This is a genomic window from Microbacterium oryzae, from assembly GCF_009735645.1.
Taxonomy (GTDB): Bacteria; Actinomycetota; Actinomycetes; order Actinomycetales; family Microbacteriaceae; genus Microbacterium; species Microbacterium oryzae.
In genome coordinates, this window is sequence record NZ_CP032550.1 from 2,543,179 (window position 1) to 2,773,864 (window position 230,686).

Annotated in this window: 195 protein-coding genes, 3 rRNA genes and 1 riboswitch (2 of these 199 running past the window's edge); of the genes, 124 read left to right on the top strand and 74 right to left on the bottom strand. The window is 71.2% G+C overall.

Translation table 11 applies throughout. The features are described 5' to 3' along the window. From D7D94_RS11900 to D7D94_RS11910, 3 genes are all read left to right on the top strand, one after another. Window positions 1-728 carry the 3' portion of a hypothetical protein gene (locus tag D7D94_RS11900; RefSeq protein ID WP_156242803.1) on the top strand. Its footprint begins 94 nt before the window's first position, so only the last 728 of its 822 coding nucleotides appear in the window; its start codon lies beyond the left edge, outside the window; it ends in the stop codon at window positions 726-728. A 206-nt stretch (window positions 729-934) separates the two neighbouring features. Then, complete coding sequence (locus D7D94_RS11905; protein ID WP_156242804.1) at window positions 935-2,320, top strand: glycine--tRNA ligase; 1,386 nt, start codon at window positions 935-937, stop codon at window positions 2,318-2,320. Between the two features lie 149 nt (window positions 2,321-2,469). Continuing rightward, window positions 2,470-3,366 carry an SDR family oxidoreductase gene (locus tag D7D94_RS11910; RefSeq protein ID WP_156242805.1) on the top strand — a complete coding sequence of 299 codons (897 nt, stop codon included), beginning with the start codon at window positions 2,470-2,472 and terminating at the stop codon, window positions 3,364-3,366. 9 nt (window positions 3,367-3,375) lie between these two features. Here the strand turns inward: D7D94_RS11910 and D7D94_RS11915 are convergent, their stop codons facing one another. Genes D7D94_RS11915 through D7D94_RS11925 form a run of 3 tightly spaced genes read right to left on the bottom strand, consistent with a single transcriptional unit; the run spans window position 3,376 to window position 5,731 of the window. Beyond that, window positions 3,376-3,801 (bottom strand): DUF1801 domain-containing protein, encoded by a 426-nt coding sequence (locus D7D94_RS11915; RefSeq protein ID WP_156242806.1) that lies wholly within the window; start codon window positions 3,799-3,801, stop codon window positions 3,376-3,378. Continuing rightward, a complete protein-coding gene (locus D7D94_RS11920) occupies window positions 3,798-4,370 on the bottom strand; it encodes an HhH-GPD-type base excision DNA repair protein (protein ID WP_156242807.1) in 573 nt (190 codons plus the stop codon). Before D7D94_RS11920 ends, D7D94_RS11915 begins: the two co-directional genes overlap by 4 nt. 41 nt (window positions 4,371-4,411) lie before the next feature. Beyond that, the gene (locus tag D7D94_RS11925) at window positions 4,412-5,731 is read right to left on the bottom strand and encodes a glutamyl-tRNA reductase (RefSeq protein ID WP_343032134.1); all 1,320 of its coding nucleotides are present in this window, start codon (window positions 5,729-5,731) and stop codon (window positions 4,412-4,414) included. A gap of 143 nt (window positions 5,732-5,874) precedes the next feature. Here D7D94_RS11925 and hemE point away from each other — a divergent pair, with 143 nt between their 5' ends. The 11 genes from hemE to D7D94_RS11980 all read left to right on the top strand — a co-directional run bounded on the left by hemE (window position 5,875) and on the right by D7D94_RS11980 (window position 15,516). Further along, window positions 5,875-6,909, top strand: coding sequence for a uroporphyrinogen decarboxylase (gene hemE / locus D7D94_RS11930; RefSeq protein WP_156242808.1), 1,035 nt, complete (start codon window positions 5,875-5,877; stop codon window positions 6,907-6,909). 71 nt (window positions 6,910-6,980) lie between these two features. Further along, window positions 6,981-8,585 (top strand): protoporphyrinogen/coproporphyrinogen oxidase, encoded by a 1,605-nt coding sequence (locus D7D94_RS11935; protein ID WP_156242809.1) that lies wholly within the window; start codon window positions 6,981-6,983, stop codon window positions 8,583-8,585. Window positions 8,586-8,691: 106 nt separating this feature from the next. Further along, window positions 8,692-9,018 (top strand): hypothetical protein, encoded by a 327-nt coding sequence (locus D7D94_RS11940; protein ID WP_156242810.1) that lies wholly within the window; start codon window positions 8,692-8,694, stop codon window positions 9,016-9,018. Then, complete coding sequence (locus D7D94_RS11945) at window positions 9,018-9,434, top strand: phage holin family protein (RefSeq protein WP_156242812.1); 417 nt, start codon at window positions 9,018-9,020, stop codon at window positions 9,432-9,434. Before D7D94_RS11940 ends, D7D94_RS11945 begins: the two co-directional genes overlap by 1 nt. Further along, window positions 9,424-9,711, top strand: a complete 288-nt coding sequence (locus D7D94_RS11950) for a hypothetical protein (RefSeq protein ID WP_246171793.1) — start codon at window positions 9,424-9,426, stop codon at window positions 9,709-9,711. Before D7D94_RS11945 ends, D7D94_RS11950 begins: the two co-directional genes overlap by 11 nt. Before the next feature lie 48 nt (window positions 9,712-9,759). Next, window positions 9,760-10,437 carry a hydrogen peroxide-dependent heme synthase gene (gene hemQ / locus D7D94_RS11955; RefSeq protein WP_156242814.1) on the top strand — a complete coding sequence of 226 codons (678 nt, stop codon included), beginning with the start codon at window positions 9,760-9,762 and terminating at the stop codon, window positions 10,435-10,437. Beyond that, window positions 10,434-11,423: a hydroxymethylbilane synthase gene (hemC, locus tag D7D94_RS11960; protein ID WP_156242816.1), complete on the top strand. Its 990-nt coding sequence runs from the start codon at window positions 10,434-10,436 to the stop codon at window positions 11,421-11,423. The genes hemQ and hemC overlap by 4 nt, the downstream gene beginning before the upstream one ends. A gap of 14 nt (window positions 11,424-11,437) precedes the next feature. Next, window positions 11,438-12,280 (top strand): uroporphyrinogen-III synthase, encoded by an 843-nt coding sequence (locus D7D94_RS11965; RefSeq protein ID WP_156242818.1) that lies wholly within the window; start codon window positions 11,438-11,440, stop codon window positions 12,278-12,280. After that, the gene (gene hemB / locus D7D94_RS11970) at window positions 12,277-13,260 is read left to right on the top strand and encodes a porphobilinogen synthase (protein WP_156242820.1); all 984 of its coding nucleotides are present in this window, start codon (window positions 12,277-12,279) and stop codon (window positions 13,258-13,260) included. Before D7D94_RS11965 ends, hemB begins: the two co-directional genes overlap by 4 nt. 60 nt (window positions 13,261-13,320) lie before the next feature. Beyond that, entirely contained in the window at window positions 13,321-14,643 is a 1,323-nt protein-coding gene (hemL, locus tag D7D94_RS11975) for a glutamate-1-semialdehyde 2,1-aminomutase (RefSeq protein ID WP_156242822.1), read from the top strand. A 144-nt stretch (window positions 14,644-14,787) separates the two neighbouring features. Next, the gene (locus D7D94_RS11980) at window positions 14,788-15,516 is read left to right on the top strand and encodes a DUF2786 domain-containing protein (protein WP_156242824.1); all 729 of its coding nucleotides are present in this window, start codon (window positions 14,788-14,790) and stop codon (window positions 15,514-15,516) included. On the opposite strand, the gene cofC is transcribed toward D7D94_RS11980, so the two are convergent. From cofC to cofG, 4 genes are read right to left on the bottom strand one after another with little or no spacing between them, the layout of a single operon-like run. After that, a complete protein-coding gene (cofC, locus tag D7D94_RS11985; RefSeq protein WP_156242826.1) occupies window positions 15,432-16,190 on the bottom strand; it encodes a 2-phospho-L-lactate guanylyltransferase in 759 nt (252 codons plus the stop codon). The two genes, D7D94_RS11980 and cofC, sit on opposite strands and share 85 nt — an antisense overlap. Further along, complete coding sequence (gene fgd, locus D7D94_RS11990; RefSeq protein WP_156242828.1) at window positions 16,187-17,200, bottom strand: glucose-6-phosphate dehydrogenase (coenzyme-F420); 1,014 nt, start codon at window positions 17,198-17,200, stop codon at window positions 16,187-16,189. The genes cofC and fgd overlap by 4 nt, the downstream gene beginning before the upstream one ends. Beyond that, complete coding sequence (locus tag D7D94_RS11995; RefSeq protein ID WP_156242830.1) at window positions 17,197-18,786, bottom strand: flavin-containing monooxygenase; 1,590 nt, start codon at window positions 18,784-18,786, stop codon at window positions 17,197-17,199. Before D7D94_RS11995 ends, fgd begins: the two co-directional genes overlap by 4 nt. Then, entirely contained in the window at window positions 18,783-21,209 is a 2,427-nt protein-coding gene (cofG, locus tag D7D94_RS12000) for a 7,8-didemethyl-8-hydroxy-5-deazariboflavin synthase CofG (protein WP_156242832.1), read from the bottom strand. The genes D7D94_RS11995 and cofG overlap by 4 nt, the downstream gene beginning before the upstream one ends. Between cofG and D7D94_RS12005 the strand changes: the two genes are divergently transcribed. Further along, on the top strand, window positions 21,208-21,651 hold the full coding sequence (locus D7D94_RS12005; protein ID WP_156242834.1) for a hypothetical protein: 444 nt from the start codon (window positions 21,208-21,210) through the stop codon (window positions 21,649-21,651). The two genes, cofG and D7D94_RS12005, sit on opposite strands and share 2 nt — an antisense overlap. Here the strand turns inward: D7D94_RS12005 and D7D94_RS12010 are convergent. The 4 genes from D7D94_RS12010 to D7D94_RS14385 all read right to left on the bottom strand — a co-directional run bounded on the left by D7D94_RS12010 (window position 21,602) and on the right by D7D94_RS14385 (window position 26,764). Continuing rightward, entirely contained in the window at window positions 21,602-22,414 is an 813-nt protein-coding gene (locus tag D7D94_RS12010) for an ABC transporter ATP-binding protein (RefSeq protein WP_156242836.1), read from the bottom strand. The genes D7D94_RS12005 and D7D94_RS12010 overlap by 50 nt on opposite strands. Continuing rightward, the gene (locus D7D94_RS12015) at window positions 22,411-23,520 is read right to left on the bottom strand and encodes a FecCD family ABC transporter permease (protein WP_156242838.1); all 1,110 of its coding nucleotides are present in this window, start codon (window positions 23,518-23,520) and stop codon (window positions 22,411-22,413) included. Before D7D94_RS12015 ends, D7D94_RS12010 begins: the two co-directional genes overlap by 4 nt. Next, window positions 23,517-24,569 (bottom strand): ABC transporter substrate-binding protein, encoded by a 1,053-nt coding sequence (locus tag D7D94_RS12020; RefSeq protein WP_156242840.1) that lies wholly within the window; start codon window positions 24,567-24,569, stop codon window positions 23,517-23,519. The genes D7D94_RS12015 and D7D94_RS12020 overlap by 4 nt, the downstream gene beginning before the upstream one ends. A gap of 98 nt (window positions 24,570-24,667) precedes the next feature. Further along, complete coding sequence (locus D7D94_RS14385) at window positions 24,668-26,764, bottom strand: ATP-binding cassette domain-containing protein (RefSeq protein ID WP_156242842.1); 2,097 nt, start codon at window positions 26,762-26,764, stop codon at window positions 24,668-24,670. Window positions 26,765-26,897: 133 nt separating this feature from the next. On the opposite strand from D7D94_RS14385, the gene D7D94_RS12030 reads away from it, so the two are divergent. Together D7D94_RS12030 and D7D94_RS12035 are read left to right on the top strand one after the other, a co-directional pair. Beyond that, window positions 26,898-28,004, top strand: a complete 1,107-nt coding sequence (locus D7D94_RS12030) for an enoyl-CoA hydratase/isomerase family protein (protein WP_156242844.1) — start codon at window positions 26,898-26,900, stop codon at window positions 28,002-28,004. Continuing rightward, entirely contained in the window at window positions 28,001-28,834 is an 834-nt protein-coding gene (locus D7D94_RS12035; protein WP_156242846.1) for a TIGR03620 family F420-dependent LLM class oxidoreductase, read from the top strand. The genes D7D94_RS12030 and D7D94_RS12035 overlap by 4 nt, the downstream gene beginning before the upstream one ends. A gap of 63 nt (window positions 28,835-28,897) precedes the next feature. Here D7D94_RS12035 and D7D94_RS12040 read toward each other — a convergent pair whose 3' ends face one another. After that, window positions 28,898-31,603 carry a LamG-like jellyroll fold domain-containing protein gene (locus D7D94_RS12040; RefSeq protein ID WP_156242848.1) on the bottom strand — a complete coding sequence of 902 codons (2,706 nt, stop codon included), beginning with the start codon at window positions 31,601-31,603 and terminating at the stop codon, window positions 28,898-28,900. Window positions 31,604-31,880: 277 nt separating this feature from the next. Between D7D94_RS12040 and D7D94_RS12045 the strand changes: the two genes are divergently transcribed. From D7D94_RS12045 to D7D94_RS12115, 15 genes are all read left to right on the top strand, one after another. Next, window positions 31,881-32,903, top strand: a complete 1,023-nt coding sequence (locus D7D94_RS12045; protein ID WP_156242850.1) for a LacI family DNA-binding transcriptional regulator — start codon at window positions 31,881-31,883, stop codon at window positions 32,901-32,903. Beyond that, entirely contained in the window at window positions 32,900-34,426 is a 1,527-nt protein-coding gene (locus D7D94_RS12050) for a sugar ABC transporter ATP-binding protein (RefSeq protein ID WP_156242852.1), read from the top strand. The genes D7D94_RS12045 and D7D94_RS12050 overlap by 4 nt, the downstream gene beginning before the upstream one ends. Window positions 34,427-34,577: 151 nt before the next feature. Then, window positions 34,578-35,567: an ABC transporter substrate-binding protein gene (locus D7D94_RS12055; protein ID WP_156242854.1), complete on the top strand. Its 990-nt coding sequence runs from the start codon at window positions 34,578-34,580 to the stop codon at window positions 35,565-35,567. 100 nt (window positions 35,568-35,667) lie between these two features. Next, window positions 35,668-37,233, top strand: a complete 1,566-nt coding sequence (locus D7D94_RS12060) for a sugar ABC transporter ATP-binding protein (protein ID WP_156242856.1) — start codon at window positions 35,668-35,670, stop codon at window positions 37,231-37,233. Beyond that, a complete protein-coding gene (locus D7D94_RS12065) occupies window positions 37,230-38,300 on the top strand; it encodes an ABC transporter permease (protein ID WP_156242858.1) in 1,071 nt (356 codons plus the stop codon). The genes D7D94_RS12060 and D7D94_RS12065 overlap by 4 nt, the downstream gene beginning before the upstream one ends. Further along, window positions 38,297-39,337, top strand: a complete 1,041-nt coding sequence (locus D7D94_RS12070; protein WP_156242859.1) for an ABC transporter permease — start codon at window positions 38,297-38,299, stop codon at window positions 39,335-39,337. The genes D7D94_RS12065 and D7D94_RS12070 overlap by 4 nt, the downstream gene beginning before the upstream one ends. 151 nt (window positions 39,338-39,488) lie before the next feature. After that, window positions 39,489-42,386 carry an immunoglobulin-like domain-containing protein gene (locus D7D94_RS12075; RefSeq protein ID WP_156242860.1) on the top strand — a complete coding sequence of 966 codons (2,898 nt, stop codon included), beginning with the start codon at window positions 39,489-39,491 and terminating at the stop codon, window positions 42,384-42,386. 22 nt (window positions 42,387-42,408) lie between these two features. Continuing rightward, the gene (locus D7D94_RS12080; protein WP_156242861.1) at window positions 42,409-46,539 is read left to right on the top strand and encodes a beta-L-arabinofuranosidase domain-containing protein; all 4,131 of its coding nucleotides are present in this window, start codon (window positions 42,409-42,411) and stop codon (window positions 46,537-46,539) included. A 14-nt stretch (window positions 46,540-46,553) separates the two neighbouring features. Then, window positions 46,554-50,039 (top strand): family 43 glycosylhydrolase, encoded by a 3,486-nt coding sequence (locus D7D94_RS12085; RefSeq protein WP_156242862.1) that lies wholly within the window; start codon window positions 46,554-46,556, stop codon window positions 50,037-50,039. Between the two features lie 207 nt (window positions 50,040-50,246). Beyond that, window positions 50,247-54,596 (top strand): family 43 glycosylhydrolase, encoded by a 4,350-nt coding sequence (locus D7D94_RS12090; protein WP_156242863.1) that lies wholly within the window; start codon window positions 50,247-50,249, stop codon window positions 54,594-54,596. A gap of 136 nt (window positions 54,597-54,732) precedes the next feature. Beyond that, on the top strand, window positions 54,733-55,356 hold the full coding sequence (locus D7D94_RS12095) for a hypothetical protein (RefSeq protein WP_216648661.1): 624 nt from the start codon (window positions 54,733-54,735) through the stop codon (window positions 55,354-55,356). A gap of 97 nt (window positions 55,357-55,453) precedes the next feature. Continuing rightward, window positions 55,454-56,515, top strand: coding sequence for a WxL protein peptidoglycan domain-containing protein (locus tag D7D94_RS12100; RefSeq protein ID WP_156242864.1), 1,062 nt, complete (start codon window positions 55,454-55,456; stop codon window positions 56,513-56,515). 58 nt (window positions 56,516-56,573) lie between these two features. Continuing rightward, entirely contained in the window at window positions 56,574-58,301 is a 1,728-nt protein-coding gene (locus D7D94_RS12105; RefSeq protein ID WP_156242865.1) for an ABC transporter ATP-binding protein, read from the top strand. After that, window positions 58,298-60,430 carry an ABC transporter ATP-binding protein gene (locus D7D94_RS12110; protein ID WP_156242866.1) on the top strand — a complete coding sequence of 711 codons (2,133 nt, stop codon included), beginning with the start codon at window positions 58,298-58,300 and terminating at the stop codon, window positions 60,428-60,430. Before D7D94_RS12105 ends, D7D94_RS12110 begins: the two co-directional genes overlap by 4 nt. After that, on the top strand, window positions 60,430-61,044 hold the full coding sequence (locus D7D94_RS12115) for a DNA-3-methyladenine glycosylase I (RefSeq protein ID WP_156242867.1): 615 nt from the start codon (window positions 60,430-60,432) through the stop codon (window positions 61,042-61,044). The genes D7D94_RS12110 and D7D94_RS12115 overlap by 1 nt, the downstream gene beginning before the upstream one ends. Here D7D94_RS12115 and D7D94_RS12120 read toward each other — a convergent pair. The 4 genes from D7D94_RS12120 to D7D94_RS12135 are packed head-to-tail and all read right to left on the bottom strand — an operon-like array spanning window position 61,037 to window position 65,184. Continuing rightward, on the bottom strand, window positions 61,037-61,843 hold the full coding sequence (locus D7D94_RS12120) for a carbohydrate ABC transporter permease (protein WP_156242868.1): 807 nt from the start codon (window positions 61,841-61,843) through the stop codon (window positions 61,037-61,039). The two genes, D7D94_RS12115 and D7D94_RS12120, sit on opposite strands and share 8 nt — an antisense overlap. Then, window positions 61,840-62,757 carry a carbohydrate ABC transporter permease gene (locus D7D94_RS12125; RefSeq protein ID WP_156242869.1) on the bottom strand — a complete coding sequence of 306 codons (918 nt, stop codon included), beginning with the start codon at window positions 62,755-62,757 and terminating at the stop codon, window positions 61,840-61,842. The genes D7D94_RS12120 and D7D94_RS12125 overlap by 4 nt, the downstream gene beginning before the upstream one ends. Then, window positions 62,754-64,112 (bottom strand): ABC transporter substrate-binding protein, encoded by a 1,359-nt coding sequence (locus tag D7D94_RS12130; RefSeq protein ID WP_216648662.1) that lies wholly within the window; start codon window positions 64,110-64,112, stop codon window positions 62,754-62,756. Before D7D94_RS12130 ends, D7D94_RS12125 begins: the two co-directional genes overlap by 4 nt. Before the next feature lies 1 nt (window position 64,113). Beyond that, a complete protein-coding gene (locus D7D94_RS12135; RefSeq protein WP_156242870.1) occupies window positions 64,114-65,184 on the bottom strand; it encodes a carbohydrate kinase family protein in 1,071 nt (356 codons plus the stop codon). Window positions 65,185-65,320: 136 nt separating this feature from the next. Between D7D94_RS12135 and D7D94_RS12140 the strand changes: the two genes are divergently transcribed. Both D7D94_RS12140 and D7D94_RS12145 read left to right on the top strand, forming a co-directional pair. Then, window positions 65,321-66,070 (top strand): DeoR/GlpR family DNA-binding transcription regulator, encoded by a 750-nt coding sequence (locus D7D94_RS12140; protein ID WP_156242871.1) that lies wholly within the window; start codon window positions 65,321-65,323, stop codon window positions 66,068-66,070. Beyond that, window positions 66,067-67,398 (top strand): 6-phospho-beta-glucosidase, encoded by a 1,332-nt coding sequence (locus tag D7D94_RS12145; protein ID WP_156242872.1) that lies wholly within the window; start codon window positions 66,067-66,069, stop codon window positions 67,396-67,398. Before D7D94_RS12140 ends, D7D94_RS12145 begins: the two co-directional genes overlap by 4 nt. Here the strand turns inward: D7D94_RS12145 and D7D94_RS14565 are convergent. After that, window positions 67,391-67,555, bottom strand: coding sequence for a RidA family protein (locus D7D94_RS14565; protein WP_425486972.1), 165 nt, complete (start codon window positions 67,553-67,555; stop codon window positions 67,391-67,393). The two genes, D7D94_RS12145 and D7D94_RS14565, sit on opposite strands and share 8 nt — an antisense overlap. Window positions 67,556-67,777: 222 nt before the next feature. Between D7D94_RS14565 and D7D94_RS12155 the strand changes: the two genes are divergently transcribed. Continuing rightward, window positions 67,778-69,430 carry an HNH endonuclease signature motif containing protein gene (locus tag D7D94_RS12155; RefSeq protein WP_173024325.1) on the top strand — a complete coding sequence of 551 codons (1,653 nt, stop codon included), beginning with the start codon at window positions 67,778-67,780 and terminating at the stop codon, window positions 69,428-69,430. 51 nt (window positions 69,431-69,481) lie between these two features. After that, complete coding sequence (locus tag D7D94_RS12160; RefSeq protein WP_156242874.1) at window positions 69,482-70,387, top strand: aminotransferase class IV; 906 nt, start codon at window positions 69,482-69,484, stop codon at window positions 70,385-70,387. On the opposite strand, the gene D7D94_RS12165 is transcribed toward D7D94_RS12160, so the two are convergent. Together D7D94_RS12165 and D7D94_RS12170 are read right to left on the bottom strand one after the other, a co-directional pair. Then, on the bottom strand, window positions 70,372-71,361 hold the full coding sequence (locus D7D94_RS12165) for a nuclease-related domain-containing protein (RefSeq protein WP_246171945.1): 990 nt from the start codon (window positions 71,359-71,361) through the stop codon (window positions 70,372-70,374). The two genes, D7D94_RS12160 and D7D94_RS12165, sit on opposite strands and share 16 nt — an antisense overlap. A 98-nt stretch (window positions 71,362-71,459) precedes the next feature. Continuing rightward, a complete protein-coding gene (locus tag D7D94_RS12170) occupies window positions 71,460-72,347 on the bottom strand; it encodes a LysR family transcriptional regulator (RefSeq protein ID WP_343032135.1) in 888 nt (295 codons plus the stop codon). A gap of 99 nt (window positions 72,348-72,446) precedes the next feature. Here D7D94_RS12170 and D7D94_RS12175 point away from each other — a divergent pair, with 99 nt between their 5' ends. Continuing rightward, entirely contained in the window at window positions 72,447-75,902 is a 3,456-nt protein-coding gene (locus D7D94_RS12175; RefSeq protein ID WP_156242876.1) for a bifunctional proline dehydrogenase/L-glutamate gamma-semialdehyde dehydrogenase, read from the top strand. Between the two features lie 21 nt (window positions 75,903-75,923). On the opposite strand, the gene D7D94_RS12180 is transcribed toward D7D94_RS12175, so the two are convergent. After that, a complete protein-coding gene (locus D7D94_RS12180) occupies window positions 75,924-77,306 on the bottom strand; it encodes a D-alanyl-D-alanine carboxypeptidase family protein (RefSeq protein ID WP_156242877.1) in 1,383 nt (460 codons plus the stop codon). A gap of 66 nt (window positions 77,307-77,372) precedes the next feature. Next, window positions 77,373-77,483: riboswitch (TPP riboswitch) on the top strand. Here D7D94_RS12180 and D7D94_RS14505 point away from each other — a divergent pair. The 5 genes from D7D94_RS14505 (at window position 77,475) to D7D94_RS12200 (ending at window position 82,343) form a co-directional block, all read left to right on the top strand. Then, on the top strand, window positions 77,475-78,119 hold the full coding sequence (locus tag D7D94_RS14505; protein WP_246171795.1) for an ECF transporter S component: 645 nt from the start codon (window positions 77,475-77,477) through the stop codon (window positions 78,117-78,119). (Overlaps the previous riboswitch by 9 nt.) Continuing rightward, window positions 78,116-79,588, top strand: coding sequence for an ABC transporter ATP-binding protein (locus D7D94_RS12185; RefSeq protein WP_246171796.1), 1,473 nt, complete (start codon window positions 78,116-78,118; stop codon window positions 79,586-79,588). The genes D7D94_RS14505 and D7D94_RS12185 overlap by 4 nt, the downstream gene beginning before the upstream one ends. After that, a complete protein-coding gene (locus D7D94_RS12190) occupies window positions 79,585-80,370 on the top strand; it encodes an energy-coupling factor transporter transmembrane component T family protein (protein ID WP_156242879.1) in 786 nt (261 codons plus the stop codon). The genes D7D94_RS12185 and D7D94_RS12190 overlap by 4 nt, the downstream gene beginning before the upstream one ends. 49 nt (window positions 80,371-80,419) lie before the next feature. Continuing rightward, entirely contained in the window at window positions 80,420-81,418 is a 999-nt protein-coding gene (locus D7D94_RS12195; protein WP_156243449.1) for an aldo/keto reductase, read from the top strand. 85 nt (window positions 81,419-81,503) lie between these two features. Next, a complete protein-coding gene (locus D7D94_RS12200) occupies window positions 81,504-82,343 on the top strand; it encodes an SDR family oxidoreductase (RefSeq protein WP_156242880.1) in 840 nt (279 codons plus the stop codon). A 6-nt stretch (window positions 82,344-82,349) separates the two neighbouring features. Here the strand turns inward: D7D94_RS12200 and D7D94_RS12205 are convergent, their stop codons facing one another. Next, window positions 82,350-83,075 (bottom strand): aminoglycoside 3'-phosphotransferase, encoded by a 726-nt coding sequence (locus tag D7D94_RS12205; RefSeq protein ID WP_156242881.1) that lies wholly within the window; start codon window positions 83,073-83,075, stop codon window positions 82,350-82,352. Between the two features lie 60 nt (window positions 83,076-83,135). On the opposite strand from D7D94_RS12205, the gene rlmN reads away from it, so the two are divergent. The 3 genes from rlmN to D7D94_RS12220 all read left to right on the top strand — a co-directional run bounded on the left by rlmN (window position 83,136) and on the right by D7D94_RS12220 (window position 86,518). Beyond that, complete coding sequence (gene rlmN, locus D7D94_RS12210) at window positions 83,136-84,386, top strand: dual-specificity RNA methyltransferase RlmN (protein ID WP_156242882.1); 1,251 nt, start codon at window positions 83,136-83,138, stop codon at window positions 84,384-84,386. 99 nt (window positions 84,387-84,485) lie between these two features. Then, window positions 84,486-85,499 carry an aldo/keto reductase family protein gene (locus tag D7D94_RS12215; RefSeq protein ID WP_156242883.1) on the top strand — a complete coding sequence of 338 codons (1,014 nt, stop codon included), beginning with the start codon at window positions 84,486-84,488 and terminating at the stop codon, window positions 85,497-85,499. A 104-nt stretch (window positions 85,500-85,603) separates the two neighbouring features. Further along, entirely contained in the window at window positions 85,604-86,518 is a 915-nt protein-coding gene (locus D7D94_RS12220) for a cytochrome b/b6 domain-containing protein (RefSeq protein WP_173024326.1), read from the top strand. Window positions 86,519-86,718: 200 nt separating this feature from the next. Here D7D94_RS12220 and D7D94_RS12225 read toward each other — a convergent pair whose 3' ends face one another. From D7D94_RS12225 to D7D94_RS12235, 3 genes are all read right to left on the bottom strand, one after another. Then, the gene (locus D7D94_RS12225) at window positions 86,719-87,999 is read right to left on the bottom strand and encodes an ATP-binding protein (protein ID WP_156242885.1); all 1,281 of its coding nucleotides are present in this window, start codon (window positions 87,997-87,999) and stop codon (window positions 86,719-86,721) included. A gap of 116 nt (window positions 88,000-88,115) precedes the next feature. After that, window positions 88,116-89,216 (bottom strand): NAD(P)-binding domain-containing protein, encoded by a 1,101-nt coding sequence (locus tag D7D94_RS12230; RefSeq protein ID WP_156242886.1) that lies wholly within the window; start codon window positions 89,214-89,216, stop codon window positions 88,116-88,118. A 41-nt stretch (window positions 89,217-89,257) separates the two neighbouring features. Next, window positions 89,258-90,139, bottom strand: a complete 882-nt coding sequence (locus tag D7D94_RS12235) for a PfkB family carbohydrate kinase (protein WP_246171797.1) — start codon at window positions 90,137-90,139, stop codon at window positions 89,258-89,260. A gap of 133 nt (window positions 90,140-90,272) precedes the next feature. On the opposite strand from D7D94_RS12235, the gene D7D94_RS12240 reads away from it, so the two are divergent. The 8 genes from D7D94_RS12240 (at window position 90,273) to D7D94_RS12275 (ending at window position 100,030) form a co-directional block, all read left to right on the top strand. Then, the gene (locus D7D94_RS12240; protein ID WP_156242887.1) at window positions 90,273-91,298 is read left to right on the top strand and encodes a LacI family DNA-binding transcriptional regulator; all 1,026 of its coding nucleotides are present in this window, start codon (window positions 90,273-90,275) and stop codon (window positions 91,296-91,298) included. Between the two features lie 45 nt (window positions 91,299-91,343). After that, window positions 91,344-93,023, top strand: coding sequence for an ABC transporter substrate-binding protein (locus tag D7D94_RS12245; RefSeq protein WP_156242888.1), 1,680 nt, complete (start codon window positions 91,344-91,346; stop codon window positions 93,021-93,023). An 86-nt stretch (window positions 93,024-93,109) separates the two neighbouring features. Then, a complete protein-coding gene (locus D7D94_RS12250) occupies window positions 93,110-94,087 on the top strand; it encodes an ABC transporter permease (RefSeq protein WP_156242889.1) in 978 nt (325 codons plus the stop codon). Window positions 94,088-94,123: 36 nt separating this feature from the next. After that, window positions 94,124-95,059: an ABC transporter permease gene (locus D7D94_RS12255; protein WP_246171946.1), complete on the top strand. Its 936-nt coding sequence runs from the start codon at window positions 94,124-94,126 to the stop codon at window positions 95,057-95,059. Then, window positions 95,056-95,967: an ABC transporter ATP-binding protein gene (locus tag D7D94_RS12260; RefSeq protein WP_156242891.1), complete on the top strand. Its 912-nt coding sequence runs from the start codon at window positions 95,056-95,058 to the stop codon at window positions 95,965-95,967. The genes D7D94_RS12255 and D7D94_RS12260 overlap by 4 nt, the downstream gene beginning before the upstream one ends. Then, the gene (locus D7D94_RS12265) at window positions 95,964-96,902 is read left to right on the top strand and encodes an ABC transporter ATP-binding protein (protein ID WP_156242892.1); all 939 of its coding nucleotides are present in this window, start codon (window positions 95,964-95,966) and stop codon (window positions 96,900-96,902) included. Before D7D94_RS12260 ends, D7D94_RS12265 begins: the two co-directional genes overlap by 4 nt. Then, the gene (locus tag D7D94_RS12270) at window positions 96,895-98,454 is read left to right on the top strand and encodes a glycoside hydrolase family 32 protein (RefSeq protein WP_156242893.1); all 1,560 of its coding nucleotides are present in this window, start codon (window positions 96,895-96,897) and stop codon (window positions 98,452-98,454) included. Before D7D94_RS12265 ends, D7D94_RS12270 begins: the two co-directional genes overlap by 8 nt. Continuing rightward, window positions 98,444-100,030 (top strand): glycoside hydrolase family 32 protein, encoded by a 1,587-nt coding sequence (locus D7D94_RS12275; protein ID WP_156242894.1) that lies wholly within the window; start codon window positions 98,444-98,446, stop codon window positions 100,028-100,030. The genes D7D94_RS12270 and D7D94_RS12275 overlap by 11 nt, the downstream gene beginning before the upstream one ends. Before the next feature lie 82 nt (window positions 100,031-100,112). On the opposite strand, the gene D7D94_RS12280 is transcribed toward D7D94_RS12275, so the two are convergent. The 4 genes from D7D94_RS12280 to D7D94_RS12295 all read right to left on the bottom strand — a co-directional run bounded on the left by D7D94_RS12280 (window position 100,113) and on the right by D7D94_RS12295 (window position 107,329). Continuing rightward, window positions 100,113-103,865, bottom strand: coding sequence for a choice-of-anchor I family protein (locus tag D7D94_RS12280; protein WP_216648663.1), 3,753 nt, complete (start codon window positions 103,863-103,865; stop codon window positions 100,113-100,115). 152 nt (window positions 103,866-104,017) lie between these two features. Then, entirely contained in the window at window positions 104,018-105,931 is a 1,914-nt protein-coding gene (locus D7D94_RS12285; protein WP_156242895.1) for a 5'-nucleotidase C-terminal domain-containing protein, read from the bottom strand. A gap of 120 nt (window positions 105,932-106,051) precedes the next feature. Then, window positions 106,052-106,816, bottom strand: coding sequence for a coenzyme F420-0:L-glutamate ligase (gene cofE / locus D7D94_RS12290; RefSeq protein ID WP_156242896.1), 765 nt, complete (start codon window positions 106,814-106,816; stop codon window positions 106,052-106,054). A gap of 6 nt (window positions 106,817-106,822) precedes the next feature. Next, on the bottom strand, window positions 106,823-107,329 hold the full coding sequence (locus tag D7D94_RS12295) for a GNAT family N-acetyltransferase (RefSeq protein ID WP_156242897.1): 507 nt from the start codon (window positions 107,327-107,329) through the stop codon (window positions 106,823-106,825). A gap of 122 nt (window positions 107,330-107,451) precedes the next feature. Here D7D94_RS12295 and D7D94_RS12300 point away from each other — a divergent pair, with 122 nt between their 5' ends. The 4 genes from D7D94_RS12300 (at window position 107,452) to D7D94_RS12315 (ending at window position 111,945) form a co-directional block, all read left to right on the top strand. Next, window positions 107,452-108,006: a thioesterase family protein gene (locus D7D94_RS12300; protein WP_156242898.1), complete on the top strand. Its 555-nt coding sequence runs from the start codon at window positions 107,452-107,454 to the stop codon at window positions 108,004-108,006. A 264-nt stretch (window positions 108,007-108,270) separates the two neighbouring features. Beyond that, window positions 108,271-109,140, top strand: coding sequence for a dimethylargininase (gene ddaH, locus D7D94_RS12305; RefSeq protein WP_156242899.1), 870 nt, complete (start codon window positions 108,271-108,273; stop codon window positions 109,138-109,140). Further along, window positions 109,137-110,330 (top strand): ornithine--oxo-acid transaminase, encoded by a 1,194-nt coding sequence (gene rocD / locus D7D94_RS12310; RefSeq protein ID WP_156242900.1) that lies wholly within the window; start codon window positions 109,137-109,139, stop codon window positions 110,328-110,330. Before ddaH ends, rocD begins: the two co-directional genes overlap by 4 nt. A gap of 322 nt (window positions 110,331-110,652) precedes the next feature. Then, entirely contained in the window at window positions 110,653-111,945 is a 1,293-nt protein-coding gene (locus D7D94_RS12315) for an MFS transporter (RefSeq protein WP_156242901.1), read from the top strand. 218 nt (window positions 111,946-112,163) lie between these two features. Here the strand turns inward: D7D94_RS12315 and D7D94_RS12320 are convergent, their stop codons facing one another. From D7D94_RS12320 to D7D94_RS12330, 3 genes are read right to left on the bottom strand one after another with little or no spacing between them, the layout of a single operon-like run. Then, entirely contained in the window at window positions 112,164-112,523 is a 360-nt protein-coding gene (locus D7D94_RS12320; protein WP_156242902.1) for an L-rhamnose mutarotase, read from the bottom strand. A gap of 42 nt (window positions 112,524-112,565) precedes the next feature. Next, window positions 112,566-113,927, bottom strand: coding sequence for an MFS transporter (locus D7D94_RS12325; protein ID WP_156243451.1), 1,362 nt, complete (start codon window positions 113,925-113,927; stop codon window positions 112,566-112,568). A gap of 5 nt (window positions 113,928-113,932) precedes the next feature. After that, a complete protein-coding gene (locus D7D94_RS12330) occupies window positions 113,933-114,373 on the bottom strand; it encodes a MarR family winged helix-turn-helix transcriptional regulator (protein ID WP_246171798.1) in 441 nt (146 codons plus the stop codon). A 59-nt stretch (window positions 114,374-114,432) separates the two neighbouring features. Between D7D94_RS12330 and D7D94_RS12335 the strand changes: the two genes are divergently transcribed. The 3 genes from D7D94_RS12335 to D7D94_RS12345 all read left to right on the top strand — a co-directional run bounded on the left by D7D94_RS12335 (window position 114,433) and on the right by D7D94_RS12345 (window position 117,432). Beyond that, window positions 114,433-115,290 (top strand): alpha/beta hydrolase, encoded by an 858-nt coding sequence (locus tag D7D94_RS12335; protein ID WP_156242904.1) that lies wholly within the window; start codon window positions 114,433-114,435, stop codon window positions 115,288-115,290. Between the two features lie 64 nt (window positions 115,291-115,354). Further along, on the top strand, window positions 115,355-116,404 hold the full coding sequence (lplAB, locus tag D7D94_RS12340; protein ID WP_156242905.1) for a lipoate-protein ligase LplAB: 1,050 nt from the start codon (window positions 115,355-115,357) through the stop codon (window positions 116,402-116,404). Further along, window positions 116,401-117,432 (top strand): DNA-methyltransferase, encoded by a 1,032-nt coding sequence (locus D7D94_RS12345; protein ID WP_246171799.1) that lies wholly within the window; start codon window positions 116,401-116,403, stop codon window positions 117,430-117,432. The genes lplAB and D7D94_RS12345 overlap by 4 nt, the downstream gene beginning before the upstream one ends. A 32-nt stretch (window positions 117,433-117,464) precedes the next feature. On the opposite strand, the gene D7D94_RS12350 is transcribed toward D7D94_RS12345, so the two are convergent. Then, complete coding sequence (locus D7D94_RS12350; RefSeq protein WP_156242906.1) at window positions 117,465-118,949, bottom strand: carboxylesterase/lipase family protein; 1,485 nt, start codon at window positions 118,947-118,949, stop codon at window positions 117,465-117,467. Between the two features lie 20 nt (window positions 118,950-118,969). Continuing rightward, a complete protein-coding gene (gene poxB / locus D7D94_RS12355; RefSeq protein ID WP_156242907.1) occupies window positions 118,970-120,694 on the bottom strand; it encodes a ubiquinone-dependent pyruvate dehydrogenase in 1,725 nt (574 codons plus the stop codon). Between the two features lie 145 nt (window positions 120,695-120,839). Between poxB and D7D94_RS12360 the strand changes: the two genes are divergently transcribed. Next, entirely contained in the window at window positions 120,840-122,294 is a 1,455-nt protein-coding gene (locus D7D94_RS12360; protein WP_246171800.1) for an MFS transporter, read from the top strand. Here the strand turns inward: D7D94_RS12360 and D7D94_RS12365 are convergent. The 4 genes from D7D94_RS12365 to D7D94_RS12380 all read right to left on the bottom strand — a co-directional run bounded on the left by D7D94_RS12365 (window position 122,276) and on the right by D7D94_RS12380 (window position 125,987). After that, window positions 122,276-122,716, bottom strand: coding sequence for a MarR family winged helix-turn-helix transcriptional regulator (locus tag D7D94_RS12365; protein ID WP_156242908.1), 441 nt, complete (start codon window positions 122,714-122,716; stop codon window positions 122,276-122,278). The genes D7D94_RS12360 and D7D94_RS12365 overlap by 19 nt on opposite strands. A gap of 179 nt (window positions 122,717-122,895) precedes the next feature. After that, window positions 122,896-124,137, bottom strand: coding sequence for a low temperature requirement protein A (locus tag D7D94_RS12370; RefSeq protein ID WP_156242909.1), 1,242 nt, complete (start codon window positions 124,135-124,137; stop codon window positions 122,896-122,898). A 75-nt stretch (window positions 124,138-124,212) separates the two neighbouring features. Next, on the bottom strand, window positions 124,213-125,178 hold the full coding sequence (locus D7D94_RS12375) for an alpha/beta hydrolase (protein ID WP_156242910.1): 966 nt from the start codon (window positions 125,176-125,178) through the stop codon (window positions 124,213-124,215). A 116-nt stretch (window positions 125,179-125,294) separates the two neighbouring features. Next, complete coding sequence (locus D7D94_RS12380) at window positions 125,295-125,987, bottom strand: SDR family NAD(P)-dependent oxidoreductase (RefSeq protein ID WP_156242911.1); 693 nt, start codon at window positions 125,985-125,987, stop codon at window positions 125,295-125,297. Window positions 125,988-126,128: 141 nt separating this feature from the next. Here D7D94_RS12380 and D7D94_RS12385 point away from each other — a divergent pair, with 141 nt between their 5' ends. Together D7D94_RS12385 and D7D94_RS12390 are read left to right on the top strand one after the other, a co-directional pair. Next, complete coding sequence (locus D7D94_RS12385; protein WP_156242912.1) at window positions 126,129-126,755, top strand: TetR/AcrR family transcriptional regulator; 627 nt, start codon at window positions 126,129-126,131, stop codon at window positions 126,753-126,755. A 99-nt stretch (window positions 126,756-126,854) separates the two neighbouring features. Further along, a complete protein-coding gene (locus D7D94_RS12390; protein WP_156242913.1) occupies window positions 126,855-127,871 on the top strand; it encodes a diacylglycerol/lipid kinase family protein in 1,017 nt (338 codons plus the stop codon). Window positions 127,872-127,906: 35 nt separating this feature from the next. On the opposite strand, the gene D7D94_RS12395 is transcribed toward D7D94_RS12390, so the two are convergent. Then, window positions 127,907-128,749, bottom strand: coding sequence for a PhzF family phenazine biosynthesis protein (locus tag D7D94_RS12395; protein ID WP_156242914.1), 843 nt, complete (start codon window positions 128,747-128,749; stop codon window positions 127,907-127,909). 84 nt (window positions 128,750-128,833) lie between these two features. Here D7D94_RS12395 and D7D94_RS12400 point away from each other — a divergent pair, with 84 nt between their 5' ends. The 5 genes from D7D94_RS12400 to D7D94_RS12415 all read left to right on the top strand — a co-directional run bounded on the left by D7D94_RS12400 (window position 128,834) and on the right by D7D94_RS12415 (window position 135,836). Beyond that, entirely contained in the window at window positions 128,834-131,197 is a 2,364-nt protein-coding gene (locus tag D7D94_RS12400; protein ID WP_173024327.1) for a beta-galactosidase, read from the top strand. Window positions 131,198-131,282: 85 nt separating this feature from the next. Continuing rightward, a complete protein-coding gene (locus D7D94_RS12405) occupies window positions 131,283-131,870 on the top strand; it encodes a TetR/AcrR family transcriptional regulator (protein WP_156242916.1) in 588 nt (195 codons plus the stop codon). Window positions 131,871-131,887: 17 nt separating this feature from the next. After that, entirely contained in the window at window positions 131,888-134,290 is a 2,403-nt protein-coding gene (locus D7D94_RS12410; protein WP_246171947.1) for a YhgE/Pip domain-containing protein, read from the top strand. Between the two features lie 108 nt (window positions 134,291-134,398). Continuing rightward, window positions 134,399-134,566 (top strand): hypothetical protein, encoded by a 168-nt coding sequence (locus D7D94_RS14315; protein WP_173024329.1) that lies wholly within the window; start codon window positions 134,399-134,401, stop codon window positions 134,564-134,566. 73 nt (window positions 134,567-134,639) lie between these two features. After that, entirely contained in the window at window positions 134,640-135,836 is a 1,197-nt protein-coding gene (locus D7D94_RS12415; protein ID WP_173024330.1) for a glycoside hydrolase family 26 protein, read from the top strand. Between the two features lie 13 nt (window positions 135,837-135,849). Here the strand turns inward: D7D94_RS12415 and D7D94_RS12420 are convergent, their stop codons facing one another. Next, window positions 135,850-136,998 carry a YbfB/YjiJ family MFS transporter gene (locus D7D94_RS12420; protein ID WP_156242919.1) on the bottom strand — a complete coding sequence of 383 codons (1,149 nt, stop codon included), beginning with the start codon at window positions 136,996-136,998 and terminating at the stop codon, window positions 135,850-135,852. A 78-nt stretch (window positions 136,999-137,076) separates the two neighbouring features. Here D7D94_RS12420 and D7D94_RS12425 point away from each other — a divergent pair, with 78 nt between their 5' ends. After that, entirely contained in the window at window positions 137,077-137,649 is a 573-nt protein-coding gene (locus D7D94_RS12425; RefSeq protein ID WP_173024331.1) for a TetR/AcrR family transcriptional regulator, read from the top strand. Window positions 137,650-137,662: 13 nt separating this feature from the next. On the opposite strand, the gene D7D94_RS12430 is transcribed toward D7D94_RS12425, so the two are convergent. Next, the gene (locus D7D94_RS12430; protein WP_156242920.1) at window positions 137,663-138,199 is read right to left on the bottom strand and encodes a DUF2231 domain-containing protein; all 537 of its coding nucleotides are present in this window, start codon (window positions 138,197-138,199) and stop codon (window positions 137,663-137,665) included. Window positions 138,200-138,365: 166 nt separating this feature from the next. Here D7D94_RS12430 and D7D94_RS12435 point away from each other — a divergent pair, with 166 nt between their 5' ends. Together D7D94_RS12435 and D7D94_RS12440 are read left to right on the top strand one after the other, a co-directional pair. Then, entirely contained in the window at window positions 138,366-138,605 is a 240-nt protein-coding gene (locus D7D94_RS12435) for a DUF3072 domain-containing protein (protein WP_156242921.1), read from the top strand. A gap of 103 nt (window positions 138,606-138,708) precedes the next feature. Further along, a complete protein-coding gene (locus D7D94_RS12440) occupies window positions 138,709-139,200 on the top strand; it encodes a flavin reductase family protein (protein ID WP_156242922.1) in 492 nt (163 codons plus the stop codon). Here D7D94_RS12440 and D7D94_RS12445 read toward each other — a convergent pair. Beyond that, on the bottom strand, window positions 139,190-140,740 hold the full coding sequence (locus tag D7D94_RS12445) for an SDR family oxidoreductase (protein WP_156242923.1): 1,551 nt from the start codon (window positions 140,738-140,740) through the stop codon (window positions 139,190-139,192). The two genes, D7D94_RS12440 and D7D94_RS12445, sit on opposite strands and share 11 nt — an antisense overlap. 132 nt (window positions 140,741-140,872) lie before the next feature. Between D7D94_RS12445 and D7D94_RS12450 the strand changes: the two genes are divergently transcribed. After that, on the top strand, window positions 140,873-141,985 hold the full coding sequence (locus D7D94_RS12450; RefSeq protein WP_216648664.1) for a pyridoxal-phosphate dependent enzyme: 1,113 nt from the start codon (window positions 140,873-140,875) through the stop codon (window positions 141,983-141,985). Between the two features lie 64 nt (window positions 141,986-142,049). On the opposite strand, the gene D7D94_RS12455 is transcribed toward D7D94_RS12450, so the two are convergent. From D7D94_RS12455 to D7D94_RS12465, 3 genes are read right to left on the bottom strand one after another with little or no spacing between them, the layout of a single operon-like run. Continuing rightward, a complete protein-coding gene (locus tag D7D94_RS12455; RefSeq protein WP_216648665.1) occupies window positions 142,050-143,732 on the bottom strand; it encodes an MDR family MFS transporter in 1,683 nt (560 codons plus the stop codon). Window positions 143,733-143,769: 37 nt separating this feature from the next. After that, window positions 143,770-144,399, bottom strand: coding sequence for a TetR/AcrR family transcriptional regulator (locus tag D7D94_RS12460; protein WP_156242924.1), 630 nt, complete (start codon window positions 144,397-144,399; stop codon window positions 143,770-143,772). Between the two features lie 43 nt (window positions 144,400-144,442). Further along, window positions 144,443-144,805, bottom strand: a complete 363-nt coding sequence (locus D7D94_RS12465) for a winged helix-turn-helix transcriptional regulator (protein ID WP_156242925.1) — start codon at window positions 144,803-144,805, stop codon at window positions 144,443-144,445. A 124-nt stretch (window positions 144,806-144,929) separates the two neighbouring features. On the opposite strand from D7D94_RS12465, the gene D7D94_RS12470 reads away from it, so the two are divergent. Continuing rightward, on the top strand, window positions 144,930-145,571 hold the full coding sequence (locus tag D7D94_RS12470) for an NAD(P)-dependent oxidoreductase (protein WP_156242926.1): 642 nt from the start codon (window positions 144,930-144,932) through the stop codon (window positions 145,569-145,571). Window positions 145,572-145,620: 49 nt separating this feature from the next. Here D7D94_RS12470 and D7D94_RS12475 read toward each other — a convergent pair whose 3' ends face one another. Continuing rightward, a complete protein-coding gene (locus D7D94_RS12475; protein WP_156242927.1) occupies window positions 145,621-146,004 on the bottom strand; it encodes an MmcQ/YjbR family DNA-binding protein in 384 nt (127 codons plus the stop codon). Window positions 146,005-146,882: 878 nt separating this feature from the next. Between D7D94_RS12475 and D7D94_RS12480 the strand changes: the two genes are divergently transcribed. The 3 genes from D7D94_RS12480 (at window position 146,883) to rrf (ending at window position 152,093) form a co-directional block, all read left to right on the top strand. Then, a 16S ribosomal RNA gene (locus tag D7D94_RS12480) occupies window positions 146,883-148,406 on the top strand. Between the two features lie 360 nt (window positions 148,407-148,766). Beyond that, window positions 148,767-151,873, top strand: a 23S ribosomal RNA gene (locus D7D94_RS12485). A gap of 103 nt (window positions 151,874-151,976) precedes the next feature. Next, a 5S ribosomal RNA gene (rrf, locus tag D7D94_RS12490) occupies window positions 151,977-152,093 on the top strand. Together the 16S, 23S and 5S rRNA genes form the textbook arrangement of a ribosomal RNA operon. Window positions 152,094-152,219: 126 nt before the next feature. Here the strand turns inward: rrf and D7D94_RS12495 are convergent. Then, the gene (locus D7D94_RS12495) at window positions 152,220-152,927 is read right to left on the bottom strand and encodes an NRDE family protein (RefSeq protein WP_156242928.1); all 708 of its coding nucleotides are present in this window, start codon (window positions 152,925-152,927) and stop codon (window positions 152,220-152,222) included. A gap of 69 nt (window positions 152,928-152,996) precedes the next feature. Between D7D94_RS12495 and coaBC the strand changes: the two genes are divergently transcribed. Then, on the top strand, window positions 152,997-154,199 hold the full coding sequence (gene coaBC / locus D7D94_RS12500) for a bifunctional phosphopantothenoylcysteine decarboxylase/phosphopantothenate--cysteine ligase CoaBC (RefSeq protein ID WP_156242929.1): 1,203 nt from the start codon (window positions 152,997-152,999) through the stop codon (window positions 154,197-154,199). 21 nt (window positions 154,200-154,220) lie between these two features. On the opposite strand, the gene D7D94_RS12505 is transcribed toward coaBC, so the two are convergent. After that, window positions 154,221-154,517: a DUF503 domain-containing protein gene (locus D7D94_RS12505; RefSeq protein ID WP_156242930.1), complete on the bottom strand. Its 297-nt coding sequence runs from the start codon at window positions 154,515-154,517 to the stop codon at window positions 154,221-154,223. A gap of 38 nt (window positions 154,518-154,555) precedes the next feature. On the opposite strand from D7D94_RS12505, the gene D7D94_RS12510 reads away from it, so the two are divergent. Next, window positions 154,556-155,116: a hypothetical protein gene (locus tag D7D94_RS12510; protein ID WP_156242931.1), complete on the top strand. Its 561-nt coding sequence runs from the start codon at window positions 154,556-154,558 to the stop codon at window positions 155,114-155,116. A gap of 9 nt (window positions 155,117-155,125) precedes the next feature. Here D7D94_RS12510 and D7D94_RS12515 read toward each other — a convergent pair whose 3' ends face one another. Further along, window positions 155,126-155,914, bottom strand: coding sequence for a siderophore-interacting protein (locus D7D94_RS12515; protein ID WP_156242932.1), 789 nt, complete (start codon window positions 155,912-155,914; stop codon window positions 155,126-155,128). A 139-nt stretch (window positions 155,915-156,053) separates the two neighbouring features. Here D7D94_RS12515 and D7D94_RS12520 point away from each other — a divergent pair, with 139 nt between their 5' ends. Genes D7D94_RS12520 through D7D94_RS12535 form a run of 4 tightly spaced genes read left to right on the top strand, consistent with a single transcriptional unit; the run spans window position 156,054 to window position 159,861 of the window. Then, on the top strand, window positions 156,054-157,079 hold the full coding sequence (locus D7D94_RS12520) for a siderophore ABC transporter substrate-binding protein (RefSeq protein ID WP_156242933.1): 1,026 nt from the start codon (window positions 156,054-156,056) through the stop codon (window positions 157,077-157,079). Between the two features lie 19 nt (window positions 157,080-157,098). Beyond that, on the top strand, window positions 157,099-158,118 hold the full coding sequence (locus D7D94_RS12525; RefSeq protein ID WP_156242934.1) for an ABC transporter permease: 1,020 nt from the start codon (window positions 157,099-157,101) through the stop codon (window positions 158,116-158,118). Continuing rightward, window positions 158,108-159,106, top strand: coding sequence for an iron chelate uptake ABC transporter family permease subunit (locus D7D94_RS12530; protein WP_156242935.1), 999 nt, complete (start codon window positions 158,108-158,110; stop codon window positions 159,104-159,106). The genes D7D94_RS12525 and D7D94_RS12530 overlap by 11 nt, the downstream gene beginning before the upstream one ends. After that, the gene (locus D7D94_RS12535; RefSeq protein WP_156242936.1) at window positions 159,103-159,861 is read left to right on the top strand and encodes an iron ABC transporter ATP-binding protein; all 759 of its coding nucleotides are present in this window, start codon (window positions 159,103-159,105) and stop codon (window positions 159,859-159,861) included. Before D7D94_RS12530 ends, D7D94_RS12535 begins: the two co-directional genes overlap by 4 nt. Before the next feature lie 248 nt (window positions 159,862-160,109). Here D7D94_RS12535 and D7D94_RS12540 read toward each other — a convergent pair whose 3' ends face one another. The 3 genes from D7D94_RS12540 to D7D94_RS12550 all read right to left on the bottom strand — a co-directional run bounded on the left by D7D94_RS12540 (window position 160,110) and on the right by D7D94_RS12550 (window position 162,111). Then, entirely contained in the window at window positions 160,110-160,304 is a 195-nt protein-coding gene (locus D7D94_RS12540; protein ID WP_156242937.1) for a hypothetical protein, read from the bottom strand. A gap of 21 nt (window positions 160,305-160,325) precedes the next feature. Beyond that, complete coding sequence (locus D7D94_RS12545) at window positions 160,326-161,309, bottom strand: DNA-3-methyladenine glycosylase family protein (protein ID WP_156242938.1); 984 nt, start codon at window positions 161,307-161,309, stop codon at window positions 160,326-160,328. A gap of 64 nt (window positions 161,310-161,373) precedes the next feature. Continuing rightward, window positions 161,374-162,111 carry a winged helix-turn-helix domain-containing protein gene (locus D7D94_RS12550; RefSeq protein WP_156242939.1) on the bottom strand — a complete coding sequence of 246 codons (738 nt, stop codon included), beginning with the start codon at window positions 162,109-162,111 and terminating at the stop codon, window positions 161,374-161,376. Window positions 162,112-162,573: 462 nt separating this feature from the next. Between D7D94_RS12550 and D7D94_RS12555 the strand changes: the two genes are divergently transcribed. The 6 genes from D7D94_RS12555 to D7D94_RS12580 all read left to right on the top strand — a co-directional run bounded on the left by D7D94_RS12555 (window position 162,574) and on the right by D7D94_RS12580 (window position 169,119). Continuing rightward, a complete protein-coding gene (locus tag D7D94_RS12555; RefSeq protein ID WP_156242940.1) occupies window positions 162,574-162,864 on the top strand; it encodes a GNAT family N-acetyltransferase in 291 nt (96 codons plus the stop codon). A gap of 14 nt (window positions 162,865-162,878) precedes the next feature. Next, complete coding sequence (locus tag D7D94_RS12560) at window positions 162,879-163,316, top strand: pyrimidine dimer DNA glycosylase/endonuclease V (RefSeq protein ID WP_156242941.1); 438 nt, start codon at window positions 162,879-162,881, stop codon at window positions 163,314-163,316. A gap of 39 nt (window positions 163,317-163,355) precedes the next feature. After that, window positions 163,356-164,327 carry an SDR family oxidoreductase gene (locus D7D94_RS12565; RefSeq protein WP_173024332.1) on the top strand — a complete coding sequence of 324 codons (972 nt, stop codon included), beginning with the start codon at window positions 163,356-163,358 and terminating at the stop codon, window positions 164,325-164,327. Between the two features lie 181 nt (window positions 164,328-164,508). Beyond that, window positions 164,509-164,892, top strand: coding sequence for a PNPOx family protein (locus tag D7D94_RS12570; RefSeq protein WP_156242943.1), 384 nt, complete (start codon window positions 164,509-164,511; stop codon window positions 164,890-164,892). 79 nt (window positions 164,893-164,971) lie between these two features. Further along, on the top strand, window positions 164,972-166,129 hold the full coding sequence (locus D7D94_RS12575; protein WP_156242944.1) for an exonuclease SbcCD subunit D: 1,158 nt from the start codon (window positions 164,972-164,974) through the stop codon (window positions 166,127-166,129). Next, complete coding sequence (locus D7D94_RS12580) at window positions 166,126-169,119, top strand: AAA family ATPase (protein WP_156242945.1); 2,994 nt, start codon at window positions 166,126-166,128, stop codon at window positions 169,117-169,119. Before D7D94_RS12575 ends, D7D94_RS12580 begins: the two co-directional genes overlap by 4 nt. Before the next feature lie 43 nt (window positions 169,120-169,162). Here D7D94_RS12580 and D7D94_RS12585 read toward each other — a convergent pair whose 3' ends face one another. Genes D7D94_RS12585 through D7D94_RS12595 form a run of 3 tightly spaced genes read right to left on the bottom strand, consistent with a single transcriptional unit; the run spans window position 169,163 to window position 170,852 of the window. Beyond that, window positions 169,163-169,549 (bottom strand): VOC family protein, encoded by a 387-nt coding sequence (locus tag D7D94_RS12585; protein WP_156242946.1) that lies wholly within the window; start codon window positions 169,547-169,549, stop codon window positions 169,163-169,165. Between the two features lie 8 nt (window positions 169,550-169,557). Next, window positions 169,558-169,863 carry an ArsR/SmtB family transcription factor gene (locus D7D94_RS12590; protein WP_156242947.1) on the bottom strand — a complete coding sequence of 102 codons (306 nt, stop codon included), beginning with the start codon at window positions 169,861-169,863 and terminating at the stop codon, window positions 169,558-169,560. 41 nt (window positions 169,864-169,904) lie between these two features. Continuing rightward, complete coding sequence (locus tag D7D94_RS12595; protein WP_156242948.1) at window positions 169,905-170,852, bottom strand: aldo/keto reductase; 948 nt, start codon at window positions 170,850-170,852, stop codon at window positions 169,905-169,907. 263 nt (window positions 170,853-171,115) lie between these two features. On the opposite strand from D7D94_RS12595, the gene D7D94_RS12600 reads away from it, so the two are divergent. After that, the gene (locus tag D7D94_RS12600; protein WP_156242949.1) at window positions 171,116-173,662 is read left to right on the top strand and encodes an HNH endonuclease signature motif containing protein; all 2,547 of its coding nucleotides are present in this window, start codon (window positions 171,116-171,118) and stop codon (window positions 173,660-173,662) included. 151 nt (window positions 173,663-173,813) lie between these two features. Next, the gene (locus tag D7D94_RS12605; protein ID WP_156242950.1) at window positions 173,814-173,993 is read left to right on the top strand and encodes a hypothetical protein; all 180 of its coding nucleotides are present in this window, start codon (window positions 173,814-173,816) and stop codon (window positions 173,991-173,993) included. Window positions 173,994-174,007: 14 nt separating this feature from the next. Here the strand turns inward: D7D94_RS12605 and D7D94_RS12610 are convergent, their stop codons facing one another. Beyond that, window positions 174,008-175,453, bottom strand: a complete 1,446-nt coding sequence (locus D7D94_RS12610) for a lipase maturation factor family protein (protein ID WP_156242951.1) — start codon at window positions 175,451-175,453, stop codon at window positions 174,008-174,010. Between the two features lie 113 nt (window positions 175,454-175,566). Here D7D94_RS12610 and D7D94_RS12615 point away from each other — a divergent pair, with 113 nt between their 5' ends. Then, window positions 175,567-176,133, top strand: a complete 567-nt coding sequence (locus D7D94_RS12615; RefSeq protein ID WP_156242952.1) for a hypothetical protein — start codon at window positions 175,567-175,569, stop codon at window positions 176,131-176,133. A 17-nt stretch (window positions 176,134-176,150) separates the two neighbouring features. Here the strand turns inward: D7D94_RS12615 and D7D94_RS12620 are convergent, their stop codons facing one another. Continuing rightward, window positions 176,151-178,208, bottom strand: a complete 2,058-nt coding sequence (locus D7D94_RS12620) for an NAD(+) synthase (protein ID WP_156242953.1) — start codon at window positions 178,206-178,208, stop codon at window positions 176,151-176,153. 109 nt (window positions 178,209-178,317) lie between these two features. Then, window positions 178,318-179,139, bottom strand: coding sequence for an SMP-30/gluconolactonase/LRE family protein (locus D7D94_RS12625; RefSeq protein WP_173024333.1), 822 nt, complete (start codon window positions 179,137-179,139; stop codon window positions 178,318-178,320). A gap of 97 nt (window positions 179,140-179,236) precedes the next feature. Between D7D94_RS12625 and D7D94_RS12630 the strand changes: the two genes are divergently transcribed. Both D7D94_RS12630 and D7D94_RS12635 read left to right on the top strand, forming a co-directional pair. Then, window positions 179,237-182,788, top strand: a complete 3,552-nt coding sequence (locus tag D7D94_RS12630) for a TM0106 family RecB-like putative nuclease (RefSeq protein WP_246171801.1) — start codon at window positions 179,237-179,239, stop codon at window positions 182,786-182,788. Next, window positions 182,785-183,573, top strand: a complete 789-nt coding sequence (locus tag D7D94_RS12635; protein WP_156242956.1) for a GNAT family N-acetyltransferase — start codon at window positions 182,785-182,787, stop codon at window positions 183,571-183,573. The genes D7D94_RS12630 and D7D94_RS12635 overlap by 4 nt, the downstream gene beginning before the upstream one ends. A 6-nt stretch (window positions 183,574-183,579) precedes the next feature. On the opposite strand, the gene upp is transcribed toward D7D94_RS12635, so the two are convergent. Next, complete coding sequence (gene upp / locus D7D94_RS12640; RefSeq protein ID WP_156242957.1) at window positions 183,580-184,212, bottom strand: uracil phosphoribosyltransferase; 633 nt, start codon at window positions 184,210-184,212, stop codon at window positions 183,580-183,582. Between the two features lie 94 nt (window positions 184,213-184,306). On the opposite strand from upp, the gene D7D94_RS12645 reads away from it, so the two are divergent. Beyond that, window positions 184,307-184,738, top strand: coding sequence for a nucleoside deaminase (locus D7D94_RS12645; protein WP_156243456.1), 432 nt, complete (start codon window positions 184,307-184,309; stop codon window positions 184,736-184,738). Between the two features lie 26 nt (window positions 184,739-184,764). On the opposite strand, the gene D7D94_RS12650 is transcribed toward D7D94_RS12645, so the two are convergent. Genes D7D94_RS12650 through D7D94_RS12660 form a run of 3 tightly spaced genes read right to left on the bottom strand, consistent with a single transcriptional unit; the run spans window position 184,765 to window position 186,997 of the window. Further along, window positions 184,765-185,055 (bottom strand): DUF4287 domain-containing protein, encoded by a 291-nt coding sequence (locus tag D7D94_RS12650; RefSeq protein ID WP_156242958.1) that lies wholly within the window; start codon window positions 185,053-185,055, stop codon window positions 184,765-184,767. A 23-nt stretch (window positions 185,056-185,078) separates the two neighbouring features. Continuing rightward, window positions 185,079-186,002: an LLM class F420-dependent oxidoreductase gene (locus D7D94_RS12655; protein WP_156242959.1), complete on the bottom strand. Its 924-nt coding sequence runs from the start codon at window positions 186,000-186,002 to the stop codon at window positions 185,079-185,081. 29 nt (window positions 186,003-186,031) lie between these two features. Further along, complete coding sequence (locus D7D94_RS12660) at window positions 186,032-186,997, bottom strand: cation diffusion facilitator family transporter (RefSeq protein ID WP_156242960.1); 966 nt, start codon at window positions 186,995-186,997, stop codon at window positions 186,032-186,034. Window positions 186,998-187,077: 80 nt separating this feature from the next. On the opposite strand from D7D94_RS12660, the gene proC reads away from it, so the two are divergent. Beyond that, window positions 187,078-187,917, top strand: a complete 840-nt coding sequence (gene proC, locus D7D94_RS12665; RefSeq protein ID WP_156242961.1) for a pyrroline-5-carboxylate reductase — start codon at window positions 187,078-187,080, stop codon at window positions 187,915-187,917. 26 nt (window positions 187,918-187,943) lie between these two features. Here the strand turns inward: proC and D7D94_RS12670 are convergent, their stop codons facing one another. Next, complete coding sequence (locus D7D94_RS12670; RefSeq protein ID WP_156242962.1) at window positions 187,944-188,615, bottom strand: potassium channel family protein; 672 nt, start codon at window positions 188,613-188,615, stop codon at window positions 187,944-187,946. Next, window positions 188,608-190,047, bottom strand: coding sequence for a TrkH family potassium uptake protein (locus tag D7D94_RS12675; protein ID WP_156242963.1), 1,440 nt, complete (start codon window positions 190,045-190,047; stop codon window positions 188,608-188,610). Before D7D94_RS12675 ends, D7D94_RS12670 begins: the two co-directional genes overlap by 8 nt. A 68-nt stretch (window positions 190,048-190,115) precedes the next feature. On the opposite strand from D7D94_RS12675, the gene D7D94_RS12680 reads away from it, so the two are divergent. From D7D94_RS12680 to D7D94_RS12705, 6 genes are all read left to right on the top strand, one after another. Beyond that, on the top strand, window positions 190,116-190,532 hold the full coding sequence (locus D7D94_RS12680) for an ArsR/SmtB family transcription factor (RefSeq protein ID WP_156242964.1): 417 nt from the start codon (window positions 190,116-190,118) through the stop codon (window positions 190,530-190,532). A gap of 74 nt (window positions 190,533-190,606) precedes the next feature. Then, window positions 190,607-190,810, top strand: a complete 204-nt coding sequence (locus tag D7D94_RS12685) for a helix-turn-helix domain-containing protein (RefSeq protein WP_156242965.1) — start codon at window positions 190,607-190,609, stop codon at window positions 190,808-190,810. A gap of 137 nt (window positions 190,811-190,947) precedes the next feature. Continuing rightward, window positions 190,948-191,046, top strand: coding sequence for a 30S ribosomal protein bS22 (locus D7D94_RS12690; RefSeq protein WP_003792170.1), 99 nt, complete (start codon window positions 190,948-190,950; stop codon window positions 191,044-191,046). A gap of 71 nt (window positions 191,047-191,117) precedes the next feature. Further along, complete coding sequence (locus D7D94_RS12695; protein WP_156242966.1) at window positions 191,118-191,411, top strand: rhodanese-like domain-containing protein; 294 nt, start codon at window positions 191,118-191,120, stop codon at window positions 191,409-191,411. A 7-nt stretch (window positions 191,412-191,418) separates the two neighbouring features. After that, window positions 191,419-191,679, top strand: a complete 261-nt coding sequence (locus D7D94_RS12700; RefSeq protein WP_156242967.1) for a glutaredoxin family protein — start codon at window positions 191,419-191,421, stop codon at window positions 191,677-191,679. A gap of 16 nt (window positions 191,680-191,695) precedes the next feature. Next, complete coding sequence (locus D7D94_RS12705; protein WP_156242968.1) at window positions 191,696-191,998, top strand: Dabb family protein; 303 nt, start codon at window positions 191,696-191,698, stop codon at window positions 191,996-191,998. A 460-nt stretch (window positions 191,999-192,458) separates the two neighbouring features. Here D7D94_RS12705 and aspS read toward each other — a convergent pair whose 3' ends face one another. Beyond that, on the bottom strand, window positions 192,459-194,231 hold the full coding sequence (gene aspS, locus D7D94_RS12710) for an aspartate--tRNA ligase (RefSeq protein ID WP_156242969.1): 1,773 nt from the start codon (window positions 194,229-194,231) through the stop codon (window positions 192,459-192,461). Window positions 194,232-194,446: 215 nt separating this feature from the next. Between aspS and D7D94_RS12715 the strand changes: the two genes are divergently transcribed. The 7 genes from D7D94_RS12715 (at window position 194,447) to D7D94_RS12745 (ending at window position 201,259) form a co-directional block, all read left to right on the top strand. Beyond that, a complete protein-coding gene (locus D7D94_RS12715) occupies window positions 194,447-195,115 on the top strand; it encodes a DedA family protein (protein WP_156242970.1) in 669 nt (222 codons plus the stop codon). A gap of 20 nt (window positions 195,116-195,135) precedes the next feature. Further along, window positions 195,136-195,765 carry a histidine phosphatase family protein gene (locus D7D94_RS12720; protein WP_156242971.1) on the top strand — a complete coding sequence of 210 codons (630 nt, stop codon included), beginning with the start codon at window positions 195,136-195,138 and terminating at the stop codon, window positions 195,763-195,765. Window positions 195,766-195,837: 72 nt separating this feature from the next. After that, complete coding sequence (locus D7D94_RS12725) at window positions 195,838-196,473, top strand: TlpA family protein disulfide reductase (protein ID WP_246171802.1); 636 nt, start codon at window positions 195,838-195,840, stop codon at window positions 196,471-196,473. A gap of 19 nt (window positions 196,474-196,492) precedes the next feature. After that, the gene (locus D7D94_RS12730; RefSeq protein WP_156242972.1) at window positions 196,493-197,272 is read left to right on the top strand and encodes a cytochrome c biogenesis CcdA family protein; all 780 of its coding nucleotides are present in this window, start codon (window positions 196,493-196,495) and stop codon (window positions 197,270-197,272) included. Continuing rightward, entirely contained in the window at window positions 197,269-198,960 is a 1,692-nt protein-coding gene (gene resB, locus D7D94_RS12735) for a cytochrome c biogenesis protein ResB (protein ID WP_156242973.1), read from the top strand. Before D7D94_RS12730 ends, resB begins: the two co-directional genes overlap by 4 nt. Window positions 198,961-198,989: 29 nt before the next feature. Further along, complete coding sequence (ccsB, locus tag D7D94_RS12740; protein ID WP_156242974.1) at window positions 198,990-200,024, top strand: c-type cytochrome biogenesis protein CcsB; 1,035 nt, start codon at window positions 198,990-198,992, stop codon at window positions 200,022-200,024. Between the two features lie 35 nt (window positions 200,025-200,059). Further along, complete coding sequence (locus D7D94_RS12745; protein ID WP_156242975.1) at window positions 200,060-201,259, top strand: acyltransferase family protein; 1,200 nt, start codon at window positions 200,060-200,062, stop codon at window positions 201,257-201,259. Here D7D94_RS12745 and D7D94_RS12750 read toward each other — a convergent pair. Next, a complete protein-coding gene (locus D7D94_RS12750; protein ID WP_173024334.1) occupies window positions 201,192-202,634 on the bottom strand; it encodes a glycosyltransferase in 1,443 nt (480 codons plus the stop codon). The two genes, D7D94_RS12745 and D7D94_RS12750, sit on opposite strands and share 68 nt — an antisense overlap. A 109-nt stretch (window positions 202,635-202,743) precedes the next feature. Here D7D94_RS12750 and D7D94_RS12755 point away from each other — a divergent pair, with 109 nt between their 5' ends. From D7D94_RS12755 to D7D94_RS12765, 3 genes are read left to right on the top strand one after another with little or no spacing between them, the layout of a single operon-like run. Further along, window positions 202,744-203,523 (top strand): DeoR/GlpR family DNA-binding transcription regulator, encoded by a 780-nt coding sequence (locus D7D94_RS12755; RefSeq protein ID WP_156242977.1) that lies wholly within the window; start codon window positions 202,744-202,746, stop codon window positions 203,521-203,523. Beyond that, window positions 203,520-204,506 (top strand): 1-phosphofructokinase family hexose kinase, encoded by a 987-nt coding sequence (locus D7D94_RS12760; RefSeq protein ID WP_156242978.1) that lies wholly within the window; start codon window positions 203,520-203,522, stop codon window positions 204,504-204,506. Before D7D94_RS12755 ends, D7D94_RS12760 begins: the two co-directional genes overlap by 4 nt. A gap of 46 nt (window positions 204,507-204,552) precedes the next feature. Continuing rightward, a complete protein-coding gene (locus D7D94_RS12765; RefSeq protein ID WP_156242979.1) occupies window positions 204,553-206,592 on the top strand; it encodes a PTS fructose transporter subunit IIABC in 2,040 nt (679 codons plus the stop codon). 67 nt (window positions 206,593-206,659) lie between these two features. Here D7D94_RS12765 and D7D94_RS12770 read toward each other — a convergent pair whose 3' ends face one another. Together D7D94_RS12770 and D7D94_RS12775 are read right to left on the bottom strand one after the other, a co-directional pair. Further along, entirely contained in the window at window positions 206,660-207,466 is an 807-nt protein-coding gene (locus tag D7D94_RS12770) for a TIM barrel protein (RefSeq protein WP_156242980.1), read from the bottom strand. Further along, window positions 207,463-208,524, bottom strand: a complete 1,062-nt coding sequence (locus D7D94_RS12775; protein ID WP_156242981.1) for a Gfo/Idh/MocA family oxidoreductase — start codon at window positions 208,522-208,524, stop codon at window positions 207,463-207,465. Before D7D94_RS12775 ends, D7D94_RS12770 begins: the two co-directional genes overlap by 4 nt. Window positions 208,525-208,667: 143 nt before the next feature. On the opposite strand from D7D94_RS12775, the gene D7D94_RS12780 reads away from it, so the two are divergent. Next, the gene (locus D7D94_RS12780) at window positions 208,668-209,666 is read left to right on the top strand and encodes a LacI family DNA-binding transcriptional regulator (protein WP_156242982.1); all 999 of its coding nucleotides are present in this window, start codon (window positions 208,668-208,670) and stop codon (window positions 209,664-209,666) included. Window positions 209,667-209,815: 149 nt separating this feature from the next. Here D7D94_RS12780 and D7D94_RS12785 read toward each other — a convergent pair whose 3' ends face one another. From D7D94_RS12785 to D7D94_RS12800, 4 genes are all read right to left on the bottom strand, one after another. After that, window positions 209,816-210,625 carry an arginase family protein gene (locus D7D94_RS12785; RefSeq protein WP_156242983.1) on the bottom strand — a complete coding sequence of 270 codons (810 nt, stop codon included), beginning with the start codon at window positions 210,623-210,625 and terminating at the stop codon, window positions 209,816-209,818. Between the two features lie 55 nt (window positions 210,626-210,680). Continuing rightward, window positions 210,681-210,899 carry a DUF1905 domain-containing protein gene (locus D7D94_RS12790; protein ID WP_156242984.1) on the bottom strand — a complete coding sequence of 73 codons (219 nt, stop codon included), beginning with the start codon at window positions 210,897-210,899 and terminating at the stop codon, window positions 210,681-210,683. A 73-nt stretch (window positions 210,900-210,972) separates the two neighbouring features. After that, window positions 210,973-213,549 carry a YhgE/Pip domain-containing protein gene (locus tag D7D94_RS12795; protein ID WP_156242985.1) on the bottom strand — a complete coding sequence of 859 codons (2,577 nt, stop codon included), beginning with the start codon at window positions 213,547-213,549 and terminating at the stop codon, window positions 210,973-210,975. Continuing rightward, window positions 213,546-216,308 carry an MMPL family transporter gene (locus tag D7D94_RS12800; RefSeq protein ID WP_156242986.1) on the bottom strand — a complete coding sequence of 921 codons (2,763 nt, stop codon included), beginning with the start codon at window positions 216,306-216,308 and terminating at the stop codon, window positions 213,546-213,548. Before D7D94_RS12800 ends, D7D94_RS12795 begins: the two co-directional genes overlap by 4 nt. 137 nt (window positions 216,309-216,445) lie before the next feature. On the opposite strand from D7D94_RS12800, the gene D7D94_RS12805 reads away from it, so the two are divergent. Then, window positions 216,446-217,081: a TetR/AcrR family transcriptional regulator gene (locus D7D94_RS12805; RefSeq protein WP_173024335.1), complete on the top strand. Its 636-nt coding sequence runs from the start codon at window positions 216,446-216,448 to the stop codon at window positions 217,079-217,081. Window positions 217,082-217,142: 61 nt separating this feature from the next. Here the strand turns inward: D7D94_RS12805 and D7D94_RS12810 are convergent, their stop codons facing one another. After that, a complete protein-coding gene (locus D7D94_RS12810) occupies window positions 217,143-218,156 on the bottom strand; it encodes an o-succinylbenzoate synthase (protein ID WP_156242987.1) in 1,014 nt (337 codons plus the stop codon). 111 nt (window positions 218,157-218,267) lie between these two features. On the opposite strand from D7D94_RS12810, the gene D7D94_RS12815 reads away from it, so the two are divergent. From D7D94_RS12815 to D7D94_RS12830, 4 genes are all read left to right on the top strand, one after another. Then, window positions 218,268-219,170 carry an LLM class F420-dependent oxidoreductase gene (locus tag D7D94_RS12815; RefSeq protein ID WP_343032136.1) on the top strand — a complete coding sequence of 301 codons (903 nt, stop codon included), beginning with the start codon at window positions 218,268-218,270 and terminating at the stop codon, window positions 219,168-219,170. Then, window positions 219,167-220,075 carry a 1,4-dihydroxy-2-naphthoyl-CoA synthase gene (locus D7D94_RS12820; protein WP_156242988.1) on the top strand — a complete coding sequence of 303 codons (909 nt, stop codon included), beginning with the start codon at window positions 219,167-219,169 and terminating at the stop codon, window positions 220,073-220,075. Before D7D94_RS12815 ends, D7D94_RS12820 begins: the two co-directional genes overlap by 4 nt. 61 nt (window positions 220,076-220,136) lie before the next feature. Then, window positions 220,137-221,261, top strand: a complete 1,125-nt coding sequence (locus D7D94_RS12825) for an AMP-binding protein (protein WP_156242989.1) — start codon at window positions 220,137-220,139, stop codon at window positions 221,259-221,261. Window positions 221,262-221,455: 194 nt separating this feature from the next. Beyond that, the gene (locus D7D94_RS12830) at window positions 221,456-222,409 is read left to right on the top strand and encodes a 1,4-dihydroxy-2-naphthoate polyprenyltransferase (protein ID WP_246171803.1); all 954 of its coding nucleotides are present in this window, start codon (window positions 221,456-221,458) and stop codon (window positions 222,407-222,409) included. 7 nt (window positions 222,410-222,416) lie between these two features. Here the strand turns inward: D7D94_RS12830 and D7D94_RS12835 are convergent, their stop codons facing one another. Next, window positions 222,417-222,698 (bottom strand): DUF4229 domain-containing protein, encoded by a 282-nt coding sequence (locus tag D7D94_RS12835; RefSeq protein WP_156242991.1) that lies wholly within the window; start codon window positions 222,696-222,698, stop codon window positions 222,417-222,419. A gap of 109 nt (window positions 222,699-222,807) precedes the next feature. On the opposite strand from D7D94_RS12835, the gene D7D94_RS12840 reads away from it, so the two are divergent. From D7D94_RS12840 to D7D94_RS12860, 5 genes are all read left to right on the top strand, one after another. Next, window positions 222,808-223,278, top strand: a complete 471-nt coding sequence (locus tag D7D94_RS12840; protein WP_156242992.1) for a PLD nuclease N-terminal domain-containing protein — start codon at window positions 222,808-222,810, stop codon at window positions 223,276-223,278. Window position 223,279: 1 nt separating this feature from the next. Further along, window positions 223,280-224,971, top strand: coding sequence for a 2-succinyl-5-enolpyruvyl-6-hydroxy-3-cyclohexene-1-carboxylic-acid synthase (menD, locus tag D7D94_RS12845; RefSeq protein ID WP_156242993.1), 1,692 nt, complete (start codon window positions 223,280-223,282; stop codon window positions 224,969-224,971). Between the two features lie 93 nt (window positions 224,972-225,064). Beyond that, window positions 225,065-225,934, top strand: a complete 870-nt coding sequence (locus D7D94_RS12850; RefSeq protein ID WP_156242994.1) for a polyphosphate kinase 2 family protein — start codon at window positions 225,065-225,067, stop codon at window positions 225,932-225,934. 109 nt (window positions 225,935-226,043) lie between these two features. Then, complete coding sequence (locus D7D94_RS12855; protein ID WP_156242995.1) at window positions 226,044-227,189, top strand: glycerate kinase; 1,146 nt, start codon at window positions 226,044-226,046, stop codon at window positions 227,187-227,189. A 49-nt stretch (window positions 227,190-227,238) separates the two neighbouring features. Then, window positions 227,239-228,486 (top strand): FAD-binding protein, encoded by a 1,248-nt coding sequence (locus tag D7D94_RS12860; protein WP_156242996.1) that lies wholly within the window; start codon window positions 227,239-227,241, stop codon window positions 228,484-228,486. Window positions 228,487-228,647: 161 nt separating this feature from the next. Here the strand turns inward: D7D94_RS12860 and D7D94_RS12865 are convergent, their stop codons facing one another. Further along, window positions 228,648-229,904 (bottom strand): isochorismate synthase, encoded by a 1,257-nt coding sequence (locus tag D7D94_RS12865; RefSeq protein WP_246171804.1) that lies wholly within the window; start codon window positions 229,902-229,904, stop codon window positions 228,648-228,650. 58 nt (window positions 229,905-229,962) lie between these two features. Between D7D94_RS12865 and D7D94_RS12870 the strand changes: the two genes are divergently transcribed. Both D7D94_RS12870 and D7D94_RS12875 read left to right on the top strand, forming a co-directional pair. Continuing rightward, a complete protein-coding gene (locus D7D94_RS12870) occupies window positions 229,963-230,508 on the top strand; it encodes a DUF402 domain-containing protein (RefSeq protein ID WP_156242997.1) in 546 nt (181 codons plus the stop codon). A gap of 48 nt (window positions 230,509-230,556) precedes the next feature. Further along, window positions 230,557-230,686, top strand: partial view of a class I SAM-dependent methyltransferase gene (locus tag D7D94_RS12875; protein WP_281349292.1) — the 5' portion only. Its footprint extends 632 nt past the window's final position; the window shows 130 of its 762 coding nt (coding positions 1-130); its start codon is at window positions 230,557-230,559; the stop codon falls past the right edge of the window.

Sequence of the window (230,686 nt, forward strand, 5' to 3'; positions counted from 1 at the left end):
CGCTCGTGACGGTCGACGATCTCTGCGCATCGGAGATCGTCGTCGCCTGTGCGCCGGGCAGCGTCACCGTGACTGTCGACGCTTCGGAGGAGGCGTCGAGGGCGCTTGCGCACGAGTTGCGGGAGGCCGCGGAGCGCGAGGAGATGCGCCTCGTGCTCACGCGTGCGGACGACCTTCCCGGCGGCTCGCGTGGGCCCTGGTCGGTGCAGGTGTTCCCCTCAGGCGAGGAGGAGCTCGACGCCGCCCTCGAGGGTCTGCAGCTGGCCGCGGCGCTGCCGGACGTCCGCTCCTTCAGTGTGATCGACGGATGGCGGTATGTGGCCATCGCGGACATCGACCGGTTCGTCGAGGTGTTCGACGAGCTCTCCGCCCGGTCGGCGTTCGCTGCGGGTGCCACCTACCGTCTCGACGCGGGCGAGGACCGGCTGCGCATCGTGCATGTCCCCTCCCGCACGACGGATGAGGCCGTGCACGGCGTCGTCGAGATCTCTCGCCGGCTTCCGTCCGCCGAGGTTCTGCTCGAAGCGCCCACCGCCGGGCCGCAGTGGCCGACCCTGTACGTCTCGCGCCTGAGCGCGGAGGAGGTGGGCCCCCTCGCCGCCGAGCTTCGCGGCCCTGACTGGGCCGACGCCGACGTGGACGGGCTCCCCGTGGAGTTCGTTCTCGGCACAGTCGGCGCGGAGGGCGCGACCTACACCACGGGAACGCTCGGCGACATCCCCGGCTGATCCCCGCCATCCCGCGTCGCCCCCTTGAGCGGGGTCGCCTCGGGAGCCGGACGCATCCACCGGAGGACGGCGGTATCCGCGGTGCAGGCGCGCGAGCCCGGCTCGGCGGCTCCTCGCAGGGCTCCGGACTAGGATCGAACCGGTGCCCGGGATCCTCGCGGACCCGCGTCGCGCCATCCCCACCCCTTCCGACCATTGGAGCCACCGTGGCCGAGCAGTCCCGCCTCGACAAAGTCATCGCCCTCGCCCGTCACCGCGGGTTCGTGTTCCAAGCGGGCGAGATCTACGGCGGTTCGAGGTCCGCGTGGGACTACGGGCCCCTCGGCACCGAGCTCAAGGAGAACATCCGCCGCCAGTGGTGGCAGACGTTCGTGCGCGGACGCGGCGACATGGTCGGCCTCGACTCCTCGATCATCCTGCCGACGAAGGTCTGGGAGGCATCCGGCCACGTCGCGACGTTCACCGACCCGCTCGTCGAGTGCCTGCAGTGCCACAAGCGCCACCGCGAGGACCACCTCCTCGAGGCGTACGAGGCGAAGAAGGGCCGCGCCCCCGAGAACGGGATGGCCGACATCGTCTGCCCCGACTGCGGCACCCGCGGCCAGTGGACCGAGCCCCGTTCGTTCTCCGGCCTCATGAAGACGTACGTCGGCGTGGTCGACGACGAGTCGGGCCTGCACTACCTGCGCCCGGAGACCGCGCAGGGCATCTTCGTGAACTTCGCGAACGTCGTCACCGCCGCGCGCAAGAAGCCGCCGTTCGGCGTCGGCCAGGTCGGCAAGGCGTTCCGCAACGAGATCACCCCCGGCAACTTCATCTTCCGCACGCGGGAGTTCGAGCAGATGGAGATCGAGTTCTTCACCCCACCCGCCGAGGCGGGGGAGTGGTTCGAGCACTGGGTCGACGCGTGCTGGAACTGGTTCATCGACCTCGGCATCGATCCCGCGAACATGCGAAGGTTCGACGTGCCGGATGGCGAGCGCGCGCACTACTCGGATCGCACGATCGACGTGGAGTACGCCTTCGGCTTCGCCGGCAAGGGCTGGGGCGAGCTCATGGGCATCGCGAACCGCACCGACTTCGACCTGTCGAACCACATCGAGCACTCCAAGTCGAACCTGTCGTTCTTCGACCAGGCCTCGGGCGAGAAGTACGTGCCGTACGTCATCGAGCCGTCGTTCGGCCTCACCCGCTCGATGATGGCGTTCCTCGTCGACGCGTACCGCGAGGAGGAGGTGCCGAACGCGAAGGGCGGCACCGACACCCGCACCGTGCTGAAGCTCGACCCGCGCCTCGCGCCTGTGAAGGCCGCCGTCCTCCCGCTCTCCCGCAACGAGCGCCTGTCGCCCCTCGCCCGCGAGGTCGCCGACCAGCTGCGCGCGTCGTGGAACGTGGACTTCGACGACGCCGGCGCCATCGGCCGCCGCTACCGTCGCCAGGACGAGATCGGCACGCCGTTCTGCGTCACGGTCGATTTCGACTCCCTCGACGACCGCGCCGTCACGGTGCGCGACCGCGACACGATGGCGCAGGAGCGCGTGCCGCTCGACGCGCTGCAGAGCTACCTCACGGAGCGCCTCCGCGGCGCCTGAGTCCTCCAAGCGAGCGCCCCGTCCCGGTCCCGGGGCGGGGCGCTTCTGCGCGCGGGGCTACCCGGGGACGCCGCCTGACGCAACCCCGAGACATCCGACCGGTCGCGGGCGCAGAGTGGACGCATCCCACACGAACGGAAGGATGCGACATGGCACGCGATCAGTACACGTTCACCGACCCCACGGCGCTCTACAGCGACATCGAGCCGAAGAAGCAGCACCAGACCGAGCCCGGGCTCGATGCGGACATGACCCCGCAGCCCGACCTCGGCGAGGACACCTACCGCGGCACCGGCCGTCTCGCCGGGCGCAAGGCGCTCATCACGGGCGGCGACTCCGGCATCGGCGCGGCGACCGCCATCGCCTTTGCGCGCGAGGGCGCCGATGTCGCCATCGCCTACCTTCCGCAGGAGGAGGAGGACGCCGCGCGCATCGCCGGCCTCATCCGCGACGCCGGCGTGAAGGTCGCGCAGCTGCCCGGCGACCTGAGCGACCCCGACTACTGCCGTGGACTCGTCGACCAGGTGGTCGCCGAGCTCGGCGGCATCGACATCCTCGTCAACAACGGCGGCAAGCAGATCTTCAACGAGGACATCACCACGCTGCCCGACGAGCAGTGGCAGGAGACGTTCGACGTCAACGTGCGCGCGACGTTCCTCCTCACGAAGGCCGCCGTGCCGCACATGAAGCCCGGCTCGACGATCATCAACACCACGTCGCACCAGGCCTACACGCCGTCGCCCACGCTGCTCGACTACGCGTCGACGAAGTGGGCGATCAACGGCTTCACGAAGGCCGTCGCGCAGCAGCTCGCGCCGAAGGGCATCCGCGTGAACGCCGTCGCGCCCGGCCCGGTCTGGACGGTGCTGCAGGTGACGGATGGCCAGCCGCAGGAGAAGGTCGCGGAGTTCGGCAAGCAGACGCCGCTCGGGCGGATGGGCCAGCCCGCGGAGATGGCGCCGGCCTACGTCTTCCTCGCCTCGGCCGAGTCGAGCTACATCATCGGCGACACCGTCAACGCGAACGGCGGCAGCCCCACCCCGTGACCGCGAGTCTCACGCGGTGGCGGTGAGGGCCATCCCCTCGCCGCCGCCGGAGACCGCCCAGCGGAGGGACCGCTCGAGGACGCCGCGCAGGACCGCGAGGTCGACGCCCTCCAGCGAGCGCAGGTAGAGGCACCCGGCGCCCGTGGTGTGCGGACCGAGCCGGGAGAGCGCGTCCGCGTGCGCCGCGACGCCGTCGAGCAGGTACACGGTGGTCGCGGCCTTCCGGGGCGCGAACGCGAGGAGCGGGGCGTCGCCCTCGGTGCCCGTGGGGTAGCGGTAGTGGCAGGCGCCGAACCCGACGATGGTGCCCCAGAGTCGCGGCTCGCGGCCCGACACCTCGCGCACGAGGTCGACGAGGACCGCGGCGTCCGCGCGTCGACGAACCGGCTGCACGCCGGCGAGGAACGCGTCGACGTCGCCGTCTGTCTGCTTCACGCGCTCGCCTTCGCGGCGGCCTTCACGGCGCGCTTGTGCTCGCGCACCTTCGCCAGCGACTCCGGGCTCGTGATGTCGGCGACCGAGCGGAAGGCGCCCTCCTCGCCGTACGGAGCCGACGCCTCCCGCCATCCGTCGCCGGCGAAGCCGCACTGCTTGCCCAGGAGCGCGAGGAAGATCCGCGCCTTCTGATCGCCGAACCCGGGCAGGGCCTTCAGGCGCTTGAGAACCTCCGCACCCGACGGATGGCCGTGCGTCCAGATCTGCGCGGCGTCGCCATCCCAGTCGTCGACGATGGCCTGGCAGAGCTGCTGCACGCGGCCCGCCATCGAACCGGGGAAGCGGTGCACGGCCGGCGTCTGGCGGAAGGCCTCGACGAAGCCCTCGGGGTCGTGGGAGGCGATCGCGGCCGCGTCGACCGACCCGATGCGCTCGCGGATCTTCTCGGGCCCCGCGAACGCCGTCTCCATCGCGATCTGCTGATCGAGCAGCATGCCGATGAGGAGCGCGAGCGCGTTGTCGCTTAGGAGGGTGTCGGCGGCGTCGTCGCCCGTGATCGTGAGAGCCATGCCTCTATCGTCTCAGGGCGAGCCGGGACATGCCGCAGGGCTCAGGACGCCTGCGCCTCGCCCGTGAACGGGCAGACCGGCGCGGCCGCGACCGGCGCCGCCGAAACGGCCGAAGCCGGACGCGCGTCGATGCCGAAGAGCGTCTCCAGCGCGTCGAACACGTCGTCGGAGCGGCCCTCTGCCGCGAGCTGCGCGGCGCGCGAGGTCGGGGTGTGCAGCAGCACGCCCACGAGGTGGCGCATGGCCTGCTCGACCTGCTCGGCCTCGCCGCGACCGCGCGCGCGGTCGACCTCGGCCTGGGTGAGCTCGAAGACGTGCTTGCGCAGCGCGATGATCGCGGGCTGCGCGCTCTGCTGACGGCCGGCGAGATGGAACTTCGCGGCGGCGTCCTGCACGATCGCGCGGGCGGCGTCGGTGGCCTGCAGCTCCTCGAGCGGAGCGTGCAGGCGGATGGTCTCGAGGTCGAGCAGCGTGATGCCGGGCACGGTCGCGACGTCGGGAGCAACGTTCCGCGGCATGCCGAGGTCGATGATCATCCCGGTGCCGGCGAAGCCCGCGTCGACGAGGAGCGCCGCGTCGATGACCGGCTCCTCGCGCGAGGTGCACGTGATGACGAGGTCGGCGGCGACGGCGGCCTGCGCGAAGTGCTCGGGCGCGACGCTCGAGAGCCCGTGCTTGGCGGCGAAGCGCGCACCGCGGCCGGAGGGGGAGTGGACCGTGATGTCCTCGACGCCGTGGTCGCGGAGGGCGGCGATCGTCGCTGCGGCGTACGAGCCGGTGCCGACGAGCAGCACCTGCTGCGTGGACCAGTCGGCGATGCGGCTGCCGGCGAGGTCGAGGGCGAGGCGCACGAGCGAGCGGCCGGCGCGGCCGAGCGCGGTGCCGTTCTTCACGCCCTTCTGCGTCTCGGTGGCGCGCTGGAAGAGACGCTCCAGCTCGCTCGAGGTGGTGCCGTGCTCGCGGGCCTCGTCGAGGGCGCGGCGCACCTGGCCGCCGATCTCGCCCTCGCCGACGATGACCGACTCGAGCCCGGATGCGACGGAGAAGAGGTGCTCGGCGACCTTCGGGCCGGCAGCGACCTCCACCGCGCCGTCGAGGTCGTCGGCGGTGACGCCGGTGGCGACGCGGATGGCCTCGTGTGCGGCCGCGAGACCCGTCTCGCGAGCGGCGTCCGACGGGACGTCGAGGTCGATGTACGCCTCGAAGCGGTTGCAGGTCGAGAGCACGACCGTGCCCTTGACCTCTTCGCCGTGTGCGGCGATGAGCGGAGCAAGGGCTGTGGTCTGCGTGCTCAGGCGCTCGAGGAGGTCGAACGGCGCGGTCTTGTGACTCGCAGAAAGGCAGAACAGCACATCCGTCATTCTACTCCTTGTAAAAGTCAGTTCTGAATGATTCATGAAAAGAAAGGGTTGCCTAACCGGCGCTTTCCGGGCATCCTGTGCGAACCCGTCGGCCGGCGCCGGCCATCCTGCTCGTTCGCGGCGGCGGATGGGAGGATGAGGGCATGCCTTCCCTCGATGCGCCCCTCCTGCGCGCCCTGCGCGGCGAGCGCCCGGAGACGACCCCCGTCTGGTTCATGCGGCAGGCCGGCCGCTCGCTTCCCGAGTACCGCGAGCTGCGGGTCGGTACGCGCATGCTCGACGCGTGTCTGACGCCCGACCTCGCCGCGGAGATCACGCTGCAGCCCGTCCGCCGTCACGGCGTCGACGCGGGCATCTTCTTCAGCGACATCGTCGTGCCGCTGCGCGTCGCGGGCATCGACGTCGAGATCGTGCCGGGCCGCGGTCCCGTGTTCGCAGACCCCGTGCGCACCCGTGCCGACGTGGACCGCATCACCGCGATCGACCCCGCCGCGGTCGTCGCGGCGGCGGAGCCCGTGCGCGAGGCCGTCCGCGCGGTCGTGGCCGAGCTCGACACCACCGGCACGCCGCTCATCGGCTTCGCCGGCGCCCCGTTCACGCTCGCGGCGTACCTCGTCGAGGGCGGCCCGTCGAAGGAGCACCTGCGCGCCCGCGCCATGATGCACGCCGACCCCGAGGCCTGGCACGCGCTGGCCGGATGGCTCGCGCAGGTCTCGCGCGGATTCCTCCGCACGCAGATCGAGGCGGGCGCCGCCGCCGTGCAGCTCTTCGACTCGTGGGCAGGGTCGCTCGCCCCCGCGGACTTCCGCGCGTTCGTGGCGCCGCACTCGGCGGTCGCCGTCGACGGCCTCGAGGTTCCCGTCATCCACTTCGGCGTCGGCACGGGGCCCGTGCTCGCCGACATGCGGCTCGACGGGCGCGCTGCTGCGGTGGGCGTCGACTGGCGCGTGCCGCTCGACGAGGCCGCCGCGATCGTCGGCGAGGGCACGACGCTGCAGGGCAACATCGATCCCGCGCTTCTCACCGCGCCGTGGGAGGTCCTCGAATCCCACGTGCGCGATGTCGTCGAGCGCGGCCGCTCTGCCCGCGCGCACATCGTGAACCTCGGTCACGGCGTGCCGCCGGAGACCGATCCGACCGTGCTGACCCGCATCGTCGAGCTCGTCCACAGCCTCTGACGCGTTCTCGTCACCGCCCCGCGGGGCGCTCGCGGCCGCCCCGCCGGGCGCTCGCCTGAGAGGATGGGGCGGTGACCGAGAAGCTCGACGAACTGTACGCGCACGCCCACGAGAAGCACGCGGTCGTCGTGGGCGGCGGCATCGCCGGACTCGTCGCGGCCTGGGAGTGCGCGAAGGTCGGCATGCGCGTGACCGTGCTCGAGGCCGGCGAGCGCACCGGCGGCGTGTTGCGCTCGGGCGAGGTCGGCGGCGTGGTGCTCGACCTCGGGGCGGAGAGCTTCGCGACCCGCGGCGGGCACGTGCGCGCGCTCATCGACGAGCTGGGTCTCGGCGACGACGTCGTCACGCCCGGCACCGGGGCCGGCGGCGCGTGGGTCGCGGGCGTGCCGGGAGTCGGCGCAGCGCCCCTCCCGGCCGGTGGCCTCCTCGGGATCCCCGCGAACCCGTTCGCGCCCGACGTGCGCCGCATCCTCGGCTGGGGCGGCGCATGGCGCGCGTACCTCGACCGCGTGAAGCCGGTCCTCACGATCGGCCACGCCGCGAGCCTCGGGCGCCTCGTGCGCACGCGTCTCGGATCCAAGGTGCTCGACCGCCTCGTCGCGCCCGTGACGACGGGGGTCTACTCCGCGCACCCCGACGACATCGACCCGGACGTCGCCGCCCCCGGTCTCAACGCCGCCCTCACGCGCGCGGGCTCGCTCACCGGCGCCGTCGCCGAGCTCGTCGGCGCCCGAAAGAGCGCACCGGGCGGCGCCGTGCTCGGGCTGCGGGGCGGGATGGCGCGCCTCGCCGATGCGCTCGTCGAGCGTCTCGAGGTGCTCGGCGCCGACATCCGCACGCTCAGCCCCGTGGAGCGGCTCGACCGCACGGACGCGGGGTGGACGGTGCACCTCGCGGCGGGCGCTGCGGGCGCTGCGGGCGCGGCCGGTGCTCCGGGCGCTCCCCACCGCCAGACGATGTCGTCTCATCCAGGCGACACGGAATCCCGCGACTTCTCGGGTGCGCTCGATGAGACGACATCATATGGAGCCCAGGATGGCCCCGCCTCGCCCGCGCCCGCCGCCGCGGCCCTCGACGCGCACGTCGTCATCGTCGCGACGGATGAGGCGACCGCGCGCCGACTGCTCGCGCCGCACGCCGAGGGCCTCGCGGCGGAGCCCGCGCGACCCGGCCCCGTCGTCGAGATCGTCACGCTGGTCCTCGACGCCCCCGCCCTCGACGCCAAGCCGCGCGGCACGGGCGTGCTCACGGTCCCCGGGTCGCACCGCGCGAAGGCGCTCACCCACGCCAACGCCAAGTGGCAGTGGGTCGCCGACGCCGCGGGCGACCGGCACGTCGTGCGGGTGTCGTTCGGCACGCAGGACGAGGAGCCCGCCACCGCGCACCTCTCCGATGACGACACGGCCGCGCTCGCCCTCCAGGAGGCCGCGGCGCTCCTCGGCGTCCCGCTCGCGGCGGACCAGCTCCGCGGCGCCCGCCGCGAGCGGTACCTCCAGTCGCAGCCCGCCGCGACCGTGGGCCTGCGCGCGACGACCGATCAGGCGCGCACGGCCATCCGCGCCATCCCCGGCGCCATCGCGGTCGGCGCGTGGCTCGCGGGCACGGGGCTCGCCCAGGTCATCCCCGACGCGATCGCCGAGGCCGAGCGCGTGCGCCGGTCGGCGCTGTTCGACTGAACGCGGCTACACCCCGGGCGACGCGCGCGCAAGGCGGATGCCGAAAACGGCATACATGGTTACTGTGGAGTCCTGAGCAAGCCGGAACGACTGTGAGGAGAACCCGATGCGGGGGAAGCTGGGACTCGTGATCGGCCTCGGTGCGGGCTACGTGCTCGGCACGCGCGCCGGACGTGCGCGCTACGAGCAGATCAAGGACAGGGCGCAGGAGGTGTGGGAGCTTCCCGTCGTGCAGGCGCAGGCGGCGAAGGTCTCCAAGCTCGCGAAGTCGAGCGCGCTCGCGGTTCCGCGTGTGGCCTGGAACGGCGCGATCAAGGTCGTGAAGGCCGCCACCACGTCCGGCACGCCGGGCCAGCGTCTGGACGCCGCGCTCGATGAGACCGGCGACGCTGTCGACGACGTGAAGGGCGCCACGGGGAAGGCCGAGGGCTGATGGCGCAGCTCCCGCCGTCGCCGGTGCGAGATCGCGCCGACGACAGTCTCTTCACGCTCATCGGCGATGTGCCGGAGCTGGTGCGCAACCTCGTCATCGCCGAGGTCGACGCCGCGAAGAAGTGGGCGGCGAAGACCGCGAAGGATGCGGGGTTCGGCACCGGCTGGATGCTCGTCGCGCTGTTCTTCCTGTTCTGGGCCATCCCCGCCTTCCTGTGCTTCGTCATCGCGCTGCTGTCGCTGTGGCTGCCGGTGTGGGCGTCGGCGCTCATCGTCTTCGGCGTCGGCGTGATCCTCGCCGCCGTCTTCGCGCTCCTGGGGCTGCTGCGATTCAAGCGCCTCGCCAAGAGCGAGAACCCCGCCAGCGCGGCCCGCACGGACGTCGCCATCGTCAAGGAGGTCGCGAATGAGTTCTGATCGCATGCACGGCGAGGCGCTCATCTCGAAGACCGTCGTGCCGAGCGGCATCGAGGACCCGGTGGAGCGTGCGCGCGCGGAGCTGCGGGCCGCCCTCAACGCGATCGAGGTCAAGGGCAACCTGCCCCGCCGCGCATCCGACGCCATCCAGCGCGGCGCGGTGAAGGCGCGTGCGTTCGCCGACGGCAACCCCGGCGCGGCCGTCGCGGCGGCCGTGGGCGCCGCAGCGGCCGTCGGCGCCGTCGTCTGGGGCCTCGCGCGGCTCATCGCCCGCTGAACGGGCGGACGTTTTCGCCTTCCGCGCGAGCGGGAGCATGATGGAGTCATGCCTGACGAACTCGAGACGACCGGAGACAGCTACAGCCTCTGGGCGGTGTGGCGACGCAACCCCGACCGCCCGGTGACGGAGACCGATGCGACGGAGCTCGAGGACATCGTCTCCCTCCTCGCCGGGGAGGGCGTGACCGTCCGCGGGTTCTACGACGTCAGCGGCCTGCGCGCCGACGCCGACCTCATGGTGTGGGTGCACGGCGCGGTCCCCCAGGACCTGCAGCGGGCCATCCGCCGCCTGCGTCGCACCGAGCTGCTGAAGAACCTCCTGCCGACCTGGAACGGGATGGCGGTGCACCGCGACGCGGAGTTCAACAAGCGCCACGTGCCCGGCTACATGCGCGGCATTGCCGCGAAGGGCTGGCTGACGGTCTACCCCTTCGTGCGCAGCTACGAGTGGTATCTGCTTCCCGACGAGGAGCGCAGCGCGATGCTCGCCGACCACGGCCGGAAGGGTGCGGCGTTCCGCGGCGTCACCGCGAACACGATGGCGTCCTTCGCGCTCGGCGACTACGAGTGGATGCTCCCGATCGAGTCCGACCAGCTGAACGACCTCGTCGACATGATGCGCGACCTGCGCTACACCGAGGCTCGCCGCCATGTGCGCGAGGAGGTGCCGTTCTTCACCGGTCGACGCATCCCCGCATCCGAGGTGGCCGAGGTGCTGCAGTGACCACCGCCATCCGCCTCGGCACCCGCCGCAGCGCGCTGGCGATGTCGCAGTCGTCGATGGTGGCGCGCGCCCTCGAGGAGAAGGCGGGCCGCCCGGTCGAGCTCGTCGAGATCGTCTCCGAGGGCGACGTGTCGCGCGCCTCGCTGTCGCAGCTCGGCGGCACCGGCGTCTTCGCCACCCGCCTGCGCGAGGCGCTCCTCGCCGGCGAATGCGACCTGCTCGTCCACTCGCTGAAGGACCTCCCCACCGCGGGGGCGCCCGGCCTCCTCGTGGCCGCGACGCCCGTCCGCGCGGATGCGCGCGACGTCGTCCTCACGCGCGACGGCACGCCGCTCGCCGAGCTCCCAGTCGGAGCCCGCGTCGGCACCGGATCGCCGCGTCGCATCGCCCAGGTGCGGCGCGCCAACCCCGGCGTGCAGGTGCACGACCTCCGCGGCAACGTCGACTCGCGTATGCAGCGCGTGCGCGACGGGGAGCTCGACGCGATCGTGCTGGCCGCCGCCGGACTCTCTCGGCTCGGATCGGACATCGACCTCGCGATGGAGTTCCAGGACCTCGGCGGATGGCCGACCGCGGCCGGGCAGGGCGCTCTCGCCGTCGAGACGCGGCTGGACATCGACGACGACCTGCTCCGCGCCATCCGCGCCCTCGACGACCCCGCGACGCGGTTCGCGGTGACGGTCGAGCGCGCGGTGCTGGCCGGCGTCGAGGCGGGCTGCCATGCGCCGGTCGGCATCCACGCCGACTTCGCGGGCGACGAGCTGCGGGTGTCGGCGGTGGTCTACGGGGAGCCCGGCGTCGAGATCACGGCGGAGAGCGCCGAGGTCGTGGCGCAGGAGTATATTCATGCGCAGGGCGGCGGCGACGGTGCAGATGCCGCCCGTCGCGTCGTCCCCCGACGAGCGAGCGAGATCGGCACCGAAGTCGCCGGTCAGCTTCTCGACCGAGGGGCGTCCGACATCGTGACACCCTCGACCACTACATGAAGCCACTGGATCATATGACCGCTAAGCCTCTCGCCGGATGGCGGGTGCTCGTGCCGCGCGGCGGCCCCTGGGGCGACAGCGTCGCCGCTCGGCTCCGCACGGGCGGTGCGACGCCGGTGATCGCGCCCCTGATCAACTTCGCTCCCACCGAGGACAAGGCCGCACTCGAGCAGGCGCTCCGCGACCTCGCCGACGGCCGGTTCCACTGGCTGACGGTCACGAGCGCCACGACCGTCGACGTGCTCTTCTCCTACGGCGCGCGGATCCCCGAGGGGACGAAGGTCGCCGCCGTGGGCGAGACCACCGCGACCGCGCTGCAGGCTGTGGGCTACGGCGTCGACCTCGTGCCCGACACCGACAACTCCGCCGCGGGCCTCGCCCGGCAGCTCCTCGCGCTCGAGTCCGAGCCGCGGCGCATCCTCACGCTGCGCAGCGAGATCGCCAAGCCCGTCCTCACCGACGCGCTCATCGCCGCGGGGCACGACGTGCACAGCGTGGTCGCATACCGCACGGTGGGCGTGCCCGCTCCCGAGCGCGCGCACCGCGACGTCCTGAACGGCCGCATCAACGCCATCCTCGTGACGAGCGGCTCGGTCGCCGAGCAGGTGCGCGAGCAGTTCCCCGTCATCCCCGACGAGACGATCATCGCCGCGATCGGCCCGCGCACCGCGCGGGATGCGAACGCGGCGGGCCTCCCCATCCATCTCGTCGCCCCGCGGCAGAGCGTGGAGTCGCTGATCGACGCGCTCGCCGACATCCCGGTCCCGCCGCCGAGCGCCGAGGCGCGCGCCATCCCGGAGACCACCCCCACCGAGGTCGTGCGCATCCCCCACGCGGCCACCAAGGACGATCGATGAGCTTCCCCACGCACCGCCCGCGGCGACTCCGCACCTCTCCGGCGGTCCGCCGTCTCGTCCGCGAGACGCACCTGGCGCCATCCCAGCTCGTGCTGCCCGCCTTCGTGCGCGAGGGCATCACGGAGCCCGTCGACATCGGATCGATGCCGGGCGTCCGCCAGCACACGCTGGACTCGCTGCGGCGCGCGGCGGTCGAGGCCGCCGAAGCGGGCGTCGGCGGGATCATGCTGTTCGGCATCCCCGAGGTGCGCGACGCGATCGGCTCCGGCGCGGACGACCCCGAGGGCATCCTCAACGTCGCCGCGGCCGCGCTCGCGGCCGAGGTCGGCGACGCGCTCGTCGTGCAGACCGACCTGTGCCTCGATGAGTTCACCGACCACGGCCACTGCGGCGTGCTGCGCGCCGACGGCGGCGTCGACAACGACGCCACCCTCGAGCGGTACGCGGCGATGGGCGTCGCGCAGGCGCGCGCAGGCGCGACCCTGCTGGGGCTGTCGGGCATGATGGATGGCCAGGTGGCGGCCGTCCGCGAGGCTCTCGACACCGAGGGCTTCATCGACACGATCATCATGGCCTACTCCGCGAAGTACGCCGGCGCGTTCTACGGCCCGTTCCGCGAGGCCGTCGACTCTCAGCTGAAGGGCGACCGCCGCACCTACCAGCTCGACCCGGGCAATGCGCGCGAGGGCGTCCGCGAGGCGATCGCGGACGTCGAGGAGGGCGCCGACATCGTCATGGTGAAGCCCGCCATGCCGTACCTCGACGTGCTCGCCGACGTGCGCGCGACCGTCGACGTGCCGGTCTGGGCGTACCAGGTGTCGGGCGAGTACGCGATGATCGAGGCCGCTGCCGGCAACGGCTGGATCGACCGCCGCGGCGCCATCCAGGAGTCGCTGCTGGGCATCCGGCGCGCGGGCGCGGACGCCATCCTCACCTACTGGGCCGTCGAGGCCGCGGGCTGGCTGCGCGAGGCTCACTGACCCGTCGTCGGTCGGTCGCCTCCGGCCCGCCCTGCAGGAGCGGTGCGGGAGAATAGAGGCATGACCGACCGGAACGACGCCCTGTTCGAGCACGCCCGCGCTGTGATCCCCGGCGGGGTGAACTCGCCGGTGCGCGCATACGGCTCGGTCGGCGGCACGCCGCGCTTCCTCGCGTCGGCCCGGGGCGCGTACGTGACGGATGCCGCCGGTCGCGAATACGTCGACCTCGTCGCCTCGTGGGGTCCCGCTCTCCTCGGCCACGCCCATCCGGAGGTCGTCGCCGCCGTGCAGGAGGCCGCCACCCGCGGACTCTCCTTCGGCGCGCCCACCGAGGGCGAGGTGGAGCTCGCCGACCTCATCGTCGAGCGCGTGCAGGCCGGGGGCCTGAAGCCCGTCGAGCAGGTGCGCCTGGTGTCCACCGGCACCGAGGCGACCATGACGGCCATCCGGCTCGCCCGCGGCGCGACCGGCCGCGACCTGCTGGTGAAGTTCGACGGCAACTACCACGGCCACTCCGACGGGCTCCTCGCGTCGGCCGGGTCCGGTGTCGCGACGCTCGCGCTCCCCGGCACGGCGGGCGTTCCCGCGGCGATCGCGGGGCAGACCCTCGTTGCCCCCTACGGCGACCTCGACGCCGTGCGCGAGATCTTCGCCGCGCACGGGCACGAGATCGCCGCGATCATCGTCGAGGCCGCGCCCGCGAACATGGGCGTCGTGCAGCCGCAGCCGGGCTACAACGCGGCGCTCGCGCAGATCGCGCACGACGCGGGTGCGCTGCTCATCCTCGACGAGGTGCTGACCGGGTTCCGCGTGCATCCCGCGGGGCACTGGGGCCTGCAGGTCGAGGCGGGCGAGCTGTTCGAGCCCGACATCATCACGTTCGGCAAGGTCGTCGGCGGCGGCATGCCGCTGGCCGCCCTCGGCGGGAAGCGCCGCGTCATGGACCAGCTCGCACCCGTCGGCCCCGTCTACCAGGCGGGCACCCTGTCCGGGAACCCGCTCTCTGTCGCGGCCGGTCTCGCCACGCTGCGCCTCGCGACCCCCGAGGTCTACGCGACCGTCGACGCCGCCGCGAAGACGGTGGCGGATGGCCTGGGTGCTGCCCTGACGGAAGCGGGCGTCGTGCACGCGATCCCGCGCGCCGGCAGCCTCTTCGGCCTCGCGTTCCTGCCCGAGGAGCCGCGCGACTACGCGACGGCGAAGACGCAGGAGGCGTTCCGCTACACGCCGTTCTTCCACGCCATGCTCGACGCGGGCGTCGCCCTGCCGCCGAGCGTGTACGAGGCGTGGTTCCTCACCGCCGCGCACGACGAGGACGCGCTCGGCCGCATCCTCGAGGCGCTGCCCGGCGCCGCGCGGGCGGCGGCGGCCGCCACCGCATGAGCGGATCCGCCGCCCTCTGAGCGGATCCGTCGCCCTCTGCACAGGGCGACGGATCGCGCGTGTCCTCCCCAGAGGCGTCGAGCGCTGCCCGCGGGCGGGGGTGGTCCCTTCGAGGATGTGAGGCATCCGATCGAGGAGGAGATCATGACGGAAGCGAAGCTGGATCTCATCGCGAAGCTGCTCGCGAAGGCCGAGAGCACGACGCCCGAGGAAGCCGAGGCGCTCACCGAGCACGCCGCGCGGCTGATGGTGAAGTACGGCATCGACCAGGCGCGCATCGACGAGCGGCGTGCGCGCGGCGGGCACCCGCCTGAGGAGATCGTGCAGGAGCGGATGGTCTTCACGGGCGCGTACGCCCGCGACCTCCGTGATCTCGGCGGGGCCGTCGCGCACGCGGTGGGGACCATCCGACCGCTCCAGGCCGAGCTCGCCGGGGTCGGATCGATCCTCATCCTCGTCGGCTACGCCTCCGACGTGCGGCAGGCGCAGGTGCTGATCGGAAGCCTCCGCATCCAGGCGATGGTCGCGATGCGCGCCTGGTGGGACGCCGCTCGGGTCGCGTACGAGTGGCACACGGAGAGCGAGCGGCGTCGTGCGCGCAGCGGGTTCGTCCGCGGCTTCGGCGGAGGCGCGGCCGCAAGGATCGCGGAGAACCGGAACGCCGTCGTCGAGGAGGCCGGCTCGGGCACCGACCTGGTGCTCGCCTCCCGGCGACAGCGCGTGGACGCGTTCGTCGACGGGATGCCCACCAGGCGCGCGCGGCGTCGCAGCGGGGCGGATGCCGGTGCCTACGTCTCGGGACACCGCTCAGGTCGGCAGGCGAACACCGGCGAGGCGGCGATCAGGGAGCGAAGGTCCCTTCCGCAGGGGTGAGCGAGGAGCGCGGCCGTGCGCGGTCCGAGCCCGAGGGCCGCGGCCGCGCGGAGCTGCGCGAGCGTGTCGACGTCGCGCCGCAGCGTCGAGCCCGACCCGACGTCCAGGTCGACGTGCGCGAGGGCGCGGTGCCGTGCGGCCGAGCCCTCGCCGAACGCCGGTTCGAGCGCGACGGCGGGGAGCGCCGTGATGAGCGTCGACCCGGTGCCCTCGGCGTCGGCGACGAGCCCGCGCGGCACGGCCTCGGCGAGGGCGAGCGCCGCGTCGAGATCGGATGGCCGCAGCGCCGGCAGATCGCCCAGCAGCACCGCGCGCGGACGGCGCGGGTCGAGCGTCGCGAGTCCCGCGCGGATGGCCGGCGCGAGACCCCTCGGCGCGCTTTCAGCGACGAAGCGCAGCACCGGAGATTCCGCGAGCCCCGGATCCGCCGGCGCCTTCCGGTCCGGCTCACGCGGGATCTCCGGCGCTCGGGCCTCGAGGTCCGGCCAGGGGCCATCCGCCGTCACCACGACCACCTCGGCGACGCGCGTCGACCGGGCCACCGCCGCGACGGTGTCGCGGGCGATCGCGCGGGCCAGCGCGACGCGGTCGACGCCGGGCACCGCGAGGCGCGACTTCCCGACTGCCGCAGGCTTCACGGGGATGACGACGTGCCATCCCGCCGCCGCCGTCACGCGCCGTATTCGGCGCGCAGCCGCGGCAGGACCTCCGTGCCGTACAGACGCAGGAACGCCTCCTGGTCGTGGCCGGGGTCGTGGAACACGAGGTGGCGGAACCCGAGATCGACGTACCCGCGGATGGCGGCGAGGTGCTCCTCGACGTCGTCCGACACGATGAAGCGCGACGCCGCGCGCTCGATCGGCAGAGCATCGGCGAGGCGCTGCATCTCGCGGGGGTCGTCGACGCCGGTCTTCTCATCGGGGCTCAGCGCGAGCGGCGCCCAGAAGCGCGTGTTCTCGAGGGCCTGCGCGCGGTCGGGGCGGAACGAGACCTTGACCTCCAGGAGGGTGTCGACGTCGTCGCGGGTGCGCCCGGCCTTCGCGAGCCCCTCCTCGAACGCGGGCAGGAGCTTGTCGGCGTAGAGCGCGGGGTCCTTGCCGCTCGTGGTGATGTATCCGTCGGCCATGCGGCCGGCGAGGCGGGTGGCGGCGGGCCCGGAGGCGCCGATGTAGATCGGCACGAGCTGGTCGGAGCGGTCGTAGATGGTCGCGTTCTGCACCGAGTAGTACGTGCCGTCGAAGGTGACGCGCTCGTCGGTCCACAGACGGCGGATGAGGGTGATGGCCTCCTTCATCCGCTGGAAGCGCTCGGGCGGCTCCGGCCATTCGAGCCCGAGCGTCACCTCGTTGAGCGCTTCGCCCGTGCCCACGCCGAGGATCATGCGCCCGGGGTGCATGGCGCCGAGCGTCGCGAACGCCTGCGCGACGACGCCCGGGTGATAGCGGAAGGTGGGCGTCAGCACCGACGTGCCCAGCAGCACGCGCGACGTGCGCTCGGCCGCCGCGCCGAGCCACGGAAGCGCGGCCGGAGCGTGACCGCCGTCGTGCCGCCAGGGCTGCAGGTGGTCGCTGAGGAAGACCGAGTCGAAGCCGACCTCCTCGGCGAGGACCGCGAAGTCCAGCAGCTCGCGCGGGCCGAACTGCTCCGACGATGCCTTGTATCCGAACCGGAACGGGATGGTCATGGCTGGGCTCCTTCGTGCACGAGCGCGGGCAGGGGATCGAGTTCGCGGGCGACGCGGGCGAGGCGCTCGCGGAAGGCCGCGACGGTGCCGGGCCAGAGGAGGGTGAGGCGGCCGCTCCGGGCGTCGACGTACCAGTTGTCGCAGCCGCCGGCGATCCACGGCGTGCGGGCCGAGCGCTCCACGATCTCGCGCGTGTAGGCGGCCTCGGCCTCCGCGGTCACCCGCACGTCGCGCCCGCCGAGGATGCGCGCGGCGGTGAACGCGGCCTGCTCCTCGAGGATGAGGACGGCGGAGCTGTGCCCGAGAGCGGCATTCGGGCCGCCGAGGATGAAGAGATTCGGGAAGCCGTGCACGAGCGTCGACCCGACCGAGGTCATTCCGTCGGCCCAGTGCTCGTCGAGCGTCCGCCCGTGCTCGCCGGTCACGAGCGGCGCATACGGCTGCCGAGTCGAGGCGAAGCCCGTCGCGAGGACCACGACGTCGGCGGCGTGACGCGTTCCGTCGGCCGCGATCAGCTCGTCGCCCTCGACGGCCGCGAGAGCGGATGGCACGAGTCGGACCGCGGGCGAGGCGACGGCCGGGTAGAACGCATCGCTCAGCAGCACGCGCTTGCAGCCGAAGGCGTAGTCGGGGGTGAGTGCGTCGCGCAGCGCGGGATCGGAGACCTGCGTGGCGAGATGCGCGCGCGCCACTGCCTCCGCGGCGGCAGCGGCCGCCGCATCGCCGGACCGGGAGGCGAAGCGCGCCTCGCCCTCGGCGTGCAGCTCGTCGCGGAGGCGTGCCGCCGCCGCCGGGTCGTGCAGCGCGTCGATCTCCTGCGGCGTGTACGCGCGATCGCCCTTGGGCACGATCCAGGCGGGGGTCCGCTGGAACAGCGTGACCTCCGCGCCCGCCTGGACGAGGGCGGGCACGAGCTGGACCGCGCTCGCGCCGGTGCCGACGACGGCGACGCGGCGCCCGGCGACGTCCGCGTCGTGGTTCCACCGTGCCGAGTGGAAGATCGGGCCCGGGAACGCCTCCAGGCCGGGCACCTCGGGGATCCGAGGCTCCGTCAGCCGCCCGCACGCGAGGATCAGGTGCCGCGCGCGAACCACCGCGGGACAGTTCGCAGGAGATCGACTGCCCTCGACGCCGAGAGACCGCTTCCCGGCAGCCCCGGCGCCTGGATCTCCTGCGGTGTGTCCGGCTCGGACTTCGATGATCCAGCCCTCGCCATCCCACCGTGCCCCGGCGAGCGCGGTCTTCAGCCGCAGCTGCCGGTCGAGGCCCTCGTCGCGGACGACGCCCTCGAGGTAGGCGCGGATCTCGGCGCCCGGAGCGAAGACGCGCGACCATGCGGGCGACGGATGGCCGGAGAGCGCGTAGAGGTGGGAGGGCACGTCGCACGCGACGCCGGGATAGGTGTTGTCGCGCCAGGTGCCGCCGACCGACGCGCCGCGTTCCAGCATCACGAAGTCGTCGTCTCCCGCCGCACGCAGGGCGAGCGCGGCCGCGATCCCCGCGAACCCGGCGCCGACGATGACGGTGCCGACCTCGCCCGTGCCGACCTCGCCCGTGCCGGTCGCGCCTCCGCCGGTCGTGGTCATCCGTCGCCCCGCGGGACGTCGCCGTACGTCGTCGTCCGCTGCCGGAAGGGCCGGAAGAGCCGTCGCGCGATGCCGCGCGCGGTCTCCACGGGCAGCTCCAGGCCCGTCTCGACGCCCGCGCGGGGGCCGACCCGGCCATCCCGCAGCGTGCCGCCGAGGTCGTCGCCGCCCGCGCGCAGGAGATCGGCGGAGAGCTCGAGACCGTGCCGCGTCCACGGGATCTGCACGTGCGGGATGGCGCCCGACAGCATGAGGCGCGCGACCGCGACCATCGCGCGGTGCTCGTCCGCCGGGCTGCGGCCCGCGACGAGCGGCACGCCCCAGCCGGGCATCGGAATCGGCACGAACTCCGTGAAGCCGCCCGTCTCGGCCTGGATCGCGAGCAGCCTCCGCAGGTGCGCGACCCGCTCCGCCGCCGTCTCGACGTGCCCGTAGAACAGCACCGACGTCGAGCGGAACCCGGCCCGATGCGCGGCGGTGATCGTCTCGATCCAGCGGTCGACCTCGAGGTCGCCCGGCGCGACCTCTCGGCGCACCCGCTCGCTCAGCACCTTCACGCCCGTGCCCGGCACGGTGTCGACGCCCGCCTCGCGCAGCGCCGCCAGCGCGCCCGCGAGTCCGAGGCCGGTGCGGTCGGCGAGGTCGGCGACGTCCTGCGGACGGAACGCGTGCAGATGGATGGCCGGGGCCGCGCGCTTCACGGCTCGCGCGATGTCGAGGTAGGCGTCGGGCGCCTCGGACGGCGCCACCACGCCCTGCACGCAGATCTCGGTGAGGCCGAGGTCCACGGCATCTCGCGCCATGGCCTCGAGGAGGGCGAGGTCGTACTCGTCGTCCGCGCTCCCGCCCGCGGCTCGAAATCCGGTGCCGGCGATGTTCCGGTTCGCCACGACGCTGACGGTCTCGCCGACGGTGTACCGGCGCACGTCGTCCGCGGTCTGCGCGAGCGCGTCGAGCTCGTCGCCGGTGGCCGCCAGCAGCCGCTCCCACTCGGCGTCGTCGAGCGACGCGGGATCCTGTGCGGCGCGCTCGATGACCGCCGCGATGAGACCGCCGGGTGCCGACAGGGTGACGCCCGGGTCGACGGCGGGAACCGCGGCCGCCCCGGAAGGCGCCCGTCCCTCGGGGCGCAGCACCGCGCCATCCGCCCCGTGCCGCGCGAGCCCGTCGTCGCCGGCGAGGGCCCGCGTCGCATCGCGGATGGCCGGGTCGAGCCACGCGTCGTCGCGCACGTACTCCGGGTGCGCGGTGAGGCGCTCGCGGAGGGTGAAGCCGAGGTCTGCCGTCCGCGCGGCGAGGTCGTCGACGTGCGGCCAGGGGCGCTCGGGGTTCACGTGATCGGCGGTGAGCGGCGAGACGCCGCCCCAGTCGTCGGCGCCCGCGCGCAGCAGCAGCGCGAACTCCTGCGGGTCGGAGAGGTTCGGGGGCACCTGCACGCGCATGCGCGGGCCGAGCACGAGGCGCGTGACGGCGACCGCCGACGCGTGCTCGTGCAGCGCGGCGTCGGGGGCGTCCTGCATCGCGGTCCGCGGCTTGGCGCGGAAGTTCTGGACGATGACCTCCTGGATGTGCCCGTGCCGGTCGTGCGCATCGCGCAGCGCGATCATCGACTCGGCGCGGTCGCGGAGGCTCTCGCCGATCCCCACGAGGATGCCCGACGTGAACGGGATGCGCGCGCGGCCCGCGTTCTCGAGCAGCTCGAGCCGCACCGCCGGGTCCTTGTCGGGCGAGAGGTGGTGCACGCGGCCGGGCTCGGTGAAGAGCGTGCGCGAGGTCGTCTCCAGCATGACGCCCATCGACGGGGCGGATGGTCGCAGCGCGGCGAGCTCGTCCGGTCTCATCACACCGGGGTTGAGATGGGGGAGGAGCCCGGTCTCGTCGACGATGAGCCGCGCCATCGCGCCGACGTACTCGAGAGTGGAGGCGTAGCCGTGGACATCGAGCCATGCGCGGGCCTCGGGCCAGCGGTCCTCCGGCCGGTCGCCGAGCGTGAGGAGCGCCTCCTTGCAGCCGAGCGCCTGCCCCTGCCGTGCGACGGCGAGCACCTGCTCCGGCGACATGTACGCGGGCTTGGCCTTCTTGAGGAGCTGGTTCGGAGTGTCCACGAAGACGCAGTAGTGGCACCGATCGCGGCACAGGGTGGTCAGCGGGATGAACACCTTGCGCGAGTAGGTGATGACGCCGGGGCGCCCGGCGAGGGCGAGCCCCTCGTCCCGCGTGCGGGCGGCGAGATCGAGCACGCGCTCCCGGTCGGGGCCGTCGGCCTCGAGGAGCGCGAGCGCGTCGTCGACGTTCAGCCGCTCGCCAGCCTCGGCGCGCTGCAGGGCGGACTCGACGGCGGTCGCGCTGAGCAGGGTCACCGCCCCAGTCTCGCACCGCGAGGGCCCCCGGGCGCGGCGCGGCGCTGGCAGGATGGTCGTCATGGTGACGCTGCTCCTCGATCACGCGCAGCTCGAGATCGGGCTCTCGCCCCTCGAACGCGCCCTCGCCTTCCGTCGGGAGAGCATCCGCATCGCGCGCGCATCGATCGCGAAGGTCCAGCTGACCGGCGATCCGTGGACCTGGCTCCGCGGCGCGCGCGCTCGCGGGACGCTCGTCCCCGGCACCGTCGCGCTCGGCACGTGGCGCCTGGCCGACGGCGACGACTTCGTCGCGGTCCGCGGGCGGCGCCTGCCGGGCGTCGTCATCGACCTGGATGGCACGGGCGAGTTCCAGCGTCTCGTGCTGTCGACGCGGCACGGCCTCGCGCTCACGCGCGCGCTGCGCCTCGACCTCGATGCGGCCGCCGAAGCGGTGGAGCTCGGGACTCAGTCCCTCAAGACGCCGCAGCCCGCACCGCGGCCGGTGCCCCGCCCCGCGATCTGAGCGCTCCGGGACGGAATGCCACAAGGAGGCCTCCCGCCTCGTCGCACACGACATCGGCGCGCACGCCGTACACCTGGGCGATGAGCTCGGAGGTGAGAACATCGGCCGGGGCGCCGCCCGCGACCACCCGCCCGCGGTCGAGCACGACGAGATGATCGCAGAACATCGCCGCGAGATTGAGATCATGAAGGGCGATGACGGCGGTGACCGGGAGGTCGGCGATCAGGCGCAGGATCTCGAGCTGATGGCGGATGTCGAGGTGGTTCGTGGGCTCGTCGAGGAGGATCTCCCGGGGCTCCTGCGCGAGGGCCCGGGCGATCTGCGCCCTCTGGCGCTCGCCGCCGGAGAGGGTGTGCCAGAGACGGTCCGCCTTGCCCGCGAGCCCCGCGTGCCGCAGCGCGGCTTCCACCGCGCGGTCGTCGGCGGCGCTGTCGAGCCCGAACGGCGAGCGGTAAGGCGTCCGGCCCAGGCGCACCACGTCGCGGACGACAAGGTCGACGTCGGTGTCCGCATGCTGCGTGACGGTCGCGACGGTGCGGGCGAGGTCGCGACGGCGCAGCGTTCTGAGGTCTGCGCCGTCCAGGAGCACGGTGCCGGATTCGGGTCGCGCCACACCCTGCAGGAGGCGCAGGAGCGAGGACTTGCCGGAGCCGTTCGGCCCGAGCAGCCCGACGGTGTCTCCCGGCTGTGGATGGAGGGTGACCTCGTCCACGACGAGCACGCCGCCGCGTCGCCACGAGACCCGATCCGCCTGCAGCGTCATGCGCGACCCCGCTGCCGGACGAGGAGCAGCACGAAGACGGGGACGCCGACGATCGCCGTCGCGACGCCCACGGGGAGGGGCGTGGGCGCGAAGGCGACGCGAGCGGCCGCGTCCACCCACACCATGAACACGGCGCCGAGGACGACCGTGGCCGGCAGCACCCGCGAGTGGCGCTGGCCGACGAGCATGCGGGAGGCGTGCGGCAGCACCAGGCCGACGAACCCGATCGCGCCCGCGACGCTCACGAGCGTCGCGGTGAGGAGCGCGGTGAGGGTGAGCAGCAGGAAGCGGGTGCGCGCGACGTGGATGCCGAGCGACGCGGCCACATCCTCGCCGAAGGCAAACGCGTCGAGCGACCGGGCGGAGCCGAGGCCGAGGGCTGTCCCCGCGACCACGACGGCCGCGCAGAGGGCCACATCGTCCCAGCGCATGCCCTCGAGCGAGCCGAGCAGCCAGAACATCACGCCGCGCGTCTCGTCGGAGTCGGCGAACGCGAAGATCACCAGCGACGTGAGGGCGCTGAAGAGCTGCGTCCCGGCGACGCCGGCGAGGATGATGCCGGAGGTGCCGCCGCTGGTGTACCGAGCCAGCACCACCACGAGGCCGAAGGCGATCAGGGCACCCGCGAACGCACCGCCCGAGAGCCCGAGTGCTCCGCCGGAGACGCCGAGCACGCCGACGAGCACGGCACCGGTGGAGGCGCCCGAGGACACTCCCAGCACATAGGGGTCCGACAGCGGGTTGCGCGTCAGCGACTGCAGGATCGCGCCGCACAGTCCGAGCCCGGCGCCAGATGCGGCGGCGACGAGCGCACGGGGCAGGCGCTCCTCCCACACGATCGCGTCCTCCGACACCCGCACGGGGGTCTGCGCGAGACCGAGGTGGTTGAGCAGGATGTCGCGCACATTCACGAGAGACACATCCGCGGGGCCGAGGGTCACGGCGACTCCGACCGAGAGCAGCAGCGCCAGCGCGCCGGCCGCGATGAGCGCGAGACCCAGCGCGAGACGGGCAGGAGTCGAGCGGCGGCGGGGAGCCGGAGTCTCGACCGGCGTCGTGGTGGCCTCGGAGCGCTCGGTGTGCTCGATCGTCACCGACACCGTCATCCCTCGCCCTCGTCCTGGTGCTCGAGCGCCCAGGTACGGATCTTCTCCAGCGCGTCGACGAAGCGGATGGACGGATTCATCTCTGCCCCGTGCAGTGCGATGAAGTCCGCTCGCTGCACCGCGCTGAGGGTCCGGGTGAGCGGATCGGCCGTGAGGAAGGCGATCTTGTCGTCCAGGCGGTCGCCGGGGAACCGGTCGCGCTGCAGGTCGCCGAGCACGAGGATGCTCGGGTCGGCGTCGACGACGCTCTCCCAGCCCACCGCGGGCCAGTCATCGGCGGTGTCGGCGAACACGTTGGTCATGCCGGTCAGCTCCGCCAGCAGCGACGCGGAGCCGAACCCGCCCGCGGTGTACGGCGTCTTCGTGTCGGCGAACCAGAACACCGCGCTCCGCCCGCCGAGGTCGACGCCCTCCGTCGCGGCAGTCGCGCGCTCCTGGAGGTCGGCGATGAGCGCCGCCCCTCGGTCGGCGACGTCGAAGATGTCGGCGAGCTCCTGGATCTCCTGGTAGAGCGCCTCCACCTGCAGCGGCTCCGTGCGGGTGCCGCCGCCGTTGACGCTGATCCCGTTGTCGCAGTCGGTCGGGGACAGGTACGAGCCGACGCTCGTCTCAGCGAGACGATCGCGCGTCACCACGCCGCCCTCGTTGTAGTGACGACCGAACGACGCGGTCACGAAGTCCGGATCCGCCCCGAGCACGACCTCGTAGGTGGGCGCGTTGTCGGACAGACGCGGCACGCCCTCGTTCTCGTCGGCGAGCGACGGGAGGATCGGATCCGTCCAGGACGCGGTTCCCACGATGCGGCCGGCGAGGCCGAGCGAGAGGAGGATCTCCGTCGAGTTCTGGTCGAGTGACACGACACGCTGCGGCGCGCGCTCGATCTCGACTGTCTGGCCGCAGTTCTCGATGACAAGCGGATACCGCGTGTCACCCTGTCCGACGGCGTCCGCGGAGTCCTCGACCACCTCCGACGCTCCGCAGCCCGTCAGGGCGACGAGGGTCACGAGGGACGCCGAGGCGGCGATCGCGCGCAGGCGAGTGAAGATCACGGGGACTCCTTGTGCTCGAGCCCCGGACGATGACGGGCGCAGCGTAGGTCGGACCAAGTAAGGATAGCCTCATCTTCGTCGCGCCTCCGCAGCGGTCCTCAGACCGGGTGCGAGGAGCCCATCTCGTCGTCCCTCCGGTCCGCGTCGTGCTCGTCGGCCTCGTGAGGCTCACCGCCGCTGAGGATGTCGTCGAACGAGTACCCTTCCTCGTTCTCGCCCTCGACGACCGCGGCGTCCTCGTCCTCGGTGGACTCCTCGACGCCGAAGGTCGGGATGAGGATCGTCCGCGTGGCGAGGTCGTCGACGGTGGGCGCGGTCACCGGGGGGTGGGCGGCATCGTCCGCGAGCGGATCGTGCCCCAGGAAGGCGGCGGCGCCGGCTACCGGCTCAGATCCGCCGGCGAGGAGGTTCGCCAGCCGTGCCGAGCCGGGAAGGCTCAGCGGCGGGAGGTCGACGCGGGTGTCGTCCGCGGTCGGCTCGTCCTCCTGCGGCTCGTCCTCGTCCAGCTCGATGACCTCGTCCGGCTCCTCGAGGACGTCGGGCACGTCGGCGTCGTCCTCCCCGTCGACCGCTGCGGTGGCCTCCACCTCGGACTCGCGCTCGGTCTCGTCGTCGCCGCCGTCATCGACGATCTCGCCCTCGATCTCGTCGGCCGCGGCCTCGTCCTCGTCCTCGTCCAGCTCGACGATCTCATCGGGCTCCTCGAGGACGTCCGGGACGTCGGCGTCGTCGCGCTCGCCGTCGGCGCGGTCGGCCTGCGCGCTCTCGTCCGGCTGACCGTGGTCGTCGTCCGCCGCCGCGTGCTCCGCGCCTTCGGCCGATGCGCTCGGGGACACGCCCTCGGCTGCGGCGGCGTCGTCCTGCGTGAGCTGCGGAGCGACGTCCTCGTCGTCCCAGGCATGGGCGGCACCGGGGTCGCCGTCGAGGGCCGGTGCCTGCAGGAAGGCGTCGGCCTCGGCGACCTCGCGCGCGAACTCCTCGTCGCTCGTCGGCTCGCTGGATGCCGGCCTGCCCCAGGTGGCGGGTGTGGCCTCGGTCATGCCGCCGGCGTCCGCGGTCGCGGGGTCGCCGGCCGAGTCGCGGCCCTCGGCAGGATCCGGCTCGGAGCCCTCGACCTGCTCGGGATCGATCACGACGTCCTCGGACGCCGCGCCGTCGGTCGGCTCGGTCGCCTCGGCAGCCGCGCCGTCCGTCGCCTCGGCACCCGCGCCATCCGTAGCACCGGCACCTGCGCCACCCGCCAGACCGCCACCCGCCAGGCCGCCGCTCGCGGGCGGCAGCGCCGCGGTCATGGGCGCGACGTACTGCCCGCTGACGAGCTGGATGAAGACGTCCTCGAGGCTGGGGCTGCGCTGCTGCAGCGTGGTGAGGGCGATGCCGGCCGATGCGGCGAGTGCGCCGATCTGCGCGGCCGACGCGCCGTGCACGCTGATGCCGGAGCGGAGGAGCTCGAACTCGTAGCCCGCGTCACGGAGCGCGCGGGACAGAGCGGTGCGGTCGGCGGCGTCGACGGTGACGCTGAGGGAGGACGCGTCCTCGAGGTCCTCGATGGCGCCGGCGAAGACGAGCGACCCGTTGGAGATGACGAGGAGGCGGTCGGCGACCTGCTGGATCTCGCTGAGCAGGTGCGAGGACACCAGCACGGTGCGGCCCTCGTCGGCGAGGCGGCGCATGAGCAGGCGCATCCAGCGGATGCCCTCGGGGTCGAGGCCGTTGGCCGGCTCGTCGAGGATGAGCACGCCGGGGTCGCCGATGAGCGCCTCGGCCACCGCGAGCCGCTGGGTCATGCCGAGGGAGTAGCCGGAGATGCGCATGTCGGCGACGTCGGAGAGCCCGACGAGCGAGAGCACCTCCGCCACGCGCGTCGCGGGTACCCCCGTCTGACGCGCGACCGTCGTGAGGTGCTTGGTCGCGGTGCGGCGGGCGCGGAAGCTCGGGGACTCCGGAACCCAGCCGACGTGACGGCGGGGGCTCGTGAGCTGCGCGAAGGTCCGGCCGTCGATCGTCGCGGTGCCCGCGTTCGCGCGGAGCTGGCCGAGGAGGATGCGCAGAGTCGTCGTCTTCCCCGCCCCGTTCGGGCCGAGGAACGCGGTGACGAACCCGGGGTCGACGCGGGCGGTGAAGTCCGACACGGCCGCGATCCCGTCGAAGGTCTTGGTGACGCCCGTGAACTCGAGCACCTTGCCGTCGGTCATCTCGACCCCTTCATCTGCATGCATGTTCCCCCTATCTTGGCCGAATCCCGAGGGAAACCGTGGGACATCCGGGGGAAACCCCCACAGGAGGGGCCTGTCGGGCGTGCCCCGTGCGAGCGGTAACGTGGCTGACGTGATCGACACCGCCGCGCCCACCCGAGTCCGCTCGATGATGCGCGGCGGGGTCGGACGCCTCACGCTCGACCGCCCCGAGAGCATCAACGCGCTGACGCAGGAGATGCTCGAGACGGTCGGCGAGACCCTCGACGGATGGCGCGCGGAGCCGGATGTCTCGATCGTCCTGCTGCAGGGAGCGGGGGAGCGCGGGTTCAGCGCGGGCGGCGACATCCGCGACCTCCACGCGCGCATCACGGCGGGCGGCGAAGCGGCGGCGGACTCCTTCTTCCGCGTCGAGTACCGGGTCGACGCTGCGGTGGCGGAGTACCCCAAGCCGGTCGTCGCGATCGCCGACGGCGTCACCATGGGCGGCGGCATCGGCCTGGCGGGCAACGCGCACGTGCGCATCGTCACGGAGCGCTCACGACTCGCGATGCCGGAGACCCGCATCGGGTTCTCGCCCGACGCGGGCGGCTCGTGGCTGCTCGCGCACGCGCCAGGGCGCCTCGGCGAGTACCTCGCCCTCACGAGCGACACGATGGACGCGGCCGACGCCATCCACTGCCGCTTCGCGGACCACTTCGTGCCGCACGACAGCATCGAGTCGGTCGTCGACGCGCTCGAGATGCGCGCCGATCCGTCGAGCCCCACCGAGCTCGTCATGCTCTTCGACGAGACGCCGCCCGCCGGGCCCATCCAGCGCGCGCAGCCGTGGATCGATCACGCGTTCGCCGCCGACACCGTCCTGGAGATCCGCCACCGGCTCGAGCAGCTCGTCGCCTCCGGCATCGGCGCGGGGGAGGAGCGCACCCCCGCCTCGGCGCTCGCCGCCCTCGACGAGCGCTCGCCCACCGCGCTCGTCGTGAGCCTCGCGGCCATCCGCTCGGCTCGCGCGCTGCCGTCGCTGCGGCACGCGCTCGAGCAGGAGTACCACCTCATGTCGTGGTACCTCCGCACGCAGCCCGACATGGCGGAGGGGATCCGCGCCCAGGTCATCGACAAGGACCGGCAGCCGCGGTGGCAGCCCGCCACCGTGGCCGAGGTTCCGGACGACACCGTGGGGCGGGCCTTCGCGCATCGCGCCGCACGGCCGCTGTTCTCCGAGACGGAAGGACGATCATGACGCAGAAGTCGGATCTCGGCGCCTGGGGCGTCTGGCGGTCGGCGGGTCAGGCGGATGGCGGCTTCGCCCGTCGCGTGGAGGAGCTCGGCTACCGCACGCTGTGGGTGGGCGGCTCGCCCGCCGCCGACCTCGTCATCGTCGAGGAGCTGCTCGACGCCACGGCGGACCTGGTCGTCGCGACCGGCATCGTCAACATCTGGCAGGCCGACGCCCCGAGCGTCGCGCAGGCCTTCCATCGCATCGAGGACTCCCATCCCGGGCGGCTGGTGCTCGGCATCGGGTCGGGCCACCGGGAGGCGACGCCCGAGCGCGTGAAGCCGCTCGCCGCGCTCGGCTCCTACCTCGACGTGCTGGACGCGGAGGGCGTGCGTCAGGACCAGCGCCTGCTCGCCGCACTCGGCGATCGCACCCTCGCGCTCGCCGCGGAGCGCACACTCGGCGCTCACCCGTACCTCACGCTCCCGCCGCACACCGCGCACGCGCGGACGCTCCTCGGCGACGCGCTGCTCGCGCCCGAGGTGACGGTCTCGCTCGGGTCGGATGGCGATGGTGCGCGCGACGTCGCCCGTGCGTTCTGGGGGCGATACTCCCGCCTGTCGAACTACGTCGGCGCGCTGGAGCGCTTCGGCGCGACGGCCGAGGACCTGGCCGACGGCGGGTCGGATGAGCTCCTCGACCGCCTCATCGCCGGTCCCGACGCCGAGCGTGCGACCGCGGCCATCCGCTCGCATCTCGACGCGGGAGCCGACCACGTCGCCGTGCAGGCGCTCGGCGACGATCCGCTCGGGTCGCTCGAGCGCATCGCGGAGGGACTCGGCGTCTCCCGCTGACGCGAGACCGACGCCGGAGCGCCCCGCCCTCTCCGAGGAGGACGGGGCGCTCCGGCGTCGGCGTCAGCGCGTGCCGCAGGCGAGGGCCTCGAACGCGGCGGTCGCGGTCGCGGCGGTGACCTGATCGGTCACCGTGACCGTGCCCGCCGGAACGGAGCCCAGGCGCGCGTTGAACGCGATCGAGACGGTCTTGCCGGCTCCCAGCGCGCCGAGGGTCTTCGCGCCGTACGGCGTCGAGAGGGTGGCGTCGAGCGGCGCCGCGCTCTCGTTCGTCACGCTGACGGCCAGCACGACCCTGCCCGCGACGCATCGCGTCGAGGTCGCCACCGTCGCGCCGGCGGCCGATGGAGTCACGACGACGTCGGCCGTCACCCTGATGGCGGTGGAGCTGTAGAGCTTCCGGTCCGGCGCGTTCCACGCCGTGGAGCCGCCCGCCCCCTGCCACTGGTTGAGGTTCGCCCCGATCGACCGCACGGTGCCGGTGACGCGCTGGGGTCCCTCCGCATCGGCATCGAGCGAGGCGAGATCCCAGTCGACGGGCAGCGTCGCGACGCCTCGGCCGTAGGCCAGGTTCACCCGCGCCTCCGCGGGCAGCGCGCCTCGCACCTCGGCCGCGGCGCTGCCCGACGGCACCTCGACCGCGCCGAGGTGCGTGTCGACGGCCGACACGGCGTCGGCATTCCGCACGACGTCGTACTGCCCCTTCGTGAGCGACACCACGCCGCCGTGCTTCGTGCTCGGCGCCATGAAGAAGTCGGGCGAGGTGAGCTCCGACCAGCCGGCATCGAGGTCCGTCGTCTCCATCGGGCGATAGCCCGTGCTCGGGATGACATCGACGTAGAGGTACCACTCCTCGGCGTCGTGTCGCGGGAAGACGGCGGGCCCTTCGACCCCGCCGGCGTTGCCGCCGGCCCAGCCCGCGCCGATGCGCGTCTGGATCGTCTTCCAGGTCGTCGTGGGCAGCCACCACTCGCGCGCAGTGGTCGACTCCATGTAGATGCCCTTGCCCAGGCCGTTGTCCTTCGTGATCCGGTAGGTGGTCCCCTCGTTCTGGATCAGCGTCGTGTCGATGGCGTCGGCACCGGCGTCGACGAACACGCCGCCGTACGCGTACGACTCCTGCGTGAAGTCCGTCGTGGCGCCCCACAGCACGCGGCTGTAGGTCGCGCCGGTGTGCGCGCTGTCGGAGTAGACGTTCGACGACCAGTAGAGGACGAACGCGCCCTTCCCCTCCCCGTGGAAGTCCGGCACCCACGTCGCCTCCGGAGCCCACGCCATCCCGAGTTCGGCGTGGGTGACGCCGTCGGCCGTGGCGGCCACATCGAACTGGCGCAGATCGCTCCAGGTGACGAGGTCCTTCGACTCCCACACGTTCAGCTTCGTGCTGCCCTGCGACGACCAGTGGCACCAGGACGTGCAGGATCCCGAGCCCTGGTCGCCGCCGAACACGCGCAGGTCCGTCGCGATGATGTAGTACGTCTCGTTCTCGGGGTTGTACGTCAGGTACGGGTCGCGCACGCCGGTGGTGCCCAGGTCGGACGCGAGGATCGGCTTCCCCCCGTTCAGCGGATCCCACTGCTCCGGGTCGTCGCCGCGTGAGACGTCGAGGTAGATCTTCTCGGCGTATCCGGCCGAGTCCTCCACGAAGTGCACCATCACGTACCCGAAGGGCGTGTCGACGCCGGGAGCCGGCTCGATGGTGACGGGCACGCTTCGAGAGACCTCCTGCCCGCGCACGACCGCGGTCGCGGTGAGTTCGGCCGTCATCGCGGGCTCGCCGGTCTCCGGCTGGGCGACGGTGGCGGTGCGGCCGTCCGCGGCCACGGTCACCGCCGGGTCGGACGACGACCATCGGACGATCCCGCCGTAGTCGGGAAGCGTCGTGCTCGCCTCCTCGAACACGACGTCGGCGACCCCGGCCAGGGTCTTCTGCGCGGTCTCCCGGTGCGCGTCGGAGTGGATGGCGCCGTCGGCGTCGGAGACCGCCGCCACCTCCTCGGCAGCGAGCGCGCGGTCGTAGACCCGGAACGTCGACACCTCGCCCTTGTAGAAGGGGTCGGGGTAGGGGGAGCGGCCGATCGCGTTGAGCGACTGATCGGTGAGCGCGGCCGGCGTGAGGTCCGTCGCCGTCTTCCCCACCAGAACGCCGTCGACGTAGAACGACAGGGTGTGCGCGGAGCCGTCGAGCACCGACGTCAGGCTGTACCAGCGGTCGGCCGCGAGAGGGCCCTTCGCGGGCGCATTCGCCTCGCCGCGATTGCCCGAGGTCGTGATCGCCGTGCGCGCGACATCCCGCACGGAGGTGAACCAGTACTGGCTGGTCGCGTCGTCGCCGATGTTCCAGAGGAAGTTGTAGCTGCTCTTCATCGTCGCGTCGAGCTTCGTCTCGATGGTGATCGAGGCGGAGTCCTCTCCGCTGAGCAGGTCGGCGGGCAGACGCACCCAGTCGGCCGTCGTGCTCGACTTGGAGCCGCCCGTGAGCACGAGCGACGACCCCGTCCAGAGCGAGTCCGAGCCGTTGACCACCTCCGCCGCACCGGGCCCGTCCGCGACGAGGTTGGAAACGGCGGTGCCGCTGGTCTGCGAGAAGGCGTACTCCGCCACGAGTCCGTCGCGCGGCGCTTCGCCATCTCCGTCCGCTTCCGATGCGGCGGCGCTCGCCGGCAGGCCTGCGGCGACCAGGGCCGCCCCGGCCAGCACGGCGGCCGACGCGCGGATGCGCTGGAACCGCACGCGAAGCGGATCCCGAAGCGAGGGGTCTGAGGACACGGCAGCTCCTTTGCTGAGACGGCGCGACAGCGCGCACGGTGAGGACAGTCGACCGCGAAGGTCCGGCCGCGGCGAGGCGGGCGTTGTTCCCGGTAACAGTCAGCCGTCATGCTAGCCGTCTCCGCTCCGCAGGACCAGTGCCGCGATTCCCGTCGGAGGACCCGCCGTGTTCCCGCTACCATCGACCTGCTGGCTATGCTGAGGGGGCCGAGCGCGAGGCCGCGCGGCACCCTCGGCCGTCGTCGCGGCCGGCGGCCCCGAAGGCGATGGAGAGCACGTGGCGACCAGCGGTGCCGACAAGCCGAACATCCGGCAGGTCGCCCAGCTCGCCGGCGTCTCGCACATGACGGTCTCGCGGGTTCTCAACGACTACCCGCACATCAAGGAGGCCACGCGCCGCCGGGTGATGGAGGTCATCGAGGAGCTCGACTACCGGCCGAACATGGCGGCGAGAGCGCTGGCCACGCAGAAGAGCCGGCGGATCGGCGTCGTCGTGGAGAGCGCCGTCGAGTTCGGACCGACGAGCACGCTGCGCGCGGTCGAATTCGCCGCCCGCGCATCCGGCTACGCGGTCAGCTCGATCGCGCTGCGCGACGGCGACGAGATCACACCGCAGGAGGCGGTGGACAACCTCACCGCTCAGGGCATCGACGCGCTCTGCGTGGTGGCGCCGCGGTCGTCGTCGGTCGCCGCGCTGCGCAAGATCTCGATCAGCATCCCGGTCCTCGTCGTCAAGCCCGACAAGGATCCGACGTTCCTCACCGTCTCGGTCGATCAGCAGGAGGGGACGAAGCTGGCCGTGGACCACCTGGTGTCGCTCGGGCATCGCGACATCCTCCATCTCGCCGGCCCTCTGGATTGGCTGGACGCCCGTGCCAGGGAACGGGCCTTCCACGCGCGCGCGAAGGCCTGGGGCATCCGGGAGCGGCCGATCGTCGTGGGCGACTGGACCGCCGACTTCGCGTACGACTTCGCCATGGGCATCCGATCGATCCCGGAGTACACCGCCGTCTTCGTCGCGAACGACGAGATGGCGGTCGGGCTCGTCCACGGCCTGCACGACCGGGGGATCTCGGTCCCCGACGACCTGAGCGTCATCGGCTTCGACGACGTGCCGCTGGCCGCCCACGTGCTTCCGCCGCTCACGACCGTGCGGCAGAACTTCCATGCGCTGGGGGTGTCCGCCGTCGACATGCTGCGCGCGGCCATCGAGGAGCGGGAGATCCCCCGGGTCACCCGCATCCCCGCCGAGCTCGTCGTGCGCTCTTCCACGACCGCCCCGCGGGAGACGGGCTCATGACTGCCGGGCGCCCGGTCATCGAGATGACCGGCATCGTGGTGGAGTTCTCCGGCGTGCGGGTGCTCGATGACGTGGACCTCACGCTGCGGGCGGGCGAGGTGCACGCGCTCATGGGGGAGAACGGCGCGGGCAAGTCGACCCTGATCGGCGCGCTCACCGGCACTCTCGCCATCCGCTCGGGCGTGGTTCGCGTCGACGGCGAGGAGCGCACGCCCGTGGGCGTCGCGCGCAGCCGCGCCGAGGGCATCGCGACCGTGTTCCAGGAGACGCGGCTCAGTCCGCAGCTGACCGTGGCCGAGAACGTGATGCTCGGCAACGAGGTCCGCGGCAGGTTCGGCATCGACTGGAGGGCGAATCGCGCCCGAGCCGGTCAGGTGCTCCGGCAGCTGGGCCTCGCCGACCTCGACCCGCGCACGCCGCTGTCCGTCCTGTCTCCCGCGGTCAAGCAGCTCGTCGCCGTGGCTCGAGCCCTCGTGGTGGAGCCGCGCGTGCTCATCCTCGACGAGCCCACCTCGAGCCTCGACGCCGCCGAGGTGCAGACGCTGCTGCGGGTGGTCCGGACCCTCCGCGACCAGGGGGTGGCCATCCTCTTCGTCTCGCACTTCCTCGAGCACGTCTTCGCCATCGCCGACCGCATGACCGTGCTGCGCGGTGGGCGGGTCGTGGGGGAGCACCTCGCCGCCGAGGTCGACCGCGCGGACGTCATCTCCAAGATGATCGGCGAGGACATCGAGGCGCTGCGGGCGCTTCGCTCCGAACGGCTCGCGCATCACTACGAGGCCTCGGGCCAGCAGACGCTGCGCGCGGCATCCCTCGGTCGCCGCGGCGTGCTGGAGCCGACGGATCTGGAGCTGTCGCGGGGAGAGGTCGTCGGCTTCGCGGGGCTGCGCGGATCCGGACGAACGGAGCTCGCCCGGCTGCTGGGCGGGGTGGAGAAGGCCGACACGGGCGAGCTCTGGGTGGATGGCCGGCGCGTGCAGCTGCGCGGGCCGGGTGCGGCCCTGCACCATCGCGTCGCGATGTCGACGGAGAACCTGCGCGAGGACGGCATCATCGACGGCCTGACGGCCCGCGAGAACATCGTGCTCGCGCTCCAGGCCTTGCGCGGATGGTCCCGGCCCCTCTCCCGCGGCGAGCAGGACGCGCTCATCGACACCTACCTCGACGCGCTCCACCTCGATCCCGACGACATCGACCGTCCCGTCGAAGAGCTCTCCGGCGGCACGCAGCAGAAGATCATGCTCGCCCGGCTGCTGGCCACGCGGCCGCACGTGCTCATCCTCGACGAGCCGACCCGCGGCATCGACATCGCCGCCAAGCTCGACATCCAGCGTCGGGTCGCGCAGCTCGCCGGGGATGGGGTGGCGGTGGTCTTCATTTCCTCCCAACTCGAAGAGGTCGTGCGGCTCAGCGATCGCATCGTGGTGCTGAAGGACCGCGAGAAGATCGGCGAACTCAGCAACGGACCCGGCGTCACCGTGGACACCATCGTGGAGATGATCGCGGCCGACCTCGACGAGTGATCACGATCGGGAAACGCTCTTGCGGAGAACAAATTGTTCCCGGTAACATCTCGAGCACGACGCACCATCGCGTCACTGCAATCAGCGATGGGTCCATGACGGATCCACGTTGCCGGGCGACCCTGCGCCCGGTATCTCGAGGAGGAGAACCATGTCTGCAAAGAAGCGCGTCATCCAGCTGCTGGGCCTGGCCAGCGTCGGCGCCCTCTCGCTCGGCCTCGCCGCCTGCTCCGGCGGTGCGGACGCCTCCAGCGGCGAGGACGTCACCACGATCGGCTTCGTCGCGGTCGGCCCCGAGGGCGCCTGGCGTGAAGCCAACGAGAGCAACATCCAGGACACGTTCACCGAGGACGCCGGCTACGAGCTGAAGTACGCGCCGGCGACGAACCTCGACCAGAAGTCGCAGATCGACGCCTTCACGTCGTTCGTCGACGAGGGCGTGGACGTCATCCTCCTGTCGGCGACGGAGGGCTCGGGCTGGGAGGACTCCCTGAAGCGCGCCCAGGAGGCGGAGATCCCCGTCATCCTCATCGACCGCGGCATCGAGCCCGACGACAACAGCCTCTACGTCACGCGGATCGCTCCCGACAACATCGAGGTCTCCACGTCGGTCGCGGAGTGGGCGACGTCGCAGTTCCCGGACGGCGCGAACTACTTCGTACTCGAGGGCCCCGCGGGCGTCTCCGTCGTCAACGAGCGCAACGAGGGCTTCGACGCCGTCGTCGGCGGCGAGTCGGGCTTCACCAAGGTCGGCGCGCAGACGGCGAACTGGTCGACGGAGGAGGCGAAGAGCGTCGTGGAGACGGTGCTCAAGTCCAACGGCAACGACGTGCAGTTCATCTTCGCCCAGAACGACGAGATGGGCCTCGGAGCGGTGCAGGCCGTCGAGGAGGCCGGCCTCACCCCGGGTGAGGATGTCAAGGTCGCGACGATCGACGGCACGAAGGGCGCCCTCGAGGCGCTCGCCGCCGGCGAGCTGAGCTTCGTCGCCGAGTACAACCCGCTGTTCGGCGAGACCGCGCTCGACGTGGTGGAGACCGTCCTCGACGGCGGCGACGTGGAGCCCTACATCGTGGTGCCGAGCGAGACCTTCGACTCGCCCGAGGCGGCCGAGACCGCCCTCCCGGAGCGCAAGTTCTGACCCACTGAGGCCGACGCCTCTCTTCGGTGCGGGGCCCTCGCGGCCCCGCACCCTCGGACCACCCGCGACGGCGCTCGCGGCGACAGATGTGGAGCATGCGATGCCGGATTCGCTTCCGATCGTGGAGATGAAGGACATCTCGATCTCCTTCCCCGGCGTGAAGGCGCTCGACGAGGTGAGCTTCCGGCTCTTCCCCAGCGAGGTGCACACGCTCATGGGAGAGAACGGCGCGGGCAAGTCGACGCTGATCAAGGCGCTCACCGGCGTCTACCGGATCGACGAAGGCGAGATCCGCATCGCGGGCGAGCCTCGCCGCCTCGGCGGCACCGCCGACGCGCAGAGCGCGGGGATCTCGACGGTGTACCAGGAGGTGAACCTCTGCGCGAACCTGACGATCGGCGAGAACGTGATGCTCGGGCACGAGGTCAAGGGGGCGGCGGGCATCAACTGGCGTGCCACGCACCGGGCGGCGAGCGCGGCCCTCGAGAAGCTCGGCCTCGGCCATCTCAATCCCAAGCAGTCGCTGGCCACCCTGCCGCTGGCCATCCAGCAGCTGGTCGCGATCAGCCGGTCGATGGTCGCCCAGTGCAAGGTGCTCATCCTCGACGAGCCCACCTCCAGCCTCGACGCGAACGAGGTCGAGCAGCTGTTCGGCGTCATCCGTCGCCTCCGCGACCAGGGCGTCGCCATCCTCTTCGTCTCGCACTTCCTCGACCAGGTCTACGCGATCAGCGACCGGCTGACGGTGCTGCGCAACGGCCGATTCGAGGGCGAGTACCTCACGCGCGAGATCGAACGCGGCCAGCTCATCTCCAAGATGATCGGCAAGGACATCGCCACGCTGAAGTCGCTCGACGCGAAGGCCGCACGACGCGTGCGCTCCGACGAGTCGGCGCTGTATTCCGCGAAGGGCATCAGCCGCAAGGGCGCGCTCGAGCAGGTCGACCTCGACCTGCACCGCGGCGAGGTCGTCGGCATCGCCGGCCTGCTGGGCTCCGGCCGCACAGAGCTCGCGCGCCTCGTCTACGGCGCCGATCGCGCCGACACGGGCGAGGTCACCCTCCGCGGGAAGAAGGCCGACATCGGCGCTCCCGCCAAGGCGCTCGCCGAGCGGATCGCCTTCTCAAGCGAGAACCGCCGCGACGAGGGGATCATCCGCGACCTCAGCGTCCGCGAGAACCTCATCCTCGCGGTGCAGGCCAAGCGCGGCTGGGCTCGACCGCTGCCGCGACGCGAGCAGGACGAGCTCGTCGAGAAGTACATCTCGGCTCTCGGCGTCCGACCGGCGGACCCCGAGCGGCCCATCCGCCTGCTGTCCGGCGGCAACCAGCAGAAGGTGCTCCTCGGGCGCTGGCTGGCCACGGATCCCGAGATCCTCATCCTCGACGAGCCCACGCGCGGCATCGACGTCGGCGCGAAGGCGGAGATCCAGGAGTACGTCGCCGCGCTCGCCGACCAGGGGCTCTCGGTGGTCTTCATCTCCTCCGAGCTCGACGAGGTGGTGCGTCAGAGCGACCGGATCATCGTCCTGAAGGACCACCGCAAGATCGCGGAGCTCGAGGCCGGGCCCGGAGTCTCGGCCGATTCCATCGTCACCATCATCGCCGAGGACGGCCTCGACGACGAGACCGCGGACGTCGCCGTCCGCGAGGAGGTCGCATCATGAGCGCGAGCACAGCGCGCCCCGGCGAGGCCCTGAAGGGCCTCCTGAAGCACCAGTACGTATGGGGCGTCGTCGCCATCGTGCTGCTGCTCATCGTCAATCTCATCAAGGACCCGGGCTATCTCGCCATCAGCGTCGGCTCATCGGGCAATCTCGTCGGCAACGTCATCGACATCCTCCGCGCGGCCGCCCCGATCATGCTGATCGCGGTGGGCATGTGCCTGGTGGTCGCCACGGGCGGCATCGACCTCTCGGTCGGATCGGTGATGGTGGTCGCCGGCGCGGTGTCCATGGAGCTCCTCAAGGCCATGGACGCGCCGAGCTCGTTCGGCGCCGCGATGGCCGCGCTCGCGCTCGTGGTCGTCGTCAGCGCCGCGCTCGGGGCCGTCAACGGCGTCCTCGTGTCCGTGGTCGGTCTGCAGCCCTTCATCAGCACCCTCGTCATCATGCTCGCCGGACGCGGGCTGGCAAAGGTCATCACGGGCGGGCAGAACACGGCCGCGACGAACGACTCCTTCCGCTGGATCGCCAACGGCTACGTGCTCGGTCTGCCGGTCGTCTTCCTCCTCGCGCTGCTCATCGTCGTCGCGGTGGGACTGCTCGTGCGGCGCAGCGCCCTCGGTCTCATGCTGGAGGCGATCGGGATGGACGCGAAGGCCGCGCGCCTCGCCGGCGTCAACCGCCGCGCGCTGCTGCTCACGGTCTACATCGTCAGCGGCATCCTCGCCGGCATCGCCGGCGTGTTCGCGACAGCCAGCGTGATGACGGTGGACGTCTCCCGCACCGGCTACCAGCTGGAGCTCGACGCCATCCTCGCCGTCGTCATCGGCGGGACCTCGCTCGCCGGCGGCAAGTTCAACGTGACCGGCGCCGTCGTGGGCGCGATCCTCATCGCCACCCTCGACAAGACCGTCGTGTTCCTGGGCGTCTCCTCCTCGGCGACGCCCGCCTTCAAGGCCATCGTCATCGTCGCGCTCTGCCTGCTGCAGTCCGAGCGGGTGCGGCGCATGTTCCGTCAACGTCGGGCGGGCGCTTCCCGCTCCGTCAAGAGAGAGGTCGTCGCGGCATGAGCGCTCTGACCACGTCGCCGGCGACTCCGCCGGCGCAGCATCGAGGCGACTCGCTTCTGAAGCGGCTGTCGCTCCACCTCGACACGCTCCCGACCGCGGCCGCGATCATCATCTTCCTCGGGATGATCATCTACGGCGAGGCCGCATACGGGCAGATCGTGCAGTTCAACACGCTGTCGAACCTCCTCATCAACAACGCGCACCTCATCATCCTCGCGGTGGGCCTGACCTTCGTGATCATCACGGGCGGCATCGATCTGTCGGTCGGCGCCATCATCGCCTTCAGCAGCGTCGCCGGCGTGCTCCTCATCAACGCCGGCTGGAACCCGTGGCTCGCGATGGTGCTCATGGTCCTCATCGGGACGGTCTTCGGCGCCGTGTCGGGAGTGCTCATCCAGTACTTCAACGTGCAGCCCTTCATCGCGACGCTCGCGATGATGTTCCTCGGGCGCGGCCTGGCGTCGATGCTGAGCACGGTTCCCGAGCGGCTCGCCGACGACTCGGCCGTCCGCCTGCTGGGCGTGCAGGTGAAGATCCTCGACGGCCCGAAGGTCAATGACATCGTCATCACACCGGGCGTCCTCATCGCCGTCCTCGTCGTCGCCGCGGCGTTCTTCGTGCTGCACCGCACGCGCACCGGGCGCACCGTGTACGCGATCGGCGGCTCCGAGCAGTCCGCGGCGCTCATGGGCCTCCCCGTGACCGCCACCAAGCTCTGGGTGTACGTGATCAGCGGAACGCTGGCGGGCCTCGCGGCCGTCGTCTACACGGCGCGACTGGGAAGCGCGCAGAACATCACCGGCATCGGCTGGGAGCTGGATGCCATCGCCGCCGCCGTCATCGGCGGCACGCTCCTCACCGGCGGCGCGGGCTTCGTGCTCGGCTCCGTGATCGGCGCGCTCGTCCTGGGACTCATGAACGTCCTCATCACGCGCGACGGCGGCATCCCGCCGGAGGCGACGACCATCATCACGGGAGGAATCCTCCTCGTGTTCGTGCTGCTCCAGCGGGCCGTGCTCGCCCGCCGCCGCGAGTAGCGCCCCCGACTGCGCCGGCGCCTCATCGACCGAACGGGTCTGAGGCGCCGGCGCCACCCGCTCCCGGGCGCGCCCGATCGGCGCGCCATCCGAACGACCGCGACGTCGACGACGACGTCGTTCCCACCTCGAAGACGAGAGGCACGCACCCGTGCGAACACTGCTCCGCCCCACCGCCGTCGGCATCGCCGCGGCCCTCACCATCGGCCTCGCCGCCGCCAGCGCGCCGGCTTCGGCCGCCGACGTGGAGCCCCTGCTCCACTACTCCTTCGACGCCGCGCCCGCAGACGGCGTGACGATCGCGGATGTCAGCGGGCACGGCCACGACGCCACGCTGCGGCAGTCGGGCGCCTCCTTCTCGGATGGCGTCCTCTCCCTTCCCGGCGGATCGGCCTCGAGCGCGGCGGCGTACGTCCAGCTGCCGTCGGCCGCCCTCGCCGGCAAGAAGGACCTCACGGTGTCGGCGTGGGTGCAGACGCGCTCGGGGGCGGGCAACGTGTCCGCGGCCTTCGTCGGGGCACCCGTCGCCTCCGGGGCGTCCTATTCGAGCGCCTACTGGCTGCTGAACCCGTCGAACCTCAGCGGCTATGTGAAGTCCGTGATCACGAACACCGCGAACCCCTCCGCCCCCTGGGGCACTGAGGTCGGCGCCGGCGCGACGGGAACGCCGACATCCGGCGTGCGCACACCGGCGGGGATGGCGCTCTACACGACGGTCATCGACGGCACCAACGGCAAGCTGACCGTCTACGTCAACGGCGCGAAGGTGTCGGAGAACACCATCGCGCGCAACGTCTCCAGCTTCGGCAGCAGCCTGGTGGCCTATCTCGGCCGCTCGACGTACTCGGACGCGTTCTTCGCCGGCGACTACGACGATGTCGCGATCTACGACGCGGCGCTCGACGCGAGTCAGGCAGCGGGCCTCTACAGCGACGGCGCCCTCGACCGCGCGGTGGCCTCGGTCGAGCTCCCGAGCACGGCGGAGCAGGACTTCGCGCTGCCGACCACGGCATACGGCGCCGCCATCGCCTGGAGCTCCGACAGCCCGGCCGTCACGGTCGGCGCGGGAGGCGCTGCGTCGGTCACGCGTCCGGAGCCCGGCTCGGGAGACGCGAGCGTGACGCTGACCGCCGTCTTCACCGCCGGCGGCGCCTCGCGCACCGAGCGGTACGCGCTGACGGTGCCGGAGGACCTCACCGACGCGCAGAAGGCCGACGCCGACCTCGACGCGATCCAGCTGGCGAACCTCGACGACGTCCGCACGAACCTCTCGGTGCCCACGCGGGGTGCGAACGGCGCGTCGATCTCGTGGGCGCTGTCGGACTCCGCTCGCGCGACCCTGCGCGAGGGATCTGCGGCGGACACCGAGACGGTGGTCGTGGAGCGGCCGGCGGCCGGACAGCCGAGCGCGGAGGTCATCGCGACCGCCACCGCCCGGGTGGGCGACGCCGTCCGCACGCGCGCCTTCACGCTGAAGCTGCAGCCGCTCCCGGCGGGCGACGCGGAGGAGGAGGAGGCGTACGTCTGGGCGTTCTTCACGGGCGAGGGCGACGGCGCCGAGCGCGTGAGCCTCGCGGCCTCCCGCGGCAACGACGCCCTCAGCTGGAACACCCTCAACGAGGGGCAGCCGATCTTCACCTCCACGCAGGGCACGCAGGGGCTCCGCGATCCGTTCATCATCCGCTCGGCGGAAGGCGACCGCTTCTACATGCTCGCCACCGACCTGAAGGTCGCGGGCCTCGCGGGCGGCTTCGACACGGCGCAGCGCACGGGCTCGCTCCACATGGAGGTGTGGGAGTCGAACGACCTCGTGCACTGGTCCGAGCAGCGCCACGTGAAGGTGTCCGGCGACAACGCGGGCAACACCTGGGCGCCCGAGGCGTACTGGGATGAGGAGCTCGACACCTACGTCGTCTACTGGGCCTCCAACCTCTACGACACGACCGACCCCGCGAAGCGCACGGCGGTCACATACAACCGCATGATGTACGCCACCACCGACGACTTCGTGACGTTCTCGGAGGCGAAGCCGTGGGTCGACGTCAAGCGCGGCACCGGCCGGGGGACGATCGATGCGAGCATCGCGCGCGTCGGCGACACCTTCTACCGCTTCCTGAAGGACGAGGCCTCCATGACCATCCGTCAGGAGAAGTCGACCGACCTGCTCGCGACGGTGACCGGCGCGCTTCCCGATGCGACCGGCCCCGCCGACGAGTGGACCCTCGTCAAGGACAAGGTGGCGACGGGCCTGCCCAACGGCGAGCCGGGCGGCACCTTCACGCAGGGCGAGGGGCCGAGCATCTTCCCCGCCAACGAAGGGGACGTGAACGAGCACGAGTGGTACCTCTTCATCGATCAGCCCTCGTACCACGCCGGGCCGAACTACTACATCCCGTTCGCGACCGACGACATCGCGGATGGTGACGCCTGGGAGCCGGTCGGGGCCGCGCTGCGCGCGAACCTGCCGCAGAACGCGGACGGCGGCAAGCCGCGGCACGGCACCGTGCTCCCGGTGACCCGCGACGAGTACGAGGCGGTGCTGCGCTCGTTCGCGCCGGACATCGCCGTGGCGAAGGCCGACGCGATCGCCGTCGACACGACCGCCGGCACCGCGCCGGTGCTGCCGGGCGCTCACCTCACCATGGCCGACGGCACGCAGCAGGACGTCGCCGTCGCCTGGAACGAGATCGACGCCGCGTCGTATGCGAAGGCCGGCACGTTCACCGTCTCCGGCGTCGCACAGGACGCATCGCGTGCACCGGTCCAGGCCACCGTCACAGTGACCGCACCGCTCGAGGTCGTGGCCTCCGCGCGGTGCCTCGCCGGGAAGGCGACCATCGCGGTCACCGCGAAGAACGTCGGCGACGACCCGATCGACGTGACGCTGACGACGGCGTACGGCGCGAAGACGATTCCCGGGCTGAAGCCGGGGGCGAGCTCCTCTGCCGCCTTCAGCACCCGCAAGGACAGCATCCCCGCCGGAACCGTCACCGCGACCGCCGACGGCGCCACCATCGGCGCCGCCTACCCCGCGACCGCCTGCCGCTGACCCGGGAAACGGACGAAACGCCATGCGCACGACGACACGTCGGGTGAGGGGCGCGAGCATCGCGGCGGTCGCCGCCGTCGCGATGCTGGCCTCCGGGCTCGCTCCCGCCACCGCCTCCGAGGCCTCGTTCGAGGACGCGAAGGTCCTCGACCTCCGCTTCGACGGATCCCTCGCCGACACCAGCGAGCAGGCCGCCGCCATCGCGATGCAGAAGGGCGCCCCGCGCTTTGCCGCCGGTCTCGACGGCGGCCAGGCCTTCGAGTTCGACGGCGCCAGCGCCATCCGCCTCGGCACCGGAGCGCATCTCCAGCCGCAGGATCTCACCGTGTCGTTCTGGTACAACCCGACGACAGCGATGACGGGCGAGCAGGTGTTCGCCTGGAGCAAGGACGCCTACAACTCCGACGGGTGGTATCTCACCTCGGAGAGCGCAGGCACCCCGCTCGCGCTCTCGATCGGGCCGTCCTCCGGGCAGCCCTACAAGGTCGCCGTCGACGTGCCGCGCGCCGAGTTCTTCCCGACCGGGGAGTGGACGCACGTCGTCGCCACGTACGACCACGAGACCAAGGGCGTCGCGTTCTACCGCAACGGAGAGCGCCAGCCCGCGACAGTGAAGTACGCCGTCGGTCCGACGGCCTCGGGCGTGCTCGAGTCGGAGACGACGACCGTCAAGACGCTCGGGTTCAACGGGCCGCGGTACAACGGCTCGCACCTGAAGGGCCTCCTCGACGACTACGCGCTCTACGACGCGGTGGCGTCGGTCGACGATGTCGTGGCGCTCACCCGCGTGCACGACGCGGACTTCGATGCGAGCGCCGTGGCCCAGGCCGACCTGGAGCGCATCACGCTCCCCGAGAAGGTCTCGACCGACTTCGACCTGCCCGCGGAGGGCCGGTCGGGCACCGCGATCACGTGGACGTCCTCCGATCCGGAGATCGTCGCGATCGAGGCGGGCCACGCCCGCGTCAGCGCGCCCGAGCGGGGGACGTCGCAGGTGACCCTGACGGCGACCGGCGCCTACGGCTCGAGTGCACCCGTCACGCGCGACTTCGCCCTCGCCGTCGAGCCCCTGAACGCGGAGGCTGCGATGCACCTCCTCGAGGCGGGCCTCGAGAACGTGACGGTGGCCGATCCGTACCTGCAGAACGCGAACGAGAAGACCGTCGACTACCTCCTCGAGCTCGACTCCGAGAAGTTCCTCCACTCGTTCTACACGACCTCGGGCCTCACGCCCACGACGGACTACGGGTACGGCGGCTGGGAGCGCGCGAGCGGCACCCGCTTCCAGGGGCACTTCTTCGGCCACTACATCTCCGCGCTCGCGCAGTCGTCGGCGACGGTGACGGATGGCGCCACGCGCGAGCGTCTGCTGCAGGAGCTGACCGAGGCGGTCGACGGGCTGAAGCGCAGCCAGGACGCCTACGCCGCGGCCCACCCCGCCAGCGCCGGCTACGTCGCGCCATTCGCGACGAACGTCCTGCCGAGCGGCGGCGACGGCCTGCTCGTGCCGTTCTACAACCTGCACAAGGTGCTCGCCGGGCTCCTCGACGCCCACCGATACGGGCCGTCCGAGACCTCCGCCGAGGCGCTCGAGGTCGCATCGCGCTTTGGCACGTGGGTGCGGAACTACGCCGCGTCGCTCCCCGACCCCTCCGTCATCCTGCGCACAGAGTACGGCGGGATGAACGAGGCGCTGTACGAGCTGTACGAGATCACGAAGGATCCCGCGCACAAGCGCGCCGCCGAGTACTTCGACGAGGTGTCGCTGTTCCAGCAGCTCGCGGCCGGGCAGGACGTGCTGAACGGCAAGCACGCGAACACCACCATCCCGAAGCTCGTCGGGGCGCTCAAGCGCTACACGGTCTTCACGGAGAACCCCGACCTCTACGCGAAGCTGACGGACGCCGAACGTGCGAGCCTCGACATGTACCGGACGGCGGCCGAGCGCTTCTGGCAGATCGTCGTCGACGACCACACGTACGCCAACGGCGGCAACAGCCAGTCCGAGCACTTCCACGGTGCCGACGAGCTGTATGCGCACGCCAACAACGGGATCACCACCGGCTACGGCGAGAACTCCACCTCCGAGGGCTGCAACGAGTACAACATGCTCAAGCTCAGCGAGGCGCTGTTCGCCGTGACGAAGGACGTGAAGTACGCGGACTTCTACGAGTCCACGTTCATCAACACCATCCTCGCGTCCCAGAACCCCGAGACCGGGATGGTCACGTACTTCCAGCCCCAGACGGCGGGCTACGCCAAGGTCTTCGGAACGAAGTTCGACCAGTTCTGGTGCGACCACGGGACCGGCGTCGAGAGCTTCACCAAGCTCGGCACGGCGTTCTACTTCCGGGACGACGAGTCGGTCTACGTGAACCAGTTCCGGTCGTCCGAGCTCAGGGACGCGGCGCGGAACCTGCGCCTGACGCAGACCGCCGACATCCCACGGGAGGACACCGCGCGATTCACCGTGGCCGCCCTCGACGGGGGCGCTGTCGCGGCCGGGACCGTGCTCCGGCTGCGGGTGCCGAGCTGGGTCGCGGGCACCCCGACGCTCAGCGTGAACGGGCAGGACCTCGATGTCTCCGCGCTCGCCGTCGACGGCTACGTGTCGTTGGAGGTCGCCGCGGGCGACGAGATCGCGTACACCCTGCCCGCCGAGGTGCGCGTCTCCGACGACACCGAGAACCCGAACTGGGTGGCCTTCACCTACGGGCCGGTGCTGCTGGCCGCCGAGCTCAGCCGCGCGAACGTCGAGGCGTCGTACACCGCCGGTGTGCTCGTGCAGATGGGGACGGCGGACACCTCGCTGACGGGGAACGTCGTCGTCGACGACGCCGACGCCTGGAAGGCCGACATCGGCGACAACCTCGTGCGCATCGAAGACGGCGCCAACGCGAACGGGATCGACACCGTGCGGTTCGAGCTGCGGGGCGTCGACGCCGCCGCCGCGGAGTGGACGTTCGAGCCGTACTACAGCCTCTACGGCGCGCGGTACGCGACGTACGTCACGCTCGTCCAGCCCGACTCCGCGGAGGCGCAGGCGCTCATCCTCGAGCAGAAGGAGCAGCTGCGGGTCGCCGAGACCACCATCGACGCGCTGACCTCGTTCGACGACAACAACTCCGAGGCCGACAAGAACTACGCGTTCAACAAGTCCGGCGTGGGCGTGTACCGGGGCGAGGCGTATCGCGACGCGCAACGGGCGACCGACGCGTACTTCCAGTACGACATGATCGTCGATCCGGATCTCGCCGAGAACTACCTGGGCGTGCGGTACTACGGCGGCGACAGCGGGCGCACCTTCGACGTCTACGTCGACGACGTGCTGCTGAAGCACGAGACCGTGACGAATGCGCAGGGTGCGACGAGCTGGTACATCCAGTACGACGAGATCCCGCGGGCGGTGCTGGACGGCATCGCGGCGAGGGATGGCTACAAGCGCGACCAGAACGGGCAGTACGTGCTCGACGAGGACGGGGAGCGCATCCCGGTGGTGACGGTGCGCTTCCAGGGCAACGGCACGAGCTTCGTCGGCGGGGTGTACGGCGTGTACACCTCCTCGTCGGATCGCTACGCGACGGATGCGGCGCTGTCCGCGCTGTCGTTCGACGACGGGACCCTGTCGCCGTCGCTCGATCCCGAGGTCCGCGAGTACACGGTGACGGTGCCGGCGGATGCGCAGACGGCCACCATGCGGATCGCCCCCGCCACGCCGAGCGGCCTCGTGTACGTCGGCGACGTGCTCATCGACGACGGGCAGCCGCGCGTCATCGCGCTCGCCGACGGCGACACCGAGATCCCGGTGCGGGCGGTCGCGCAGGATCATCGGACGTCGCTCGAGTACACGGTGCGCATCGTCCGCGCCGCCGAGGCCCCCGTCGCCCTGACGGCGAGCACCCGCTGCGTGGCCGGCAAGCTGCAGGTCGTCACCAGGGCGACGAACGTGTCCGACGGTGCGGTCCAGGTCGTCGTGACGACCCCGTACGGCTCCAAGACGATCGCGTCGCTGGCGCCGGGAGCGTCCGCCGCCCAGACCTTCGCGACGCGGTCGACCGCCGTCGACGGCGGCACGGCCACGGCGACCGTGCGGTCGGCGGACGGCCGCAGCTCCGATGTGAACGAGCAGTACCCCGCCGCGACCTGCGGCTGACCAAGGAGAGTGCGATGAAGCAGAGATTCCGCCGCAGAGCCGCGACGGCGATCGCCGTCGGGGCGATGATCCTCGGAGCGGGGGCGACCGCAGCGCACGCGGACGCCCCCACCGAGGGACTCGTCGCCCAGTACCTGTTCGACCGGACGACCGGGGCCCAGGTCCCCAACACCGCACCCGACGCCTCACTCGGCGCCGCGACCGTGCGGAACGCGCAGGACGCCGACTGGACGGGCGATGCGCTGACCCTGCGCGGCGGCGCCAAGACCTCGACGGGCAACTGGGTGGAGCTGCCGGACGATCTCCTCGCGGGGGAGACCTCCGGGACCGTCGTCGCCGAGGTGAAGGCCTCGACGGCCATGCTCAGCACGTTCCACTTCCTGTGGAACATCGGCAACGAGTCCTCCGCGACTGAGTACCTCTTCGCCTCGTTGAACTGCGGCTCCGGTCGCTCGCCCCTGGTGGGTCTCAAGACAGGCGGCACCGAGCGGCTGGTGCAGTCCGGCTCCTGCGGGGTGACCGCGAACCAGTGGGTGAACGTCGCCTCGACGGTCGGGGCGGATGGCACGGGCCGGCTCTACATCGATGGTGCGCTGGCAGCGGAGGGCTCCCTCGGCGGCACCTCCGCGGGGGTCGTGGACCAGTCCGTCAACGCGATCGGCCGCGGCCCCTGGCCGGACCCGCTGTTCCAGGGCGCGATCTCGTCGTTCCGCGTGTACGACCGCGCGCTGAGCGCGGGCGAGATCGCGGAGGTCTCCGCCACCGACGGCGCCGTCCACGAGGACGAGCTCCGCGCGCAGGCGCAGCGCGTTCTCGACGGCCTCGCCCTGTCCGACATCGAGACGAGCGGCGACATCGACCTGCCGACCGCCGGCGGGAAGGTCGTCTGGACCTCCAGCGCCCCCGACCTCGTCGCACCGGACGGCGCGGTGAACGCGCCGCTTCAGTGGGAGCCCTCCGCCGAGGCGACGCTCACCGCGACCGCGGCCATCCGCGGAATCAGCGCCAGCGCCTCGATCACAGTGACCGTGCTCCCGTCCGACGAGACGACGCAGGATCGCGCGCAGCGTCTGGCGCAGCGCTTCGTCATCCCCTCGGTCGTCGCATCGGGCGCCGCGCTGCCCGCCGCGCCCGACGGCCTGGACGTCGACGTGGTCTCGGCGACCGACGGGCTGGAGGTCGGCGACACCATCGTGTCGACCGCGGCGGAGCCCGTCGACGGCGAGATCGTCGTCAAGGCGACCGACGCCGCCACCGGCGCCTCGGTCACGCGCACCTTCGCCGTTCGCGTGCTTCCCGCCGACGGGTCCGCTCCGCTCCTCGCCTACGACCGCGAGCCCACGACCGCTGCGGAGGCCAACAACGCCGACGTGGCGCTCAGCATGCACCTCGCCCTCGGGCAGGGCGACGCCTGGACGCCGCTCAACGAGAACTACGGCATCTTCTTCGCGAAGACGGCGCAGACCCCCGCGCCAAGCGGCACGACCGAGAGCATCCTGCGGAGCCTCCGCGATCCCCACCTGTTCCACCTGGAGGACGGCGGCTTCGGCGTCGTCGCGACGCGCACCGCGCGCGGCGGCGGAGCCGACGGCACGCAGACCGGGAAGATCCTGTTCGCCCGCAGCGACGATCTGCTCTCCTACGAGGAGGTCGGGCTCGTCGACCTCGGCGTGACCAGCGGCGTGCGCGAGCCCGCCGCGGTGTGGGACTCCGCCGCGCAGCGCTACGTCGTGACCTGGACGTCCGACGCCGGCGTCGCGATGTACACGACGTTCGGCGATCTCGCAGATGCGACCACGCGCGGACCTGTCGAGCGAGGCGTCGTGACCGCGACCGCGGGCGAGAGCTCGGCGGAGGTCGAGGACTACGCCACGGGCAACGCCATCGCCGTCTCCCGGAACGTGGCGGACGCGCTGCAGGTGCGCTTCGGACGCACGGTCAACACCGGCGTCTCCGCGCTGCCGGACACGGAGATCGGAGCGGGTGACGAGCTCGCACCCGGCTCGCTGCCGCAGCGCGCGGAGCTCTCGTACAGCGACGGCTCGACCGCGACGCGGGCGATCGACTGGGACGCCGACGCGATCGCCGGCGTCGACACCGCGACGCCCGGCACCTACGAGGTCGCCGGCACGATCGCGCAGCCGACGTACCCGACGCCGTTCGCGGACGAGCGGGCGGACCCGTCGGTGTTCCGGTACGACCTCAACGGCGCGCAGAAGTTCCTCATGATCGCCACCGAGGACCTCAACATGAATCCGATCGACCCCGCGAACGGCCCGCACATGCCGTTCCGGATCGCCGACCGCATCGAGGACCTCTCCGACGAGGCGATCGACGCGGGCCGCAACACCGAGGTCGACCTCCTGCGTGCGGGAGATGTCGACGCCGCCGGCAAGGTCATGACCGGATGCTTCTGGGCGCCCGAGTTCCACGTCATCGACGGAACCCTCTCCATCCTGTTCATGCCCTGCTACAACGGCGCGAACGGGCGGCCGGACATGTGGACGGGGCGTGCGTCGATCATCCAGCTGCAGAAGGACGCGCAGGGGAACGACCTCGACCCGGCGGTCGCGGCGAGCTGGAGCAAGGCGGAGCCCGTGCTGCGCGCCGACGGCTCGACCCTCAACCCGATCCAGCAGATCTCGCTCGACATGACGTACTTCGAGGACTCCGGTCAGTCGTACTACGCCTGGCAGATGCTGGGCTCCATCTTCATCGCGGAGATGGACCCCGCCGACCCCACGCGGCTCACGTCGGAGCCGGTGCGCATCCTCGCCCCGGAGTACGCCTGGGACAACACGATCGCGGAAGGGCCCAACGTGCACGCGCACGACGGGAAGCTCTTCCTCATCTACTCGGGCTCGACCGTGGGCGACACCTACACGACCGGACTCGCCACGGCGACGGCCGGCGAGGGCGTCGACCTGACCGACCCGGCGGCGTGGACGAAGCTGAACTACCCCATCCAGAAGTCCGGCGAGTTCAACGGCGCCTGGCAGCTGGGCACCGGGCACGGCATGTGGTCGCACGACGAGGACGACAACCTCCTCTACGTCTTCCACGCGCGCACGGACAACGGCGGCCTCACCGGCCGCGACACGTTCGTGCGTCGCGTCCACTGGGCGGCCGACGGGATGCCCGTCCTCGACCAGGAGGGCGACGAGGAGGTCGCGCCGGCCCACCGCTCCGTCACGGCGACCGTCACGGTGACGGCGGCCGCTCTCGATGTCGCGACGACCGTTGACTTCCGCTGCGTGGCAGGACGAGTCGTGCAGACCGTCACGCTCGCGAACGAGGGCGACGCCGCGGTCTCCGCGACCGTGACGTCGCCGTACGGCACGAAGAGCGTCGCGAAGCTCGCGGCCGGGAAGGCCTCGTCGATGGCCTTCACGACGAGGGCCGCGGCCATCCCGGCGGGCGATGTGAAGGTGCGCCTGACGGATGAGGCGGGCGGAGCATCCGAGCAGGAGGTCGCGTTCGCCGCGGCGAGCTGCCGCTGATCCAGGGGAGGGGCCGGGGCACATGCTCCGGCCCCTCCGCGTGCGCACTCCGGAGGAGATGCGCACTCAGGAGGACACTTCCGGCCGGATCCACCCTGCCGAGCGCGCATCTCCTCCCGGATGGCCGCTCTTGCCGCGGCCCTCCCGTCCCGCTACAGTCTGATACCGGTAACAATTGCGTTGCCACGACCCCTCGAAGGAGAGCGGATGGTCGCCTCACCCCGCGCAGCGCGCCTCGCCCGCCGCGCCCTCGTCGCCACCGCGACGACGCTCGGCATCGTCGCGGCCGGGCTCGCGCCCGCGCATGCAACCTCGACAAACGAGCACCTCGTCGCGCACTATGCGCTCGATGAGACCGGCGGCTCCGTCGCCGCGGACAGCTCCGGGCACGGCCGCGATGCCGCGATCGTCGGCGGCGCGACCCTCGCCGGCAGCGAGGGCATCCGCCTCGACGGCGCGGATGATCACGTGAAGCTGCCCGACGACATCCTGAAGGGCTTGAACTCGATCACGGTCAGCACCGACGTGCTGGTGCGCGCCGAGCAGGGCACCCCCTACTTCATCTACGGGCTCGGCAACCCCGCGAGCTCCAGCTCCGGGACCGGGTACCTCTTCTCCACGGGCAACGCCTACCGCACCGCCATCACGACGGGCAACTGGTCGGGGGAGCAGAACACGACGAGCGGTGCGAACCTCGCGCGCGGCGTGTGGAAGACGATCACGTACACGCTCGACGACGCGTCCGACACCGCCCGTCTCTACCTCGACGGCGTCCAGGTCGCGGTGAAGACGGGCGTCACCGTCACGCCCGCTCAGATCGGCGGCGGCACGACCACGGCGAACTACCTCGGCCGCTCGAACTACTCCTCCGACCGGTACCTCGCGGGCAGCCTCCGCGACTTCCGCATCTACGACACCGCGCTCTCCGCAGCGGATGTGGCGGCACTCGCGCCCGGCGACGAGACCCGGGCCCAGCGCGACGTCGATGCGCTCTCGCTCGGCGACCTCTCGAACGTCACGGCCGACCTGGCCCTGCCCACCGCGGCGCCGAACGGATCCACGATCACCTGGGCCACGAGCGACGCCGCCGTGATCTCGACCTCCGGCACGGTGACGCGTCCGTCGTCGGGCGCGGCGGAGGTCACCCTGACCGCCACGGCGACGAAGGGCGCGGCGTCCGCGTCGCGAACCTTCACCGCCACGGTCCCGGCCACGGGCGAAGCAGACCTCCGCGCGGATCTCGATGCCATCGCCATCCCGAACGCCTCGGACATCCGCGGCAACATCACGCTGCCGACGAAGGGGGCGGTCCATGGCAACGTGATCGCCTGGTCCTCCTCCGCCGAGGACGTGGTGTCGGCGAGCGCCGCCGGCGAGGTCGCCCCGGGCGTCGTCAGGCGCGGCGCCGTGGATCGCGAGGTCGTGCTGACGGCCGCGGTGGGCGGGCTCACGCGCGACGTCACCGTCACCGTGCGCGCGGCGCGCGAGCAGGCCGAGTACGAGGGCTACGCGTTCGCCTATTTCACCGGCGACTCCGTGGCGGGCGAGAGCATCCACTTCGCCGCGAGCGAGGGCAACAACGCCCTCGACTGGAACGAACTCAACAGCGGCCTGCCGGTGCTCAGCTCCCAGTACGGCGAGCAGGGCCTCCGCGACCCCTTCATCATCCGCTCTCCCGAGGGCGACACCTTCTACCTCATCGCCACCGACCTCTCGATCGGGTCCGGCACGTCCTGGGACGCCTCGCAGCGGCAGGGCAGCAAGTACCTCGAGGTGTGGGAGTCCCACGATCTCGTGAACTGGTCCGCGCAGCGGCACGTCCGGGTGTCGCCCGACACCGCAGGCAACACCTGGGCACCCGAGGCGTACTACGACGAGTCGCTCGGTGCGTACGTGGTGTTCTGGGCGTCGAAGCTCTACGCCGAGACGGACCCCGCGCACAGCGGCAGCACCTACAACCGCATGATGTACGCCACCACGCGCGACTTCGTGACGTTCAGCGAGCCGCAGATCTGGCAGGACGGGAAGTCTCGCATCGACTCGACCGTGACCCGCCACGACGGCGTCTACTACCGCTTCACGAAGGACGAGGGGGCCGGCACCACCGGCTGCTCCGACATCATCCAGGAGTCGTCGACCGAGCTGCGCGCGCCGCTGGACGAGTGGGAGCTGATCGACTCCTGCATCGGCCGTGACGCGGGAACGCGCGCGGTCGAGGGGCCCTCGATCTTCCAGGCGAACCCGGGCGACGTGAACGGCGGCGGTACGCACTACCTCTTCGTCGACGAGTACGGCGGGCGCGGGTACATCCCGCTGCGCACCGACGACATCGCGAAGGGCGACTGGTCCGTCGCGCCCGAGTACGACCTGCCCGCGAGCCCTCGGCACGGCACGGTGATCCCCGTGACCGCCGCCGAGCTCGCCGGTCTGTACGCCGGGAAGGAGCCGATCTCGTCCAACGAGGACGGCGAGGTGCTGCGCTACGACTTCTCGGATGGCGCGGGCGCGACCCTGAAGGACGTCTCCGGCAACGGACGGGACGCGACCGTGAACGGCGCGACCTGGGCGGACGGCGCGCTGCGGTTCGACGGCACGGACGACTACGTCGACCTGCCGGACGACGTGCTGGCCGGCCTCGAGGACATTACCGTCGACGCCGATGTCTGGGTCGACCCCGCACAGTCCGGCAACTACTTCATCTGGGGCCTCGGCAACACCGATGCCGCCGGGGCCGGGCGCGGCTACCTCTTCACCACCGGCAACAGCGCGTACCGCACGAGCATCACCACCGGCACCTACTCGTCGGAGCAGACCGTGAGCCAGGGCGCCGCTCTGCCGCGGGGCCGCTGGGCGCACCTCACCTACACGCTGCAGGGCGACACCGCGCGTCTCTACCTCGACGGCGTGCTCGTGGCGACGAAGGAAGGCGTCACGGTCGACCCGGGCGACATCTCCGGGGGCGAGACCTGGGCGAACTACCTCGGCCGCTCGCTCTACGAGCAGGACGGCCGCTTCAAGGGCAGCTTCCGCGAGTTCGCGATCTACGACCGGGCGCTGAGCTCGACCGAGGTGCTCGAGATCGCGGGGGCGCCGGGCGCGATCGGCGCGGTGTCGCTGAAGGACCCGTCCGCGCTCAAGACGGCGCCCATCGTCGACTCGGCAGCGCACACGGTCGTGCTGCCGGTCGTGAAGGGCACAGACCTGACGAAGCTCGCGCCGACCTTCGGCACCGCGGCGGGGGCGACCGCGTCGCCCGCCTCGGGAACGACGGTCGACCTCTCGAAGCCCGTCTCGTACGCCATCACGTCGGGTGGGCAGACGACGACGTGGACCTTCACGGCGCAGGTCATGAACAGCCCGGTGCTGCCGGGGCTGAACGCGGACCCGAACATCGCGGTGTTCGGCGACACGTACTACCTCTACGCCACGACGGATGGCACGGCGGGCTGGGGCGGCAAGGACTTCTACGTCTGGTCGTCGAAGGACCTCGTCGACTGGACCCGCTCCGAGGAGCCCATCCTCACGCTGGACGGCGCGAACGGCGATGTCCCGTGGGCGAGCGGCAACGCGTGGGCGCCGACGATCATCGAGCGCGACGGGAAGTACTACTTCTACTTCTCGGGCCACAACACCGCCCTCAACCGCAAGACGATCGGCGTCGCGGTAGCCGACAGCCCCACGGGGCCCTTCACGGCACAGCCGCAGGCGATGATCCTCAACAACGAGGCGGTCACCTCCGGGCAGGCGATCGACCCGGCGGCGTTCCGCGACCCGATCAGCGGGAAGCACTACCTCACGTGGGGCAACGGCGGTCCGTCGAACGGTCCCGTGATCGCGGAGCTGAACGACGACATGACCTCGATCAAGGCGGGGACGTACCGGCGGATCTCCGGGCTCACCGACTTCCGCGAGGGCATCTTCCTCAACTACCGTGACGGGCTGTACCACCTGACCTACTCGATCGACGACACCGGCTCGGAGAACTACCGCGTCGGCTACGCCACGGCGACGAGCCTCGACGGGCCGTGGACCTCCCGCGGCGTGATCCTCCAGAAGGACCTGTCGCTGGGCATCAAGGCGACGGGGCACAGCTCGATCATCAACGTCCCCGGAACCGACGACTGGTACATCGCGTACCACCGCTTCGCAATCCCGGGCGGCGACGGCACCCACCGCGAGACGACCATCGACAAGCTCGAGATCGGCGAGGACGGACTCTTCCAGCCCGTGAAGCCGACGCTCACGAGCGTCGCTCCGCAGCCGGTTCCGTCGGCAGGGCCCGATGTCACCACCACGGTCGGCTCGCGGTGCGTCGCCGGCAAGGCGGTCCTGACCGTCTCGGTCCGCAACGACAGCGACGGCCCGGTGGCGGCGACGATCGCGACCCCCTACGGCGACAAGTCGATCGCCAGCATCGCGCCGGGCAAGACGGCGGCGAGCGCGTTCTCGGCGCGCATCGCCCAGCTGCCGGCCGGCGAGGTGCAGGTGTCCGCGACGGATGGCCAGCAGGCGTCGTCGAGCGAGGCGGTGGCTTTCAAGGGGGTGAGCTGCGGCTGAGGGAAGTGAGGACGCGGCGCCGCCGACGTCCTCGCCGCGCCGGCACCCGAGCCGGAGCGGCGCCCCGCGCGACGCGGAAGTCGCGCGGTGCCGTCGGGCGATCGTCGCCCGGGGCAGGAACGAGGAGAGATCTCTCATGATGAAGCGAGCTATCACGAAGCGGATGTCCGTGGCTGCGGTCGGCGGCGTCCTGCTGGCGGGCGTTGCCGGCGCGGCCTTCGCCGAGGAGCAGGTCGGCGACGGCAACGACGTCGACGTCTCGGTCACGATCGAGGACGCGAACCCCGGCGTGCTGGCGATGAGCGTGGCCGGCACGTCGTCCGCGCTCGCCGAGGACGGCTCGACCGCCACGGTGCGGCAGTTCACGGGCACGCTGCCCACCGTCACGGTCACCGACACCCGCACGGCGGAGGAGATCCCCGACGGCGCGTACTGGTGGGTGGAAGGCACCGCCTCCGCGTTCACCGGCGACGCCGGACAGGCGCCGATCGGCGCCGAGAACCTCGGCTGGGTGCCTGCGCTCCTCAACGACGACGGTTCGGGCGCGGTGGCCGAGGGCGACAATGTCGCACCGGCGCTGGACGAGACCGAGGCGCCCAACAACGTCGGCCTCGAGGGCCGCGAGCTGCTCGCGATGGCGGTCACCAGCGAGGAGGCCATCGGCTCCTGGCAGGCGAACGCCGGCCTCGTGCTGCAGGTGCCCGTCGACACCGCGCCCGGTTCGTACTCGTCGACGCTCACCCTGTCGCTGTTCGAGTGAGCGCACGGGCGGGCGCGTGCAGCGCCCGCCCTGCGTCATGCTGGGGTGTGCGCCGGATCCGGCGCACACCCCCGCCTGAGCCCCCGGAGAGACGTCCATGGACCTGCCCTTCCGCTCGCGATTCGCCGCGCTGCGCATCGTGACCGCCGCCGCGGTCGCCCTGCTGCTCCCCCTGGCGGCGGCGTCGCCTGCCCTCGGCGCGGAGGGCGACGAGGCGGGCACCATCACCTGGTCCGTCCGGCCCGCCGACGAGAGCGGCGAGGATGGCCGGGCCTGGGTGGAGCAGGAGCTCGACCCGGGGGAGAGCGCGACCGAGCATCTCGCCGTCCACAACCTGAGCGAGCAGGACGTGACGTTCCGCCTCTCCACCGCCGACGGCTACTTCCGGGAGAACGGCCGGTTCAGCATGCGCTCGTCCGACGAGGAGTCCGTGGATGCCGGAACCTGGATCGACGTCGTGGACGAGGTGAGCGTCCCGGCACAGGAGACGGTCATCGTGCCGTTCACGACGGCCGTGCCCGACAACGCCACGCCGGGGGACCACGCGGCGGGGATCGCCGCCTCAGTCCTGTCCGAGCAGGTGAGCGAGGACGGCGCCACGGTCGGCGTGGAGTCGCGGGTGGGCTTCCGTGTGATGACGCGCGTGACCGGCGAGATCGCGCCGGCCGCAGAGGTGCAGAACGTCTCCTCGGACTACCGGATGTCCTGGAATCCGATCTCGCCCGGCGACGCGACGGTGCGCTTCGAGGTCGTCAACACGGGGAACACGCGGCTGCTCGTCACCGGCGCGGTCGACGTGCAGGGCGGCGAGATCGCGTTCCCGGCCGCGGACGAGGCCGATCAGGAGCTGATGCCCGGCGACCGCCGGTCCTTCGCCGTCGCGGCGGAGGACGTCTGGCCCCTCGTCTCCGTGCCCGTCGGTGTGGAGGTGGCGCCCGCGGTCACCGGAGAGGGAGAGGGGACCGCCCTCGACTCGATCACCGCGGAGACGCGCATGTGGGCCATCCCCTGGCCGCAGCTGATCGTCCTGGCCGGCATCGTCCTGCTCGTGGTGTCCGCGACGTGGGGCCGCCGGCGCTCGCGGCGCCGCATGGCGGAGCTGATCGCCCGTGCGCGCGACGAGGGGCGCCGCGAGGCGATCGTCGACGAGACCGTCTGAGACGGATCTCCCACCTGAGGGGGATGAGAATGTCCCCGGTCGGTGGGATCCTGTCGAGGTGCTCCTGAAGCTCCTCATCCGCTATCTGCGGCAGTACCGCTGGCTGCTCGTCGGCGTCCTCGTCTTCCAGCTGGCCTCGGCGCTCGCCGCCCTGTACCTGCCCACGCTCAACGCCGACATCATCGACAACGGCGTCGCGCGCGGCGACACCGGCTACATCGTCCGCACCGGCCTGTTCATGCTGGCGGTGTCGCTGGGCCAGATCCTCGCGTCGATCGTCGCGACGTTCTGCGCCGCGCGCGCGGCCATGAGCGCGGGGCGCGACATCCGCCGCGACGTCTTCGGCAAGGTCAGCGGCTTCAGCGAGCGCGAGGTCTCGCAGTTCGGCGCGGGCTCGCTCATCACCCGCAACACCAACGACGTGCAGCAGATCCAGATGGTGTCGATGATGAGCGCGACGATGCTCGTCCAGGCGCCCATGCTGGCGATCGGCGGCATCATCATGGCGCTGCGGCAGGACGTCGGACTCAGCTGGATCCTCGCGGTCTCGATCCCCGCGCTGCTCCTCATCGCCGGCCTCATCATCGGCCGGATGGTGCCGCTGTTCCGCGCCTACCAGCAGAAGCTCGACGGCGTGAACCGCGTCATGCGCGAGCAGCTGACGGGTGTCCGCGTGGTGCGCGCCTTCGTGCGCGAGGACATCGAGGAGGAGCGGTTCCGCGGGGCCAACACCGACATCATGGTGGTCGGGCGCAAGGTCGGATCGCTGTTCGTGCTCATGTTCCCGCTCGTGATGCTCGTGCTCAACGTCACGATCGTCGCGGTGGTGTGGTTCGGCGGCATCCAGGTCGACGCCGGCGAGACGCAGATCGGCACGCTCTTCGCCTTCATGCAGTACGTCGGTCAGATCCTCGGGGGCGTCATGATGGCGAGCTTCATGACGATCATGATCCCGCGGGCCGCGGTGTCCGCCGACCGCGTCGGCGAGGTGCTGGCGAGCGAGTCCACCCTCGTGCGCCCCGCGAGCCCGCTGACGGAGTTCCCGCGGCGCGGCGCCGTGCGACTGCAGGACGTCGCCTTCACGTACCCCGGCGCCGAAGCGCCCGTGCTCGAGGGCGTGAGCTTCCGGGCGGAGCCGGGCAAGACGCTCGCCGTCATCGGCTCGACGGGATCGGGCAAGACCACGCTCGTCTCGCTCATCCCGCGGCTGTTCGACGTCACCGCCGGCAGCGTCGAGGTGGGCGGCGTCGACGTGCGCTCGGCCGACCTCGAGCGCCTCTGGAAGACCATCGGCCTGGTGCCGCAGCGGCCGTTCCTCTTCAACGGAACGGTGGCGAGCAACCTGCGCTTCGGCCGCGAGGACGCCACAGACGAGGAGCTCTGGCGTGCGCTCGAGATCGCGCAGGCGAAGGACTTCGTCGAGGAGATGCCGGATGGCCTGGAGTCGCGGATCGCGCAGGGCGGCACGAACGTGTCGGGCGGCCAGCGGCAGCGGCTGTCCATCGCACGGGCCATCGTCCACGCCCCCGACATCCTCGTCTTCGACGACTCGTTCTCCGCGCTCGATCTGACGACCGATGCGCGGCTGCGGCAGGCGCTGTGGCGCGAGCTGCCGCACGTGACGAAGATCGTCGTCGCGCAGCGCGTCTCGACGATCACCGACGCCGACCGCATCATCGTGCTCGACGGCGGACGGATGGTGGGGGCAGGCACCCATGAGGAGCTCGTCTCCGAGAACGAGACCTACCGCGAGATCGTCGAGTCGCAGCTGGGAGTGGAAGCGTGAGCGAGAAGACGCAGCTGACCGCCGATGAGCAGGCGGAGCTCGAGCTCGCCGAGCAGGCGCGCCGGAGCTCGGGCGACTGGGACGCCGTGGCGCCGGGCAAGCCCGCGGAGTTCGGCAAGAGCTTCGCGCGCTTCATCGGGCTGCTCCGCCCCTATGCATGGGTGTTCGCCTTCGTGTCGCTGCTGGGCGCGATCGGCGTCGTGCTCGCCGTCATCGCGCCGAAGGTGCTCGGCGAGGCGACGAACATCGTGTTCGAGGGCGTCATCTCGTCGACGCTGACCGGGCAGTTCCCCGCCGGCGCCTCGCAGGCCGAGGTCGTCACGGCGCTGCGGGCGGCGGGGGAGGACGAGCTCGCGAACCTCGTCGGCGCGATGGAGCACTTCCAGCTCGGCGCCGGCATCGACTTCGACGCCCTCCGCGTGGTGATCGCATGGGCGCTGGTGATCTACGTCCTCTCGTCGCTGCTGCAGTGGGTGCAGGGCTACGTCATCAACGTGATCATGGTCCGCACCATGTTCACCCTCCGCGAGGACGTCGAGCGGAAGATCAACCGCCTGCCCCTGGCCTACTTCGATCGCGTGCAGCGCGGCGAGCTCATCTCGCGCGTGACCAACGACATCGACAACATGACGCAGACGCTGCAGCAGGCGCTGTCGGGGGCGATCACCTCGCTCCTCACCGTCGTCGGCGTCCTCGTCATGATGTTCTCGATCTCGTGGCAGCTCGCACTGGTCGCGCTGGTGGCGCTGCCGCTCATCGCGTTCGTCATGCTCGTCATCGGTCCGCGCTCGCAGAAGGCGTTCCAGACGCAGTGGACGAAGGTCGGCCGCCTCAACGCGCGCGTCGAGGAGTCGTTCTCCGGCCACGCCCTCGTGAAGGTCTTCGGTCGCGAGCAGTCGATGAGCGCGGCGTTCCAGGAGGAGAACGAGGAGCTCTACCAGGCCGCCTTCAAGGCGCAGTTCCTCTCCGGCGTGATGATGCCGAGCATGCAGTTCATCGGCTCGCTCACCTACGTCGGCATCGCGGTGCTCGGCGGCCTCATGGTCGCGAGCGGCCAGCTGCGCATCGGCGACGTGCAGGCGTTCGTGCAGTACTCGCAGCAGTTCACCCAGCCGCTCACGGAGCTCGGCGGCATGCTGCCGGTCGTGCAGTCCGGCACGGCCTCGGCCGAGCGCGTGTTCGCGCTGCTGGACGAGGACGAGCAGGAGCCCGACGACGAGCAGGCGCCGGCGGTTCCGGATGGCCGTGGCGTCATCGAGTTCCGCAACGTCTCGTTCTCGTACTCGCCGGACAAGCCGCTCATCCGCGACCTGTCGTTCCGCGTGGAGCCGGGGCAGACCGTCGCCATCGTGGGCCCGACGGGGGCCGGCAAGACCACCCTCGTCAACCTCGTGATGCGCTTCTACGAGCTCGACGGCGGGGCAATCCTCCTCGACGGGCAGGACATCTCGAAGCTCACGCGCGCCGACGTCCGCTCCCGCACCGGCATGGTGCTCCAAGATCCCTGGCTCTTCGCCGGCACCATTCGCGAGAACATCCGGTACGGCCGCGCGTCGGCGAGCGACGAGGAGATCGCCACGGCCGCCCGCGCCACGTACGTCGACCGCTTCGTGCACTCGCTGCCGGACGGCTATGACACGGTCCTCGACGAGGATGCGGCCAATCTGTCGGCGGGGGAGCGGCAGCTCGTCACGATCGCGCGCGCGTTCGTGCGGCGGCCGAGCGTGCTGATCCTCGACGAGGCGACGAGCTCGGTCGACACCCGCACCGAGCTGCTGCTGCAGCAGGCGATGGCCGCGCTGCGGGAGGGGCGCACGTCGTTCGTCATCGCGCACCGGCTCTCCACCATCCGCGACGCCGACCTCATCCTCGTCATGGAGCACGGCGACATCGTCGAGCAGGGCACGCACGATGAGCTCATCCGACGGCAGGGCGCGTACTGGCGGCTGTACCAGTCGCAGTTCGAGCACGCCGCCGTGGACCTCGACGAGGAGGCCGCCGCGCTCGTCGACGCCGAGGACGCGCCCGCGCACGGCGCCGCCCCGGTGCCGGTCACGGCGAGCCCGGCGCCCGTCGTCGCGCCGACCGCGCAGGCCGTCGACGCGGCAGACGAGGCGACCGAGCGCTGATGGCGGAGTCCGAGCCCGTCCCCGATCTCATCGTCGGGGCGGATGGCCTCGCCCGGCCGCGCTGGGCGGCAGCCGACGAGCTGATGCGCGCCTACTACGACACCGAATGGGGGATGCCGATCCGGGACGAGACCGGGCTCTTCGAGCGGCTGAGCCTCGAGGCGTTCCAATCCGGGCTGTCGTGGGCGACCGTGCTGCGGAAGCGCGCGGCCTTCCGCGAGGCCTTCGCCGGGTTCGATCCCGACGCGGTCGCCGCCTTCGGGGACGACGACGCGGAGCGGCTGCTCGGCGACGCGCGCATCATCCGCAACCGGGCGAAGATCCTCGCCACCATCGGCAACGCGCGGGCCACGGTCGCCCTGCGGGAGGAGGGCGGGCTGGCCGACCTCGTCTGGCGGCACCGGCCATCCGAGACCCCCGTCCCGACGACGCACGCCGAGATCCCGACCACGTCGCCGGAGTCGCTCGCGCTGTCGAAGGCGCTGAAGGCGCGCGGATTCCGCTTCGTCGGCCCGACGACGATGTTCGCGCTCATGGAGGCGGTCGGCATCGTCGACACGCACCTCGTCGGCAGCCATCGCCGCGGCACGAGCGGGGTGTGGCGCGCTACTTGACCGCGCCCTCGATCATGCCCTTGATGAAGTGCCGCTGGAGGATGACGTAGAGCACCACCACGGGCAGGGCGACGAGGATGGCTCCCGCCGCGAGGAGCGCGGTGCCCTGCGTGTACTGCCCCTGGAAGAACGCCAGCCCGAGCGGTGCGGTGCGCACGGTGCCGTTGGGCGACATGACGAGCGGGATGAGGAACTCGTTCCACGTCCACATGAAGGTCAGCAGCACGAGGGTGAGGATGGCCGGGCGCCCGATCGGGACGAGGATCTGCCACAGGATGCGCCACGAGCCGGCGCCGTCCAGGCGCGCCGCCTCGATGAGCTCGCGGCTCGCGCCGCGGAAGTAGGTGCGCATCCAGAACGTGCCGAACGCGATGGACATCGCGATCTGCGGCAGCGCGACACCCCAGATCGTGTTCGTGAGGCCGAGCGAGCGCATGTCGAAGAACATCGGCACGATGAACGCCTCCGTCGGCACCATGATGCCGAGCAGGAAGAGGTAGAAGAACGCGGTCGCGCCGCGGAAGGTCATCGCCCCCAGCGCGTAGCCCGCGAGAATAGATGCCGTCACCGCCACCACCACGACGATGGCGGCGACCGAGACCGACGTCGCCATGTACTGCCCGAAGCGGCCCACCTCCCATGCGCGCGCGAAGTTCTCGAAGTGGAGGCCGCCGCCGGAGGAGAAGCGCTCGGGGCCGAGCGCCAGCGTCACGATCACGCCGATCGGGGCGAGGATCACCAGCGCGAAGCCGATGAGGATGACGTAGTTCGCGGCCGTCTCGAAGCGGGACACTGTCATCGGCGCTCTCCGATCACGTTCACGACGGCGTTGATGAGGAACACGATGACGGTGAGGACGATGCCGACCGCGGCCGCGGCGCCGACCTCGCCGATGGTGAAGGCCAGGCGGTACACCTCGTAGCTCGGCACGGTGGTCGAGGTCCCGGGGCCGCCGCTCGTGGTCACGTAGACGAGGTCGAACGTCTTCAGCGCCGCGACGATCGTGAGGGTCAGCGCGACCGTGATCTCGCCGCGGACCGAGGGGAGCGTGATCGCGAGGAACTCGCGGACCGCGCCCGCGCCATCCAGCCGGGCCGCCTCGTACTGCTCGCGGGGGATCCGCGCCATGCCCGCCATGAGCAGCACCGTGACGAGGCCGGTCGACACCCAGGTGCCGATGAGTCCGACCGCGGGCAGCGCCCAGTCGTAGTCGCCGAGCCACGCGCGGGCGAGCGAGTCGAGGCCGATCGCGCGGAGCGCGGTGTTGAGCGGACCCTCCGGCGCGTAGATCTGCCGCCAGGTCACCGCGATCACCACCATCGCGATGACCTGCGGCAGGAAGACGATCGTCCGGAAGAACCCCAGGCCGCGCACGCGTGCACGGGTGAGGAGCGCCGCCAGCACGAGGCCGAGCGCGAGCGGCAGGACGGCGAAGAACACGATGAGGACCAGCGCGTGCGCGAAGGCCTCCCGCAGCTGCGCGCTCTGGAAGACGGCCGCGTAGTTGTCGAGACCGACGAAGGTCGACGCACCCAGGCCATCCCACTCGTACAGCGAGAACTGCGCAGCGCGCCCGAGGGGGACGAGCAGGAACAGGCCGTACAGGAGCAGGGCGGGAGCGAGGTAGGCGTACGGCAGCCAGCGCCGCCGCGTCACGCGGGCGGGGGGACGCCTGGCCCTCCGCCCGGTGACGATCGCGACGGTGTCGGTCATCCGCCGGCGGTGAAGTCGCTGTAGTCGGCTTCGAGCGTCTCGGTGAACTCCGCCGGGGTCACGCGGCCGTCGATCAGGTCCTGCAGGGCCTGCCCGAGGGTGTCGGCGAAGGTCGGCGTCGCGTAGTCGAGGTACGGGAGCACCGCGCCGGACTCGGTGACCTCGCCGAAGGTGGCGAACACGTCGGCCTGCACGCCGGAGTCCGGCGCGTGCTCCGCGGTGTCGTTCACCGGCAGGTTGCCGGTCTCCGCCAGCACGTCCATCGCGTCGTCGCTCGTGAGGAAGTCGATGTACGCGGCGGCGGCGTCGGGATTCTCGGAAGCCGAGGTGATCGCGAAGGGCAGCCCGGTGCCGCCCGTGGTGGCCTTCGTGCCGTCCTCCTTGGCTGGCACGAAGAAGCCGACGTCGTCGCCCATGGCGTCTTCGAGGTCGGCGGCGAGCCACGATCCGCCGATGAGGAAGACGCCGTCTCCCGCCGCGAGCGACTGCCAGGCGGCGTCGTAGTCGGTGCCGTTGACGCCGTCGTTGAAGTAGCCGTCCTCGACCCAGCCCTGCATGTGGGCTGCGGCCTCCTCGTTCTCCGGCGTGGTCCAGCTCGCACCGGGATTGCCGAGGCCGAGGTCGGTGATCTCCTCCGCATCGACGAGTGACCCCTGCAACGGTCCGAAGACGTGCAGCGCCGGCCACTTCTCGATGTTGCCGAGCAGCATCGGCGTCTCGCCGGCGTCCTTCGCCGCCTGCAGCGCCTCCTCGAAAGCGGCCCAGTCCTTCGGCACGTCGAGGCCGAGGCCCTCGAGCTTGCTCTTCGAGTAGAAGACGCCGACGACCTCGCCGACCTGCGGCAGGCCGTACAGGTTGCCCTCGCCGAACTCCGTCGCGTCCTCGCTGTACGTCGAGTACTGCAGGATCGACGGCGAGTACCGGTCGAACCAGCCGTACGCGTCGGCGTAGTCGTCGAGCGGGCGCAGCTGGCCCGCCTCGACGAACGCGCCCATGGTGTTGCGGCCGTTGTTGGCCTGCACCACGTCGGGGGCGTCGTCGTCGGTGATCGCGAGACGCAGCGTCGTCGCGAGGTCATCGAACGCCTGCGAGTTGCGCTCGATGGTGATGTTCGGGTGCTCCTCCATGAACGCGGCGTTCAGCTGCTCGATCTGCTCGTTCTGGCCGCCGCGGACCTCCTGGTCCCAGACGCTGAGGGTGACGTCGCCGAGCTCGTCGACGTCGGTCGAGACCTCGCCCGCGGGCGACTCCTCGGCGGGCGGAGTGGAGCCCGAGCCCGGGGCGCAGGCAGTGAGGCCGAGCGCGAACGCCGCGCCGACGGCGCTCACGGCGACCATGCGGTGATGACGGTGCATGTCATGTTCCTCTCAGGGTGTGCGCTTCAGCTCCGAAGCGCGCGAACGGGAAGCGCCGGTCGGCGCGGTGGGGCAGGGGACGGGGGATGTCGGCGAGCAGGTCGTCGACGAAGCCGTAGCGCGGGTCGGCGTGAGCGGCGCGCCAGTCGGCGATGTCGCCCCAGCAGGGGCTCGCGGTGGCGCCGCCCAGCTGCTCCACCGACAGCGCCGAGCACAGCACCGCGAAGGCGACCGCGTCGGCGAGGGAGAGCTCGCGCAGGACGCCGAAGGCGAGCGCGGCCTGCAGGACGTCTCCGGCCCCGGTCGTGTCGCGTGCGTCGACGACGACGCCGGGGACATCCGCGGTCTCGCCCGTGGCTGCGTCGATCGCGAACGCGCCCGCCGCGCCGCGGGTGACCACGACGAGGGGCACGCGTTCGGCGAGCACGCGTGCCGCCCGCTCCGGGGAGTCCTCCCGCGTGTACGCGGCAGCCTCGCGCTCATTGGGGGTGAAGGCGAAGCAGGCGTCGAGCGGATCGAGCAGGGCGGCGTCCCACGTGCCGGCGGGGTCCCATCCCGCATCGGCGAACACGCGGGCGCCGTCTCGCACCGCGCGCCGCCACCACGCGTCGCCCCCGGCGTCGGTCCGGGCCGCGGCGTCGGCGCGGCGGAGGGCGGGGAGGTCGGCGAGGATGGCGCGCGCACGCGCACCGCTCGCGAGCGGATCGAACGGGGGAGCGAGGTCCTCGCGCGTGACCATCGCGCGATCGCCGTCGTGGGCGATCGACACGGTGAGCGGCGTCGCCCACCCGGGCGCCACCGTGCCGGGGGCGAGATCGATTCCCTCCACGTCGGCGAGGACGCTGCGGCACCACCGACCGTGGACGTCATCGCCGAGGGCCGTGGCGAGAGCGGTGCGGAGGCCGAGGCGAGCGGTCGCCACCGCCAGGTTCGCGATGCCGCCGGGGCTCGTGTCGAGGTGGGAGGCGAAGACCTCGGTGCCCGGAGCGGGGCTCGCATCGAGCCCGCCGAGGACGAGATCGAAGAACGTCGGGCCGGCGAGGAGCACGTCGTGCGTCGGGGTGGTGGCCACGTCGCCGCTCCTTCCTGCCCGGCGGTCGAGCGCCGCCGCAGCGCTTTCCGAGTGCGCCCGCTCCTACTGTCGCGCATGCGCGGTGCTGCGCACAAGTGCTCGTATTCGCGTGATCGTGACTGCTAGCATGGCGCGCATGCTGACGGCGACGAGGCAGGCGAAGATCCTCGAGCGGGTGCGCGCGGGCGGCGAGGTGCGGGTGGAGGACCTGGCGGTCCATTTCGGGGTCTCGCCCTCGACCATCCGACGCGACCTCAACTCCCTGGACGCGGACGGACTCCTGCGCCGCGTGCGCGGGGGAGGCAGCGTCGAAGCCGACCGCGTGCCGTTCCGGGATGTCGCCGCGCACCAGAGCGAGGAGAAGGCCGCGGTCGCGGAGCGAGCGGCCGAGCTCGTCGCGGACGGCGACGTCGTGCTCATCGACATCGGCACGACGACGGCGCTCCTCGCCGAGCGGCTGCGCGGCCGCCGCATCACGGTGATCACCGCGAGTCTCGCCGTGATCGACGCGCTCCGGGATGACGATCTCGTCGAGCTCATCGTCCTGGGCGGCGCGCTGCGGAAGAACTACTACTCCATGGTGGGCGCGCTCACCGAGCAGGCGCTCGCTCAGATCCGCGCGACGATCTGCTTCCTCGGCACGAGCGGCGTGCGCGCCGACGGCTCCATCGCGGACACGACGGGGATGGAGGTGCCGGTGAAGCGCGCCATGATCGCCTCCTCGCAGCGGGTGGTGGTGCTCGCAGACCGGGCGAAGTTCCCCGGCACGGGGCTGCTCGGCGTCTGCGGCCCGGAGGACCTCTCGACCGTGGTGACGAACTCCGGGGCCGATCGCGCGACGTGCGATCGGCTGCAGCAGGCCGACGTGGAGGTGCTCTTCGCATGAAGCTCGTGATCATCGGCGGCGGCGGGTTCCGCATCCCGGGCGTCTACGAGGCCATCGCCGGCGACGACGCCCCCGTGCGCATCGACGACCTGGTGCTGTACGACGTGTCGGCGGAGCGGCTGGAGACCATCCGGCGGGTCGTCGACGCCCTGGCGCCGCGGTTCGCGCACGCGCCGCGGGTGACCGCGAGCACCGACCTCCGCGAGGCCCTGGCCGGTGCGGATTTCGTGTTCAGCGCCGTGCGGATCGGCGGATCCGCCGGACGCGTGACCGACGAGCGCGTCGCGCTCGGGCTCGGCGTGCTCGGTCAGGAGACGATCGGGCCGGGCGGCCTCGCCTACGCCCTGCGGACGCTCCCCTTCATGACCGACCTGGCCCGGACCATCCGCGACGTCGCCCCGGATGCGTGGGTGATCAACTTCACGAACCCCGCGGGGATCGTCACGGAGGCGATGCGCGCGGTGCTCGGCGACCGCGTGGTGGGGATCTGCGACACCCCGATCGGGCTCATCCGTCGCGCGCTGCAGGCGGTCGGGGCGGGCGCGGAGGCGGAGGTCTCCTTCGACTACGTCGGGTTGAACCACCTCGGATGGCTGCGCGGGCTCGTCGTGGACGGCCGCGATGCGCTTCCCGGACTGCTCGCGTCGGACGCCGCCCTCGAGGGGATCGAGGAGGCTCGCCTCATGGGGTTCGACTGGGTGCGCGCGATCGGGGCGCTGCCGAACGAGTACCTCTTCTACTACTACTTCGCCCGCGAGGCGCGTGAGCGCATCCGGTCGGCGGACGAGACCCGGGGCGAGTTCCTGGATCGCCAGCAGTCGGCGTTCTTCCAGGAGCCGGGGGCGGATCCGCTGGCGTCGTGGCTCCGTGTGCGGCACGAGCGCGAGGCCAGCTACATGGCCGAGAGCCGGGAATCGGACGAGGAGCGGCACGCGGCGGACGTCGACGGCGGCGGGTACCAGCGCGTCGCGCTCGACCTCATGGCCGCGCTGTCGACCGGGCGGCCCGCGACGATGATCCTCAACGTCCGCAATGGCGCACTGGTTCCGCAGCTGCCGGAGGACGCGGTCGTCGAGGTCGGCTGCCGAGTCGATGCGGATGGTGTCCATCCGCTGCCGATCGCTCCCCTCTCCTCCGAGATGCTCGGCCTCATCGCGCCCGTCAAGGCCGCCGAGCGTCTGGTGATCGCCGCTGCGCGCGAGGGGTCGCGGTCGCTCGCCTGGCGCGCGTTCGCCGCCCATCCGCTGGTCGACTCGGTGGCGATCGCCGAGCAGCTGCTCGCGCGGTACACGGCGAAGTTCCCGGAGATCGACCGACTGCTCAGCTGACGTCGGGGGCGTCGGGGGAGCCGAACGCGTCGCGCACCACCTCCCAGGCGGCGATGAGATCGACCTGGTCCGACGACGCGACGATGACGCGCGTGCTGAGGACGTCCTCGAGCGTCGCTCCCGCCGGGGAGCGGACGAGGCGAACAGCGGATGGCATGGGTCCGGTCTGACGGACCGGTGCGGCCTCGTGGAGCGCGGATGTCCAGTTTACTCTTTCGCTTATGTCAAGCGCTCAGCAGGCTCGTTGTCCTCGCCGACGAGGCGGTCACAGTGTGTACAGGACGGCGGGCGGCGGCGTGTGTCGACGAGTTATGCACACTGCTTCCTATGTTCGATGATCGGGCGTGGGAATGTCGGTGGTCGCCCGTATCGTGAGGGCATGGTCAAAGACGCCAGCCCGGTCACAGCGACCGACCCCATCGCGGGGGTGAACACCGCCCTCTCGGCGGTCGGGAGCCTGTTCCCGCGCGTGGAGGGCGTCGCGGACGCGGACCTGGTGCGGCTGACCGGTCGAGTGGAGCAGCTCGGGCGCATCGTCGATGCACTCCGCACGCGCGCGGCGGGGGAGGTGTCCCGCCGGTCGAAGCCGAGCCTCGAGCACCCGCTGTCGGAAGGATTCGGATGCCGGACCGGGCGGGAGCTCCTCGAACGCGTCACCGGCGTTCCCGGGCAGTCCCTCGCCGCCCGCGCGCGTGTCGACGAGCGCACTCGGGAGCGGGAGAGCGCGACAGGGCTGCCGCTCCCGGCGGAGTACCCCGTGCTCGGCGCGGCGTTCGCGGCCGGCCTCATCGGGGTGGAGCCCGTCGGGCTGCTGCTGAAGGCCCTCGAGTCCGCCCGGCGGGCGATGCCGGCGGCTCTGCGGGACCGGGTCGAAGCGATGGAGCACCACCTCGTGGGCATCGCCACCGGAACCATCGACTCCGGCCTCGATGACGCCACCCCTCCGAAAGCGCTCGGCGCATTGGGCGATGACACCGGAAGCGTGGTGCCCTGGAGCGTGGTGAAGGCGCACGCGGATGCGTGGGTGGACGTGCTCACCGCCGACGGCATCGATCCCGACGCCGACCACGAGCACACGATGAAGGCTCGGACGCTGACGGTCACCGAACTGCCCAACGGGGCCTTCCGCGTGAACGGGACGCTCGTTCCCGAGACGGGTGCGCTGCTGCAGATGCTGCTGTCCGCGCACACCAATCCCGCGCGCAACGTCGCCTTCGCCCCCGACGCGCGTGACGATGGACCAGGCGCCAGCGACGGCGATGCGACAGACGGGGCCTCGGCGGGCCCCGCCGATGGCGGATTCCTCGACGGGATCCCACCCGAGGACCAGGGCGATGCGGCCTGGGCAGCGAACGAGATCGTCCACGACCCCCGCACGGCCGGGCAGAAGCGCCACGACGCGTTCACTGCGATGATCCAGGCCGCGTCGCGAGCGGCCGAGACGCCCACGCTCGGCGGCGCTGCCCCCACGGTGATGGTTCACGTCGCGCAGCAGGACCTTGCGTCCGCCCCATCCGACGACGGGCCCGTGGGGGACGAGGAGCCATGGCCGCCGGCGCCGCCGAGTCGCTCCGGGCACGGCATCGCGCATCTCGACGGGGCCTCCCGGGCGGTGCCGGTGTCCGTCGCCCGGCGGATCGGGTGCAGCGGCGACATCCTCCGGGCCGTCTTCAGCCCCTCCGGGAGGATCCTGTCCCTCATTAGCGTGCAGCGCATCTTCACCGCCACGCAGCGGAAGGCGATCGTCGCCCGGGACGGTGGGTGCATCATCCCCGGGTGCACGATCCCCGCCGCATGGTGCGAGATCCACCACGTCCAGGACCACGCCCTGGGCGGCGCGACCAGCACCGACAACGGGGTGCTGCTGTGCTGGTGGCATCACCATCACCTCGAGCAGTCCGGCTGGGACATCCAGATGCGAAACGGCGCCCCCTACGTCGCCGCCCCGAACTGGATCGACCGACACCACCGCTACCGGCCCGCCCCCACCTCCACGACGCGGCTGCACGCGAAGATCCGCCAGCGGATATGACCGCGCCCGGAACAGGGGGTGTCCGCGGGGTTCGGGCGCTAGCGTGATCGCATGAGCGACGTCGCGGTCTACTTCGGTCGGGCTGATCAGCTGCTCGACGATTCCTTCGAGGGCGAGCCCGACATCCGGGCCATCGACGCGGAGCATGCGACGGTGTCGGTGTTCGACGCCGGTCTCATGCGCGGCGACGGGGTGTTCGAAGCGACGACCGTCGTGGGCGGCGTCCCCCTCGCCTGGCATCTGCACACGCGGCGGCTGCGGCAGTCGGCGGCCGCGCTGGAGCTCCCGCTGCCGAACCCCCGCGCCCTCCATGCATTCGCGGCCGCGGCCATCCGACACAGCCGAGTGACCGAGGCTCACATCAAGGTGATCGTCACGCGCGGCGGGCCGGATGAGGTTCCCACGGTGTTCGCGGTGGTCGGCGCCGCCTCCGCGCGGAAGAGGCCCGAGGTCGCGATCGCGACGCTCGAGCGGGAGCTCATGCGCGACTCCGCGCAGCGCGCGCCCTGGCTCCTGGTCGGGGCGAAGACGCTGTCCTACGCGCCGAACATGGCCGCGCGGCGCGAGTACGAGCGGCGCGGAGTGCAGAACGCCGTCTTCGTCACGCGCGACGGGTTCCTACTGGAGGGTCCGCAGTCATCGATCGTGCTGCGCGAGGGCGACCGCGTGGTGACGCCGCACCCGCGCATCGGCATCCTGCACGGCACGACCCAGGTCGAGGTGTTCGCCTGGGCGGCACTGAACGGTCTGCAGACCTCGTACGAGGACATCGCCGCCGATCGGCTCCTCCGCGCGGATCAGGTGTGGATGATGGGCGGCTCGTTCGTCCAGTCCGTGACGGCGGTCGACGGCCATCCGATCGCGCACGACCGCGCCCGGACCGACGCGATCAACGCCTTCATGCAGACCGAGCGAGACGCCATCGACGCCTGGACGCGCGATCACGCCCCCGGCTGATCGACCGGGTCGCTCCCGAAGGTCGTCGCGTCGGCACCCAGCGCGGCGAGCGTCCGGAACACCGCGGCGTTGTCGCGCTGCATGTCCTCGCTCGTCGGGCGTCCGGCGAGCACGCTCAGGCACTCCTCGAGCCCTGCCGCGCCTGCGACGACCCACGTCGTCGCACCGCCGGCGGTCTGGTCCTTCTGCTTGAGGTGCGCCTCGGCCGTCTCGTGCGAGTACAGCACGCAGGTGTCGAACCAGATGGGCTCGGAGATCTCCTCCTCCACGAACCGGGACAGCTGCTGCGCGTGGCGCCGCACCTGCACCACGGGCGACCGCTCGCCGACGTGCCGGTGGATCGAGATCGACGACGCTTCGCGATCGCTGCGCAGCTGCAGGGCGAAGCGCTCGCCGAGGCTCGTCTCGTCGATGAGCTTGCCGAAATCGGGGTGCACCTCGGATGGCCGCACCCCGTCGAAGAGGATCCCCTGCCAGCGCTTGTTCTCGATCACCACGCGCGCGCCGTCGAGCAGCAGGACGTGGTCCACCTGCGTGACGAAGCTCGCCGGGGACCCCTCGTCCGGCATGAACACGACGTTGGTGAGGAGGCTCCCGCGCAGGCCGAGCTGCTCGCAGACCCGCAGGATCAGACGGCGCGAGGCCGCCTCCCACTTGAGGCCCGTGGCGAGGGTCTCCCGCGCGCGGCGAGCGACGTCCTGCGAGTTGCGCACGTCGGAGCGCATGCGCTCGACCTCGCGATCGTGCTCGTCGGACAGCGCGACGACCTGACGCTCGTGATTCTGCGCGAGGCTCGCGACCTGCTCCTCATGCGTGCGGTTCTGCTCGCCCACCTCGGTCGCGTGCGTCGCCTCGATCTCGTCGATGCGCTGCGCCGTCCGCTTCCGGTCGCGGCGCATCACGACCAGAAGCACCACCACCGCGATGAGCAGCACCGCCGCCACCGCGCACGCCACCCAGAGCCACTGCGTCATATCCACGCGAGCCACCTCATCACATCAGACGGCCATCCGAGCGGCGGCGTTCCGGAGATCGTGGACTGCGTCCTGAAAGATCTTCGCCGTGCCGCCGATCACGTCTGGGGAAGAGCGGCGAACGCGTCCGCCAGGGCCGCGCGCGCTGCCCGCACGCCGGGCAGCGCGCGGGCGGAGAGACGTGCGGCGGTGAAGACATCGCGCCGCGGCGCGCCGGGCAGATCGATCAGACGCAGCTCCGCCTCCTCGGCCGCCAGAGCGAGGCCGGGGATGAGTCCGACCGCGTGCCCCGCGGCGATGAGGCGCAGGTGGGCGGACAGGTCGGTCGCCTCGTAGCGCACGTCGGGCTCGAAGCCGGCGGCGCGGCACTGCTGCACGGTCCACGCGCGCGCGGCCGTGCCCTCCGGCTCCATCACCCACGCCGCCTCCCGCGCCTCGCCGAGTGCGCGCACCCCGCTCCTCGCGCCCACGGCGAGGCGGATCGGGTCGCGCCCGAGCAGCTCCCGGTCGAGTCCCGCGCGATGCGGGCGCGTATGGCCCGGGTACTGCTCCGCCATGGCCAGGTCGAAGGCGCCCGCCTCCGTCTCGAACAGCCCGTGCTCCGGCGGCGTGACGATCACCTCCACCCGATATCCGGGAAGCGCGTCGAGCATGCGGGGGATGAGCGTGCGCGCGCTGGTCTGCAGCGCCGCGATCCGCAGCGGAGCCGCCGACGGCGCGAGCGTGGCGAGATCGCCGTGCAGGGACTCCTGGGCGGCGAGCATCCCCTGGGCATGACGCGCCACCGCCTCGCCGGCCGAGGTGAGCCGCAGCCCCCGGCCTTCCGGTGCGAGCAGATCGACGCCGACCTCGCGCTCCAGCTGCCGCAGCTGGTGCGAGATCGTCGAGGCGCTGTAGTTCAGCGCGGCGGCGACCGCAGCGATCGTGCCCCGCATGCGCAGCTCGTGCAGGAGCAGCAGACCTCGTCCGTTCCACAACGCGACCATCGTTCGAAGATATCGAAGAGTCAGACGCGAGGAAACGGCCTTTTCCCGTGGAGTCCACGAGCGCACACTGGAGACGACCCTCTCGAGAAAGACCTCGTCATGACCACCGTCGCTCCGTCATCCGCCGCCACCTCGGAACCCCTGCCCGGCATCGACCGGCAGCTCGCCGAGGCGGCCATCGCCCAGGTGCGCACCTGGCTCGCCGCCGCGCGGGACGAGAAGGTCGACGCCTCGGCGAAGAACCTCGCCGGCGTCCTCCGCGACCCGAACGGCCTCGCCTTCACGGTCGGCTTCGTCGACGGCGTCGTCCGCCCCGAGGACACGCGCGTCGCCGCGCGGAACCTCGCGAACCTCGTCCCGCTCATCCCGCGCTTCCTCCCCGCGCCGCTGCGCGGGCTCATCCGCCTGGGCGGTGCGTTCGCGCCGGCGCTGCCGGGCGTCGTCGTGCCCGCGAGCCGCGTGGTGCTGCGCCAGATGGTGCGTCACCTCATCGTCGACGCGCGCGACGAGAAGCTCGGGAAGACCCTCGCCGAACTCCGCGGCGAGGGCGTGCAGCTCAACGTGAACCTGCTCGGCGAAGCCATCCTCGGTCAGCGCGAGGCCGACCGCCGCCTCTCCGGCACCCGCCGTCTCCTCGAGCGCGACGACGTCGACTACGTCTCCATCAAGGTCTCGTCGACGGTCGCGCCGCACAGCCCGTGGGCGTTTGAGGAGGCCGTCACGCACGCGGTCGACGCCCTCGCGCCGCTGTATGAGACGGCGAAGGCCAACGGCACCTTCATCAACCTCGACATGGAGGAGTACAAGGACCTCGACCTCACGCTCGCGGTCTTCATGCGGCTCCTCGAGCGCCCGGAGTTCCTCGGCCTCGAGGCCGGCATCGTTCTCCAGGCATATCTCCCCGATGCCCTCGGCGCGATGATGCGCCTGCAGGAATGGGCGCAGGAGCGCGTCCAGCGCGGCGGGGCCGCCATCAAGGTGCGCGTCGTGAAGGGCGCGAACCTTCCCATGGAGCAGGTCGACGCCGAGACCCATGGCTGGCCGCTCGCGACGTGGCAGAGCAAGCAGCACACCGACGCGTCGTACAAGGCCGTGCTCGACTACGCGCTCCACCCCGAGCGCATCGCGAACGTCCGCCTCGGCATCGCCGGTCACAACCTCTTCGACATCGCCCTCGCCTGGCTGCTCGCCAAGAAGCGCGGCATCGCGGATGGCCGGGGCGTCGAATTCGAGATGCTGCTGGGGATGGCCACGGCGCAGGCCGCCGTCGTCCGCCGCGACGTCGGCTCGCTGCTGCTCTACACGCCCGTCGTGCACCCGCGGGAGTTCGACGTCGCGATCGCCTATCTCATCCGGCGGCTCGAGGAGGGAGCGAGCCACGAGAACTTCATGTCGGCGGTGTTCGACCTCGATGCCGACCCCGCGCTCTTCGATCGCGAGAAGGAGCGCTTCCTCACCTCGATCGACCTCATCCCGCACGACCTGCCGAAGCCGAACCGCGTGCAGGATCGGCGGGAGCCGCAGCCCGAGGGGCCGCGCGACGGCTTCCGCAACACCCCGGACAGCGCCCCGAGCATCGCGGGCAACCGCGAATGGGCCACCGTCATCCGCTCGCGCATGGAGCACTCCACGCTCGGCGAGGAGACGCTCGCACAGCACACCCTCCGCACCCTCGACGAGGTCGACGCGATGGTCGCCGACGCGCTCGCCGCGGGCGAGGGATGGCGCGCGCTCGGCCCCGACGGACGCGCGGCCATCCTGCATCGCGCGGGCGACGTGCTCGAGGCGCACCGCGCCGATCTCCTCGAGGTCATGGGCTCGGAGTGCGGCAAGGTCATCGAACAGGGCGACCCCGAGGTCTCCGAGGCGATCGACTTCGCGCACTACTACGCCGAGAGCGCTCAGCACCTCGCCGACGTCGACGGTGCGACGTTCGACCCGGCCCGCCTCACCGTCGTGACGCCGCCGTGGAACTTCCCGGTGGCCATCCCCGCCGGCTCGACACTCGCCGCGCTCGCCGCAGGGTCACCGGTCATCCTCAAGCCCGCATCGCAGGCGCGGCGCTGCGGCGCCGTGCTCGCCGAGGCGCTGTGGGAGGCGGGCGTCCCGCGCGACGTGCTGCACCTCGCGCGCGTCGAGGAGAACGACCTCGGTCGCCGTCTCGTGTCGCACGAGAGCGTCGAGCGCGTCATCCTCACCGGCGCGTACGAGACCGCGGAGCTCTTCCGCTCGTTCCGCCGCGACCTGCCGCTCCTCGCCGAGACGAGCGGCAAGAACGCGATCATCGTCACGCCGTCGGCGGACCTCGATCTCGCCGCGAAGGACGTCGCCTACTCGGCGTTCGGGCACGCGGGGCAGAAGTGCTCGGCGGCATCCCTCGTCGTGCTCGTCGGATCCGTCGCGCAGAGCGAGCGCTTCCGCCGCCAGCTCATCGACGCCGTCGAGGGCTACGCCGTGGGCATGCCCTGGGAGGCCACCTCGCGCATCGGGCCGCTGATCGGCCCCGCGGAGGGCAAGCTGCAGCGCGCGCTGACGGAGCTCGAACCCGGTCAGCGCTGGGTGCGCCAGCCGCGCAAGCTCGATGACGAGGGGCGCATGTGGACGCCCGGCATCCGCGAGGGCGTGCAGGCCGGGAGCGAGTTCCACCTCACGGAGTACTTCGGCCCCGTGCTCGGCATCATGACCGCCGAGACGCTCGACGAGGCGATCGACATCGTCCGCGCGGTCGACTACGGCCTCACCTCCGGCCTCCACGCCCTCGACGAGGCGGAGATCGCCCGCTGGCTCGAGCGCATCGACGTCGGCAACGCCTACGTCAACCGCGGCACCACCGGCGCCATCGTGCAACGGCAGCCGTTCGGCGGCTGGAAGAAGTCGTCGGTCGGCGCGGGCACCAAGGCCGGCGGCCCGAGCTACCTCTTCGGCCTCGGCCACTGGTCCGATGCCCCGGTGCGCACGCAGGGCGAGACGGATGGCGCCGGGCGCCGCGCGCTGTCGGCCGTCGGCGAGGCGGATGGCCAGGGCTGGCTGGAGTCGGCCCTCGCGACCGACATCGCCGCGTTCGCCGACGAGTTCGGCGTCGCACGCGACGCGCAGGGCCTGCGGCTCGAGCAGAACGTGCTGCGCTACGCGCCCGTTCCCGTGACGGTGCGGTACGAGGACCGTCCGGTCGTCGAGCTCGTGCGCGTCGTCGCGGCCGGCCTCCGCGCCGGTGCCGCGATCGTCGTCAGCACGCCGGTGGCGCTGCCGGCATCGGTCGCCTCCTGGCTCGGCGCGGAGGGGGTCGAGATCGCCTTCGATGACGCGGACGCGTGGGCGAAACGGGCCCGCGACCTCGCGCGCACCGGCGGGCGCGTCCGCCTGGTCGGGGCGCCGCTCGACGAGGTCATCGCCGCGACCGACGGCGCCCCGAACGTCGCGGTCTACGGCGGTCCGGTGACCTCCGCCGGGCGCGTGGAGATGCTGCCGTTCCTGCACGAGCAGGCGGTGTCGGTCACCGCGCACCGCTTCGGCAACGAGCGCCGCTACGAGATCCCCGGCCTCGCCGACGCCTGAGCGAATGCGGCGGGGGCCTGCTCAGTCCAGGCCGAGCAGGGTGAGCGGGTGCGTCAGACGCCACCAGAACGACGGCGCCGGCACGTCGTCGGTGAGGGCGAGGTCGACCGATGTGTCATCGAGCCCGCCCTGAACGGTGAGGGTCCCGACCACGTCGCCGGCCTCGGCACCGACCTCGACGTCGTAGTCGGGGTCGGTGGCGGGCGCCACGCCCTGCCACGAGATCACCTCGGCCTCGTCGGCGGTGACGATCGTGCTCTGCGCGCCCCACGGGGTGCGCACATGCGCGACGGGCACATCGGGGGCGACGGCGGTGGTGAGCTGGATGCCCTCCTCCAGCTGCTCGAGGAGGCTGCGGCTCACGGTCTCGCGGCTCTCCTCGTCGGGCTGGCCGATCACCGCGGAGTACAGGGTGACGGTCGTCTGGCCGATCGTGACGTTCTTCACGGCAAGGAGGTTCCAGTAGGGCGTGCCCGTCGACCAGAGCGAGCCGGTCTTGAGGCCCACCACGCCCTCGTCGTCGATCAGGGGGTTCGAGTTGGGGACGACTCCCGCTCCGGGCAGCGTCACCGACTTCTCCGCGACGATCGATGCGAGCACCGGGTTCTGCATCGCGATGTCGGCGAGCGAGATGAGCGAGCGCGTGTCGGCGACGTTCCCGGGGTCGATGCCGCTGGGATCCGTCACCGTGATGCCGGTGAGGTCGTGCTCGTCGAGCCACACCCGTGCGTCCACGAGCCAGGCCTCCTGTGTGCCCCACATCTCGTCGACGAGCCGGTCGATGTAGTTGTTGGCCGAGCCGAGGAGCACGCCCTGCAGCATCTGCTGCAGGGTCAGCGTGCCGTCGACGGGCACGTCGAGAGAGGACTCCTGCGCGTAGAGGTACGTCCAGTACTCGTCGCTGTCGGCCTGCGTGAACGCGTACGAGGGGCCATCCTCGCCCGGCTCGAGCTGCGCGCGCTCGATGATCATGAGCGCCGTGATCACCTTGGTGATGCTGGCCATCGGCAGCACCTCGTCGTTCGACGAGATCGGACCTCCCGGCCCGCCGACCGCGGCGAGGGCCGCGCTGCCGTCCGCCGGCCAGGTGACCGGGAACTCCTCGCCGATCGGCGTCTCGACGGTGAGGTCGGAGATCGTCGGCGCGGCCTCGGTCAGCGGCCAGAGACCGCAGCCTGCGACGTACGCGAGGGCGAGCGCTCCGGCGGTCGCGGCGGGGCCGAGCCACACGCGGTGATGCCGTCGCGGCGGCAGCAGCGAGGGCTCGACGGGAACGAGGCGGCTCGTGCTGAGCGGGCCGGCGGCCGGCATCGCGGCCACCGTGTCGGGGTCCACCCATCCCAGGGCCGTGAGCAGCGTCGCTTCGGCGGCGGGCTCGCGGGCCGGGGTGTCGTCGGAGGGCACCTGCCTACGCTACCGGTTCGCGCCCGGACGATGCGGCGCCGATGAGCGCATGCGACTAGAATCGGCCGCACATCACACGGGAGTCCGCCGAGCCGGACTGAGAGGACGCGAGCCGCGCGTCGACCGTCGAACCTGATCCGGGTCATGCCGGCGAAGGAAGGAGAACGAATGTCCGCGTCCGTTTCCGGAACCCAGACACCTGCCGCACGGCGCCGCTCCTCGTGGCGCGTCGTCGACATCGTCGTCGCGAGCGTCATCGGCGTCGCGTCCGGCGTCGTGTTCTGGCTGTGGGGCCAGGCCTGGCCCGCCCTCGACAGCCTGCTGTCGTTCACGCCCGGTCTGTCGGGCCTCCTGTCGGGCGGATGGCTGTTCGCCGGCGTCCTGGGAGGTCTCGTCATCCGCAAGCCGGGCGCCGCGCTCTACGCCGAGGTCGTGGCGGCCGTCGTCTCCATGCTCGTCGGCACCCAGTGGGGCTTCACGACCCTCATCTGGGGCATCGTGCAGGGCATCGGCGCCGAGCTCGGCTTCGCGATCCTCGCGTACTCGAGCTGGCGCATCACGGGAGCGCTGCTCTCCGGCGCCCTCGCCGGCGTCGCCGTCGGCATCCTCGACACGAACTTCTCGTCGATCGCGGCTTACGCGTTCGAGGCCCGCACGATCTACTTCGTCGCGGCGGTCGTCTCCGGCATCGTGATCGCCGGTCTGCTGTCGTACCTCATCACGCGCGCGCTCGCGGCGACGGGGGCGCTCGACCGGTTCGCCTCGGGCCGCGAGCTGCGGACGGCAGGGCGCGGGGCGACCGGAGCAGCGTGACGGCCCGCGTCGACGCCCGCGGCTGGGGCTGGCGTCATGCCGGCCGCAGCCGCTGGGCGGTGTCCGGCGTCGACCTCGTCATCCCGCCGGGGGAGCGGGTGCTGCTCCTCGGCGCGAGCGGCTCGGGCAAGTCCACGCTGCTGCGCGGACTCGCCGGGGTGCTCGGCGACGAGGAGGACGGCACCGCCGTCGGCGACCTGCTCGTCGACGGCGTCCGACCGGCGGATGCCCGTGGCCGCGCCGGTCTCGTGCTGCAGGACCCCGACGCCCAGGTGGTGCTCGCCCGCGTCGGCGATGACGTCGCGTTCGCGTGCGAGAACCTCGGCGTCCCGCGCGAGGAGATCTGGCGCCGGGTGCCGCGGGCGCTCGCGTCGGTCGGACTCCACCTGCCGCTCGACCACTCCACCTCGGCCCTCTCCGGCGGGCAGAAGCAGCGCCTCGCACTCGCCGGCGCGCTCGCCATGGCGCCGCAGCTGCTGCTGCTCGACGAGCCGACGGCGAACCTCGACCCCGCCGGCGCCCTCGACGTGCGCGATGCGGTGGTCGCAGCCGCCGCGCAGTCCGGCGCCACCCTCGTCGTCGTCGAGCACCGCGTGGAGCTCTGGGTCGATCACGTCGATCGCGTCATCGTGCTCGCACCCGACGGCGGCCTGCTCGCCGACGGGCGCCCCGCCGATGTCTTCGCCCGGCACGAGCGCGAGCTGACGGCGGCGGGCGTGTGGGTGCCCGGGGTCGTCCCCGACGTGCCGCGCACCGTCCCGCGCGAGGAGGGGACCGTGCTGCTCCACGCCCGCTCCCTCACGGTCGGCCGCCGAGCCTTCGGTGCGCGCGAGCCGCTCGCGGTCGCCGCCGAGATCGACGCGGTCGTCTCCTCCGGCCGCGCTCTCGCCGTCGTCGGGCCGAACGGCGCCGGCAAGTCGACGCTCGCGGCCACGCTCTCCGGTCTGCTGCCCCCCGTCGACGGCACGCTGACCGCCACGGCGGAGCTCGCCGGGTCCGCGCACACCGCCCCGCACCGGTGGTCGTCGCGGCAGCTGCTCACCCGCATCGGGATGCTGTTCCAGTCGCCCGAGCACCAGCTCCTCACCGCGTCCGTGCGCGCGGAGCTCGAGGTCGGCCCCCGGGCGCTCAAGACCGATCCCGCCGCGGTCGCGCGCACGGTCGACGAGCTGCTCGAGCGGCTGCGGCTGACCGCGCTCGCCGACGTCAACCCGTTCACCCTGTCGGGGGGCGAGAAGCGCCGCCTCACGGTGGCCGCCTCGCTGATGACGCGGCCCCGCGTCCTCGTCCTCGATGAGCCCACGTACGGGCAGGACGCGCGCACCTGGCGGGAGCTCGCGGCTCTCCTCGACGACGTCCGCGCCGGCGGGACCGGACTCGTCGTCGTGACCCACGACCATCCGCTCGTCTCGGCTCTCGCCGACGACGTGCTCGCGCTCGGCGCCGTGCCCCTCGCGGGTGCGTCATGAGCCTCGTCGTGCTCGATGTGCGCGAGTCGCCGCTCGGACGCGTGAACGCGCTCGCCAAGCTCGCCGCCGCGCTCGTCCTCGGGATCGCGCTGCTGCTGTCGATCGATCCCGTCTCGGCCGGCGTCTCGCTCGCGCTGACGCTCGTGCTGCTGCCGTTCGCCCGCCTGCCGATGCGCGACCTGTGGCTGCGGCTGTGGCCGATCGCGGCGTCCGCGCTCATCGCGTGTGTCGCGACGTCGCTGTACGGCCGCCAGAGCGGCACGACGTATCTGGAGTGGGGCCTTCTGCGGGTCAGCGACGGGTCGCTCACGCTCGCCCTGGCCATCCTGCTGCGCGTGCTGGCGATCGCCGTGCCCTCCGTCGTGCTCTTCGCGACCACCGACCCGACCGACCTCGCCGACGCGCTCGCGCAGATCCTGCGACTGCCCGCGCGGTTCGTCCTCGGCGCGCTCGCGGGGCTGCGGCTCGTCGGGCTCCTCGTCGAGGACTGGCGTGAGCTCGGCCTCGCGCGACGCGCGCGCGGCGTCGCCGACACCGGGCGGCTGCGGCGCTTCGCGGGGCAGACGTTCGCGCTGTTCGTGCTGGCCATCCGCCGCGGATCCAAGCTGGCGACGGCGATGGAGGCGCGCGGCTTCGGCGCCCCGGGAGTCCGCACGTGGGCGCGCCCGTCGCGCGTGCGCCCGCGGGACGGGCTGCTCGTGCTGCTCTTCGTCGCGATCGCGACGGTCTCGGTCGCCGCGGCCGTCGCGGCGGGAACGTGGACCTTCGTCCTCGCGCTCTGAACCGGTGGCATGATCGACAGCGGCGGCGACCAGTGACGAAAGGCGCATGATGCAGCACAGGACTCTCGGACGGACGGGACGTGAGGTCTCGGTCGTGGGGCTCGGCACGTGGCAGCTCGGCGCCGACTGGGGCGACGTGTCGGAGGCGGACGCGCTCGACGTGCTGTCCGCCGCGGTCGACGGCGGCGTCACGCTCTTCGACACCGCCGACGTGTACGGCGACGGCCGCAGCGAGCAGATCATCGGCCGCTTCCTCGACGAGCGCGGCCTCCGCGGCGAGGTGACCGTGGCGACGAAGATGGGCCGGCGGCTCGCGCAGGAGCCGGAGAACTACTCGGCCGAGAACTTCCGCGCCTGGACCGACCGCTCGCGTCGGAACCTCGGCGTCGACACGCTCGATCTCGTGCAGCTGCACTGCCCGCCGACGGCGGTCTACGCGTCGGATGCCGTGTTCGACGCCCTCGACGCGCTCGTGGAGCGCGGTGCCATCGCGCACTACGGCGTGAGCGTCGAGACGGTCGACGAGGCCCTCACCGCCATCGCGCGACCGAACGTGGCCACCGTGCAGATCATCGTCAACGCCTTCCGGCTGAAGCCGCTCGACGAGGTCCTCCCCGCCGCCCAGGAAGCCGGCGTCGGCGTGATCGCGCGGGTGCCGCTGGCATCGGGACTGCTGTCGGGCCGCTACGACGAGTCGACGACGTTCGCGGCCGACGACCACCGCACGTACAACCGCGCGGGCGAGGCGTTCGACGTCGGCGAGACGTTCTCGGGCGTGGACTTCGCGACCGGCGTCGCGGCTGCGCAGGAGTTCGCCGCGCTCGTCCGCGAGCACGCGCCGGAGGGCGTGACGCCCGCGCAGGCCGCTATCGCGTGGCTCTGGCAGCAGCCCGGGATCAGCACGGTCATCCCCGGCGCGCGGTCGGTCGCGCAGGCGCAGGGCAACGCGGCGGCCGGTGCGGTGCCGCCGCTCGGCGAGGCGTTCGAGTCCGGCGTCCGCCGCATCTACGACGCGCGCCTGCGGGAGGCCATCCACCCCCGCTGGTGAGGCGCCGGACGGCGGCTCGGCGGGCGGGACTGGCAGGATGGCCGGAAGCGCGCCCGACGCGGGGCGCGGTCTCGAAGGAGAGCGGATGATCCACGACGGTTCCCTCGCCGGGCGCACGATCCTCATGTCGGGCGGCAGCCGCGGCATCGGCCTGGCCATCGCCCTGCGGGCGGCGCGCGACGGAGCGAACGTCGCGCTGCTGGCGAAGACCGACCAGCCCCATCCGCGACTGGAGGGCACCGTCCACACCGCGGCCGAGGCCATCCGCGCCGCCGGCGGGCAGGCGCTGCCGATCGTGGGGGACGTGCGCGACGACGAGTCCGTCGCGCGGGCGGTGCTCGAGACGGTCGGGGCTTTCGGCGGCATCGACGCGGTCGTCAACAACGCCAGCGTCATCGACCTGTCGGGGTCGGAGGATCTGCCGGCGAAGAAGTACGACCTCATGCAGGACGTGAACGTCCGCGGCACCTTCATGCTCAGCCGCGCGGCCATCCCCGCGCTGCGCGAGAGCGCGAACCCGCACATCCTGTCGCTGTCCCCGCCGCTCAACACGACGCCGCGGTGGCTCGGCGCCCACCCGGGCTACAGCCTCGCGAAGTTCGGGATGACCATGGCGACGCTGGGGCTCGCGGCGGAGTTCGCCGATGCGGGCATCGCCGCGAACGCGCTGTGGCCGAAGACCCTCATCGCCACGGCCGCGGTGCAGAACGTCATCGGCGGCGACGCGATGATGGCGCGCAGCCGCACACCGGAGATTTACGCGGACGCCGCGCACCTCGTGCTCACCCAGACCGCGCGCGGCTGCTCGGGGCAGACGCTCCTCGTCGAGGACGTCCTCGCCGACGCGGGCGTCCCCGATCTCGCGCGCTACGCCGCGGTCCCCGGGACGCCTGACGCGGATCTCATCCCCGATGTGTTCCTGTAGCGCGCTTCACGTCGCGTTCCACAGGTCGCGGTAGTACGCCATCCGCTCGCGGTCGGGCTCGACGCCGTACGCCGCCACGAGCGCGTCCGCCCAGCCCGGACCGTAGTTCCACTCGGTGCTCATCGCGGCGACCGCGATGTCGGCCCAGCGGTCGGCGACCCCCAGCGCACCGAGGTCGACGTGGCCCGTCCAGCGGCCGTCGTCCGCGAGCAGGGTGTTGGGGCAGCACGGGTCGCCGTGGCACACGACGAGCCGGTCGACGGATGGCCCCTGCCGCAGCGCCTCGGGGACCGCGACGCCCCGACGGCGCGCGTTCGCGACGCGGTCGGGCACCTGCCAGGACCAGGGGCAGGCCTCGACGGGGAGCGCGTCGTGCAGCGCACGGAGCCCCTCGCCGACCGCGCGCACGGCGGTCGCGGCGTCGGCGGTCCACCGCGGCGCAGCGGCGCTCTCTCCCGGAAGCGCGCGCGTCACGAGCCACTCGTGGGTGTCGTCCGACCCCTGCTCGAGCACCTCGGGGACGCGCACCCAGGCAGCGGCCCAGGCGAGGCGCTCGGACTCCGCCGCCATCGACGTCTCGAGATCGAGCGGGCCCCACTTGATGTAGCGCCCGTCGTCCGTGCGGAACGTGAGGCCGCCGAGGCCGTTCCGCCATGCCGGGGTCAGCCGGGCAGCGCCCGCGAGCTCGCGGACGCGCGCGGGCACCGGGACGTCGTCCGCGGGGATGCTCATGCTCCCATCCTGCCCGCCGGCACCAGCACCTTCGCAGGGCCGCCCCGTACCCTGGAGGGCATGAGCGAGCGCCCCGACATCACGACGACACGCCCGAAGAACACCGGCGTGCGCCAGGTGCGCCCGCGCACCGAGGGATGGCAGCAGCAGAAGGACGACACCGGACGCCCGCTGCTGCAGTTCGCGAGCCCGAAGCGCGGCAAGCCGCCCGTGCACCTCGCCGACCTCACTCCCGAGGAGCGCGTGGCGAAGGTGAAGGAGCTGGGGCTCCCCGGCTTCCGCGCCAAGCAGCTCGCCAAGCACTACTTCACGCACCACACGAGCGACCCCGCCGACATGACGGACCTCCCCGCGGAGAGCCGCGAGGAGCTGGTCGCCGGCATGCTCCCGCCGCTCCTCACCGAGGTGCGTCGCCTGCAGACCGACGGCGGCGACACGATCAAGTTCCTGTGGCGTCTGCACGACGGCGCGCTCGTGGAGTCGGTGCTCATGCGCTACCCCGGCCGCATCACGCTCTGCGTCTCGTCGCAGGCCGGCTGCGGCATGAACTGCCCCTTCTGCGCCACCGGCCAGGCGGGCCTCACGCGCAACATGTCGGCGGCGGAGATCGTCGACCAGATCGTGCGCGCCAACCAGGTCATCGCCTCGGGCGAGCTCGGCGGCAAGAAGTCCGACGACCACAGCGCCGAGCGCGTCTCCAACATCGTCTTCATGGGCATGGGCGAGCCGCTGGCCAACTACAGCCGCGTCATGCAGGCCGTCCGCGTCATGGTCGACAAGAAGGACGGCCTCGGCATGAGCGCGCGCGGGATCACGGTGTCGACCGTCGGCCTCGTCCCGGCCATCCGCAAGCTCGCGGCCGAGGAGATCCCCGTCACGTTCGCGCTGTCCCTCCACGCGCCCGACGACGAGCTGCGCGACGAGCTCATCCCGGTGAACTCGCGCTGGAAGGTCGACGAGGCCCTCGACGCCGCCCGCGCATACTTCGACGCGACCGGCCGCCGCGTCTCGATCGAGTACGCGCTCATCCGCGATATGAACGACCACCCGTGGCGCGCGGACCTCCTCGCCGACAAGCTCAACGCGCGCGGCCGCGGCTGGGTGCACGTGAACCCGATCCCGCTGAACCCGACCCCGGGCTCCGTGTGGGACGCGTCGGAGCGCTCGGCGCAGCTGGAGTTCGTCCGCCGCCTCAACGACGCGGGCATCCCGACGACCATCCGCGACACCCGCGGCAAGGAGATCGACGGCGCCTGCGGGCAGCTCGTCGCCACCGAGGACGACGAGGCCGAGGCCGCCGCCACGAGCTGACGCGGGCCGGATGGCCCGGCCGGCTGCCGTGCCTGCCGGTTCAGCAAGCGTTTCCTCGCGACGGGCCGCGGTGTCACCGGCGGCCGCTAGCGTAGGGGGATGGTCAACTATCGCTATCTCGGCAACAGCGGTTTCAAGGTCTCGGAGATCACCTACGGCAACTGGGTGACGCACGCCTCGCAGGTCGAGAACGACGCGGCGATCGCGACGGTGCACGCGGCACTGGACGCGGGCATCACGACGTTCGACACTGCCGACACGTACGCCAACACCGCCGCCGAGGAGGTGCTCGCCGAGGCGCTGAAGGGCCAGCGCCGCGAGAGCCTCGAGATCTTCACGAAGGTCTACTTCCCGATCGGTCCGAAGGGCCCCAACGACACCGGCCTCAGCCGCAAGCACATCTTCGACGGCATCCACGGGTCGCTGCGTCGCCTGAACGTCGACTACGTCGACCTCTACCAGGCGCACCGCTACGACTACGAGACGCCCCTCGAGGAGACGATGCAGGCGTTCGCCGACGTCGTGCGCCAGGGCAAGGCGCTCTACATCGGCGTCTCGGAGTGGACCGCGGAGCAGCTGCGCGAGGGTCACGCTCTCGCCAAGCAGCTCGGCGTCCAGCTCGTCTCGAACCAGCCGCAGTACTCCATGCTGCACCGCGTCATCGAGGGCAAGGTCGTGCCGGCGTCCGAGGAGCTCGGCATCTCGCAGATCGTCTGGTCGCCCATGGCGCAGGGCGTGCTGAGCGGCAAGTACCTGCCCGGGCAGCCCGTGCCCCAGGGCAGCCGCGCGACGGACGAGAAGAGCGGCGCGGAGTTCATCCAGCGCTTCCTCACCGACGACGTCCTCACCGCCGTGCAGAACCTCAAGCCCATCGCCGCCGACCTCGGCCTGTCGATGCCGCAGCTCGCGATCGCGTGGGTGCTGCAGAACAAGAACGTGGCCGCCGCGCTCGTGGGCGCCTCGCGCCCGGAGCAGCTCGCCGACACCGTGAAGGCGTCGGGCGTCGTGCTCGAGGCCGACGTCCTCGCCGCGATCGACCGCGCCCTCGCGGGCGTCGTGAACGACGACGCCGAGGACACGTACGGGGTCTCGCCGAAGTCGCGCCTGGTCTGAGCGCCTCGTGACGGATGGCCCGCGACCGACGGTCGCGGGCCATCCGTCTGCGTTGTGTTTCACCCGGTTTCCGGAAGGGGCGACCCGGTTGGCATGATCGTCTGGTGACGTCCCCTCGCCCCCGCACGCCGTGGCCGCGTGCGCTCGCCCTCCTGCTGGGCGCGGCCGGGCTCCTCATCCTCGCGTTCGTCGGCGTCTGCGCCGTCCGCTGGCTGGCGAGCTTCGGCGTCGTCGCCGACCTCGTCCGCGCGTACCCCGGCGCATCGACGCTTCCCGACTTCGTGACCACGGGCATCCCCGCGTTCGTGTCGTGGACGCATTTCCTCAACGCGTTCTTCCTCGTCCTCGTCGTCCGCTCCGCGCTGCGCGTGCGGAATGAGAAGGTCGCCGGCGGGCTGTGGTCGTCGAAGCGCGTGAAGAAGCGCCGGATGAGCCTGGCGCTCTGGGCCCACATCGCGGTCGATGTGCTGTGGCTCGTGAACGGGCTCGTCTTCGTCGTGCTGCTGTTCGCGTCCGGGCACTGGGCGCGCATCGTGCCGACGAGCTGGGACGTCATCCCGAACGCGCTGTCGGCGCTCGTGCAGTACGCCTCCTTCGACTGGCCGACGCACGACGGGTGGACGAACTACAACGCGCTGCAGCAGCTGAGCTACTTCGCGATCGTGTTCCTCGCGGCTCCCATCGCGGCCATCACGGGGTTCCGGCTCAGCGCGTTCTGGCCGCGGCAGAGCGAGCGGCTGAGCCGTGCGTTCCCCGAGCGCATCGCCAAGGCGCTGCACTGGCCGACGATGCTGTTCTTCGTGGCCTTCGTCATCGTGCACGTCGGCCTCGTGCTCACGACCGGCGCGCGCCGCAACCTCAACACGATCTATGCGGGCGACCACAGCGACGGATGGCTCGGGTTCGGCCTCTTCGCGCTGTCGGTCGTCGTGCTCGTGGCGGCGTGGTTCGCGATCCGCAACGACCGCTGGATCGCGGCCGTCGCGCGCCGCTTCGGCGACGTGCGCCTGCGCAAGTAGTGCGCGGAGCGGCGGCCGCGGCCCGGGGGCGCGCCGGACGGGCCCCCGCGGGACGGGCCCCCGCGGGACTAGCGCCCGGTGCGCTAGGACTAGCGCTCGGAGCACTAGCCCTAGCGTTGGGCGTCGAGGCTAGTGCTCCGAGCGCTGGTCTCGACGACGAACGCTAGTCTCGCGGTCCGCAGAGCCCCAGTGCTCGCCCCCTACAGCCGCGCGAGCGTCTGCACGTCGTCGCCGAACTCCCGCGCGGTCGCCTCGGACACCGTCGCGCGCGTGGCACCCAGCGCAGCCAGGTAGTCCTCGGTGTGCAGCGACGCGTCGGCGGTGTCGCCGTCGCGAAGCGCGCGGGCGAGCGCCTCCTGCGATGCCCGACGTGCGGCGTACTCGATGTCGGCCGGCGTCAGCCCGTCGCTCGCCGCCACCAGCGCGTCGAAGTCGAGCCCCGCGACGACCTGCTCCGGCACGTACCGGTGCCAGATCGCGCAGCGCGCCTCGTCGTCGGGGAGCCCGATCGGGATGACGTAGTCGAAGCGCCCGTGCCGGAGGAACGCCGCGTCCAGCGCCCGCACGAAGTTCGTCGCGCAGATGAGCAGCCGCCCCTCCCGCTCGCGGAACTCCGCCACGAGCTTCAGCAGCTCGTTCGTCACGCCCTGCATCGGCGACGGCGGCTCGCCGCCTCGACGCGCGGCGATCTCCTCCACCTCGTCGATGAACACCACGGCGTGCTCGAGCTCACCGATCACCTCGAACGTCTGCCGCAGCGCGGCCGCGAGTCCACCGGGCTCACCCGACAGGCGCGACGGGAACAGCTCGACGAAGGGCCAGTCGAGCCGCGACGCGACAGCCTTCGCGAACGTCGTCTTGCCCGTGCCGGGTGGCCCGAACAGCATGACCGCGCGCGGCGGCACCACGCCGAAGCGGTCGGCGAGGTCCGGACGCGACAGCGGCACGACGAGCCGCTCCTCGAGGAGGTCCTTCTCCAGCTGCATGCCGCTGACGGCATCCCACAGATGCCGCGGGAGGATGCGTCCGCCGACGTCCTTGAGGAGGTCGAGCTCACGCCGCTGCACCGGCATCTGCCGCTCGAGATACCGCAGCTGGGTGCGCGGCTCGAAGCCGTTGGCGGTGAGCCCGTCGAGGGCCCCGGCCTTGTCGGCGACGAGGATCGACAGCTTCCCCAGGCCGATCGGGGCCATCCGCCGCTCGAGCGCGTCGAGGAGGCTGGCCTCCACACGGTCGTCGCGCTCGTGCGGAGCGACAGCGAAGAACACCACCCACCCCTGTGCGTGGGCGGCGCGGCCCACCGCCGCCCCGACGACGCGGTCGTCACGCACGGCGACGACGGCATGGTCGGCCTGGCAGGAGGCGATCACCTCCGACAGGGCGTAGACGGGCGAGGCGTCGTCCTGGGCGGACTCCTCCCACAGGCGGACGATGCCGTCGAGGTCGTCGTCGTGGAAGTCGCGGATGCGGGTACGGCTCATGATGCCTCCTGGCGGCAGCGGTCGCTCGGGGAAGAGCGGCGGAGAGGTGCCGGCAGGGGTCGTGCCGTTCGGTGCGGTCCCGGGTGCGGGAATCGTTCCGCACAGGATAGCGGATGCTACGCCGCGCGCTCGCCGCGCTCCCGCAGCGTCGATCGGATGGCCTGGGCGACGGCCCGACCGGCCCGGTTCGCGCCGACGGTCGAGGCGGATGGCCCGTACCCGACGAGGAAGAGGCGCGGCTCGTCGAGCGCGCGGCTGCGGGACGCGCGGATGCCGCCCTCCGCGGTGCGCAGACCGAGCGGGGCGAGGTGCCGGAGGGCGGGTCGGAAACCCGTCGCCCAGAGGATGGCGTCGGCCGCGATGAAGGTGCCGTCGGCCATCCGCACGCCCTCCTCCTCGATCGAGGCGAACATCGGGTGCCGCACGAGCACGCCGCGCTCGCGGGCGGCGATCGCCCACGGTGTCCAGTGCATGCCGGTGACGGAGATCACGCTCGCGGGCGGGAGGCCCCGGCGGATGCGCTCCTCGACGCCCGCGACGGCGGCGATGCGGGCGGGCTCGTCGAAGGCCTCGTCCGTCCACTGCGGCTCGCGGCGGGTCATCCACACCGTCTGGGCGACGTGCGAGATCTCCTCGAGCAGCTGCACAGCCGAGATGCCGGCGCCGACGACGATGACCCGCTTCCCGGCGAACTCGTCCGCGGAGACGTAGTCCGCGACGTGCAGCTGCTGACCACGGAATCGCTCCTGACCCGGATAGTGCGGGACGAACGGGCTCGTCCACGTGCCTGTCGCGTTGACGACGAACCGCGCGGACCAGCCGCCGGCGTCGGTCTCGACGAGGAGGCGGCCATCCGGGGCGTCATCCTCACGACGCACTGCGCGCACCCGGACGGGTCGTCGCACACGCAGGTCGAACATCCGCTCGTACTCGGCGAAGTAGGCGGGCAGGATGTCCCGGCTCGCGCTCTCGGGGTCGGCGGGCGGCACCGGATGGCCGGGGAGCTCGTGGATGCCGTTGACCGTGGCCATCCGGAGCGACGCCCAGCGGTGCTGCCACGCGCCGCCCGGTGCGGCATCCCCGTCGAGGACCACGAAGGTCTCGGCCCCGCCGGCGTCGACGGGCGCGAGCCCGATGCGGCGCAGGTGGTACGCCGCCGAGAGTCCGGCCTGCCCCGCTCCGATGACGATGACGTCGACGGGACGCGGAGTGCTCATGCCCGGTGCAACAGGTCGGGGGTGATGGGAATTCCGGAGAATCAGCTCAGCTCGCTCGCCCAGGGCAGATCCGCGCCGGAGCGCGAGACCGTGATCGAGGCAGCCGTCAGGGCGCGATCGAGGACCTGCTCGAGCGCTGTGCCGTCCGGCCCTTCGAGGAGGGACGGGTCTGCGGCGACGGCCGCCACGAGCACGGTCATGAACGTGTCTCCCGCCCCGATCGTGTCGGCGACCGCGACGGGCTTCGACGGCTGGAAGATGCGGTGATCGCGGGTGGCGATGACCGCGCCCCGGCTTCCGCGGGTGACAGCGGCGACGCGCGCACCCGCGTCGAGGACGGTGTCGAGGACCTCGTTCTCCGCTGCTCCGGGGAAGAGCCAGGCGGCGTCCTCATCGCTCATCTTCACCAGGTCCGAAACAGCGATGCGTCGGAGGATGAGCCGCCGTGCTCTGTCCTCGTCATCGATGAGGGAGACGCGGATGTTCGGATCGAAGGTGATCGCGCCTCCGGCCGCTCGGGCGTCGTCGAGCATCCGCCCGACGACGGCGGCGCCGGGTGCGAGCCAGGATCCGAGCGAGCCGGTGTGGACCACCGAGTATCCGTCGACCGGAAGCGGCGCGGGATCCCACTCGATCGCGAAGTCGTAGACCGCGTCGCCATCGGCGGAGATGTCGGCCGTCGCGGTCGATGTCGAGCGCGCGCCGACGCTTCCGGGGCTCAGCCGGGCGCCGGACGCCTCGATGTGCGCGCGAATGGTGCGGCCCGCCTCGTCGTCTCCGAGAGCGGTGTGCAGGACCGGCGCGAGTCCCAGGCGACCGAGACCCAGGGCCACGTTGGCCGGCGACCCACCCGGCGCCGTGCGGAGCACGCCGTTCTCACGCGCCATGTCGAGCAGCGCCTCTCCGATGATGAGCGTCTTCACGTCATGCTCCTTCCGGTGGGCGAGCCGAGTGGCTCGCTGGGTCAGGTCGAACACGTCGAGAATACGCGTTGACGCGGGTTAGTAAACCGAGTAAGTTAGCTGCAGCACCTCACGAGCAGACATAGGAGTCGACATGGCACGCAAGCGCCCCGCCACGATGGCGGACATCGCGCAGGTGGCCGGCGTCAGTCGCACCACCGTGTCCTTCGTGCTCAATGACCGCACCGATGTGATGATCCCCGCCGCGACCCGCGATCGCGTGCAGAAGGTCGCCGCCGGATTGGGATATCGACGCAATGCCGCGGCGCGAGCCCTGGCTACGCAGAGCAGTGGTCTGCTCGGCCTGGTGACTGAGATCGTCACCTCTCCCTTCGCCGCCGATGTCATCCGCGGTGCGCAGCAGCGCGCGTGGGAGCAGGAGCGCTTCCTGCTCATCGCCCCGAGCGAGGACGAGCACGCCATGGACGCCCTGGCGATCGAGAAGCTCCTGGAGCAGCGCGTGGAGGGAATCCTCCTCGCCGCCGCATGGCACCGCGCGATCAGCGTGCCCGACGCCGCGAAGGACGTCCCCTGCGTCCTCGTGAACTGCTACGACGAGAAGGGCGAGTTCCCCGCTGTCGTGCCCGACGAGGTCACAGGCGGTCGACGGGCAGCCGCCGCCCTCATCGACGCCGGACACGAGCGCATCGGACACATCACCCTCACCCCGGGCATCCCCGCGCAGATCGGGCGACTCGAAGGCTTCCGTGCCGAGCTGCAGGAATCGGGTCTCGGACTCGACGACGATCTCGTCTGCCTCGGCGACGCCACCGCGGAGAGCGGATACCTCGCCGGTCGGGAACTCCTCGAGCGCGCCGACCGGCCGACCGCGATCTTCTGCGGCAACGACCGGATCGCGATGGGCCTCTACGACGCGGCCAAGGATCTCGGACTCTCGATCCCCGGAGACCTCTCGGTCGTCGGTTTCGACGACCAGGAGATCCTCGCGGCGTACCTGCGCCCGAAGCTGACCACTGTCGCCCTTCCCTTCGCGGGGATGGGCGCAGCCGGGGTGAGCATGCTCACCTCGCTGACAGCGGGCAGACCGATTCAGGACGCGCGCGTCCTGATCGACTGCCCGCTGCGCACACGCTCGTCCGTTGGGCCGGTAATCCCGTGACGAGCGACCTCCCGCACCAATGAAGCAATCGGAAGGATCACTTCGATGATATCCACACGCATTCGAGGGCGACGCCTGGCCGGCGTCCTCGTGGCCGCGGCAGCGGCGACGACGCTGCTGCTGAGCGGCTGCACGGCGGGCGACGCGGGCGACGCGGGCGGCGACGCCGCCTCCGGCCCGCTGCTCACGATCCCGCGCGAGGACATGGGCACGTTCAGCCAGAACTTCAACCCGTTCTCGCCCAACGCCGCTCCCATGACGCAGCAGGCGATCTACGAGTCGATGATCATCTACAACCCCGCGGACGGCAGCACGACCCCCTGGCTCGCCGAGTCCTGGGAGGCGTCCGATGACGGGCTGAGCCTCACCTTCCACCTGCGCGACGGTGTGAAGTGGTCGGACGGGGAGCCGTTCAGCGCGAAGGACGTGGCGACGACGTTCGGCCTTCAGCAGAAGATCGTCGAGGGCAGCTTCCCGTACGTCTCGAAGGTCGAGGCGGCGGACGACGCGACCGTCGTCTTCACCTTCTCCGAGCCCTTCTCGCCGGGCCTGTTCGAGGTCGGGCAGCAGGTCATCGTGCCCGATCATATCTGGGCGGACCAGGAGAATCCCGACAAGTTCGAAAACGAGACCCCCGTCGGCACGGGCCCGTACACCGAGGTGTCGAAGTTCCAGGCGCAGTCCTTCGAGCTGCTGCCGAATCCGGAGTACTGGCAGCAGGACAAGCAGAATCTCCCGGGTGTGCGAATGCTGGCTTTCGCGGGAAATGACGGCGCGAACCTCGCCGCGATCAACGGCGACGTCGACTGGGCGCCGCAGTTCATGCCCGACATCCAGAAGACGTACGTCGATCGCGACCCGGAGCACCGCCACTACTGGTTCCCGCCCACCGGGGCCATGATCAACTGGCAGCTCAACACCACGAAGCCGATGTTCGAGGATCCGCAGGTGCGCAAGGCGCTGAGCCTCGCGGTCGACCGGGAGCAGGTCGTGAAGGTCGGCATGTCCGGCTACACTGAACCCGCCGACTGCAGCGGCCTGTCGGGCTCGTACAGCACGTGGAAGGACGAGTCGCTCCTCGGCTCGTGCGACTGGATCGGTCACGACCCCGAGAAGGCGGGCGAGATGCTCGACGAAGCCGGCTTCGAGGCGGGCGCGGACGGCAAGCGCACGACCCCGGACGGCGAGCCGTTCGCATTCAAGATCTCGGTCGGGTCCACCTCGACGGACTGGCTCTCCGTGGCGAACATCATCTCGCAGGACCTGGCGGACATCGGAGTGACGGCCACGGTCGATGCACCGGACTGGGCCGCGGTCACGGCCGCGTACGAGCAGGGCACGTTCGACACCGGCATCGTGTGGAGCGACAACGCTCCGACGCCCTACCAGTACTACCGCTCGCTCATGTCGAGCGAGACGCTGAAGCCGGTCGGAGAGCAGACGTTCTCGAACTACCACCGCTTCAGCGACCCCCAGGCGGATGAGCTGCTCGATCGGTTCTCGGCGGCGTCGGACGAGACCGCGCAGCACGAGATCGTCGATCAGCTGCAGGCGCTGTACAGCGAGGTCGCCCCCGTCGTCCCGCTGTTCCCGGGCCCGGAGTGGGGTGCCTACACCGACACCCGCTTCACGGGGTGGCCGACAGAGGACGACCCCTACGCGACGCTCGCGACGCGCTCTCCCACGACCGTCCTCGTGCTGACCTCCCTGCAGCCCGTCGACTGACAGCAGGGCGTTCGCGCCCCCGTCGGGGCTGGGTAGGACAACCCAGCCCCGACGGGGCGTGCCCTCCTGACGCGAAAGGAACCGTCATGAGATTCATCATGCGTCGGCTGGGGTTCTACCTCGTGGCGTTCTGGCTCTCGATCACCCTCAACTTCCTGCTGCCACGGCTCATGCCGGGCGATCCGGTCTCGAGGATGCTGTCCCGGTCACAGGGGCAGCTGGATCCCTCTCAGATCGACTCCCTGCGTCGGCTCCTCGGCGTGGACGAGCGGCCCTGGTGGCAGCAGTACCCCGAGTATCTGTGGCGCGTGCTCACCGGCGACCTCGGCATCTCGATCTCCCGCTTCCCGACGCCGGTCACCGACGTCATCGGCACTCAGCTGCCGTGGACGCTGCTGCTCGGATTCACCTCGTTGATCCTCGCCGTCATCATCGGCAACCTCCTCGGGATCATCGCCGCCTGGCGACGCGGCAGTTTCCTCGACTCGTTCGTGCCGCCGTTCCTGGTTTTCCTCGGATCCTTCCCGTACTTCTGGCTCGCGATGGGGCTCCTCTACGTCTTCGGCATCGCGCTGGGATGGGCACCGCTCAGCCACGCGTTCTCGGTGGGACTCGAGCCCTCGTTCAGCCCGGTGTTCCTCAGCGACGTCGCGGCCCACCTCGTCCTGCCCGCGCTCTCGATCGTCTTCGTCTCCGTCGGCGGATGGATGCTCGCGATGCGCAACACCATGATCGGCACGAACAGCGAGGACTACATCCTCATGGCGGAGGCGAAGGGGCTGCATCCGTCGCGCATCATGTTCGCCTACTCCGCCCGCAACGCGATGCTGCCGGCGGTGACGAACATCGGCATGAGCATCGGCTTCATCGTCGGCGGTGCGCTGCTGACCGAGGTCGTGTTCGCGTATCCGGGTGTCGGCTACCAGCTGATGGCCGCCGTGCAGGGCCTGGACTACCCGCTCATGCAGGGCATGTTCCTCACGATCACGGGGGCCGTGCTCCTCGCCAACTTCCTCATCGACATCATCTACGTCCGCCTCGACCCGCGCGTGCGGGTGTCCTGAGAGGGGAACACCATGGCAACCACGCAGACCGCGCTCATGGCGACCGCGCCGCGCAACCCCCGTGGCCTCGTCCGACTGCTGCGGAACCTGGGCCGCAACGGGAAGGCGGTGGCCGGCCTGGTCATCATCCTGCTGTTCGTCCTCAGCGCGCTCCTCGCGCCGGTGATCTTCCCCGAGGACCCTTCGCGCATCCTCGACGGCGGCGCGACCCCGCCGAACGGCGAGCATCTGCTCGGCACCACCGCGAAGGGGCAGGACGTGCTCGCCCTCACCCTGTGGGGCTCCCGGGCGTCGCTCTTCGTCGGCTTCACCGCGGGGCTGCTCGCGACGCTGGTCGCGGTGCTCATCGGGCTCGCGGGCGCGTACTTCGGAGGCGTCCTCGATGACCTCCTCAGCCTCGCGACCAATGTCTTCCTGCTGATTCCCGGGCTGCCGCTGCTCGTCATCCTGGCCGCGTTCCTGCCGCCCGGGCTCGGCACCGTGATCGTGGTGCTGACGATCACGGGCTGGGCCGGCGGTGCGCGCATCCTGCGCGCGCAGGGCATGTCGATTCGCGGGAAGGACTACGTCGCGGCGTCGATCGTCAGCGGCGAGCGGCCGCTGCGCATCATGCTGCGCGACATCCTGCCGAACATGGCCTCGATCGTCATGACGACTCTGCTCGGCTGCATCATCGGCTCGATCGGCGCTCAAGCGGGCCTGGAATTCCTCGGCCTCGGAGATTCCAACACCATCTCGTGGGGGACCAACCTCTTTTGGGCGACGAGCGACGGTTCGCTCATGCTCGGCCAGTGGTGGATCTTCGTCCCCTCCGGCTTAGCGATCGCGCTCATCGCCTTCGCGCTGTCGCTGTGCAACTACGCCGTGGATGAGATCACGAACCCGCGATTGCGGAAGCCGCGGCGCGCGGCGAGCGCGAGCGCCCCCACGCTCGTGACCATCGGGGACGCCGGAAGGGAGAGCCGCTCATGAGCGCGCTGCTCGAGATCGAAGACCTCGTCGTCGAATACGTCAGCGACGAGCGGGCCGTCCGAGGTGCGGATCGGGTCAGCGTGTCCATCGCACCCGGGGAGATCCTCGGACTCGCGGGGGAATCCGGATGCGGCAAGTCGACGGTCGCCAACGCGGTGATGCGCCTGCTCAAGGATCCCGCGCGGATCAGCGCGGGAGCCATCCGTTTCGACGGCCAGGACGTGCTCCGCATGAGCGCGCAGCAGCTGCGCGAGTGGCGGTGGCGGGAGACGGCGATGGTGTTCCAGTCCGCCATGAACTCGCTCAACCCCGTGATGCGCATTGGCGACCAGATCATCGACATCTTCACCACGCACGAGAGGATGTCGCGTTCGGCGGCGAGGGCCGAGGCCGTGCGTCTCATGGACCTCGTCCGGATCGATCCGGCGCGTCTGAGCGCGTACCCGCACCAGCTGTCCGGCGGTCAGCGCCAGCGCGTCGTCATCGCGATGGCCTGTGCGCTGCGACCGCGGCTGCTGATCCTCGACGAGCCCACGACGGCTCTCGACGTGGTGGTGCAGCAGGAGATCCTTGCGCAGATCAGGGAGCTGCAGCAGGAGCTCGGCTTCTCGGTGCTGTTCATCACGCACGACATGTCACTCATGCTCGAGCTGTCCGACCGCATCGGAGTGATGTACGCCGGTCGGATCGTCGAGCTCGCGCCCGCGTCGGTGCTGAAGAGCGGCGCCCGCCACGCCTACACGCAGGCGCTTCTCGGAGCGTTCCCCTCGATCTCCGGTCCGCGCAAGCACCTCGTCGGACTGGCCGAGGGGTCCCGCTTCACCGACATCGGCGACCTCGTCGAGGTCGCACCCGGCCATTTCGTCGCGCCGAGCGACGTGGAGCTCCGTACCGAGGGGGGACGATGAACGTCACTCAGACCGAGCCTGCGATCCGTATCCGCGGACTGGACAAGACATTCGTGCAGGGCGGCTTCCGCTCGCGTCGCGAGGTCAAGGCGCTGAACTCTGTGGATCTCGAGGTCGGGCGCGGCGAGATCGTGGCGCTCGTCGGAGAATCCGGATCGGGCAAGTCCACCCTCGCCCGATGCATCGCGCGGCTCGAGACGCCGGACGACGGCGTCATGGAGGTGCTCGGCGAGGATGTGCTGCGCACGCAGCGGCGTCGAGCGTCCAAGGCCTACCGCAGCGACGTCCAGATGGTGTTCCAGGATCCGTTCGGCTCCCTGAATCCGACGCAGCGCGTCGAGCACGTGCTCGCGCGCTCGCTGCACCTGCACGGCAAGGCGAGGAAGGACCTGCGCGCGCAGCTGGTCGAGCTCGTCGAATCCGTGGGGCTGCCGGCCGAGGTCCTCAGCTCCTTCCCGCATGAGATGTCGGGAGGTCAGCGTCAGCGCATCGCGATCGCCCGCGTGCTCGCCGTGGAGCCGAAGGTCATCCTCGCCGACGAGCCCACGTCCATGCTCGACGTCTCCGTGCGGATCGGGGTGCTGAACCTGCTGTCGAAGCTCCGTGATGAACGGGGGATCGCCATCCTCTACGTCACGCACGACCTCGCATCCGCGCGATACCTCGCCGACCGGATCCTCGTGATGCACCGAGGGACCCTCGTCGAGGGCGGCGAGTCGCTCGCCCTTCTCGACTCCCCACAGCATCCGTACACGCGGATGCTCGTCGGAGCCGTCCCCGACCCCGAGCGGACGATTCCGTTCGATCCGGAGGAGAGACGCCTGTTCCGCACCGAGATCGAGGCCTGGGCGGACGCCCCGTCCGCTCGCGTGCTCGTCGACCACGAATCCGGACACTGGGTCTGGAAGCCCAAGGAGACCACGCCCCATGCTTGAGGACCACCGCAACCCCGCCAGCGCGTCAGCGGTGCTGGAGGAATCGGACCCGCGCGCAATCGTGCTCGCGGACCGCTACCGGCCCGTCTATCACTTCACGTCGCCCTCGGGATGGCTCAACGATCCCAACGGGGTCAGCCAGTGGAATGGCGAATACCACCTCTTCTACCAGTACAACCCGTACAGTGCCGACCACCGCCTCATCCACTGGGGACACGCGGTCAGCACCGATCTCGTCCGCTGGTCCGACCGCCCGATCGCGCTGACTCCGAGCGAAGGACCGGACGAGGAAGGCTGCTGGTCGGGCGTCCTCGTCGAGGATCGCGGACGCCCCGTGATCGTCTACTCGGGGCACGCGCACGGACGTCAGACCGCCTGCCTCGCGTACGGCGACGCGACGCTCACGACCTGGACGAAGGAGGGCGGCAACCCCGTCATCGAACCGCCGCAGGGCGTGGCCCTCACGGCATTCCGCGACCACTGCGTGTGGCGGGAGAACGGCGTGTGGCGGCAGCTGATCGGCAGCGGCATCCGAGGCGAGGGCGGCACGGCCTTCCTCTACGAATCCGAGGATCTCGTGTCATGGCGGTTGATCGGCCCGCTCGCGATCGGCGAGGCCGCCGCGCTGCCCGACACGGACCCGCTGTGGACGGGGACGATGTGGGAGTGCGTCGACTTCTTCCGGCTCGGCGCGGATGGCACCACGGGCGCGCCGGACAGCGCGAGCGACGACGAGCACGTGCTGCTCTTCTCGGCATGGGACGACGACCGCACGATGCACCCGCTCGCGGCGATCGGCCGCTATGCGGGCGACCGGTTCGCGATCGACCGATATCAGCGACTCGACCTGGGCGGACGCCACGCCTACGCGCCGCAGACGTTCGCAGATGAGTCGGGGCGCCGCGTGCTCTGGAGCTGGATGCAGGAGGCGCGCGGCGGGGCCGCCCAGCGGGCAGCCGGCTGGTCCGGTGCCATGGCGCTCCCGCGCGTCCTCACGATCGACGACATCGGCGTCATCCGCCAGGAGCCCGTGCCGGAGCTCGAGGCAGCCCGAGGTGAGCGCCTGACATGGAGGAGAGAGCAGGGCGCCGTGGCGTCAGCCGGGGACCAGATCGAGTTCGACCTCGATGCGTCGGTGCCGGCGGGATCCGCGGTGACGATCGAGATGCTCTCGACGCCCGACGGCACCGAGAAGACGGTCGCGGTCGTCAGGCGCGAAGCCGACGGCGAGCTCACTCTCACCGTCGATCGCGCCCGTTCGTCGCTCGGCGAGGACCTCGACACGTCGATGCATTCCGGCGCGGTGCCGGCAGAACACGATCACGTGCGGGTGCGCGGGTTCCTCGACCGCTCATCGCTGGAGATCTTCGTAGACGGCATCGCGCTGACCACCCGCGTGTACCCCACCCGCGCAGACGCGGTCGGCATCCGCGTGCAGGCCGGCGGCGGCGCGGCGCTGGCGAGGATCGACGGCTGGCGGGTGCTCGGCCAGGAGCAGGAGGTCCGCTTGTCCGGCGCCGCGGGTTCCGAGGAGGACGGCCATGACCGATGACGCCTCCCGGGGGCCTCGACAGAGTCTCTCGCGCCGCGCGCTCTTCACAGGCGCCGGAGCGGCAGCGCTCGGGGCGGCGGCGGTGACCGTCTCCGACGCACCCGCGACGGCGGCGACAGCGCGCTCGAACCGCTCGCCGAATGCCCGGCAGCGCCAGCGGCCGGCATATCACTTCAGCGTGCCGGACAACTGGAAGAACGACCCGCAGCGACCGATCTTCATCGACGGCGAGTACCTGTACTACTACCTGTACAACGAGGACTATCTGACGGGCGGCAGTGGCACGTCCTGGCGCCTGGCGACGACCCGGGACCACGTGAAGTTCGTCGATCGGGGCGTCGCGATCCCGAAGTTCTCCAACGATAACGGGGACTGCTGGTCCGGCAGCGCGGTGGTCGACGTCGCGAACAGCGCCGGCTTCGGCGAAGGAGCGGTCGTCGCGCTCGTGACACAGGCTCCGAACGGCGTCCAGGGGCAGTACCTGTGGTACTCCGTCGACGGCGGTCGCAGCTTCGCCTCTGCCGGGGACGAGCCGGTCCTCGCGAACCCGGGTCGACACGATTTCCGCGACCCGAAGGTCGTGTGGGATGACGAACGTGCGCGCTGGTTCCTCGCCAACGCCGAGGGCGATCGGCTGGGCTTCTACGCTTCGCCCGACCTGCGCTCCTGGACGCGCGTCGGAGAGTTCCGACGCGATGACCTCGGGTTGCTCGAGTGCCCTGACCTCTTCCGCATGCAGGCCGAGGACGGCAGTCGTCATTGGATCCTCGGCACGAGCGCGAACGGCAAGGGGCGCGGGCTTCCGGCCACGTACGCCTACTGGCTCGGCGACTTCGACGGCGCGACGTTCAGCACCGCGCACGACGAGCCGCGGTGGCTGGACTGGGGCTACGACTTCTACGGAGCCGTCACCTACCCGGATCATGACGAGTCCGGCGCCGAAAACCCGCGTCTGCGGCGTGCGATCGGCTGGGCGAACTTCTGGGACTATCCCCACAACACGCCCAGCCTCGCGACTGATGGCTACAACGGGGACGACATGATCGTGCGCGAGCTGCGGCTGGTTGCGACTGCGGACGGATACGCTCTCGCATCCGCCCCGCCCTCGGCGCTCGCACGATACGCGACGAAGGTCCATGACCTCGGCGACGTGTCGGTCGCCGGCACGAAGGACTTGGACGTGCAGTCCGGATCCTTCGACCTGACCTGCGAGCTCGTGTGGGATCCGACGGATCCGCCGGGGAACGTCGGCATCGAGGTCCTCCGAGCACCGGGTGGAGGCCGCCACGTGGCTGTCGGGACCTATCTCGACGGCCGCTTCGCCTACGTCAACCGTCGACCGACGATCAACCCGACAGGTGGGGAGTCGCAGACGCCGGTGGATCCTTCGACGGGACGGCTCGTGATGCGGGTCCTCGCCGATCGGACGAGCGTCGAGCTGTTCATCGGCGATGGCACGGTGGTGCACTCGCACCGCGTGTTCCCGCTCGAGGTTGACGACCGGATCCGCCTCTACGCGTCCGACGGCGGCGCCGTGTTCCGAGGACTCACGATCCGGGAGCTCGCAGTCCGCTGAGACGGGCACGCGTCTCCCATGGCATGGGGAGGGGCCGCCGCCGCGACTCGTGGTCGCGACGACGGCCCCTCTGGCCGGCGGATTATGCCCGGCGACGTCGCAGCGCGAGGAGCAGGACCCCCGCGCCCATCAGCAGGGCCGCAGCGACAGCGCCGATCAGCGTGAGGTCGCTGCCGGTCGGGGCCAGGTCCTCCTCGGCCTCGCCCTGAGGCGCAGGGTCGGCGTGCGGAGCCGGGTCCGCCTCGGGAGCGGCGTCGGCGGGAGTGTCCTCCGCGGGGGTCTCCTCGGTGGGGACTTCCTCGGCGGGAGTCTCTTCGGCGGGGGTCTCCTCCGCGGGGGTCTCCTCCGCGGGAGTCTCTTCGGCAGGGGTCTCCTCGGTGGGGACTTCTTCCGCGGGGATCTCCTCGGCGGGAGCTTCCTCAACCGGAGCTTCCTCGGCAGGGCTCTCCTCCTCGGGCACCTCTTCGCCCGGGGTCTCCTGGCCCGGGGTCTCTTCGCCCGGGGTCTCCTCGCCGGGAGTCTCCTCGCCCGGCGTCTCCTCGCCGGGGACCTCCTCGCCCGGCTCCTCCGGCGCTGCCGCATAGACAGCTGCGCGGCCGAGGGGAGCGGGGTCGACGACATCCTGCGCATCGAAGTAGTCGACCGTCGCCGAGAGATCGATCAGGCCGCTGTCCGCGGTGCCCGCGCCATCCGCGAAGGTCGCGAACCCGTCGCCACCCGAGGCCAGGAACGAGTTCGTCGTGACGAGGAACTCGTCCTCCGGCGCGATCGCGTCGCCCTCGAACGTCATGGCGACCACGTGCTCGCCCGCCGCCGCGTCCTCGATGTACTCGTAGGCGAAGCCGTCCGAGATCCCGAGGTGCAGCTTCGGGCGCTCCTTGCCCGGCTGCCACTGCTCCTCGAGGATGGCCTCGAGCTGCGCTCCCGTGAGGGTGGTCGTGACGAGGGTGTTGCCGAACGGCTGCACGGCCGCCACCTCCTCGTAGGTCACGGTGCCGTCCTCGCCGAAGAGCAGGTCGTCGCGGAGCCCGCCCGGGTTCATGATCGCGATGTCGACGGCCTGTCCGCCGTAGCTGCCGTACTCAGACGAGGTCGCCCAGCGGTAGATGTCGGCGACGAGGTTGCCCATCGTCGACTCCACGCCGCGGTCGTCTCCCGGAGGGGTGCCCCCGCGCAGGATGTCGCCGCTGATCCGGCCGACGACCTCCTGGCCGAGGACATCCGCCTCCGCGGCCGCCGCGTCCACGATCTCCTGCACCGCGCCATCCGCCGCGAACTGCGGGACGTCGATCTCCTCGCCGTTCTCGTCGACCTCCTGCGTGACGAGATCGACGGTCGACCCCTCGATGGAGAGCAGCTCGCCCGTGGCGTCGTCGACCTGGAGGTCGAGGGCGCCGAGGGTCGTGCCGTACTGGTGCGCGGAGATGACCGGACGGTCGGCGATCTCGCAGTGGTAGAGCTGGTGGGTGTGTCCGGAGACGATCGCGTCGATCTCCGCCGAGGCGCCGCGGATGAGGTCGCCGTAGTCGGACTGCTCGCCGGCCATGGCCGTGCAGTCCTCGCCGGCCGAGCCCGAGTGGGTCAGCAGCACGATGACGTCGGCGGCGTCTTCCGCCGTGAGGCGCTCCGCGACGCGGTTCGCGGCTTCGAGCTGGTCGCCGAACTCGAGATCGGCGATGCCGGCAGGGCTGACGAGGGTCGCCGTATCGGGGGTGATCGTGCCGATGAAGGCCACGCGCACCCCGCCGACCTCGCGCACCGCGTACTCCTGCAGCGCCGGGGTCTTCGTGCCCTTGCGGTACACGTTCGCGCCGAGGGCGTAGTCGGCGCTGCCGTAGCGGGGGATCACGCGGTCGGTGAGGTCGGCGAAGCCCTGGTCGAACTCGTGATTGCCCACCGCGCTCACGCCGAGGCCGCCGGCGACGAGGGCGTCGATGGTCGGCTCGTCGTCCTGGATGAACGAGGTGAACGTCGATGCGCCGATGTTGTCGCCCGCCGACGCGAAGATCGTGCTCGGGTTCTCCGCCCGGTACTGGGCGACGGCTCCGGCCAGCACCGCGGCCCCCGCCTCGTCGCCGTTCGACTCGATGCGACCGTGGAAGTCGTTGATCGTGAGGATCTGCGCCTCGGTCGTGCCGTCGTCGATCGTGTAGAGCGTCGTCGAGCCGGAGACCTCGTTGCCGACCGCCAGCAGGGGCTTGCCCGTGGGGGACTCGCTCGCGGGGATGAAGTCGAGGCCCTCGGGGCCGAGGTCGCCGGCCTGCGACAGGATCTCCGCCTGCCGCTCGGGTGCCGCCTCGATGTCGTCGGCGGCCGAGACGGAGAAGTCCCGGTTGTTCACGTAGGTGACGTACCGCGGCGCGGCGGGGTCGCTGATGTCGTACGCGATCACGCCGCCGAGACGCTCGAAGTCCACGAAGGCGTACGTGCGGCCATCCACCTCGCCGATCGCGAGGTTCTCGGGCTCGACGCCCTTCGCGTCGCTTCGGCTCTCGAGCTCGTTGTCGTCGTGCCCCGCGTTGAAGTGCTCGGGAAGAAGCGCCGCCGTGATCTCCTCGAACTGCGAGCCGGAGTCGAACACCTGCGTGCCGTCGGTCCGGTAGATCGAGAACGAGCGCGCGCCGTACGCGTAGAGCTCGTCGTAGCAGCCCTGCTCCTCGTCGAAGCCCATCTCGGTGCTGACCTCGAGGCGGCCGAGCTCGTCATCGGCCAGCAGCGCGGCGTCGAACGCGGTCTCGCAGACCGGGCCCAGGCCATCCTCTGCCAGGTTCTTCACGCGAGCGGGCTCGACGTACTCGCCCCACTCGCGGGCGTCGCCCTCGTTGGCGGTGACGAGGTACGTCTCGCCGTCCACCTCGTACGACGAGATGCCGTCGGGCATGTACATGCCGTAGAGGTTGTCGTACGTGCGCAGGTCGATGGTCGGCGCGTCCTTCGGATCGCGGTCCGACGGGTCGAGGGCGACCTCACCCCAGTTCTTGAAGCCGAGCGACCAGATGTCGGTGACGGCGGCCGTGGCGAGGTCGATGACCGCGACCGCGTTCGCCTCCTGAAGTGCCGCGTAGGCCGTGCCGCCCGAGACCGTGATGTACTCCGGCTCCAGGTTGCGCGACACCGGCAGGTCGTCGCCGTGCGGGCGGGGGCCGAAGACGCGGACATCGGCGGGCAGCGCGCCGTTCTCGAACGCGTGGAAATCGGCGATGCGCACGTCGGCCTGTGCGGGCGCGGCGACCGTGCCGAGCGCGGGAAGCGTGACGACCCCCACCGAGCCCTCGGGGTCGCGGGAGAAGTCGTCGGCCGGCTCGCCCTCGTTCGCGACGAGCGCGTACGCCCCGTCGGGGGAGACCGTCACCATGTCGGGCAGGGCGCCGACGGTCACCTGACCCAGGACGGCGGGCTCGTCGGCGTCGGCATCGAAGAACAGCAGCGCGCCGGGCGCGGTCTTGTCGGCCGCGACCTCGAGGGCGACGACGCCGAGACCGTCTTCGCGGATGGCCACGGAATTCGCGACGTAGCCGGCGGCTCCGACGGTGAACAGGAGGGCGGGAGCGGCAGGGTCGCTCATGTCGAGGACGCTCACCGAGCCCTCCGAGGCGTTGATGGAGAAGAGCCGGTCGCCGTGCGCCTGCACGATCTCCGACGCGCCCTCGTCGAACACGCCGGTCTCGTAGGTGCCGGTGGGCGTGAGGGAGAAGGGGGCGTCGGAGGCGGCGCCGACGATGGGGTCGGGCACCAGAGCGGCGCTGGCGGCGCCGACCGGCACGATGGCGAGCGCGCAGGCGGTCGCCGTGGCGGCGGCCGCGCCCACGGCGCGTCTGAAGAGGGGAGAAGGCATCGCTGTCCTCGTGATCGCAGGAATCGAACGCCGGGTCGGGGCCCGGCGCGCTCACCCTGTCGAGGCCAGGTGTCACCCCGGTGAACGCCAGGCGAACAGCACAGCGCCCCGCGACCGGGACGGTCGCGGGGCGCTGTGCTCGTGCGTTCGGGTTACGCGTGCGTGCGCCGGCGCAGCGCGACGAGCAGCGCGCCGCCGAGGACGAGCACGCCGGCGCCGCCCGCGAGCAGGCCGGTCATGTCGCCGTCGGTGGGGATCAGCTCCCGGTCGGGCTCGCGCGTGGGCGGCGTCGACGGCTGCGGCTGGGCGGTCGGCTCAGCCGTCGGCTGGGCGGTCGGCTCGACCGTCGGCTGGGCGGTCGGCTGGGCCGTGGGCTCCGCGGTGGGCTCCGGTGTCGGCGACGGTGCCGGCTCCTCGACCGCCACCGCGCGGCCGAGCGGAGCCGGGTCGACGACATCCAGCGCCGCGAAGTAGTCGACGGTCGCGGAGAGGTCGATGAGGCCGGTGTCGGCGGTGCCGGTGCCCTCGAGGAAGGCGGTGAAGCCGTCGCCGCCCGACGAGACGAACGAGTTCGTCGTCACCAGGAAGGTGTCCTCCGGCGCGATCGCCTCGCCCTGGAACGTCATCGACACGACGTGCTCGCCCGCGGGCGCGTCGTCCAGGTACTCGTAGGCGAGGCCATCCGAGATGCCGAGGTGCAGCTTCGGCCGCTCGTTGCCCGGCTGCCACTGCTGCTCCAGCATCTCCTCGAGCTGCGCGCCTGTGAGCGTCGTGGTCGTCAGCGTGTTGCCGAAGGGCTGCACGGCCGCGACCTCCTCGTAGGTGACCGTGCCGTCCTCGCCGTAGAGCAGGTCGTCGCGCAAGCCGCCCGGGTTCATCACCGCGATGTCGGCCGGGGCGCCGCCGTAGTTCTCGTAGTCCGTGGTCGACCACAGGTAGATGTCGGCGACGAGGTTGCCCATGCTGGACTCCACGCCGCGGTCGTCGCCGGGAGGGTTCCCGCCGCGCAGGATGTCGCCGCTGATCTGCCCGACGACCTCCTGGCCCAGCACGTCGGCCTCGGCGCTCGCGTCGTCGACGATCCGCTGCACCTCCTCATCGGCGGGGAACTGCGGGACGTCGACCTCCTCGCCGTTCTCGTCCGTCTCCTGGGTCGCGAGGTCGACGGTCGACCCGGCGATGGAGACGAGCTCGCCCGTGCTCGCATCGACCTGGATGTCGAGGGCGCCGAGCGTCGTGCCGTACTGGTGCGCCGAGATGACCGGGCGTCCGTCGACATCGCAGCTGTACAGCTGATGCGTGTGACCCGACACGATCGCGTCGATGTCGGCCGAGGCGCCGCGGATGAGGTCGCCGTACTCCGACTGCTCGCCGGGGATCGCGGCGCAGTCCTCGCCGGCCGCGCCCGAGTGCGTCAGCAGGACGATGACGTCGGTGTCACCGGCGATCTCCGCGGCGACGCGGTTCGCGGCCTCGAGCTGATCGCCGAAGTCGAGCTCCGAGATGCCGGCGGGGCTGACGAGCGTCTCGGTGTCGCTCGTGATGGTGCCGATGAAGCCGACTCTCACGCCGTCCACCTCTCGGATGGCGTACTCCTGCAGGGCGGGATCGGTCGTGCCGGCTGCATAGACGTTCGCCCCCAGCGCGTAGTCGCCGCTGCCGTAGCGCGGGATGACCCGATCGCGGAGGTCGGCGAAGCCCTGGTCGAACTCGTGGTTGCCGACCGCGCTGAGGTCGAGCTGTGCGGCAATGAGGGCGTCGATGGTCGGCTCGTCGTCCTGGATGAAGGACGTGAACGTCGAGGCGCCGATGTTGTCGCCGGCGGACGCGAAGATCGTGTTGGGGTTCTCGGCCTTGAACTGCGCGACCGCGCCGGCGAGCACCGCGGCGCCGACCTCATCGCCGTTCGCCTCGATTCGGCCGTGGAAGTCGTTGATCGTGAGCACCCGGATGGCCGTGGTGTCGGGTTCGACGGCGGCGTTCGCTGCCGCGGGGAGGAACGCGAGCGCGCACGCGGCCGTCACGGCCGTCGCGCCCATCGCGCGTCTGGGGGAAGGAGAAGGCATCGTCGTCCTCTGCTCGGGGGTCGGGGATGGCGCCGCAGCGCACGAGCACCATCCTGCCCACTCCCGGGCGCTTTGGGGAGGGCGACTTCGCGCGCTGACCCCTTCGGCCAGCGAAGCCGGTCAGCGGGCGGCGAGGCCGGCGGCATAGCCCTCGGCGTACGCCTCGTCGGCACCGAGGCGGAACATGTCGCGCTCGACGGTGCGGACGATCGAGCGGGCGCCGGGCAGATCGAGCTCGCCCACGAGATCCGCCCGGCCGCGCACGACGGCGACGGGGAGCCCGGTCGCCTTGCCCTTGACGAGATCCGCCGCCGCGCACAGCTCATCGGCGACGCACGGGAGGGTCACCACGAGCGGACGGCCCTGGGCGTCGACCTGGCCGCGCAGATCCTCGAAGACGTGCACGCCGCCCGCGCCGATGGCGTGATCGGTCTGTCCGTCGCGCCACGCGCGCCCGAGGGTGTCGGAGATCAGCACGCCGACCCGCACGCCGAAGCGCTCGCGCAGCGCGGCCGCCAGGGCCCGCGCCGAGGCGTCGGGGTCGTCAGGCAGCAGCAGGACCGTGCCCTCGGGAGTGTTCGAGGCATCCACGCCCGCCGCCGCGGAGACGATGCCGAGTCGGTTCTCCACGATCCGCGTCGTATGCCCCGAGGGGGATGTCCGCGAGGCGACGACGCGGACCGTCTCCCGGGTGATGGCCTCCTCGCGGTCGTCGGCGATCACGAAGCGACCCTCGGCCTTCGAGACGATCTTGCTCGTCACGACGAGGATGTCGCCATCCGCCACCGCCTCGTGCGACGACGCGAGAGCATCGCCCACGATCGCGCGCAGGTCGTCCCCCGAGCGCACCTCGCCGATGCCCTCGAGGGCCCAGACCTGGAGCACGCCGGATCAGCGCGAGTAGCGCACCTCGGTGAGGGTCTCACCGAGGAACGGCTCTTCGCGGCGTGCGCCGTCCAGGCGGAGGTTGCGCTTCTCGTAGAAGTCCCGCGCGCCGGGGTAGCGCTCGGCGAGCCACAGGTAGAGGGGCTCGTCGGGCTCGACGACGGCGTCGAAGAGGGCGCGGCCGATGCCCTTCCGGTGCCAGGAGTCCAGCAGGTAGACGAAGTAGAGCTCGCGGGGAGCGGGGGCGTCCGCGTCGCGGGCGGGACCCGAGCCGGCGAAGCCGATGATCTCGCCGTCGACGAGGGCGGCGGCCATCCGGTACTCGGGGCCGAGCGCGGTGTAGTGGGTCCACAGCTCCGCGAGGCGGCGCGGCGAGACGTTCTCGAGCGTCGCCGTGCTGATGAGCTGGTCGTAGGTCTCGTGCCAGACCTTGGCGTGCACCCGTCCGAGCGCCTCGACGTCGACGTCGCGAACGGGCCGGATGAGCACTTCGGTGTGCGTGTGGGGGGACATGCCGTCAGAGTACGCGCGCCCCGAGACGGGGCGAAATCGAGCCGTCTCGGATGGCCCGGGGCGTTGTGCGACGTCGACAAGCGTCCCGAGGCTGCGGCTCGCGAGGGGTAGCGTCTGCCCTCGTGAACGTCTTCTGGCGAACCCTCCTCGTGATGCTCCGCGCCCGACTGCGCGCTCGCACCGGACTGCGCCCCCTCACGGATGTGCACCGCATCCGCGTGCGGGTGCTGCCGACCGACATCGACGTGCTCCGGCACCTGAACAACGGCCGGTACCTGTCGCTGTTCGACCTCGGTCGCTGGGACATGCTCGAGCGCACGGGCCTCACCCGCATCTTCCGCGGCCGCCGCTGGTACGCGGTCGTCTCGAACGAGACCATCACCTTCCGCCGCTCGCTGAAGCTCTGGCAGCGCTTCGACCTGGAGACGCGCTGGATCGGACACGACGACCGCGCGCTGTACATGGAGCACCGCGCCGTCGTCGACGGCGAGATCCATGCGCGCGCGATCGTCCGCGCGCGCATTCTCGGGCCCGAAGGCCCGGTCTCTCACGACGACCTGTTCCAGGCGGTGGATGTGCCGGAGGGCCTTCCCGAGGTGGACGACTGGCTGCACGCATGGGCCGAGGCGTCCGCCCTGCCGTCGGCGCGGCGCTCGGCGCCGAGCGTCTGGGAGTGAGGCGCTTCGGGGTCCGGGGCTGAGGCACTTCGGGAGGAGATGTGCCGTCGGGAGGAGATGCTGCTGCGGAAGCATCCTCCCCCGTGCGCATCTCCTCCCGAATGCCGCGCCCGACACCGGCATGGATGGCGCGACGCCGCGTTCTCATCGGCCGCGCGGGGTGCGCGTGGAAGAATGAAGCAGGCGTGCCCGGGTCGTGGCCTCCCACAGCTCCGCCGGGCCTCTGGACAGCGTCCGCCGCCCGTTATCGCAACGAGGAGCGAAATGTCCGACACGATCACCGCACCCACCGAGTCCCGCGCGCGCACCCAGCACAAGCGCCGCTACCTCATGTGCCGTCCCGAGCACTTCACGGTGTCGTACTCCATCAATCCGTGGATGGAGCCGACCCGCCCGACCGACACCGCACGCGCGGTGCAGCAGTGGCAGACGCTCTACGACACCTACCGCGAGCTGGGCCACGAGGTCGAGCTCATCGACGCCCTGCCGGGCTACCCCGACATGGTCTACACCGCCAACGGCGGCTTCGTGATCGACGGCGTCGCCTACGCGCCGAGCTTCCGCTTCGTCGAGCGCCAGGGCGAGGCGCCCGCGTTCATCGACTGGTTCCGGGCGAACGGCTACGAGACCGTCGTGCCCGAGGAGGTCAACGAGGGCGAGGGTGACTTCCTCCTCGCCGGCGACGTCATCCTCGCCGGCACCGGATTCCGCTCCACCGGCGACAGCCACGCCGAGGTCGGCCGCGTCTTCGGCCGCGAGGTCGTGAGCCTCAACCTCGTCGACCCGCGCTTCTATCACCTCGACACCGCTCTCAGCGTGCTGGACCCCGTTCAGGACGAGACGACCGGGCCGGCGAACATCGCCTACCTGCCGGGCGCCTTCGATGACCGCAGCCGGGCCATCCTCGAGGAGCGCTTCCCCGACGCCATCCTCGTCTCGGATGAGGACGGCGCGGTGTTCGGCCTGAACTCCGCCAGTGACGGATACAACGTCTTCATCTCTCCGCGCGCGAAGGGGTTCGAGGCGCAGCTGCGTGAGCGCGGGTACAACCCCGTGCTCATCGACCTGTCCGAGCTGCTCCTCGGCGGCGGCGGCATCAAGTGCTGCACGCTCGAGCTGCGAGGCGCGAAGTGACCGGCGTCGATACCGCGACCGCTTCGCACGTCGCGCACAACTACCATCCGCTGCCCGTCGTCCTCGCGACCGGCGAGGGCGCGTGGGTGACCGATGTCGAGGGCAAGCGCTACCTCGACATGCTCGCCGGGTACTCGGCGCTGAACTTCGGGCACCGGCATCCGAAGCTCGTCGCCGCCGCGCAGGAGCAGCTCGAGCGGATCACCCTCACGAGCCGCGCGTTCGAGAACGAACGCCTCGAGGCGTTCGCCACGGCGCTGGCGGATCTCTGCGGCAAGGACCTCGTGCTGCCCATGAACACGGGCGCGGAGGCCGTCGAGACCGGCATCAAGGTCGCCCGCGCGTGGGGCTACCGCGTGAAGGGCATCGCCGAGGGTCGCGCGAAGATCGTCGTCGCGCACGGAAACTTCCACGGGCGCACCACCACCATCGTCGGCTTCAGCGACGACCCCGAGGCGCATGACGGCTTCGGCCCGTACGCGCCGGGGTTCGTGGCGGTGCCGTTCGGCGACGCCGACGCGCTCGCCGCGGCCATCGACGACGACACCGCCGCCGTGCTCATCGAGCCGATCCAGGGCGAGGCCGGCGTGGTGATCCCCGAGGACGGCTACCTGCGCCGCGTGCGCGAAATCACCCGCGAGCGGAACGTGCTCTTCATCGCCGACGAGATCCAGTCGGGTCTCGGGCGCGTGGGGGAGACCTTCGCGTGCGACCGCGAGGGCGTCGTTCCCGACGTCTACCTGCTCGGCAAGGCGCTCGGCGGCGGCATCCTGCCGGTCTCGGCCGTCGTGGCCGACGCCGATGTGCTGGGCGTCATCCGCCCCGGCGAGCACGGCTCGACGTTCGGCGGCAACCCGCTGTCCGCCGCCGTCGCGCACCGCGTGGTGGAGCTGCTGGCGACCGGCGAGTTCCAGAAGCGCGCGCAGCTGCTCGGCGATCACCTCCGCGAGAAGCTCGAGGGCTTCCTCGGGAACGGCGTCACCGCCATCCGCGTCGCCGGTCTGTGGGCGGGGATCGACATCGACCCCGCCGTCGGCACCGGGCGCGAGGTCGCCGAGGCGCTCATGGCGCGCGGCGTGCTCGTGAAGGACACCCACGGTCAGACGATCCGGATGGCCCCGCCCCTCGTCGTGCGCGCCACCGAGCTGGACTGGGCGCTCGAGCAGCTGCACGTCGTGCTCGGCCGCTGACGCGAGCGGGGGTCGGCGCGCGCGGGGCAGGGCGCCGCGCGCGGCCGGCCGTCGCGCGGAAAGGCGGCGGTCGACTGAGCCACCAGACGATGTCGTCTCACCGGCGCGACACGGTATTCCGCGGGATTCCGTGTGCGCTCGGTGAGACGACATCCTCTGGCGCGCGCGGATGGCACCGCTCGCGCCGGTTTTGCCTCGCGCGCGGGGAAGCGTAAGGTTTCTCCTCGGCCCTTTTGAATCGTTTTATGAGAACGGTCACAACCGGGCGTACGGGGGCAGCGCGGCGAACCCCGCTGCAGTGAGTTCGAGGAAGAGACGACACATGGCACGCATCGGTGCGAAGTCGACGACGGGGTGGAAAGCCACCATCTCCGTCGCCATGTCCAATTACATCGAGGCCGGATCGATCATCGCGATCGCGACCAGCCTGGCGTTCTGGCAGCAGGAGTTCGGGTTCTCCGACTCCTTCACGGGCGTGCTCGCCGCGCTGAGCGCGAACGCGTTCGGCGCCGCGATCGGCGCCATCATCGGCGGTCCGCTGTGCGACCGTCTCGGGCGCAAGTTCATCTACACGTACGACCTCATGATCTACATGGCGGGCGTGCTCGTGGCGGCCTTCGCCGTGAACCAGTGGATGCTCCTCGCGGCGTTCATCGTCACCGGCATCGCCGTGGGCGCCGGCGTCCCCGCCTCCTGGACCTACATCGCCGAGGAGGCGCCCGACGACAAGCGCGCAGCCCACGTCGGCACCGCGCAGCTCGCCTGGTCGATCGGGCCCATGATCGGCTTCCTTCTCGCGGCGCTCCTCGTGCCGCTCGGCCTGCTCGGGTCGCGCATCATCTTCCTGCACCTCTTCGTCGTGGCGTTCGTCACGTGGTGGATGCGGCAGGGGCTCGCCGAGTCGAAGCGCTGGAAGGCGTCGCAGGACGACACGACCAAGGTCTCGCTCGGCGGCAAGGGCCTGAAGGCGCTGTTCTCGCGCAAGCAGAACCTCACCGCGCTGCTGTTCCTCGTCGGCGTCTACGGCTTCTGGAACACCGTCGCCGGCCAGGCGGGCATCTTCATGCCCCGCGTCTACACGGCCGCCGGGCTCACCGACTCGCAGCAGCAGTTCTTCCTGCAGGCGCTGCTCTGGGGCTTCACCGTGCTCGGCACGTACTTCGGCTTCATGCGCTTCGCCGACCGGATGTCCCGTCGCGTGCTGTACTTCATCGGCGCGGTCATGGGCATCGCCGGCTGGGTCGTGCTCGTCTACGTCCCCGCATCGACCTTCACGATGCTCGCGTTCGCGGTGCTGTGGGGCTTCGCCTCGGGCATCGGCGCGCAGGCCTTCTACGGCCTGTGGACCGCCGAGCTCTTCTCGACGCGCTACCGCGCGTCCGCGCAGGGCGTGCTGTTCTTCGCCGCGCGCGTCATGGTCGGCGTGCTGAGCTACGGCTTCCCGGTCTGGCTGAACAGCATGGGCCTCCACGGCCTCGGCGCGCTGCTCATCGGCATCCTGTCCGTCGCGCTTCTCGTCGGGACGATCTGGGCGCCCGACACCCAGGGGAAGACGCTCGAGCAGATCGAGGAGGAGCGCTACCGCTCGTCCTCGCGCGAGAAGCTCACCGTCTGAGCCGTCCGCACGCGAGAAGGCCCCCGCGTCGATCCATCGAGATCGGCGCGGGGGCCTTCTTCTTGCGTTCAAACGATGTCGTCTCGTCGCGGGGACACGGTATTCACGCGCGGATGGTGTCGCCTCGGTGAGACGACATCGTCTGGCGGTCGAAGGGGGCCGGCCTCACCCGCCCGCACCGGCCGCCCCCGCGACCCGGCTCCCGCCCGCCGCGGGTGTCAGCCCCGGGCCGCGGCGAGCTGCGACTCGAGGTGGAACACCTCGGGGAAGTGCTCGGAGTTCTGATCCGCGCGGCCGTCGAGCGCGACGAAGAACGGAGCCATCGACTCCTCCCACCGCGCGGCGACCTCGGAGGTCGCGAGGTACGCCTGCGAAGCGGCGTCGTCGTCCGTCTCGTAGAAGCCGACGAGCTCGCCGCCGCCGACGTGGAAGATCGAGTAGTGCCGGCGCCCGGACGCCGCGATCTCCTCGAGCATCTCCGGCCACACCGGACTGTGCCGCTCGATGTACTCGTCGAGCATCTCCGGCTTCACGCGAAGACGGAAGCAGACGCGCTGCGGGGTGGTGTCGGTGCTCATGCGGGCCTCTCTCACAACGAAAGGTCCATCGTACGCACGGCGTCAGGGGCGGCCGTCGGCCATCCGCTCGTCGTCCTCGTCCATCCGGATGGCCGTGGTCTGGGCGACCTGATCGCTGAACTCCTCGGGCGCGACGGTGGGCGTCGCCTGCGTGATGATCTCGAGGGGGCGGGTCTCCTCGAGCGCGACGCCGAAGCGGTTGCCGCTCTCACGGTGCAGGCGCCCGGATCGGAGGACCCACGCCAGCCCGATGAGGCACGCGACGAGGCCGGCGATGCCGCCGAGCGTGATCGCCGCCCGCGGACCGAAGGTATCGGCGACCCAGCCCGCGATCGGCGCGCCGATCGGCGTCGAGCCCATGATGACGGCCATGTAGAGCGCGAGCACGCGGCCGCGGAGCGCCGGATCCGAGTTCGTCTGCACGTACCCGTTCGCGGTGGTGAGCATGGTGACGGTGCCGAACCCGACGAAGACGAGCACGGCGGCGTACGTCCAGTAGCTCGGCATCATCGCGGAGACGATCGAGGCGACGCCGAAGCCGCCGGCCGCGAACATCACGATGCGCAGCCGCGCGCGCTCCCGACGCGCGGCGAGCAGCGCGCCGGCGAGCGAGCCGATCGCGAGCACCGAGCTCAGCACGCCGTAGCCGTCGGCCTGCCGCCCGAACTCCAGCGCCATCGTCGAGGCGAAGATCGGGAAGTTCATGCCGAACGCGCCCACGAGGAACACCATCGCGAATGCCACCATCAAGTCGGGCCGGCGCGAGACGTAGCGGAAGCCGTCGGCGAGGCGCGCGGCCCCCTGCCGCCGCACCCGCGGCACGAGCTCGCGCGTGCGCATGGCGAGAAGCGCGACGATCATCGCGAGGAAGGTCGCGGCGTTGAGGAAGAACACCCAGCCGCTGCCGACCGCGACGATGAGCACGCCGCCGACGGCGGGGCCGATGAGACGCGCCATGTTGAACGACGCGGAGTTCAGGGCGACCGCGTTCGCCGCGTACCGGCGCTCGACGACGTCGGAGACGAACGCCTGACGCGCGGGGCTGTCGAAGGCGTTGGCGATGCCGAAGCCGAGCGCGAACAGCAACATGAGGGGGAGCGTCATGACCCCGGCGAGCAGCAGCGCGCCCACCGCGAGGGCGAGGAGGAGCAGCGCGGACTGCGTGACGACCAGCAGGCGTCGCCGGTCGAAGCGGTCGGCGACCCAGCCCGTGACGCTCACGAGCACGAGCGGCGGGCCGAACTGCAGCGCCATCGTTGCGCCCATGGCGGTCGCGTCGTTGTTCGTCAGCTCGGTGAGCACGACCCAGTCCTGTGCGGTGGACTGCATCCATCCGCCCACGTTGGAGATGAGCGCGCCGAGGAACCAGATGCGGTAGTTGTACGACGCGAAGGATCGGAACATCGCGTTCATCGCTCCACCTCCCTCATGATGATCGCGGCGGCTCGCCGCAGGGTCTCCCGGTCGTCGCCGTCGAGCCCCGACAGGACCTTCGACAGCCACTCGTCGCGTCGGCGGACGGTCTCCTCGACGACGCGACGGCCGCTGTCGGTGATGACGATGTCGACCTTGCGGCGGTCGACGCCGTTCTCGGTGCGGCTGAGGTGGCCGAGCTCCTCGAGGCAGTTGACGGTGCGGTTCATGGATGGCGCGGTGACGCCCTCGCGCTCGGCCAGCGCCGAGAGGGTGTGCGGCCCGTGCAGCTTGAGCGCCACCAGCACCGCGAACTGCCCGTCGGTCATGTCCGACACCGCGCGCTGCTGCTTGAGGCGGCGGGACAGGCGGAAGACGGCGGCGCGCAACTCGGAGGCGTCGGCGGAGAGCTTCGAGGATGCGGATTGCTTAGCCATGTGAATCATTAGCCTAGCTCATTAGTAAAGCTAAGGGAAGGGGTGTGTAGGATCGCCGCATGCCGGAGTTCGCCGACGCGCACGGGGTCGTCATCGTCTACGACGTGCACGAGCCCGAGGGCCAGCCGCGGGGCGTGGTGCAGGTGCTGCACGGCGTCGGCGAGCACGCCGGGCGGTACGCCGCGCTCGCCGCGGCGCTCACCGCCGCCGGCTACGTCGTCTATGCCGACGACCACCGCGGGCACGGCCGCACCGGCATGCGCCAGCACGGCGACGCGGCGAAGCTCGGCCGGCTCGGCGTGGGCGGCCACCGCGCGGCCGTCGACGCCGTCTGGCAGCTGAGTCAGCGGATCCGGGCGGAGCGGCCGGGGCTGCCGCTCGTGCTGCTCGGTCACTCGTGGGGGTCCTTCCTCGCGCAGATCCTCTTCGACGCCCACCCTGAGGCGTACGACGGCGTCATCCTCGTCGGCTCCTCGCTGCGCTGGCCCGGGTCGCTCAACGCGGGCGATCTCAACGCGCGGTGGAAGGCCGTCGGCGCCACCGGCGTCGAATGGCTCTCGGTCGACCCGGCCGTGCAGAAGGCGTTCCTCGACGACCCGCTCGCCGTGAACACGCCGCTGCTCAAGCTCTTCGGCCCGGCCGAGGCCGCCCGGATCTACGGACGCCCACGGCGCGACCTCCGGCAGCGGGCGGGGCGGGACGTGCCGGTCCTCCTGCTCGTCGGGCGCGACGACTCGGTCGGCGGGCCGCGCGGCGTCCACCGCCTCGCCCGCGCCTATCGCGAGCGCGGGGGGCTGACGGATGTCACCACGCTCGTCTACGACGGACGTCACGAGATCCTCAACGAGCCCGTGCAGGGGCAGGTGCGCGCGGACATCCGCGCCTGGCTCGACGCGCGCATCCCCGCGCCGTCCTAGCGCTGCCGTCTCTTCGCCCCCCGCTGTCGGCCGGCGCGCGGGAGGGACGACGTAGGCTGGTCGGGTGCATGGCGAGTACAAGGTCCCCGGTGGAAAGCTCGTGGTCGTCGACCTCGAGGTCGAGGCCGGGAGGATCTCGTCGTTCCACCTCGCGGGCGACTTCTTCCTCGAGCCCGACACCGCGCTCGACGACATCAACCGCGCCGTGACCGGCCTGCCCGACACCGCCGAGGTGTCGACGATCGCCGCCGCGATCCGCGCGCAGCTCCCCGATGGGGTGCAGATGCTCGGCTTCACGCCGGAGGCGGTGGGCACAGCCGTCCGCCGCGCCCTCGTCACCGCGTCGACGTGGAGCGACTTCGAGTGGGAGGTCATCGACGACCCCGCCGTGTCGCCCATGACGAACCTCGCCCTCGACGAGGTGCTCACCGGCCGCGTCGGCGACGGGCGCCGCAAGCCGACGCTGCGCATCTGGGAGTGGGATCAGTCCGCCGTCGTCATCGGCTCGTTCCAGTCGTACCGCAACGAGGTCGACCCGGAGGGGGCGAAGCGGCACGGCTTCCAGGTCGTGCGCCGCATCTCCGGCGGCGGCGCCATGCTCATGGGCGCCGAGCAGATCATCACGTACTCGCTGTACGTGCCGGCGTCTCTCGTCGCGGGCCTCACGTTCGCCGACTCCTACGCGTTCCTCGACGACTGGGTGCTGCAGGCACTGCGCGAGGTCGGCATCGACGCGACCTACCAGCCCCTCAACGACATCGCGAGCCCGTCGGGCAAGATCGGCGGCGCCGCGCAGAAGCGCCTCGCGAACGGCGGCGTGCTGCATCACGCCACGCTCTCCTACGACATCGACGGCCAGGTCATGACCGAGGTGCTCCGCATCGGGCGCGAGAAGCTCAGCGACAAGGGCACGACGTCCGCCGCGAAGCGGGTCGACCCCATCCGCAGCCAGACGGGGATGGCGCGGCGTGAGATCCTCGACCGGTTCATCGCGTCGTTCCAGAGGTTCACGGGCGCCGAGCGCGGCCATGTGGCGCCGGACGAGCTCGCCGAGGCGGAGGAGCTCGTGCGCACGAAGTTCTCCACCGACGCCTGGCTGCACCGCGTCCCGTGACCTCCGACATCCTCGACGGCGAGCCGCTCGCGGCGCTCACGCCGGGACGCGGCGCCGTGGCCATCCACTACGGCGACAACCTCGACGTCGCCGCCACCCTGCCCGACGGCGCCTTCACGATCGCCTACCTCGACCCGCCGTTCAACACCGGGCGGGGGCGCGAGACCGACGAGAGCCGTCGCGGCTTCTCCGTGCACGTCCCCGACGCGCCGGCGCTGGAGCCGGAGGAGCCGATGGCGATCGAGCTCGAGGACGGCGCGCTGTTCGGCAGCCCCGACGGCGCCGACATCGCGGCGGTCGACACCCGCGAGGCGGAGATCCGCGCGGCGTCGCACACCGGCTTCCATGGGCGCAGCTACGAGCGCGTGCGCGGGGCCCTGCGGTCGTTCGACGATCGGTTCGACGACTACTGGGGCTTCCTCATGCCGCGCATCGAGGAGGCCTGGCGCCTCCTCGCCGACGACGGCACCCTGTACCTGCACCTGGACTACCGCGAGGCGCACTATGCGAAGGTCATGCTCGACGCCGTGTTCGGGCGGGACTCGTTCCTCAACGAGCTGATCTGGGCCTACGACTACGGGGCGAAGTCGCGGCGGCGCTGGCCCACCAAGCACGACACGATCCTCGTCTACGTCAAGGATCCCGACCGGTACTGGTTCGACTCCGAGGCCGTCGACCGCGAGCCCTACATGGCACCCGGGCTCGTCACGCGTGAGAAGGCACGGCGCGGGAAGCTGCCCACCGACGTGTGGTGGCACACCATCGTGCCGACGAGCGGCGGCGAGCGCACCGGCTACGCCACGCAGAAGCCCGAGGGCATCCTGCGGCGCATCGTGCAGGCGTCGTCGCGCCCCGGCGACCGCGTGCTCGACATGTTCGCCGGCAGCGGGACGACGGGCGCGGTCGCCGCCGCGCTCGGCCGCGACGCCGTGCTCATCGACGACAACCCCGACGCCATCCGCATTATGGGCGACCGCATCCCCGACGCCCGTGTCGTGCTGCGCCGCTACACGCGCCGCGCGCCCTGACCCGCGCCCCGGAGGCGCGGCCCGTCGCGTGTTCAGGCGAGTGGGATGGCCCCGTCGTAGGCGTGCAGGTCCTCTCGCGACGCCGGGCGGGGATGGGTGAACACGCGCGACGGCGCAGAGCCCGCGGTCCACGGGCTCCAGTCCGCCGCGTGCTCGTGCGCGAACCGCACCGCCGCGCCGTGCACGTCGTCGGCGAGGTCCTGCGGCGGATCCTCGCCGGCGATCATCTCGACGCCCTCGGCGTCGAGCACGTCGAAGAAGAACGGCACGTCGAGGCAGTGCAGCGACCATCCGCGCACGGGAGAGACCCACTCGAACCGATACGCCCACGTCCGCGCACCGGCCGTCGCCGAGCGGACGCGGCCGATCCGCACGACGTGCCGGCGGAAGAGCGCGTCGGTGACGAAGCGGCCGATCGCGGCGGGAACGCCGCGCTCCCGGCGCAGCTCCGCATTCGCCCGCAGGTACGCGCGACGGCGCTTCCACGGCAGACCGAGGACGGCGAGCACGAGTCCGGCAGGCAGCCACCGCAGCCACTTCCGGTAGTCGTCGACGATCATCGAGAACTCGTCGTCGGTCGTGCCGAGCACGAGAGGCTTGTCGGAGCCCACGCCGTTCGCGAGCGCGCGGACGGTCGGCTCGGGGATGAGGTCGCCATCGACCACGGGGCCGAGGCGGAGCCCGCCCGACAGCACGGCCTGCGCGCCGTGCAGGTCGTGCATGCCGATGAGGTCCTGCGCCGCGAGGCGCACCTGCTTCTCGGTGAGGCTGCGCCATCCCGCCACCGTGGGCTCGACGCCGCCCTCCTGCGCGACCATCCGCCCGAAGCGCTCGGCCTCATCGGGCATGATCGCGCCGATCGTGGCCGACATCGCCCAGGCGCCGGCGAAGAGGTGCTGCGCTGCGGGCATGCCGAGGAGGGTGACCACCGCGCCCGCGCCGGCCGACTGCCCGGCGATCGTGACCTGCGCGGGATCGCCGCCGAAGCCGCGGATGTTCCGCTGCACCCACTCGAGCGCCGCCAGCCAGTCCCGCACGCCGCGGTTGCTCGGCGCATCCGCGATCCAGCCGAAGCCGTCGAAGCCGAGTCGGTACGACGCGGTGACGACGACGACCCCGTCGCGGGCGAACGACCGCCCGTCGTACCAGGGGCTCGCGGGGGAACCCGACACGTACGCGCCGCCGTGGAAATAGACGATCACGGGCAGCGCCGCATGCGGGTCGGTCGTCGGGGTGAAGATGTTGACGTTGAGGGTCGACGGCCCCGGCACCGACGGCTCGGGGATCAGCGTGATGCCGGTGGCGCCGCGCTGCGGGGTCGCGCCCTGCCGAGTCGCGTCGTAAATGTCCTCCCGGTACTCCGGCCGCATCGGCGCCTGAAAGCGGAGGGCTCCGCGCGGCGGCCGCGCGTACGGGATGCCGAGGAACGTCGCGCACTCGCCGCGCCAGAAGCCGCGCACCCGGCCGGCGTCGGTGAGCACCAGCGGCTGCTCGACGTGATCGTTCTGCGCTCCCACGAGACCAGTATGCCGGGCGCTCAGAACAGCTGCCGCCAGTTCGCGCGCGCCAGGTCGAGCAGCTCGTCGCCCCGCCCCGACAGCACCGTGCGGATGGCGTAGAGCGCGAATCCGCCGACCTGGTCGGCCGAGATGGATGGCGGCAGCGAGAGCTCCTGCCGCTCGGTCACGACGTCGAGGAGAGCCGGCCCATCATGCGCGAGCAGCTCGGCCACGGCGTCGGGCAGCTGATCCGACCGCTCGACGCGGATGCCCTTGATGCCGAGCGCATTCGCCACCGCGGCGAAGTCGGGGTTGGCGAGGTCGGTGCCGTACGTGACGAACCCCGCGGCCTTCATCTCCAGCTCGACGAAGTTCAGCGAGGAGTTGTTGAAGACCACCGTCTTCACCGGCAGCTTGTTCTGCGTGAGCGTGATGAGCTCGCCGAGCATCATGGCGAGTCCGCCGTCTCCGGCGAGGGCGACGACCTGCCGATCGCGGTCGGCAGCCTGCGCGCCGATGCCGTGCATGAGCGCGTTCGCCATGGAGCCGTGGCTGAACGAGCCGACGAGTCGGCGTCGACCGTTCATCGTGAGGTAGCGGCTCGCCCACACGACGGGGGAGCCGACATCGGCGGTGAAGACGGTGTCGTCGCCCGCCGCCTCGTCGATGAGACGGGCGAGGTATTGCGGATGGATCGGGTGCGAGCCGCGCCGCGGAACGGCGAGCTCGTCGAGCTTGCGCCGCGTCTTGACGTAGTGATCGCGCGCGTCCTCCAGGTGGCTGCGGGAGCGGCCATCCGCCAGCCTCGGCAGGAGCGCCGCGGCGGTCGCCTTCACGTCGCCGACGAGGCCGAGGTCGAGCGGATGGCGCCGCCCGAGCTGGGAGCCGCGGATGTCGACCTGAATGGTCTTCGCGTGATCGGGGTAGAACTGCGGGTACGGGAAGTCGGTGCCGAGCATGAGGACCGCGTCGGCCGCGTCCATGGCGCGGTAGCCGGACGCGAAGCCGAGCAGGCCCGTCAGACCCACGTCGTACGGGTTGTCGTACTCGAGGAACTCCTTGCCGCGCAGTGCGTGGACGATGGGAGCTGCGAGCCGGTCGGCGAGAGCGACCACCTCGTCGTGCGCGCCCTGCGTTCCCGCTCCGGCGAGGATGGTGACCTTCTTCGCTCCGTCGAGGATGCGCACGGCGCGCGCGAGCTCCTCCTCGCTCGGCACCACGACCGGATGCGTGCGCTCGATGACGGTCACGCGCTCGGAGGCCGCGTCGGCGAGCGCCACGTCGCCCGGGATGACGATGACCGCCACGCCGCGCTGCTCGATGGCGGCGCGCATGGCGATCTCGAGGATGCGCGGCATCTGGCTCGGGTCGGCGACGTACTCCACGTACACACTGCACTCGCGGAACAGCTCCTGCGGGTGCGTCTCCTGGAAGTAGTTCGTGCCGATCTCGGAGGTGGGGATGTGGGCGGCGATCGCGAGCACCGGCACACGCGAGCGCTGCGCGTCGTAGAGCCCGTTGATGAGGTGGAGGTTGCCGGGGCCGCACGATCCGGCGGCGACGGCGAGCTCGCCGGTGAGGGCGGCGTCGGCCGCGGCGGCGAAGGCGGCGGACTCCTCGTGGCGCACGTGCACCCACTCGACGGACCCGTCCTTGCGCAGAGCGTCGGTGAAGCCGTTGAGGGAGTCGCCCGGGATGCCGTACACCCGCTCGACGCCGTTCGCCTTCAGCACCTCGACGATGTTCTCTGCCACGTTGGTCATGGGCCCTGCCTCCGCTCGCGTCTGCTCCGTCGCCATCGACGTTACGCCCGATCCCGGACGTCGGGGCCGACGCGCACTGATCCTCTTGACGCGGCACGCGGCGAGGACGATCATCCACACGACGGCGTGCGACGACGGGACGATCATGGCCGATCCGCAGACTCATCCGGGCGCGCCCGCGCCACCCGAGAACGGCATGCGCAGCTTCGTGCACGTGCTCGTGAACACCGCGTTCGCGAACATCACCACGAGCTACCTGTGGTTCGGGCTGACGTTCTGGATCTACCTCGAGACCGAGAACGTGATCGCGACGGGCGTCATCGGCGGCGCGTACATGCTCTTCATCGCGCTGTTCAGCATGTTCTTCGGCACGCTCGTCGACCGGTTCCGCAAGAAGGCGGTCATGGCGTGGGCGACGCTCGCCGCCTTTGTCGTCTTCTGCCTCGACGCCGTGTTCTACTTCCTCCTCGGCGAGGAGCGGATGGTCGATCTCACCGAGCCCTGGTTCTGGATCTTCGCGGTCGTGATGCTGGCGGGAGCGGTCGTCGAGCAGCTGCGCAACATCGCGCTGTCGACGACCGTCACCCTGCTCGTCCCCGTCGAGAAGCACGCGAACGCGAACGGGCTCGTCGGCACGGTGCAGGGGCTGGCCTTCCTCGTGACGAGCGTCTTCAGCGGCCTGTCGATCGGCTTCCTCGGCATGGGAGGGACCATCCTCATCGCCCTCGTCGCGATCGCCCTCTCGCTCGTGCACCTCCTCGCCATCCGCATCCCCGAGCGCGAGATCGTGCACGCGGAGGGGCAGCCGCGCTGGGTGGACGTCGCCGGCGGCGTGCGGGCGGTGCGCCTCGTCCCGGGGCTGCTGACGCTCATCCTCTTCACGACGCTGAACAACCTCGTCGGCGGCGTCTACATGGCGCTGATGGATCCGTACGGGCTCGAGATGTTCTCCGTCGAGATGTGGGGCATCTGGCTCGCCGTCACCTCCACCGGCTTCATCGTCGGCGGCATGGTGATCGCGAAGGTCGGCCTCGGGCGCAACCCGATCCGGACGATGCTCCTCATCGCGGCGTTCATCGGCCTCGTCGGCGCGGTCTTCGCCCTCCGCGAGTGGGCGTGGCTGTACGTCGCGGGGATGTGGGTCTACATGTGCTTCGTGCCGGCGGTCGAGGCGGCCGAGCAGACGGTCATCCAGAAGGTGACGCCGTACGAGAAGCAGGGCCGCGTGTTCGGATTCGCGATGACGTTCGAGGCGGCCTCCGCGCCGATCACGTCGTTCCTCATCGCGCCGATCGCGCAACTGTGGGTCATTCCGTACATGCGGTTGGAAGACGGGCAGCGACGCTGGTCGTGGCTGCTGGGCGAGGGAGACGCCCGCGGCATCGGTCTGGTGTTCCTCGTGGCGGGTGTCGTGGCGGTCGCCCTCGCACTCTCCGGATTCCTGCTGCCCGCCTACCGCACGCTGTCGAAGCAGTTCACGACGGATGGCCAGGGTGCGGCCACGAATGAGCCTGCGTCGAGCGAGGGTCTGATCTCACCGGTCGAGGCGCGGGCGGGGTTCGACGAACCGGCGACGCCCGATCACTCGCCCGAGCGGTAGCCGCGCAGCTTCTCGGTGAGCGTGAGGAGCGTTCGCAGCTCCTCGTCGTCGAAGCACGCCATGTGCTCGGCGATGCTGCGTCCGTGCGCGGCGCCGATGACGCGGAAGGCGTGCGCGCCCTCCTCGGTGGCGGTGACCAGCGCGCCGCGACCGTCGTCGGGATCGCTGCACTTCGTCACCAGGCCGCGGCCGACCATCCGATCGACCAGCCGCGAGACGCTGGGCTGGCTGATGAGCATGTTGGCCGTCACGTCGCGCAGTCGCGCCGTCATGTCGGGCGCGCGGGTCACGGTGAGGAGCACGTCGTACTCCGCCTGCGAGAGGTCGCTGCCGACGAAATCGCCGGAGAGCTTGCCGAACACCTCGTGCTGCGCTCGGAAGAGGCTCTCCCACGCTTCGATCGCGAGTCTTCGATCCCCCATGCGTTCAGGGTAGCGGTCTATGCGCGCTCATAGGTCGTGCGCGCGAACGGCGAGCGAGCCCGAACGCAAGTAAGGGCCGGGCGGAGAGGAAGCCGCCCGGCCCTTGTCCCTTGCACCAAGAGTGTCCTGCAATCACATGTCGGCAGCTGCCACAGCAAAACAGCTACCGTGCGATGACTCTATAACGGCGAGGTAACGAGGGCAAGGGGTGGCGTTACCTTTCTGTGACTCCGACGCGGGAGCAGGTCGACCAGCGCCACGACGATGAGCACCGCGACCAGCGTCGCGCCGACGAGCAGCGCAGGGAGGGAACCGCCGAATGCACCCGTCCCCGCGCATGCCGCGACCGCGACCAGCCGCGCATACTCGATTCGACGAGTCGCCCGCAGCCGGAGAGCGAATTGTGCGAGGAGGAAGAGCGCGGGCCCGGCGACGACGGCGATGAGCTTTGCGCTCGCCAGGGGAGTCCACGGGTGGGCGATGACGATCTCGTCGCCCACCGCCGTCAGGATGATTCCACCGACGATCAGGACGTGCCCGTAGGTGTAGATGTCCCGCGCGCGGCCGGTGCGGTTCGCCTGGTCGTCGAGGGAGCGCTCGCCGAGTCCCCGCGTGGACACGAAGTACAGCCACCAGAGCGCTGCCGAGCCGGCGAACGCGCTGATGAAGGCCGCCGCTGTCGCGGCATCCAGCTCGCGTGCGGCGGTCGTCGCCCCGGTCTGGATGATCGTCTCGCCGATGGCGGCGATCACGATCAGCCCGAACCGCTCGGTGAAGTGGCCGGTAGCGAGGCGCCAGGATCCCGCTGCGAGCCGGGGGCGGCCGGGGAGCGGAAAGTAGATGCGGGGAGCGATGTAGTCGAGGGCGAGAGCGATCGACCACAGCCATGCTCTCGACCCGCCTTCGACGAGCCCGCCGGTGATCCAGAACACGCCGGCGATCAGGAACCAGACGAGAATCCGGCCCGCCTGTTCTCGTTCTGCGCTGCCGCGGGCGGCGGCTGCGAACGTGAGAAAAAAGTGGCGGCCCACCTGTATCGCCAGGTAGGCGCCGGCGAAGAGGAGGCCGCGCTCGTCGAAGGCGTGGGGGACCGCGATGGCCAGGAGAAGGCTGCCGAGCATGAGCGCGATGAGCACGAGTCTGACGGGATTCCTCTCCGGATCGAGCTCGTTCGTAGCCCATGTCGTGTAGTTCCACGACCACCAGACGGCGAGCAGGACGATCGCCGCCTCGCCGGCTCCCGCCCAGGTGAGGTCGCTCAGGAGCAGGTGCGAGACCTGGGTGATCGTGAAGACGAACACCAGGTCGTAGAACAGCTCCAGCGTCGCGGCGCGCTGGGCGTCGGCGTCATCTCCCCGTCGCAGACGTCCGTGGGCGACGGGAGGTGCGGACGCTGGCTCCTGCCGGGTCTGATCGGTCACCGGGTCTCCAATCGATGAAGTGCTGAAGGCGCGGGTGGGGCGCGATCGGATCGCGCCCCACCCGCACGATGTCGGTTACGCGGAGAGGACGTCCTTCAGGTGAGCGACGGCCTGCGCGACCGCGGCCTTCGCCGCGCGGGTGTCGTGCATGCTGTTGACCATCACGAAGTCGTGGATGATGCCGGCGTAGCGGACCTGCGTGACGTCGACACCGGCGCGGCGGAGCTTCGCGGCGAACGCCTCGCCCTCATCGCGGAGCACATCGGCCTCGCCGGTGATGACGAGCGTCGGCGGGAAGAACGCCAGCTGCTCCTGCGTGGCTCGGAGCGGCGAGGCGGTGATCTGCGCACGCTCCTCCTCACTGGTCGTGTACTGGTCCCAGAACCACTTCATGCCGTCCAGGGCGAGGAAGTACCCCTCTGCGAACTCCTGGTACGAGTCGGTGTCGAACCGCGCGTCCGTGACCGGGTAGAACAGCACTGCGCCCTTGAACGTCAGATCTCCGCGCTCTCGTCCCATGAGGTTCAGGGCGATGGCCATGTTGCCGCCGACGGAGTCGCCGGCGATCGCGATGTTGGATCCGTCGAGATCCTTCTCCGCGCCGTGCTGCACGACCCACTGTCCGACGGCGTAGGACTGCTCGTTCTGCGCCGGGTACTGGAACTCGGGAGCACGGTCGTACTCCGGGAACACGACGGCTGCGCCGGCTCCGACAGCGAGGTCTCGCACGAGACGGTCATGGGTGTGGGCGTCGCCGAAGACCCAGCCGGCGCCGTGCGTGTAGAGCACGACGGGCAGCACGCCCGTCGCTCCCTTCGGCTTGACGATGCGCGCCCGGACGGAGCCGGTGGGACCGCCTTCGACGGTGATCCATTCCTCGTCGACCTCGGGCTTCCAGATCGGCTCGTCCTGCACGCCGTCGACGGCCTTGCGACCTTCCTCGGGGGCGAGCTGGTAGAGGAACGGAGGGTTCGCGGTCGCATCGACGAAAGCCTGGGCCGCAGGTTCCAGGGCGATGTTCTTCGGGTTGCCGGTCGTCATGAGCTTTCCTTCTGAGTGGGTATCGGGTGATGGGGTGGCGGAGGGTGCGGCGTCTGCCGTACTCGAGATGTCGGCGCGCCGGGTCCGGGTCTCGCCCGGGCGCCCGGTGTGATCGTTCACCACGGCAGAACACCCGCCCGGTCCGTCACGGTTCCGGTGGGGGCCGCGGCGCCGAGGGTGGCGACGCGCACCGCGGCCTCCGCGCCTTCCGCGACGGTCTGGCCGACGTTGCCGGTGAAAGCCGTCGCCGTCTGCCCGGGATCGACGGCGTTGAATCGGATGTCCGGAATCGTCTTCGCATACTGCGTGGTGAGCATGGTGACGGCGCTCTTCGAAGAGCCGTATGCCGCGAGCGTGTACTGCGATTCCACGCGTGCCGGATCGTGAGTCAGCGTGAACGATCCCATGCCGCTGGTGACGTTGATCACCGAGGGGTCGGTTCCCTTCCGCAGCAGCGGCAGGAAGGCGCGTGTGACCCTGACGAGACCGAAGACGTTCGTCTCGTACACATCGCGCAGCTGGTCGGCGGTCATGTCTTCGGGTGCTGCCACCTCGCCGAGGATGCCCGCGTTGTTGATGAGGACATCCAGGTGGCCGACGCGCCCCTCGATGCGGGCAGCGGCCGACTCGACTGACGCGTCGTCCGTCACGTCCAGCTGCACGAACTGCGCGCCGAGGCGATCGGCTGCCTCCTGCCCCCCGGTCGCGTCGCGGCCGCCGATCCAGACGGTCTGGCCTGCGTCGATCAGGCGGCGGGCGACCTCATAGCCGAGTCCGCGGTTTCCGCCGGTGATGAGAGTTGTTGTCATCGGTGTTCCTGCCCTGTAGATGCGTCGATGCGGCGGATTAAGTTACAACCAAACCTTGTAACGGAACCCGGCACTCGGAACACTAGCGCCGCTGCCGCGTTACAGTCAAGTTGTGTAACGGAACACGAAGGAGGAATCCGGATGTCAGAGAAGAGCCGTCCGGCGGAGACGCCGACGAGCGCCGGCGGGCGTCCCCGCGACCCGATCATCGAAGAGGCGATCATCCAGTCGACGCGCAAGCTGCTCGCGACGAAGGGCTACTCGTCGATGACGATCGGCGACATCGTCGCCGATGCCGGGGTGACGCGCCCGACGCTGTATCGGCGCTGGCCGAACAAGTACGAGCTGGTCGTGGAAGCGCTGCGGTACGGCCTGCGAAAGCAACGCGAGGCCTATCCGGCCCTGGAGCTGGATGACCTCACACCGCGAGAGGCCGTGGTCGAGGCGGTGCGTCGGCTCGACCCGCGCTTCCACAATCCCCGCGCGATGACCCTGCACGGCAACTTCATGGCGGAAGCGGAACGCGAGCCGGGACTGATCGCGCAGATGAGGGAGCAGGGCAATCAGCCGAGATGCCAGGAGCTGACCGACGTGCTCGTGGCGCTTCAGCGGAGGGGCGCCGTCCGGGAGGACGTGGACGTCGACATGGTGGTCAGCTTGGCCTTCGGCAGCTACTTCGCCGACTTCAACCGGTACGGTCGCGACGTGCCGGCCGACTTCGCCGAACGAGTCGTCGCCACCTTGTGGCCCGTCATCGCCGGCGGATGAGCATCGTGTCGCGTGAGCATCGTCCCGGACTCGCTGAAATCGTCGCGTCCGAGGGGCCATCATGGCATGAGGGCGATACACGCGGAGCGAGGTACCCGAATGACCGATGACACTCATGCCGGCCTGCCGGCCCAAACGGGGGCGGAGGGGCGGCGGCGCGTCGCCGCCGTCGTCTACAACCCGATCAAGGTGGACCTGCCCGCCATCAAGGAGGTCGTCGCCGCGGAGCAGGCCGCGGCGGGATGGGGCGAGACGCTCTGGTTCGAGACCACCGCGGAGGACCCCGGCAAGGGCGCGACCGAGGCCGCCATCGCCGAGGACGTCGACATGATCATCGTCGCCGGAGGAGACGGCACCGTGCGCGCGGTCGCCGAAGCGGTGAGCGAGCACGACGTGTCACTGGCGCTGCTGCCTTCCGGCACCGGGAACCTGCTCGCCCGCAACCTCAAGCTGACTCTCGACGACCTCGAGCACTCGATCCACTCGGCGTTCACGGGCGATGACCGGCAGATCGATCTCGCGATGGTCGAGATCCGACGTGAGGACTCCCGCGTCGACCGGCATGCCTACCTCGTCATGGCCGGGTTCGGGCTCGACGCGAAGATGCTGGCCAACACCGACGACGAGCTGAAGGCGAAGATCGGCTGGCTCGCGTATGTGAAGGCGATCGTGCTCGCGCTCCGCGACAAGAACCAGCTGCGCATCCGATACAAGCTGGATGCCGAGCGCACCCGCTCGATGCGCGCGCACACCGTCATCATCGGCAACTGCGGGTCGCTGCAGGCCAACGTGCTGCTGCTGCCCGACGCCGCCGTCGACGACGGGCAGCTCGACATCGTGCTGCTCCGCCCGGAGGGGCTCGTCAGCTGGGCGCAGATCATCAGCAAGATCATCTGGGAGAACGGGGTTCTCAGCCGCACCCGGCTGGGGCGGAGGTTCCGGACGAAGGAGGTGGAAGCGCTCAACTACATCCGAGGCGAGCGCTTCACGATGACCGTGAGCCGGCCCGAGCTGATCGAGCTCGACGGCGACGAGTTCGGCCGCGCCACCGCCATCCGCACGTGGGTGGAACCCGGCAAGCTCACCGTGCGCGTGCCCGCGGAGTCGACGGACTAGACAGAGCGCCGCCTGAGCCCCCGCGATCCGGCCGATCAGATGAGCGCGGTGCCCTGGAAGAGCGTCTGCGTCGCGCCGCCCACCCACACCGCGCCGTCTTCGTCGGCCGTGATCGCGATGTCGCCGGCCCGCCCGAGGCGCTTGCCCTGCGAGACCCGGTAGGCGTCGGAGGCCTCCCCGCTGCGGATGAGCCACTGGGCGACGGAGGCGTTCATCGACCCGCACACGGGATCCTCCGCGATTCCGATCGCAGGGGCGAAGGAGCGCAGCTCGAACGCGTGGGGAGAGCCGGGCGGGTAGGCGCCGACCGCGCCGACCATGGCATCGGGGATGAGCGAGAGGTCGGGGTCGAGCGCGAGCACCGCGTCCGCCGAGCGCAGACGCAGCACCGCCCAGCCCGGTCCGTTGTCGACCCACTGGTGGCCGACGACGTCGTCGCGGGTCACGCCGAACGCGCGGATGAGCAGTTCGAGGTGGTCGTCGTCCAGCGCGCCCTCGCGGCGGGTCGGGGGAGCGGCGAACGCGAGCTCGCCGGGCCCGCGCCGGATCTGCACGAGCCCGGCCCCGCACTCCTGCACGACGTAGGCGCCGTCCGCGGGAGTGCCGCCGCTCTCCAGCCACGCGTGCGCCGAGCCGAGCGTGGGGTGGCCGGCGAACGGCAGCTCGCCGCCCGGCGTGAAGATGCGCAGCCGGTAATCCGCGCCCGGCACCGTCGCCGGCAGCACGAACGTCGTCTCCGACAGATTGGTCCAGCGCGCGACGCGCAGCATGTCGTCGGCATCGAGCCCCTCGGCATCGAGCACGACTGCCACGGGATTGCCGAGATAGGGCGTGGCGGAGAAGACGTCGACCTGCGCGAAGCGCCGCGAGCGTGACATGGATGGCCCCTTCCGGGTCGAGACGGATGGTCGCCTCCACGGTAGCTCGCGCGCGCCCGCCGCGGGATGGCTACAGTCGCAGGGGTGACCGCCAGCCCCGCCGCCCGCCGTCCGCTTCACATCCGCGTTCCCGCTCCGCGCTCGCCGGAGCCGGCGCCTCTCGACATGGGCGACCCCGCCGACGCGGCCGATGCCATCCGCCTGACCACCCGGTTCGTCGAGCGCGCCGGCCGGCCGTGGTTCCCGATCATGGGGGAGTACCACTTCAGCCGGGACCTGCCCGAGCACTGGGAGACCGAGCTGCGGAAGATGCGCGCGGGCGGGGTGAACGTCGTCGCCACGTACGTGCTCTGGATCCTGCACGAGGAGACCCGCGGCGACGTGCGGTGGGACGGGGCGAACGATCTGCGCCGCTTCGTCGAGACGGCGGACCGCGTGGGCCTGAAGGTCGTGCTGCGCATCGGACCGTGGGCGCACGGCGAGACGCGCAACGGCGGCTTCCCCGACTGGCTGCAGGAGCTGCCCATCGCGCACCGCACCGACGCCCCCGAGTACCTCGCCCTGGTGCGGGACTGGTTCGATGCGATCGGCCGGCAGGTGGCCGGGCTGTTTCACGACGATCGTGATCCCGCGGCGCCGATCATCGGCGTGCAGGTCGAGAACGAGCTCTACGATCAGCCGGATCACCTCGCCACGCTTCGCGACCTGGCCGAGGCGGCGGGCATGCGCGCCTCGCTCTGGACGGCGACCGGATGGGGCGGGGCGCAGCTCCCCGCACGGCGGGTGCTGCCCGTGTACGCGGGCTACTCCGACGGCTTCTGGGAGGAGTCGACCACCGGATGGCCGGAGTTCGGGAGGATGCACTTCACCTTCTCGACGGTGCGCGACGACCTCACCGTCGGCGCCGACCTCCGCGATGCGCCGGCGACCGGCGTCGCCGCGGATGCCGCCGAGGACCCGTGGCCGTTCGCCACGTGCGAGCTCGGCGGCGGGATGCAGGTGGCGTACCATCGGCGACCGCACGTGGACCCGGCGGACGTCGCGGCGCTCGCGCTCGTGAAGCTCGGCAGCGGCTCGGCCTGGCCGGGGTACTACCTCTATCACGGCGGCACGCAGGTGCTCGGCGAGCGCTCCACGACGCAGGAGTCGCAGGCCACCGGGTACCCGAACGACGTCCCGGTGCGCGACTACGACTTCTTCGCGCCGATCGGCGGCGCGGGGCAGCAGCGGCCGCACTTCCACGCGCTGCGGCGCCAGCACCTGCTCCTCGAGGCCTTCGGCGAGCGCCTCGCGCCGTGGCCCGCGGCCATCCCCGACCAGAGCGCGGAGAACGGAGAGAACGGGGAGAACGGACTGCGCTGGTCGGTGCGCGCGGGCGAGGAGAGCGGGTGGCTCTTCGTCAACAACCACCAGCCCGCCGCCGCGCCGCTCGACGAGGTGCCCGACGTGCAGTTCCACGTCGAGCTCGCCGCCGCCCCTGTCACCGTGCCGACGGAGCCCTTCACCCTGCGGCGCGGCGTCTTCGCGGTCTGGCCGCTGCGGCAGCGCTTCGGCGACCTTCCGGCGGTGACCGCCACCGCGCAGCCCATCACGCAGGTGGCGACGGGCGAGGGCGTCACGGTCTTCCTCGCGGCGACGCCCGGTGTGCCCGTCGAGCTGCAGCTCGCGGGCGTGAGCGCGAGCGAGGTGAGCGGCGCGCGCGTCGTAACGGCGCAGGAGCCGGAGCGGGGCGGCGTCGTCGTGACGCCGGACGCCCGCCCGGGTCTCGACTGCCGGGTCACCGCGCGGGGCACCACCTTCGTGATCCTCGACCCGGAGACGGCGGACGCGGTCTGGAAGGGCCCGGTCGCGGGCGAGGAGCGCGTCGTCCTCTGGCGGGGCGACGGCTGGTTCGACGGCGACCGCTTCCGCGTCGTTCCCGGTTCGGAGGGCGACCGCGTGCTGATCCATCCCGCTCTCGCCGGTGACGACGGCCTCTTCACGCGGGTGCCGGTGGGCGGGGCGGATGGCCGGCGCGCGCTGCCGACGCCGTCCTTCGCGGAGAAGCAGGTGGCGCCGGTCCGTGTCGGCGGCCCGGCGCGACGGCTGTCGGCGCCGACCGAGGAGGACTTCGCGTCCCTGGAGTCGGTGCCGGTGGACATCCCCGACGAGTGCTTCGAGGATGTGGAGCGGCTCGTCCTCTCACTGCGGTGGACGGGCGACGTCCTCCGCATCTCGGCGGGCGATCTGCTGATCATGGACCAGTTCTGGTCGGGGCGCGCGCTCGAGGTCGACCTGCTGCCGTATCGCGACCTGATCCGCCGGCACGGCCTGAGCCTCCGCGCCTTCGCCTGGGCTCCCGACTCCGGCGTCCACGTCGATCCGCGCGTGCGCCCCAGCGCGACGGAGCCGCTGCTCGAGGTGCACGAGGCGTCGGTCCGAGCGGTGCGCTCGCAGCGCGTCCCCTGAGGCCGCCGGAGCGAGTTGCCGCGATTCTTTTACGGATGTAAGCTGTCTTACGTTCGTAAAGGAAGGGGGCGTCATGGATGCTCGCATGGTGCGCACACGAGACGCGCTCACGGCCGCCATCGGCGACCTGCTCGTCGACAGCGAGGACCGTCTGCCGTCGATCACCGATGTCTGCTCGGCCGCGGGCGTGAGCCGCCCGACGTTCTACCAGCACTTCGCCGACGTCTCGTCGCTGGTGCAGGCGGCGGCCGTGGAGCGGCTGCGGGTGCTGTTCGACCGCGTCGTGCCCGATCCCGCGGGCGAGCAGTGGGAGGCGGCGATGCCCCGCGTCGTCAGCGAGCTCCTCGACAGCCTCTTCGCCGATGCCGACTTCTACGGCCGGGTGCTCCGCAGCTCCAACGCCCACGCGTTCCAGGAGCGCGTGGTGGAGTTCCTCGCCGCGCGCCTGCTGGCTTTCTCGCCCCTCGGCGACGCCGTCCGCGCGGGCGCCGACGCGCGCCGCCTCCAGCGGTCGGCCACCTTCCTCGCCGCCGGTGCGACCTGGCTGGTCGTCGGATGGCTTCTGGAAGCCGATCGGCGGCCATCCGTACCCGAGGGGGCGGAGGAGATCGCGGACCTCCTCGTCACCAGCATCACCGCGCAGCGCCCCACGGGCGCCGCATCCACGAAGTGAGGACCCCTGCTGTGAGCATGACCCGTCGCCTCAAGGGCAAGCTGAACCCGCGCAGCGCCGTCGTCTTCTCGGCGATCGCACTCATTCCGCTCATCTACGCGGGGCTGCTGACGTCTGCGAACGAGGACCCGACGCACCACCTCGACAGCGTGCCGGCCGCGATCGTCAACGAGGACCAGGGCGCGACGTCGGCCGATGGGTCAGAGCTCGATCTGGGGGACTCGCTGGCCGACGAGCTGACGTCGACCGACTCGGAGTCGAACTTCCGGTGGTCGGCCGAGAGCGCCGAGCAGGCCGCCGCCGACCTCGAGTCCGGCGACGTCTACGCCGTTCTCACGGTGCCCGCCGACTTCTCGGAGAACGTCGCATCGATCGGCGGCGACGACCCGAACGCCGCGGTCGCGGGCAAGCTCTCCGTCGAGACCAACGACGGCGCCAACCTCATCGTCGGCAACATCGCCGGCAACATCGGCACCGCGGTGACCGAGAGCCTGAAGGAGGAGGTCAGCGAGACCTACCTCGAGAACGTCTACCTCGGGTTCACCGACGTCCACGCGAATCTGCAGGACGCCGCGGAGGGAGCCGGCGAGCTCGCCGACGGCGCGACCGACGCCGCGTCCGGCTCGTCCGAGCTCGTGGTCGGCCTCACGTCGCTGCAGGACGGCACCGCGAAGCTCGCCGATGGCGCGAGCGACCTGGCCGCCGGCGCCGCCGACGCTTCGACCGGCGCGCAGTCGCTCTCGGCAGGCCTCAGTCAGCTGCAGTCGGCGGCCGCCGCCCTGCCCGACCGCGTGACGCAGCTCGACGGCGGTGCGCAGGCGGTCGCCTCGGGTGCGCAGACCCTGCACGCTGGGCTCGGCGATCTCGTCGCCGGCGCCACCTCGCTCGACGACGGCGCGGGCTCGCTCGCGACCGGCGCTGCCGACGCCGCCACCGGGGCGGAGAGCCTCGCGACCGGCGCCGCCTCGCTGCACGACGGGGCGGATGGCGCGCTCGCCGGCGCGCAGCAGCTCGCCTCCGGCGCGGGGCAGCTCGCCGAGAGCACCCCTGCCCTCGGCGAGGGCGCCGACGCGGTGACGTCCGGCCTGCAGGGCCTGGTCGCCGGTTACGGCGCGATGACCGACGAGCAGCGGATGGCCGCGCTCACGCAACTCGAGGCCGCCTCCGAGCAGGTCGCCTCGGGAGCGCATGCCGTCGATGACGGCGCCTCCGGCCTCGCGGCCGGCGCGAACGCGCTCGTGGGCGACGAGGCGTCCGGCCTGACCGCGCTCGACGCGGGCGCGGCCTCGGTCGCCGAAGGCGCGGCGGACCTCGCCCCGGGCGTCCGCTCGCTCGCCGACGGTGCGGCGACGCTCCACGACGGTGCGGACTCCGTTGTCGTCGGCGCGCAGCAGGCAGCGGACGGCGCCGCCGCCCTCGACGACGGCGCGGGTCAGGTCGCGGACGGCACGAGTGCGCTCGTCAGCGGGATGGGTCCGCTCACGACGGGCATCTCCGACGCCGCGACCGGCGCTCAGAAGCTCGCGTCGGGCAACGGCGCGCTGGCGGACGGCGCGAGCACGCTCGCCGCGGGCGCGGCCTCCGCCGCGACGGGGTCGAGCGAGGCGACGGGCGGCGCGCAGACGCTCGCCGACGGGCTCGGCTCGCTGGTCGGCGGCGCGCAGACGCTGACCGACGGCCTGAAGGACGGCGCGGACGAGGTGCCCACCTACACGGACGAGGAGGCGAGCTCGCTCAGCGGGATCGCGGCGACGCCGGTGACCCTCGACACCGACCGGATCAACGAGGTGCCCGGATACGGCTACGGCCTGGCCCCGTACTTCATGGCCCTCGCGCTGTGGGTGGGCGCCCTCGCCTTCTACCTGATGAGCTCGCCGCTGCGGGAGCGCCTCATCGCGCTGGGCCGGCCCTCGTGGGAGATCGCCCTCCGCAGCTTCCTGCCGGGAGCGCTCATGGGCGTCGTGCAGGGGGTGCTGGCGGCACTCGTGCTCCGCTTCGCGGTGGGGATCGAGGCGACGGACCTGCCCGGGCTCATCGGCATCGCTGTGCTCACCAGCGTGACCTTCATCGCGATCAACCAGGCGCTCATCGCCCTGCTGGATGCGCCGGGACGCTTCCTCGCGCTCCTCATGATCGTGCTGCAGCTCTCGTCTGCCGGCGGCACGTACCCGATCGAGACCGCGCCCGCGTTCTTCCAGGCCATCCACGGCATGCTTCCGCTGACGTACAGCGTGGAGGCGTTCCGCTCCCTCATCGCGGGCGGCACGATCGGCGTCGCGCAGTCCGTGCTGGTCCTCGCCTGCTGGCTGGTGGGCGCGCTGCTTCTCACGGTCCTCGCCTCGGCGCTGCGCCGTCGGCGCAGGGCGACGCAGCCGACCGTGCCGGACGCGTCGGTGGGAGCGGCGGTCGTGCCGGCGTAGGGCCCGCGATGTACTCCGACTGGATGACCGCAGTTCGTTCCGCAGGACGATGACCGCGCAGAGCGGGCACGGGAGGGTTGAGATATCGACCGCGCCGAAAGGAATCCCATGCCCGCTCTCGTCGTCCACTCGCCCGCTTCCCCCGCCGAGGCGCCGTCTCCCCGTGTCGGCGATCCCGCCTGCACGGCGCTGCAGCTCGTCGCGGGGTCGTTCGTCTTCCTCGGGGCGGAGTCGACGACGTCCGTCCGCTCGATCCACCTCGCGCCGCGCGGCTGATCAGGACTGCTTCCGATGCGCCGAGCTGTCAAGCCGCTCCTCCCACGTCCGGGATACCGGCACACTGGAGGGGATGGCTCTTCGTCGTGTTCTCGCCAGCGAGGCGGTCGCCGCCCTGACCGCCACCCTGCTCGCCTCCTGCGCGAGCGTCGCTCCTTCCGCCCCGGACCCCGAGCCGCCCACGAAGGCCGACCTGCGTGAGCGTGCGGCCTGCGCGGTGGATTCGCTCGCCGACTCCGAGGGCGTGGCCTTCGGCGTCAACCTCGACTGGGGCAGCCAGTCGGTGAAGGAGTATGCCGACCTCCTCGGCCGGCAGCCGGCGGACGTCGTCTCCTTCGTCCCGCTGCCGTGGGACGGCCACGAGCGCCAGTGGGCGCTGGAGGCCGCGCAACAGGCGGCCGTCGCCGGGTCCGCGCACCTGCTGACGATCGAGCCGCAGGATGGCCTGGCCGCGGTCGACGATGCGGCGGTCGCGGACCTCGTGACCCTGCTGCAGGAGGTCACCGAGCTCGGCGTGCCGGTCGTGCTGCGTTTCGCGCACGAGATGAACGGCTCCTGGTACGCGTGGGGCCAGCAGCCCGACGAGTACGTCGACACCTTCCGACGCGTGGCGTCCGCCGTCCACGACGATGTGCCCGGCGCGGCGATGATGTGGGCGCCGAACTACGGCGGCGGGTATCCCTTCACGGGCGGCGCGTACATGGCCGAGGCGGGCACTCCCGCCGCGCGGGCTCTCGACACCGACGGCGACGGCGCCGTGACCGACGCCGATGACCCCTACGCGCCGTACTACCCGGGCGACGAGTACGTCGACTGGGTCGGCATGTCGCTCTATCACTGGGGATCGGCGTACCCGTGGGGCGAGAACGAGGTCCCGGAGGAGGGGAAGTTCGCCGCTCAGCTGACCGGGACCTACAGCGGACTGGGGGGCGACGACAGCGCCATCCCCGACTTCTACGCAGAGTACGGAGAGCGGCGCGACAAGCCGGTGGCCATCCCCGAGACCGCCGCGCTCGTCGTCGAGCGGGGCGAGCCCGAGAGCGAGGCCGAGATCAAGCGGGCGTGGTGGCGCCAGGTCCTCGCGCCCGAGACGCGCGAAGTCTTCCCGATGCTGCGGATGATCAACTGGTTCGAGTGGACGAAGCTCGAGCCCGAGGTCGACGACACTGTCGCCTGGTCGGTCCTCAGCGACGAGATGACGGCCGCGGAGTTCACATCGGACCTCCCTGAGTGGCTGCGCTTCGCGGGCGACGTCCATTGCGGCGAGTGACGCTCGGACGCCCTCACGGTCGACAGGCCCGCGGCCGCAGCAGCACCGCGAGCGCGGACAGGATGGATGCTGCGCAGAAGGCCATGCGGAGCCCGGCGAGATCCGCGAGCGCGCCCCACGCCGGCGCCGCGACGGCCTGTCCGACCGCGAGGAGGAGGAACACCAGGCCGACTCCGCGGGCGGGGGATTCCGGAAACACCTGCGTGCTCCAGACGAGGAGCACGCCGGTTGCGGCGATGTAGACCGCGCCGAAGACGCCGGATGCCGCAAGGACGACGACGGCGGCCCCGGGCGCGACGGCGAGCGCGGCCGTGCTCGCCGCCATCGCGACCATGAGGGCGGCCCACGCTGCGCCCATCCCCAGTCGCTCGACGAGATCGCCGGCGGCCGCGCCGAGCAGACCGCATGCGCCGAGGACGATCCAGGCCACGGTGGCGACGCCGCGCCCCGTGTGCGCGCCCACGAGGTCCTGGCCGAAGGTCCACACCGCGGCGCTCCCGACGCCCATCAGCGCGGCGGCCGCTCCGAGGAGCAGTGCACCGGGTGGGAACCGCGCACGCGCGGGGGAGGCGGGAACGGACGATCGCCGCGCGGCGGGGACGACGAAGGCGACCCAGACCGTCACGGCCGCGGCGATCGCGGAGAACGCGAGCCACGCCATCCGCCACTGATCGGCGACGACGAGCGCGACGGGACCGGAGACGACGACGCCGAGCCCCGTGCCGGCGTTCACGATGCTCTGCACGCGGTCACGGGCGGGCGCGGCGACGCGATGTGCGACGGCGTGCGCGAGCGGCGGAGAGGCGATGCCGGTGCTGGAGCCCGCGATGAGGACGCCGACGGCGAGCAGGGGCGCGTCGGGTGCCATCGCGACGAACGCGGTTCCCACGGTGGCGGCGGCGCCCGCGCTCACCGCCACGAAGCGTGATCCGAGACGCGGGGTCGCGGCGGTCGCGAGCGTCACTCCCACGCAGTAGGCGACGTAGCTGCCCGAGGCGATGAGGCCCGCCGTGCCCGCGTCGAGGTCGAACGCGGCGCGGAAGCTCGGCACGAAGAGCCCGTAGGCGAACCGGGCGAGGCCGTAGCAGGCGGCGATCAGCGCCAACCCGGCCGCGGCCATCCGGATGGTGCCGCCGCGGGTGAGCGCGGAGGTGTCAGCCATGCGCGCCTCCTTCTGGTTCACCGACCTGTGAAGTCACACGCTAGTACACTGATCGGTGAAGTCAACGGAGGTGGCACCATGGCGACGACACAGCCGGCGATGACGCCGGGCGCTCGCCGCATCCTCGACGCCGCCACGACGCTGTTCTACGAGCGAGGCATCCATGCGGTCGGGGTCGACGCGGTGGCGGCGGGCTCCGGCGTCACGAAGCGCACCCTGTACGACCGGTTCGGGTCCAAGGACGCGCTCGTCGCGGCTTACCTCCGTCGGCGCGACGAGGAGTGGTGGGCACGGTGGGAGAAGCGCCTGGAGACAGCCGGTGCCCCGCGCGTTCTGACCGTCTTCGAGGCGTACGTCGAGGATGCCGAGCCGTCGGGTCGGGGCTGCGCGTTCCTCAACGCGGCAGCCGAGCTGTCATCCGCGGACGCGGGCTTCGCGATCATCCGCGACCACAAGCGGCGCGTGCGCGCGCGGATCGAGGAGCTGCTCGGTGAGGACGGCGTCGGCGAGCCGGCCGTCCTCGCCGAGCACCTCTTCCTCCTGCTGGAGGGCGGGATCGCGCACCAGGGCGTGGATGGCGACTCGCGTCGCCTCCAGCACGCGCGCGCCATCGCCGCCGACCTGCTGAAGGCGGCGGCGCCTCGCGCCTGATGATCCGCCCGGGTCAGGGCGCGTCGCGCTGGACCGGCTCGAAGTAGGTCCGCTGCGTGGACTCGTCGGCCACGCGCACGCCGAAGCGATAGGCGATCTCGCCGCCGAGGAATCCGGAGGCGCCGACGACGAGGAAGGCGACGACCGCGACGACGAAGCCCCAGACGCTCGGCTCATCCGGCTCGCGCAGGCGCAGCAGCACGCTCCCGACGAAGAGCAGCAACGCGAACGTGTTGAGCACCATGTGCGTGAGCGCGACCTTGTGGGCGCGAGTCCCCTTGGCGATCACGGTGAAGTCCATCAGCCCGAGCACCGCCGCGATGGCGGCGCCGACGATGCCGATGACGATGAGCCAGAAGGCACCGGTGGCGAAGGCGTCGTCGTCTCTGGCCAGCGCGATGATGTCGAAGACGATCGCGGCGGTCCACGCGCCGATGGGGATCGTCACCATCATCGCGTGGAAGGGATGGCCGTAGGGGCCGGCGAGGGCGGTGCGGGGGTGCTTGGCGGTCTTCATCGCCGAGTCGCTCGGCGGGGGCAGTGCGGCCATGGTGTTCTCCTGTTCCGCGGGGCGGTGCGTGAGGATCAGGATGGCGCGAGCGCCGGACCGCGGGAACCGGCTGGACGCGCGGCGGGAACCCCGCTAGGCGAGGGAGCTCGGTGCGGACGTGTCAACCCCCGTGGGCTCGTCTCCGCCGCCGCGTAGCATCGCCGACATGTCTGACACGAACCCCACTGGCGAAACCCTCGGTGCGACCGGAGACGCGGACAGCTCGGCCGAGAAGGACCCCTCGACGTGGGTCACCGGCGACGAGCCCATGACCGCCCCGCAGCGCAGCTACATCGACACCCTCGCTCGTGAGGCGGGGGAGGAGATCTCCGCCGACATGACGAAGGCGGAGGCATCCGAGCAGATCGACCGGCTGCAGGAGAAGACCGGCCGGTCGAACGGCTGACACCCGGATCCGGGGGCGAAGAGGGCGCACGATTCCTGTGCGTCCTCTTCGACAGCTGCCGTCGACGCGGCACAGAGCTCGAGAAACCATCTAGCGTCGAAGCATGCACAGCTCCTCCGTCGATGCCTTCAAGACCGCGTTCCGCCTGCACCCCTCCGGCGTGGCGGTCATCACGGCGAGCACTCCCGAGGGGCCGGTCGGCCTCACGGCGTCGAGTGTCGCGTCGGTCGGTGTCGACCCGCTCGCCCTCGCCTTCTCGGTGACGCGCGCGCGGGGCAGCGCGGGCGGCATCTTGCGTGCGGAGACGTTCCTCGTGCACCTCATCACCGCGCGCGACGTCGAGACCGCGCAGGCCTTCGCCGTCTCCGGCGCTCCCCGTTTCACGCCCGAGCAGGGGTGGACGACCCTGGAGACCGGTGAGCCGCACCTGCCCAGCGCGCGGTACGCGCTGCGCTGCCGCCCGCTCACCATCACGCCCGTCGGCGACTCGTCGCTGGTCCTCGCCGAGGTGCTCGACGTCATCTCGGGTGAGGATGGCGAGCCGGTCGTGTACGTGGATCGCGCATTCCGCACCCTCGCGCCCGTCAGCTCCTGACACGCTCCGTCCGGGTCAGCGCCTCGGCCGCCTGCGTGATGCGCGCGGCCATCCCCGCGAAGATGGCGCCGTGGAACGGCAGCACGCTCAGCCAGTAGAGCCGGCCGGCGAGGCCCCGCGGGAAGAAGACCGCACGCTGCTCGTATCGCGCGCCCCGGCCATCCGGCTCGGCGCGCAGCTCGAGCCATGCGTCGCCGGGCACCTTCATCTCCGCCCGCAGCCGCAGCAGTCGGCCGTGCTCGACCTGCTCGACCCGCCAGAAGTCGATGGCGTCGCCGACGTGCGCCTCGCTCCGGCTGCGGCGCCCGCGCCGGAGCCCGACGCCGCCGACGAGCCGGTCCATCCACCCGCGCGCGGCCCAGAGGAGCGGTGACGAGTACCAGCCGTTGTCGCCGCCGATGCCGATGATGATCGACCAGAGGTCCTCGGGGCTCGCGTCCGTGCGGACGGTGCGCTCGTCGGTGTAGACGGTGCGCCCGGCCCAATCGGGGTCGTTGGGGAGCGGGTCGCTCGGGGCGCCGCTGACCTCCGCGTCCTTCCAGCTCGTCTCGACGCGGTCGTTCTCGAGCCGACCCAGCGCGAGGGCGACCGCGGTGCGGTACGGCGTGAGGCCGCCGTCGGGCGGCGGGATCAGCGCGTCGACGTCGTGGTCCTTCATCACGCACTCGTTCTGCAGCGACGCGATGAGCGGCCGCGCGATCGCCCGCGGCACCGGGGTCACCAGATTCACCCAGTGCGACGCGAGCCCCGGCGTCAGCACGGGAAGCGCGGCGATCGCGCGCTGTCGCAGCCCGGCTTCCAGCGCGTAGCCGTTCATCATCTGCCCGTAGCGGAGCACGTCGGGGCCGCCGATGTCGACGGCGCGGTTGACCGAGGCATCCACCCGCGCCGCGCCGAGGAGGTAGTGCAGCACGTCGCGCACGGCGATCGGCTGGATCCGGTTGCGCACCCAGTGCGGCGCCGGCATGTAGGGGAGCACCTCGGTCAGATGCCGGATCATCTCGAACGACGCCGAGCCCGATCCGATGACCACCCCGGCCTGCAGGACGAGGGTCGGCACCCCCGACTCGAGGAAGGTGCGCCCCACCTCCACACGCGAGCGCAGGTGCGGCGAGAGCTCGGCGTCGTCCGGATGCAGGCCGCCGAGGTAGACGATGCGCCCGACTCCGGCCGTCGCGGCGGCGCTCGCCACGGTGCTCGCGGCTCGAGCGTCGGCGGCCTCGAAGTCCCGCCCCGCGCCCATCGAGTGGATGAGGTAGAAGATCACGTCGACGTCCGCGCAGGCGCGGGCGACCGCCTCCGCGTCGTCTGCGGACCCCTCGACGACGTCGCAGTCCTCACCCCACGGGAATGCCGCGACGCGCGCCGCGTCTCGGGCGAGAACCCGCACTCGGTACCCGGCCGCCAGCAGACGCGGCGTGAGCCGCCCGCCGATGTAGCCGGTGGCGCCCAGCACGAGCGCCCGCGGCGCCGATCCGTCGGCTCGGGGCTGAGCACGCAGGGCAGGCTCGCGCCCGGTCGGCGCGGTGAGATCCGTCATGCGGTTCACGCTAGGCGCGGCGCTCGCCGTGGGCGAGGGGTTGACGGCGGATGGCCGAGCTCGCGAACGCGGCCACGTCGCGTGAGAGCATCGTCCTCGGTCGCGCCCGCGGCCATCCGAGAGGGGATGCCCATGGTCGCGACCTACGTGGATCCGGTCGACGAACGCACCTTCCCGCTCGCGGAGCCGCGCTGGCGCTCCGAGGCAGGGCGGCCGCTCCTGGTGTCCGCGCAGCCGGGCATCTCTCGGGGCGATATCGAGACGGGCGAGCGGTCGCTGTGGCGCTACCGGGCCGCGCTGCCGGTCGACATCGCGCGGCCGATCACGCTCGGTGAGGGCTGCACGCCGCTCGTCGAGCGGGAGCGCGGTCGGCATCGCCCGCTGTTCAAGCTCGACTGGTTCCAGCCGACGGGCAGCTTCAAGGACCGCGGCACGAGCGTCATGCTGTCGTACCTGCGCGAGCGCGGCGTCACGTCCGTTCTCGAGGACAGCTCCGGCAACGGCGGCTCCTCGGTGGCCGGATACGCGGCGGCCGGCGGACTGGGTGTGCGCATCTTCGCGCCCTCGTCGACCTCGCCGGCGAAGATCGCGCAGGTGCGCGCGTACGGCGCGGACGTCGAGCTCGTCGACGGGCCGCGGGAGGCATCGCAGGAGGCCGCCATCCGCGCCGCCGACGAGACGTTCTACGCGAGCCACAACTGGCAGGCGCTGTTCCTCGAGGGCACGAAGACGCTCGCGTACGAATTCTGGGAAGACCTGGGGTTCCGTGCGCCCGACAACGTCGTCGTCCCGGTCGGTGCGGGCAGCAGCCTGCTCGGGTGCTGGCTCGGGTTCCGCGAGCTGCGCGCGGCGGGCCAGATCGCCCGGATGCCGCGCCTCTTCGCCGCCCAGCCGCGCAACTGCTCGCCCGTCGAGGCCGAGCTGCGCGGCGAGAGCGGGCGCCCGGTCGCTCCGACGCTCGCCGAGGGCACGGCCATCCGCTCGCCCCTGCGGATGGCCCAGATCCTGCAGGCGATCCGCGAGACGGATGGCGACGCGGTCGCGATCGCGGAGGAGGAGATCGTCGCGGCGCTGCGCGGGCTCTGCGAGGACGGGCTGTTCGTGGAGCCGACGAGTGCGACGGCGGCCGCGGCCTTCGATGCGCTCGTCGCGCGCGGCGCGATCCGAACGGACGAGACCACGGTCGTCATGCTGAGCGGCTCCGGCCTCAAGGCCGCCGAGCGGGTGCGCGACCTGCTCGCGTAGCGCGCCCGGATGCAGCGAGGCGCGGCCCGGCCGGAACCGGAACCGCGCCTCGCGGGGGATCGCGTCAGAGCGTCGGGGTCGAGCCCGTCCGCGCATCCGTGAGCTCGCGGCCATCCGCGCCACGGCCATCCGCGCCGTCGCCGCCCGCAGTGGCCGCGCGCAGCTCGGCCTCCAGGCGCTCGGCCTCCTCGCCGCCGATCGCCTCGCCGCGCGCGATCAGGCCGGCCTGGTCGGACAGCGGGATCTGCTTGAGGAAGAGCGACAGCAGCAGCGCGAGCGCCACGAACGGGATGAGGTACCAGAACACGGGCGCCAGCGCGTCGGCGTATGCCGTGACGATGCCATCGCGCACCTCGTCGGGCAGCGCGTTCATGGTCGCCGGGTCGATGGTCGAGGTCGCGGCGGCCGCGTCCTCGGGGCTCGCTCCCGCGCCGCGGAAGACCTCCATGAGGTTGTCCGAGAGGCGCGTGGTGAAGATGGTGCCGAACACCGCCGTGCCGAGCGATGCGCCCACCTCGCGGAAGTAGTTGTTCGTGCTGGTGGCGGTGCCGATCTCGCTCGCGGGGACGGCGTTCTGCACGACGAGGACGACGACCTGCATGATGAGGCCGAGCCCGGCGCCGAAGACGAACAGGAACACGCAGATGAGCCAGACGGGCGTCTCCGCCGTGAGAGTGGTGAACGCGCCCATCGCGATGCCGGTGACGATGGTGCCCGCGATCGGATAGAGCTTGTACTTCCCGGTCTTCGAGATCGCGATCCCCGACGCGATCGAGGTGCCCATGAGGCCCACCATCATCGGGATCATGAGCAGACCGGATGCCGCGGCGGACGTGCCCGAGGACATCTGCAGGAAGGTGGGCACGAATCCGATCGCGGCGAACATCCCGATGCCGAGGACGAGGCCGATGGCGGTCGCGTTCACGAAGATCGGGTTGCGGAAGAGGCCGAGCGGGATGATCGGGTCCTGCACGCGCGACTCGGTGATGACGAAGGCGGTCGCGGCGATCACGAGACCGGCGCCCCACATCCAGGTCGCGAGGGAGTCCCAGCCGTAGGCTGCGTCGCCGCCGAAGTCGGTGAAGAAGATCAGGCACGTGGTGGCCGCGGAGAGGAAGACGACGCCGAGGATGTCGATCGGCTTCTCGGCCTTCTTGCTCGGCAGCTGCAGCGCGACGAGGGCGATGACGAAGGCCGCGATCCCGACCGGGATGTTGATGTAGAACGCCCACTGCCACGTCAGGTGGTCGACGAAGAAGCCGCCGAGGAGCGGGCCGGCGACGGCCGAGAGCCCGAAGACCGCGCCCAGGGGGCCCATGTACTTGCCGCGCTCGTTGGCGGGCACGATGTCGGCGATGATCGCCTGCGACAGGATCATGAGTCCGCCGCCGCCGAGGCCCTGCAGTGCGCGGAAGACCACGAACATCCAGAAGTCGGTCGCGAAGGCGCAGCCGATCGAGGCGAGCGTGAACAGCGCGATGGCGAGGAGGAAGAGGCTGCGCCGGCCCAGCACGTCGCCGAACTTGCCGTAGATCGGCATGACGATCGTGGTGGCGAGCAGGTACGCGGTCGTGATCCAGACCTGGTGCTCGACGCCGCCGAGCTCGCCGACGATGGTCGGCATGGCGGTCGAGACGATCGTCTGGTCGAGGCTCGACAGCAGCATGCCGGCGATGAGCGCGCTGAAGATGATCCAGATGCGCCGCTTGGTGAGCAGGAACGACGATCCTGCGGTGGTCGATGTCATGGAGGCTCCGAGAAGGACAGGGCGGATGGAGGGAAGGTCAGGTGAAGAGGTCGCGGACGATCTGCGCGCGCTCGCGCATCTGCCCGCGGAAGCGGTCGATCGAGGGAAGGTCGTCGCCGTGCGCGCCGAGACTCTCCTCCGCGACCAGGCGATTCAGGGTGCCGACGACGTGCACGAGCGTCTGTGCGCGGACGTCGCCGGGAGGCAGGCCCTCGCGGCGCTCGACGAGGGAGATCATCGCCTGCTCGGCCTCGCGCATCACCTGGAAGATGCGGTTGTGGAGCCGCGGCTCCTGCTCGACGATCCGGAAGACGCGCTCTGCCTCGGACGCGGTGAGCGCCATCCGCTGCCACCGCTCGACGAAGAGCGCGACGAGGTCGTCGACGAGGGTCGCGCTGAGCCCGCCGTCCGTCGCGGTGCCGCGAGCGAGGAAGTCCTCGTCCCGCTCGCCGTCGTCGTGGAGCAGCGTGAAGCCGAGGACGGCGTCCTCCTTGGCCGCGAAGTAGTTGAAGAACGTGCGGCGCGAGACCCCGGCCGCCTCGCACAGCTCCTCGATGGTGAACCCGTGGAGTCCGCGTGCGGCCGTCAGCTCCCGAGCGGTCTCCGCGAGCCGACGCAGGGTCTCCTGCTTGCGCTGCTCGCGCAGGTTCGGTGCACTCTCCGTCATAGAGTGCATTTTTGCACTCTCTCGCTAGGAGTGCACTGAGAACTCAGGCGTGCGCGCGGGATCTCGCGTCGAGCACATCCGGCATGTGCGTCGTCGCCCAGGCCTCGAGGGCGCGCAGCGGCTCGCGCAGGCTCCGACCGAGCGCGGAGAGCTCGTACTCGACGCGAGGAGGCACCTCAGCGAAGACGGTGCGCGTCACCAGTCCGTCGCGCTCCGCCGCGCGCAGGGTCTGCGTGAGCATCTTCTGAGACACGCCGTCCACCCGGCGCGCGACCTCCGAGAAGCGGAGCGGGCCATCCTCGAGGGTGCCGAGCACGAGAACCGTCCAGCGATCGCCGATGCGATCGAGCAGCTGCCGACTCGGGCAGTCACGCGCGTACGGATCCCAGTCCTGCTTCGTGTTCACGGCGCCTCGCTTACCTCGCGGTGACCAGGGCACCGAAAAGTGCCTGGTTTCCCACAGTAACCGACTCTCCTAGAGTGAGTATCGGCTTCCATCGAGGCCGGAACGAACTCAGGAGGAACCTTCCATGGCACGCATCGTCGTCTTCGGCGGCACCGGCTTCGCCGGCTCGCACATCGTCCGCATCGCCGCAGAGCGCGGTCACTCGGCCGTCTCGTACAGCCGGTCCGAGCCCGCCGAGCCGGTCGCCGGGGTGGAGTACCGGACCGGGTCGCTCCTCGACGCCGATACCCGTGCGGAGGCATTCGCCAGTGCGGACGTCGTGGTGAGCGCCGTGGCTCCGCGCGGCGAGATGGCCGGCCGGGTGGCCCCCGCGCTGGCCGACGCCGCAGAGGAGGCGCGTGCGGCCGGGGTCCGGCTGGGCGTCATCGGCGGGGCGGGCTCGCTGTTCGTCTCCGAAGACGGCCCGCGCCTCCTCGACGCCGGCTTCCCGGAGGAGTTCAAGCCCGAGGCCCTCGAGATGACCGAGGTGCTCGATGCGCTGCGTGAGCGCGCCGACGAGCTCGACTGGTTCTTCGTGAGCCCGGCCGCGGGCTTCGGCGCCTTCAACCCGGGTGAGGAGACCGGCTCATACCGTCTCGGTGGAGACGTGCTGCTGGTCGACGAGGACGGGGAGTCGTTCATCTCGGGCGCCGACCTCGCACTCGCGATCGTCGAGGAGATCGAGAACCCGCGGCATCAGCGCGCGCGCTTCACCGCCGCGTACTGAGGTGCGCTCGAGGATGGCCGTCCGCGGTGTGGGCGGCCATCCTCGCATTTCAGCCAGGCAGCCCGAACCTCTCCGGATCGACCGGACGCTCGCGCGCGGGGAGCCCCGCGACGACGAGTCGGTAGGAGTCCGTGACGAGCTCGCGCAGCATGTCGTCGTCCACCGGTCCGTCGGGGGAGACCGAGATCCAGTGGCGCTTGTTCATGTGATAGCCCGGGGCGATGTCGGGGAAGGCGCCTCGCAGCTGTTCGCCGTCGTACGGATCGGTCTTCACGGTGACGAGCGGCCGCTCCGGCGTTCCCATGACGAGAAGGAAGACGCGCCCGCGCACCTTCAGCACTTCGACGTCGGGGCCGAAGGGCTGCTCGCGGGTGACGGCCGGGAACTGCTCGCCGACCTCGAACGCGACCGAGGCGAGTGCGGGGGCATCCATGCCCTCCAGTGTCTCGCGCCGTGCCGAGATCGCGGGTGGGGTGCCGTCCTGTCAGCGGTGCTGCTCCGATGATGCGCCGTCGCTCCGAGGCTGGGCTCTCGCCCCGGCGATGCGCTCTCGCTCCGAGGCTGCGCTCTCGCTCCGGGACTGCGCCCTCGCTCCGAGGCTGCGCTTTCGCTCCGGCGATGCGCTCACGCTCCGAGACCGCGCGCGGAGCGTGCTCATTGGGAGGGATGGCCCAGCGTGCGCTGTCGAGACTGCACGGCCGCTCGGAGACGGCGAGTTCGCTCGTGGACCGCATCCTCGCGCCGGGATCCCGCTGATGCTCCGGGACGGCGCCATTGCTCGGAACCTGCACGTGGAGCGTGCTCAGTGGGAGCGGATGCGCGGTTGGCGAGCGCCCGGCGCCGCAGTACGCCCGGCGCAGCAGTACGCCCGATGCCCGAGCCGGCACGCGGACGCCCCCAGTTGTGCGACACGCCCGAGGTGTGGACCGGTTTGCGGGGGTGGGGGTGCGGGCGTAATGTTGTCTCTTGTCGCCGCCAAGCAGCGAGGTTGAGCCGGAAGGTTCCCCGCCCCAGGTCAGCGACAAACACAAAACATAACTCCCCGGTTCGAGGCTTCTGGTCTTGTTCTGGGGGTGGATGGTTGCCCCGGAGGGCCACGGCGGGAGTCGTGGGGCTGGGTGCGTCTGATCCTTGAGAACTCAACAGCGTGCACTTGTCAAATGCCAAATTATCCTCGGCCTGGTCTTTGTGACTGGGTTTGAGAATTCCTTTGGATCAAAACAATGGTTGTCAGTTATGACATCCGTATTTGGTCATGATTGAACTCGCTGTTCGTTTCACCGTTTTCCCGGTGGCGGTCAGCTTCTGTTTTTTACGGAGAGTTTGATCCTGGCTCAGGATGAACGCTGGCGGCGTGCTTAACACATGCAAGTCGAACGATGAAGCCCAGCTTGCTGGGTGGATTAGTGGCGAACGGGTGAGTAACACGTGAGCAACCTGCCCCTGACTCTGGGATAACAGCCGGAAACGGTTGCTAATACCGGATATGCATCATGGCCGCATGGTCTGTGATGGGAAAGATTTTTCGGTTGGGGATGGGCTCGCGGCCTATCAGCTTGTTGGTGAGGTAGTGGCTCACCAAGGCGTCGACGGGTAGCCGGCCTGAGAGGGTGACCGGCCACACTGGGACTGAGACACGGCCCAGACTCCTACGGGAGGCAGCAGTGGGGAATATTGCACAATGGGCGGAAGCCTGATGCAGCAACGCCGCGTGAGGGACGACGGCCTTCGGGTTGTAAACCTCTTTTAGCAGGGAAGAAGCGAAAGTGACGGTACCTGCAGAAAAAGCGCCGGCTAACTACGTGCCAGCAGCCGCGGTAATACGTAGGGCGCAAGCGTTATCCGGAATTATTGGGCGTAAAGAGCTCGTAGGCGGTTTGTCGCGTCTGCTGTGAAAACCCGAGGCTCAACCTCGGGCCTGCAGTGGGTACGGGCAGACTAGAGTGCGGTAGGGGAGATTGGAATTCCTGGTGTAGCGGTGGAATGCGCAGATATCAGGAGGAACACCGATGGCGAAGGCAGATCTCTGGGCCGTTACTGACGCTGAGGAGCGAAAGGGTGGGGAGCAAACAGGCTTAGATACCCTGGTAGTCCACCCCGTAAACGTTGGGAACTAGTTGTGGGGGCCTTTCCACGGTCTCCGTGACGCAGCTAACGCATTAAGTTCCCCGCCTGGGGAGTACGGCCGCAAGGCTAAAACTCAAAGGAATTGACGGGGACCCGCACAAGCGGCGGAGCATGCGGATTAATTCGATGCAACGCGAAGAACCTTACCAAGGCTTGACATACACCGGAAACGGCCAGAGATGGTCGCCCCTTTATGGTCGGTGTACAGGTGGTGCATGGTTGTCGTCAGCTCGTGTCGTGAGATGTTGGGTTAAGTCCCGCAACGAGCGCAACCCTCGTTCTATGTTGCCAGCACGTTATGGTGGGAACTCATGGGATACTGCCGGGGTCAACTCGGAGGAAGGTGGGGATGACGTCAAATCATCATGCCCCTTATGTCTTGGGCTTCACGCATGCTACAATGGCCGGTACAAAGGGCTGCAATACCGTGAGGTGGAGCGAATCCCAAAAAGCCGGTCCCAGTTCGGATTGAGGTCTGCAACTCGACCTCATGAAGTCGGAGTCGCTAGTAATCGCAGATCAGCAACGCTGCGGTGAATACGTTCCCGGGTCTTGTACACACCGCCCGTCAAGTCATGAAAGTCGGTAACACCTGAAGCCGGTGGCCTAACCCCTTGTGGGAGGGAGCTGTCGAAGGTGGGATCGGTAATTAGGACTAAGTCGTAACAAGGTAGCCGTACCGGAAGGTGCGGCTGGATCACCTCCTTTCTAAGGAGCATCTCGAACCTTTTAGGTTCTAGAGGCCAGTTCATCACCGAATGTGTGGTGCTGGTAGCTCATGGGTGGAACATTTGACAAGGCGCCTCAGTCGCGCTGGTGCTCTTAGTACGTCTCGTCTTCGGACGGGGTGGGAACGGGGTGCTGGCTGCGGGTGGGGCGCGTGCACGTTGTTGGGTCCTGAGGGCTCAGGCACCTGTTGGTGGCTGGATCCTTGTGGGCCATCCTGAAGCCGGGTTTTCCGGTGGGTGGGGTGGTGCCGCCCGTACTTTGAGAACTACACAGTGGACGCGAGCATCTTAAAGAAATTCGCATACTCCGGTTTCGGCTGGGGTGTGTGTACTCATGTGATTTCAAGTCTTTAAGAGCAAACGGTGGATGCCTTGGCATCTGGAGCCGAAGAAGGACGTAGCAATCTGCGATAAGCCTTGGGGAGCCGATAAGCGGGCTGTGATCCGAGGGTCTCCGAATGGGGAAACCCCGCCAGGCGGCGTGCTGACCTGGTGACTCCCGCCTGAATATATAGGGCGGGTAGAGGGAACGTGGGGAAGTGAAACATCTCAGTACCCACAGGAAGAGAAAACAATAGTGATTCCGTGAGTAGTGGCGAGCGAAAGCGGAAGAGGCTAAACCGAGTCGTGTGTGATAGCCGGCAGGCGTTGCACGTTCGGGGTTGTGGGACCACTAGGGGACGCTGCCGTGTTCCGCGTGGTACAGGTGCGTATAGACGAACGGTTTTGAATGGCCGGCCAGAGCGGGTGGTAGCCCCGTAGTCGACATGCGTGTTCCTGCCGCGAGTGGTATCCCGAGTAGCACGGGGCCCGTGAAATCCCGTGTGAATCTGCCAGGACCACCTGGTAAGCCTAAATACTCCCAGATGACCGATAGCGGACAAGTACCGTGAGGGAAAGGTGAAAAGTACCCCGGGAGGGGAGTGAAATAGTACCTGAAACCGTTTGCTTACAAACCGTCGGAGCCTCCTTGTTGGGGTGACGGCGTGCCTTTTGAAGAATGAGCCTGCGAGTTAGCGATACGTGGCGAGGTTAACCCGTGTGGGGTAGCCGTAGCGAAAGCGAGTCTGAATAGGGCGATCATCAGTCGCGTGTCCTAGACCCGAAGCGAAGTGATCTATCCATGGCCAGGCTGAAGCGACGGTAAGACGTCGTGGAGGGCCGAACCCACTTAGGTTGAAAACTGAGGGGATGAGCTGTGGATAGGGGTGAAAGGCCAATCAAACTTCGTGATAGCTGGTTCTCTCCGAAATGCATTTAGGTGCAGCGTTGCGTGTTTCTTGCCGGAGGTAGAGCTACTGGATGGCCGATGGGCCCTACAAGGTTACTGACGTCAGCCAAACTCCGAATGCCGGTAAGTGAGAGCGCAGCAGTGAGACGGTGGGGGATAAGCTTCATCGTCGAGAGGGAAACAACCCAGACCACCATCTAAGGTCCCTAAGCGCGTGCTAAGTGGGAAAGGATGTGGAGTTGCTTAGACAACCAGGAGGTTGGCTTAGAAGCAGCCACCCTTGAAAGAGTGCGTAATAGCTCACTGGTCAAGTGATTCCGCGCCGACAATGTAACGGGGCTCAAGCACGCCACCGAAGCTGTGGCATTGACATTAATGGTAGGCCTTCGTGGTCCAGCCGTGTTGATGGGTAGGAGAGCGTCGTGTGCGGGGTGAAGCGGCGGAGTGATCCAGCCGTGGACGGCACACGAGTGAGAATGCAGGCATGAGTAGCGAAAGACGTGTGAGAAACACGTCCTCCGGAAGACCAAGGGTTCCAGGGTCAAGCTAATCTTCCCTGGGTAAGTCGGGACCTAAGGCGAGGCCGACAGGCGTAGTCGATGGACAACGGGTTGATATTCCCGTACCGGCGAAGAACCGCCCCAATCAATCCAGTGGTGCTAAACGCCCAAAGCCGGACATCGTCACCTTCGGGTGGCACCGTCCGGGGGAGCGCGTGACCCCATGCTGGTGCGGTTAGCGTATTAACAGGTGTGACGCAGGAAGGTAGCCCAAGCCAGGCGATGGTTGTCCTGGTCCAAGCATGTAGGCCGAGTCATAGGCAAATCCGTGACTCATTAAGGCTGAGATGTGATGGGGATAAAAAGTGGGTGATCCTATGCTGCCAAGAAAAGCATCGACGCGAGGTTCTAGCCGCCCGTACCCCAAACCGACTCAGGTGGTCAGGTAGAGAATACCAAGGAGATCGAGATAATCGTGGTTAAGGAACTCGGCAAAATGCCCCCGTAACTTCGGGAGAAGGGGGGCCATCCACTTATACGGACTTGCTCCGGAAAGGGTGTGGTGGCCGCAGAGACCAGTGGGTAGCGACTGTTTACTAAAAACACAGGTCCGTGCGAAGTCGCAAGACGATGTATACGGACTGACGCCTGCCCGGTGCTGGAAGGTTAAGAGGACCGGTTAGCCGCAAGGCGAAGCTGAGAATTTAAGCCCCAGTAAACGGCGGTGGTAACTATAACCATCCTAAGGTAGCGAAATTCCTTGTCGGGTAAGTTCCGACCTGCACGAATGGCGTAACGACTTCCCAACTGTCTCAACCACGAACTCGGCGAAATTGCATTACGAGTAAAGATGCTCGTTACGCGCAGCAGGACGGAAAGACCCCGTGACCTTTACTACAGCTTGGTATTGGTGTTCGGTGTGGCTTGTGTAGGATAGGTGGGAGACGTTGAAGCGGTGACGCCAGTTACCGTGGAGTCGTTGTTGAAATACCACTCTGGTCACTCTGGATATCTAACTTCGAACCGTGATCCGGTTCAGGGACAGTGCCTGGTGGGTAGTTTAACTGGGGCGGTTGCCTCCTAAAGAGTAACGGAGGCGCCCAAAGGTTCCCTCAACCTGGTTGGCAATCAGGTGGCGAGTGTAAGTGCACAAGGGAGCTTGACTGTGAGACTGACAGGTCGAGCAGGGACGAAAGTCGGGACTAGTGATCCGGCAGTGGCTTGTGGAAGCGCTGTCGCTCAACGGATAAAAGGTACCTCGGGGATAACAGGCTGATCTTGCCCAAGAGTCCATATCGACGGCATGGTTTGGCACCTCGATGTCGGCTCGTCGCATCCTGGGGCTGGAGTAGGTCCCAAGGGTTGGGCTGTTCGCCCATTAAAGCGGTACGCGAGCTGGGTTTAGAACGTCGTGAGACAGTTCGGTCCCTATCCGCTGCGCGCGTAGGAAGTTTGAGAGGATCTGACCCTAGTACGAGAGGACCGGGTTGGACGAACCTCTGGTGTGCCAGTTGTCCTGCCAAGGGCACCGCTGGTTGGCTACGTTCGGGATGGATAACCGCTGAAAGCATCTAAGCGGGAAGCCGGCCTCAAGATGAGACTTCCATACCCTTCGGGGTGAGAGGCTCCCAGCAGACTACTGGGTTGATAGGCCAGACGTGGAAGCCCAGCAATGGGTGCAGCTGACTGGTACTAATAAGCCGATGACTTGATAACACACTCCTTCTGCGAGTGCTCGCGTCCACTTTGTGGTTCCCGATGTACGGGCACCAAACAGTTTCATAGAGAAGCTAGATGTCAGAAACACATCACCAAGTGTTTCGGCGGTCATAGCGAGAGGGAAACGCCCGGTCACATTCCGAACCCGGAAGCTAAGCCTCTCAGCGCCGATGGTACTGCAAGGGGGACCTTGTGGGAGAGTAGGACACCGCCGGACTTCACGTAACCGAAAGGCCACCCGACGACGGGTGGCCTTTCGTGCATTCCAGGCCCATTCCCCGCCCACCGCGTTCCGGCTCGGTCGCTGCGCTCCCTCGCTCAACGACCGGGACGGGGCGGCTGCTCACCAAAAAGAGAGCGGCGACCATTTCCCGGGGTGCAACAGCTCCGCGTACCTCACGTCGCTGCCGCGTGCGTCGATCGTGGCCACGCACGCGAGGAGTGACTGCGTCGGATAGCCGTGCGGCCGATTGTCCCGGATGATCGCGCGATCGTCTTCCGAGCCCACACGGGCACTGCGTTCGAGCACCTGAAGCCATTCCCGCCACCACTCTCCGCTCGTCCCGCTCGTCGGCGCCGACGCGAACGCGTCGAGCCAGGCGGCGATGCGCGGAGTGCCGCGGTCGTCGACGTCGTCATGCGCGACCATGTGCGTGCCCGGCGCGAGATCCTGCACCTGCAGGCGCCGGCCATCCCACGAGGTGACGGACACAGCTCCACCCCCGACGGTGACGAGATTGAACCCCAGCGTCGACGGCGCCGAGGGCTCGACGCCCTCGACCGCGTCGAGCACGATGCCGCCCCGCGACGTGATCTGCTCTGCTGGGAGGTCCGGCTCGCCCGCGCGATTGAGCAGCACGGCGAGACGATCGCCGCGAGCGGCCAGCCACGCTCCGCCGGCGAGGCGGTCCTGCACGCCGACGACGCCGGGCCGCTCCGACCACCACGGGCCCAGTGGGTTCCACGGGCGGTCGGGGTCCTCGTCGCGCACGGCGAGCAGACGGATGGGCTCGGAAGCGATCTCGGGGACGCGGATGACGACGGTGCACATGACGATCGCCCCCAGCCTATTGCCGCCATCCGAAGCGGGGGCGGCGGTCCGATGCGAGAATCGCTCACGATGAACATCGTCGTGGGAGTCACGGGCGGGATCGCCGCGTACAAGGTCGTGCAGCTCGTGCGACTGCTGGTGAAGGACGGCCACGAGGTGCACGTCGTGCCGACCGCCGATGCGCTGCGGTTCGTCGGACTGCCGACCTGGGAGGCGATCAGCCGCCATCCGGTGACCACCTCCGTGCACGACGACGTCGCGAGCGTGCGGCACGTCGCACTCGGCCAAGCCGCCGACCTCATCGTCGTCGCGCCCGCGACGGCCAATACACTCGCGCGGATGGCCGCGGGTCTCGCCGACGACCTCCTCGGCACGACCCTGCTCGCCACCCGTGCGCCGGTGCTCGCGGCGCCCGCCATGCACACGGAGATGTGGCAGCACCCCGCGACGCAGGCGAACGTCGCGACGCTGCGGGACCGGGGCATCCGCTTCATCGGCCCGGAATCCGGACAGCTGACGGGCGACGACAGCGGGCCGGGGCGGATGGCGGAGCCCGAGCAGATCCATGCGGCGATCGCAGCGGCGCTCCGGCCTCAGGATGCCGCCGGACTGCGCATCGTCGTCTCCGCGGGCGGCACACGGGAGCCGATCGACCCCGTGCGCTACCTCGGCAACCGCTCGAGCGGACGCCAGGGAGCGGCGATCGCACGTGCCGCGGCCGACCGGGGCGCGGAGGTGACGCTCGTCGCAGCGCACGTCGACGACGTCGTGGTCGCCGAGCTCGCCGGTATCGACGTGCGACGCGTGGGGACGGCGGCCGAATTGGGCCAGGTGATGCGCGAGTTCGCGCCGACGGCGGACGTCGTCATCATGGCGGCGGCGGTCGCGGACTACCGCGTGGCCGAGGTTGCGCAGCGGAAGCTGACCAAGGAGGCCGCGAACGGCGTTCCGCCCACCCTCGAGCTCGTCGAGAACGACGACATCCTCGCGACGCTCGCACGCGATCGCCGGGAGGGGCAGACCATCGTCGGGTTCGCGGCGGAGACACCGGAGACGGGAGAGGACCTCGTCGAGCGCGGCGTCCGCAAGCGCCGCCGCAAGGGCGCCGACCTGCTCGTCGTGAATGCGGTCGGCTGGACCCAGGGCTTCGAGAGCGCAGACAACACCGTGACGATCATCGATGCACGCGACTCGGTCGCGGCCTCCGCTTCGGGTACCAAGCGCGAGGTCGCCGACGCCGTGGTCGACGCGGTGCTCGCCGTCCGCGCCTGACGCACGGCCGCAGCGCGACCCTCAGTCGTCGCTCGAGTGCAGGCCCCGGTGTGCGGAGAGCAGGGTGATCTCGGGGTGCTCCTCCGCGAGCATGCGCTCGGCGCGATCGAGCACGTCACGCACGTGCGTCGCGTCGCCGCCGATCACGGAGATGCCGATCTCCGCCCGGCGATGCAGGTCGTGCGCGCCCACCTCCGCCGCGGCCGCCTCGGTGCGTCGAGACAGGTCGGCGATGAGCGGGCGGATGATGCTGCGCTTCTCCTTGAGCGAGCGCACGTCGCCGAGGAGCAGGTCGAACACGACCCAGCCGATCCACATGCCGCCCAGTCTCGCACCGCCGGGCATAGAGTCGCTCCATGGACAGCGGATGGGTTGCTCAGCCGTCGGTCGACGACGCCGCCGTGACGACCGCCACGGGGCGCGGATGGCCGGAGTGGGTCGAGCGCATCGACGCCGGTCCCGGGCCTGACGCCGGCCACACTGCGATCGCCCGATGGCTCGTCGACGACGAGAACGTCGACCCGTGGTGGGCGCAGGCCGTCACCGTCGGCTACGAGCGGATCCGCGGGCTGCGTCTCCCCGGCCAGATGCCCGACGGCACCTTCAGCGTCTCCCGCAGCCGGACCATCCTCGTGCAGGCGGAGACCTTCCGCGCCGCGCTGCTCGATGACGACCTGCGGCGCGACCTGCTCCCCGGCCTGGAGACACGGCTGGTGTCGAAGCCCGAGACGAAGCGGCTGCGCTTCCGCGTGATGTACGACGGGAAGAGCGCGGGCGACGTCGTGTTCGCCGCCGAGGTCGCCGGGGAGACGACGAAGCTCACTGTGACGCACGAGAAGCTCCCCACGATCGACGAGGCGGAGTGGTGGAAGGCGCACTGGGCGTCCTGGCTCGATGGAGTGGGACCCAGCCGCTGAGGCCGGCCGCTAGTGCGCGGCGTGGTACGTCGCGCCGCTCTCGTCCGCCTTCCAGTACCCCTTGATCACCGCGCGCTCGGGGTCGATGCCCCAGCGCCCGGCGACGAGCGCACGGCCAGCCTTCACGACCGCCTGCTCGGCCGCGATGAACGCGAACACGTCGCCCTCCGGGCGGTCCGTCTCCGTCAGCTGGTCGAGACGCGCGATGAGCGCCGCGCTCGGGGCGGCGCCGTCGCGGTGAAGGTACTCGACCGGCACCGGCGCGTCGATCGCCACCTCGTGCGCGGCATCCGCCACCTCGACGAGGATCCGCGCGCTCGCGCCATCCGGAATCGCCGCCGCGAAGCGCCGGATCTGCGGGATGGCGGTCTCATCTCCCGCGAGGAACCAGGCCTCGGGTGCGCCCTCGATCCGGCACGTGCCGCGCGGCCCGCCGACCCCGAGGAGTGAGCCGAGGGGCGCCGTCGCGGCCCAGACGCCGGCGACGCCCGCGTCGCCGTGGACGGCGAACTCGAGGTCGAGCCAGTCCTCGCCCCACTGCAGCGGGGTGAACTCGCGCGACGGCGACTCGCGCAGCTCGGCAACGCTCGCCGGCTCGCCCTCGGGGAAGAAGATGCGGATGTGATCGTCGTCGCCGAGCCCCTCGCCGAAGCCCGCGAGGTCATCGCCCTGCACCCGCACGCGGACGTAGTCCGGCGCGATCCAGTCCCTCGCGACGAGACGCGTGAGGCGGAAGCGGAGCTCGAGACGAGTGCGCTCGAGCGAGAACGTGATGACGGCGGGATTCGACAGGGTCATAGAAGTTAGGTTAGCCTTCCTTCGATCCGGTTAGGTTGCGCTTACCTGAGTGAGACACCTCGGCGCGAGGCGCCGCCGGCATCGTCCCCCACATCGAGACCGCGGAAGACACCGCGCTCTCCCTTCCAGGAGGCACAGCATGCACATCACCCGTCCGATCGCGACGCTCTCGCTCGTCGCGGCATCCGCTCTCGTCCTCGCGGGCTGCTCGTCCGCCGGCGAGGAGGCGGCCGAAGCCGCAGATGCTCCCACCGCATCGGAGGCGGAGACCGTGGAGTTCTCGTGGGACCGCAATATCGCCGGCGAGGACGAGGAGCCGGAGCTCGAGAAGACGACGGTCGAGGTGCCGAAGAATCCGGAGAAGATCGTCGCCTTCGAGATGTCGACGGTCGACACGATCGGTGCTCTCGGCGGCGAGGTCGCCGGTGCCCCGCTCGACTCCGTGCCCGACTACCTCCAGGACGCCCTCGCCGACGACGCCTTCAACGCGGGCACCCTCTTCGAGGCTGACCTCATCGAGATCGAGGCGCAGCAGCCCGACCTCATCGTCATCGGCGGGCGCTCGTCCGGGCTCTACGAGGACCTGAGCGAGATCGCCCCCACCATCGACCTCGGCATCGCCGGCACGTACACCGAGACGCTCGAGCGCAACGTCACGTTCCTCGGCGAGGTGCTCGGCGCCGAGGACGAGGCCGCCAGCGCGCTCGAAGACCTCGAGGCGGGGATCGACGAGGCCAAGGCGGTCACGGCCGAAGCCGGCACCGGCCTCGGCGTCATGGTGTCGGGCGGCGAGCTCAGCGCCCTCGCCCCGTCTGAGCAGGGCGGCGGCAGCGCCAACGTCCGCGGCGGCCTGCTGTACGACGTCTTCGGCGTCGAGCCCGTCGTGGAGGACATCGCCTCCGCCACCCACGGCGAGCCGGTCTCGTTCGAGTTCCTCCTCGAGAAGAACCCCGACACGCTGTGGGTCGTCGACCGCGACGTCGCCACCGGCGAGGCCGAGGCGGGTGCGGCGGCGGAGGTGCTCGACAACGACATCGTCAAGCAGACCGCGGCGGCTCAGAACGACCGCATCGTCTACCTCGACCCGGTCGCCTGGTACATCGTCTACGGCGGCATCGAGACAACGCAGCTGCTCATCGACGACGTGATGCAGATCGCGTCCTGATCGGTTCACTCGATCGACCGTGACCCTCACCGCCTCGGCGCCGACGAGCGCCCCCGCCCCCACCCGCCCTCGGCGGACGTGGGTGGGGGCGCTCATCGGCGCGTGCCTCGTGGCGCTCGTCGGCGTCAGCCTGTTCGTCGGCGTCTCCGACGTGTCGCCGCTGTCGCTCCTCACCGGCGGGCCCGACAGCAGCGCGGCCTACCTGCTCGTCGCGAGCCGCATCCCGCGGACGCTCGCGGCCATCCTCGTGGGCGCCTCGCTCGGCATCGCCGGCCTCATCATGCAGATGCTCGTCCGCAACCGCTTCGTCGAGCCCGGCACGACCGGGGTCAGCGAGTTCGCCACCCTCGGCATGCTCGTCACGATCGTCTTCTGGCCCGGGATGGCCGTGGTCGGGAAGATGGGCGTGGCGGCGGTCTTCGGGCTCGTCGGCACCTGGGTCTTCCTCCGCGTCGTGCGGGCAGTGCCCGTCCGGCAGCTCGTGCTCGTGCCGCTCGTCGGCATCATGCTCGGCGGGGTGGTCGGCGCGGTCACGACCTTCTTCGCGTACCGGCTCGACCTCCTGCAGTCGCTCGGACAGTGGGCGCAGGGCAGCTTCGCCACCGTGATGCAGGGGCGCTACGAGATGCTCTGGGTCGCCGGCGTCATGGTCGTGGTGGCGTGGTTCGCCGCCGACCGGTTCAGCGTCATCGGCATGGGGGAGGAGTTCGCGACGAACCTGGGGCTCGACTACCGCCGCGTGGTCGCCGTCGGGATGGTCATCGTCGCCGTCATCACCGCCGCCGTGCTCGTCACCGCCGGGATGATCCCGTTCCTCGGGCTTGTCGTCCCCAACGTCGTCAGCCTCATCATCGGCGACAACGTGCGCCGGTCCATCCCGTGGGTCGCCGGTCTCGGCGCGGTCTTCGTCGTCGGATGCGACATCGTCGCGCGCGTCGTGCGCTTCCCGTACGAGATCCCGCTGTCGGTCATCGTCGGCATCGTGGGCGCCCTGCTCTTCCTCTGGCTGCTGCTGCGAAGGAGGAGCCGTGCTCACTGAGACCGCACCCGCGCCATCCGCACGCGTCGTCGCTCTCTGGCGACGGCCATCCGCTCGTCTCTCGCTGCTCGTCGCGGCCGTGCTCGCGCTGATCGCGACCTACCTCTTCACCGACGTGCCGGGATCGCTCGCCTTCGCGCTCAAGGTGCGCGGGCTCTCGGTGCTCGCGATGGTCGTCGTCGCGACGGCGGTCGGCGTCTCGACGGTGATCTTCCACACGCTCACGCAGAACCGCATCCTCACGCCGTCGATCATGGGGTTCGACGCGTTCTACGTGCTCATCTCCACGATCGTGGTCTTCTTCTTCGGCTCGGCGTCGTTCCTGCGGATGGACGCGCTCACCCTGTGGGCCGTGCAGCTGGTCGTGATGGTGGCCTTCAGCGTGGTGCTCTTCACCTGGATGTTCGGCGGGAAGCGGCGCTCCATCCATCTCATGCTGCTCGTCGGCATCGTGCTCGGCACGTTCTTCCGGAGCTTCACGGAGTGGATGCAGCGGATGCTCGATCCGCTCGACTTCCAGGTGCTGTCGGACGCGATGTTCGCCTCGCTCACCCGGCCCGACGAGACGCTCCTGCTGCTCACGGCCATCCTCGTCGCGGCCGCCTGCGCCGCGGTCGTGCCCCTGCTGCGGACCCTCGACGTCCTCACCCTCGGCGAACCCGCCGCCGTCGGGCTCGGCGTGAACCACCGACGCGTGGTCATGGCGCTGTTCGGCATCGTGTCGGTCATGGTCGCCGCGTCGACGGCGCTCGTCGGACCCATCCTCTTCTTCGGGCTCATCGTCGCGAACCTCGCATACTCGTACGCCGGCACCTTCCGCCACGCGTGGACGCTGCCGACCGCCGCCCTGCTCGGCGTCGTGTGCCTGCTCGGCGGCCAGCTCGTGCTCGAGCAGATCTTCGCGTTCGGCGGCAGCCTGTCGATGGTCATCGAGTTCGCCGGCGGGCTCTTCTTCCTCTTCCTCGTTCTGCGAAAGGGGGCGCGATGATCGCGCTCGAGAACGCCACCAAGCGCTACGGGCGTCAGACCGTGCTCGACGACGTGTCGATCGCGTTCGGCGACGAGGGCGTGACCGCACTCATCGGGCCGAACGGTGCGGGCAAGTCGACGCTCTTCGGGCTCGTCGGGCGGCTCATCCCACCCGACGCTGGCCGCGTCACGGTCGACGGGACGGAGGTCGCGAAGGCGGCGTCGTCAGACCTCGCCAAGCGCCTCGCGGTGCTGCGGCAGGACAATCACATCTCCGCGAGGCTGACCGTGCACGACCTGGTGGAGTTCGGGCGCTTCCCGCACTCGAAGGGGCGCCACACCGCCGTCGACCGCGAGCACATCGAGCGCGCGATCGACTACCTCGACCTGCAGGCGTACCGCGACCGGTTCCTCGACGAGCTGTCGGGCGGGCAACGCCAGCGCGCGTTCATCGCCATGGTTCTCGCACAGGACACGAAGTACGTGCTGCTGGACGAGCCGCTCAACAACCTCGACCTCAAGCACATGACCGAGATCATGCGGCTGGTGCGGCGGATGGCCGATGAGCTCGGCAAGCGCATCATCGTCGTGCTGCACGACATCAACTTCGCCGCGACGTACTCCGACCGCATCGTCGCGATGCGCCAAGGCCGAGTCGTCGCGGATGCTCCCGCGGCGGAGATCATGCGCCCGGACGTGCTCGAGGCCGTGTACGACACCGCGGTCGATGTGCGGCAGATCGACGGCAAGCCCGTCGCGCTCTACTACGGGTAGCGCGGCCGGGGCTCGGTGGTGCGGAACTCTCGCATACGGCGGCCATTCGGTGAGTTCGGCACCACTGAATCGAGGGGCGGAGCCTTCGGTGGTGCGGTTCTCGCGTATACGGGCCCCTAAGCGTGAGTTCGGCACCACCGGATCGAGGGCGCGCGCGCTCGGTGGTGCGGTTCTCGCGTAGAGCGCGGCCTATCGGCGAGCTCGGCACCACCGAACCGAGCGTGCACCGAACGCTCGACCCGCCGCCGCTACAGCTCGATGCCGTGCCCCTCGTCGTTCACGCCCTGATTGTCACCGCGACGCGACTCGAGCGACAGGAACAGGATCAGGCCGACCACGAGGCCGAGGATGAGCCCGAGCCACACGTTGCCGAGGATGAGCCCCACGACCACCGCCAGCACGAGGACGCCGATGGCCACGAGAACCGTGCGGGAGCGAGTCATGGCTCCATCATGCCCCGCGGTTCAACGGTTGCGGTGGTCCTCCATGTGCAGGCGCGGTGCGCGACGCGGCTCGCTTACCCCCGACGCGAGCAGCAGCCGGATGACGCGGTGCCGGTGGCCGCGCCACGGCTCGAGCAGCTCCAGCATGCCGTCGTCGTCGGTGCGGGTGCCCGTCAGCGCATAGCCGACCTGATGCGCGAGGTGGAAGTCGCCCACGCTCACGGCATCGGGGTCGCCGAGCGCGCGGATCCTCGTCTCCGAGGCCGTCCAGACGCCGATCCCGCGGATGGCCGTGAGCGCGCGATCCCGGCCCTCGCCATCCGAGGCGGCCAGGGTGGCGCGCACGAGCGACGGCCCACGGCGCGCAGCCTCGACGATCGTGCGCGACTGCGGCGGCTCGAGGCCCGCGCGATGCCATGCCCAGGAGGGGATGAGCCGCCACCCATCGATGGTCGGCGGGGCGAACATCGGGCGCGGCGTCGGCCCGGGCACGCGCTCGCCGAACCAGGTCACGAGGCTGCGCCACGCACCGAACGCCTGCTGCAGCGTCACCTTCTGCTCGGTGATCGCCTGCGCGAGCGCGTCGAAGAGCAGGTCGCTGCGCCCCAGCCGCACGCCCGGATAGCGGCGGTGCGCGTCTTCGACGAGCGGATGGCCGGACGGGTCGAAGCCGTCGTCATCGTCGAGCGCTCCGCAGAGCGCGGGCACCTGGCCGATCGCCCACGCGCGGCCCGGACCCCACGCGGCTGCTCGCACCGCGCCATCCGGCATCTGGCGCAGCGCCGTGCAGGCGACGCCCTCCGGCGTGCGGGTCGCGCGCCAGATCATCCCGTCGGCGAAGGCCTGAGCCGGGTCGCCCGGCCCGCGCTGGAACACGGCCACCGTGGCGAAGAGGTTCAGCGGCCGCCGCGGTCGGTACACCGTCTCCAGGCGTGGTCCGGCATCCGGCCTCGGGTCGCGCTCACGGGTCGCGAAGCGCGACTCGAGCGCGGCCGGGGGGATCATGCCGCCAGGCTACGCCGCGCGTCCGACAAACTCGTGGACCCGTCGCGGGGCAGACCCGTCGACGTCAGAAGCGGTCGGGCGAAGGAGCGCCGGCGCCGTAGCGGATCGTGACGTCGGCGTGCCGGTCGAAGCGGTAGCCGGCACCGCGCACGGTGCGGACGATGTCCTCGTAGCGGCCGAGCTTCGCGCGCAGGCGACGCACGTGCACGTCGATCGTGCGCTCACCGGGAGCCTCGTCGTCGCTCTGCGCCTGCCAGAGCGACTCGACGAGCTCGGTGCGCTCGATGGTGCGGCCCTCGCGGAGGACGAGGTACTGCAGCAGCTCGAACTCCTTGAACGTGAGCGCCGCGGACTCGCCGTCCAGCAGCACGCGCTTGCGGGAGATGTCGACGACGACGCCCTGCGCGTGGTCGGGCTCGGTCGTCTCGGGCTGGATGCGCGCGACGGCTCCCGGCTCCTTGAGGGCGAGGCGCACGACGTCGACGTCGCGTCCGCCGGCCGACTGCGGCGCGAGGGCGACGGCCGCGTACGTCTCGGCGGAGGGGGAGAGCTCGGAGATCGTGCGACGCAGCGCCTCGACGATCGTGGAGAGCGAGACGCCGTCGGCGGCGGCCTTGATCTCGTCCAGACCGACGTAGAGGGCGAACCCGCGCGGGGCGACACCCGGCTGAGCGGCACCCGGCTGAGCGGTCGGCTGCGGCGCGACGTCGACGGAGTTCGGCACGGCGCGCAGGTGCGTCGGGCGCGTGGCGGGGCGGGCGGCGGGGATGGTCGTGGTGCGCTCGAGGAGGGAAGCGGACATGATGATGGAATCCTTCTGCGGGGGAACCGGGAGGGTTCGGTCGTGCTGAGAGTCGGCCGGATCGGCGGTGATCGCCTGATCTGGAGGACGGCCGGTGCCGGGTGCGGCGGTGTCGAAGGCTCCGAAGGAGTCGGAGCTCGGGGGCAAGGCGGTCATGCGGATCTCGCTGTGCCCTGTCGGTGCTGCTGAGGGGTTATCCGAGTCAGCGGCACATTCGACAGCACGTGACAACACAGCCGGCCATCATCATGCCGGCAGTCCCGTTCGCCTCCTGGGCGGACAAGGGCTGTGTGCTGTCAGTCATGTCGCCGATTATGTCCGGGCGTGTCGGCGCATGTCAAACGGAGACCGCATGTGACGGATTCCGTGACGAAAGATGACGGATCTGACGTCTCCGGGCGGGATGCGCGAGGCGATCTGCACACCGGCCCTCGGCCATCCCGCCGGGCGTAGTCTCGAATCGTGACCGAGCTCAGCTTCACTCACGCGCCCGAGGCGAACCGCTACGAGCTGCGGCGTGGCGACGATCTCGTGAGCGTTCTCGACTACCGTGACAACGGCCAGACTGTCGCCCTGACGCGCGCCTACACGAACCCCGCGCACCGCGGCCATGGGTACGCCGCCATCGTCACCGACCGTGCCGTCGCCGAGATCGAGGCGCAGGGGGATCGCCGCGTGCTGCCGGTGTGCTGGTACGTCGCCGACTGGTTCGCCGCGCACCCCGAGCGCACCGCCGTGCTCGCCGCCCGCTGAGCCGGGGCGACCGCATGCGGCTGTGGACCATCCACCCCTCCCTGCTCGATCGGACCGGTCTCGTCGCCGAGTGGCGCGAGGGACTGCTCGCGCAGGCGGTGCTGCTGGGGAAGACCCGCGGCTACACGCAGCACCCGCAGCTGCACCGCTTCCGCAGGCACGCCCATCCGACCGCCGCGATCGGCGTCTACCTCGCTGAGGTGCGCGCCGAGGCCGAGCGCCGCGGGTACAACTTCGACGCGTCGCGAATCGTGCAGCCGCCGCCCGCGGAGCCTCTCGCGACGATCTACACGACGTCGGGGCAGCTCGAGTACGAGTGGGAGCACCTGCTACGGAAGCTCGCCGTCCGCGCACCCGACCTGCATACGGCGCATGCCGCGCTGCCGGGCCCCACGGCCCATCCGCTCTTCACGATCATCCCGGGGCCGATCGAGAGCTGGGAACGGCCCTGACCCGTCCCGGTGCGCGCTCGCCGCGGTAGCGTGGCGCGCATGCGCATCCTCCTCATCGGCGGCACCGGCAACATCAGCTCCTACGTCACCGCGCTCGCGGTGGAGGGCGGTCACGACGTGGCCGTGCTCAATCGCGGCAAGAGCGAGGTGCCGGATGGCGTCCGCTCGCTGATCGGGGACGCCGGCGATGCCGCGTCGATCGAGCAGGCGGTCGGCGATGAGACGTTCGACGTGGTGGCGAACTTCCGCAGCTTCTCGCCGCGGCAGGTGACCGACGACATCCGCATCTTCTCCGGACGCACCGCGCAGTACATCTACATCTCCAGCGCCTCGGCGTACCAGAAGCCCGTCGCGCAGGTGCCGATCGTCGAGTCGACGCCGCTGCGGAACCCGTTCTGGGAGTACTCGCGGAAGAAGATCGCCAGCGAGGACCTGCTCGTCGCGGCGTACCGCGAGTCGGGCTTTCCGATGACGATCGTGCGTCCGAGTCACACGTACGGGTCGTCGCTCATCCCGCTCGAGGGCGGCTGGACCACGCTGCAGCGCATCAAGGATGGCCGCCCCATCGTCGTGCACGGGGATGGCACGAGCTGGTGGACGCTCACCCACTCCCGCGACTTCGCGCGCGCGTTCGTGGGGCTCTTCGGCAACCCGCACGCGATCGGTCAGGCCGTGCACATCACGAGCGATGAGAGCCTGACGTGGGACGAGATCGCACGCCAGCTCGGCCGGGCACTCGGGCGCGAGCCGGAGATCGTGCACGTGACGTCGGAGGCGATCGCGCGCGAGATCCCGTCGATGGGCCCCGGTCTCGTGGGCGACAAGGCGCACTCGGTGCTCTTCGACAACACGCGCGTCAAGCGGCTCGTGCCGGGTTGGGTGGCGACGACTCCCTTCTCGGAGGGCGCTCGCGAGATCGTCGAGTGGTATCTGGCGGATGAGTCGCGTCAGGTCGTCGACGAGGAGCTGGATGCTGCGTTCGACCGGCTGGTGGAGAAGTACGGGGCGTAGGGAGGCCCGCCTCCGGGCGCTGCGCTTTCGGGCGTTGAGCGAGCGGAGCGAGTCGAAACGGCACAGCCCACCTTCAGACGTTGAGCGAGCGAAGCGAGCCGAAACGGCGCAACCCGCCTTCGGACGTTGAGCGAGCGGAGCGAGACGAAACGGCGCAAGATGATCCCGGGAAGGAGGCGTCATGGGTCGCTTTAAGACCGCGTTCTTGAAGGTGCTGAATCGCACCCTGAATCCGCTCACACTTCGTGCCGCCCACAGCGGTCGGGGTCCGTTCTCGCTCGTCGAGCACGTCGGCCGTCGCACCGGTCGCACCTACGAGGCGCCGGTCATCCTCGCGCGCGTGCCGGAAGGGTTCGTGACGGAGCTGACTTACGGCCCCGACGTGAACTGGTACCGGAACATCGTTGCCGGTGGCGGACGCGTGCTGTATCAGGGCGAGTGGTTCCCGATCGTCGCCGTCGAGCCGTACGCCGTGCGCGCGGGGCTTCGCGCCTTCGGCCCGCCTGCTTCCTGGGTGCTGCGTGCGTTGAGGCGACGGGAATTTCGGCTGCTGCGGGTCGAGTAGGGCGAGCGAGAGGCTGAAGCGTTCGCCGTCCCCGCCGCGCCGTCGCGGCAATGTCCGACCCCCTCCTTACCGTGGAAGCATGCGGATCCTCCACACCTCGGACTGGCACATCGGGCGCACCTTCCACGGGTTCTCGACGCTCGATGCGCTGCGCGACGTCTTCGGTGCCCTCGTCGACGAGGTCCGCGCGCGGAACGTCGACGTGGTCGTCGTCGCCGGGGACGTGTTCGACTCGGGCACCCCGGCCGCTGCCGCGTTCGAGCTCCTGACGGACACGCTCCGGGCCATCCGCGAGGCCGGCGCGCAGATCGTCGTGACGAGCGGCAACCACGACTCCGCCGCACGACTGGGCTTCCAGGCGCCGCTGCTCGGCGTGGCCGGCGTGCACATCGTGACCGACCCGCGGTCGGTCGGCGCTCCCATCACGATCGAAGACGAGCACGGCCCCGTCCACTTCTACGGTCTGCCGTACCTGGAGCCGGCGATCGTCCGCACCGTATGGCCAGAGGTCGACCTGCGGACGCAGGAGCAGGCCATCCGTCACGCGATGAGCCTCGTGAACGCGGATCGGGCTGAGCGCGGCGGACGCTCGATTGTCGCGTCGCACTGCTTCGCGGGCGATGTCGAGCCGACGGCGGGCGTCGAGCGCGAGATCCGCCAGGGGGCGCTCGACGTCGTGCCGCTCGTCGACTTCGAGGGGCCGGACTACGTCGCGCTCGGGCACATCCACGGGCGGTCGCGGCTCGCCGAGAACGTCCGCTACTCCGGGGCGCCGCTGCACTACAGCTTCGGCGAGGGCGACAAGCCGCGCGGCGCGTGGATCGTCGACCTCGGCGCCGAGGTCGTGGAGCGCATCGAGTGGCTCGACCTGCCCATCCCGCGTCGCCTCGTGACCCTGCGCGGGACGCTCGACGAGCTCCTCACGGACGAGCGCTTCGCCGAGTACGAGGAGGCCTGGGTCTGCGCGATGCTCACCGACGTGAACCCGCCGCTCGAGCCCATGCGCAAGTTGCGCGCGCGGTTCGACGGATGCGCGACCATCCAGCTCGCGCCCGCCGGCGGCGTGAAGACGGATGGCCGCACGTTCCGGGAGCGGGTCGAGAACGCCCGATCGGATGGCGATCTCGTGCAGGACTTCCTCGCGCACGTCCGCAATGGCGAGAGCGCCACGGATGCCGAGCGCGAGATCATCGGCGAGGTCGTCTCCATCCACGCCGCCGCGGAGACGCGAGCATGAGAATCCACCGCGTCGAGATCGAGGGCTTCGGGCCGTTCCGAGAACGACAGGTCATCGATCTCGACGCATACGCCGTGGACGGGCTTTTCCTCATCGGCGGGCGCACCGGCGCTGGCAAGTCGAGCATCCTCGACGCCATCACCTTCGCGATCTTCGGATCCGTCCCGCGCTACGAGGGCGGCGAGAAGCGCCTGCGCAGCGACCACTGCGAGCCGGACGACCCGACCAGCGTCGCGGTGGAGTTCACCACGGGCGGCACCCGCTGGCGGATCGAGCGCTCGCCCGAGTACGAGCGCCCGAAGAAGCGGGGCGACGGCATGACGATCGCCGCCGCACGCGCGCAGATGGGCGAGGTCACCAGCGGCGCGGTCGAGTGGAAGGCCGCGAAGGACCGCGACGTGGCCAACCTCGTCGCCGAGGTGGTCGGGCTCAACCAGCAGCAGTTCCTGCAGGTCATCCTGCTCGCGCAGGGGCGCTTCGCCCGTTTCCTGCTCGCCGACAACAACGACCGGCAGAAGCTGCTGCGCACGCTCTTCGGCTCCCGCCGCTTCGAGGACTACGAGAACGAGCTCGACCAGCGCCGCCGCGCTGCCGAGGCGTCGGTGTCGGAAGGGCGGCAGCTCCTCTCCGTCGTGCTCGATCAGGCCGATGCCATCGCCACCGGCCTGCCGCCGCGCGAAGAGACCGACGGCAGCGAGATGGGGTCGACGGATGGCCCGGGGGCGGCTTCCGAGGAAGCTCGCCTCACGGGGCTCTCGCGAGCCGAGCACCGCTCCCGGCATGAGGTGGAGGTCGCGGAAGCCGCCGAGGTGGCGGCTCGGCGCATCCGGGAGTCCGCAGCTGCCGAGTACGAGCGGCTGCGCGGCGAGCGGGAGAAGCAGCGTCAGCGCGACGAGCTGCGGCAGAAGCTCGAGGAGCTCGACGCCCGTGCCGCGTCTGTCGCGGTCGACCGTGGCGAGCTCAAGGCGGCTCGGCGCGCAGAGAGTGTGCGCGGCGCTCTTGACGCCGCGACGCGGGCGCTCGCATCGGTGACCTCCGCCGTTGCGACGCTCGAGGGCGCTCGGGCGGCGTGGGAGGAGATCGACGCCTCCGGTGCGAGCACGCCCGGGGAGCTCGACGCACTGGTCGAGCAGGCGCAGCAGCGCATCGGCGCGTGGCAGCCGATGCTCGAGGTCGAGCAGCGGCTTCCAGAATCCGAGACGAGGCTCGAGCACCTTCGTTCGGAAGCCGAGCAGGTCGCCGCTCGCCGGCGAGAACTCGAGGCGGAGCTCGCGGGGATCCCCGAGCAGCGGAAGCGCCTGGAGTCGGACGCGCGGTCGGCGGCTGAGCGCGCGGCGGGACGGCCGCATGCCGAGGAGCGCGTGACGGCGCTGACCGCCCAGCTCGAGGCTGCGCGCGAGGTCTCCCGGCTCGTGGAGGAGTACGAGCGGGTGGCTCGTCGCGCCGAGGAGGCGCTGCAGGCGCGCGACCGGGCCGATCGCGAGCTCGGCGAGCTGCATCGTCGTCGTCTCGACGGGTATGCGGCGGAACTCGCGTCCGAGCTCGTCGCGGGCAGCCCCTGCGCAGTGTGCGGGTCGACCGCGCACCCCGCTCCGGCCGAGCGCGGCGACGAGCACGTCACGGCGGACGAGATCGATGCCGCGGACGAGCGGAAGACCGCCGCTGCGCGCGCGGAGTTCAAGGTCTCTGACGAGCGACGTGACGCGCAGCGGGCCCTCGCCGAGGCGGAGGCGAAAGCAGGCGGTCGTGCCCTCGCCGATCTCGAGGCTGACCGCGACACGGCGCTTGCGCAGCAGAAGGACGCGGAATCCGCGGCAGCCGAGCTGTCAGATCTCGAAGCCTCCCAGCGCGCGCTCGCCGCGGCGGAGCAGCGACTCGGCAACGAGCGGACAGCGGCCGAGGAGGAGAGTTCGGAGCTTCTCGCGGCCATCCGCTCGGCGGAGAACGAGCTGCAGAAGAGCCGCGCCTCCGTCGCAGAGGCGCGCGGGGATGCCGACTCCGTCGCCGCCCGTCTGGACGTCGAGCGCCGCCGAGCCGCGGCGGCCTCGGGTTACGCCGAAGCGCAGCGCGAGGCCTCCCGCGCGGAGCGCGCAGCCGCAGCTGCGGCGGAAGCGCTGGCCGAGGCCGTCGCCGAGGCCGGGTTCGTCGATGTCGAGAACGCGCGCGCGGCCATCCGGGATGCCGCAACCCAAGAGCGTCTGGAACGCGCGATCAGCACATATGACGCCGACCTCCAGAGCACGAAGGCGGCGCTCGTCGAACTCGAACTGCTCGTGCTTCCCGACGAGGAGATCGACGTCGACGGAGCGCGCGCGGCGCTGACGCAGGCGGAGGACGAGCGCGATGCCGCCGTCGCGCACCTGTCGTCCATGCGGCAGCTCGCGGCGTCGCTCGCCGATGCCCTCCGTCGGGCGGAGGACGCGCATGGGCAGATCGCCGATGCCGCGCGGGAAGCCGCGGTGATCCGCGACCTCGCCGATGCGGTTGCCGGCCGGAACATGAAGAAGATGGACCTCGAGACCTTCGTGCTCGCCGCCGAGCTCGAGGGAATCGTGGAGGCGGCGAACCGACGCCTGGACGAGATGTCGGACGGCCGGTACGCGCTGCAGCACACCGACGCGCTGGCGTATCGCAATGCGGCGAGCGGCCTCGGTCTCGAGGTGCTCGACAGATTCACGGGGCAGCCGCGCTCGCCGCGGTCGCTGTCCGGCGGCGAGACCTTCCTCGCGTCCCTCGCGCTCGCGCTCGGCCTCGCGGAGGTCGTCACGAACCGCGCCGGCGGCATCACCCTCGACACGCTCTTCATCGACGAGGGCTTCGGGTCTCTCGACAGCGAGACCCTCGAGACCGCCATGCGCACCCTCGACGGCCTGCGTGAGGGCGGGCGCACGGTCGGCGTCATCAGCCACGTCGAGGCGATGAAGGAGCAGATCCCGGCTCAGCTGCGGGTGGACCGCACGCCGCAGGGCTGGAGCACCGTCTCGCAGTAGCGCGCGGTGCGCGTTCGGGCGGGGAGTGACCCCCACCCGAGGCTCAGCGCATGTGGGCGATCTGGATGAGGTTGCCGACGGTGTCGTCGAAGACGGCCGTGGTCACGGGGCCCATCTCCATCGGGTCCTGCGTGAATCGCACGCCGAGCGCGGTCAGGCGCGCGTGCTCCGCGACCACATCCTCGACGTCGAACTGCGCCAGCGGGATCCCGTCGGCGACGAGTGCATCGCGGTACGGTCCCACCGCGGGATGTCCGCTCGGCTCGAGAAGCAGGCGGACGCCATCCGGGTCGTCCGGCGACGCCACCGTCAGCCAGCGGTCCTCGCCGACCGGCACGTCGTCCTTCTTCACGAAGCCCAGCACATCCGTGTAGAAGCGGAGCGCCTTCTCCTGATCGTCGACGAACACGCTCGTCAGGTTGATTCTCATGTCGATCCTCATTCGCGTTCCCGGGCGGAGCGGCCGCCGCTGTCCGATGGCGTCAGCCAGCGCTCCACGATGCTCGCGAGCGGACCCGTGTCGAGATCATGGAACTTGTAGCGCCCCTCGCGACGCGTCCGAACGAGCCCGGCGGTCTCCAGCACGTCGAGGTGCTGAGAGACCGCCTGGCGCGAGGACGCGATGCCGTGCCGCATCGCGAGCCGACCGCACAGCTCGAAGAGCGTCTGCCCGTCGCGCTCGGTCAGCTCATCGAGGATGGCGCGGCGCGTCCCGTCCGCGAGGGCCTTGAAGACATCGGCCATGCGCTCACGTTAGGCAAGCTCATACTTGCCGGTCAACGGGGTCAGGCGCTCTGCGAGACCGTCGGGCTGGAGAGACGGTCGAGCTCGGCGAGCTCGTCCTCCGTGAGCTCGAGGCGGCCCGCCGCGAGCAGGTCCGCGACCTGGTCGACGCGGGACGCCGACGCGATCGGCGCGAGAACAGCCGGACGCGAGCGGAGCCACGCCAGCGACGTCGTGGCGATCGAGGCGTCGTGCGCCTGTCCGATGCGCTCGACGGCGTCGAGGAGCGCGAGGTTCTCCTCGTTGATGTACTCCTTCGCGGCGCCGGCGCGGGGCGAACCGGCGTCGTCGGCCGAACGGTACTTCCCCGCGAGGAAGCCCTTCGCGAGCGAGAAGTACGGGAAGACGCTCAGCCCGAACTCCTCGGCCACGGGCAGCACCGTCTCCTCGATGCCGCGCTCCACGAGGTTGTAGTGCGGCTGCACGGCCACGGGCTCCGCGACGCCGAGGTCGCGAGCGATGCGGATCCACTCGCGGATTCGATCTGCCGAGTAGTTGGACACCGCCGTGTACCGCACGAGGCCGTCGGCGACGAGGTTGCCGAACGCAGCCACCGTCTCCTCGAGCGGCACCGACTCATCGTCGAAGTGCGCGTAGTAGAGGTCGATCTGCTCGACGCCGAGGCGCTCGAGCGAGGCCTCCGCAGCGGCGCGGACGTTGGACGCGGACAGTCCCGTGAAGTCGGGGTGCTGGCTCACCTTGGTCGCGACGGTGACGTTCGCGGGCTTCCGGTCGGCCAGCCAGGCGCCGATGATGCGCTCGCTGTCGCCGCCGGTGTTGCCCTCCACCCACGCGCTGTACGAATCGGCGGTGTCGATGAAGTTTCCGCCGCCTTCGACGAACGCGTCGAGGATTCGGAACGACTCATCGCGGTCCGCAGTCCATCCGAAGACGTTGCCGCCGAGGTTGAGGGGGAAGACGTCGAGGTCACTGGTGCCGATGCGTGCCATAGTGCAGTCCTTTCGCGAGGAAACCGGAATCTCCAGGCTATGAGCGATCGGATGGCCTGGGCTCGGTTCGTGGGGAGAGTGTCGGCTCGTAGAGGGCGCCCCACCTCGTTTGTGGAGCTCGCCCGCCTCGTTCGTCGAGCTCGCCCGCCCTCGTTCGTCGAGCGAGCGGAGCGAGACGAGACGCCGGAAGACGTTCTCGAGAACCCCGTGTCGCCCTGTGGATAACGGGTGGCAATGTCGGTGGTCGCTCATAGCGTGGGGGTATGTCGAAGGGGACTGAGCCGGGTGAGGTGTCGGGGGTTCCGTGGGAGCCCACGGACGCCGAGGTCTCCGCGACCCTGCACCTCCTCGACAAGCTGGTGGAGGCGCGTCGGTTGCGGGCGGTGGCGGATGCGATGGAGATCGATGCTCTCGCGGAGGCGTCTTCGATCGCGTGGGGGCAGATGGGGCGGGCGGAGTCGGATTCGCGGTACGTGTTCCCGATGCGGTCGATGGCGGGGGAGATCGCCGCGGCGGTGCATGAGTCGAAGGGCCGCACCCAGACGCGGATGGCGGACGCGGATGAGCTGTTGAAGCGGTTCCCCACCACGGTGGAAGCGTTGCGGGAGGGGCGGATCACGCTGCGGCATGCGGATGTGATCCGGCGGGAGTCGGGGAACCTGCCCGAGGAGGTGCTGGGGGTGTTCGAGGAGGCTCTTCTTCCGGTGGCGGAGGAGGTGTCGCCGGGGGTGTTGCGGGGTTTCGCGGTGCGGGTGGCGGAGGAGTTGAATCCGCGGTCGTTCCGGGAGCGGCAGCAGGACGCGTTGAAGCGGCGGACGGTGTGGTCCGAGGACCTCCCCGACGGGCTCGCGGAGCTGCACGTGGTCGGGGATGCGGTGAAGATCCACGCCGTCCGCGACCGGTTGCAGCGGATGGCGCGCGCGTACACCCGGTACGTCCGCGCGCAGGAACGCCAACGAGAGCGCGAACAGGCCGCCGAGCAAGAGCGCGCCGACCGGGAGCAGCGCGAATGGGAGCAGACCCAACGCGAGCGGGCCGAGCGCGCGGAAGCCGAGCGCGAGCAGGCGGAGCGTGAGCGGGGTCAGGGCGAGCACGCCGAGCAGGGTCAGGGCGAGAAGACCGACCCGAAGCGAGCGGAGGACGGGCGGGCTGAACCTGAGCGGTCGGAAGGCGAGTCGGCAGCAGCGCACGAGCCCGCTGGACGCACGGAGGCCGAGCAGTCGGAACGGGAACGTGAGGAGCGGAAGCCGTCTGAGCAGGCGCGCTCCGGTGCGTCGCGGGCCGAAGCCTCCTCCCCGGAGACGGAGGACGACGCGACCTCGTCCGATTCGGCGGATTCCTCGGGTTCCTCGGACACCCCGGAACCCTCCCAGTCAGCGAACGGCGGGAAGGGGGTGGATCGGTGGTGGTTGAACGTGTCCGAGGAGGACGAGAAGCTCTTCGGCGAGCTCCTCGAAGCCTCGTGCACGGGCAACGGCGGAAGACTCCGCGGAACGGCCAACCAACCCGATACCCGTTACGGCATGGGCATCGGCCGCGGTGACGACCTCAATGCCTCGGGAAGCATGAACGGCGCTCGCCCTCCCGGCCCCATCATCGACGGGCGCTTCGACGAACTTCCCGACGGATTATCGCCGGATGCGTGGCCGGACGACGAAGCAGGGGATGCCGATTTCGTGGCGGTCGCGAGTGCGGAGGAGGTGGAGGACTGGCTGCGGTCCATCGAGGACCGGATCCTCCACGCCGAACCCGGGGACCCCTGGTGGCCGCCCGATTCTCCCGATACCGATCCCGTCGACATCGGTCCCGACGACATCGACCCGAACGACATCGGTCCGGACGATGGTGACACGGTCGAGGTCGATCTCAGCATCGAGGAGTTGGACGCCCTGTACGCGTCATGGTGCGCGAATGTCGGGCTTCCCGACCCCGACGAGGGAGCGGAGTTCGCTCCCGGCTCTCTCGCGAAGGCGGTGTCCGAGCCCGCCGACCTCGAGAGAGTCGCCGAGTACCGGCAGCGGGCCGAGGCGTGGGCGGACGAGCGCACCCGGACCCAGGTCGCCTCCGACATGGCGTTGGAGATGCTCCTCACCGGGACCGTCGATGCGCATTCCCGGATGAACGGCGAAGACCTCGCCCTCGGTGCCATTCGGGCGAATATCCAGGTCACCGTCCCCGCCACCACCCTCGCCGGAACCTGCGAGGACACCGGATTCCTCACCGGCAACGGGCCCGTCGACCCCGCCACAGCCAGACACCTCGCCAGCGACGAACCCGGGTGGGACCGGCTGTTCTTCCACCCCGACACCGGAGCGCTGGAGACCGTCGACCGGTACACGCCCACACCGGCGCAGAAGCGGTTCCTCAGGGCGAGGGACGAGGTGTGCCGCACCCCGGGATGTGAGAACCTCGCCATCCACGCCGACCTGGACCACACGATCCCGTACTCGCAGGGCGGGAGCACCCACGTCTCCAACCTCGAGGCGCTGTGTCCGGGGTGTCACAAGGACAAGCACCACACCCCGTGGACGGTGCGGCAGATCCGTCCCGGCGTCCTCGAATGGACAAGCCCCGCCGGCCGCCGCTACGTCGACCACCCCCTCCCACAGGTCCGCTTCCACGTCGTCACCAACGCCGCAACACGCGCCACCGAAGCCGCGAAGGCCGCCTGCGAGAAGGCGAAGGCCGCGCGCGAGACCAAGGGCGACGACAAGAAGAAGCGCGACGACGAGAAGAGCGACGGCAAGGGAAGTACGGGATCGAGACCCGCTGACTCCGCCGAGGGCGACGACGCCGGGGACAGGCCGTGAGCGGCGATGAACCGATGACGGCACCCCTGAGCGGCGCGTCCGCACCGACACCCGCCCGCACCTTTCTGCGCGGGTGCTCGCGCCGCCCGGCCAGGGACTACGCCGCTCCTGCCGTGTGTAGACGATGGCGTCGCCCGCTACTGTGGAGGACATGAATAAGAGCACCATCTGGAGCGTCCTCGGCGGCATCCTCGCCGTCATCATCGCCTGGTGGCTGGTGAACGTGCTGTTCTCGGTGCTCGCGTTCGTCTTCAAGCTGCTGGTCGTCGCCGTCGTCGCGGTGATCGTGTTCTTCGTCATCCGCTCGCTCTTCAGCTCGCGCCGCGGCTGACCCGACGGGGGCCGTCAGCCCTCGAGCGAGAGCGGCTGCACGAGAACGCGCCGGCGATCGCGCACCCACACCGCACCGGTCTCCTTCCGCTCGGCGCGCGTGGCGAAGCGGTAACGGTACGAGACGACGCGGACGAACCGCGGCCGATGGCCGTCGAACGGGTCGTTCTTCAGGAGCCGCAGCGTGGGACCATCCGCCTGCAGCAGCCGCACCAGGAAGACGAGGAACCAGTCCTCGAGACGGTACCCGAGCGGCAGAAACCACATCAGCCAGTCGAGGCGCAGGTGGTACGGCGCCCACTGCGGCGGGGTCCGTCGCACGTCGCCGGGCTTGCCGCGGAATCCGTACTCGCTCCATTCGGCGAGCTCGGGGTTCGCATCGAGCGTGCCCTCCGCCACGTACTCGATGCGCTCCTTCGTCACGGTGCCGAACGCGCCGTACGCATTGGCGAGGTTCCAGCGGTTGAAGCTCGCGTTCATCAGCTGGCGGTGGGCGAAGAGGTTCTTCAGCGGCGCCCAGCTCAGCACGATGTAGAGCAGCGCGACGGCGGACGTGACGACGATCCAGTACAGCGGGATGGTCCCGCTCGCGTCACCGGGGATGCCGATCGCCGAGAAGCCGAGCACGATGGTCGCCCAGTTCAGCCACGCGAAGTTGCCGGTGAGCACGAGCCAGAGCTGCGTCGCGACGACGATGGCGGCGGCGAGCGCGCCGACGAGCAGCGGGATGTCGTCGGGCAACCAGAGGCCCAGGATCGGCACGAACAGCAGCCACGGCACGACCAGCTGCGCGAAGTGATTGCCCACCACCTCGAGCTTGTGGAACCACCGCGGCAGGAGGTGCGCATGACGGCTCAGCGGACCGGGCATCGGCTGCGTCTCATGGTGGAAGGTGAGGGCGGTGAGGTCGCGCCATTCCCGTCCGCCGCGGATCTTGATCATCCCTGCCCCGAACTCGAGGCGGAACACGAGCCACCAGAAGAGCACGATGACGGCAGTCGCAGGTGGCTGATCGCTCGACCCGAGGAACGCGGCGAGGAAGCCGGCCTCGAGGAGCAGCATCTCCCATCCGAACCCGTAGAACGTCTGGCCGATCGAGACGATCGACATGTAGCCGAACCAGATCGCCAGGAAGCACAGCATCGGCACCCAGGGCGGCCCGAGCTGGGGGACGCCGGCGATGAGGAGTGCGCTCACGAGGATTCCGACGATGCAGAGCGCCGCGAGCCGCCGGTCGGAGTACCGCACCCACCGGAAGAGCGTCGGACGCACGGCCTTCTTCGCGCGGTCGGAGGAGCGCGCCCACTCCAGAAGCTCAGGAGCCGGGAGCAGACCGTGCTCGCCGAGCAGCGCTCGGAACTGGTTCAGGCTCGACAGGAAGGCGACGAGGTACAGCGCCGCGATGCCGCGCTGGAGCACCTCGCGCGCGAAGGTGAAATCGACCGCAGCGAAGCCGTCCATGCCGTCACGCTACGACGGCGCGTCGACGGCGTCAGGGGCTTGACGAGAAGCGCACCGCGAGGCCGCGGTCAAGGGGGCTGGTCGCGCGAAACCAGCTACGCATATATTGAGGCATGGACAGCACCACCGGAACCATCGTCGCCGTCGTCGGCCCCGGTGCCGACGACGTGCTCGCCTCCGCCGACGTGCTCGGCGGTGTCTCAGCGCTCTCGCTCCGCGGCTCCGAGCCCGCGATCGCGTCGCACCGGATCTCGGCCTCGGGCACGCCCTGGGTCGTCCATGACGCGGATCCGCTCGAGCACGTCGCCTCTGCCTGGATCGAGTTCTTCCAGGAGCGCGCGACGCTCGGCGCCCTCGAAGCCGAGATCGACGACGCGCTCGGGCAATTCGAGCGGGGCCACGCGCTCATGCCGGATTACTACCTCGTGCTCGAGCCCGACGACGCTCCCGAGATCTGGCGGCACTGGTGGTGCGGGGCGCTCGGCTACCGCGCTCCACGTCGCGTGCTCCCCATCCACGCGTCGTCCGGGGCCGATGCGCTCCGCCGCATGCTCCGCAGCCTGCCGACCTCGCGCCCCTGGCCCGACCCGGCGAACTGGCTGCCCGGCCTCGCCATGCAGATCCCGGACCGGGTGGGCCTGCGCGACCGCGTCGCGCCGCCCGACTCCACCGCTTCCTGACGTCGGATGGCTGGGCGTCAGTCGACGAGGTCGGGAAGCGCCGCCTTCAGCTCGGCGAGCCACGCGCGCGCGTTGCCGTCCGAGGGAGCCCGCCAGTCGCCGCGAGGCGACAGCGAGCCCGCGGGCGAGACCTTCGGCCCGTTCGGGATGGCGGAGCGCTTGAACTGCGCGAAGCCGAAGAAGCGCTTGAGGAACACCTGCTCCCACTTCACGATCGTCGCGAGGTCGTAGGCGTAGTGCTCGTCCTCGGGGAATCCCGGAGGCCAGGCGCCGGACTCCGCATCCGCCCACGCGTGCTGTGCGAGGAACGCGATCTTCGACGGGCGCAGGCCGTAGCGCAGGATGTGGAAGAGCGTGAAGTCGTGCAGTGCGTACGGGCCGATCGTGCTCTCGGTGGACTGGGTCTTGCCGTCTTGACCGGCCGGCACGAGCTCGGGGCTGATCTCGGTGTCGAGCACCGACTGCAGCACGGTGCGCTCGGCCTCGGAGACGCCCTCGCCGTGCGCGATCACCCAGCGGATGAGGTGCTGCATGAGCGTCTTCGGCACCCCGGGGTTCACCGAGTAGTGGCTCATCTGGTCGCCCACCCCGTACGTCGCCCACCCGAGTGCGATCTCCGACAGGTCGCCCGTGCCGACGACGATGCCGCCGTGGTGGTTCGCGAGCCGGAACAGGTAGTCGGTCCGCATACCCGCCTGCACGTTCTCGAACGTCACGTCGTAGACCGGCTCCCCGCGACCGAACGGATGGCCCATCTGCTTGAGCATCTCGGTTGCGGCGGGGCGGATGTCGATGGTCTCGATCGACGCGCCGACCGACTCCGCGAGGGCGATCGCGTTCGACTTCGTGTGCTCGCTCGTCGCGAAGCCGGGCATCGTGTAGGCGAGGATGTCGCTGCGCGGCCGCCCCATCCGGTCCATGGCGCGGGCGATGACGAGGAGCGCGTGCGTGGAGTCGAGGCCGCCGCTGACGCCGATGACGGGCTTCGGGTCGCCGATCGCGCGCATGCGCTGCACGAGGCCGGAGACCTGGATGTTGAACGCCTCGTAGCAGTCCTGCGCGAGGCGAGCGGGGTCATCCGGAACGAAGGGGAAGCGGTCGAGCACGCGCCGCAGGCCGACGTCGCCGCGCGGCGGGTCGAGCTCGAAGCGGATGGTGCGGAACTCGAGCTTTTCGCCGTGCGTCCGGCGGTTGTCGTCGAAGGTGCCCGCGCGCATGCGGTCCTGGCGCAGCCGATCGAGGTCGACGTCCGCGACGGAATAGCGCGGGCCATCCGGGAAGCGCTCGGTCTGCGCGAGCAGCGTGCCGCCCTCGTAGATCATCGTCTGGCCATCCCACGAGACGTCGTTCGTCGACTCGCCGAGACCCGCGGCGGCATACGCGTACACCGCCAGGCAGCGCGCCGATGCGGACTGGCACAGCAGGTGCCGGTCGTCCGCGCGCGCGATGGTGATCGGGCTGCCGGAGAGGTTCAGGAGCACGCTCGCGCCGGCCAGCGCGGCGAGCGAGGACGGCGGCACCGGCACCCACATGTCCTCGCAGATCTCCGCGTGGATGACGAGGCCGGGAATGTCCGTGGCGTCGAACAGCAGGTCGGGGCCGAACGGCACCTCGCGACCGGCGACCGCGATCGTACCGCGCTGGTCGTCACCCGGCGCGTACCAGCGACGCTCGTAGAACTCCCGGTAGGTGGGAAGATTCGACTTCGGCGCGACGCCGAGGATCTCGCCGCGATGGATCACGACGGCCGTGTTGAAGAGCCGGTTGCCGTGAGCGAGCGGCGCGCCGACGACGAGCACCGGGAGAAGATCCGCGGAGGCCTCGACGATCGTCTGGATGGCCGCGTGCACCGCGTCGAGAAGCGGATCCTGCAGGACCAGATCCTCGATCGAGTACCCCGACAGGCACAGTTCGGGGTAGACGACCACCGCGACCGCGTCGTCGCTCAGCTCGCGCGCGCTCTCGATGACCGCGGCCGCGTTCGCGGCGGGATCCGCGATCGCGAGGGGGATCGTCGCCGCCGCCACGCGGGCGTAGCCATGGCCGTATGCGCTCTCGAATGCGTACTCGCTCACGTCGACCAGTCTGGCACCCGGGCGAGGGCCGGATGCCAGGGGTTGACGGATGCCGCGTCGCCGGGAAGGACGTGCCGCCCGGAACGAGACGCGAGCGGGATGGCCGGGCCTACGCGGGCAGGACGGCCGCGAGCGGCGCGGCGAAGGTGTGGCCGTCGAACTCGCCGGGCTCGTCGAGTCCGTTGCTCGCGCTCGTGACGATGACGCGTCCGTCTCGGGTGACGAGCGCGCTCGTCGGGTTCTGCGCGGGCACCGGCACCTGCGCGAGAAGCGTGCCGTCGACGGCATACACGTCCAGGCGCGCGCCGCCGTAGATCGCGTTCCAGATGCGTCCCTGCGGGTCGACGTGCAGGCCATCCGGCGATCCGCCCTCGACCTCGGCGAACGTCTCCAGCGCGGTCACGTCGGCGACGCGCGCACGCAGGATGCGCCCCTTCGTCGTGTCCGCGATGAGGACGTGCTCGCCGCCGCGCAGGAAGGTCGGTCCGTTCGGGATGTCGATGTCGGGCAGCAGGCGCGTCACCTCGCCGGTCACGGCATCCCATCGCCAGACCGAGCCCTCCGCCGGCTCGTCGCCGCGCGCCATGGTCCCGAACCAGAGCGAGCCGTCGGGTGCGAAGGCGCCGTCGTTCACGCGGTGATGCGCGGGATCGAGCCCGGTGTCGGCGAGGCGGGTGTGGTCTCCGAAGATGCTGAGCTCGACGACGCCCGCGCCCGCCGCGGCGATGAGGCGTCCGTCGGGCGCGCGCTCGGCGAACCCGATCGGCATATCGAGGCGATGGGTGTCGGCGGCCCCGCCCTCCGGGGTCCACGCATGCAGCACGCCGCCCTCGAGGTCGACCCAGTGGACGACGCCGTCGACGAGCCGGAGGCCCTCGCCGAGCGGGTACGGGTCGCGGGTCAGTCGGGTCCAGGGGGACGTGCTCTGCATGCCGTTGCCTTCCGTTCGCGTGCCCCCGATGCTACGCGGGGCGGGGAGGGCCCCGGCGCGCAGGCCGATGTCGGCGACCCCGACTAGCGTCGAAGGCGTGAGATACATCCCGACCGAGCAGCGCGTGATCTGGAGCGCCAGCGACCTCAAGGCGGCCGCCGAGTGCGAGTTCGCCTGGCTGCGCGCGATCGACGCCAAGGCGGGGCGCATCGCGGCGGTGGAGGACCCGGAGGACGTCATGCTCGAGCGGGCGGCTCGCCTCGGCGACCGCCACGAGGAGCGCGTGCTCGAGGCCTACCGCGACACGTTCGGCGATCGGGTCGTCGAGATCGAGAAGGTCTCGTCGCGGGACCAGCAGGCGCTCGCCGCCGTGGTGGCCGAGACCGTCGAGGCGCTGCACTCGGACGCGGCGGTGCTCTTCCAGGCGGCTTTCGCCACCGACGAGTTCGTCGGGTTCGCCGACTTCCTCGTGCACGAGGCGGATGGCCGGTGGCGCGTTCAGGACAGCAAGCTCGCGCGGACGGCTCGGGTCACCGCGCTCATGCAGCTCGCCGCATACGTCGACCAGCTGCAGCGGCTGGGCGTCCCGACGTCCGACGAGGTGGACCTCCTCCTCGGCGACGGCACGACGTCCACACACCGCGTGGCCGATCTCATGCCGATGTTCGCCGTGCGCCGCGCGCGCCTGCGGGCCCTCATCGCCGACCGCCGGCTCGATCTCGGTGCCGCGGCCGAGGCCATCCGCTGGGGTGACGAGCGCGGTGAGCTGCAGATCACCGCGTGCGGGCGGTGCGCCACGTGCGAGCTCGAGGTCGTCGCGCATCGCGATCTGCTTCTGGTCGCCGGCATGCGTCCGTCGCAGCGCGCGCGGCTGCGCGACACGGGCATCGAGACCATCGACGACCTCGCGGCCGCGGAGACCGGCCCCGTGAAGATGAACTCCGACGTGTTCGCGTCGCTGCGCACGCAGGCGCGTCTGCAGCTGGCGAGCCCGGCTGGTGTCCCGGGCGACGAGCCCGTGGGCGATCACCCGATTCCCGCGTACGAGGTCGTGCAGCCGATGGCTCTCGGGGCGATGCCGCGGCCGAGCGTGGGCGACGTGTTCTTCGACTTCGAGGGCGACCCGCTGTACAGCGAGCGGGTGGGATCGGCCGCAGCCTGGGGCATCGACTACCTGTTCGGATGGGTCGACATGCGCGAGCAGTACTCCGCGCTCTGGGCGCACACGCTGGCGGAGGAGAAGGTCGCGCTCGAGCGCTTCTGCGACTTCGTGGCGGCCCGTCGAGCGGCGCACCCCGACATGCACATCTACCACTACGCGCCGTACGAGCCGACCCACCTGGCCGCCATGGCCGCTCGTCACGGCGTGCGCGAAGCCGACGTCGATCGGATGCTCCGTGACGAGCTCTTCGTCGACCTGTATCCGATCGTGCGCCGCGCGCTGCGAGTCGGGTCGCGGTCGTACTCGATCAAGAAGCTCGAGCCGCTGTACATGGGCGACGAGGTGCGGACGCAGGACGTGCAGAAGGGCGATGACTCGATCGTCCGGTACGTCGAGGCGCGGGCGCTGCAGGCGGAGGGTCGGAACGACGCCGCGCAGGAGATCCTCGACGACCTCGCGGACTACAACCGCTACGACTGCGTCTCGACGCGACGGCTGCGTGACTGGCTCGTCGAGCGCGCACGGGACACCGGGGTGACGCCGGCGCCGCCGGAGGTCCCCGACGAGTTCGCGTACGCGCCGTCCCCGCTGGCGCTGGCGCTCGACGCGCAGGCGGGTGCACGGCGTGACGCGCGTGTGGCCGCCGACCCGCTCTCGACGCCGAGCGCCGACGAGGACGCGCTGCGCCTGGCCTCGGCCGCCATCGACTACTACCCGCGCGAGGCGAAGAGCTTCTGGCATGGGCACTTCCAGCGGCTGCGCGAGCCGGTCGGGCTGTGGATCGACACGCGCGACGTGTTGGCCGTCGACATCGCGCGCTGCCGCGTCGTGGACGACTGGGATCGGCCGGAGGGGGCGCGCTCGCTCCGGCGGGTCGTGGAGCTCCGCGGCGAGCTGGCCCCGGGAACGCGCCTCAGCGAGGGCAGCGAACCGTTCCTTCTCTACGCGCGGCCGGCGCCGTTCGCGAACCAGGCTTCGCCGCGGTGGATGCACGTGCCGCGCCAGGCGCGCGTGATCGAGGTGCTCGACGACGGCGCCGTGATCGAGGAGCGCGCGGCCGACGGCGAGACCTGGCAGGAGCTGCCGGTCGCCCTCACCCCCGCCCCGCCGCCCCGCGCCGGGAACCAGCAGGGCGCCATCGACGCCTGGGCCGAGACCGTGGTGCGCGCGGGGGAGCCGGGCGGATTCCCTGAGGACCCGGCCACCGACATCCTGCGCCGCCGTCCGCCGCGCGGGGGCGGCATCGTCCCCTCGGCGGGTGACGACGTGGCGGCCATCGTGCGATCGGTGCAGAACCTCGACCGCTCGTACGTCGCGGTGCAGGGTCCGCCCGGCACCGGCAAGACGTACGTGGGGTCGCACGTCATCGCGCGACTCGTCAACGAGCACGGCTACCGGGTCGGCGTCGTCGCGCAGTCGCACGCCGTCGTGGAGAACATGCTCGATCGCGTCGTGGCGGCGGGCGTCGACGGCGCGCGGGTGGCGAAGGCGCCGAAGACCGGCGCGGAGCCCCGCGACCCGTCGTTCACGGTGATCGCGAAGAACGGCGTCGCGCGGTTCACGTCCGAGCAGCGCGGCGGGTTCGTCGTGGGCGGCACGGCGTGGGACTTCACTCACACCGGGCGCATCCCGCGCGGGTCGCTCGACCTTCTCGTCATCGATGAGGCCGGACAGTTCTCGCTCGCGTCGACGATCGCCGTGTCGACCGCTGCGCGCAACCTCCTGCTGCTGGGCGACCCGCAGCAGCTTCCGCAGGTCAGCCAAGGTGTTCATCCCGCGCCGGTGGACACCTCGGCGCTCGGCTGGGTGATGGATGGCCGGCAGGTGCTGCCCGAGACGCACGGCTACTTCCTCGCCCGGTCGTGGCGCATGCATCCCGCGGTCGCGGAGGCCGTCTCCCATCTGTCGTACGCGGGCCGGCTCGCGTCGCGCGAGGGCGCCGAGCAGCGCACGGTCGAGGGGATCGATCCGGGGCTGCATCCCGTGCCCGTCCGGCATCGCGGCGATGCGACCGAGTCGCAGGACGAGGCCGACGAGGTCGTCCGGATCGTGAGCGATGCCGTGGGCCGCGCATTCACGAGCATCGAGATCGACGACGACGGCGGCGCCGACGTCTGCCCGCCGCGACCGCTCACGGAGGACGACATCATCGTCGTCGCGCCCTACAACGCGCAGCAGCAGCTCGTCGAGCAGACGCTGCGCGCGGCCGGATGGTCGCGGGTGCGGGTGGGGACGGTCGACCGGTTCCAGGGACAGGAGGCGGCGATCTCCATCGTCACGCTCGCCGCGTCCTCAGGGAAAGACGCACCTCGCGGGACCGAGTTCCTGCTGCTCGAGAACCGCCTCAACGTCGCGATCTCGCGCGCCATGGTGGCCGCGTTCCTCCTCCACTCACCCGCGCTGCTCGACGACCTGCCCTACACACCGGCCGGCGTCGCGCGCATGAGCGCGTTCGCGCGACTGGTCTCGGAGGGAGAGCTGCGATGACGAGCGCCGACGACATCCGCCGAGCCGCCGCGCAGTGGACGTGGCTGCCACGAGGCTCAGAGCACGCCGTCGACGGCAGCGTCATGGTCCGCTATCCCGCTCGGTTCGGCGGCGGCGTGCGGGTCTCGGCCTTCGCCCATCCCGGCCCTCCCGAAGCCGCCGTCGACGCGGTCCTCGCGCAGACGAGGGCGTGGGGCGAGACGCGGGTCACGTTCTGGATCGGCGAGTCCGACCGACCCGCCGGGCTCGAGGAGGAGCTGCGGCGACGCGGCGCCGTGCACGACGACACCGTCACGGTGTTCGCGCTGCCCCTCGACGAGGCGTCATCGCTGTCGGGAGCTGCCGCGCCGGCCGCGGGCGTGACGGTGGAGGCCGTCCGCACGCGCGCGCAGGTGCAGGACATGGACGCGGTCAACGTCCCGGTCTGGAACCAGGAGCCGCTCCACGGGGACGCGCTCGACGAGGAGCTCCGGGAGGTCGTCGCGGAGTGGGATGCGGGGCGCGGGTTCCGCGTGCTCGCTCGCATCGACGGCCGCCCTGTGAGCACGGGCGGCGCGACCATCGTCGACGAGTTCGTGCGCCTGTGGGGTGCCGCCACGGTGGAGAGTGCGCGCGGTCGCGGCGCGTATCGCGCCGTGCTCGCCGAGCGGCTCCGGCTCGCTCGCGAGCTCGGGGCGACCACCGCCCTCGTCAAGGGGCGAGTGGCCACCTCCGCGCCGATCCTCGCGCGCGCCGGTTTCCGCTCCTACGGAGAGGAGCGGGCCTGGCGTCTGGAGCTGAGCTGAGGCGGGTCAGACGGTGCCGTAGAGGCGGTCGCCGGCGTCGCCGAGCCCGGGGATGATGTACCCGTTCTCGTTGAGGCCCTCATCGAGCGCACCGAGCACGAGGGTCACGTCGCGGTCGTCGCCGAGCGCCTCGATCGCCTTGATGCCCTCGGGCGTGCCGAGCAGGCAGACCGCGGTCACGTCGGTCGCGCCGCGCTCGAAGAGGTACTCGATCGCCGCGGCGAGCGAGCCGCCGGTCGCGAGCATCGGGTCGAGCACGAAGCACTGCCGGCCGCTGAGGTCGTCGGGCAGGCGCTCGGCGTACGTGGCGGGGAGCAGGGTCTCCTCATTGCGGACGATGCCGAGGAACCCGACCTCCGCGGTTGGGACGAGCTTGGTCATCCCCTCGAGCATGCCCAGACCCGCGCGCAGGATGGGGACGACGAGCGGCTTCGGGTCGGCGATGCGCACACCCTGCGTCTGGACGACGGGGGTATCGATCGTCACCGGCTCGACGCGGACGTCGCGCGTGGCCTCGTAGGCGAGAAGCGTCATGAGCTCCTCGGTGAGCTGGCGGAAGACCGGCGACGGCGTGGCCTTGTCGCGGAGCACCGTGAGCTTGTGCGTGATGAGCGGATGGTCGGCGACGTGCAGGCGCATACCGAAAGGCTACCGGGACGGAGTGCGGGGAAGCAGTGAGCGCGTCGCGATCTAGGCTCGGAGCGTGAACGTCTCCGCCGCCGACCGTGCCGCGATGGACCGCGCGCTCGCGCTGGCCGACGAGGCCGCAGCTCACGGCGACATCCCCGTCGGCGCCGTGGTGCTGGGGGCGGATGGCCGTGTCCTGGGGGAGGGGCGGAACCTCCGGGAGGAGACGCACGACCCGGCCGCCCACGCCGAGATCGTCGCGATGCGCGCGGCGGCGACGGCGATCGGCTCGTGGAACCTCGAGGGCTGCACGCTGGTGGTGACCCTCGAGCCCTGCATCATGTGCGCGGGCGCGGTGCTGCAGTCCCGCCTCGCGCGCCTCGTCTTCGGTGCGTGGGATGAGAAGGCGGGTGCGGCCGGCTCCATGTACGACGTCGTGCGCGACCGCCGGCTGCCCTACCGGGCGGAGGTGGTCGGCGGCGTGCGCGAGGACGAGGCCGTGCAGCGCCTGCGCGCGTTCTTCACCGCGCGCCGCTGACGCAGCCTCTCGGTGCAGGCACCGACTCAGAGATTCGGATTGCTCGCGCGGCCGTCGAGCCAGAGCATGTCCGACGGGTCGGCGTGGCTGCCGGTGCTGCCGACATGCGTGTCGCCGATCCGCGGCCCCTTGGTGATGACGTGCACGAGCGCCATGCCGTGCCCGCGAGCGAGGCCGTAGTCCTCCTTCAGCCATTCCAGGATGGGGCCCGCCTTCGTGCCGGGGCCGAATCCGCGCTCGGCGGCGAGGTCGATGAACTGTCGGGGCGTGAGCCCGGTCTTCGTCTCGATGTTGTCGAGGTAGCTCTGGAAGGACATCGTCGTTCCTCTCGAATGGCGGTTCAGCGGAGGCGGGGAAGCACGTCCTCGCCGAGGTAGGCGACGTGGTCGAGGTCGTTCATGTCCAGGAGCTGGAAGTAGAGGCGCGTCGCGCCGAGCTCCTTGAGCTGCGACGCCTTCTCGACGATTTCGTCGGCCGACCCGGCGAAGTTGTGCCCGGCGCGGAAGGCCGCGAGATCCGTGCCCGTGCGGGCCGCGCGACGCTCGAGGTCCGCGGCAGAGCCGCCGGCGAGGGTCGTGAGCGCGACGCTGAGCTTCAGGCTCCCCGGGGCGCGGCCCACCTGCTCGCACGCGGCACGCACGCGCGAGAAGCGATCGGCGATGACGTCCTCCGGCTGGAACGCGATGTTGAACTCGGTCGCGTGCCGTGCGGCGAGCTCGGGCGTGCGGGTGAGGCCGGCGCCGCCGACGATGACGGGCACGCGTTCCTGCGCGGGCTTCGGCAGCGCGGGGGAGTCGACGAGGCGGTAGTGCTCGCCCTCGAACGTGTAGCGCTCGCCGACCGGCGTGGCCCACAGCCCGTTCACGATCTCGAGCTGCTCGGCCAGCAGGCCGAAGCGCTTCTTCGGAAACGGGATGCCGTACGCGAGATGCTCCGCCTCGAACCAGCCGGTTCCCAGCCCCAGCTCGGCACGGCCATCCGACATCTGGTCGACCTGAGCGACCTGGATGGCGAGGATCCCGGGCCAGCGGTAGGTGACCGACGAGACGAGGGTCCCCAGGCGCAGCCGCGTCGTCTCGCGGGCGAGGCCGGCGAGGGTGGTCCAGGCGTCGGTGGGCCCGGGCATCCCGTCGTCGCCCATCGTCAGGTAGTGGTCGGATCGGAAGAAGCCGTCGAAGCCCGCCCGCTCGGCCGCCTGCGCGAACGCGAGCTGGGTGTCGTAGCTGGCCCCCATCTGGGGCTCGGTGAAGACGCAGAACTCCATGGGCTCAGTCTGCCAGCGGGCGTCGCGGGTCAGTTCGACGACTTGAAGATGAAGGTCTCCGTCGGCGGGCCCTGCTCGTGCGGCGGACGGTAGACGTCGGGCTCGAGGTAGATGACCTTCGCCGCGGGCACGGCCTCGCGGATGCGGGCCTCGACCGCGTCGATGTCGTGCGCGGCCTCCGCGACCGTCACGTCCTTGGGCAGCCCGATCTTGCCCGCCACGAGCAGCTCCTCGGGGCCGAGGTAGAGCGTCTTCACGTGGATGAGCTTCTCGACCTCGGGGCCCGACTCGATCGCGCGGACGATGCGGTCGAAGTCCGCCTCGGTCGCGCCCTCGCCGACCAGCAGGCTCTTCGTCTCGATGCCCAGCATGATCGCGACGAGGATGAGCAGCACGCCGATGCACAGCGTGCCGATCGCGTCGAAGACGGCGTCGCCCGTGATGACCGTGAGCCCGACGCCGAGCAGGGCGAAGACGAGGCCGAGGAGCGCGGCGGTGTCCTCGAGGAGCACCACGGGCAGCTCGGGCGCCTTCGCGCGCCGCACGAACGACACCCACGACTGACCGCGGTCGCGCACCGCGTTGCTCTCCTTCATCGCGGTGCGCAGCGAGAAGCCCTCCAGGCAGATCGCCACGAGCAGGATCACGATCGGCAGCCATGCCTGCTCGAGCTCGTGCGGGTGGGTGAGCTTCTCGATGCCCTCGTAGATCGAGAAGACGCCGCCGACCGAGAAGAGGATGATCGCCACGACGAACGCGTACACGTAGCGCTCCCGGCCGTGGCCGAAGGGGTGCTCGCGGTCGGCCGCGCGCTTCGCGCGTCGCCCGCCCAGGAGGAGCAGCAGCTGGTTGCCCGAGTCGGCGACCGAGTGGATGCCCTCCGCGAGCATCGACGCGGAACCCGAGATGAGCCATCCGATGAACTTCGCGATCGCGATGCCGAGGTTCGCCGCGAATGCCGCGAGGATCGCCTTGCCGCCGCCGTGTGCGCTCATGCAGGGATTGTATGCGGGGCGGGGCCGCCGCATGGCGCGACGAGGCGGATGGCCGCGCGCCCGATCCGTAGGATGAGGGCATGTCTCGACCCCTGCCATCCGTCGCGTTCCTCGGTGCCGGTTCGATGGGCGGTGCGATCCTGCGCGGCCTCGTCGCCGACGGCCCCGCGGTCGAGGGCGGCGTCTTCGCCACGAACCGCACCGCCGAGAAGGCCGCCGCACTCGCCGGCCTGCCGGGTGTCACGAGCATCGCGCTCGCCGACGAGCCGGACGGGAACGCGCGTGCGGCCTCGGAGGCGCGCATCGTGCTCGTCGGCGTGAAGCCCGCCATGGTGCCCGCGCTCCTGGAGGAGATCGCTCCCGTGCTGCGCGACGACGCGATCGTGGTCAGCCTCGCCGCGGGCGTGACGCTCGACACGTTCCAGCGCATCCTCGGCGACGGCGTGTCGGTGCTGCGCTCGATGCCCAACACCCCGTCGCTCGTCGGCAAGGGCGTCACCGGGCTCGCGCGCGGCGCGGCGGCCACCAACGACGACGCCGCGCTCGTGCGCGAGCTGTTCGCCGCGGTCGGCACGGTCATCGAGGTTCCCGAGGAGCGGATCGACGCGCTGTCGGCCATCTCCGGCTCGGGCCCCGCGTACGTCTTCCTCCTCATCGAGGAGCTGACCCGCGCGGCCGTCGCGCTCGGATTCGACGAGAGCGATGCGGGTCGGATGGTCGAGGGCACGTTCATCGGCGCCGCGGCGCTTCTCGACGCGTCGGACGAGGAGCCGTCGGAGCTGCGACGTCAGGTGACGAGCCCGAAGGGGACCACCGAGCGCGCCGTCGCCGTGCTGCAGGAGGCCGAGCTCGCCGCTGTCTTCCAGCGCGCGGCGGATGCCGCGATCGCCCGCGCGAAGGAGCTCGCCGCGGGCGCGTAGGCGCTCGGCGGCCGGCCCGCGAGCGCTCAGCGGTCGAGGCCCGCGAACCTCTCGATGTCCTGGTTCGTGCCCGACACGATGATGAGGTCGTGGTTCGTCACGACCGTGTTCGCCTCGGCGTAGCGGAACGGCTTTCCGGGGCTCTTCACGCCCACGACCGTGACGCCGTACTTCGAGCGGACGCCCGACTCGTTGAGCCCGCGGCCGCGGATGAACCGCGGCGGGTACATCTTCGCGAGCACGAAGTCGTCGTCGAAGCGGATGAAGTCGAGCATGCGGCCGCTGACGAGGTGCGCGACGCGCTCGCCGGCCTCGCGCTCGGGGTAGATGACGTGGTTCGCGCCGACGCGGGCGAGGATCTTGCCGTGCGACTGCGAGACGGCCTTCGCCCAGATCTGCGGCACCTTCAGGTCGACGAGGTTCGCCGTGATGAGCACCGACGCCTCGATGGAGGAGCCGACCGCCACGACGGCGACCTGGAAGTCGGCCGCGCCGATCTGCTGCAGTGCCTCGAGGCTGCGCGCGTCGGTCTGCACGGTGTGCGTTACGCGCTCCGACCACTTCTGCACGAGCTCGAGGTTGTCGTCGATCGCGAGCACGTCGCGGTCGAGCCTGTCCAGCTCGCCGGCGCACGCGGCGCCGAACCGGCCGAGACCGATGACGAGGACGGGAGCGTCACTGCGGATCTGCTCAACCAACGATGGGCCTTTCGACGGGCAGCGCGTAGTGCTGCGACCGGGAGGTCGCCGCCACGGCCGCGGCGAGGGTCACTGTACCAACGCGGCCCATGAAGATCGTGACGGCGAGGACGTAGATGGCGGGATCCGGGAGTGTCGCGGTGAGGCCCGTCGAGAGCCCCACGGTGGCGAACGCGGAGATGACGTCGAAGAGCACCGACGACAGCGGCGCCTTGGTGATCTGCGCGATGATGATCGTCGACAGGGCCACGATCGTGGCGCCCCAGGCGAGGACGGCGACGGCCACGCGCTGCACGTCGCTCGGGATGCGCCGCCCGAACACCTCGACCGAGCGTCGGCCCTTCGCCTCCGACCAGACGGCGAGCGCCAGCACGGCCAGCGTCGTCACCTTGATGCCGCCCGCCGTCGACGCCGAGCCGCCGCCGACGAACATGAGCATCGACGCCGCGAGCATCGACGACTCGTACAGGTGACCGGGGTCGATAACTGAGAACCCGCCCGAGCGCGTCATCGCGGAGAGGAAGAACGCCTGGAAAGTGGTGTCCCAGGCATCGCTCTCACCCCACGTGGCCGGGTTCCCGTACTCGAGGATGAGAAAGACGACGCCGCCGGCGACGAAGAGGATGACCGTGGTGATGAGCGTGAGCTTGGTGTGGAGCGGCCACCGCTTGGGCGCGCGCAGCTGCCGGGACAGCGCGTAGATCACCGGGAACCCGATGCTGCCGAGAAAGACCGACATCATGATCACGCTCAGGAAGAAGTAGTTCGTGTGGAACGACTCGAGCCCGCCCACCGTCGGGGTGAACCCGGTGTTGGTGAACGACATCGCGGCGTAGTAGGGCGCGATCCACAGCGCGTCGAGCCAGCTGTATCCCGCCGAGAGGATCGGGACGTACAGCAGCACCGCGACGACGGCCTCGATGAGGAGGGTGGAGAGCGCGATGACCCGCAGCAGTTGGCCGACCTCCCCGAGCCGCACCGTCTGGCTCTCGTTGACCGGGCCGCCGTGCGAGCGCAGCGGGTTCGTGTCGCCGGCCGCCATGAGCTTGGCGCGCAGCCCGAGCCGCCGCGAGATCACGAGGCCCAGGAGGGAGGCGAGCGTCAGGGCGCCGAGTGCGCCGATGTTCACACCCACGAAGATGACGGCGTGGCCGAAAGCCGACCAGTGCGTCGCCATGTCGACCGTGGAGAGTCCGGTCACGCAGATCGTCGAGACCGCCGTGAAGAGCGCGTCTGCCAGGGGCGTGTGGGAGCGACCCTCGGTAGCGATCGGCAGCGACAGCAGAGCCGTGAAGATCAGGATGAGCGAGACGAAGACGAGGATCGCGAATCGGGCCGGCGACGAGGTGGTGAAGTCTCGGAAATAGCCGCCGACCGCGCGGGAGGTTCGTTCGAGGGATCCGGCGAACGCCGCTGACCGGCTCGTCGCCATCCTCATCCCCCTCCGTGCCGAAGTCGCCCATCATGGTACTCCGCGGCGCGCGCGGCTAACCTATCGGCATGGCGGACATCTTCGACGTGATCGCGGACGGCACGAGGCGGGAGATCCTGCAGCTGCTGCTCCGCCGGTCGTCGGATGGTCATGAGGGCACGAGCGTGTCGGAGATCGTCGCCGAGATCGGCGTGAGCCAGCCCACCATCTCCAAGCACCTCAAGGTGCTGCGGGAGGCCGGGCTCGTCTCCGTGCGCGAAGTCGGGCAGCACCGCTTCTACAGCCTGTCGCCGGCGCCCCTCGAGGTGGTGGACGACTGGCTGGTGCCGTTCTTCGTGGACGAGGCAGAGCTCGCCGAGGAGGTCGCCGCGCAGCTTCCGGGCACGCTTCCCGAGCCCGCCGCCCGCATGGCGGAGTCGGTCGGGCGGGCGGCGGCGTCGGCCAAGAACGTCGTCCAGTCCGCGCTGCGACGCCTGGGGGCCTGAGGTCCGCTCGGTATAGACTCCTCTCCGTTTGCCCGTAGAGTTGTCAGGATCGAACAGAGAGGGTCGTGGGACGTATGGCTGAACTGCCGGATGTGCGGTTTCTCACGGTCGCCGAGGTCGCAGAGATCATGCGCGTCTCGAAGATGACCGTCTATCGGCTCGTCCACTCCGGCGAGCTCCCCGCCGTCCGGTTCGGTCGCAGCTACCGTGTCCCCGAGTCCGCCGTGACCGCCATGCTCGAGATGCCCTCGGAGCGCCGGATCGCCGACGTCGGCTGACCGCCGAAGCGGCTCGGTTCCGCCCTTCCTCCCGTGATGGGCTAGAATGCTCTGAGGCACTTTTCACGGTGCCCGATCCCGGATGTCCGCGACATCGGTCGCGCCGGATATCCAACCCCTGACATAGCGAGGTTTCCGTGGGTTCTGTCATCAAGAAGCGCCGCAAGCGCATGGCGAAGAAGAAGCACCGCAAGCTGCTTCGCAAGACTCGCCACCAGCGCCGCAACAAGAAGTAAGCGGCTTCCCGCGAACGCCGGCTCCGTGATCCACGGGCCGGCGTTTCTGGTTCTCGGGCGATACTGGAGTGATGAACGAGATCACCGTCCAGGACCTGCACGCGCGCGAGGGCGTGCCCCTCATCGACGTCCGCGAGGAGCACGAATTCGCCGCCGGTCACGTGCCGGGAGCCGTCAACCTGCCGATGTCCGAGCTCGGTGCGCGCCTCGGCGACCTCCCCGCCGAGCCCTTCGACGTCATCTGCGAGGTCGGCGGCCGGTCGGGCCGTGTGGTCGAGGTGCTCACCGAGCGCGGGTACGAGGCGACCAACGTCGCCGGCGGCACCAGCGCGCGGCGCGCGGCCGGCTACGACGTCGAGGCCTGAGCGCCGCATGACGCAGGTCACCCTCATCGGCAAGCCCGACTGCCACCTCTGCGACGTCGCGCGCGAGGTCGTCGATCAGGTGGTCGCCGAGCTCCCCGACGAGACCGCCGACCGCATCGAGGTGGTCGAGCGCTCCATCGCGGACGACGCCGAGCTGCACGCGCAGTGGTGGGAGAAGATCCCCGTCGTCCTCATCGACGGACGCCTGCACGGGCACTGGCGCGTGTCGCCGGACCGCCTGCGCGAGGCGCTCGTCTCCGCCACCTGACCCGAGAGGCATCGCCATGGCCATCCGCCACATCGTCCTGTTCCAGCTCACCGCGACGGATGCGGAGACCCGCGACGCGCACGCGGCGGAGATGAAGGAGCGCCTCGAGGGACTGGTCGGCGTCGTGCCCGACCTGCTCGAGATGACCGTCGGGCGGAACGTCGCGTTCGAGGGGCAGAACTTCGACGTCGCCCTCGACGCGCTCTTCCCCGATCTCGCCGCGCTCGAGGCGTACGGGTCGCACCCCGCTCATGTCGAGGTTGCGGAGTACATCGGCACGATCCGCGGCGACCGCGCTGCGATCGACTTCGAAGTCTGACGCTGCGCGGGCCCCGCGCTCGCACGCCCGCCTACCCGCGCCCAGACGATGTCGTCTCACCGCGGCGACACAGAATCTCGCGAACGCGGGCTGAGACAGCCAGATCGGCACTACAGAGGCGGGATGGTCCGGGTTCGGTGGTGTGGATCTCGCGGAATGCGGGCTGAGACGGCGAGTTCGGCACCACTGAGGTGGGATGGTCCGGGTTCGGTGGTGTGGATCTCGCGGAATGCGGGCTGAGACGGCGAGTTCGGCACCACTGAAGCGGGATGGTCCGGGTTCGGTGGTGTGGATCTCGCGGAATGCGGGCTGAGTCGGCGAGTTCGGCACCACTGAGGCGGGATGGTCCGGGTTCGGTGGTGTGGATCTCGCGGAATTGGTGCTGAGTCGGCGAGTTCGGCACCACTGAAACGAGAGACGCCCCGGGTCGACCTCGCGGCCGCCCCGGGGCGTCTCGGGCTCAGGCCTCGTCGTCCTCGGGCTCGTAGTCCACGCCGGCCTCGGCGCGCTGCTCGGGCGTGATCGGCGCGGGCGCCGCGGTCAGCGGGTCGTAGCCGTTTCCGGTCTTCGGGAAGGCGATGACCTCGCGGATCGACGGCATTCCGGCCAGCAGCGACACGACACGGTCCCACCCGAAGGCGATGCCGGCGTGCGGCGGGGCGCCGAACGCGAAGGCGTCGAGCAGGAAGCCGAACTTCTCCTGCGCCTCCTCGGGCCCGATGCCCATGACGTCGAACACGCGCTCCTGCACGTCGCGACGGTGGATCCGGACGGAGCCGCCGCCGATCTCGTTGCCGTTGCAGACGATGTCGTATGCGTAGGCGAGCGCCTCGCCCGGCGCCTCCTCGAAGCGGTCGACCCACTCCGGCTTCGGCGACGTGAAGGCGTGGTGCACGGCGGTCCAGGCCGAGTGGCCGAGGTCGACGTCGTCGTCCTCGCCGGTCGGCTTGAACAGCGGGGCGTCGACGACCCACACGAAGGCCCAGGCGTTCTCGTCGATCTGCCCGGTGCGCTTGGCGATCTCCACGCGCGCGGCGCCGAGGAGGGCCTGCGCCTGCGTGGTCGCACCCGCGGCGAAGAACACCGCGTCGCCGGGCTGCGCGCCGGTCGCCGCGGCGAGGCCCTCGCGCTCGGCGTCGGAGAGGTTCTTCGCGACGGGGCCGCCGAGCGTCCCGTCCTCGCCGAAGGTGACGTACGCGAGGCCCTTGGCGCCGCGGGACTTCGCCCAGTCCTGCCACGCGTCGAACTGACGGCGGGGGAGCGAGGCGCCGCCCGGGTGCACGACCGAGCCGACGTACTCCTGCTGGAAGACGCGGAACGTCGTCTCGGCGAAGTACTCGCGCAGCTCGACGATCGGGTTGCCGAAGCGCAGGTCGGGCTTGTCGGAGCCGTACAGGCGCATGGCATCGGCGAAGGTGATGCGCTCGATCGGCGTGGGGATCTCCACGTCGATGAGGCGCCACAGCGCCTGGACGATCTGCTCGCCGAGCGCGATCACGTCCTCCTGGTCGACGAAGCTCATCTCGATGTCGAGCTGCGTGAACTCGGGCTGGCGGTCGGCGCGGAAGTCCTCATCGCGGTAGCTGCGCGCGATCTGGTAGTACCGCTCCATGCCGGCGACCATGAGCAGCTGCTTGAAGAGCTGCGGCGACTGCGGCAGGGCGTACCAGCTGCCCGGGTTGAGGCGCGCGGGCACGAGGAAGTCGCGGGCGCCCTCCGGCGTCGAGCGCGTGAGGGTCGGCGTCTCGATCTCGACGAACTCGTGCTCCTCGAGCACGCGGCGCGCGGCAGCGGAGGCCTTCGAGCGCAGACGCAGCGCGGCGGCGGGCGCCGGGCGACGCAGGTCGAGGTAGCGGTGCTTGAGACGCACCTCCTCGCCGATCGTCTCGGTGCCGTCGAGCGCGGTCGAGACCTGGAACGGCAGCGGCGCCGACTCGTTCAGCACCTCGACCTCGGCCGCGATGACCTCGATCTCGCCCGTGGGGAGGTTCGGGTTCGCGTTGCCCTCGGGGCGCTGCGAGATCTCGCCGGTCACCTTGAGGACGAACTCGCTGCGCAGCGGGTGCGCGATGTCCTCGTCGCGGATGACGATCTGGGCGATGCCGGACGCGTCGCGCAGATCGATGAAGGCGACTCCTCCGTGATCGCGCCGGCGGTCGACCCAGCCCGTGAGGGTGACGGTCTGACCGATGTGCTCGGCTCGCAGCGAGCCTGCCGTGTGGGTGCGCAGCACGAAGAATCCTCCTGGTAGGAAAGGGAACCCGTCCATTCTAGGTGCGACGCCCTCCGCGCTTCCCGGATGGCCCGGCGCGCACTCCGCGAATGGCCCCGCGCGCTCCCCTGTGGATGGCCCCGCTCCCGCGCCGCGCCATCCCCACAGGGAACCCGGATGCGACGCCGATATTCTCAAGCCGACCACCCGCCGGAACGACGGAAAGGCCCATGCCGATGACGACGACCGAGGCCGCCGCCGGCGGAGGATCCTGGCTCTCCACACTCGTAGACCATGTCGTGGGTCTCATGGACATCATCGGGCCGTACGGCGCCGGTGTGGCCATCGCGGCGGAGAACCTCTTCCCGCCCCTGCCGAGCGAGGCCATCCTGCCGCTCGCCGGCCTCGCCGCGCAGCGCGGCTCGTTCGCGCTGTGGGAGGCGATTCTCTGGACGACCGTGGGCTCGGTCGTCGGCGCCCTGGTTCTCTACGGCATCGGCGCCTGGTTCGGCGTGGATCGCCTGCGGTGGGTCGCCAAGCGCCTGCCGCTCATCTCGGCCGACGACGTCGACCGCACCGTCGCCTGGTTCGACCGGCACGGCGGCAAGGCGGTGTTCTTCGGCCGGTTCGTGCCGATCTTCCGCAGTCTCATCTCCATCCCCGCCGGGGTGGTGCGGATGCCCGTGTGGCGGTTCGCGCTCTACACGGCAGCCGGCAGCGTGATCTGGAACACGATCTTCATCCTGCTGGGCTGGTACCTCGGGAACGGCTGGCACATCGTCGAGCAGTACATGGACGTCGTGCAGAACGTCGTCATCGTCGCCGTCGTGGTCGCCGTGGTCTGGTTCGTCGTCGTCCGCGTGCGGGCGCAGCGCCGACAGCGCCGCGCGGCCGCCACCGACTGAGCGCTTCGTAGACTGACGTCGTGCCCGCCGAACGCCTCCACCTCATCCGCCACGGCGAGGTCTTCAACCCCCGCCGCGTGCTCTATGAGCGCATCCCCGGCTTCCGTCTCAGCGAAGACGGCAAGCGGATGGCCCGGGCCGCCGCCGAGTACGTCCGCGGTCTCGATCGTCCCCTGGCCGAGCTCGTCTGCTCGCCGCTCGATCGCACGCGCGAGTCCGCGGAGCCGTTCACCGACCTGTTCGACATGGAGCCGCGCGCGGATGAGCGCGTGATCGAGCCGTGGAACGCGTTCGCCGGCAAGCGCATGAGCCGCGCGGTGTTCATCCCGCAGAACTGGTGGCATCTGCGGAACCCGTCGCAGCCGAGCTGGGGCGAGCCGTACCGCGATGTCGCCGAGCGCATGCACGCCGCGCTCGACGCCGCGTGGGATGCGGCCGACGGCGGCGACGTCGCCATCGTCACGCATCAGGCGCCGATCTGGATCACGCACCTCTCGGTCGCGGGGCTTCCGCTCCGTCACGACCCCCGCACGCGCCGCTGCGCGCTCTCGAGCGTGACGTCGTTCGAGCGCAAGGGCGACGTCTGGCGCGAGGTCGGGTATGCGGAGCCCGCCGCGACCGACGACGCGGTCGACGTAGGAGCGGTCTGAGACGCGGCCCGCACAGCGCGCTCGTACAGCGTCGCCCCAGGTGACGCATAGGCGGGAACGTAGGATTGAGCCGTGCGAAAGCCAGCCGCTCCGACCCCGTCTCCCCGCGCCATCCGCGGTGTTCGAGCGGTCGCGGCTGTGGCCATCGCGGCGCTCGCCGGAGGTCTCGCGGCCTGCTCCGCCGACCCGGTGACCGAGCAGTACCTGAAGAACGACAACGCCGGGTTCATCGCCAGCGACTTCCGCGTCAAGGAGATCCCGCAGGACGAGCGGGGCGAGCCGGTCGAGTGGGCGGGCGTCACCGAGACGGGCGACGAGCTCTCGAGCGACGACACCGCCGGCGACGTCACGGTCGTGAACTTCTGGTACGCCGCGTGCGGCCCCTGCCGCGCCGAGGCCGCCGACCTCGAGTCGGTCTGGCAGGAGCACCAGGGCGACGACGTCTCCTTCGTGGGCGTGAACACGTACGACCAGGCCGACACCGCCCGCTCCTTCGCCGAGCGGTGGGGCGTGACGTACCCGAGCGTCATCGACGTCAACGACGGCGCGGTGAAGCTGGCCTTCGCCGGCGCCACGTCGATCCAGGCGACCCCCACGACGCTCGTCCTCGACCGCGAGGGGCGCATCGCCGCCATCCTCATCGGCCAGCTCGAGGGCGCATCGGTGCTCTCGACGCTCGTGGCCGACACCCTCGCGGAGTCGGCGTGAGCGCCGCGGGCGCGGCGTCGTGACCCTCGACGCCGTCGTCTTCGGCGGGGCGCTCTGGCTCGCGATCCCGATCGCGATGCTGGCCGGACTCGTGTCGTTCGTCTCGCCGTGCGTGCTGCCGCTCATCCCCGGATACCTCGGCTTCATCGGCGGCGCGGTCGCGCCGCGCACGACGGCCGATGGGGCGGACGGCGCGGTGCCGGGAGGATCGCGCGGTCGCCTCCTCGGCGGGGTGCTGCTCTTCATCGCCGGCTTCACGCTCGTGTTCGTCACGATCATCGTGCTCGGCGGTCTCGCCGGGGGAGCGACGGCGCGGTTCGGCCTCCTCTACGGCGACCTCATCACGCGCATCCTCGGCGTCGTCGTCATCCTCATGGGCATCGTCTTCATCGGCTTCGTCGGATTCGCGCAGCGCATCGCGCGGCCGCAGGTGAAGAGCGGGCTCGGGCTCGTCGGCGCGCCGCTCCTCGGCGTCGCGCTCGGCCTCGGCTGGGCGCCGTGCATCGGCCCCACGCTCACCGCGATCATGTCCATCGCGTACCTCCAGGGCGACGCCTGGCGAGCCGCTCTCCTCGGGCTCGCGTACTCGCTGGGGCTCGGCATCCCGTTCCTCCTCGTCGCGCTCGGCTTCGGGTGGGTCACCCGCTCCACCGCGTTCCTGCGCCGGCACATCCGCGCGGTGAACATCGTCGGCGGCGTGCTCCTCATCGTCCTCGGCCTGCTCATGGCGACGGGGCTGTGGACCGAGATCATGTCGCGGCTGGGCGTGCTGTTCGCCACGATCGAGCCGCCGCTGTGACCACCGACCGGAAGGACCCCGTGACCGACCAGCGCACCGCGCCCGCGCGCGATGGCAGCGAGCCGCTGCGCCCGTCCGATCACGTCGACTCCGACGAGACGATCACCCAGCCCGCGCTCGGGTTCGTCGGGTGGCTGCGATGGGCGTGGCGCCAGCTCACGAGCATGCGCACCGCGCTCGTGCTGCTCCTGCTGCTCGCGATCGCCGCGGTGCCGGGGTCGATCTTCCCGCAGCGGATGGCGAACCCCAACGGCGTCACGCAGTGGGAGCGCGACAACCCGGGGCTCTTCCCCGTGCTCGACAAGCTGCAGATGTTCGACGTGTACCAGTCCGCCTGGTTCTCGGCCATCTACATCCTGCTGTTCGTGTCGCTCATCGGCTGCATCCTGCCGCGCACGAAGCACCACTGGAAGGCGCTCCGCACGCGCCCGCCGCGCACGCCGGCGCGTCTCGGCCGTCTCGACGCGTTCCGCGAGGAGCGGGTCGAGGATGTCGACGCCGCGCACGCGATCGACCTCGCCGCCGCGCAGCTGAAGGCGCAGGGCTACCGCGTCGAGCGCTATGACGGCCGCGGCGCCTTCTCGGTGTCCGCCGAGCGCGGCTACCTGCGCGAGACCGGCAACCTCGTCTTCCACGCCGCGCTCGTCGGCGTGCTCCTCACCGTCGGCATCGGCGGCGGCTTCGCCTACACCGGCCAGCGCGTGGTCGTCGAGGGCACGACCTTCGTGAACTCCCTTCTCGACTACTCGTCGATGAACCGCGGCCGGTTCGTCGACGACGCCGCGCTGTCGCCCTACGCGATGAAGCTCGACTCGTTCGACGTCACCTACCAGCCCTACGGCGCGGTCGGCTCCGGGCAGGCCGGCGACTTCTCCGCGAACGTCTCCGTCACCCACACTGACGGATCGACGTCGGAGGACGCGGTGCGGGTGAACCATCCCCTCAAGCTCGACGGCGACAGCATCTACCTCCTCGGCAACGGCTACGCGCCCACGATCACCGTGCGCGACGCCGACGGCGAGGTCGTCTACAGCGACTCGGTGCCGTTCCTCCCGCAGGACACCGCGATGACCTCCACCGGCGTCATCAAGGTCACCGACGGGCTGCCCGAGCAGCTCGGGATGGTCGGGTTCTTCTACCCGACGCAGGTGCCGCTCGACTCGGGCGCGTTCGCCTCCGCCTACGGCGACCTGCTGAACCCGATGCTCACGCTGAACGTCTACGCGGGCGATCTCGGCATCGACGACGGCACCCCGCGCTCGGTGTACGCGCTCGACGTGACCGGCCTCGAGCAGCTGACCGGCGGCGACACCGGGACGGACTCCATCGAGCTCGCCCCGGGCGACACCGCCGACCTGCCGAACGGCCTCGGCACGATCACCTTCGACGACGTCACCCCCGAGGACGCCGACCCCGCGCTGGGCTACACCGAGTCGGTGAAGCGCTTCGCATCGCTGCAGGTGCACCACGATCCGTCGGCGCTCGGCGTGCTCGTGTTCGCCGTGCTCGCCACCCTCGGCCTCCTCGTCGCCCTGTTCGTGCCGCGTCGGCGCATGTGGGTCAAGGCCACGCCGGGCGCCGACGGTGTGCGCCTGGAGTACGCGGGCCTCGCTCGCGGCGACGACCCGACGCTGCCCGACGCCGTCGAGCAGCTCAGCCGGAAGCACCGCGAGGCGCTCGAGGGCTGACCGCCCTCGGGCACCCCCTGAAAACTAGGATGGACACCATGCAGCTCGATCCCGTGACGATGGACAGCTTCTCCGTCGTGCTCGTCTGGACGGCCGTCTCGCTCTACGTGCTCGGCTTCCTCGCGTACGCGGTCGATCTCGCGAACCGCTCGCAGGCCTCGCTCGCCGCGAAGGACGCCGCGGCCAGGGGCGCCGCCGCGAAGCAGTTGGCCGGCGTGGGCGCGCGCGGCGCGGCGGGGGGCGGCGGCGCGGCCGAGGTCGCCGACGCGAGCGCTGCGGCGGCTCCCGCTGCTCCGCCCCGCTACCTCTGGGGCCGCATCGGCACGTCGCTCACCTGGCTGGGCTTCGTCTTCCACTTCGGCGCCACGCTGCTGCGCGGCCTCGCTGCCGGCCGCGTGCCGTGGTCGAACATGTACGAGTTCGCGATGACGGGCACGCTCCTCATCACGGCGGTGTACCTGGGCGTGCTGTTCTGGCGCGACCTGCGGTTCCTCGGTGCGTTCATGACCGGCATCGTCACGCTGCTGCTGGGCGCCTCGTCGCTGTTCTACGTCGAGATCACGCCGCTGATGGACCCGCTGAAGTCGGTGTGGCTCGTCATCCACGTCTTCGTCGCGTCGCTCGGCACCGCGTTCTTCGCGCTGGCCTTCGCCATCTCGGTGCTGCAGCTGCTGCAGGCGCGGCGCGAGCGGATGGCCGTGGCCGCCGCCGAGACGCCCTCGCGTCGCAGCATGCTGCGGACCATCCCCGACGCGGAGGCCCTGGAGGGGCTCGCATACCGCTTCGCGATCATCGGCTTCATCTTCTGGACCTTCACGCTCATCGCCGGGTCGGTGTGGGCGAACGACGCGTGGGGCCGCTACTGGGGCTTCGACACGAAGGAAGTCTGGACCTTCATCATCTGGGTCCTGTACGCCGGCTACATCCACGCCCGCGCCACGCGCGGCTGGCGCGGCACGCGCTCGGCGTGGCTCGCCATCGTCGGATTCGCCGCGGTGCTGTTCAACTTCACGATCGTCAACATGTTCTTCGAGGGGCTGCACGCGTACAGCGGTCTCAGCTGAGCGCTCATCGGGCCTTGCGTGCATAGGCTGATCGGATGGCCACGTCGAGACCCCGCAGACTGCACGCCCTCGACGGGGTGAGAGGGGCGGCGGCGCTCGTCGTCGTCTTCTATCACGTCAGCCTCATCGCGCAGCCGTTCGCGCAGGGCGGCACGGCGGAGGCCGTCTGGGAGACCGCGACGGAGACGCCCCTCAAGCTGGGGTTCGCGGGCACCGAGGCCGTGCAGGTCTTCTTCGTGTTGTCGGGGCTCGTCGTCACGCTGCCGGCGCTGCGCGCGGGCTTCTCGTGGCCGGCCTACTTCGCCTCCCGGCTCGTCCGGCTCTACCTCCCGGTGTGGGCGGCCATCCTCTTCGCCGTCCTGCTCGTCGTGGCGTTCCCGCGCGACCCCGCGCAGGTCACGCCCGACGAGTGGATCCTCCACGCGAACATCCTCTTCCCCGACTGGGTGCTCGCGCTGCGCGAGGCGACGCTGATGCTCACGAGCTACGACACCGTCAACACCCTCTGGTCGCTGCGCTGGGAGATCATCTTCAGCCTGCTGCTGCCGGTCTTCGCGGCGGTCGCGCTGCTGCTGCGCCGCTGGACGTGGACCGCCGCCGCGGCGTGCGTGGCCCTCATGGTCGTCGGCCGCGTCTTCGACGGGCGCCCGTTCGACCTCGACGCGCTCGTCTACCTGCCGACGTTCCTGCTGGGCTGCCTCATCGCCGTGCGGCTCGACGACGTGATCGCGTGGGCGCGGGCGAGACCGCGCCCTGCCCTGTGGGCCGTCGTGGCCTTCGTGTCGGCGCTCGTCCTCATCGCCTCGTGGTGGACACGTCCGCTCATCCCGCGCTCCAGCCTGCTCGGCGACGCGCTGTGGGGGCTCGCGGGAGCGGGCGCGGCGGGGCTCATCCTCGTGGCCATCTGCTCGCCGGTCGCGGACCGGGCGATGCAGGCGCGCCCGCTTCGATGGCTCGGCGACGTCTCCTTCAGCCTGTACCTCGTGCACGCCCCGATCCTCGCGACCCTCGCGTTCGCCTGGGGAGACGACCAGTGGGTGCTCGTCGGGCTCGTGGGCGTGCCCCTCAGCCTCGCGGTGGCGTGGGCGTTCTTCCGGTTCGTCGAGCGGCCGTCGCACCGCGCAGCGCGCGCGGCGGGCCGCCGCGCGCAGGCGGCGTTCGAGCGCTTCAGCGGTCGGGGTGACGGAGCTTCCGACGACGCGCGCGACGCATCACCCGACCCCACTCGCGGGTGACGCTCGCGTCGGTGAAGCGCCGCGCGCTCTTCACCGCCGCCGCCCGCATCCGCCCGCGCTCGTCCTCCGGCATCGCCACGAGACGCGCCACGGCGTCGGCGAGCGCCGAGACGTCGCCGGCCGGCACGAGGAATCCGTTCACGCCGTCGTCGATGATGTCAGCCGGGCCGTACGGGACGTCGTAGGCGATCGGGATGCACCCGGCCGCGAGCGCCTCCACGAGGACGAGGGGGAATCCCTCCGAGGTCGACGTCGAGAGGAGGAACGACGCCTCCTCGAGGCGGGCGGCGGCATCCGGCGCGTGCCCGCGCAGGCGCACGCCGTCGTCGGCGAGCGCGGCCAGCTGCTCCCGCTCCTCGCCCTCGCCCCAGATGTCCAGCGCGACGTCCACGCCGCGCGCCCGCAGCCCGGTGATCGCCTCGACCGCGTGCTGCACGCGCTTGCGGGCGGTGAGGCTGGCCAGCATGACGCCCGCCCCGGGCGCCCGGCCCGTCAGGCGCGGCGCGGCGGGCAGATCCCGGCTGTTGGGCACGACCTCGAGGTTGTCCTGCGGTCCGAGCAGGGCGACGATGTCGTCGCGCTGACGCGGCGTGAGGACGGCGACCGCGTCGAACGCCGAGAGGTTCTCGAAGACCGCGCGCCGCGACTCGCGCAGCGTGCCGTGCGGGCGCTCGAGTCCCGCGAGATGCGACGCGTGGACCACGTGGACGGTCACCGCATGCACGCGGCGGTACTCGAGAACCCAGCGCGCGACGGTCTTGCTGTCGACGACGAGGAACGACGGATGGCGCCGCGTCAGCGCGTCGAGCCAGGCCCGGTACAGGTGCGCGATGCGGCCCCATGACCGCACCGGGCGTCCGTCGTGGTCGCAGAGCACGACGGACTTGCCTCCCAGCGCACCGCGCTCCGCGACGTCGCGTCGCTCCGAGAGGAGGAGGCTCCCGTCGACCCGGAAGTGGTCGGTCTGCAGGACCTCGCCGGAGCTCGAGCGCCGCACCCGGCTGAGCACGGCGTCGCCGCGCCGGCGCTCGGCGAACGTCTCGCCGGCAGCCTCGGGGAGCTCCGCCAGCGGGGTGAAGGGGTGCTTGTCGAGCGCGAGCGAGCCGCCCGGCAGCGGATGCTCGCGCAGCCAGTCCCACAGGTTCAGCAGGCTCATGCCCTCGACGAGCCGGCCATCCGCCCGCAGGCGCGTCTCGCGCGCGGGGTAGTCGGGGTCGGGATCGAACGTGAGCACCGAGACCGGGCGGCGCCCGAGGCGCACGAAGGCGCGGCTGCGGTGGAGCATCGCCGAGGTCATGCCGCCCCAGGAGTCCTCGACCGCCCAGGTGAGGGCGTACTGCCGGCCGGCGGGAAGCAACGTGCGGAAGGGGACCACGTCGCGAGCATAGGCGGGCTCCCGGAAGTTCGCGTGAACGACCGCAACGCGAAGATGTTGTTTCGTGTGGATTTGTGTTGTAACGTGTGGGAATCCGAAGGAGGGTGCGATGTACGCGACGGAGCGCAGAGAGCTCATCGAGCAGGCGCTGGCGGCCGATTCCCGCGTGGCGGTCTCGGAGCTGGCCGAGCGGCTGGGCGTCACGACCGAGACCGTGCGCCGCGATCTCGCCGTGCTCGAAGACGCCGGTGTGCTGCGCCGGGTCCACGGCGGCGCCGTGCTCACCCACCGCGGCAGCCTCGCCGAGACCGACCTGCGTGAGCGCGCCGGGCGGCAGAGCGCCGCGAAGCGCGCGATCGCCGTCCGCGCCCTCGACGCGCTCGCCCACGGCTTCACCGGCTCGCTGTTCCTCGACGCCGGCACGACGACCGCCGCGCTCGCCGAGTCGCTGCCCGCACGCATCGCGGGGAGCCGCGTCGAGGTGGTCACGCACGCGGTCGCCATCGCGGCCGCGCTGTCGACGGCGGATGGCCTCGCGCTGTCGGTCGTCGGCGGTCGCGTGCGCGGGGTGACCGGGGCCGCGGTCGGCGCCCGCACCGTGGAAGCGGTCGAGGCCCTCCGCCCCGACGTCGCGTTCGTCGGCGCCAACGCCCTCTCGGCGTCCTTCGGCGCGAGCACGCCGGATCCCGACGAGGCCGACGTGAAGAGCGCCATCGTCCGCTCCGCGCGCCGCGTCGTCCTCCTCGCCGACGCGTCGAAGTTCGGCGACGAGTCGCTGCAGCGCTTCGCGCGACTGGACGAGATCGACGTGCTCGTGACCGACGAGCACCCGGACCCCGCGCTCGCCGACGCGCTCGAGGCCGCCGATGTGGAGGTATGGGTCGCATGATCGTCACGCTCACCGTCAATCCCGCGCTGGATCGCACGATCGATCTCGACAGCCCGCTCGCCCCCGGCTCGGTCCATCGGGCGTCGTCCTCGCGGGAGGACGCAGCGGGCAAGGGCGTCAACGTCGCGCGCGTGCTGCACGCGTCCGGCGCGGAGACCTCCGCGGTGCTGCCCCTGGCCGCCGACGATCCGTACGCCGCCCTCCTCGACGGGGCGGGGGCCATCCGCGCGGTGCCGACCAGCGCTCACGCGCGCGTCAACATCACCCTCACCGACGGCGCGGGCGAGACCACGAAGATCAACCTCGCCGGCGGGCAGCCCGACGAGGCGGTGCTGACGGCGCTCGTCGACGCCACGGTCGAGGCGGCGGACGGTGCGTCGTGGCTCGCGATCTGCGGATCGCTCCCGGCCGGGGTGCCCGCCGACTACTACGCGCGGGTGGTCCGCGCGGTCCGCGAGCGCGCGGCGCGGCCGCCGCGCATCGCCCTCGACGCGTCGGGCGCCGCGCTGGTGGCCGTGCTCTCCGCCGGCCCGGAGATCGGTCCCGTCGACCTCATCAAGCCCAACGAGGACGAGCTCGTCGAGGCACTCGTCGAGCTCGACCCGTCGCGCGACAGCGAGGAGCTCCTCCGCGCCGTGGCGGCCGATCCCGCGGGCGAGACCGTCCGCCTCGCTCGCGAGCTCGTTCCCCACCGGGCGCGCGCCGCTCTCGTCACTCTCGGCGGCGACGGCGCCGTGCTCATCGGCGGCGAGGGCGCATGGCAGGCCGGCATCCCCGCCGACGTGCGCGTGCGCAGCACCGTCGGCGCCGGCGACAGCTCGCTCGCCGGCTTCCTCCTCGCCGCCACGGCTCAGGCCGATGCGGGCGAGTGCCTGCGCACGGCCGTGCGCTACGGCTCGGCCACCGCGTCCCTCCCGGGCACCGCCCTGGCGACCCCCGCCGATCTCCCGACCGGCGACATCCCCGTCCGCGCGCTCGTCTGAGCGCCGGATCCCTCTCATCCCGCACCCACCCATCCAGGAGGGCACCGTGTCCACCATCACCCCCCAGCTCGTCAGCCTCGACGAGGACCTCGGAGCCGACAAGGCGGCCGTGCTCCGCTCGCTCTCGGCCCGGTTCGTCGCCGAAGGCCGCGCCGTCGACGCCGACGCGCTCTTCGCCGCCGCGTGGGCGCGCGAGGAGACCGACGCCACCGGCCTTCCCGGCGGCATCGCCATCCCGCACGCCAAGAGCGCGACCGTGACGCAGGCGTCGCTCGCCTTCGCCCGGCTTGACCCCGCCGTCGACTTCGGGTCGTTCGACGGCCCGAGCGACATCGTCTTCATGATCGCCGCCCCCGACACCGCCGCCGAGGAGCACCTCGCCGTGCTGTCGACGCTCGCGCGGCATCTCATGGACGACGACTTCCTCGCCGCGCTGCGCGCCGCGAAGAGCGCCGACGAGGCCGTGGCGGTCGTCCGCGCGGCCATCGGCGAGGACGGCGGATCGGCCGCGCCGGCGGCGCCGAGTGCCGCGACGTCCGCACCCGCGGCCGCACGGCCATCCGCGGCCGTCGTGGACGGTCTGCAGATCGACGGACGCCCCGCGCGCATCGTCGCCGTCACCGCGTGCGCGACCGGCATTGCGCACACGTACATGGCCGCCGACGCGCTCGCCGCCGCGGCGAAGAAGGCGGGCGTCGAGTTCGCCGTGGAGCCGCAGGGCTCGAGCGGCTTCGACCGCTTCGACGCCGACACCATCGCGCAGGCCGACGCCGTGGTCTTCGCGACCGATGTCGACGTGCGCGAGCCGCAGCGCTTCGCCGGCAAGCCCGTCGTGCGCCGCTCGGTGAAGGCCGGGATCGAGCACGCGGATGCGCTCATCCGCTCCGCCGTCGAGGCGGCCGCCGACCCCCGCGCCGAGCGCGTCGGCGGCAGCGCCGAGGCTGCGTCGGCACCGGCTCAGAAGGAGTCGCCTGGCGCCCGCGTGAAGCGCGTGCTCCTCACCGGCGTGTCGTACATGATCCCGTTCGTCGCCGGCGGCGGGCTGCTCATCGCCCTCGGCTTCCTCTTCGGCGGATTCGACATCACCGAGAATGCGCAGGACATCGTCCTCGGCAACGCGCTGTGGAACCTGCCCGACGGCGGCCTCCTCACGTACCTCGGCGCGGTGTTCTTCACGATCGGCAGCATCTCGATGGGCTTCCTCGTCGCCGCGCTCGCCGGATACATCGCCTTCGCCATCGCCGACCGACCGGGCATCGCGCCCGGATTCGTGGCGGGTTCCGTCGCCGTGCTCATGAGCGCGGGCTTCATCGGCGGCATCGTCGGCGGCGTCCTCGCCGGCGTCGCCGCCTGGTGGCTGGGGTCGCTGCGCGTGCCGCGCTGGCTGCGCGGGCTCATGCCCGTGGTGATCATCCCGCTGCTCGGGTCGATCGTGGCCTCGGGCCTCATGATCCTCTTCCTCGGCTGGCCCATCGCCGCGCTCATGAACGCGATGACGGATGGCCTCAACGGTCTCGCCGCGTCGGGCCTCATCGTGGTCGTCGGCATCGTCCTCGGCCTCATGATGTGCTTCGACCTCGGCGGCCCGGTGAACAAGGTCGCCTACGCGTTCGCCGTCGCAGGCCTCGGTGCTGCGTCCGAGTCGAACTCCGTGCCGTACCTGATCATGGCCGCGGTGATGACGGCGGGCATGGTGCCGCCGCTCGGCATGGCGCTCGCCTCGACCATCCTCGCGCCGAAGGCGTTCACAGCTCCCGAGCGCGAGAACGGCAAGGCGGCCTGGCTGCTCGGCCTCTCGTTCATCTCCGAGGGCGCCATCCCGTTCGCCGCGGCCGACCCGCTGCGCGTGATCCCCGCGTCCATGCTCGGCGGAGCGGTGACCGGCGGCCTCTCGATGCTGTTCTCGGTCGGCTCGCGCGCCCCGCACGGCGGACTCTTCGTGGCCTTCGCGATCGACCCCATCTGGGGCTTCGCGGTCGCTCTCCTCGCCGGCACCGTCGTCACGGGGCTCGCGGTCGTGGCGCTCAAGCGCTTCGGACGTCGTGCCGAGGCCGTCGCCCCCGAGGCGGCGCTCATCACGGCCTGATCGCCGCACGAAGAGGCGGCCCCGCGGATCAACCGCGGGGCCGCCTCTGTCTGCCCGGGAGCACTCGTCAGACGGCGGTGACTTCGAACGCCGCGCGGAAGGCGGCGAGGGCGTCCTCGGTCGAGTCCCGCGCCCATCCCTCGAGTCCGACGACGCCGGTGTAGCCGATCCTCCGCAGTGCTGCGGCGATCGCGGGGTAGGCGATCTCTCCGGTGCCGGGTTCGCAGCGGCCGGGGACATCGGCGACCTGGATCTCGCCGATGAAGGGAAGCGCGCGCTCGACGAGGTCGATGAGGTTCCCCTCGCCGATCTGCGCGTGGTACAGGTCGAGATTCAGCCGGAGATGCGGGCTGTCGACGGCCGCCACGAGGGCCAGCGTGTCGGCCGCCCGCGCGAACGGTGCGCCGGGATGGTCGACCGCCGTGTTGAGGTTCTCCAGCGTGAAGACGCGGCCGTATCGCTCGCCGAATGCGGCCACGCGCTCGAGGGTCTTCGCGGCCGTCAGCCAGTCCGCGGGGCTCACGACCTCGCGCGGGATGACGGGGAGTCCCTTCCCGTCCAGGCCGGTCCCGTGGAGGTTCAGCCGAGGGCTGTCGATGACCTCCGCGGCGCGGAGGGACTGCTCCGCCGTCGCCAGGAGCTCGGCGATGCCGTCGTCGTCGGTCGGGTTCCCCGTCACGTACCCGGTCATTGACGAGAACGTCGCGCCGGTGGCGGCGAGGGCGTCGAGGTCCTTCGCCGTCCAATCCCAGATCTCGACCTGGAAGCCCCGCTCGTCGAGGGCGCGCACGCGCTCGACGAAGGGGAGCTCGGTGAAGAGCATCTCCGCCGACGCGGCGAGGGTCAGCCGGCCGGTGCGCGTGGTCGCGCTCATACCACGCGGCCTTCGTCGTCGAGACGGACGATCGCGTGCTGCTCGACCGATGCTCGGCAGGCGAGCGCGATCGCGAGAGCCCAGCGGGCGTCTTCGCCGCGGGCGCCGGCGACCTCGCCGGTGCGGACCGCCTGGACGAACGAGACGAGCTCGTCCGTGTAGGCCTGGTGGAACAGGTCGATGTTGAGTCGCGTCGTCTCGGCGGACTGACCGGCGGCGCCGTAGTGGCGCATGCTCGTGGCGCGCACGTCGCCCGCGGTCACCATGCCGGCGTCTCCGAACACCTCGCCGCGCACGTCGTAGCCGTACACGGCCGAGAAGTTCGCCTCGGCGACGGCGAGGGCGCCGTTGTCGTATCGGATGGTGACCATCGCGGTGTCGAGCAGGCCGCCGTCCTTGAAGTCGGGGGCGACCAGCGCGTCCGCCAGTGCGACGACCTCGACCGGCTTGGCGGTGCCGTTGAACCAGTTGAGCGTGTCGAAGTCGTGGATGAGCGTCTCGTTGAAGATGGTCCACGGCTTCACCGCGCCGGGGTTCGCCAGGCCCGGATCGCGCGTGAGCGAGCGGAGCAGCTGGGGCGTGCCGATCCCGCCCTCCTGCACGAGACGGCCGGCCGCGGCGAAGTCCGTCGAGAAGCGGCGGTTGAAGCCCACCTGCAGCGGCACGCCGGCCGCAGCGGCCGCGGCGATCGCGCGGTCGGCGTCTTCGAGCGTGAGCGCCATCGGCTTCTCCACGAACACGGCCTTGCCGGCCTCGGCGGCGCGGACGACGAGGTCGGTGTGCGTGAAGGCGGGAGAGGCGATGACGACGCCGTCGATCTCGGGGTCGGCGATGAGCTCCGCCGCGTCCAGGAACGTCTTCTCGACGCCGTACTTCCCCGCGACCCGCTCGGCGGCGCCCGGCACCGGATCGGCGACGGCCGCGAGGACGGCGCCGGGGATCCGCAGGGCGATGCTCTCCGCGTGGAATGCGCCGATCCAGCCCGACCCGATGAGGCCGATGCGCACCGGCCGGCTGTGCTCGCCGGCGGTCTCGTGAAGCGGGGTGGGGATCGTCATCATGCCTCCAGCACGTCGTCGTGTGGCCGTGCCCTCTGCAGCAGCCGCTGCGCGAGACTAGCACGAAAAACTAGCACGTGCCATATACAGCAGCGGCTGCTCGTCTTCGGGAGGACCCGTGTGCGCGCGTGCGACGATGAATCGTGCCCGAACAGCGACCGACGATGAAGGACGTCGCCGATCGCGTCGGCGTCTCACGCCAGCTCGTGTCCCTCGTCCTGCGCGATCTGCCCGGCGCGAGCGCGGAGACGCGTCGACGCGTGCGGGACGCGGCAGCGGAGATGGGGTACTACCCCGATTCCTCGGCGCGGGTGCTGCGCGGCAGCCGGAGCTTCCAGGTCGGCGTGATGTTCACCATGCACGAGCCGTTCGAGGTGGATCTCGTCGAGGCGCTGCTCACGGGTGCCGCGGAGCGCGGCTTCTCGCTGGTCCTGGGGCCCCTGACCCCGCAGCGGTCGCACCGCGATGTGATCCCGGAGCTGCTCGGACAGCGCATCGAAGGGCTCGTGGTGCTCGCGGCGGACGGCGGGTCGTCGCGCATCGACGGCCTGCCCGACCGCATCCCGGTCGTCCAGCTCGGCGGCCCCCGCAGCGACGCGGCGGTCGACGACGTCCGCGTCGACGACGCCGTCGGCATCCGCCTCCTCGTGGATCACCTCGTCGAGCTCGGTCATCGCCGCATCGCCCACGTGGCCGGCGGGTCCGGGCCGAACGCCGAATCCCGCCGGACGGAGTACCTGCGCGCGATGCACCGTCACGAGCTCGAGCCCGACATCGTCGAGGCCGCCTACACGGAGACGGCCGGTGCCCAGGCAGCGGCAGCGCTCCTGGCTCGGGAGGCCCTCCCGACGGCGATCATCGGCGCCAACGACCGGTGCGCCTCGGGCGTGCTCGCCACGCTCGTGGCCGCGGGCGTCGCGGTGCCCGCGGAGGTCTCCGTCGTGGGCTTCGACGACAGCTCCGTCGCGCGCCTGCCGTACACGCAGCTGACGACCGTGCGTCACGATCCCGTCCACCTCGCTCGCGCGGCGCTCGACGCGCTGATCGGGCGGATCGACGACCCGGACGCGCCGGTCGTCGAGCATCGCGAAACGCCGGAGCTGATCGTGCGCCGGACGAGCGGACCGGCTCCCCGCGACTGAACGCGCGAGCCGCAGGCACGATCGACGGCCGGCCTCGCCCGTCACGGCATCTGCGATCGCCGCTGTCCGCGGCAACCGGCCATCCCCTGGACGCGAGATGCGGCACCTGCACCGGTCCGAGCCGCGGCCCGCCACTGCGGGGCCGCTTCTCAGGCCCGGATGAGGTGCTGGAACGTCTCGAGGATGAGCTCGACGCTCAGGCGCTCGGGGATGTCGGGCTCGCCCGCCTCGAACTCCGCCAGCTCCACCCCGCGCACCGCTCCGGCCGGGAGAGCGGCGAAGATCGCGGCGACCTGATGCGGCAGCAGCCCGTCGGGCACGCGGTAGGCGGCGGGGATGTAGCCGGGCTCGAGGACGTCCCAGTCGACGTGAATCCAGACCGGACGGTCGCCGACGAACGTGCGCACGGCGTCGGGGTTGCTCGCGGCGGGGGAGAGGACGCGCACGCCCGCAGCGCTCAGCAGTTCGCGCTCGGCGGGGTCGATGTCCCGCGCGCCGACGAGCGCAACCCGGGTCGGGTCGAGGCCTGCGCCGTGACCGCTGTCCCAGAGTCCGCAGGCGGCGGCGAGCACCATTCCGCCGAGGTACCCCGAGTCGGTGGTGTCGGGAGTGTTGAAGTCGCCATGGGCGTCCACCCACAGCACCACGGCGTCGGGGCAGCGGGCCGCGACCTCCGGCAGGGTCGCGAGGCTCGCGGCGCACGTGCTGGTCGCCAGCACCGGCACAGTGCCGGCGTCGAGCGCCGTCGCGAGCGCCGATCGCAGCTCGCGGAGGGTGTCGGCCGCGGCGGGCAGACTCTCGGTCCAGTCGTCCTCGACTGGCGCGGATGGCGTGCCCACCACCTGCGCCTTCACTCCCAGCAGAGCCGACAGCGCGTCTCCCGCGAGGCGTGCGCCGACGAGCGCTCCGCCCGTCCGATCGGCGACCCGCCCCTGCGAGACGATCAGCGAATGCTCCATGGTCCGTTCCCTCCGTCACCTGCCATCCTGGCCGGTTCCGACGATCGGGCGGCAATCAGCCCTGTCCGGCGGCGCGGATGGCCGGGGTGCTGAGGCCGAGCATGTTGCGCCCGCCCATGCGCGCGATGCGCAGCCGGGCGCTCCTATCGCCGAGGGTCGCGACGACGGGCGGGTTCTTCGCGGAGCCGATGGCGACGACCTGCTCGTCATCGAGGAGGATCGCGGCCGCGGGGCCGGTCTTCTCGATGACGGTGCGCAGCCGGATGGCGGTCATGGGGCGAGTGTAGGCGGGTGCATGAGGTGGCGCCCGCCCTCCGGGAGGAGAGCGGGCGCCGGGTCGTGCGGGATCAGGCGGTCTTCAGCGCGTCCTTCACGGAGATCGTCCGCCGGGCGGTGACGGCGATCGTCGTGGCGATGAAGCCGAGCACGCCCCAGACGAGGAGACCCGCGACCGCGGCGCCCGCGCCACCCGCGTCGGTGACGACCGAGAGCAGCGCTCGGTAAGCCGGCGCCGTCGGCAGCGCGGCGGCGAGGTCGGCGAGCACGCCGGGCGTCGTCGAGACGATGCCCGTGGCGATCGCGAGGGCGCCCACGACCGCCGAGATCCAGCGCCCGGCGCCGCCGAACACGGCGACGAGCGCCTGGTTCACGGCGGCGAACGCCACGCCCGCGAGGGCGCTGATGCCGAGGAAGGCCCAGAACGTCGGCGCCTCGTACCCCGTCGCGATCTCGACGACGACCGCCATGATGACGCCCTGCAGGGCACCGATGAGCGCGGCCGGCAGCAGCGTCCCGCCGGCCAGCAGGGCCGACGCGCGACGCGACGTCAGCGCGCGGCTCGTCACCGAGCGCAGCGCCACGAAGGTCGCGAGGCTGCCGAACCAGAGCACGACCGCCGCGAGCAGCGGGATGGCCGAGGTGCCGAACAGGTTCAGGTCGGTGTCCGCGTCGACCGGCGCGGCGACCACGGAGGCGAGCGAGCTGGCCTCGCCGTCGGTGAACGACGGCAGCTGGTCGACGGCCGTGCCGAGGCCCTCGCCGAGCGTTCCGGCGCCGTCGGCGAGCTCGCCGATGCCGTCGCCGAGGTCGCCCGCACCGGTCGCGAGCTCCGTCGCGCCGTCGCCGAGGGGGCCGGCGCCCGAAGCGAGCTGCTCGGCGCCGGAGGAGAGCTGGGTGGCGCCGCCCGCGAGCGCGCCGATCCCGGTGGCGAGATCGTCGGTGCCCGTCGCGAGCGTGCCCGCTCCGTCGGCCAGCTGACCCGCGCCATCCGCCAGCTGGGCGGTGCCGCCGGAGAGCTGCGCCGCGCCGCCGGAGAGGCCGCTCGCCCCGTCGGCGAGGGCGCCGACGCCCGACGACAGGTCGTCGGCACCGCCCGCCAGCTGGCCGATGCCGGCCGCGAGCTGGTTCGCGCCGTCGGAGACACCCGTCGCGCCGGTGGCGAGCTCGCCCGCGCCATCGGCGAGGCTCGAGGCGCCGGTGGCGGACTGATCGGCGCCGTCGGCGAGCTGCGTGAGCCCGCCCGCGAGCTGGCCGGCGCCGTCGGATGCCGCGCGCAGCTGGCCTGCGATCTGCTCGGGCGCCTGAGTCGCGAGGCCCGCCAGCCCCTCCGCGGTGCCGGCCGCGGCGGTGTGCGCCTGCGCCGCCGGGTCGACGAGAGCGGCAAGGCCCCCGCAGAACTCGGGCGCCGCGCCCGACACTCCGCACTGCTCGCTGAGCGCGGCGAGGCCCTCCGCGACGCCCGCGGTCGCCTGCGCGCTGCCGTCCGCGGCTGCGGTCAGCTCGGCGGGGACGAGTCCCTGCTCCGCGAGCTGGTCGGCGCCGGCGGCCAGCTGCGACTGCAGCTCGGCCGCACCGGCCTGCGACTGGCGGATGCCGTCGGCCAGCGCCGACACGCCCGTCGAGAGCTGCGATGCGCCGTCGGACAGGCCGGCGGCGCCGGTGGCGAGCTGACCCGCACCGTCGGCGAGCGAGGAGGCGCCGTCGGCGCTCTGTCGCGCGCCGTCCGCGAGGGCGGAGGCGCCGGTCGCCGCCTGACCCGCGCCGCTCGCGAGCTGGTCGGCGCCCGAGGCGAGGGCACCTGCCCCGTCGGTCAGCTGCGTCGCGCCCGACTGCAGGCCCGAGGCGCCATCGGCGAGCTGGTGCGCGCCGTCCGCGAGCTGGCTCGCGCCCGCGCTCGCATCGGTCGCGCCGCCGGCGAGCTCGCCCGCGCCATCCGCCAGCTGGCCGGCTCCCTCGCCGAACTGGCCGATGCCGTCGGCGAGCTGGGTCGCTCCGTCGGAGAGCTGCACCGCGCCATCCTGCGCCTGCGTGGCGCCGTCGGCGAGCTGCGTCGCGCCGTCGGCGGCGTCGCCCAGCTGCTCGCCGAGCGTGGTGTAGCCGATGAAGACGTTCTCGAGCGTCGACTCCGACAGCGTGGACCCGAGCGTCGAGGCCGCGACCTGCGCCACCTGCGACGCGATCGCGCCGTCGACGATGCGCGCGTCGGGCGCGGTGGTCACCTCGATCTTCGCCTGCTCGGGGTCCTCGTCCTCGCCCGAGAGCGACTTCGCCGACGACATCGCGGCGGCGGAGAAGTCCTCGGGGATGGTGATGACGGCCTGATAGGTGCCATCGGCGATGCCGTCGGCCGCGTCGTCGGCGTTGGAGAGCACCCAGTCGAGATTGCTGTCGAGGTCGTCGGAGCCCTCGACGAGACCGGCGGCGAGCTGGCGACCGAGCGGCACGGTCTGGCCGTCGATCTCGGTGCCGTCGTCGGCGTTCACGATCGCGGCGCTCATGTTCTCGAGCTGATCGGTCGGGTTCTCGAGCGACGCGACGAGCACACCGCCCACGACGGCGGGCAGCAGCAGCACGCCGACGAAGCTCAGCCACGTCACGCGCCCTCGCGACTCGGCGCGTTCGACGGATGGGCGGAAGCGGGTCATGCGGTCACCTCGAGGATCTCGGAGGGGCTGAGGATGGCGGTGGTCTCGCGCACGCGGAAGCCCGCGGAGGCGAGGAGCACGCGAGCGCGCTGCGCGTCGTGCGCGGACGCGACGACGGTGAGCGGGTTCGCCGGGTCGGCGTCGCGCGCCGCCCGGAGGAGGTCGGCGACCCGGTCGACCGCGGCGGGGGCGAGCGCGTCGAGGGCGTCGAGGACGACGAGCCGCGTGCCGCCCGAGAGCGCCTCGCGGAGGGTCGCGACGGGGTCGTCGCCGCTGTCGAACAGTGCGACGCCGACGTGGGTGCGGACCCACGCCCCGCGTCCCGGCAGGAGATGCCCCGCCACGCGCAGCCGGCCATCCGCGATCGGGATGCGCCCGGCGACGGCGAGGAGCACCGCGCGCGTGCGACGCGGGTCGGGGGAGGTCACGACGAGCGCGTCGCCCGGATCCGCGCGGAGGCTGACGTCGGAGACGACCTGCTCCTCGCGCTCGGCGATGACGACGCCCTCGGCCGCGACGACGGCGGTCGAGCGGGGCTCCGGCCAGTCCGCGAGCTCGCGCTCGCGCTCGACGGCCTCGCCCTCGATGTCGAAGTGGGGGAGCAGGCGCTCGAGCCAGGCCGGCATCCACCAGGCGTGGCGGCCGAGCAGGGCCATCACGGCCGGGACGAGGGTCATGCGGATGAGGAACGCGTCGACTGCGATGCCCACCGCGAGCGCCAGGGCGATCGGCTTGATGCTGCTGTCGCCCTCGGGCACGAACGCCGCGAACACGGCGAACATGATGATGGCGGCGGCGGTGACCACGCGCGAGGAGGCGGTGAAGCCCGACCGGACGGCGTCCGCGGCGACCTCGTTCGTGCGGCCCAGGCGGCGCGAGGCGTGGACGAAGTCCTCCCGCATGCGCGAGACGAGGAACACCTCGTAGTCCATCGCCAGGCCGAACAGCACGCCCATGACGACGATCGGCATGAACGCGATGACGGGACCCGTCTTGGCCACGTGCAGGAGATCGGCGCCCCAGCCCCACTCGAACACCGCGGTCACGACGCCGAACGCGGCGAGGATCGACAGAAGGTAGCCGGCCGTGGCCTTGAGCGGCACCCAGATCGAGCGGAACACGATCATGAGGAGCACGAACGACAGGCCCACGACGAAGATGCCGAACGGCAGCAGGGCCGCGCCGAGCCGGTCGGAGATGTCGATGGAGACCGCCGTGAAGCCGGTCACCTTGAGGTCGATGTCGTACTCGTCGAGCCACTCGTCGTGGTGGGAGCGCAGCTCGCGGACGAGGTCGGCGGTCGCCGGGTCGGACGGCCCGGTCTCGGGCACGATCTGGACGATGCCGGTGTCGGCGGTCTCGTTGGGAACGGCCAGCGCCACCTCCGCGACGCCGTCGATCTTCTCCACCTCGTCGCCGATGTCCTCCATGAGCCCGAGCGGGTCGTCGGACGTGACGATGGTGCCGGTGAGGATGAGCGGGCCGTTGAAGCCCTCGCCGAAGTGCTCGCCGACGAGGTCGTAGCTCTGGCGCGCCTCGCTGTCGGCGGGCAGCACGCCCGCGTTGGGCAGCGCCAGGCCGAGCTGAGCCGAGGGGATGGCGACCACGCCGAGTCCGACGGCGACGGCGATCGTCGTGATGAGCGGGTGACGCGTGACGCCGCGCACCCAGCGCACGGCGAAGCCGTCCTTGCGAGCCGCGGCACGGCCATCCGCCGTCTTCTTCGGGCGCCGCACGCGGCCGACCGCGCGGCCCTTCACGAAGCCGAGGAACGCGGGGGTGAGCGTGACGGCGATGAGCACGGCGATCGCGACGGCGACCGCTGCGGCGATGCCCATGGTGGTGAGGAACGGGATGCCGGCGAAGCCCAGGCCGATGAGGGCGATGAGCACCGTGGCGCCGGCGAACGTCACGGCCGAGCCCGCGGTGCCCGTCGCGCGGGCGGCGGATTCCTCGGGATCCACCCCCTCGCGCACCTGATCCTGATGTCGGGCGGCGATGAAGAGGGCGTAGTCGATGCCCACCGCGAGGCCGAGCATGAGCGCGAGCAGCGGCGTCGTCGCCGAGACCGTGGCCACCGACGTCGCCGCGACGATGCCGAGCATCGAGACGCCGACGCCGAGGAGCGCGACGCCGAGCGGCAGGCCCGCGAGCACGAACGAGCGGAAGGTCACGATGAGCACGAGCAGGGCGATGACGACGCCGACGGCCTCGGTGATCGTGACGGTGGGGAGCTCCGTGGCGTAGAGGTCGCCGCCGAGCGCGACCTGCGCGCCCTCCGGCAGCTCGTCGCGCAGCTCGTCGACGGCGGCGGCGAAGTCGTCCTTCGTCTCGTCGTCGATCTCGGAGCTCGAGCCGGAGAACTGCGCCTGGACGATGGCGGCCGTGCCGTCGTCGGAGAGGAGCCCCGTCACCATCTCGTCGTAGGGGGACGTCGAGCCCTCCACACCGGGGAAGTCGACGATCTCGTCGACCTTGTCCTCGATCGGGTCGCGGTAGGCCGCGTCTTCGATGTCGTCGCCGTCGGCGGCGATGACGATGAACTGCGCGGCGGTGCCGGAGACCTGCGGGAACGTGCGGCTCAGCTGCTCGAGACCCTCCTGGGCCTCCGTGCCCGGGATGGAGAAGCTGTTGTCGAATCCCTTGTTGAGGCCGAGCGCCGCCCCGCCCATCACGAGCAGGATGATCAGCCACGAGCCCAGGACTCGCCAGGGGTGGCGATAGGACCAGCGGCCGAGCGAGTACAGCAGGGTGGACACGAGGCGCCTCCGGAAGATGGCGGACGGGATTCGATACAGCGCTGTATCCGATACAGATGTGTATCGTAGTCGACGCGCACGGGACCGAGGCTGGGTCTGCCGTGTGAGATGGTGAACGACGCGGGAGGAGCGCCGACGTGGCGGATCAGGTGCGCGCGACCACGCGCAGTCGTGAGAACACGCGTGCGCGCCTGCTCGAGGCGGCCGCCGCCGTGTTCGCCGAGGTGGGTCTCGGCGAGGCGTCCGTCGAGCGGATCTGCGAGCGCGCGGGCTTCACGCGGGGCGCGTTCTACTCGAACTTCGCGTCGAAGGACGAGATGTTCCTCGAGCTCGCGAAGGCCGTCGCGCAGGAGCGCGTGGCGGCGGTGCGGGTGCGCGTGGCGGAGATGGACATCGGCGCGGGCCTCGGGGCGGAGGCGGAGAACGCTGCCGCGATCATCCGGGTCCTCGACGTCATGGACGACGACCGCGTCACCACGCTGCTCATGCACGAGATCGAGATCCACGCGATGCGCGATCCGGAGTTCGCCGCCGCCTATGCCGCGCAGCTCGACGACATCGTCGCCGAGGTCGTGCAGCTCGTCGAGGAGATCGTGGAGGCGGAGGGCCTCGCGCTGCGACTCCCCGCGCACGAGGCCGCGAGCATCATCCTCGCGGTGTGGTCGGAGGTGTCGCGCCGCGTCGCGATCGCCGGTCTCGAGGGCGACGCCGCGCGGGAGATCCGCAGCGTCGAGGTGGGCCGCGTCGTGCAGCTCGTCGTCGAGCGGCGCTGAGCTCTCGCCAGAGCAGCGCGTCGGTCCGGCCGGCCCAGAGCAGCGCGTCGGTCCGGCTGGCTCAGAGCAGCGCGTCGGCGATGGACGGACGCACGAGCGTCGAGTAGCAGCGCGAGATGCGCTCGCGCCACCATGCCGCGCGCTCGTCGGATGCCGCGTGCGCGTCGAGCAGCTCGGGGACGGGCTCGACGCGGGCGACGGAAATGGCGCCGCCCCGCGGCACGAGGCGCGGTTCCGCGACGTCCGCCGCGAGGAGGGCAGCGGTGCCGAGGCCGCAGTCGAACTCGAGGACGGGGAGCGCGGCCGCGAGCGCGGCGCCCTGGGCGAGGCCGATCGAGGTGTCGAGCGCGCTGGACACCACCGCCGGAAGCCCCGCGGCCTGCACGATGTCGAGTGCGCGGCGGGTGCCGCCGAGCGGCTGCGCCTTGACGATGAGGATGTCGGCGGCCCCCGCGCGCGCCACCCGCAGGGGGTCGGCGGCCTTGCGGACGCTCTCGTCGGCTGCGATGGGGATGTCCCAATCGCGCAGGCGGCGCCGGATCTCCGCGAGCTCCTCGACGCTCGCGCACGGCTGCTCGGCGTACTCGAGATCGAACTCCGACAGGGCGTGGAGAGCGCGCTCGGCCTCGTCGACATTCCATCCGCCGTTGGCGTCGACGCGGATGCGCGCCTCGATGCCCATCGCCTCGCGCACCGCGCGGACGCGCGCGATGTCGTCGTCGAGGGTCTGCCCGGCTTCGGCGACCTTGACCTTGGCGGTGCGGCAGCCGTCATAGCGGGCGAGGATCTCCGGCACGCGGTCGGCGGTCACCGCCGGCACGGTCGCGTTCACCGGGATGGTGTCGCGGTGCGCGGCCGGCTGCGGATTGAAGGCGAAGTCGATGGCCGACGCGAGCCAGGTCGAGGCCTCCGCGTCGTCGTACTCGAGGAACGGCGAGAACTCCGCCCACCCCTCGGGGCCCTCGAACAGGGCCGCCTCGCGGCGGCCGACCCCGCGGAACCGCGTGGCGAGGGGGAGGGAGACGATGCGCGTCGACGCGAGGATCTCGTCGAGGGCGGGCAGCGGAGCGGTCATGCGACCATCCTGCCCCTCCCGCGCGCGCGGCGCGCGGAACCGGGCCAGGGCCATCCGCTCGCTCTCGTCTCGACGCGGCCCCGGCCATCCGCCCGACCCTAGGCTGGCGGCATGCCGCTTCTCGACATCCCCGTGCGCCTCGGCGTGCAGATCGCGCCCCAGCACTCGGCCTACGCCACCATCCGCGACGCGGTGAGCCGGCTCGAGGACATGGGCGTGGACATCCTGTTCAACTGGGACCACTTCTTCCCGCTCTCGGGGGAGCCCGACGGACTGCACTTCGAGGCGTGGACGATGCTCGCGGCATGGGCCGAGCAGACCGAGCGCGTGGAGTTCGGCTGCCTCGTGAACTGCAACTCGTACCGGAACGCCGACCTCCAGGCCGACATGGCGCGGACCGTCGACCACATCTCGGCGAAGGGCGGCGACACCGGCCGCTTCATCTTCGGCACCGGCGCCGGATGGTTCGAGCGCGACTACGACGCGTACGGCTACGAGTTCGGGACGCCCGGGTCGCGGCTCACCGCGCTCGCCGAGGGGCTCGGCCGCATCGAGCGCCGGTGGGACGTGCTGAACCCCGCGCCGACGCGGCGCATCCCCGTGATGATCGGCGGCAAGGGCGAGCAGAAGACGCTGCGGCTCGTCGCCCGGCACGCCGACATCTGGCACTCCTTCACCGAGGGCGAGGAGCTCGCGCGCAAGCTCGACGTGCTCGCCGCGTGGGGCGAGAAGGAGGAGCGCGACCTGTCGGAGCTCGTCATCTCGAACGAGCTCAAGCAGCGCGACGAGGCCCGCGCCGATGCGCTGTTCGAGCAGGGCGTGCGCCTGTTCACCCTCGGGATCACCGGCCCCGAGCTCGACTTTCGACGAGGTGCGCCGCTGGCTCGCCTGGCGCGACGCGCGCAACGGGGGCTGACGCCGGGCGGATGGCCGGGATCGGGCGGGGAGCCGAGGGACGGGCCATCCGCTCGCCCGGCCGGGCCCGACGGACGCGGGAATAGGCTGGAATCGTGAGCGACGCCTTCGTATCCGAGCTGTTCGACCCGTCCGAGTGGGATGCCGCGCCCGGCTCGGAGGGGTACCGCGACATCACCGCGCACGTGTCGAAGGACGGGCGCATCGCGCGCGTCGCGATCGACCGGCCCGAGGTGCGGAATGCCTTCCGTCCGGCGACGGTCGACGAGCTGTATCGCGCGCTCGACATCGCGCGCACCGATCCCCGCATCGGCGTCGTGCTGCTCACCGGAAACGGCCCGAGCCCGAAGGACGGCGGCTGGGCGTTCTGCTCGGGCGGCGATCAGCGCATCCGCGGGCGGGATGGCTACAAGTACTCCGAGGAGGACGGTGCGGTCACCGACTCCGCGCGAGCAGGGCGGCTGCACATCCTGGAGGTGCAGCGTCTCATCCGCTTCATGCCGAAGGTCGTCATCGCGGTCGTGCCGGGATGGGCCGCGGGCGGCGGACACTCGCTCAACGTCGTGTGCGACCTGTCGATCGCGTCGGAGGACGCGAAGTTCAAGCAGACCGACGCCGACGTCGGCTCGTTCGACGCCGGCTACGGATCGGCGTACTTCGCGCGCCAGATCGGGCAGAAGTTCGCCCGCGAGATCTTCTTCCTCGCCGAGACCTACTCCGCGCAGCGCGCGTACGAGATGGGCGCCGTGAACCGCGTCGTGCCGCACGCCGAGCTCGAGCGGGAGGCGATCGCGATGGCCCGCACCATCCTCGGGAAGTCGCCCACGGCCATCCGCATGCTGAAGTACGCCTTCAACGCGGTGGACGACGGGCTCGTGGGGCAGCAGCTGTTCGCCGGCGAGGCGACGCGGCTCGCGTACGGGACGGACGAGGCGGTCGAGGGGCGCGACTCGTTCCTCGAGAAGCGCGACCCGGACTGGTCGCCGTTCCCGTGGCACTTCTGACGTCTGCGCGGGTCTGCGCGCGGGGGCGGGGAGTCGGGGTGCGGCGAGTCGGGGTGCGGCGGTGAAGCTCGAGCGATTCGAGGGCGACGAGCCGCGGGATCTGCTGCGCGCGCTGCGGCGCGCGCTCGGCGCGGGTCCCGCGATCGCGGTCGGCCAGGGGCGCGAGCTGCCGGCGGATGTGCCGCCGGGGACCGCGGTCGTCCTCACGACGTCGGGATCGACGGGCGTGCCGAAGAGCGTGCGGCTGTCGCGGCATGCGCTGACCGCGAGCGCGCTGGCGACGAGCGCGCGGATCGGCGCGGGGCAGTGGCTGCTGCCGCTGTCGGCGACGTACATCGCGGGCATCCAGGTGCTCGTCCGCGGGCTCGTCGAGGGGACGGAGCCGGCCATCCTCTCGGGCCGCTTCTCCGCCGCCGCGTTCGCGCATGTCGTCTCCGGCATGCGCTCGTCGCGCGGCGGAGTGAGGGTGCCGACCTACACCTCGCTCGTGCCCGCGCAGCTGCAGACGCTCGTCGACGCCGCGGACGATGCCGAGGTGCGCCGCGCCCTCGCGTCGTTCGAGGCCATCCTCGTCGGCGGGCAGGCGCTGCCCGCGGCGCTGCACGACCGCGCGACGGAGCTGGGGGCGCGCATCGTCCGCACGTACGGCTCGACGGAGACGAGCGGCGGCTGCGTGTACGACGGCGTGCCCCTCGACGGCGTGACGGTGGCGGAGGTCGACGGCGAGCTGCGGATCGCCGGTCCCATGCTCGCCGAGGAATACGTCGGCGACCCCGAGCTCACGACGCGCACCTTCGTCACGGATGGCGACGGCATGCGCTGGTATCGAACGGGCGACGCGGGCGCGGTGACGGATGGCCGGGTGTCGGTCACCGGGCGGATCGACAACGTGATCGTGTCGGGCGGGGTCAACGTGTCGCTCGACCGCGTGGAGCGGGTCGTCCGCGAGCTGCCGGGGCTCGCGGAGGCCGTGGTCGTCGGGGCGCCGGACGAGCGCTGGGGCGAGACGCCCGTCGTCGTCGCCGCGCGCACGGGGGAGGCGCCCGAGCTCACCGAGGTGCGCGCAGCGGTGGAGGCCGCTCTCGGGAAGCCGGCACGGCCATCCGCACTCGTCTTCGTGGACGCGCTGCCGCGGCTGACGTCCGGCAAGCCCGACCGGCGTGCGATCCGCGGGCTGGTGGGCTGAGGCGGGATCGCCGGCGGGGCTGGCGCGGGGGTTCCCAGCGCCAGACGATGTCGTCTCACCGCGGGGACATCGGATTCCGCCGTTTTCCGTGTCGCGCGGATGAGGCGACATCATCTGGTGCACGGGTGCCCCGCCGCCCGCCGTCCGTGCCTCGTCCGCCGTCCGCACAGCGCGGGGTCGTAGGATCGGACCCCGTGGCACAGCCGAAGAATCGCAGGAAGAACGTCAGCGGCAACCCGGCCAAGCGCAGCACGGCGGCGGCGCCGGTGTCGAAGCCGGTGACCTTCGGGGACTGGGTCGGCGCGGCACGGCTGCGCACCCTGCCGCTCGCCCTCACGCCGATCCTCATCGGAACGGGCGCCGCGGTGCTCGTGGGCGACGAGTTCCACTGGGTCATCGCGCTCGCGTGCCTCGTGGTCGCGGTGGCGCTGCAAATCGGCGTGAACTTCGCCAACGACTACTCGGATGGCGTCCGCGGCACGGACGACCATCGCGTCGGACCCGCGCGGCTCACCGCCTCCAAGCGGGTGACGCCGAAGTCGGTCCTCACGGTCGCGCTGGTGTTCTTCGCGATCGCCGCCCTCGCGGGGCTGGCGATCGTCATCCGCACGCAGCAGTGGTGGATGCTCGTCGTCGGCGCGCTCTGCATCGTCGCGGCCTGGTTCTACACCGGCGGCAAGCGCCCCTACGGGTACAACGCCCTCGGCGAGGTGTTCGTCTTCGTCTTCTTCGGGCTCGTCGCGACGCTCGGCACGACCTGGGTGCAGGCGCTCGCCCTGCCGCAGGAGGCGTGGTTCGGCGCGGTCGCATCCGGCTTCTTCGCGTGCGCGGTGCTGCTCGCCAACAACCTCCGCGACATCGACCAGGACCGCACGGTGGGCAAGCGCACGCTCACGGTCCTCATCGGACGCCGCGCGACGCAGGTGCTCTTCACGGTGCTCGTCGTCCTCGCGTTCGCGATCGCCGCGTACCTCGCGTTCTTCTACCCGCTCGCCTGGCTGGCGCTCCTGGCGCTGCTGGCCGCGGGCCCCGCGGTCGTCATCGTCTGGACGTATCAAACCGCGCGCGAGCTCATCCTCGCGCTGGCGCTCACATCGCTCGCGTCGCTGGGGTACGCGGTGTTCCTCGCCTGGGCCTTCATCGGCTGACGCCGGGTCAGTCCTCGCGGGTGGCGGCGTCCTCGGCCTCGGCATCGAGCTGACGGCCGGAGGCGCGGCGCGCCCGCTTGCCCTGATTGCGCTCGTACAGGCCCGTCGACACCTCGTTCAGGGGGCGCCGCAGCAGGAGGATCGACAGGCTCAGCCCGATGAGCGCTGCGAACAGGGCGGCGAGCCACCACAGCTGCTGGAACACCGGGAAGATCATCAGCACGCCGAACGGCACGAGGAACGCCAGCAGACGCAGCACCGAGTACACGACGACAGAGCGGATGTTCATCCCTCCATCCTAGAAGCGGCCGCCTGAGCGCACCCGGGGCGGCGTCCGCCAAGCGCACCGGTTCCGCGACGCCCAGGCCGCGCACGCCGCCGACGCCTAGGATGAGGAGATGGCCCGCGCTCTCATCCTCCTAGCGGTCGCCGCCGTCGTGTTCTGGGTCTTCAGCATCGTCGACTGCGCGGTGCAGTCGCCGGCCCGCCACCGCGGTGTCTCGAAGAACACGTGGCTGGTCATCGTGGTCCTCATCCCCGTCATCGGGGGGATCCTCTGGTTCGCGATCGGCCGCACTCGGCCCGACGCGCCGGCTCGCGGGCCCGTCGCGCCCGACGACGACCCGACCTTCCTGGGCACGCTCGGCGCGTTCCCCGACCAGGACGAGCGCATCCGTCAGCTCGAGGAGGAGCTCGCCAAGCTCGACGCCGAGGACGAGCCGAAGCGCAACCCCGAGCCGAAGCGCAACCCCGAGCCGAAGCGCAACCCCGAGCCGAAGCCGAAGCCCGACGACGAGCCGAACGGCGACGGGCGCTCGGGCGACGAGCGCGAGGGCGACGGCCGGGACCCGTCCGGCTCGCGCGGCTGACATGACCGAGCAGGCGATCGCGTCGCCGGCCTCGGAGGCCGCGTGGGCGCTGCTGTCGGAGCTCGTCGCGCAGGGCGTCACCCATGTCATCGTGAGCCCGGGCTCGCGCTCCCAGGCGCTCGCGCTCGCCGCCGCGCGCCTCGAGCGCGAGGGGCGCATCCGGCTGCATGTGCGCATCGACGAGCGCGTGGCGGGCTTCACCGCCCTGGGCATCGGCCGGGAGCTCGGCGTGCCGGCGGCGCTCATCTGCACATCGGGCACGGCCGTGGCGAACCTCCTGCCCGCCGCGCTCGAGGCCCATCACTCCGGCGTCCCCCTGCTGCTGCTCACGGCCGACAGGCCGCCCGAGCTCCGCGGCATCGGCGCGAACCAGACCATGCGCCAGCCCGGTCTCTTCGACGCGATCACCCGCTTCGCCGTTGACGCCGAGACCCCCACGGGCGCGGCGGGCGAGGGCGAGCGGATGGCCGAGCTCGCGTCGTCCGCGTTCGCTCACGCGGTGGGGGCGGCCGGGGAGGCGCCCGCCGGGCCCGTGCACCTCAACCTGCCGTACCGCGAGCCGCTCGCCGGGGCGATGCCGGCGGCGGAGGCGCGCGATGCCGACGCTCCCGCAGCGCAGACGACGGCGCTCGCGCGCCCGGCCACGGCCATCCCGCGCGGACCGCGGACCGTCGTCGTCGCGGGCGCGGATGCCGGCCCCGCGGCCGAGCAGATCGCGCACGAGGGCGGATGGCCGCTGATCGCGGAGATCGTGAGCGGCGCGCGCTTCGGACGCAATGTCGTGCACGGCTACCGGGAGGCGCTGCGGGAGCCGGAGCTCGGCGGCCGCGTGGAACGGGCGATCGTGTTCGGCCATCCCACGCTCAGCCGCGAGGTGTCGGCGCTGCTGTCGGACCCCGCGGTGGAGGTCGTCGCGGTGCGGCGTGGTGGCGAGGAGCTGAACCTCAACGGCGCGAGCCGCGCGGTCTGGGGCGTCGACGTGGCGGACGGCCCGGGCGACGACGTCTGGCGCGGCGCATGGCTGCGGTTCTCGCAGGCGCACCTGCCCGACCTCGCACCTCCCGCGCCCGACATCGACGGCCTGCAGTCGACCGACCCTCATCAGCGCGGCGAGGCGGTGCGCGCGGAGCTCGAGGCCGTGCGGCGCCCGCTCGACCGCGCGCAGCTGGTGGCCGCGGTGTGGGCGGCGACCTGGCCCCACGACCGGCTCGTCTTCGGCTCGTCGCGCCTCGTGCGGATCGCCGATGCGCTGCTGCCGGGCAAGAAGGTGCCCGTGCACGCCAACCGCGGCCTGGCCGGCATCGACGGCACCGTCGCCACCGCCATGGGCGTCGCGCTCGCGAGCCAGGGCGCGGCGCGCGCGGGCGTGACGCGCGTGCTGCTGGGGGACCTGACCTTCCTCCACGACGTGGGGGCGCTGCTCCTGCCCGACATCGAAGACGAGCCGCGCGTGCAGATCGTCGTGGGCAACGATCGCGGCGGCACCATCTTCGACGGGCTCGAGGTGGCGAGCACCGCATCGGCGGAGGACATGTCGCGCGTGCAGTACACGCCGCAGTCGGTGCGCATCGAGCAGCTCGCGATGGCGTACGGGTGGGAGCACCACCGGGTCACGACCCGCGGAGCCCTCGATCAGGCGCTCACCTCGACCGTCGGCCGGCGGCAGATCATCGAGGTCCCGCTCGCCCGCTGAACGGCGCGTCGACGCGACGGGGGCGACCTTCGAGAGGCGGGCTCCGGCCATCCGCTCTGGTGCCGTCGGCCGTGCCCGCGGCAGGATGGGGCCATGACCGCGAAGAGCCAGGTGAAGTGGACGGATGACGCGCTGACGGCGCTGCGGGCGGGGGAGGGGTTCCGGCTCGCGGATCTCGACCCGAGAGCGACGCCCGGCTACACCGGCGACAAGAAGGACGGCGCGGTCGACCTCGCCGCGGGCCTCGCGCAGCTGGCGGAGTACCAGGAGCGGCTCTACGCCGCGAGCCACGGCGGCGACGCGGACGACCGCGTGCTGCTCGTGCTGCAGGCGATGGACTCGGCCGGGAAGGGCGGCATCGTGCGGCACGTCGTCGGCGGCGTGGACCCGCAGGGCATCGAGCTCGCTGCCTTCAAGGCGCCGACACCCGCCGAGCTCGCGCACGACTTCCTCTGGCGCATCGAGAAGCGCGTGCCGCGCGCGGGCTACATCGGCGTCTTCGACCGCTCGCACTACGAGGACGTGCTCATCGGGCGCGTGCGCGGACTCGCGTCCGCCGAGGAGATCGAGCGCCGGTACGACGCCATCAACGCGTTCGAGGCGCGACTCGTCGAGCAGGGCACCCGCATCGTGAAGGTCATGCTGCACATCTCCTACGACGAGCAGGGCGAGCGGCTCATGGAGCGACTCGAGCGCCCCGACAAGCACTGGAAGTACAACCCCGGCGACGTCGACGAGCGCGCGCACTGGCCCGCCTATCAGGAGGCGTACCAGGCCGTCTTCGACCGCACCTCGACGGAGGCCGCGCCCTGGTACGTCGTGCCCGCGAACCGGAAGTGGTACGCGCGGCTCGCCGTGCAGGAGCTCCTGCTGGAGACGCTCGAAGGCATCGACCCCCAGTGGCCGGACGCGGACTTCGACGTCGCGGCCGAGAAGGAGCGCCTGCGCGCCACCATGGGCTGAGCCCGACGGGCGGGGCGGATGGCCGGGGCGGGGCGGCGGCCGGTGCGAGGGGGATGGCTCGGATCGCCCCGCGAAGGGAGGGCGCCTCGGGATGCGGGAGGATGGACGCATGGCTCGCATCGTGATCGCACCGGACAGCTTCAAGGGCACGATCGCGGCGGCCGACGTCGCCGCCGCGCTCGCCGAGGGATGGGCGAGCGTGCGCCCCGACGACGAGATCGTCGCGCGTCCGATGGCCGACGGTGGCGAGGGCACGCTGGCGGCGTTCGCGGAGGCGGTCGAGGGCGCGGTGCGCGTGCCCGTCCGGGTGACGGGGCCGACCGGATTCGCGGTCGATGCGAGCTGGCTGCGACTTCCCGCGACCGAAGACGCCCCGGGTGGGACGGGCGTGGTCGAGCTCGCCTCCACCTCCGGCATCGAGCTGCTCGGCGACGCCCGCCGCCCGTGGGAGGCTTCGACCGTGGGCTTCGGCCAGGCAATCGCCGCCGCCCTCACCGCCGGGGTCTCGCAGCTCATCCTCGGGATCGGCTCCAGTGCCTCCACGGATGGCGGGGTCGGGCTCCTCACCGCCCTCGGTGCGCGCTTCACAGACGCGTACGACACCTCCATCGCGCCCGGGGCGTCGGGGCTCGACGACGTCGTGAAGGTCGACCTCTCCCGCCTGCGCCCCCTGCCCGAGCGCGGCGTGCAGGTGCTGTGCGACGTCACGAACCCCCTCCTCGGCGGGCGCGGCGCGGCCGCCGTGTTCGGTCCGCAGAAGGGCCTGGACGAGGCGGGCGTCGCCCGCGCCGATGCAGGGCTCGCACGACTGGTCGAGGTGCTGAAGGGCCTGGGCGGCGACACCGTCGCCTCGTCGCTCGCCCGGGTCGCCGACCCCGAGGCGCCGGGCGCGGGGGCCGCGGGCGGCGCCGGCTACGGGCTGCTCGTCTGGGGCGCCGAGATCGTGCCGGGTGCGGTGCGCGTGGCCGATCTCACCGGCCTCGCCGCCGCGATCGAGGGCGCCGACCTCGTCATCACGGGCGAGGGCTCGTACGACGGCCAGTCCGCCGCCGGCAAGGCGCCCGCGCACGTCGCCGCGCTCGCCGACGCCGCCGGCGCGCGGGTCGCCATCGTGGCGGGGCGCATCGCCGCCGACACCTCGGCCGTGGCCCATGCGCTCTCGCTCACCGAGCTCGCCGGCTCCGCGGATGCCGCCATCGGCGATCCCGCCACGCACCTCCGCGCGGCGGGCGCCGCGCTCGCCGCCGCGTTCTGACGTCGGGCGCGATACTGAAGGCTGATCGACGGCGATGAGGGAGAAGCGGATGGCACTGGCCAACTGGGCGGGGAACGTGCGCTTCGGCGCAGAGCGGGTCGAGACGCCCGCGAGCGTCGACGAGGTGCAGGAGGTGCTGGCGAGCGCGACGCGCGTGCGGGCCCTGGGATCCGCGCACTCGTTCAACCTCATCGCCGACACCGACGACACGCTGCTGTCGACCGCCCGCCTCATCACCGCGCCGCGCATCGACACCGAGGCGCGCACGGTCACGGTCGGCGGCGGCATGCGGTACGGCGAGCTCGCTCCCGCGCTGGAGGCCGAGGGGTGGGCGCTGGCGAACCTCGCCTCGCTGCCGCACATCTCCATCGCCGGGGCGATCGCCACGGGCACGCACGGCTCCGGCGACGGTGTCGGCACGCTGTCGTCCGCCGTCGCCGGGCTCCAGCTCGTCACGCCCGCGGGCGAGGTGCGCGAACTGCGCCGCGGCGACGCGGACTTCGACGGCGCGGTGGTCTCCCTCGGTGCGCTCGGCGTCGTGACGGAGGTGACGCTCGACATCGAGCCGACCTTCGCCGTCCGCCAGCGCGTGTACGAGAAGCTGCCGCTCGAGGTCGCGCTCGCCGAGTTCGACGCGATCATGGGCGCTGCCTACAGCGTGAGCCTCTTCCACCGCTGGGATGCCCCCGACGTCGTCGACCAGGTGTGGACGAAGGCGCGCGGCGACGAGGCGCCGTTGCTGCCGGGCAGCATCGGCGAGGCGTCCGAGCAGGTGCACATGCTCGCCGGTGTGACGCCGGAGGCGACGACACCGCAGCGCGGCGAGGCCGGCGCGTGGCTCGATCGCCTCGCGCACTTCAAGCTCAGCCACACGCCGTCGAACGGCGACGAGCTGCAGTCGGAGATGCTCGTGCCGCGCGCGCACGCGGTCGAGGCGCTCCGCGTCGTGCGAGGGCTCGCCGCCCGGTTCGCTCCGCTCGTGCAGGTCATGGAGGTGCGCTCGATGCGGGCGGATGGGCTGTGGCTGAGCCCCGCATACGAGCAGGACACCGTGGGCCTGCACTTCACGTGGCTGCCGCGGCAGAGCGAGGTGGAGGGCGCCGTGGCGATGCTGGAGCAGGCGCTCGAGCCGTTCGGGGCGCGCCCGCACTGGGGCAAGCTCACGCGCCTCGACCCGCGCGTGCTCGCGGCGGTCTGGCCGCGGCTCGGCGACTTCGCGGAGCTCGCCCGGCGCTGCGACCCCGAGGGCAAGATGCGCAATCCGTTCCTGGATCGGGTGCTGACCGCCGGACGTTGAGCGAGCGGAGCGAGACGAAACGCCGCAACCCGTCCCCGACAACGGGTCACCGCGTTTCGTCTCCCTCGCTGGCGCTCGGTCGCTCAACGTCCGAGATGGGGACGCGACCACCCGGATGTTGAGCGAGCGGAGCGAGACGAAACGCGGTGAGCGAACGCTCCCTACGCCAGCGCGTCGACGATCGGGCGGAACTTCACGCGCGTCTCGAGCAGCTCGGCCTCGGGCTGACTGCCGGCGACGATGCCGCCGCCCGCGTGCGCGGTGACCGCCCGGTGCGCGCCCTCGGCGGGACCGATCTGCGCGCAGCGGAGCGCGATCGCCCACTCGCCGTCGCCGTTCCCGTCCACCCAGCCGACCGGCCCCGCGTAGCGGCCGCGGTCGAACGGCTCGATGCGGCGGATGGCCGCGAGTGCGGCGGGCGTGGGGGTGCCGGCGACCGCCGCGGTGGGGTGCAGCGCCCGGACCATGTCGAGAGCCGAGTCGCCGTTCGCCAGCGTGCCCTCGACATCCGTCGCGAGATGCCAGACGTTCGGCAGCTTGAGCGTGAACGGCTGCTCGGCCGCGACGAGTGCGGAGGTGTGCGGCTCGAGCGCCGTGAGCACGCTCTGCACGGCATAGCGGTGCTCGTCGAGGTCCTTGGGCGTGGTGGCGAGCTCGGCGGTGATCGCGGTGTCCTCGTCGGCGTTCGCCCCACGGGCGCGGGTGCCGGCGAGCACACGGGCGGTGACGGTGCCGCCGGAGACGGTCACGAGGGTCTCCGGGCTCGCGCCGACGATGCCGTCGACCGCATAGGCCCAGGTGTCGGGGTACCCCTCGGCGAGGGCACGCACGAGGCGCCGCAGGTCGGCGTCGGCAGGAAGGGTGCCGGCGATGTCGCGCGCGACGACGACCTTCTCCACCTCGCCCGCCTCGATCGCCGCGAGCGCGTCGGCCACGGCCTCGACGTGCGCGGCGGGGTTCAGCTCGCCGGGGCCGAGGGTGGCAGACCAGTGCGGCCCGTAGCCGTGCGCTTCCGGGTCCGCCGGAGCGGGGCCATCCAGTCGGCCGATGCGGGTGACCCAGCCGCGGCCGCCGCGGCGCCCGATGACGATGCTCGGCACGATGAGCGTGCTGGGCGCGGAGGAGGCGTCGTCGAACGCGAACGCGCCGAAGCCGACGAGACCGGTGCCCGGCAGCCCGACGGAGTCGTCGACGTCGGTGGCCGAGGCGATCGCCCGCCAGAGATCCGCGATCGCGTCGAGCCGGCCGTCCTCGCCGACGTCGATCCGCAGCACCTCGGCGCCCGCCGCGACCATCCCGTCGCCGCGTCGCAGCCAGACGAGCGGATCGTCGGCGGAGGCGAACAGCAGCGGGTCCTCGGGAGCGGGGATCGGGCGCGTGACGGCGCGCAGGCGCGGGAGGGAGAGCGGGTCGGGCACGACTTCCAGCCTAAGGAGTCCCGCTGGGGACGGGTCGTGCGCGCCTAGACTCGGCAGGATGACCTCCGATCGTCCCGCTGTGGGCACCCGACTGCTGTTCCGCTGGCGCAAGTGGGACGGCTCGCCGCACTGGGTGCACGAGTGCGTCTACCTCGGCGCGGACGAGTGGGGCGACTGGTTCGGCCAGCTGCCCGGATGGCGGAGCGCGCGCCCCGGACGCGACGTCACGCTGGACGCGGCCTGCGTCGTGCTCCTGCCGTCCGGCTCGGAGGCGTGGACGCTCACGCGCAACGCGCTCCCGTCGCCGACGCGGGTCTACATCGACCTCGCGTGGGAGGCGAAGTGGGATGGCCGTGGCGAGCCGACCGCCATCGACATGGACCTCGACGTCGTGCACCGCCTCGACGAGCGCGGCCTCTACATCGACGACCGCGACGAGTGGGACGAGCATCGCGCGCAGTACGGCTATCCCGCCGATGTGCAGGAGAGCATCGAGGCCGTCACCGCCGTGCTCGAGCGCGAGGTGCGCGACGACGTCGCGCCCTTCGACGACGCGACCACCCACCGCTGGTTCGCCGTGCTCGCGGATCTCGAGCTCGTCTGACCCGGCCGCACCGGAGCTCGTGATGCGCGCCGCGCGTAGACTCGCGGCGTGAGCGCCGCACCGCAGGAACCCAATCGCGCCGACCTCGGCAAGGACCCCGCCCGCGTCGCGGGGATGTTCGACCAGGTCGCCGCCCGCTACGACATCACCAACGTGGCGATGACGTTCGGCAACGACG

Coding starts and splice junctions, on each gene's coding strand:
- D7D94_RS12430 (WP_156242920.1), bottom strand. CDS start 138,199: ATGGCCGCACTGCCCCCGCCGAGCGACTCGGCGATGAAGACCGCCAAG.
- D7D94_RS12060 (WP_156242856.1), top strand. CDS start 35,668: ATGCCGGATTCGCTTCCGATCGTGGAGATGAAGGACATCTCGATCTCC.
- D7D94_RS12405 (WP_156242916.1), top strand. CDS start 131,283: ATGGTGCGCACACGAGACGCGCTCACGGCCGCCATCGGCGACCTGCTC.
- D7D94_RS12145 (WP_156242872.1), top strand. CDS start 66,067: ATGAAGCTCGTGATCATCGGCGGCGGCGGGTTCCGCATCCCGGGCGTC.
- D7D94_RS12550 (WP_156242939.1), bottom strand. CDS start 162,111: ATGTCCGCTTCCCTCCTCGAGCGCACCACGACCATCCCCGCCGCCCGC.
- D7D94_RS12770 (WP_156242980.1), bottom strand. CDS start 207,466: ATGAGCGCGACCACGCGCACCGGCCGGCTGACCCTCGCCGCGTCGGCG.
- D7D94_RS12860 (WP_156242996.1), top strand. CDS start 227,239: ATGGCACTGGCCAACTGGGCGGGGAACGTGCGCTTCGGCGCAGAGCGG.
- D7D94_RS12125 (WP_156242869.1), bottom strand. CDS start 62,757: ATGACCGACACCGTCGCGATCGTCACCGGGCGGAGGGCCAGGCGTCCC.
- hemL (WP_156242822.1), top strand. CDS start 13,321: ATGACCGACCGGAACGACGCCCTGTTCGAGCACGCCCGCGCTGTGATC.
- D7D94_RS12580 (WP_156242945.1), top strand. CDS start 166,126: ATGAGAATCCACCGCGTCGAGATCGAGGGCTTCGGGCCGTTCCGAGAA.
- D7D94_RS12595 (WP_156242948.1), bottom strand. CDS start 170,852: ATGGCACGCATCGGCACCAGTGACCTCGACGTCTTCCCCCTCAACCTC.
- D7D94_RS12790 (WP_156242984.1), bottom strand. CDS start 210,899: ATGACCGCCATCCGGCTGCGCACCGTCATCGAGAAGACCGGCCCCGCG.
- D7D94_RS12335 (WP_156242904.1), top strand. CDS start 114,433: ATGCCGGAGTTCGCCGACGCGCACGGGGTCGTCATCGTCTACGACGTG.
- D7D94_RS14385 (WP_156242842.1), bottom strand. CDS start 26,764: ATGACCGACGGCAAGGTGCTCGAGTTCACGGGCGTCACCAAGACCTTC.
- D7D94_RS12610 (WP_156242951.1), bottom strand. CDS start 175,453: ATGGACGGCTTCGCTGCGGTCGATTTCACCTTCGCGCGCGAGGTGCTC.
- D7D94_RS12715 (WP_156242970.1), top strand. CDS start 194,447: ATGACGACGACCGAGGCCGCCGCCGGCGGAGGATCCTGGCTCTCCACA.
- ccsB (WP_156242974.1), top strand. CDS start 198,990: ATGGACACCATGCAGCTCGATCCCGTGACGATGGACAGCTTCTCCGTC.
- D7D94_RS12255 (WP_246171946.1), top strand. CDS start 94,124: ATGGCGACCGCGCCGCGCAACCCCCGTGGCCTCGTCCGACTGCTGCGG.
- D7D94_RS12090 (WP_156242863.1), top strand. CDS start 50,247: ATGGTCGCCTCACCCCGCGCAGCGCGCCTCGCCCGCCGCGCCCTCGTC.
- D7D94_RS12005 (WP_156242834.1), top strand. CDS start 21,208: ATGGTGACGCTGCTCCTCGATCACGCGCAGCTCGAGATCGGGCTCTCG.
- D7D94_RS12645 (WP_156243456.1), top strand. CDS start 184,307: ATGGACCGCGCGCTCGCGCTGGCCGACGAGGCCGCAGCTCACGGCGAC.
- D7D94_RS12565 (WP_173024332.1), top strand. CDS start 163,356: ATGCGCATCCTCCTCATCGGCGGCACCGGCAACATCAGCTCCTACGTC.
- D7D94_RS12280 (WP_216648663.1), bottom strand. CDS start 103,865: ATGCCTTCTCCCCTCTTCAGACGCGCCGTGGGCGCGGCCGCCGCCACG.
- D7D94_RS12680 (WP_156242964.1), top strand. CDS start 190,116: ATGGCGGACATCTTCGACGTGATCGCGGACGGCACGAGGCGGGAGATC.
- D7D94_RS11995 (WP_156242830.1), bottom strand. CDS start 18,786: ATGACCACGACCGGCGGAGGCGCGACCGGCACGGGCGAGGTCGGCACG.
- D7D94_RS12115 (WP_156242867.1), top strand. CDS start 60,430: ATGGCGGAGTCCGAGCCCGTCCCCGATCTCATCGTCGGGGCGGATGGC.
- D7D94_RS12315 (WP_156242901.1), top strand. CDS start 110,653: ATGGCACGCATCGGTGCGAAGTCGACGACGGGGTGGAAAGCCACCATC.
- D7D94_RS12055 (WP_156242854.1), top strand. CDS start 34,578: ATGTCTGCAAAGAAGCGCGTCATCCAGCTGCTGGGCCTGGCCAGCGTC.
- D7D94_RS12605 (WP_156242950.1), top strand. CDS start 173,814: ATGAATAAGAGCACCATCTGGAGCGTCCTCGGCGGCATCCTCGCCGTC.
- rlmN (WP_156242882.1), top strand. CDS start 83,136: ATGAGCGAGCGCCCCGACATCACGACGACACGCCCGAAGAACACCGGC.
- D7D94_RS12650 (WP_156242958.1), bottom strand. CDS start 185,055: ATGTCCTTCCAGAGCTACCTCGACAACATCGAGACGAAGACCGGGCTC.
- D7D94_RS12415 (WP_173024330.1), top strand. CDS start 134,640: ATGGCTCTTCGTCGTGTTCTCGCCAGCGAGGCGGTCGCCGCCCTGACC.
- D7D94_RS12675 (WP_156242963.1), bottom strand. CDS start 190,047: ATGGCGACGAGCCGGTCAGCGGCGTTCGCCGGATCCCTCGAACGAACC.
- D7D94_RS12170 (WP_343032135.1), bottom strand. CDS start 72,347: ATGGTCGCGTTGTGGAACGGACGAGGTCTGCTGCTCCTGCACGAGCTG.
- D7D94_RS12380 (WP_156242911.1), bottom strand. CDS start 125,987: ATGACAACAACTCTCATCACCGGCGGAAACCGCGGACTCGGCTATGAG.
- D7D94_RS12540 (WP_156242937.1), bottom strand. CDS start 160,304: ATGACTCGCTCCCGCACGGTTCTCGTGGCCATCGGCGTCCTCGTGCTG.
- D7D94_RS11950 (WP_246171793.1), top strand. CDS start 9,424: ATGAGTTCTGATCGCATGCACGGCGAGGCGCTCATCTCGAAGACCGTC.
- D7D94_RS12760 (WP_156242978.1), top strand. CDS start 203,520: ATGATCGTCACGCTCACCGTCAATCCCGCGCTGGATCGCACGATCGAT.
- D7D94_RS12240 (WP_156242887.1), top strand. CDS start 90,273: ATGGCACGCAAGCGCCCCGCCACGATGGCGGACATCGCGCAGGTGGCC.
- D7D94_RS12155 (WP_173024325.1), top strand. CDS start 67,778: ATGGTCAAAGACGCCAGCCCGGTCACAGCGACCGACCCCATCGCGGGG.
- proC (WP_156242961.1), top strand. CDS start 187,078: ATGTCTCGACCCCTGCCATCCGTCGCGTTCCTCGGTGCCGGTTCGATG.
- D7D94_RS12100 (WP_156242864.1), top strand. CDS start 55,454: ATGGACCTGCCCTTCCGCTCGCGATTCGCCGCGCTGCGCATCGTGACC.
- D7D94_RS12175 (WP_156242876.1), top strand. CDS start 72,447: ATGACCACCGTCGCTCCGTCATCCGCCGCCACCTCGGAACCCCTGCCC.
- D7D94_RS12495 (WP_156242928.1), bottom strand. CDS start 152,927: ATGTGCACCGTCGTCATCCGCGTCCCCGAGATCGCTTCCGAGCCCATC.
- D7D94_RS12625 (WP_173024333.1), bottom strand. CDS start 179,139: ATGCAGAGCACGTCCCCCTGGACCCGACTGACCCGCGACCCGTACCCG.
- D7D94_RS12230 (WP_156242886.1), bottom strand. CDS start 89,216: ATGAGCACTCCGCGTCCCGTCGACGTCATCGTCATCGGAGCGGGGCAG.
- D7D94_RS12095 (WP_216648661.1), top strand. CDS start 54,733: ATGATGAAGCGAGCTATCACGAAGCGGATGTCCGTGGCTGCGGTCGGC.
- D7D94_RS12795 (WP_156242985.1), bottom strand. CDS start 213,549: ATGACCCGCTTCCGCCCATCCGTCGAACGCGCCGAGTCGCGAGGGCGC.
- D7D94_RS12205 (WP_156242881.1), bottom strand. CDS start 83,075: ATGAGCATCCCCGCGGACGACGTCCCGGTGCCCGCGCGCGTCCGCGAG.
- D7D94_RS12200 (WP_156242880.1), top strand. CDS start 81,504: ATGATCCACGACGGTTCCCTCGCCGGGCGCACGATCCTCATGTCGGGC.
- D7D94_RS12615 (WP_156242952.1), top strand. CDS start 175,567: ATGGACAGCACCACCGGAACCATCGTCGCCGTCGTCGGCCCCGGTGCC.
- D7D94_RS11940 (WP_156242810.1), top strand. CDS start 8,692: ATGCGGGGGAAGCTGGGACTCGTGATCGGCCTCGGTGCGGGCTACGTG.
- D7D94_RS12165 (WP_246171945.1), bottom strand. CDS start 71,361: ATGACGCAGTGGCTCTGGGTGGCGTGCGCGGTGGCGGCGGTGCTGCTC.
- D7D94_RS12660 (WP_156242960.1), bottom strand. CDS start 186,997: ATGAGCGCACACGGCGGCGGCAAGGCGATCCTCGCGGCATTCGCGGCG.
- D7D94_RS12855 (WP_156242995.1), top strand. CDS start 226,044: ATGGCTCGCATCGTGATCGCACCGGACAGCTTCAAGGGCACGATCGCG.
- D7D94_RS12010 (WP_156242836.1), bottom strand. CDS start 22,414: ATGACGCTGCAGGCGGATCGGGTCTCGTGGCGACGCGGCGGCGTGCTC.
- D7D94_RS12815 (WP_343032136.1), top strand. CDS start 218,268: ATGCCGCTTCTCGACATCCCCGTGCGCCTCGGCGTGCAGATCGCGCCC.
- D7D94_RS12065 (WP_156242858.1), top strand. CDS start 37,230: ATGAGCGCGAGCACAGCGCGCCCCGGCGAGGCCCTGAAGGGCCTCCTG.
- D7D94_RS12285 (WP_156242895.1), bottom strand. CDS start 105,931: ATGCCTTCTCCTTCCCCCAGACGCGCGATGGGCGCGACGGCCGTGACG.
- D7D94_RS12435 (WP_156242921.1), top strand. CDS start 138,366: ATGTCTGACACGAACCCCACTGGCGAAACCCTCGGTGCGACCGGAGAC.
- D7D94_RS11965 (WP_156242818.1), top strand. CDS start 11,438: ATGACCGCTAAGCCTCTCGCCGGATGGCGGGTGCTCGTGCCGCGCGGC.
- D7D94_RS12385 (WP_156242912.1), top strand. CDS start 126,129: ATGTCAGAGAAGAGCCGTCCGGCGGAGACGCCGACGAGCGCCGGCGGG.
- D7D94_RS12360 (WP_246171800.1), top strand. CDS start 120,840: ATGGCCGATCCGCAGACTCATCCGGGCGCGCCCGCGCCACCCGAGAAC.
- D7D94_RS12870 (WP_156242997.1), top strand. CDS start 229,963: ATGACCTCCGATCGTCCCGCTGTGGGCACCCGACTGCTGTTCCGCTGG.
- D7D94_RS12330 (WP_246171798.1), bottom strand. CDS start 114,373: ATGGCTAAGCAATCCGCATCCTCGAAGCTCTCCGCCGACGCCTCCGAG.
- D7D94_RS12425 (WP_173024331.1), top strand. CDS start 137,077: ATGGCGACGACACAGCCGGCGATGACGCCGGGCGCTCGCCGCATCCTC.
- upp (WP_156242957.1), bottom strand. CDS start 184,212: ATGCGCCTGCACGTCGCCGACCATCCGCTCATCACGCACAAGCTCACG.
- D7D94_RS14565 (WP_425486972.1), bottom strand. CDS start 67,555: ATGCCATCCGCTGTTCGCCTCGTCCGCTCCCCGGCGGGAGCGACGCTC.
- D7D94_RS12080 (WP_156242861.1), top strand. CDS start 42,409: ATGCGCACGACGACACGTCGGGTGAGGGGCGCGAGCATCGCGGCGGTC.
- D7D94_RS12365 (WP_156242908.1), bottom strand. CDS start 122,716: ATGGGGGATCGAAGACTCGCGATCGAAGCGTGGGAGAGCCTCTTCCGA.
- D7D94_RS11945 (WP_156242812.1), top strand. CDS start 9,018: ATGGCGCAGCTCCCGCCGTCGCCGGTGCGAGATCGCGCCGACGACAGT.
- D7D94_RS14505 (WP_246171795.1), top strand. CDS start 77,475: ATGTCCGCGTCCGTTTCCGGAACCCAGACACCTGCCGCACGGCGCCGC.
- D7D94_RS12225 (WP_156242885.1), bottom strand. CDS start 87,999: ATGAGCCGTACCCGCATCCGCGACTTCCACGACGACGACCTCGACGGC.
- cofG (WP_156242832.1), bottom strand. CDS start 21,209: ATGACGACCATCCTGCCAGCGCCGCGCCGCGCCCGGGGGCCCTCGCGG.
- D7D94_RS11910 (WP_156242805.1), top strand. CDS start 2,470: ATGGCACGCGATCAGTACACGTTCACCGACCCCACGGCGCTCTACAGC.
- D7D94_RS11925 (WP_343032134.1), bottom strand. CDS start 5,731: ATGACGGATGTGCTGTTCTGCCTTTCTGCGAGTCACAAGACCGCGCCG.
- D7D94_RS12215 (WP_156242883.1), top strand. CDS start 84,486: ATGGTCAACTATCGCTATCTCGGCAACAGCGGTTTCAAGGTCTCGGAG.
- D7D94_RS12785 (WP_156242983.1), bottom strand. CDS start 210,625: ATGGAGCATTCGCTGATCGTCTCGCAGGGGCGGGTCGCCGATCGGACG.
- D7D94_RS12190 (WP_156242879.1), top strand. CDS start 79,585: ATGAGCCTCGTCGTGCTCGATGTGCGCGAGTCGCCGCTCGGACGCGTG.
- poxB (WP_156242907.1), bottom strand. CDS start 120,694: ATGACCAACGTGGCAGAGAACATCGTCGAGGTGCTGAAGGCGAACGGC.
- D7D94_RS12450 (WP_216648664.1), top strand. CDS start 140,873: ATGGTCGCGACCTACGTGGATCCGGTCGACGAACGCACCTTCCCGCTC.
- D7D94_RS12140 (WP_156242871.1), top strand. CDS start 65,321: ATGCTGACGGCGACGAGGCAGGCGAAGATCCTCGAGCGGGTGCGCGCG.
- D7D94_RS12085 (WP_156242862.1), top strand. CDS start 46,554: ATGAAGCAGAGATTCCGCCGCAGAGCCGCGACGGCGATCGCCGTCGGG.
- D7D94_RS12295 (WP_156242897.1), bottom strand. CDS start 107,329: ATGTCCCCCCACACGCACACCGAAGTGCTCATCCGGCCCGTTCGCGAC.
- D7D94_RS12390 (WP_156242913.1), top strand. CDS start 126,855: ATGACCGATGACACTCATGCCGGCCTGCCGGCCCAAACGGGGGCGGAG.
- D7D94_RS12635 (WP_156242956.1), top strand. CDS start 182,785: ATGACGAGCGCCGACGACATCCGCCGAGCCGCCGCGCAGTGGACGTGG.
- D7D94_RS12745 (WP_156242975.1), top strand. CDS start 200,060: ATGGCCACGTCGAGACCCCGCAGACTGCACGCCCTCGACGGGGTGAGA.
- D7D94_RS12035 (WP_156242846.1), top strand. CDS start 28,001: ATGACGCAGAAGTCGGATCTCGGCGCCTGGGGCGTCTGGCGGTCGGCG.
- D7D94_RS12850 (WP_156242994.1), top strand. CDS start 225,065: ATGACCGCGAAGAGCCAGGTGAAGTGGACGGATGACGCGCTGACGGCG.
- D7D94_RS12755 (WP_156242977.1), top strand. CDS start 202,744: ATGTACGCGACGGAGCGCAGAGAGCTCATCGAGCAGGCGCTGGCGGCC.
- D7D94_RS12325 (WP_156243451.1), bottom strand. CDS start 113,927: ATGTTCCGATCCTTCGCGTCGTACAACTACCGCATCTGGTTCCTCGGC.
- D7D94_RS12015 (WP_156242838.1), bottom strand. CDS start 23,520: ATGACGGTGTCGGTGACGATCGAGCACACCGAGCGCTCCGAGGCCACC.
- D7D94_RS12705 (WP_156242968.1), top strand. CDS start 191,696: ATGGCCATCCGCCACATCGTCCTGTTCCAGCTCACCGCGACGGATGCG.
- D7D94_RS12160 (WP_156242874.1), top strand. CDS start 69,482: ATGAGCGACGTCGCGGTCTACTTCGGTCGGGCTGATCAGCTGCTCGAC.
- D7D94_RS12570 (WP_156242943.1), top strand. CDS start 164,509: ATGGGTCGCTTTAAGACCGCGTTCTTGAAGGTGCTGAATCGCACCCTG.
- D7D94_RS12440 (WP_156242922.1), top strand. CDS start 138,709: ATGCACAGCTCCTCCGTCGATGCCTTCAAGACCGCGTTCCGCCTGCAC.
- D7D94_RS12695 (WP_156242966.1), top strand. CDS start 191,118: ATGAACGAGATCACCGTCCAGGACCTGCACGCGCGCGAGGGCGTGCCC.
- D7D94_RS12470 (WP_156242926.1), top strand. CDS start 144,930: ATGGCACGCATCGTCGTCTTCGGCGGCACCGGCTTCGCCGGCTCGCAC.
- D7D94_RS12685 (WP_156242965.1), top strand. CDS start 190,607: ATGGCTGAACTGCCGGATGTGCGGTTTCTCACGGTCGCCGAGGTCGCA.
- D7D94_RS12455 (WP_216648665.1), bottom strand. CDS start 143,732: ATGACATCGACCACCGCAGGATCGTCGTTCCTGCTCACCAAGCGGCGC.
- D7D94_RS12590 (WP_156242947.1), bottom strand. CDS start 169,863: ATGGCCGATGTCTTCAAGGCCCTCGCGGACGGGACGCGCCGCGCCATC.
- D7D94_RS12520 (WP_156242933.1), top strand. CDS start 156,054: ATGCACATCACCCGTCCGATCGCGACGCTCTCGCTCGTCGCGGCATCC.
- D7D94_RS12510 (WP_156242931.1), top strand. CDS start 154,556: ATGGACAGCGGATGGGTTGCTCAGCCGTCGGTCGACGACGCCGCCGTG.
- D7D94_RS12460 (WP_156242924.1), bottom strand. CDS start 144,399: ATGACGGAGAGTGCACCGAACCTGCGCGAGCAGCGCAAGCAGGAGACC.
- D7D94_RS12195 (WP_156243449.1), top strand. CDS start 80,420: ATGCAGCACAGGACTCTCGGACGGACGGGACGTGAGGTCTCGGTCGTG.
- D7D94_RS11980 (WP_156242824.1), top strand. CDS start 14,788: ATGACGGAAGCGAAGCTGGATCTCATCGCGAAGCTGCTCGCGAAGGCC.
- ddaH (WP_156242899.1), top strand. CDS start 108,271: ATGTCCGACACGATCACCGCACCCACCGAGTCCCGCGCGCGCACCCAG.
- D7D94_RS11920 (WP_156242807.1), bottom strand. CDS start 4,370: ATGGCTCTCACGATCACGGGCGACGACGCCGCCGACACCCTCCTAAGC.
- D7D94_RS12600 (WP_156242949.1), top strand. CDS start 171,116: ATGTCGAAGGGGACTGAGCCGGGTGAGGTGTCGGGGGTTCCGTGGGAG.
- D7D94_RS12445 (WP_156242923.1), bottom strand. CDS start 140,740: ATGACGGATCTCACCGCGCCGACCGGGCGCGAGCCTGCCCTGCGTGCT.
- D7D94_RS12515 (WP_156242932.1), bottom strand. CDS start 155,914: ATGACCCTGTCGAATCCCGCCGTCATCACGTTCTCGCTCGAGCGCACT.
- D7D94_RS12050 (WP_156242852.1), top strand. CDS start 32,900: ATGACTGCCGGGCGCCCGGTCATCGAGATGACCGGCATCGTGGTGGAG.
- D7D94_RS12275 (WP_156242894.1), top strand. CDS start 98,444: ATGACCGATGACGCCTCCCGGGGGCCTCGACAGAGTCTCTCGCGCCGC.
- fgd (WP_156242828.1), bottom strand. CDS start 17,200: ATGACCATCCCGTTCCGGTTCGGATACAAGGCATCGTCGGAGCAGTTC.
- hemE (WP_156242808.1), top strand. CDS start 5,875: ATGCCTTCCCTCGATGCGCCCCTCCTGCGCGCCCTGCGCGGCGAGCGC.
- D7D94_RS12120 (WP_156242868.1), bottom strand. CDS start 61,843: ATGACAGTGTCCCGCTTCGAGACGGCCGCGAACTACGTCATCCTCATC.
- D7D94_RS12700 (WP_156242967.1), top strand. CDS start 191,419: ATGACGCAGGTCACCCTCATCGGCAAGCCCGACTGCCACCTCTGCGAC.
- D7D94_RS12835 (WP_156242991.1), bottom strand. CDS start 222,698: ATGAACATCCGCTCTGTCGTCGTGTACTCGGTGCTGCGTCTGCTGGCG.
- D7D94_RS12840 (WP_156242992.1), top strand. CDS start 222,808: ATGGCCCGCGCTCTCATCCTCCTAGCGGTCGCCGCCGTCGTGTTCTGG.
- D7D94_RS12265 (WP_156242892.1), top strand. CDS start 95,964: ATGAACGTCACTCAGACCGAGCCTGCGATCCGTATCCGCGGACTGGAC.
- D7D94_RS12585 (WP_156242946.1), bottom strand. CDS start 169,549: ATGAGAATCAACCTGACGAGCGTGTTCGTCGACGATCAGGAGAAGGCG.
- D7D94_RS12560 (WP_156242941.1), top strand. CDS start 162,879: ATGCGGCTGTGGACCATCCACCCCTCCCTGCTCGATCGGACCGGTCTC.
- D7D94_RS12375 (WP_156242910.1), bottom strand. CDS start 125,178: ATGACGACCGGCAACCCGAAGAACATCGCCCTGGAACCTGCGGCCCAG.
- D7D94_RS12775 (WP_156242981.1), bottom strand. CDS start 208,524: ATGACGATCCCCACCCCGCTTCACGAGACCGCCGGCGAGCACAGCCGG.
- D7D94_RS12545 (WP_156242938.1), bottom strand. CDS start 161,309: ATGATCCCCCCGGCCGCGCTCGAGTCGCGCTTCGCGACCCGTGAGCGC.
- D7D94_RS12245 (WP_156242888.1), top strand. CDS start 91,344: ATGATATCCACACGCATTCGAGGGCGACGCCTGGCCGGCGTCCTCGTG.
- D7D94_RS12575 (WP_156242944.1), top strand. CDS start 164,972: ATGCGGATCCTCCACACCTCGGACTGGCACATCGGGCGCACCTTCCAC.
- coaBC (WP_156242929.1), top strand. CDS start 152,997: ATGAACATCGTCGTGGGAGTCACGGGCGGGATCGCCGCGTACAAGGTC.
- D7D94_RS12270 (WP_156242893.1), top strand. CDS start 96,895: ATGCTTGAGGACCACCGCAACCCCGCCAGCGCGTCAGCGGTGCTGGAG.
- menD (WP_156242993.1), top strand. CDS start 223,280: ATGACCGAGCAGGCGATCGCGTCGCCGGCCTCGGAGGCCGCGTGGGCG.
- D7D94_RS12320 (WP_156242902.1), bottom strand. CDS start 112,523: ATGAGCACCGACACCACCCCGCAGCGCGTCTGCTTCCGTCTTCGCGTG.
- D7D94_RS12250 (WP_156242889.1), top strand. CDS start 93,110: ATGAGATTCATCATGCGTCGGCTGGGGTTCTACCTCGTGGCGTTCTGG.
- D7D94_RS12810 (WP_156242987.1), bottom strand. CDS start 218,156: ATGACCGCTCCGCTGCCCGCCCTCGACGAGATCCTCGCGTCGACGCGC.
- D7D94_RS12410 (WP_246171947.1), top strand. CDS start 131,888: ATGACCCGTCGCCTCAAGGGCAAGCTGAACCCGCGCAGCGCCGTCGTC.
- D7D94_RS14315 (WP_173024329.1), top strand. CDS start 134,399: ATGCCCGCTCTCGTCGTCCACTCGCCCGCTTCCCCCGCCGAGGCGCCG.
- hemQ (WP_156242814.1), top strand. CDS start 9,760: ATGCCTGACGAACTCGAGACGACCGGAGACAGCTACAGCCTCTGGGCG.
- D7D94_RS12505 (WP_156242930.1), bottom strand. CDS start 154,517: ATGTGGATCGGCTGGGTCGTGTTCGACCTGCTCCTCGGCGACGTGCGC.
- D7D94_RS12070 (WP_156242859.1), top strand. CDS start 38,297: ATGAGCGCTCTGACCACGTCGCCGGCGACTCCGCCGGCGCAGCATCGA.
- D7D94_RS12475 (WP_156242927.1), bottom strand. CDS start 146,004: ATGGATGCCCCCGCACTCGCCTCGGTCGCGTTCGAGGTCGGCGAGCAG.
- D7D94_RS12655 (WP_156242959.1), bottom strand. CDS start 186,002: ATGGAGTTCTGCGTCTTCACCGAGCCCCAGATGGGGGCCAGCTACGAC.
- D7D94_RS12260 (WP_156242891.1), top strand. CDS start 95,056: ATGAGCGCGCTGCTCGAGATCGAAGACCTCGTCGTCGAATACGTCAGC.
- hemB (WP_156242820.1), top strand. CDS start 12,277: ATGAGCTTCCCCACGCACCGCCCGCGGCGACTCCGCACCTCTCCGGCG.
- D7D94_RS12420 (WP_156242919.1), bottom strand. CDS start 136,998: ATGGCTGACACCTCCGCGCTCACCCGCGGCGGCACCATCCGGATGGCC.
- D7D94_RS12130 (WP_216648662.1), bottom strand. CDS start 64,112: ATGCACCGTCATCACCGCATGGTCGCCGTGAGCGCCGTCGGCGCGGCG.
- D7D94_RS12535 (WP_156242936.1), top strand. CDS start 159,103: ATGATCGCGCTCGAGAACGCCACCAAGCGCTACGGGCGTCAGACCGTG.
- D7D94_RS12395 (WP_156242914.1), bottom strand. CDS start 128,749: ATGTCACGCTCGCGGCGCTTCGCGCAGGTCGACGTCTTCTCCGCCACG.